Origin of the sequence: Dolosigranulum pigrum ATCC 51524 (assembly GCF_000245815.1) — a bacterium.
In the GTDB taxonomy this organism is placed as follows: Bacteria; Bacillota; Bacilli; order Lactobacillales; family Carnobacteriaceae_A; genus Dolosigranulum; species Dolosigranulum pigrum.
The window spans coordinates 507,254-714,432 of record NZ_JH601103.1 but is presented as its reverse complement, the minus strand read 5'-3'; the positions used below and the strand labels follow the sequence as shown (position 1 = coordinate 714,432).

Annotated in this window: 177 protein-coding genes, 5 tRNA genes, 3 rRNA genes, 1 pseudogene, 1 riboswitch and 1 other annotated feature; of the genes and pseudogenes, 54 read left to right on the top strand and 132 right to left on the bottom strand. The window is 38.9% G+C overall.

Annotation, left to right across the window (positions count from 1 at the left end; genetic code table 11):
• Positions 1-7: 7 nt before the first annotated feature.
• From HMPREF9703_RS03280 to HMPREF9703_RS03245, 8 genes are all read right to left on the bottom strand, one after another.
• A tRNA-Leu gene (locus HMPREF9703_RS03280) sits at positions 8-93 on the bottom strand.
• 28 nt (positions 94-121) lie between these two features.
• Positions 122-193, bottom strand: a tRNA-Gly gene (locus tag HMPREF9703_RS03275).
• A 15-nt stretch (positions 194-208) separates the two neighbouring features.
• A tRNA-Thr gene (locus HMPREF9703_RS03270) sits at positions 209-281 on the bottom strand.
• A 370-nt stretch (positions 282-651) separates the two neighbouring features.
• On the bottom strand, positions 652-2,013 hold the full coding sequence (locus tag HMPREF9703_RS03265) for a M20/M25/M40 family metallo-hydrolase (RefSeq protein ID WP_004635594.1): 1,362 nt from the start codon (positions 2,011-2,013) through the stop codon (positions 652-654).
• 75 nt (positions 2,014-2,088) lie between these two features.
• Entirely contained in the window at positions 2,089-3,462 is a 1,374-nt protein-coding gene (locus tag HMPREF9703_RS03260) for an MATE family efflux transporter (protein ID WP_004635593.1), read from the bottom strand.
• Positions 3,463-3,578: 116 nt separating this feature from the next.
• Entirely contained in the window at positions 3,579-4,472 is an 894-nt protein-coding gene (locus HMPREF9703_RS03255; RefSeq protein ID WP_004635592.1) for a sialate O-acetylesterase family protein, read from the bottom strand.
• A gap of 110 nt (positions 4,473-4,582) precedes the next feature.
• On the bottom strand, positions 4,583-4,798 hold the full coding sequence (locus tag HMPREF9703_RS03250; protein WP_004635591.1) for a heavy-metal-associated domain-containing protein: 216 nt from the start codon (positions 4,796-4,798) through the stop codon (positions 4,583-4,585).
• A gap of 92 nt (positions 4,799-4,890) precedes the next feature.
• Positions 4,891-6,768: a heavy metal translocating P-type ATPase gene (locus HMPREF9703_RS03245; protein ID WP_256998276.1), complete on the bottom strand. Its 1,878-nt coding sequence runs from the start codon at positions 6,766-6,768 to the stop codon at positions 4,891-4,893.
• 346 nt (positions 6,769-7,114) lie between these two features.
• Between HMPREF9703_RS03245 and HMPREF9703_RS08890 the strand changes: the two genes are divergently transcribed.
• Both HMPREF9703_RS08890 and HMPREF9703_RS03240 read left to right on the top strand, forming a co-directional pair.
• The gene (locus HMPREF9703_RS08890; protein ID WP_004635589.1) at positions 7,115-7,255 is read left to right on the top strand and encodes a hypothetical protein; all 141 of its coding nucleotides are present in this window, start codon (positions 7,115-7,117) and stop codon (positions 7,253-7,255) included.
• Positions 7,256-7,378: 123 nt separating this feature from the next.
• Positions 7,379-7,801, top strand: coding sequence for a PPC domain-containing DNA-binding protein (locus HMPREF9703_RS03240; RefSeq protein WP_004635588.1), 423 nt, complete (start codon positions 7,379-7,381; stop codon positions 7,799-7,801).
• A 138-nt stretch (positions 7,802-7,939) separates the two neighbouring features.
• Here HMPREF9703_RS03240 and HMPREF9703_RS03235 read toward each other — a convergent pair whose 3' ends face one another.
• From HMPREF9703_RS03235 to HMPREF9703_RS03175, 13 genes are all read right to left on the bottom strand, one after another.
• On the bottom strand, positions 7,940-8,827 hold the full coding sequence (locus HMPREF9703_RS03235; RefSeq protein WP_004635585.1) for an ROK family protein: 888 nt from the start codon (positions 8,825-8,827) through the stop codon (positions 7,940-7,942).
• Positions 8,828-8,838: 11 nt separating this feature from the next.
• A complete protein-coding gene (locus tag HMPREF9703_RS03230; RefSeq protein WP_004635583.1) occupies positions 8,839-9,516 on the bottom strand; it encodes an N-acetylmannosamine-6-phosphate 2-epimerase in 678 nt (225 codons plus the stop codon).
• A complete protein-coding gene (locus tag HMPREF9703_RS03225) occupies positions 9,503-10,345 on the bottom strand; it encodes a MurR/RpiR family transcriptional regulator (RefSeq protein WP_004635581.1) in 843 nt (280 codons plus the stop codon). Before HMPREF9703_RS03225 ends, HMPREF9703_RS03230 begins: the two co-directional genes overlap by 14 nt.
• Positions 10,346-10,414: 69 nt before the next feature.
• Positions 10,415-10,855: a NanQ anomerase/TabA/YiaL family protein gene (locus HMPREF9703_RS03220; protein ID WP_004635577.1), complete on the bottom strand. Its 441-nt coding sequence runs from the start codon at positions 10,853-10,855 to the stop codon at positions 10,415-10,417.
• Between the two features lie 2 nt (positions 10,856-10,857).
• Positions 10,858-12,405, bottom strand: coding sequence for a sodium:solute symporter family protein (locus HMPREF9703_RS03215; protein ID WP_004635576.1), 1,548 nt, complete (start codon positions 12,403-12,405; stop codon positions 10,858-10,860).
• Positions 12,406-12,489: 84 nt separating this feature from the next.
• Positions 12,490-13,380 (bottom strand): N-acetylneuraminate lyase, encoded by an 891-nt coding sequence (locus HMPREF9703_RS03210; RefSeq protein ID WP_004635575.1) that lies wholly within the window; start codon positions 13,378-13,380, stop codon positions 12,490-12,492.
• A gap of 246 nt (positions 13,381-13,626) precedes the next feature.
• Entirely contained in the window at positions 13,627-14,898 is a 1,272-nt protein-coding gene (locus tag HMPREF9703_RS03205; protein ID WP_004635574.1) for a cyclically-permuted mutarotase family protein, read from the bottom strand.
• Positions 14,899-14,925: 27 nt separating this feature from the next.
• Complete coding sequence (locus HMPREF9703_RS03200) at positions 14,926-15,381, bottom strand: NanQ anomerase/TabA/YiaL family protein (protein ID WP_004635573.1); 456 nt, start codon at positions 15,379-15,381, stop codon at positions 14,926-14,928.
• Positions 15,382-15,454: 73 nt separating this feature from the next.
• Positions 15,455-16,561, bottom strand: coding sequence for a Gfo/Idh/MocA family protein (locus tag HMPREF9703_RS03195; RefSeq protein ID WP_004635572.1), 1,107 nt, complete (start codon positions 16,559-16,561; stop codon positions 15,455-15,457).
• A 9-nt stretch (positions 16,562-16,570) separates the two neighbouring features.
• Positions 16,571-18,811, bottom strand: a complete 2,241-nt coding sequence (locus HMPREF9703_RS03190) for a sialidase family protein (protein ID WP_004635571.1) — start codon at positions 18,809-18,811, stop codon at positions 16,571-16,573.
• Between the two features lie 15 nt (positions 18,812-18,826).
• On the bottom strand, positions 18,827-19,636 hold the full coding sequence (locus HMPREF9703_RS03185; RefSeq protein WP_370882819.1) for a carbohydrate ABC transporter permease: 810 nt from the start codon (positions 19,634-19,636) through the stop codon (positions 18,827-18,829).
• A gap of 26 nt (positions 19,637-19,662) precedes the next feature.
• Positions 19,663-20,496, bottom strand: coding sequence for a carbohydrate ABC transporter permease (locus HMPREF9703_RS03180; protein ID WP_370882818.1), 834 nt, complete (start codon positions 20,494-20,496; stop codon positions 19,663-19,665).
• A gap of 106 nt (positions 20,497-20,602) precedes the next feature.
• Positions 20,603-21,949, bottom strand: a complete 1,347-nt coding sequence (locus tag HMPREF9703_RS03175) for an ABC transporter substrate-binding protein (RefSeq protein ID WP_004635566.1) — start codon at positions 21,947-21,949, stop codon at positions 20,603-20,605.
• Between the two features lie 400 nt (positions 21,950-22,349).
• On the opposite strand from HMPREF9703_RS03175, the gene HMPREF9703_RS09210 reads away from it, so the two are divergent.
• From HMPREF9703_RS09210 to HMPREF9703_RS09275, 3 genes and pseudogenes are all read left to right on the top strand, one after another.
• Positions 22,350-22,475 (top strand): hypothetical protein, encoded by a 126-nt coding sequence (locus tag HMPREF9703_RS09210; RefSeq protein WP_004635565.1) that lies wholly within the window; start codon positions 22,350-22,352, stop codon positions 22,473-22,475.
• A gap of 81 nt (positions 22,476-22,556) precedes the next feature.
• Positions 22,557-23,246 (top strand): annotated as a pseudogene (locus HMPREF9703_RS09280) (NAD(P)/FAD-dependent oxidoreductase); the annotation flags it as partial.
• The gene (locus tag HMPREF9703_RS09275) at positions 23,241-23,708 is read left to right on the top strand and encodes an oxidoreductase dimerization domain-containing protein (RefSeq protein ID WP_341462830.1); all 468 of its coding nucleotides are present in this window, start codon (positions 23,241-23,243) and stop codon (positions 23,706-23,708) included. The pseudogene HMPREF9703_RS09280 and the gene HMPREF9703_RS09275, both read left to right, overlap by 6 nt.
• Before the next feature lie 67 nt (positions 23,709-23,775).
• On the opposite strand, the gene HMPREF9703_RS03160 is transcribed toward HMPREF9703_RS09275, so the two are convergent.
• The 4 genes from HMPREF9703_RS03160 to HMPREF9703_RS08725 all read right to left on the bottom strand — a co-directional run bounded on the left by HMPREF9703_RS03160 (position 23,776) and on the right by HMPREF9703_RS08725 (position 30,558).
• Positions 23,776-25,017, bottom strand: coding sequence for a DUF438 domain-containing protein (locus tag HMPREF9703_RS03160; protein WP_004635560.1), 1,242 nt, complete (start codon positions 25,015-25,017; stop codon positions 23,776-23,778).
• Entirely contained in the window at positions 25,010-25,237 is a 228-nt protein-coding gene (locus HMPREF9703_RS03155) for a DUF1858 domain-containing protein (protein WP_004635558.1), read from the bottom strand. The genes HMPREF9703_RS03160 and HMPREF9703_RS03155 overlap by 8 nt, the downstream gene beginning before the upstream one ends.
• Before the next feature lie 80 nt (positions 25,238-25,317).
• Positions 25,318-26,016, bottom strand: coding sequence for an MgtC/SapB family protein (locus HMPREF9703_RS03150; RefSeq protein ID WP_004635554.1), 699 nt, complete (start codon positions 26,014-26,016; stop codon positions 25,318-25,320).
• A 135-nt stretch (positions 26,017-26,151) separates the two neighbouring features.
• The gene (locus HMPREF9703_RS08725; RefSeq protein ID WP_167535647.1) at positions 26,152-30,558 is read right to left on the bottom strand and encodes a DUF8508 domain-containing protein; all 4,407 of its coding nucleotides are present in this window, start codon (positions 30,556-30,558) and stop codon (positions 26,152-26,154) included.
• 436 nt (positions 30,559-30,994) lie between these two features.
• On the opposite strand from HMPREF9703_RS08725, the gene HMPREF9703_RS03140 reads away from it, so the two are divergent.
• Positions 30,995-31,918, top strand: coding sequence for an ABC transporter ATP-binding protein (locus HMPREF9703_RS03140; RefSeq protein ID WP_004635550.1), 924 nt, complete (start codon positions 30,995-30,997; stop codon positions 31,916-31,918).
• Positions 31,918-32,721 carry an ABC transporter permease gene (locus tag HMPREF9703_RS03135; protein ID WP_004635549.1) on the top strand — a complete coding sequence of 268 codons (804 nt, stop codon included), beginning with the start codon at positions 31,918-31,920 and terminating at the stop codon, positions 32,719-32,721. The genes HMPREF9703_RS03140 and HMPREF9703_RS03135 overlap by 1 nt, the downstream gene beginning before the upstream one ends.
• A gap of 212 nt (positions 32,722-32,933) precedes the next feature.
• Here the strand turns inward: HMPREF9703_RS03135 and tuf are convergent, their stop codons facing one another.
• The 33 genes from tuf to trpS form a co-directional block, all read right to left on the bottom strand.
• Positions 32,934-34,118, bottom strand: a complete 1,185-nt coding sequence (gene tuf / locus HMPREF9703_RS03130; protein WP_004635547.1) for an elongation factor Tu — start codon at positions 34,116-34,118, stop codon at positions 32,934-32,936.
• A 135-nt stretch (positions 34,119-34,253) separates the two neighbouring features.
• Positions 34,254-36,341, bottom strand: a complete 2,088-nt coding sequence (gene fusA / locus HMPREF9703_RS03125) for an elongation factor G (protein WP_004635545.1) — start codon at positions 36,339-36,341, stop codon at positions 34,254-34,256.
• A 96-nt stretch (positions 36,342-36,437) separates the two neighbouring features.
• On the bottom strand, positions 36,438-36,908 hold the full coding sequence (gene rpsG / locus HMPREF9703_RS03120) for a 30S ribosomal protein S7 (RefSeq protein ID WP_004635543.1): 471 nt from the start codon (positions 36,906-36,908) through the stop codon (positions 36,438-36,440).
• A 45-nt stretch (positions 36,909-36,953) separates the two neighbouring features.
• Complete coding sequence (rpsL, locus tag HMPREF9703_RS03115; protein ID WP_004635542.1) at positions 36,954-37,364, bottom strand: 30S ribosomal protein S12; 411 nt, start codon at positions 37,362-37,364, stop codon at positions 36,954-36,956.
• Between the two features lie 338 nt (positions 37,365-37,702).
• Positions 37,703-41,350, bottom strand: coding sequence for a DNA-directed RNA polymerase subunit beta' (rpoC, locus tag HMPREF9703_RS03110; protein ID WP_004635540.1), 3,648 nt, complete (start codon positions 41,348-41,350; stop codon positions 37,703-37,705).
• A gap of 89 nt (positions 41,351-41,439) precedes the next feature.
• Positions 41,440-45,021 carry a DNA-directed RNA polymerase subunit beta gene (gene rpoB / locus HMPREF9703_RS03105; RefSeq protein WP_155800798.1) on the bottom strand — a complete coding sequence of 1,194 codons (3,582 nt, stop codon included), beginning with the start codon at positions 45,019-45,021 and terminating at the stop codon, positions 41,440-41,442.
• 393 nt (positions 45,022-45,414) lie between these two features.
• Entirely contained in the window at positions 45,415-46,710 is a 1,296-nt protein-coding gene (locus HMPREF9703_RS03100) for a uracil-xanthine permease family protein (RefSeq protein WP_004635536.1), read from the bottom strand.
• A 143-nt stretch (positions 46,711-46,853) separates the two neighbouring features.
• The gene (locus tag HMPREF9703_RS03095; RefSeq protein WP_004635534.1) at positions 46,854-47,330 is read right to left on the bottom strand and encodes an LURP-one-related/scramblase family protein; all 477 of its coding nucleotides are present in this window, start codon (positions 47,328-47,330) and stop codon (positions 46,854-46,856) included.
• A gap of 1 nt (position 47,331) precedes the next feature.
• The gene (locus HMPREF9703_RS03090) at positions 47,332-48,504 is read right to left on the bottom strand and encodes an FtsW/RodA/SpoVE family cell cycle protein (protein ID WP_004635532.1); all 1,173 of its coding nucleotides are present in this window, start codon (positions 48,502-48,504) and stop codon (positions 47,332-47,334) included.
• A 24-nt stretch (positions 48,505-48,528) separates the two neighbouring features.
• On the bottom strand, positions 48,529-49,716 hold the full coding sequence (locus HMPREF9703_RS03085) for an FtsW/RodA/SpoVE family cell cycle protein (protein WP_004635530.1): 1,188 nt from the start codon (positions 49,714-49,716) through the stop codon (positions 48,529-48,531).
• Positions 49,717-49,926: 210 nt separating this feature from the next.
• Positions 49,927-50,292 carry a 50S ribosomal protein L7/L12 gene (gene rplL / locus HMPREF9703_RS03080; protein WP_004635528.1) on the bottom strand — a complete coding sequence of 122 codons (366 nt, stop codon included), beginning with the start codon at positions 50,290-50,292 and terminating at the stop codon, positions 49,927-49,929.
• Between the two features lie 67 nt (positions 50,293-50,359).
• Positions 50,360-50,866, bottom strand: coding sequence for a 50S ribosomal protein L10 (gene rplJ, locus HMPREF9703_RS03075; RefSeq protein WP_004635525.1), 507 nt, complete (start codon positions 50,864-50,866; stop codon positions 50,360-50,362).
• Positions 50,867-50,903: 37 nt separating this feature from the next.
• Positions 50,904-51,027: a sequence feature (ribosomal protein L10 leader region), on the bottom strand.
• Positions 51,028-51,072: 45 nt separating this feature from the next.
• Entirely contained in the window at positions 51,073-51,768 is a 696-nt protein-coding gene (rplA, locus tag HMPREF9703_RS03070) for a 50S ribosomal protein L1 (protein ID WP_004635524.1), read from the bottom strand.
• Between the two features lie 102 nt (positions 51,769-51,870).
• On the bottom strand, positions 51,871-52,296 hold the full coding sequence (rplK, locus tag HMPREF9703_RS03065; RefSeq protein ID WP_004635522.1) for a 50S ribosomal protein L11: 426 nt from the start codon (positions 52,294-52,296) through the stop codon (positions 51,871-51,873).
• Positions 52,297-52,530: 234 nt separating this feature from the next.
• Positions 52,531-53,094 (bottom strand): transcription termination/antitermination protein NusG, encoded by a 564-nt coding sequence (nusG, locus tag HMPREF9703_RS03060; protein ID WP_004635519.1) that lies wholly within the window; start codon positions 53,092-53,094, stop codon positions 52,531-52,533.
• A gap of 102 nt (positions 53,095-53,196) precedes the next feature.
• Positions 53,197-53,370: a preprotein translocase subunit SecE gene (gene secE, locus HMPREF9703_RS03055; protein WP_004635517.1), complete on the bottom strand. Its 174-nt coding sequence runs from the start codon at positions 53,368-53,370 to the stop codon at positions 53,197-53,199.
• A 19-nt stretch (positions 53,371-53,389) separates the two neighbouring features.
• The gene (gene rpmG / locus HMPREF9703_RS03050) at positions 53,390-53,545 is read right to left on the bottom strand and encodes a 50S ribosomal protein L33 (RefSeq protein ID WP_004635516.1); all 156 of its coding nucleotides are present in this window, start codon (positions 53,543-53,545) and stop codon (positions 53,390-53,392) included.
• Positions 53,546-53,718: 173 nt separating this feature from the next.
• Positions 53,719-55,218: a carbon starvation CstA family protein gene (locus HMPREF9703_RS03045; RefSeq protein WP_004635514.1), complete on the bottom strand. Its 1,500-nt coding sequence runs from the start codon at positions 55,216-55,218 to the stop codon at positions 53,719-53,721.
• Positions 55,219-55,342: 124 nt separating this feature from the next.
• Positions 55,343-56,101 carry a LytR/AlgR family response regulator transcription factor gene (locus HMPREF9703_RS03040; protein ID WP_004635512.1) on the bottom strand — a complete coding sequence of 253 codons (759 nt, stop codon included), beginning with the start codon at positions 56,099-56,101 and terminating at the stop codon, positions 55,343-55,345.
• A gap of 2 nt (positions 56,102-56,103) precedes the next feature.
• Positions 56,104-57,849, bottom strand: a complete 1,746-nt coding sequence (locus HMPREF9703_RS03035; RefSeq protein WP_004635510.1) for a sensor histidine kinase — start codon at positions 57,847-57,849, stop codon at positions 56,104-56,106.
• Positions 57,850-57,899: 50 nt separating this feature from the next.
• Positions 57,900-59,027, bottom strand: coding sequence for an FAD:protein FMN transferase (locus HMPREF9703_RS03030; protein ID WP_004635507.1), 1,128 nt, complete (start codon positions 59,025-59,027; stop codon positions 57,900-57,902).
• A 159-nt stretch (positions 59,028-59,186) separates the two neighbouring features.
• On the bottom strand, positions 59,187-59,981 hold the full coding sequence (locus tag HMPREF9703_RS03025; protein ID WP_004635505.1) for a hypothetical protein: 795 nt from the start codon (positions 59,979-59,981) through the stop codon (positions 59,187-59,189).
• A gap of 225 nt (positions 59,982-60,206) precedes the next feature.
• Positions 60,207-63,737 (bottom strand): pullulanase, encoded by a 3,531-nt coding sequence (locus tag HMPREF9703_RS03020; RefSeq protein WP_004635504.1) that lies wholly within the window; start codon positions 63,735-63,737, stop codon positions 60,207-60,209.
• Between the two features lie 55 nt (positions 63,738-63,792).
• Positions 63,793-64,644, bottom strand: a complete 852-nt coding sequence (locus tag HMPREF9703_RS03015; RefSeq protein ID WP_004635502.1) for a sugar ABC transporter permease — start codon at positions 64,642-64,644, stop codon at positions 63,793-63,795.
• Positions 64,645-64,646: 2 nt separating this feature from the next.
• Entirely contained in the window at positions 64,647-65,939 is a 1,293-nt protein-coding gene (locus tag HMPREF9703_RS03010) for a carbohydrate ABC transporter permease (RefSeq protein ID WP_004635500.1), read from the bottom strand.
• Positions 65,940-66,012: 73 nt separating this feature from the next.
• Positions 66,013-67,290: a sugar ABC transporter substrate-binding protein gene (locus HMPREF9703_RS03005; protein WP_004635498.1), complete on the bottom strand. Its 1,278-nt coding sequence runs from the start codon at positions 67,288-67,290 to the stop codon at positions 66,013-66,015.
• Between the two features lie 243 nt (positions 67,291-67,533).
• Positions 67,534-68,010 (bottom strand): hypothetical protein, encoded by a 477-nt coding sequence (locus HMPREF9703_RS03000; protein ID WP_004635497.1) that lies wholly within the window; start codon positions 68,008-68,010, stop codon positions 67,534-67,536.
• Positions 68,011-68,039: 29 nt separating this feature from the next.
• Entirely contained in the window at positions 68,040-69,668 is a 1,629-nt protein-coding gene (locus tag HMPREF9703_RS02995; RefSeq protein ID WP_040376802.1) for a glycoside hydrolase family 13 protein, read from the bottom strand.
• Positions 69,669-69,780: 112 nt separating this feature from the next.
• The gene (locus tag HMPREF9703_RS02990; RefSeq protein ID WP_004635493.1) at positions 69,781-70,740 is read right to left on the bottom strand and encodes a LacI family DNA-binding transcriptional regulator; all 960 of its coding nucleotides are present in this window, start codon (positions 70,738-70,740) and stop codon (positions 69,781-69,783) included.
• Between the two features lie 16 nt (positions 70,741-70,756).
• Positions 70,757-72,049: an RNA polymerase factor sigma-54 gene (gene rpoN / locus HMPREF9703_RS02985; protein ID WP_004635491.1), complete on the bottom strand. Its 1,293-nt coding sequence runs from the start codon at positions 72,047-72,049 to the stop codon at positions 70,757-70,759.
• A gap of 231 nt (positions 72,050-72,280) precedes the next feature.
• Complete coding sequence (gene murE, locus HMPREF9703_RS02980; RefSeq protein ID WP_040376909.1) at positions 72,281-73,813, bottom strand: UDP-N-acetylmuramyl-tripeptide synthetase; 1,533 nt, start codon at positions 73,811-73,813, stop codon at positions 72,281-72,283.
• A 269-nt stretch (positions 73,814-74,082) separates the two neighbouring features.
• A complete protein-coding gene (locus tag HMPREF9703_RS02975; protein ID WP_004635487.1) occupies positions 74,083-75,144 on the bottom strand; it encodes a TspO-related membrane protein in 1,062 nt (353 codons plus the stop codon).
• 66 nt (positions 75,145-75,210) lie between these two features.
• Positions 75,211-76,227, bottom strand: coding sequence for a tryptophan--tRNA ligase (trpS, locus tag HMPREF9703_RS02970; RefSeq protein WP_004635485.1), 1,017 nt, complete (start codon positions 76,225-76,227; stop codon positions 75,211-75,213).
• Positions 76,228-76,489: 262 nt separating this feature from the next.
• On the opposite strand from trpS, the gene HMPREF9703_RS02965 reads away from it, so the two are divergent.
• The 3 genes from HMPREF9703_RS02965 to HMPREF9703_RS02955 are packed head-to-tail and all read left to right on the top strand — an operon-like array spanning position 76,490 to position 79,345.
• Positions 76,490-77,713, top strand: coding sequence for a glycosyltransferase family 4 protein (locus tag HMPREF9703_RS02965; protein ID WP_004635484.1), 1,224 nt, complete (start codon positions 76,490-76,492; stop codon positions 77,711-77,713).
• A 6-nt stretch (positions 77,714-77,719) separates the two neighbouring features.
• Positions 77,720-78,319: a TVP38/TMEM64 family protein gene (locus HMPREF9703_RS02960; RefSeq protein WP_004635481.1), complete on the top strand. Its 600-nt coding sequence runs from the start codon at positions 77,720-77,722 to the stop codon at positions 78,317-78,319.
• Between the two features lie 12 nt (positions 78,320-78,331).
• Complete coding sequence (locus HMPREF9703_RS02955; RefSeq protein WP_004635479.1) at positions 78,332-79,345, top strand: LTA glycolipid anchor biosynthesis glycosyltransferase, IagA/BgsA family; 1,014 nt, start codon at positions 78,332-78,334, stop codon at positions 79,343-79,345.
• 54 nt (positions 79,346-79,399) lie between these two features.
• Here HMPREF9703_RS02955 and HMPREF9703_RS02950 read toward each other — a convergent pair whose 3' ends face one another.
• The 3 genes from HMPREF9703_RS02950 to HMPREF9703_RS02940 all read right to left on the bottom strand — a co-directional run bounded on the left by HMPREF9703_RS02950 (position 79,400) and on the right by HMPREF9703_RS02940 (position 82,550).
• Positions 79,400-80,566: an ATP-grasp domain-containing protein gene (locus tag HMPREF9703_RS02950; protein ID WP_004635477.1), complete on the bottom strand. Its 1,167-nt coding sequence runs from the start codon at positions 80,564-80,566 to the stop codon at positions 79,400-79,402.
• A 39-nt stretch (positions 80,567-80,605) separates the two neighbouring features.
• Complete coding sequence (locus tag HMPREF9703_RS02945) at positions 80,606-81,712, bottom strand: mechanosensitive ion channel family protein (RefSeq protein WP_004635475.1); 1,107 nt, start codon at positions 81,710-81,712, stop codon at positions 80,606-80,608.
• 166 nt (positions 81,713-81,878) lie between these two features.
• Complete coding sequence (locus HMPREF9703_RS02940) at positions 81,879-82,550, bottom strand: Crp/Fnr family transcriptional regulator (RefSeq protein ID WP_004635472.1); 672 nt, start codon at positions 82,548-82,550, stop codon at positions 81,879-81,881.
• Between the two features lie 413 nt (positions 82,551-82,963).
• On the opposite strand from HMPREF9703_RS02940, the gene HMPREF9703_RS08570 reads away from it, so the two are divergent.
• Entirely contained in the window at positions 82,964-83,641 is a 678-nt protein-coding gene (locus tag HMPREF9703_RS08570; protein ID WP_004635469.1) for a PepSY domain-containing protein, read from the top strand.
• 87 nt (positions 83,642-83,728) lie between these two features.
• On the opposite strand, the gene mnmG is transcribed toward HMPREF9703_RS08570, so the two are convergent.
• On the bottom strand, positions 83,729-85,615 hold the full coding sequence (gene mnmG / locus HMPREF9703_RS02930) for a tRNA uridine-5-carboxymethylaminomethyl(34) synthesis enzyme MnmG (RefSeq protein WP_004635468.1): 1,887 nt from the start codon (positions 85,613-85,615) through the stop codon (positions 83,729-83,731).
• Positions 85,616-85,768: 153 nt separating this feature from the next.
• Entirely contained in the window at positions 85,769-87,157 is a 1,389-nt protein-coding gene (mnmE, locus tag HMPREF9703_RS02925) for a tRNA uridine-5-carboxymethylaminomethyl(34) synthesis GTPase MnmE (protein WP_004635465.1), read from the bottom strand.
• Positions 87,158-87,534: 377 nt separating this feature from the next.
• Between mnmE and HMPREF9703_RS02920 the strand changes: the two genes are divergently transcribed.
• From HMPREF9703_RS02920 to HMPREF9703_RS02905, 4 genes are read left to right on the top strand one after another with little or no spacing between them, the layout of a single operon-like run.
• Complete coding sequence (locus tag HMPREF9703_RS02920) at positions 87,535-88,557, top strand: metal ABC transporter solute-binding protein, Zn/Mn family (RefSeq protein WP_004635463.1); 1,023 nt, start codon at positions 87,535-87,537, stop codon at positions 88,555-88,557.
• Positions 88,558-88,571: 14 nt separating this feature from the next.
• Positions 88,572-89,357, top strand: a complete 786-nt coding sequence (locus tag HMPREF9703_RS02915) for a metal ABC transporter ATP-binding protein (RefSeq protein WP_004635461.1) — start codon at positions 88,572-88,574, stop codon at positions 89,355-89,357.
• Complete coding sequence (locus HMPREF9703_RS02910) at positions 89,350-90,267, top strand: metal ABC transporter permease (RefSeq protein WP_004635459.1); 918 nt, start codon at positions 89,350-89,352, stop codon at positions 90,265-90,267. Before HMPREF9703_RS02915 ends, HMPREF9703_RS02910 begins: the two co-directional genes overlap by 8 nt.
• On the top strand, positions 90,264-91,118 hold the full coding sequence (locus HMPREF9703_RS02905; protein WP_004635458.1) for a metal ABC transporter permease: 855 nt from the start codon (positions 90,264-90,266) through the stop codon (positions 91,116-91,118). Before HMPREF9703_RS02910 ends, HMPREF9703_RS02905 begins: the two co-directional genes overlap by 4 nt.
• Before the next feature lie 391 nt (positions 91,119-91,509).
• Here the strand turns inward: HMPREF9703_RS02905 and HMPREF9703_RS02900 are convergent, their stop codons facing one another.
• From HMPREF9703_RS02900 to HMPREF9703_RS02885, 4 genes are all read right to left on the bottom strand, one after another.
• On the bottom strand, positions 91,510-92,184 hold the full coding sequence (locus HMPREF9703_RS02900; RefSeq protein ID WP_004635457.1) for an AAA family ATPase: 675 nt from the start codon (positions 92,182-92,184) through the stop codon (positions 91,510-91,512).
• Between the two features lie 11 nt (positions 92,185-92,195).
• A complete protein-coding gene (locus HMPREF9703_RS02895) occupies positions 92,196-92,933 on the bottom strand; it encodes a hypothetical protein (RefSeq protein ID WP_004635454.1) in 738 nt (245 codons plus the stop codon).
• A gap of 489 nt (positions 92,934-93,422) precedes the next feature.
• Positions 93,423-93,755, bottom strand: coding sequence for a hypothetical protein (locus tag HMPREF9703_RS02890; protein WP_004635451.1), 333 nt, complete (start codon positions 93,753-93,755; stop codon positions 93,423-93,425).
• Positions 93,745-95,370 carry an ATP-binding cassette domain-containing protein gene (locus HMPREF9703_RS02885; protein WP_004635450.1) on the bottom strand — a complete coding sequence of 542 codons (1,626 nt, stop codon included), beginning with the start codon at positions 95,368-95,370 and terminating at the stop codon, positions 93,745-93,747. The genes HMPREF9703_RS02890 and HMPREF9703_RS02885 overlap by 11 nt, the downstream gene beginning before the upstream one ends.
• A 195-nt stretch (positions 95,371-95,565) precedes the next feature.
• On the opposite strand from HMPREF9703_RS02885, the gene HMPREF9703_RS02880 reads away from it, so the two are divergent.
• A complete protein-coding gene (locus tag HMPREF9703_RS02880) occupies positions 95,566-96,444 on the top strand; it encodes a helix-turn-helix domain-containing protein (protein WP_081476617.1) in 879 nt (292 codons plus the stop codon).
• Between the two features lie 183 nt (positions 96,445-96,627).
• On the opposite strand, the gene HMPREF9703_RS02875 is transcribed toward HMPREF9703_RS02880, so the two are convergent.
• A complete protein-coding gene (locus tag HMPREF9703_RS02875) occupies positions 96,628-99,657 on the bottom strand; it encodes a pneumococcal-type histidine triad protein (RefSeq protein WP_004635446.1) in 3,030 nt (1,009 codons plus the stop codon).
• A gap of 3 nt (positions 99,658-99,660) precedes the next feature.
• A complete protein-coding gene (locus HMPREF9703_RS02870) occupies positions 99,661-100,593 on the bottom strand; it encodes a metal ABC transporter solute-binding protein, Zn/Mn family (protein ID WP_050815188.1) in 933 nt (310 codons plus the stop codon).
• Positions 100,594-100,929: 336 nt separating this feature from the next.
• On the opposite strand from HMPREF9703_RS02870, the gene HMPREF9703_RS02865 reads away from it, so the two are divergent.
• Positions 100,930-101,733, top strand: coding sequence for a PrsW family glutamic-type intramembrane protease (locus HMPREF9703_RS02865; RefSeq protein ID WP_004635442.1), 804 nt, complete (start codon positions 100,930-100,932; stop codon positions 101,731-101,733).
• Between the two features lie 66 nt (positions 101,734-101,799).
• Here HMPREF9703_RS02865 and HMPREF9703_RS02860 read toward each other — a convergent pair whose 3' ends face one another.
• The 38 genes from HMPREF9703_RS02860 to HMPREF9703_RS02685 form a co-directional block, all read right to left on the bottom strand.
• On the bottom strand, positions 101,800-102,285 hold the full coding sequence (locus HMPREF9703_RS02860) for a hypothetical protein (RefSeq protein ID WP_004635439.1): 486 nt from the start codon (positions 102,283-102,285) through the stop codon (positions 101,800-101,802).
• Between the two features lie 223 nt (positions 102,286-102,508).
• Entirely contained in the window at positions 102,509-102,964 is a 456-nt protein-coding gene (locus tag HMPREF9703_RS02855) for a hypothetical protein (protein WP_004635438.1), read from the bottom strand.
• 18 nt (positions 102,965-102,982) lie between these two features.
• Positions 102,983-103,438 (bottom strand): hypothetical protein, encoded by a 456-nt coding sequence (locus HMPREF9703_RS02850; RefSeq protein WP_155800795.1) that lies wholly within the window; start codon positions 103,436-103,438, stop codon positions 102,983-102,985.
• A 377-nt stretch (positions 103,439-103,815) separates the two neighbouring features.
• A complete protein-coding gene (nrdF, locus tag HMPREF9703_RS02845; protein ID WP_004635433.1) occupies positions 103,816-104,781 on the bottom strand; it encodes a class 1b ribonucleoside-diphosphate reductase subunit beta in 966 nt (321 codons plus the stop codon).
• A gap of 11 nt (positions 104,782-104,792) precedes the next feature.
• Positions 104,793-106,961, bottom strand: coding sequence for a class 1b ribonucleoside-diphosphate reductase subunit alpha (gene nrdE / locus HMPREF9703_RS02840; protein WP_004635432.1), 2,169 nt, complete (start codon positions 106,959-106,961; stop codon positions 104,793-104,795).
• A 111-nt stretch (positions 106,962-107,072) separates the two neighbouring features.
• The gene (gene nrdI, locus HMPREF9703_RS02835) at positions 107,073-107,465 is read right to left on the bottom strand and encodes a class Ib ribonucleoside-diphosphate reductase assembly flavoprotein NrdI (protein ID WP_004635429.1); all 393 of its coding nucleotides are present in this window, start codon (positions 107,463-107,465) and stop codon (positions 107,073-107,075) included.
• A 1-nt stretch (position 107,466) separates the two neighbouring features.
• The gene (nrdH, locus tag HMPREF9703_RS02830; protein ID WP_004635426.1) at positions 107,467-107,688 is read right to left on the bottom strand and encodes a glutaredoxin-like protein NrdH; all 222 of its coding nucleotides are present in this window, start codon (positions 107,686-107,688) and stop codon (positions 107,467-107,469) included.
• 267 nt (positions 107,689-107,955) lie between these two features.
• Positions 107,956-108,028, bottom strand: a tRNA-Asn gene (locus HMPREF9703_RS02825).
• Between the two features lie 30 nt (positions 108,029-108,058).
• Positions 108,059-108,174: ribosomal RNA gene (gene rrf / locus HMPREF9703_RS02820) — 5S ribosomal RNA — on the bottom strand.
• A 78-nt stretch (positions 108,175-108,252) separates the two neighbouring features.
• Positions 108,253-111,156 (bottom strand): 23S ribosomal RNA (locus HMPREF9703_RS02815).
• A 193-nt stretch (positions 111,157-111,349) separates the two neighbouring features.
• Positions 111,350-111,422: transfer RNA gene (locus HMPREF9703_RS02810), tRNA-Ala, on the bottom strand.
• Between the two features lie 82 nt (positions 111,423-111,504).
• Positions 111,505-113,051 (bottom strand): 16S ribosomal RNA (locus tag HMPREF9703_RS02805).
• Together the 16S, 23S and 5S rRNA genes with 2 tRNA genes alongside form the textbook arrangement of a ribosomal RNA operon.
• A 954-nt stretch (positions 113,052-114,005) precedes the next feature.
• On the bottom strand, positions 114,006-115,064 hold the full coding sequence (locus HMPREF9703_RS02800; RefSeq protein WP_004635425.1) for a hypothetical protein: 1,059 nt from the start codon (positions 115,062-115,064) through the stop codon (positions 114,006-114,008).
• Between the two features lie 170 nt (positions 115,065-115,234).
• Positions 115,235-116,467, bottom strand: coding sequence for an AI-2E family transporter (locus tag HMPREF9703_RS02795; RefSeq protein WP_004635422.1), 1,233 nt, complete (start codon positions 116,465-116,467; stop codon positions 115,235-115,237).
• Between the two features lie 110 nt (positions 116,468-116,577).
• Entirely contained in the window at positions 116,578-118,080 is a 1,503-nt protein-coding gene (gene lysS, locus HMPREF9703_RS02790; RefSeq protein ID WP_004635421.1) for a lysine--tRNA ligase, read from the bottom strand.
• A gap of 19 nt (positions 118,081-118,099) precedes the next feature.
• Positions 118,100-119,122 carry a tRNA dihydrouridine synthase DusB gene (gene dusB, locus HMPREF9703_RS02785; protein ID WP_004635418.1) on the bottom strand — a complete coding sequence of 341 codons (1,023 nt, stop codon included), beginning with the start codon at positions 119,120-119,122 and terminating at the stop codon, positions 118,100-118,102.
• Between the two features lie 111 nt (positions 119,123-119,233).
• Positions 119,234-120,103, bottom strand: coding sequence for an Hsp33 family molecular chaperone HslO (gene hslO, locus HMPREF9703_RS02780; protein ID WP_004635417.1), 870 nt, complete (start codon positions 120,101-120,103; stop codon positions 119,234-119,236).
• Positions 120,104-120,168: 65 nt separating this feature from the next.
• Positions 120,169-122,364, bottom strand: coding sequence for an ATP-dependent zinc metalloprotease FtsH (ftsH, locus tag HMPREF9703_RS02775; protein ID WP_004635415.1), 2,196 nt, complete (start codon positions 122,362-122,364; stop codon positions 120,169-120,171).
• A gap of 108 nt (positions 122,365-122,472) precedes the next feature.
• Positions 122,473-123,027 (bottom strand): hypoxanthine phosphoribosyltransferase, encoded by a 555-nt coding sequence (gene hpt, locus HMPREF9703_RS02770; protein WP_004635414.1) that lies wholly within the window; start codon positions 123,025-123,027, stop codon positions 122,473-122,475.
• 14 nt (positions 123,028-123,041) lie between these two features.
• Positions 123,042-124,436, bottom strand: coding sequence for a tRNA lysidine(34) synthetase TilS (tilS, locus tag HMPREF9703_RS02765; protein WP_004635411.1), 1,395 nt, complete (start codon positions 124,434-124,436; stop codon positions 123,042-123,044).
• Between the two features lie 55 nt (positions 124,437-124,491).
• The gene (locus HMPREF9703_RS02760; protein WP_004635410.1) at positions 124,492-124,908 is read right to left on the bottom strand and encodes a S1 domain-containing RNA-binding protein; all 417 of its coding nucleotides are present in this window, start codon (positions 124,906-124,908) and stop codon (positions 124,492-124,494) included.
• 170 nt (positions 124,909-125,078) lie between these two features.
• A complete protein-coding gene (locus HMPREF9703_RS02755) occupies positions 125,079-126,305 on the bottom strand; it encodes an amidohydrolase (protein WP_004635408.1) in 1,227 nt (408 codons plus the stop codon).
• Positions 126,302-127,561 (bottom strand): amidohydrolase, encoded by a 1,260-nt coding sequence (locus HMPREF9703_RS02750; protein WP_004635406.1) that lies wholly within the window; start codon positions 127,559-127,561, stop codon positions 126,302-126,304. The genes HMPREF9703_RS02755 and HMPREF9703_RS02750 overlap by 4 nt, the downstream gene beginning before the upstream one ends.
• An 85-nt stretch (positions 127,562-127,646) precedes the next feature.
• On the bottom strand, positions 127,647-128,126 hold the full coding sequence (locus HMPREF9703_RS02745; protein WP_004635404.1) for a SprT family protein: 480 nt from the start codon (positions 128,124-128,126) through the stop codon (positions 127,647-127,649).
• Positions 128,127-128,150: 24 nt separating this feature from the next.
• A complete protein-coding gene (locus tag HMPREF9703_RS02740) occupies positions 128,151-130,337 on the bottom strand; it encodes a Tex family protein (RefSeq protein WP_155800793.1) in 2,187 nt (728 codons plus the stop codon).
• A 33-nt stretch (positions 130,338-130,370) separates the two neighbouring features.
• Positions 130,371-131,072, bottom strand: coding sequence for a metallophosphoesterase family protein (locus HMPREF9703_RS02735; RefSeq protein ID WP_004635400.1), 702 nt, complete (start codon positions 131,070-131,072; stop codon positions 130,371-130,373).
• A 620-nt stretch (positions 131,073-131,692) separates the two neighbouring features.
• Positions 131,693-132,721, bottom strand: coding sequence for an alpha/beta hydrolase (locus tag HMPREF9703_RS02730; RefSeq protein WP_004635397.1), 1,029 nt, complete (start codon positions 132,719-132,721; stop codon positions 131,693-131,695).
• 94 nt (positions 132,722-132,815) lie between these two features.
• Entirely contained in the window at positions 132,816-133,223 is a 408-nt protein-coding gene (locus HMPREF9703_RS02725; RefSeq protein ID WP_004635395.1) for an OsmC family protein, read from the bottom strand.
• Positions 133,224-133,503: 280 nt separating this feature from the next.
• Positions 133,504-134,115: an ATP-binding cassette domain-containing protein gene (locus HMPREF9703_RS08565; RefSeq protein ID WP_256998287.1), complete on the bottom strand. Its 612-nt coding sequence runs from the start codon at positions 134,113-134,115 to the stop codon at positions 133,504-133,506.
• 26 nt (positions 134,116-134,141) lie between these two features.
• Entirely contained in the window at positions 134,142-135,620 is a 1,479-nt protein-coding gene (locus tag HMPREF9703_RS02720) for a cysteine peptidase family C39 domain-containing protein (RefSeq protein ID WP_004635391.1), read from the bottom strand.
• Between the two features lie 71 nt (positions 135,621-135,691).
• On the bottom strand, positions 135,692-138,148 hold the full coding sequence (locus HMPREF9703_RS02715) for a type 2 lanthipeptide synthetase LanM family protein (RefSeq protein ID WP_244325507.1): 2,457 nt from the start codon (positions 138,146-138,148) through the stop codon (positions 135,692-135,694).
• A 26-nt stretch (positions 138,149-138,174) separates the two neighbouring features.
• Positions 138,175-138,918, bottom strand: coding sequence for a hypothetical protein (locus HMPREF9703_RS08560; RefSeq protein WP_004635388.1), 744 nt, complete (start codon positions 138,916-138,918; stop codon positions 138,175-138,177).
• 86 nt (positions 138,919-139,004) lie between these two features.
• Positions 139,005-139,232 carry a plantaricin C family lantibiotic gene (locus tag HMPREF9703_RS02710; protein ID WP_004635387.1) on the bottom strand — a complete coding sequence of 76 codons (228 nt, stop codon included), beginning with the start codon at positions 139,230-139,232 and terminating at the stop codon, positions 139,005-139,007.
• A 48-nt stretch (positions 139,233-139,280) separates the two neighbouring features.
• The gene (locus HMPREF9703_RS02705; protein ID WP_004635386.1) at positions 139,281-139,997 is read right to left on the bottom strand and encodes an ABC transporter permease; all 717 of its coding nucleotides are present in this window, start codon (positions 139,995-139,997) and stop codon (positions 139,281-139,283) included.
• 19 nt (positions 139,998-140,016) lie between these two features.
• Positions 140,017-140,751 carry an ABC transporter permease gene (locus HMPREF9703_RS02700; protein ID WP_004635385.1) on the bottom strand — a complete coding sequence of 245 codons (735 nt, stop codon included), beginning with the start codon at positions 140,749-140,751 and terminating at the stop codon, positions 140,017-140,019.
• A 4-nt stretch (positions 140,752-140,755) separates the two neighbouring features.
• Complete coding sequence (locus tag HMPREF9703_RS02695; protein ID WP_040376902.1) at positions 140,756-141,664, bottom strand: ABC transporter ATP-binding protein; 909 nt, start codon at positions 141,662-141,664, stop codon at positions 140,756-140,758.
• A gap of 712 nt (positions 141,665-142,376) precedes the next feature.
• The gene (locus tag HMPREF9703_RS02690; RefSeq protein WP_004635383.1) at positions 142,377-143,678 is read right to left on the bottom strand and encodes a coiled-coil domain-containing protein; all 1,302 of its coding nucleotides are present in this window, start codon (positions 143,676-143,678) and stop codon (positions 142,377-142,379) included.
• Between the two features lie 274 nt (positions 143,679-143,952).
• Positions 143,953-144,597 (bottom strand): metal-dependent transcriptional regulator, encoded by a 645-nt coding sequence (locus HMPREF9703_RS02685; RefSeq protein WP_004635382.1) that lies wholly within the window; start codon positions 144,595-144,597, stop codon positions 143,953-143,955.
• A 171-nt stretch (positions 144,598-144,768) separates the two neighbouring features.
• Here HMPREF9703_RS02685 and HMPREF9703_RS02680 point away from each other — a divergent pair, with 171 nt between their 5' ends.
• Positions 144,769-145,329 carry a biotin transporter BioY gene (locus HMPREF9703_RS02680; protein WP_004635381.1) on the top strand — a complete coding sequence of 187 codons (561 nt, stop codon included), beginning with the start codon at positions 144,769-144,771 and terminating at the stop codon, positions 145,327-145,329.
• Between the two features lie 45 nt (positions 145,330-145,374).
• Here HMPREF9703_RS02680 and treC read toward each other — a convergent pair whose 3' ends face one another.
• The 7 genes from treC to rpmH form a co-directional block, all read right to left on the bottom strand.
• Positions 145,375-147,030, bottom strand: a complete 1,656-nt coding sequence (gene treC / locus HMPREF9703_RS02675; protein ID WP_004635380.1) for an alpha,alpha-phosphotrehalase — start codon at positions 147,028-147,030, stop codon at positions 145,375-145,377.
• A gap of 78 nt (positions 147,031-147,108) precedes the next feature.
• Positions 147,109-148,617 carry a PTS system trehalose-specific EIIBC component gene (gene treP / locus HMPREF9703_RS02670; RefSeq protein WP_004635379.1) on the bottom strand — a complete coding sequence of 503 codons (1,509 nt, stop codon included), beginning with the start codon at positions 148,615-148,617 and terminating at the stop codon, positions 147,109-147,111.
• Between the two features lie 186 nt (positions 148,618-148,803).
• On the bottom strand, positions 148,804-150,087 hold the full coding sequence (locus HMPREF9703_RS02665) for a bifunctional folylpolyglutamate synthase/dihydrofolate synthase (RefSeq protein WP_004635378.1): 1,284 nt from the start codon (positions 150,085-150,087) through the stop codon (positions 148,804-148,806).
• A 73-nt stretch (positions 150,088-150,160) separates the two neighbouring features.
• Positions 150,161-151,087, bottom strand: a complete 927-nt coding sequence (gene jag / locus HMPREF9703_RS02660) for an RNA-binding cell elongation regulator Jag/EloR (RefSeq protein ID WP_004635377.1) — start codon at positions 151,085-151,087, stop codon at positions 150,161-150,163.
• Between the two features lie 24 nt (positions 151,088-151,111).
• Complete coding sequence (locus tag HMPREF9703_RS02655; RefSeq protein ID WP_004635376.1) at positions 151,112-151,987, bottom strand: YidC/Oxa1 family membrane protein insertase; 876 nt, start codon at positions 151,985-151,987, stop codon at positions 151,112-151,114.
• Positions 151,988-152,000: 13 nt separating this feature from the next.
• Positions 152,001-152,360, bottom strand: coding sequence for a ribonuclease P protein component (gene rnpA, locus HMPREF9703_RS02650; RefSeq protein WP_004635375.1), 360 nt, complete (start codon positions 152,358-152,360; stop codon positions 152,001-152,003).
• 108 nt (positions 152,361-152,468) lie between these two features.
• On the bottom strand, positions 152,469-152,609 hold the full coding sequence (gene rpmH / locus HMPREF9703_RS08720) for a 50S ribosomal protein L34 (protein ID WP_004635374.1): 141 nt from the start codon (positions 152,607-152,609) through the stop codon (positions 152,469-152,471).
• Between the two features lie 518 nt (positions 152,610-153,127).
• Between rpmH and dnaA the strand changes: the two genes are divergently transcribed.
• From dnaA to HMPREF9703_RS02615, 7 genes are all read left to right on the top strand, one after another.
• Positions 153,128-154,465, top strand: a complete 1,338-nt coding sequence (gene dnaA, locus HMPREF9703_RS02645) for a chromosomal replication initiator protein DnaA (RefSeq protein WP_004635373.1) — start codon at positions 153,128-153,130, stop codon at positions 154,463-154,465.
• Positions 154,466-154,695: 230 nt separating this feature from the next.
• Positions 154,696-155,832 carry a DNA polymerase III subunit beta gene (gene dnaN, locus HMPREF9703_RS02640; protein ID WP_004635372.1) on the top strand — a complete coding sequence of 379 codons (1,137 nt, stop codon included), beginning with the start codon at positions 154,696-154,698 and terminating at the stop codon, positions 155,830-155,832.
• A 214-nt stretch (positions 155,833-156,046) separates the two neighbouring features.
• The gene (yaaA, locus tag HMPREF9703_RS02635) at positions 156,047-156,283 is read left to right on the top strand and encodes a S4 domain-containing protein YaaA (protein ID WP_004635371.1); all 237 of its coding nucleotides are present in this window, start codon (positions 156,047-156,049) and stop codon (positions 156,281-156,283) included.
• Positions 156,284-156,285: 2 nt separating this feature from the next.
• Positions 156,286-157,431, top strand: coding sequence for a DNA replication/repair protein RecF (recF, locus tag HMPREF9703_RS02630; protein WP_004635370.1), 1,146 nt, complete (start codon positions 156,286-156,288; stop codon positions 157,429-157,431).
• Positions 157,432-157,433: 2 nt separating this feature from the next.
• The gene (gene gyrB, locus HMPREF9703_RS02625; protein WP_004635369.1) at positions 157,434-159,380 is read left to right on the top strand and encodes a DNA topoisomerase (ATP-hydrolyzing) subunit B; all 1,947 of its coding nucleotides are present in this window, start codon (positions 157,434-157,436) and stop codon (positions 159,378-159,380) included.
• Between the two features lie 142 nt (positions 159,381-159,522).
• Positions 159,523-162,138, top strand: coding sequence for a DNA gyrase subunit A (gene gyrA / locus HMPREF9703_RS02620; RefSeq protein ID WP_370882817.1), 2,616 nt, complete (start codon positions 159,523-159,525; stop codon positions 162,136-162,138).
• 146 nt (positions 162,139-162,284) lie between these two features.
• Positions 162,285-163,022: a TraX family protein gene (locus HMPREF9703_RS02615; RefSeq protein WP_004635367.1), complete on the top strand. Its 738-nt coding sequence runs from the start codon at positions 162,285-162,287 to the stop codon at positions 163,020-163,022.
• A gap of 95 nt (positions 163,023-163,117) precedes the next feature.
• On the opposite strand, the gene purB is transcribed toward HMPREF9703_RS02615, so the two are convergent.
• Both purB and nox read right to left on the bottom strand, forming a co-directional pair.
• A complete protein-coding gene (gene purB, locus HMPREF9703_RS02610) occupies positions 163,118-164,413 on the bottom strand; it encodes an adenylosuccinate lyase (protein WP_004635366.1) in 1,296 nt (431 codons plus the stop codon).
• 261 nt (positions 164,414-164,674) lie between these two features.
• A complete protein-coding gene (nox, locus tag HMPREF9703_RS02605; protein ID WP_004635365.1) occupies positions 164,675-166,012 on the bottom strand; it encodes a H2O-forming NADH oxidase in 1,338 nt (445 codons plus the stop codon).
• A gap of 317 nt (positions 166,013-166,329) precedes the next feature.
• Between nox and rpsF the strand changes: the two genes are divergently transcribed.
• The 6 genes from rpsF (at position 166,330) to dnaB (ending at position 171,649) form a co-directional block, all read left to right on the top strand.
• Complete coding sequence (rpsF, locus tag HMPREF9703_RS02600) at positions 166,330-166,629, top strand: 30S ribosomal protein S6 (RefSeq protein ID WP_004635364.1); 300 nt, start codon at positions 166,330-166,332, stop codon at positions 166,627-166,629.
• A gap of 54 nt (positions 166,630-166,683) precedes the next feature.
• Positions 166,684-167,199 (top strand): single-stranded DNA-binding protein, encoded by a 516-nt coding sequence (gene ssb, locus HMPREF9703_RS02595; RefSeq protein ID WP_004635363.1) that lies wholly within the window; start codon positions 166,684-166,686, stop codon positions 167,197-167,199.
• Between the two features lie 26 nt (positions 167,200-167,225).
• Positions 167,226-167,465 carry a 30S ribosomal protein S18 gene (gene rpsR, locus HMPREF9703_RS02590; protein WP_111949546.1) on the top strand — a complete coding sequence of 80 codons (240 nt, stop codon included), beginning with the start codon at positions 167,226-167,228 and terminating at the stop codon, positions 167,463-167,465.
• A 149-nt stretch (positions 167,466-167,614) separates the two neighbouring features.
• Positions 167,615-169,606 (top strand): DHH family phosphoesterase, encoded by a 1,992-nt coding sequence (locus HMPREF9703_RS02585; RefSeq protein ID WP_004635361.1) that lies wholly within the window; start codon positions 167,615-167,617, stop codon positions 169,604-169,606.
• Positions 169,607-169,621: 15 nt separating this feature from the next.
• The gene (gene rplI / locus HMPREF9703_RS02580) at positions 169,622-170,074 is read left to right on the top strand and encodes a 50S ribosomal protein L9 (RefSeq protein ID WP_004635360.1); all 453 of its coding nucleotides are present in this window, start codon (positions 169,622-169,624) and stop codon (positions 170,072-170,074) included.
• 159 nt (positions 170,075-170,233) lie between these two features.
• The gene (dnaB, locus tag HMPREF9703_RS02575; RefSeq protein ID WP_040376800.1) at positions 170,234-171,649 is read left to right on the top strand and encodes a replicative DNA helicase; all 1,416 of its coding nucleotides are present in this window, start codon (positions 170,234-170,236) and stop codon (positions 171,647-171,649) included.
• Between the two features lie 943 nt (positions 171,650-172,592).
• Here dnaB and HMPREF9703_RS02570 read toward each other — a convergent pair.
• The 5 genes from HMPREF9703_RS02570 to HMPREF9703_RS02550 form a co-directional block, all read right to left on the bottom strand.
• Complete coding sequence (locus tag HMPREF9703_RS02570) at positions 172,593-173,321, bottom strand: ABC transporter permease (protein WP_004635357.1); 729 nt, start codon at positions 173,319-173,321, stop codon at positions 172,593-172,595.
• Complete coding sequence (locus HMPREF9703_RS02565; RefSeq protein WP_004635354.1) at positions 173,318-174,214, bottom strand: ABC transporter ATP-binding protein; 897 nt, start codon at positions 174,212-174,214, stop codon at positions 173,318-173,320. Before HMPREF9703_RS02565 ends, HMPREF9703_RS02570 begins: the two co-directional genes overlap by 4 nt.
• Positions 174,215-174,226: 12 nt before the next feature.
• Positions 174,227-174,532: a hypothetical protein gene (locus tag HMPREF9703_RS02560; RefSeq protein WP_004635351.1), complete on the bottom strand. Its 306-nt coding sequence runs from the start codon at positions 174,530-174,532 to the stop codon at positions 174,227-174,229.
• Entirely contained in the window at positions 174,516-174,758 is a 243-nt protein-coding gene (locus HMPREF9703_RS02555) for a helix-turn-helix transcriptional regulator (protein WP_004635350.1), read from the bottom strand. The genes HMPREF9703_RS02560 and HMPREF9703_RS02555 overlap by 17 nt, the downstream gene beginning before the upstream one ends.
• Positions 174,759-175,182: 424 nt before the next feature.
• Entirely contained in the window at positions 175,183-176,064 is an 882-nt protein-coding gene (locus HMPREF9703_RS02550; RefSeq protein WP_167535644.1) for a LysR family transcriptional regulator, read from the bottom strand.
• Between the two features lie 141 nt (positions 176,065-176,205).
• Here HMPREF9703_RS02550 and HMPREF9703_RS02545 point away from each other — a divergent pair, with 141 nt between their 5' ends.
• The 5 genes from HMPREF9703_RS02545 (at position 176,206) to HMPREF9703_RS02525 (ending at position 179,748) form a co-directional block, all read left to right on the top strand.
• The gene (locus HMPREF9703_RS02545; protein WP_004635345.1) at positions 176,206-176,589 is read left to right on the top strand and encodes a CidA/LrgA family protein; all 384 of its coding nucleotides are present in this window, start codon (positions 176,206-176,208) and stop codon (positions 176,587-176,589) included.
• Positions 176,582-177,286, top strand: a complete 705-nt coding sequence (locus tag HMPREF9703_RS02540; protein ID WP_004635343.1) for an LrgB family protein — start codon at positions 176,582-176,584, stop codon at positions 177,284-177,286. The genes HMPREF9703_RS02545 and HMPREF9703_RS02540 overlap by 8 nt, the downstream gene beginning before the upstream one ends.
• Positions 177,287-177,422: 136 nt before the next feature.
• Entirely contained in the window at positions 177,423-177,815 is a 393-nt protein-coding gene (locus HMPREF9703_RS02535; RefSeq protein WP_004635341.1) for a CidA/LrgA family protein, read from the top strand.
• Positions 177,812-178,516, top strand: coding sequence for an LrgB family protein (locus tag HMPREF9703_RS02530; protein ID WP_004635339.1), 705 nt, complete (start codon positions 177,812-177,814; stop codon positions 178,514-178,516). The genes HMPREF9703_RS02535 and HMPREF9703_RS02530 overlap by 4 nt, the downstream gene beginning before the upstream one ends.
• Before the next feature lie 125 nt (positions 178,517-178,641).
• Complete coding sequence (locus HMPREF9703_RS02525) at positions 178,642-179,748, top strand: alpha-hydroxy-acid oxidizing protein (RefSeq protein ID WP_004635337.1); 1,107 nt, start codon at positions 178,642-178,644, stop codon at positions 179,746-179,748.
• Positions 179,749-180,080: 332 nt separating this feature from the next.
• On the opposite strand, the gene HMPREF9703_RS08555 is transcribed toward HMPREF9703_RS02525, so the two are convergent.
• Both HMPREF9703_RS08555 and HMPREF9703_RS02515 read right to left on the bottom strand, forming a co-directional pair.
• Positions 180,081-180,458 (bottom strand): YtxH domain-containing protein, encoded by a 378-nt coding sequence (locus HMPREF9703_RS08555; RefSeq protein WP_004635334.1) that lies wholly within the window; start codon positions 180,456-180,458, stop codon positions 180,081-180,083.
• 18 nt (positions 180,459-180,476) lie between these two features.
• Entirely contained in the window at positions 180,477-180,920 is a 444-nt protein-coding gene (locus HMPREF9703_RS02515; RefSeq protein WP_004635333.1) for a hypothetical protein, read from the bottom strand.
• A 150-nt stretch (positions 180,921-181,070) separates the two neighbouring features.
• Between HMPREF9703_RS02515 and HMPREF9703_RS02510 the strand changes: the two genes are divergently transcribed.
• From HMPREF9703_RS02510 to HMPREF9703_RS02465, 10 genes are all read left to right on the top strand, one after another.
• Entirely contained in the window at positions 181,071-181,589 is a 519-nt protein-coding gene (locus HMPREF9703_RS02510; protein ID WP_004635332.1) for a PTS sugar transporter subunit IIA, read from the top strand.
• Between the two features lie 77 nt (positions 181,590-181,666).
• Positions 181,667-182,377 (top strand): response regulator YycF, encoded by a 711-nt coding sequence (gene yycF, locus HMPREF9703_RS02505; protein ID WP_004635329.1) that lies wholly within the window; start codon positions 181,667-181,669, stop codon positions 182,375-182,377.
• Positions 182,378-182,384: 7 nt separating this feature from the next.
• Positions 182,385-184,256 (top strand): cell wall metabolism sensor histidine kinase WalK, encoded by a 1,872-nt coding sequence (gene walK, locus HMPREF9703_RS02500; protein WP_004635328.1) that lies wholly within the window; start codon positions 182,385-182,387, stop codon positions 184,254-184,256.
• Positions 184,253-185,575 carry a YycH family regulatory protein gene (locus tag HMPREF9703_RS02495; protein ID WP_004635325.1) on the top strand — a complete coding sequence of 441 codons (1,323 nt, stop codon included), beginning with the start codon at positions 184,253-184,255 and terminating at the stop codon, positions 185,573-185,575. Before walK ends, HMPREF9703_RS02495 begins: the two co-directional genes overlap by 4 nt.
• The gene (locus HMPREF9703_RS02490; RefSeq protein WP_004635324.1) at positions 185,565-186,428 is read left to right on the top strand and encodes a two-component system regulatory protein YycI; all 864 of its coding nucleotides are present in this window, start codon (positions 185,565-185,567) and stop codon (positions 186,426-186,428) included. Before HMPREF9703_RS02495 ends, HMPREF9703_RS02490 begins: the two co-directional genes overlap by 11 nt.
• Before the next feature lie 130 nt (positions 186,429-186,558).
• A complete protein-coding gene (locus HMPREF9703_RS02485; RefSeq protein ID WP_004635323.1) occupies positions 186,559-187,371 on the top strand; it encodes an MBL fold metallo-hydrolase in 813 nt (270 codons plus the stop codon).
• Positions 187,372-187,474: 103 nt separating this feature from the next.
• Positions 187,475-188,677, top strand: coding sequence for a S1C family serine protease (locus HMPREF9703_RS02480; RefSeq protein ID WP_004635322.1), 1,203 nt, complete (start codon positions 187,475-187,477; stop codon positions 188,675-188,677).
• A 220-nt stretch (positions 188,678-188,897) separates the two neighbouring features.
• A complete protein-coding gene (gene rlmH, locus HMPREF9703_RS02475; protein ID WP_004635321.1) occupies positions 188,898-189,377 on the top strand; it encodes a 23S rRNA (pseudouridine(1915)-N(3))-methyltransferase RlmH in 480 nt (159 codons plus the stop codon).
• 99 nt (positions 189,378-189,476) lie between these two features.
• Positions 189,477-190,823, top strand: a complete 1,347-nt coding sequence (gene trkA / locus HMPREF9703_RS02470; RefSeq protein WP_004635318.1) for a Trk system potassium transporter TrkA — start codon at positions 189,477-189,479, stop codon at positions 190,821-190,823.
• An 8-nt stretch (positions 190,824-190,831) separates the two neighbouring features.
• Complete coding sequence (locus tag HMPREF9703_RS02465) at positions 190,832-192,283, top strand: TrkH family potassium uptake protein (RefSeq protein WP_004635315.1); 1,452 nt, start codon at positions 190,832-190,834, stop codon at positions 192,281-192,283.
• A 73-nt stretch (positions 192,284-192,356) separates the two neighbouring features.
• On the opposite strand, the gene thiT is transcribed toward HMPREF9703_RS02465, so the two are convergent.
• Positions 192,357-192,911: an energy-coupled thiamine transporter ThiT gene (gene thiT / locus HMPREF9703_RS02460; RefSeq protein WP_004635313.1), complete on the bottom strand. Its 555-nt coding sequence runs from the start codon at positions 192,909-192,911 to the stop codon at positions 192,357-192,359.
• Positions 192,912-192,966: 55 nt separating this feature from the next.
• A riboswitch (TPP riboswitch) is annotated at positions 192,967-193,070 on the bottom strand.
• A gap of 220 nt (positions 193,071-193,290) precedes the next feature.
• Between thiT and HMPREF9703_RS02455 the strand changes: the two genes are divergently transcribed.
• Positions 193,291-193,791 carry an HTH domain-containing protein gene (locus HMPREF9703_RS02455; RefSeq protein ID WP_004635310.1) on the top strand — a complete coding sequence of 167 codons (501 nt, stop codon included), beginning with the start codon at positions 193,291-193,293 and terminating at the stop codon, positions 193,789-193,791.
• Here HMPREF9703_RS02455 and HMPREF9703_RS02450 read toward each other — a convergent pair.
• Entirely contained in the window at positions 193,777-194,229 is a 453-nt protein-coding gene (locus HMPREF9703_RS02450; protein ID WP_004635309.1) for a YaiI/YqxD family protein, read from the bottom strand. The two genes, HMPREF9703_RS02455 and HMPREF9703_RS02450, sit on opposite strands and share 15 nt — an antisense overlap.
• Before the next feature lie 50 nt (positions 194,230-194,279).
• Between HMPREF9703_RS02450 and HMPREF9703_RS02445 the strand changes: the two genes are divergently transcribed.
• Positions 194,280-194,921: an HD domain-containing protein gene (locus tag HMPREF9703_RS02445; protein WP_004635307.1), complete on the top strand. Its 642-nt coding sequence runs from the start codon at positions 194,280-194,282 to the stop codon at positions 194,919-194,921.
• On the opposite strand, the gene HMPREF9703_RS02440 is transcribed toward HMPREF9703_RS02445, so the two are convergent.
• Both HMPREF9703_RS02440 and HMPREF9703_RS02435 read right to left on the bottom strand, forming a co-directional pair.
• A complete protein-coding gene (locus HMPREF9703_RS02440) occupies positions 194,908-195,777 on the bottom strand; it encodes a DegV family protein (protein WP_004635306.1) in 870 nt (289 codons plus the stop codon). The two genes, HMPREF9703_RS02445 and HMPREF9703_RS02440, sit on opposite strands and share 14 nt — an antisense overlap.
• Before the next feature lie 70 nt (positions 195,778-195,847).
• Positions 195,848-196,375: an NUDIX hydrolase gene (locus tag HMPREF9703_RS02435; RefSeq protein WP_004635304.1), complete on the bottom strand. Its 528-nt coding sequence runs from the start codon at positions 196,373-196,375 to the stop codon at positions 195,848-195,850.
• A gap of 793 nt (positions 196,376-197,168) precedes the next feature.
• Between HMPREF9703_RS02435 and HMPREF9703_RS02430 the strand changes: the two genes are divergently transcribed.
• From HMPREF9703_RS02430 to HMPREF9703_RS02405, 6 genes are all read left to right on the top strand, one after another.
• Positions 197,169-198,827: a glycoside hydrolase family 13 protein gene (locus tag HMPREF9703_RS02430; RefSeq protein ID WP_004635302.1), complete on the top strand. Its 1,659-nt coding sequence runs from the start codon at positions 197,169-197,171 to the stop codon at positions 198,825-198,827.
• A gap of 2 nt (positions 198,828-198,829) precedes the next feature.
• Complete coding sequence (locus HMPREF9703_RS02425) at positions 198,830-199,675, top strand: endonuclease/exonuclease/phosphatase family protein (protein WP_167535643.1); 846 nt, start codon at positions 198,830-198,832, stop codon at positions 199,673-199,675.
• A gap of 49 nt (positions 199,676-199,724) precedes the next feature.
• Positions 199,725-201,314 carry an alpha-glucoside-specific PTS transporter subunit IIBC gene (locus HMPREF9703_RS02420; protein WP_004635298.1) on the top strand — a complete coding sequence of 530 codons (1,590 nt, stop codon included), beginning with the start codon at positions 199,725-199,727 and terminating at the stop codon, positions 201,312-201,314.
• Between the two features lie 496 nt (positions 201,315-201,810).
• Positions 201,811-202,050 carry a hypothetical protein gene (locus HMPREF9703_RS02415; RefSeq protein WP_040376799.1) on the top strand — a complete coding sequence of 80 codons (240 nt, stop codon included), beginning with the start codon at positions 201,811-201,813 and terminating at the stop codon, positions 202,048-202,050.
• A 33-nt stretch (positions 202,051-202,083) separates the two neighbouring features.
• A complete protein-coding gene (locus HMPREF9703_RS09025) occupies positions 202,084-202,275 on the top strand; it encodes a hypothetical protein (RefSeq protein WP_004635297.1) in 192 nt (63 codons plus the stop codon).
• Positions 202,244-202,660, top strand: coding sequence for a hypothetical protein (locus tag HMPREF9703_RS02405; RefSeq protein ID WP_004635295.1), 417 nt, complete (start codon positions 202,244-202,246; stop codon positions 202,658-202,660). The genes HMPREF9703_RS09025 and HMPREF9703_RS02405 overlap by 32 nt, the downstream gene beginning before the upstream one ends.
• A gap of 183 nt (positions 202,661-202,843) precedes the next feature.
• Here the strand turns inward: HMPREF9703_RS02405 and HMPREF9703_RS02400 are convergent, their stop codons facing one another.
• From HMPREF9703_RS02400 to HMPREF9703_RS02375, 5 genes are all read right to left on the bottom strand, one after another.
• Positions 202,844-203,161 (bottom strand): hypothetical protein, encoded by a 318-nt coding sequence (locus HMPREF9703_RS02400; RefSeq protein ID WP_004635294.1) that lies wholly within the window; start codon positions 203,159-203,161, stop codon positions 202,844-202,846.
• Between the two features lie 111 nt (positions 203,162-203,272).
• Entirely contained in the window at positions 203,273-203,485 is a 213-nt protein-coding gene (locus HMPREF9703_RS02395) for a hypothetical protein (protein ID WP_004635292.1), read from the bottom strand.
• 58 nt (positions 203,486-203,543) lie between these two features.
• Positions 203,544-204,674 (bottom strand): NAD(P)/FAD-dependent oxidoreductase, encoded by a 1,131-nt coding sequence (locus tag HMPREF9703_RS02390; protein ID WP_004635290.1) that lies wholly within the window; start codon positions 204,672-204,674, stop codon positions 203,544-203,546.
• A gap of 538 nt (positions 204,675-205,212) precedes the next feature.
• Positions 205,213-205,968, bottom strand: coding sequence for an SDR family NAD(P)-dependent oxidoreductase (locus HMPREF9703_RS02385; RefSeq protein ID WP_004635289.1), 756 nt, complete (start codon positions 205,966-205,968; stop codon positions 205,213-205,215).
• Between the two features lie 333 nt (positions 205,969-206,301).
• On the bottom strand, positions 206,302-206,760 hold the full coding sequence (locus HMPREF9703_RS02375; RefSeq protein WP_004635286.1) for a hypothetical protein: 459 nt from the start codon (positions 206,758-206,760) through the stop codon (positions 206,302-206,304).
• Positions 206,761-207,179: the final 419 nt, after the last annotated feature.

Genomic DNA, 207,179 nt, shown 5'->3' with positions numbered 1-207,179 from the left:
TGCTAAGTACCTAGGGCCGGAGTCGAACCGGCACGGGTGCAACCACCCGCAGGATTTTAAGTCCTGTGCGTCTACCAATTCCGCCACCCAGGCATAATGCTTAAGAAATGATTATTCCTTAAGCGGAAGACGGGATTCGAACCCGCGACCCCCACCTTGGCAAGGTGATGTTCTACCACTGAACTACTTCCGCAATTTATTCTATTGATGCCGACTAAAGGATTTGAACCCTCGACCCACTGATTACAAATCAGTTGCTCTACCAACTGAGCTAAGTCGGCGTAATGCTTAAGACATTTATTAATTATACTAGATGATCAAATGAAATGCAAGACTTTTTTTGAAATTTTTTTCTTGATGTCATTTTCTCAATGATTAATAGTTGCCCGTCATTACTGACGAACTATCAACTCTTATATTATATTTTATATAGTAATATTTGTCAAGGTATTATTTAATGTTTCTTGGTTACAATCCAAGATTACTATTCTCACGGTGTTGTTGGTTGTTGCTAGTTAGGTAAGCAGAGCTCCCATCCTAGAATAATGAATTGGATAGGAGCATGCATCCTGAACTATTTTCAACACTGGGGATTTCGTATTTTCAAGGGAGGTTACATGACAAGTGATTAATTCCTATAATGTGTATGATTTATTGCCCGAAGTCAGCGAGCAAATGAATCATATGCTCTATACCTTGGTAGTAATCTGTCAGTCGAATGTGTTCATTCGGGGCATGCGGGGCAGAGTTATAGTATTCTGTCCCACTGCCGACAATAGGTACATTCAGATACTGACCAAAGGAGTACATTGGGCCGGTTCCAGCTGAGTTTGGCATTACGACAACGGATTCCTCTCCGTATGTCTTCTGGGCTGCTCGAGTGACAACTTCAATGAACGATGAACTCAAATCTGTTCTGAACGGCATTACACCAGCTAATCGGGTTAGTTCAACATCCTTGAACCCGTGTTTATCTAAGTGTTGGCATAACAACTGTTCGACTGCTTCTGGACTATATCCCGGTACTAAGCGAACATCTAACTTCGCTTTTGCTTGAGCGGGCAAGACGGTTTTTGCCCCACTACCACCATAACCTGAAAGTAAGCCGCTGATAGTCAACGTTGGATAGAAGATGAGGGCTTCTTTTTCGGAATAAGGTAAGTTATCTGTAATAAAAGGCCCCTTCACACCATATGTGTCTCGTAAAGCCTGGCGATCAAATGGCATCTTCGCCAATACATTATATTCTAAGTCGGTTGGTTCAATCATTAAGTCATAAAACCCATCGATAAGAATCTCATTGTCAGCATTCCGCATACTAGCTAATGCTTGGGTTAATCGCCACGCTGCGTTATCGATCACGGCTGCATTCGAAGAGTGAATATCTGTTGCTGCTGTGCGCACCGCTAGATCGAAGTACGCAATTCCCTTCACACCACAAGATAATTCCATCCGCTCGGCAGCATCCTTCCCGCCTGATTCCCATATACATGCATCCGCTGCAAATTTATCTGTATATTGGGCTAAGTAAGCATTAATATGAGGACTTCCAATCTCTTCTTCCCCTTCCAGCAAGAACTTCACATTACACGGTAGGCCACCTGCTTGCTCGGACCAGTACTCAATCGCATTAATCCGTGCGATAAAATTGGCCTTATTATCCGACACACCCCGGCAGTACACCTTCCCATCCCGCTCTGTCGGCACAAAAGGATCTGTCTCCCATTCGTCGATCGGATCTTCTGGTTGCACATCATAGTGATTATAGAACAGCAACGTCTTCTCTGCGTTGCCACCTGGTCCAGCCAAAAACTCACCATATACAATAGGCGGAGCCTCCGTGTCAGCTAGGTGCAGAATTTCTGCCTGACCGCCCTTATCTTCAATAATTCGAGCCACCATCTCTGCCGTCTCTATCATCTGTCGCCCTTGCGCCGAGACCGACTCCAAGCGTAAATACTCCTCTAGTAACGCTCGGTTCTTTTCTGCAAATTGTTTTACATTTTCTAACATGGCTTATTTCCTCCCTAGCTATTAATCTAAAATAGTTTCTACATTATATAGGTCGAATCACTGCACGTTCTACCATTAATCAATGGTAGGTGGTATTGAGTTCGTTTCCTTTTTTTGCTTAACACTGGCCAGATCATCTTTCACTCGGTGATATGTCCAGGCGAGGGGAATAACTGCCCCCAACCACGCTAACGGACTCGAGATAGCTAATCCGTAAAACCCAATCACTTGACTCAGTATAAAGGCTGCTCCGACCCGCATCACCAATTCCATCATACCACCAATCACTGGCACGCGGCTATTCCCAATTCCTTGCAATGTATTCCGGTATATAAATAATAATGATAACAAACTATAGAACGGGGCGACCATTAAGAAATATTGTCGTCCGTACTCCAGCATCTGTGGATCTGGTTGCCCACTAACAAAAATCGTCACAACCGAATCCCCAAAGACTAGCAGAACTATCCCAAAAAAGATCGCAATAGAAACCGATAAGATTGAGATTTGCTTAACGCCTTCGCGGATACGGTCATATTTTTCAGCCCCAAAATTTTGTCCGGCATAGGTTGCCATGGCTACACCGAATGACATCAACACTAAGATTACAATATCATCGGCTCTTTGCGCCGCCACATAACTGGCTACAGCTAATGATCCAATATTATTCAACGCTACTGTAATTGCTGTGGCTCCAATGGCAATAATCGAAACTTGGAATGCCATCGGAAAAGCAATATACGCATGGTACTTCACTTCTTCCCAACGCATCTGACTGAAATTCAGATGCGGTCGAATAATACGAAGCTTCTGGGTAATGGCTATCCAACATAAACTCGCTGCTAAGAATTGTGAGAAGACGGTCGCTACGGCTGCACCACGGATTCCCATCCCCACATAGACAATCAAGGTATAATCGAGAATAATGTTCATTACCGTCGCTACAATTAAAAAATACAGCGGCGTCCGACTATCTCCTAGCGCGCGCATCATATTACTTAATAAGTTGAAAAAAATAGGCACAATAATAAACGATAAAATAATTTGTAAATACTGATAGGTAAATTGATACAAATCATCCGGTGTATTCATCCACCGCAGTAAATGGGGCAACATCGTCAAGCTCAGTCCCGTAAGCATTACCGCTATCCCCACACAAAAACTCCAACTAATCAACACACTACGGCGAACTTTTGAATAATCACGTGCGCCATAAGCTTGTGCCAGTGGAATCGTCAATCCTGCGGTAAACCCTTGTGAGAAGCCTAAAATCAAAAACATGACACTCCCAGCTACTCCAATGCCGCCAAGCGCCTTAACGCCCAATGTACGCCCAACAATTAACGTATCCATCACACTATATAACATCTGAAATAAATTCCCAATAATCAACGGCACCGAAAATAGCACAATCTGCTTCAACGGTGTTCCTTTTGTCAAATCTCCCATCAACTCACCTCTTATCATCAGTATATATTTTTTTGCCCGGTAATACAACAGCCCACACAAAGATACACCTCATCTATCGTGTTATTCTCCCGATCAACAGATGATTCTGTCTTACATCATTCGAATAGCCCATCGAACACCCCAGCTGCTCTCATCTGAGCGTAAACTCGGGGAGCAATAACAGTTTCGTATGCATTATTCCCAAAATGAGCTGTCAAGGTATCCGTAGTTGCACCGGTTCCAGCGAACTGATTCGTATCGGTCGTAGCTGGAATCGCCACATAGGTCTCCGGCTGCAACTGACGATAATGAGCCAAAATTTCTTGATAACTGTCGAGCTCCTGCCAGTAATGAGTCGACTCCACATTGAACCACACATCGCGATAAGAGGTTGCCCCAATGCGTTCCGGGAAATGCTGATCAAAATACTGCACAAAATCATCCACCAATTCCTTGAACCCTTCCCATTGAGCCCGCACTGTATGATTGGCGGCATCACTCTCCCCCTGAATCCAAACATTACCTAGATACACATTATCTGGATGCAAGTTCAACGCATACTCAAGTCGATCCCGGAGCATCTTATAATAACTTGACTGCACGCCCCAACGCAACTTCGGTGAATGTCTCACATCGCGTATCTGCTCTGGGTCATACGTGCCCAATCCATGTTCCTCCGAGCCGAAGTACGTCCCACCGTAAGCTACCGGAATCACCAACAATTGGTAATCGGCCGGTAATTGTTCCAATAACAAATGGCCTAGCGGTAAATGAATCCCTTTCGTCCCAAGCTTATCTGGTGTCGCTGGATGTGAGAATGCTCGCATATCTTGCACATCTTCCGGACTATACGTGAGCGGGATAATCGTTAAGTTATGCTCATCGTATAAGCCCAACTGTTTCAAGCGTGGATGCGGAGCGTAACCTCCCACTTCATACACCGGCGACTCGTCATATCCGACTGCATTCGATTGACCACTCACCGTCAGCACGGCATATTTTTGTGTCATCTGAATCCCTCCTATGATTAAACGCTTCCTTCTTAGTTTACAATAAGAAGACCCTGCCTAGCAATAGAAATCATCACTAGATAGGGCCCTTCTTATTATTTTGTATTACTTTATCTGATAGATTCTACTTCATAGCCTAAGTTATCAACAACTTCGGCAAGCGTATCTTTAGTCGTTACCTCTTCATCGAACGTCACTTTCGCTTTGCTAGCATTGAATAAGACATTTACCTTTTCGACACCCTCTTGTTTGCTTAAGGCATTTTCAATTTTCTTAATGCAAGTTGGGCAAGTGAGTGTTTCTAATTGTAAGACTGCTTGTGACATTATATATCTCCCTTTCATTTCTTTATTGTAGTGACAGTTTATCGCTTAAATGAATAAATTACCTTGATCTATATCAAGTGTGTGGTTGCGAGCTAGGCAATACGGGGCTCAAATCTAATTAAGCGCATCGCATTCAAGATAACCAGCAGCACGGATCCTTCATGCACTAACATACCGATTGATAAGTTTACCACACCAAACAACACACCGGAGAGCAAGATGGCTACAGTGATAAGCGCAATTGCAATATTTTGGCGCATGTTGCTCATCGTTGCATGGGCTAAGGAATAGGCATGAGCGTATTGGTGTAGTTTATCTGCCATTAAGACAACATCCGCAGTCTCCATCGACACATCCGTCCCGCCATCACCCATCGCTAATCCAACATCAGCCGTTGCAATCGCCGGGGCATCGTTCACACCATCGCCAGCCATCGAGATGGTTGCCCCTTCTTTCTTAAACTGCTTCACATATTCGACTTTTTCTTCCGGCAACAGTTCGGCATAAAATTCATCGATACCAAGTTCATTAGCAACTGCCTCAGCAGTATGTCGGTTATCCCCCGTTAACATAATAATCCGTTCGATTCCGTCATTGCGCATCGCTTGCAAAGCTTCTTTCGCTTGTTCACGTACCTTATCTGCAATCGAAATTAGTGCTGCAAGCTGCTCATCCACCGCTACAAAAATCGCGGTATTCCCTAATTTCTCTTTATCCACCGCATAGTCTTCTTGTGCGCTATCAATCGTAATATCAGCTTCTTCCATTAACTTGCGGTTCCCTGCAACGATATCGTGTCCATCCACTGTTGCGGTCAATCCGCGTCCTTTCAACGCTTCACTTGTTTCGATATTTAAATCAGCATATTGGATCTCTTCTTGATCAACGTATTGGACAATTGTTTTTCCTAAGTGGTGCTCGGAGACCGTTTCAGCTTTTCCCACTAGCGACAGTAAGCGTTCCTCAGTCAGCTCATCACTCCAAAGTTTCACATCGGTCACTTCCGGTTTTCCTTTCGTCAGTGTTCCCGTTTTATCAAAGACGAGCGTATCAACTTTGGCTAAGTTCTCCATAATGTCGCCTCCCTTAATTAGAGTGCCATTCTTCGCTCCATTACCAATACCAGCTACATTCGAGACAGGCGCTCCGATGACTAATGCACCCGGGCAGGCAATCACTAAGAACGTAATTGCTAAGTGGACATCACGCATAATCAAGTACACTAGCACTGATAACAGTGCAACACCCGGTGTATACCACTGCGAGAAGCGATCGAGAAATTTCTCTGTTTTTGATTTACTGTCTTGCGCTTCTTCAACTAGTTCGATAATTTTGGAAAAGGCGGTATCGGCTCCGACTTTCTCAGCTACCATTTCCATATATCCAGTATCAGCAACCGTTCCAGCATATACTTTATCACCTTCTGCTTTAGAAACGGGAACGGACTCACCTGTGACAGCTGCTTCATTGATTGAGGCTTCTCCGTCAACTACTTCACCATCGACCGGCACGCGTGCTCCAGGCAAAATCACCAGTCGATCGCCTTCATCTACTTCTTCAACTGGAATCGTCTCGCGGTCACCCTTCTGATCAAGCCGAATTGCTTCTTGTGGTGCTAAGTCGGTTAATTCCTTGATAGAGGATCGCGTTTTTTCTAACGTTCTTTTCTCAAGATACGAACCAAAGAGGAACAAAAATAGAACAACAGATGACTCAACATATTCGCCGATAATAAGGGCTCCGATTACTGCAATTGTAACAAGTAACTCGATCACAAATGTCTTAACCATCAGTGCTTGCCAAGCTTTTATCACAACCGGCCAAATCGCTACCACCGTGGCTGCAATTAAGAACCTATCTTCCCAACCTCCCATTGACGTCAAGAATCGGAAGAAAAATCCAATCGTGATTAAGACTAACGTAATCCACATAAATAGTGTTTCATTTTTCATAATCCAGCGTTTCATCATAATTCCTCCTATTTTTGAATTATTAGCTCCAGTATATCGGCTAAGGTGGTTGTTGCCCTTGAGCTAGGTCAAGCCGCATCTACTAAATCGAATAACTCATCAACTCATCTCTAACTTGACTACAGTATATCGTTTAAATTGGCAACTCACCTTGACACAGATCAAGCCACTTTTTTTAAGCGTTCGCCATCACTGTATAGCCACCTTAATATCAATCCAGCCAATGAATATTTAACTAAACAATCTGATTTAATCATTTTTTGATCTTATTTGTAAAAAAAGTAATCTCCTGTATAATGTGTTATGATTCGTTCATCGTAATTGGATACAGAAAGAGGAGGCCTCAATGAAACTCATCAAGGAGATAATAGCCTTTATAGAGAAGTTATCGTTTGTTCAATTAATTATTTTTCTATTCGTTGCTGTTTTCTTACTTACACTGGTTGTTAATTTTTCGAGTGATTTATATACGACACTTTTTCGGTAATGAGTATTCGAATGGGCCATCTGATCTGACTGGACAGATGGCCTCTTTATTTTTCCCAACAGCCCTATGTTTATGATAAAATGATGTTGACACAGCAATGTATGAGACTTCAAGGAGGCTATTATGAACTATACACGCAATGGAGCAACTATTATGGCACGACTAGATCGAGGCGACAACATTATGGAGAGTTTAACAGCTATTGCTGAGGCTGAAGCGATTAAGGCAGGCAGCGTGTCAGCGATTGGTGCGGTAGATAAAGCAATTATCAGCTACTTCTTAATTGACGAACAGCGCTACGACACCCAGACATTCGAAGAACCATTCGAAGTCTTATCGCTCAACGGTACGCTCACTACTGTCGACGGAAAACCACACCAACATGTCCATATTGTCTTAGGACGCTCAGACTTCTCTACTATCGGCGGTCACTTGCAAGAAGCGACCGTCAATATTACGCTCGAGATGCATATCACGATTTTAGACGAAACCGTCACCCGTTCAGAAGATGACACCTTTGACATCCAAACCCTTCACTTCAACTAAGTAAAATCTCAATATCTCCCTTCACGGTAGACCGGAATGTCTGCTGCTGAAGGGAGTTATTAGTATGTAGAAAAAAGCCACGTCCATTAGACGCGGCTCAACATATATCATCATCCACTTAACAGCAGATCTTTTTATTTATGCGGGATGTTTGGTCTTAAAGACTTCATACGCTCCAATCATGCCGGCGTGATTGCCCAACTGAGCGAAAGCAATCTCAGTCTGACGCAGAACTAATGTATTCTGATATAACTCCTTGAATTTTGTCTCTATTAAAGGACGCAAATAATCAACTTGTTCCATAATTCCGCCACCTAAAATCACTACTTCTGGATTCAGGAGACTGACCGTATTAACGATATGTGTCGTTAAGTGATGAACGAGCCACTCAATTCCTTCTTGACAAATCGCGTGACCGTCCTTCGCCTGTGCAAAAATCCATTTACCATCCACGTCATCGCGCACTGTTTCATCCACGCGTTCTTTAACATAAGCAACTAGCGCGGTAGTGGAGGCGACTCGTTCGATGGGTTGGCCATTAATAATCGAATAACCCACTTCCCCCGCACTAAATGTTGGCCCTCGATAAAGGTCCCCCTTCAAGTAAACCGCACCGCCTACACCTGTTCCGATCGTAAACATGAGGGCACTATCCACTGACTGATAGCGGGGCAAACTCAGCTCCCCCATCAACGCACAATTCACATCGTTATCCACACTACACGGCAAGTGATATGTCGCCTCAATATGAGCAGCTAATTCAGTCCCTTTATAGCCAGGAATATTCTCATTAGCGAACGCTACCTGCCCTTGTTGATGATCGATGATGCCCGCTGAAGAGAGTGCTACGCCAGCTGCTTCCGGATACTGAGCTAAAATATCGTCCAAAATATTATCCAAAGTAGCTAACATTGAAAAATTTTCACGCTTGGGATCAGTCGGATATTGAGCTAGCGTGGTTAACTTCCCGTCTTGCATGAAGCCGGTCTTAATCGCTGTTCCACCAATATCGATTGTAATAATCATCCTTTACCCCCTTATGCGTTAATCGCATCCGTGTAAGTCTTGGTAATCAGTTGTGGACGTGTAATGCTGGAGCCCACTACGACACTGTAACAACCTAGATCCAGCACACGTCGCGCTTTTTCTGGAGAATTAATATTCCCTTCTGCGATTACTTTATTCTCCGCTTCTGCTAAAAGTTGACGGATAATTTCAAAATCATTCGTCTCGATTTTCGTCCCCTTGCTCTGAGATGTATAGCCGACTAAGGTAGTCCCAATATAATCAAAGCCAAGTCGATCCGCATACAGCATCTCTTCCAATGTCGAACAATCAGCCATTAATGGTTGCTCAGGATATTTTGCTTTAATTTGGGCAAAAAATTCATCTAATGTCTCGCCATTTGGTCGCGTTGAGCTTGTCGCATCTACTGCAATTACATCAGGCTTAGCTTCCATCAATTCATCGACCTCTTTAATCGTCGGTGTAATGAATGCTTCTGCATCGTCATATTCTCGCTTAATAATCGCAATGACCGGCAAATCAACTTGTGACTTGATCTCTTTCACATCCGCCACTGAATTGGAACGAATCCCTTTCGCCCCACCTTCTTCTGCCGCCACAGCCATCCGTCCCATAATGAACGAACTGTGGAGAGGTTCTTCCTCCAGTGCTTGACATGATACAATTAATTGATTCTTAACTCTTTCCATTCTGATCTTCCTCTCTAATATTTAAGGCATCTAGTGTATGTTGGAATAAATTCTGGCGCATCTCCGTATCTGAATTTCGGAAGTACGCATAAAAGATATCAACCATAATTAATAGTGGAAATTGCGGCGAAATCTTATTCCCTTGACTGAGTGTTTTCTTCTGCGCAATCAGTAACACTTCATCGAACTCTTGAGAAAAACTTTCACTATGATTGGTCGTCAATAAGACGGTCTTGGCTCCATGATTTTTGGCCTGGTGTAACGCCTCTAACACCGGCTTCGTCTTACCAGAAACCGTCAGACCTATCACCACACAATCTGGATCAATCAAAATGTGATTCATGCGCATCATATCTTCTTCCGTAATCGCCTCACAGATCAAGCCAATCCGCATAAAGCGCAACTTCATCTCACGACTCACGAGACCGGAACTCCCTTTTCCATAAATATACACACGCTTCGCTTCTCTAAGCATGCTGGTAATCCGCGAGAACTGCTCCTCATCCACTAAGGAATACGTCTTATTAATCAGTTCTTCATAATCATACATCACGCGTTGAATTAACGCATCCGTAATCCGCGATGTACTATTCTCAACCGATTCATATTCGAAGATAAATTGCCGATAGCCGCTAAAGCCACATTTCTGCGCAAAGCGAGTCAGCGTCGATACAGAAACATGCAGCTCTTCCGCGACTTTTTCTGCTGAAAAGTCACGGTCTTCATGCACTGACTTAATAAAAAAATCCGCAATCTCCTGTTCGGTCAATGTTAAGCTATCATAGCTTGATTCGATCAGTGGCACTAAGTTTTTTTGGAATGATTTCACCGCTAATCTCCTTTCTGAACAAACAAAAATAGGCTGAGGGTTACCCAGCACTATTTTTGTAGTTTAACGTTAAATTTTTACTTTGAAAATAACTTTGTGTACATCGTCTGGTCCATCAGCTGCCACGCCCGTTTGGTGAGCATCTTCTGGGTAAAAGACGACAATATCACCAGATTGAACCACTAATTCACTCGCGTGTTTGCCGCGACTAGCCACCGAGTCGCCTTCTTCATCATAGTCCACTTGCTCTAAGTTGGATAAGAAGTTGTGGTGGATACGCTCAACCCCAGATAACGGGACATGCACGTCGATATAGCGTTTATGTGATTCCCACTGCGCATTCTCAGGTGATCCTGTTGTGTAACGCGCGACGTTGAAAAATGTGCCTTCTGAGACTTCATTATTGGCGCCATCATACTCCGTTAAGTCATGCTGGTCCATAAATTCTAACACTTCATGAATATCTTCATGTTCACTTCTGTCTAAATGTTTTAAGTTTAATACCTTCATAATTATTCACTCATCCAATTCATGTCGTTCATTTCCTCTTTAATCTTAGGAATGTCGTAAACAGTTGTGTATTTTGGTGCTTCCACTTTCTTAGTCAATAGTGAAACAATGTAACCAACGATCATTGATGTTGAAATTGAAATCAATGAGTTCGCCCAGATAGAAACAGTTCCTGCTGGTAAGAAGTATTGAATCCAAATCATAATTGAAGTAGATGCAACCAATCCAGCGTACGCGCCGTAGATGTTTCCGCGTTTAGTAAAGATTCCAAGACCGAATGTACCACCAAGGATACCTAAGACAAGTCCCATGAATCCGTTGAACCAACGATAAGCGGATACGATATCTGCTTTTGTCATTAGAATAGCAACACCAGTAGCAACAACACCCACAACTAGTGATACAATCTGTCCAATACGTTTATTTTGTTTTTCGCTCAATTCACCTTTCATGAATAGGCTCTGTAAGTCCATTGTCCATGAAGATGCCACAGAGTTGATTCCAGTTGATAAGGTAGATTGTGCTGCCGCATAAAGCGCTGCAATAATAATACCAGTAATACCTTGTGGAATACGGTGAGCAATGTAGTAGATGAAGATCTCATCCTGTGGCACACCTTCTGCAAGTCCCGGATTCTGAACAGTATAGTAAATGAATAATCCAGTACCAATCAAGTAGAAGATGGCTGTTAGTGCCAAACCAACAAATCCGTTTGTTAACATCATTTTGTTCAATTTTTTCAAGTCATTAGTTGTCGTAAATCGTTGCACGATATCTTGTGATGATACGTAACTAGATAAGGTGTTGAATCCTGCTCCGATAATAAGCAAGAAGACAGAATCTTGAACAAGGTTTGCTGAGAAGAGTGGTTGATCGTTACCTAAGAACTTGTTATCTCCTAATGCTTCAAAGACAGGTGCAAATCCACCATCAATATCTGAAACCAAGAAGACGAGTAATAAGATAACCCCACCAATTAAGATAACTGACTGAATAAAGTCAGTCCATAAGACGGCCTTCATACCACCTGTATATGAATAAATTAAAGCAATGATTCCCATTAAGATGGTTAAGGTAACCGCACTAATATCCGTAACTTGTGCGAGTGCAATTGACGGTAGATACATAATGATTGACATACGTCCGAGTTGGTAAACAACGAAGAAAATTGATCCAATGTAACGTAGTGAACGTCCGGAGTACCGTCTTTCTAAATAATCATAGGCTGTATCGATATCTAACTTCGCATAAATTGGTAGGAAAAACTTAATCGCGAACGGTACCGCAATAAAAATTCCTAACTGTGCGAACCACATTAACCATGACCCTGCATAAGAGTTCCCTGCCAACGTCATGAATGAAATCGGACTTAACAATGTCGCCATAATAGACATTGATGTAACGTACCATGGAATTGTTCCATCGCCACGGAAGAATTCCTTACCGGTCATATCTTTATCTGTGAAGTATACACCAGCTGCAAGAACGGCTAATAAATAAACAATCAGAACGATAAAGTCAACTGTTGTAAATGCTCCAGCTACTCCCATATTTTCTCTCCTTTTCTTTTTACTACCTAAGGAGAATAGCTCTAGACTGAGCTATTCTCCCTTCATTCAGGTAGTTATGATATTTTATTTAATGTATTTTTCGTAAATTTCTTGAGCACGTTCCAGTTGAGCATCTGTACTTTGAGCCATTGGTTTACGTGCATAGAAGCGCTCTTCTGATCCTGTTTCTTGTTGTAAGATGTACTTCAATGTCGGGTACAAGCCATTTTCAAGTACCGCTGAGATGAAGTCATTTGTCACATTTTGGATTTCAAGTGCTTCTTCTATTTTACCTTCTTTTGCTAATTCGAAGATTTGTTTAGAACGTGGACCATTCGCATTATAAGTTGAACCGATTGCTCCGTCCACTTTGTTCACAACAGCTGGTAGTAACATTTCGTCGAAACCAGAGAAAATTAAGTGCTCTGGGAATTTCTTACGTAGTCGCTCAAGTAAGAAGAAGTCTGCTGCAGTAAATTTAACTCCAACCACTCTGTCTAATTCGAACAACTCACCGAAGTCATCCAATCCAATCTCAACACCTGTTAGAACCGGAATAGAGTAAACAATTAAATCGTTGTCTACAGCATCTGTAATGTCTTTGTAGTATTGTTTTACTTCTTTGAATGAGAACTTGTAGTAGAATGGTGTTACCGCAGAAATTGCATCGTAACCTAATTCTGTTGCATACTGGCCTAATTCAATTGCTTCATAGACATTTGGGCTTCCCACTTGTGCGATTAACTTCACTGCATCGCCTGTTTCATCTTTTGCGATATCAAAGATTTGTTTCTTTGTTTCTTTGTCTAGTAAGAAGTTCTCCCCTGTTGATCCGCCGACGTACAATCCGTCAAGTTCCATCTTATCGATGACGTGACGAATAATTTTGCGTAAGCCTTCTTCGTTTACGCTACCATCTTCATTGTATGGTACTAATAATGCTGAATATAACCCTTTCAAATCTTCTCTTAACATATTATCTCCTCCTAATATTTTTACAAGTTGTAATCATTTACATATACATTGTAACCCATTCCAAATTTTCTTTCAAGAATTTCGCCTTCTTCTGCAAATACTTTCATAACCTTCATATAATTTTTATTTATAGTTTTAGTAATATCCCTTTGTGATAGCCTTTTGAGATGAATTCTTTATGAATCCACTTTCGCTAATTACGATAATCATTCACAAACTAGATATTTTGTCTGAAAGTTTTCACACTTATTGTAGAATACCTTGATAAATATTCGGTGTGCGGACAGTTGGCTTAATTTCACCCATAATGGAGTACACGTTCTCGCCATCCTTGAGTAACGCTGCACCAGCTGGAGCATCGAATGAAATCTCACCTAATGTGGTCCACTCATCTGTTTCAATATTGTAGACGAGCATTTGTTTATTCCAATTGTAATACTCAACTGGATGTGAGTAATACTCTTTCATATAAGCATCTTTTTCTTCCCCTTCAAGATCAGCGAGGTCTGCGTTCACTCGGTTCCATACTTCTTCATCAAATCCACCGACCACTAACATCTCAGTGTCACTAATTTTGGTGGAATCAGCTCCTAGTACTGAGATTTCCTGGCCATCAATCGCGACATTAGCAAGTTCTTCCCATGCATCTTCTTCAATATTGTAGCGGTAACCATCTTGGTATGTCACTGATGACCCACCACCGAAGACAACTATTTCATTACTGAAGATTTCAGAGACACTCTGTGAACGAGCTTCACCTGGGAACTCAGCTAATGGTGTATTCTCACCTGACTCAACATCGAATGCATAAAAGTCAGATGATGCCTCTCCATCTAATTTACCCACACCATAATAAATTTTTCCATCATGGTATTCAGCGATACCATTCTCGAATGGTACCTCTAACTCACCAATTTTTTCAACCTGCAATTTGTCATTCTCAGTCGTAATCGCTAAAATATCAGCGGAAGTTTCTGGGGTTTCGCCACCACCGACATAGTATAAGGTATCTTCATGAACAACACTAGCCCCATATCCTAACCCATGCTCATAACTGATTTGATCTAAGACATTAATATCGCCATTTTCCACGTCAAAGAGATACAGATCTTTGTGGATCACTTTTTCGCCACCTTCAGTTGGTGGGCCATCTGGGAAGTTAGCACCTCCGCCCGTAACAATCTTGCCGTCAATCACTCCGCCAATAATACCTGCTACACCAATATTTTCATCATAACCATCTGGCGCGGGTAATTCTCCGATTTTTTCCCAATCAATTTGGTGACTCGCCTCTGCCATATCAGCTGTCTCTTTTGTTTCATCGGTTGCTGTTTCGTCAGTTGCTTGTTCATCCGTTTTTTCATCTTTTGGCGTTGTTTCCTCAGCAGCTGTTTCATCCATCACTTCTTCGGTTGGTGCTTCTGCTTCATCGACCGCTCCATTATCTGGCGAACATGCGACCAACAATGCTCCTGCACTCAGTCCAATTAAATATTTGTACACACGTTTAAATTCCATAGTCAATAAATCCTTTCTCTTATATATTTATATTTCTTCTGAATCAACTGGTACCTTAACAACTGCTTTCACCATTTTTTGGGGTACATCCACTTGAATACCTGGTTTATGTGCATCTTCTGGATAAAGAATTAAAATATCACCGGGGTGAATAGTTATTTTAGAGGCATGTGGTCCTTCACTGACAATTAAATCCTTCTCTGCATCATACTCACCTTCAACTAAATTCGACATAAAATTATGGTAAACAATTTCAGAACCTTCAATTGGAATAAATACATCAATAAACTTTTTATGACTTTCCCATTCTTTTTCTGTTGCAGGGACCGTTTCAAATTCTACTATATTTAATTTTTTATCTTCAAATACATCACTATTTAACTGACATAAATTTTCTAGTCCTTTTTCTCTGATTCGTTTAATAATAGGTTGGATCACAGGATAACTTAATTCATCAATATGATTAATATTTAACAGTTCCATTTTTATTCTCCTTCCAGAAGTTAAAGATGGCGATAGATTATTATCTACCGCCATCAAAAAATAGTATTCTAACTTATTTTGTAATTTCTGACAGTTTCACTTTGCGATCTTCTTCTCTTGATAGTGTACAAGCATCAGCAGTAGCAATTGCTTCTTTGGCAGCAACACCTGTCAATAATTTTTCAAATTCTTGATCAACTTCGCCACCTTTAATAATTTTGTGTAGATAATTCATTTCGTGTTTAATCACCGATCCCAACCATAATGGCGTGCGACGACCTGGTTTTCCATAAGCAATAGCACCGTCCATTTCAGTCCCTTGATAAATTCGTGTACGGTCATCATCAATTTCTTGAGTGTCATGAATTAAGAAATATTCTTCTTTTCCATCTTTACGCAAAGTCCCTCTTGTATTTTGCATGTCTAACTTGATAGCACCTTCTGTTCCTTGAATCATCAAGTAGTGTTCCGGCCATCTAAATGCTGATCCCCACTCCAAAAGTGCATAACGATCATCATCATATTCCAATGTTACAAAAATCATGTCATCCTCATCACCAAAGTTCTCACCCTCATGAGCTACATTTCCTGCAACCATTGTAGCTTGTTCAGGTAATCCTCCCATGATAAACTGAACACAGTCTAGTTCATGAATGTGGTGATATAAATGTCCCCCTGATTTTTCTCTAATTTTTTTCCAAGATACACTATCTTGTTCTTCTTCCCAACCATTACGTGCTGAATGACAAAATAGTACCTTTCCAATCACACCATCATTTACCATTTGTTTAGCTTTACGAACACCATTAAAGAAGTTCATAATGTGTCCTGCCATAAAGATTACACCATTTTTTTTACATGCTTCCACCATATCGGCACAATCTTTATAACTTAAAGCAATAGGTTTTTCACAGAAAACATGCTTCCCATTTTCTGCTGCAGCAATTACTGGATCACGGTGTAGGTAGTTCGGACTTGCTACAATAACACAATCTACATCTTCGCGTTGTACCAATTCTTCCATTGAATCTGCTACATCACAATTCAATTCCTCAGCAACTTCACCTGCATTGTCTGGATCAAAAACTACCGACACATTCGCATCATCGTTTTCAGCTACTAAATACCGAGCTAATTCTGCTCCAAAATATCCTGTTCCTACTACTCCATAATTAATCATTTCCTGTTCCTACCCTTCTTTTATTTGTTTAATTGTAAATTTTTCAAATGTTAACACATCTTGTAAATGAAGTTCATTACGTGACCATGAATCATATTTTTCATAATATAATCCAATATCCCCATTAGCTAATTCTGTTAGCCCAGAGTATGAAAAACCAAATTTTTCACCATCAATATTCAAAGAATATTTCCAATCAACACTTAGCGTCTCTTCATCAATTAATCCTAACCATAATTGGCCGTTACGACGACCTTTTGTACTATTTGGAGTTGCCATGACTAATGCGGGCTTACCATCCACTAGTTTAGAGAGTTTTACAACTGTTACTTGGGTCCCATATTTCGTGTTATGAATATGGTCCAAATAATTCACTTTACTCCAAGTATCTCCACCATCTCTACTAGTCATATATCCTATTTTCCCTGTTGATGTTCTCATATAGGTTCTAATTATGCCAGGTTTTAACTCAACCATCTGAGCTTCAGCAGTTGCATTTGAAAATGGTAAAGAGGCTTCTTTTATTCCCCATGTCTTCCCATTATCATCACTATAGATATATGTCATTTTGCCTTGTGTATATGCAGTAAATATTAGTCGGCCATTAGTTGATAACTGAAGTCCTTGACCTGGTCCTAGATATGGCGCATTGTGTTTTAAACCTAGTAATGGTGGTAATAGCTTTGGATCACTCCATGTTTCACCATTGTCATCACTTGAAATAACACCTATATAATTTGTTGGAGTGATTTTAAATGGAGCATCCTTGTAGAAAATATTACTTTGAACTTTATTGCCATTCTTATATTCTTCCAATTTATCTGAATGTACCCTTACAGAATATTGTTCTTGCATAATAGGTTCATTGTTCTTTTTCAAATTATATTGTCCATCTACTGAAAACTCTGTTGGTTTATCTGTACGATCATCATAAATTAAACCATTTTCTCTAATAGTATAATTGTATCCTTCTTCATTATCTGCTTTTAGTTTAATATATTTATTCCCATTTATTTTTTTATAGCCCGAATCATTTTTATCAGCATTCATATTCCCGATACCGGCTGGCATAAAGTCAACTAGCATATGCACACGTCCGCTACTCTTATCTTGTACTAATGCCGAATCAATAAATGATGCACTTCCTTTAATCCTAAATTCTTTCCCTTTAGCATCCCGTGGCCAATTAATTGCTTGATTTTCATAGTCACTAAATTTCAAAGGTAATCTTGGTTGACTCCATGTTTGCCCATTATCATCACTATGAGCCAGTCCAATACTTATATTACTGTAAGAATCATGTGTACCACCATGTCGTGCATCAATACTAGATAGAACACGTCCATTCTTCAATGTATATAATGTAGGAATTCTGAAGTAATTCGCCTTCGTCTCATCATTAGCTTTAAAAATTAGATGTTTATTGTCATTTACTTGAGTATGTTTTTTCAATTCCTCATCAGTCAAAGCTGTTCCTACTGCATTATATTGCTGTATAGTACCAGTGAAACCATACGCTAATGCCTTATTTCTCTTCACACCTCCGAGTGTGAACGAATTCAATTTTTCTAAATCATTTAACCCAACATAATTCTTTACTTGTTGATCAATAATTTTTACCCCATTAGCAAATAATTTATACCGCTTATTCTCCCGATCAGCTACAAATGCTAACTTGTTTGTTGCCATCTCTCCATTTCGTTTACCCGCAACAGCTGCCGGCCGTTCGTATAAGTAATTCACACCATGTTTGGGACTTCGCAATTCGAACCCGGCTGTTCCATCATCCCTTACATAAAGTGAGAAATAATTATTTGTCTGATCATTTTGGTCATTAGAATAACCAACTATTGCTTGTAATTTAGCTTTATGCAAACTTGAATATTCTATAGTTACAGTCTGATTTTCTGCTGTTAAGACATCATCTGGTTTTTCTACATCGTAACCATCATTACTTAAATCTACATTTTCAGAGTGATATTTTGGCTGAATACTGCTCTCATTAGATGAACCGTCTCTTAGTTGGATATCTTGTAGAGCCTCACTATCCAAGTTAGCTTCTGATGCTATTGTTGATAGTGACTCGACCTCTTCCGTTACTAATTGTGAAGCATTATCTTTAGTTTCTACTTCAGATATTTCACTTACTTCTTGTGCGCTAACTAACTCTTTCTCAAGAATAAATGGTGACATAAAGCAAACAGCCACCGACGCTGGATAAAGATACTTTCTTCGAATTCTAATTATCACCTTTAACACTCCTTCTTATTTAACTGACCCTTCTGAAAGACCTCCGGCAATTTTACGTTGGATAAATGTGAAGAAAATAACTGATGGGATAACAACAATTACTGAGGCAGCCATAATGTCTCCCCAGTCAAGAATTTCTGATCCGCTTAATCGACGAAGAGCAACTGATACTGGCATTTTTTCTGTTGAATTAATTAAAATTAATGCGTACAAGAATTCATTCCATGCATTAATAAACGTATAAATCGCAGTTGCAACAATTCCAGGTGCAACAATTGGTAGAACAACTTTTGTAAATGTTACATATTTATTTGCACCATCTATCTTAGCAGCTTCTTCAATTCCAATAGGTACTGTTTGGAAAAAACCAACCAATAACCATACCGCATATGGAATACTGAATGATAGATAGATAATAATTAATCCAATTTGACTATTCGTCAGTCCTACTCTAGCCATTACAACTGAATATGGAATCGCTAATAATATAGGAGGAAAAATGTACGTAGTCACTAGTACTTTTGACATAATAGCTCCTAATTTAGGGAAAAACCGAACAATTCCATATGCAGCCATTGAAGAAATCACAATTGCAATCAGTGTTGTTGATAATGAGATAACTAAACTATTTTTAATATTTTCTAGGAAGTTTAGTTCAAATAATACATGCTCATAGTATTCCCAAGTAAAAAATTGTGGGATAAAACGTGTTGGATTAGCCGATAATTCTCCTCTTCCTTTAAACGAGGATAGAATCATCCATAACAATGGGAATACTGAGATAATCGTAGCAAGCGTTAAAACCAAATAAGCTCCAAAATCCATAAGTCTTTCTTTTAGTTTTCCATCCATTATCCTCTCTCCTTTTCCCATCCTGCGATAACTTTAAAGTATAAGAAACTCACTGCTAATAAGAAAACAAACAATAATACTGTTACTGCTGATGATCGACCAATTAATTGAGTACCCCAGCCCATCTCATATGCATAAATCGGAAGACTCATTGTAGATCCACCAGGTCCCCCACCAGTGATTAGATAAATAATATCAAAGTTATTGAAAATCCATACTGTTCTTAATACAACTAATAATCCAATAACAATTCTGATGTGCGGAAACGTAATGTGTTTAAATTGCTGCCATTTTGAAGCACCATCCATCTCAGCTGCCTCATATTGCTCCGCAGGCACTGTTTGTAATGCTGATAAAATGTTTACCATCATAAGCGGTGTTCCGAACCAAATATTAATAAAAACTAAGCTAATAAACGCCCATGTGCTATCTGTTAAAAACGCAGGAGTATGTTCTAAAATACCTAACTCTACAATTAAATTAGGTAGGAACCCATATACTCCATTCAAAATCCATTGCCATGAGAATGCAATAACAATAGTAGGGAATGCCCAAGGTATAATTAATAAGATGCGATATAACCCTCTAAATTTTTTTATTCTATTCAAACATAATGCTAAGAAAAAACCAGTCAATACTTGTCCAACCAATGAATAAATGGTCCATTTTAATGAATTTAAAAATGCTCTCCAAAATCCAGCATCTGATAAAATAGCTTTATAATTATCAAATCCAACTATATCATATCCAGGAATAGTTAAGTGTTTATTAGTAAAACTATAAAATACACTTGATAATGCTGGATATAAGAATAGCGCAAGTACCATAATCATTGCTGGTAAAACAAAAATCCAACGTGTAAACCCTTTTTCTTCAACCACTATCTGTCACCTCTCTTAATAATTAGAGGGGAGATGCCTCCCCTCTTTTAAACTAAAATTATCTTATAGATGCTTCAAAAATATTATTCATTTCTGTTTCTGCTTTTTCTGCTGCTTCCATTGGATCAGTACCGTTAGAAATAATATCTTGGAACATTTTTTCAATCACGTGCTGTCCTGCTAACATACCCGCTTCAACACTTGCCCCATTTTCATATCCAATCGCTGTACCTGATTCAACAGCTTCTTGAATAACATCCACTGCCTCAGAAAACTTTTGAACTGTTTCGTTTGAACGGAACTCTTCAGAATCAACGATTCCTTCAATTGATGGCAACATACCAACTGGAACGGAGTTTAAAAAGTCAGTGTAAAAGCCTTTATCATACAAGCTCTCTACAAATTTCATTGCTACGTCTGGATGATCAGAATTCTTCCAGACAACCATTGGAATATTGGATGTCTCGATTCCTTGACGTTCATCATCTTTGTTAATCTTTGGAATTGGATGTGCACTAATTGTTTCTAGTAAATCTGGACTATTAGCCTCAACTCCACTAATATGGAAGCCAGAGTTAAAGTCGAATGCTGTTTGTCCTTGGTAGAATAGTGTCGCTTGATCTAACACATTATAGTTAATTGAATCGCTAGGTGATGCCTTTTTATACATATCCACCCAGTATTTAATTCCCTCTTGAGCTAATTCGTTAGTCAAGTCTAATTCATTATTTTCATTTAATAAGCTTCCACCACCACTACGTACATAAAAGTTTAAGAATCGCGTAGCCATTAAATCATTTGTCCCCATTGGAACAGATAGGCCATAGTTGTCTCCATCTTCAGAAATTTTTGTTGCAGCTTCTTGTAATTCATCCCAAGTTTCAGGTACTTCTAGATTATGCTCTTCCAGAATATCATCACGAACCCACATAACTTGAGCATGAGAATATAGCGGAACAGAATAGTAGTTGTCATCTACTAATCCTTCATTTAAAGCATTCTCATGGAACATATCTTTGCCCAATGCATCTACTAATGGATTTAATGGTAAAATTGCATCAGCATTTACCATCTCCATAACGTGATTGGGGAGTGCAGTACTGACATCTGGAACTTCCCCTGATTGAAGACCTGTTGTCCAGACAGTATAGAAGTCATCCCAAGAAAATGTTTCAATTGTAATGTTAACATTTGGGTGTTCTTTCATAAATTCATCAGCAGCTGATTGAATATTTTCTAATCGGGCTCCTTGTGTAAAGGAGTGCCACATAGTAATATCACCTGATAGTTCTTCACCTTCTTCAGGTAATTCAACTACTTCCCCACTTCCACCACCACTTGAACATGCACCTAATACTCCAGCCGCAGTAATTCCTAACAACATCTTACCCATTCGTTTCCACATAATGCTTCCCTCCATATTTTTATGTATTTTTTATTTGTAATCACTTACAACCATATTGTAACCCATTTCATTTTTACTTGCAACTTTTTCTTCATCTTCTGCAACTACTTTCTGATTCTATAGACGTCACAGTTTGAAATCTTCCCAGATTATTTGTTCTTTTATTGCTATAACAACTATTTCATCGTCTTACTTGTATCACTATCATTTTTTATTATTGTACACTTTTTCACGTAACCGGTTTTTATTGTGAAAGTTATTGCCTATATTGGATAATTTTTACCTTAGATGAGCTCTGAGCCCTTCATCTTTTTCTACAGATAAACTGTAGTTTGCCAAAGTCGACATTTTTTGGGGTCAGTGTTATAATGTGACAGTAACATCTTAAAGGAGGAATACTATGAAATATGTTGTTGTTGGAACGTCACACTTCGGTTACGAAGCTGTACAGACGATCCTGAAGAACGAACCAGAAGCAGAAATTCATTTATTCGAGCGTGGCGATAAAGCCTCGTTCATGGGTTGAGGGAGCCAATCTTACTTAGAGGGGACCTCTAAAAGTTTAGATGAATTACACTTTGCAACAGAAGATTCTTACCGCGAACAAGGCATCCACATGCACTGTAACAGTGATGTAGTGGGCTTGAACGCTGATGAGAAGACGGTTGACGTTATCGTAGATGGTGAGAAGTCTACCATGTCATACGACAAATTACTACTTAGCCCAGGTGGTGTTGCTGTGAAGCCACCATTCGAAGGGGTCGAGTTAGATAATGTCAATACATTCCGTGGACCAGAAGACACCCAAAAAGTTTTAGATGATATGAAAGCATCTAAGAAAGCTGTCGTTATCGGTGCCGGCTACATTGGACTTGAAGTTGTTGAAGCTTTCGCTAAAGCAGGTGTCGATGTTCGTGTGATCGATATGGCTGAGCGTTTCTTACCCACTTACTTGGACAAAGAATTCACTGATGTCTTAGAAGCACACGCCAAAGAAAATGGGGTTGAATTCTACGGGGGCGAACGCGTCCAGTCATTCCAAGGTAAAGACGGTAAAGTGGCTGCTGTCGTAACAGACAAACAGACACATGAAGCGGACACTGTTGTTCTATCAATGGGTGTCAAACCTGATGCCGGCTGGTTAGCTGATGAGTTAGAAATGACCGACAAAGGCTTTGTCGTTACTGATGACTACTTGCAAACTAGCGTAAAAGATGTCTACGCTGGTGGAGATGCAACCTTCGTCCCTTACGCGCCAACTGAAGGTAAGACAAGTATTGCTCTTGCTACCATGGCACGTCGTCAAGGAGTTGTTGCAGCGATGAACGCAATGGGCAAAGAGATGAAGATGCCGGAAATGACCGGAACAAGTGCTTTATCACTCTTTGACTACAAATTCGTCAACACAGGCTTGAACGCTACAAGTGCTGAGTCGTATGAGGGTAATGTAGCTAGCAAGTATGTTGAAGAGCCATTATACCCTGAGTTCATGCGTAAACCAGGTAAAGTGATGATGAAAATTTACTATGACGAAGATGATCACCGCATTCTAGGTGCACAGTTGATGTCTAAAGAAGACATCTCAACAGCGATCGATACACTATCTGTTGCTATTGCAGCGAAGTGGACATTAGAAGACTTAGCACTTGCTGACTTCTTCTTCCAACCACGCTTTGACCGTCCATGGCACTACTTGAACGTCCTAGCAATGGCTGCTCTAGATTACAAACTTGGTGGCGCAGACAAATTATTGTTCTAAACCAACAACAGATCACACCTTGAATAAAATTGAATAAGCAAGACAAAAAGACGTGTAATGACGGAGCTTAGGCTTCGTCAAACACGTCTTTTTTCTCTGTATCAATTTGTTTTATCCCGCTAATATCTTGGACATACTCCAAGCACCCCAGATATTCGCCGGTCTTATCACGAATCGCATCGTACGTAATCATTACGAAGGTGTCGCGTGCTTCAAACCAAGCACTCGCCGTATCACGCGTTCCCTCACGTAATTCTTGCAATAATTGCTTGACAGTCTCATGGACGCGCGGTGGATGGCACATGAAGACATCCCGCCCAATCGCATTCGGTGTTCGGGGCAAAATCTTCTCGCCTCGATTGAAATATTTCACTTTATTATGTTTATCCACAAAGGTCAGCTCCAGTGGCAACTGGTCTAAGATCAAATCTGCTTCTTCTAATGTCAGTGCCCCGTGTCCGAGCTTAAGATTGCCGGCTAAGTTCATTGATTCATCAGTAGCATCTTTCGCCTCAAAATCAGTACGTTCTGGCACCCATTTTTCTTCTGGCTTCACAATACAGTAGCCGATCTCATCCATCTCATCAGCAATCTTCATCCAATCATCTTCGGTAAATACCTCTGTCACCATCGGAATTAAGATATCTTCTTCTTTCACAATCATTTCCAGAATTTCATACTTTGTTTCAGCATAATGATCCAATATCTGATCAAGCTTATTCTGCTCCAACAAGGTTATAAATTCCTTAATCAAGTCGCGAATCATATCATCCACGCCCCACATCACTTTTGGCGGTGCAGTAATATCATTCGCCTCCATAATCGGGAACCACGAATTCTCCTTGCGAGCATAGTGCTTGTCAATCTCCCATAAGATCTGTGCTTGCAACTTCAAGCCAGCCAACACATCCTCAGCCGGATCCGTCACGTAGAACTCCAATAACCGTTCGATTCGGTCAACCGCTCCTTCCAGCGCTATATTTTCTTGCTTAAGCACATGAACTGGGTGGCCTGGCTTCTCGAAATCATGTGGCGCTTCATCGGCTAGTTGAATATTCTCTAAAAAAATGGCTGCGTGCACATTACATAGCTTCATAATATCATCCGCATGAATGCCTTCATCAGCAATCAATCGGCGCTCCATCACAGAAATCTCCAAGGCACTGACATCCTTGAAGTACTTCCGAAAATCAGCCTTAACACTCTCTTCGCCTTCTCCTTCATGCAATCGGAGAATTAACTCTTTCAACTTTTGCTGACGCTTCTCTTGTTGGAGTGTTCGATTACTACGCTTACGTTCCTTACTCATGTCCCTTAACCTCATAACCGAGATCTTCTAATTTACGCACTAACGTCTCTACGCTAATCCCAATTTGTTTGGCTCCTTTTTTAGGCGATACCATGCGCCCTACCGTATGAAGCATCTTCTCATTCGCTAACGGCTCGAATCCCATCTCAATCAAGTCACGCTTTAACTTTGGATTATCTTTCACTAACTCATATACATTCTTCGTAATATCAATCAACATCATACATCCCCCTTTTCCTTTTTTATCATCCTATCACACACCCGCTTGGAATGGAAATTATATGCTAAAAATTGCCCGAGCTACAACTCCTCCAAGTGCTTTACGCCATCGAAGGTACTCAAAGTTTCAACCAATATTTGTTTGCGGTAGCGTTCTTGTAAATTAATAGAGAGGATACAGCACGTATCCTCGGAAGAATGCCCCGGATAGTCCAGTAGCTCTTCATCCTCAATGCGACTATTAATATTATAAATACCAATATTTTCTTGCGAACAATAAATAAGCAAACGGTGATAGGCTTCTGGCGATTCTAATACAATAAATAAATCCACTTCAAGAAAGTATTGCCCGAGACGTTCTTTAAACCGTAAAAAATAGCCCATTACAGTAAATAGCAATACAGCCCCCACGATCGCTCCCATATAGAAGCCAGCTCCTACTGCCAATCCAATTGATGCAACCGTCCATAAACCCGCTGCAGTTGTCAGCCCACTCACTTTATTACGGTCAGTCACTAAAATCGTGCCAGCTCCTAAGAATCCAATTCCGCTAATAACTTGCGAAGCCATACGCGTCGGATCGCCCACACCATATTGTTCTGTAATATATTGATTCGTCAACATAATCAAGGCAGATCCTAAACAAACTAAACTGTATGTCCGTAATCCTGCTGGTCGATTTTTTACCCCACGTTCTGTTCCAACAATCGATCCCAACAATAGCGACAATCCTAAGCGCAACATAATTGTCCAGATATTCAATTCATGTAGATTAATCATCACTCTCCCCCTCTCATCATTATCGTATTAGCTGTAGTATATCACTTTGTACTAACAGACGACAACTTATATTTTTACATCCAAATTATATGCAAAGAAAACAGCCTCTTCAGGCTGTTTTCTTCATTATCTTACTTAATCTTTCTTTTTAGCTGCTCCAACTATTGAAGTTATTCCGATTAATCCCATTGCCCATATACTACTTGCTGCATCTAGTTGTTCTATTTGATTATTCTTAGCTACTTCCTTAGCTTCAATTAAGATGCGGTCAAATGCGGTAACTGTCTCCTCCGCTTGTAATTGTTGGCTAAAAATTCGCTGTTGTTCGTTAGTCAAGGTTTCTAATGCCTGAATAGCCAGTTCACGTTGCGCTCGCTCTTGTACCGTAATACGGTAACGTTCCACAGATGTCAGTTGTGTAGTATCCTCCACTTCAACTAACTGATGGATTTCCGGCTTAGTGTTTTCTTGAGAGTTTTCTAACGCTTCTGCAACATTAGATTCTTCTGGTGAGTTTCGTGTGAATACTATATCGGCTAAGAATACACCATCATCAATACGGAAATTCTGTAATGTATAATTCATCTCATTAGCAAACAGTCGAATGCGCCGCTCTGCTCGCTCCAAGTTATTAAACTCACCCAATGAACCACGATGAGTCGTTCCATCTGGCAAGGTAAAGACAAAATTAGCTTCCACTTTTTGGATCTCACCTTGATTATCTTCCGGTACTGTTTCTAATTCTGACTCAGTTGGTGTTTCTTCATGGGACTGATCTAGCTCAGCAGATTCTTCCTCTGTTGATCCTTCTTCAGTTGATTGTTCTGGCTCAGGATGAGATTCTGGTTGTGAATTCGGTTGTTTTTCCGGCACCAATTCTTCTGCTGAATTTTTCACTTCTCCAAAAGATAAAGTAATATGACGGGATTCTGGCAGGCCATTGTCTTGTTCTAATAAGCGGTAACCCGCTGCCCAATACAATCGATCCATTACTCGAACAAAGTCTAATGCTTTATCACGTGAAGCAAATGTCAGTACCTCAGCCAATACTTGTCCATTAATAGTTACTTCAAATGTATACTCTCCAGCATACTGAGTCTCTGTTTGATGATCTTGTTCGCCCGGAGATTCGATCTCTCCTTGATCTGATCCTTCTTCAACACTTGACTGACTAAAGTCAATTTGGACCATAATCGGATCATGATCACTCGCACGGCCTGATTTATCCGTAAAGTCAGCGTTTACTTTTAACATATCGACTTTCGTACGATCAACTAAGTGATTCGATACTAAAATATGATCTAACACTTGCGAGTTCCCTTGATACACATAAGAATAACGTTCTTTTTCTGGGACGTGATGTACCATATTTGTCATATGCTCTCCTTCATGCACTTTCAATGGTTTTGAAAATTCGAAATCATTGAAATCTCCCATTGATACGATATTAGCATTAGGATTTTGGGCTTTCACGTCAGCAATAAACTTAGCTACCAATTTAGCAATTTCAACTCGTTGGGGTTCAGATCCTAATTCAACAGGGAATTTTTGACCAAAGTGTCCATCGTCTCCCCGCTTTGAATTCCAATGGTTAATCATCGTTATTATTTGTTGCCCTTTAAATTCAAATTGTGCTACTAAAGGTTTACGTGAATTTCTTAATGATGGATGACTTGGTTCAATTCGTCCCGGATTTAAGGTTAATTGGCCTTCATGATACGTAACAGCAGTTGTCGCATCCCCATGAGGAATTTGATCAACAAATGTCACTCGATCTGGACGGTATAAAAAGCCAGTTCGAATATTAGCATTCGGTGCGCCACCATCTGCGTTGAAGAGCGGATCAATTTGAACATACTTATACGTTACACCGGATACTTCTTTTATTTTACCAATTAAACGTTCATAACTTCTCTGCGCTTCTGGTCCACCACTTCCCGTTCCATCGAAGTCTTGAACTTCAGTCAATCCAATGATATCTGGTGCTTTCATCACTTTGCCTAGTGCTTCCGCTAGACGGTTTGTTTTCTCTTCACTTGTCTTCTCCGCAGAAAAGTTTTCTAAATTATAACTGGCTATTGTTAATTTATCCTCAGCTGGTTCAATTTTAGTAGTTGCTGGATCATGGTTAGCTGGTTGATGGATAGCTTTCAGATCAGCCAAGTCCGTATACACTTTATAGCGTCCGTAATCATACATGACCACACCTTCCACTAGACCATTGAACTGATCCCCGGTTAAGACATTAAAGTTACGTGCCTTATTATTTGGATGAGCTCTAAGTGGAATTAAATTGGCATTCGGTTTACCGTTTGCTAGACGAACACCACCATTGACTGTTTCTGCTGGGCGAGATTGTGGCACCGTATAAATATCACCGTGTGCTTGTGGTGAGACAGCTCGCAAATCTTCAGCCACTACTCGCATGGCCTCTAATGCTTCCCAGAAATCTACAGCATATTTCGTCGGATCAAATTGCTCAAAGCCATTCGGTGAAATAAATTCATCCGGAACTTGCTCAATACGAACTGGAGCAGGTAGTGGCATATTTTTTTGTAATACTTCAATTTTCCCATTCTGCGTATTAATTTGAGTAACAGGTAAATCCGTTTTTGATTTATCATTATACCCATCGATATGGTATTCATCCACACGACCTGAGACGGATACTAAATCTCCTAACTCAAGTTGCTTATCATTCTTATTACCTAAATAAAGAACAATTGCTTCAGATGTATATGGATTATCATCTTGCCGTTCATCCGGTGTTTGGATATGTGCATAAACAGCACCACGAATCTCATATAGAGCCGTTACTATTCCTTCAATATTTTCCACCATTTTTCCAACAAATGGCGAACGATGACCATCTCCTTGAATATCATGGATTTGAAGTGTTTGTTGGGAAAATGTCGTGTAAGTAAACGTTGCGACACTGCTCACTTGACCATCTTTTATAGTAATGGCTTTAATAACTGTTTCTGTATTATCCGGCAGCAAAATATCTGATTCAAAAAGCATTGATTTCGCTGTTGGATCACTACCATCAGTTGTATAAAAAATCTGTCCATTATCTGTTAATGTTGATAGTTTAATTGGTGTGCTATTTGGTATAACCCCCGACTCATGAGAACTATTCGGTTGCGCAATACTTCCTTCTGCTAATTTCAAATTCGCTTGAGCTGATACGACTACTTGAAATTCCTCATTAAACCGTTGAACAATTCCTGTAACTGATTGATAAGTCGTGTTCTCAGCTACTTGAATATCAAGATTTTCTATCCGCACAACAAATTTATTGCCATCAATCTCTGCTTCATAATTTCGCCAGTTTGTCCCACTCGCTGCAATATCAGCAATAGTTACATTCTCTACGGTGACTAATTTTGATTCATTAGCCACTACTAGATCTTTACCTGAAATCACTGTTGGTGTCACTGAAGAAGTACCTGTTTTCTTCACCTGGGTAGGATTTTGAAGTTGGATTAGCTTATTATATACCCCAATTTCCCCAGTTACTTCGATGGTATCTCCTATTTGCTCAGAAATGACATGCTGTGGATGAATCGAGATAGCAGCTGTCTCATCTTGGAGCTGTAATGTGTTACGAAGTCGGCCAACAATTGTTCCGGCGATTCGAACTGTTTCCCCAGGTTTTTTCATGCGTGCTTCCGCAATTGGAGTAATATTGAGTGCAGATGCTTCAACTGTAGGTTCTTCTGGTTTAATTTCTTTATTCTTACGCTGGCCTAAGACATCGAACGTATCAACTGGATAAACTTCCCACTCCACTGAGGCAAATACATCATGAAGTGCTGTATTGCCTGTTTGAACAGATGACTTACGGACTAATGTCTTGTCCTTCCCGAATTCATTGCGTGTTCCCACTTGACCGATTGAATCAATCACTTTATCATGCTTGCGGAGAACAATATCGTCATCTCCATTAAAATTAGCCACACTCGCTGTATCATTAAGATAAGCTTTCAATTCATCTGAAGCTTGGTTATGACCGATCACATATCCTCGACCTGATTCAAGTTCCCCACTCATTTGATAGGTATTTGTTGGATCATTAGAACCATTTGCATACAATTCAACTTGATAGTCTTCTAATGTCAACGTATTAGGAGTCCCATTGTATAATTCCAATGCTTTATTATTGCTTTTCCCTTCAAGATACGTCTTAATGATTAAATCATCTGTTTTATGTTCTAAATCGTTATCCTCAGCTGCTTTTTCAGTCTGTTCTATAACTTGTGTTTCATCTAATTCAGAAACTGCTTCTTTACTTTCAGAATGCTCTTGAATTTCTTGCGTAACTTCTTCTAATGACTCTCCAGTTGTTTCTTGCGCAATTGTATCCTGGGAATGATCATTAACAACAGGCACATTCTTATGTTCTGTTTCTAGTGATTTATCCGTCTCAGTTGTTGTAGCTACTGCGTCTAATTCATCAGCAAATACAGTTGTTTCCGATAAATTCAATACTAACGGAGCGGATAAACCTAACCCGACTAATATCATTAATTCTTTTTTCACACAACTCACTCCTAATTGTTGATATACTCTCAGTATATCATTCGGATTATCTTTTAGCAATAACGATTTCATTTGGTATATCCATCAAAAAAATAAAGTTTTAAATCAATAATACCTATTCTATATAGTTATTTATTCGGTTTTATCTGTAAAAATGAGTGCTTTAAATTAAACTTCTACATATAGATCGTACTTAATTCTTTAAGTACCGTGATCAATCGCAGATATATTATAAAAAAATTTTTTGTGGAATTATTTGATAATAAGTTGATTTGTGTTAAAATGTAATCGGTTGTTTGCTAATCTTTTGTGAACAACACATAATAGTTTTAGGAAGGTGATGACATGGGTATACGGAACTTAATTTAAGATTATTGGCCCAAGGATGAGTGAGAGCTCATCAAGTCAATAATGTTAAATTATAGAGGTGATTAGGTTGACTAAAATAAGTATAAAAGATTTAAATATTAAATTTGAAGACGTTCATGCCGTGAAAGATTTTTCGGTCGAATTAACTGATGGTGATTTCATCGCTTTAGTCGGACATAATGGGGCTGGGAAATCAACATTAATCAATACGATTGTGGGATTTCAAGCACCAACTAGCGGAGATGTGTTGATTGAGGCTGAAAATATTGAAGAAATAGGATTTTCAGTCATTGGCTTTTCCCCACAGACGACGATGCTTGATTGGTACAATAATGTCTATGATAATGTCTATTTAGGCACATTGCTAGGCAATTGTCCGACGTCAGAGGCAAGTAACCTAACTGAACAGGCGCTTAAATTGATGAATATTTTCGACTTAAAAGATAGAAGTCTAGAGCAATTATCAGGTGGACAACAGCAACGTGTCCAGATTGCACGAGCCTTAGTTCATCGTCCAGATATTTATATTCTTGATGAACCAACAGTAGGCATGGATCAGGAAACCGGTCGAGAATTATTATCTTACTTAAAAGAAGAGGCAGCTGCAGGAAAAATTGTGATTATTTCGTCTCATGATTTATCCCTGTTAGAGGAGCACTGTGATGATTTACTCTTTATGGATCATGGCGAGCTTCTATATCATGGAGAAATGACGGCTTTTGCTCAGAGCAAAGACGACCGGGATTCGTATGAAGTTTTATTTGCTGAGGATTATGATTTATCAGATGAAGAGTCCCAGAGAGCGAATAAATACAATTATAAAGTTGAACAAATAGAAGAGAACAAGGTAAAACTTACCGTTCCTAAAGGGACATTGGCTAGAGAAGTCCTGCGAGTGTTCGGGGAAGACACTCCGATTAAAAGTGTTGAACCAGAGATGATTTCTCTCAAAGAAGCTTATTTATCTATGCGTGAAGGGAGAGAATCATAATGAAGCCAACTCATTTTAGACAGATCAACTTATTGGGATCGAAGGGTTATGTCTCAATTGTCAAGAATGAAATAAAGGCATTTTTTGCCTATAAAGGGGCAGTGTTGCAACATTTACTCACACCAATTCTTTATTTCTTGTTTATTGTTCTAGGAGTCAGCTCAATGCAAAGTGTTGTTCCATACAAAGGATTAACACTCCCGTATAGTCAATATGCACTGACAGGAATCTTAGCAATGATGATGTTGACTGATATGTCACATGCAATCTATCGGGTGACGATTGACAAGCAGTATGGATTATTAGGTATGAAGTTACTCAGTGGTATTCGTCCAGTATATTACGTCATTGGAATGAGTACGTACTCGCTGTTAAGTACATCTTTAAAATCCGCTGTATTATTGGTATTGGCTGCTTTATTAGGTCATGGATTCACGCTCATGCAATCATTAGGCGTGTATGCACTTGTTATGTTGATGTCGCTATTTTGGACATCGATTGGGGTTATGATTACTGTTAAAATTAAAGATTATAAGACGAGAGATAACTTTGTATCATTTGTTGTGATTCCCGTCAGCTTTGCCGCACCAACATTCTTTGCAATTGAGTTAGCACCACGCATGTTACAGCTTGCTGTACAGTTTAACCCACTAACCCATCAATTACAATTCATGCGCGATTTACTCTTTTTAGAGGGAGATTTTATCGGTATATTATGGCTTGTTCTATTATCAGCAGCCTCAATTGCTGTTGCAAGCTACGTCATTAACCGAGCACAACTGACCTTGGCAGAACATGGATAAGAGTAGAGATAGTTTATAAAAAAGGACTGAAAAGAAACTAAATCATATCAAAAAGCAAGAAGATGAGCTAATTTCATAACGAAAAATAGCTGGGAATAATGCATCAACATTGCATTATTTCCAGCTTTTTTATCTATAAATAAAAGCCCTAAGTTGGGCCGAAACCAAACTCAGGACTTTTAAGTGTTTATTTCAATACGTTAGTCGAAAAATTACTCGACAATCTTAGAAACAACACCGGCACCAACTGTACGTCCACCTTCACGAATAGTGAATTTCGTACCAGCTTCAACCGCGATTGGTGAGATTAACTCAACAGTCATTTCAGTGTTGTCTCCAGGCATTACCATTTCAGTTCCTTCTGGTAAGTGTACAACACCTGTTACGTCAGTTGTACGGAAGAAAAACTGTGGACGGTAGTTTGAGAAGAATGGAGTGTGACGTCCACCTTCATCTTTAGACAATACATACACTTCAGCTTCGAACTTTGTGTGAGGTGTAATTGAACCTGGAGCAGCTAATACTTGTCCACGTTCAACGTCATCACGAGAAAGTCCACGTAAAAGTGCACCAATGTTGTCTCCAGCTTCCGCGTAGTCTAATAACTTACGGAACATTTCAACACCAGTAACAGTTGAAGTTGTAGTATCTTTAATACCAACGATTTCTACTTCGTCTCCAACTTTAACTTGACCTTGTTCTACACGACCAGTTGCAACTGTACCACGACCAGTAATTGAGAAAACATCCTCAACTGGCATCAAGAAGTCTTTGTCAGCGTCACGAGCTGGTGATGGAACGTACTCGTCTACTGCGTCCATTAATTCTTTAACTTTGTCCATGTGTGCACGGTCATCTTGAAGTGCTAGAAGTGCTGAACCAGCGATTACTGGTACATCGTCACCTGGGAAGTCGTATTCGCTTAATAGGTCACGAACTTCTAATTCTACTAATTCTAGTAATTCTTCGTCATCAACTTGGTCAACTTTGTTCAAGAAGACTACGAAGTGCTCAATACCAACCTGACGTGCAAGCAAGATGTGCTCACGAGTTTGTGGCATTGGACCATCTGCAGCAGATACTACTAAGATAGCTCCATCCATTTGTGCAGCACCGGTAATCATGTTTTTGATGTAGTCGGCGTGTCCTGGGCAGTCAACGTGTGCGTAGTGACGGTTTTCAGTTGAGTACTCAACGTGAGAAGTTGCGATTGTAATTCCACGTTCACGCTCTTCTGCTGCACCATCGATTTGGTCGTAAGCAGATGCTTCTGCAAGACCTAATTCAGCTAATACGTAAGTGATAGCTGCTGTTAAGGTAGTTTTACCGTGGTCGACGTGTCCTAGTGTACCAATATTCATATGCTCTTTCGAACGATCAAATTTTTCTTTTGCCATGAATGATATCCTCCTTAAGGATTTTGTTGTTTAGTTTATCGTACAGATATTCTCTGCACATTTATCTTCATTATACCTCTTTCAGTTCATAACTTCAATAAATGTGCATTGATATTCTGTAGTTTGTAGGTGGAATTAAGCTTGGCCACCGTTTTTCTTAATAATTTCTTCTGCAATGCTTGTTGGAACTGGTGCATAGTGGGCAAATTGCATAGAGAAGGTTCCGCGTCCTTGTGTTGATGAACGGAGAGTTGTTGCGTATCCGAACATTTCTGATAAAGGAATCGTTCCTTTAACGATTAAGGCATTCCCGCGCGGTTCTTGTCCTTCGATTTGTCCACGACGACTTGAGATGTGTCCCATAACGTCTCCCAAGTATTCTTCTGGTACTGTAATCTCAACAGCCATCATTGGCTCTAAAATAACAGGTCCAGCAGATTTGGCAGCGTTTCTTAGGGCTAAGGAAGCAGCTACTTTGAAGGCCGCTTCACTCGAGTCGACATCGTGGTATGACCCATCGTATAGTTTCGCTTTTACGTCAACTAATGGGTAACCAGCTAAGACACCATTTTCCATTGCGTCTTGAAGTCCAGCGTCAACTGAAGGGATGTATTCTCTTGGAACAGATCCTCCGACAATTGCGTCTTCGAATTCGTATCCTTCACCTTCGTCGTTTGGTGAGAATTCAATCCAAACGTGACCGAATTGACCTTTACCACCAGACTGACGAACGAATTTACCTTCTGCTTCAACTGTTTTGGTGAATGTTTCACGGTAAGATACTTGTGGGTTACCGATATTCGCTTCAACTTTAAATTCACGCTTCAATCGGTCTACAATAATATCTAAGTGTAACTCACCCATACCAGCGATCAATGTTTCACCAGTTTCGTGATCTGTTTCAGCTTTGAAGGTTGGATCCTCTTCAGCTAATTTAGATAACGCTACAGACATTTTATCTTGGTCTGCTTTAGATTTTGGTTCGATCGCTACTTGAATAACAGGCTCAGGGAATTCCATTGATTCTAGGATAACTGGATCATCTAGGTCACATAATGTGTCCCCTGTTCCGGTATCCTTAAGTCCTACTGCTGCAGCGATATCGCCAGAGAAGACTTCTGGAATTTCTTCACGCGAGTTCGCGTGCATCTGAAGAATACGTCCAACACGCTCACGCGAGTCTTTCGTAGCGTTCAAGATGTATGAACCTGATTCCAATGTTCCAGAGTATACACGGAAGAATGTTAGACGTCCAACATATGGGTCAGTCATTACCTTGAAGGCAAGAGCTGAGAATGGTTGGTCGTCGCCAGCTTCACGCTTAACAACTTTGTCTGGATCATCTTGTACGTGACCTTCAATCGCAGGTACGTCAGTTGGTGCAGGTAGGTAATCTACGACTGCATTCAAGACTAATTGTACCCCTTTGTTCTTGAAGGCTGTACCACAAAGTACTGGGAAGAATTCAACGTCAAGTGTTGCTTGACGGATTCCCGCTTTAAGTTGTTCGTTAGTGATTTCTTCTCCTTCAAGATAAGACATCATTAACTCTTCATCAAGTTCAACAACCGCTTCAACTAATTTTTCACGGTATGTTTTCGCTTGGTCTTTGTATTCATCAGGAATTTCAACTTCATTAATTTCAGTTCCCAAGTCATTACCGTATACGTAAGCTTTCATTTCGACAAGATCAATAATCCCTTCGAAATCATCTTCCGCACCAATTGGCAATTGAATTGGGTGGGCATTTGCATCTAAACGATCATGTAATGATTCAGACGCGTTGATGAAGTTTGCTCCAAGTTTGTCCATCTTGTTGACGAATACAATACGTGGAACGTGGTAAGTTGTTGCCTGACGCCAAACTGTTTCAGTTTGTGGTTCTACTCCTGATTGTGCATCTAAAACCGCTACGGCTCCATCTAATACACGGAGTGAACGTTCAACCTCGACGGTAAAGTCCACGTGACCAGGTGTATCAATAATGTTGATACGGTGGTCTAACCATGAAGTTGTTGTCGCAGCTGATGTAATGGTAATCCCACGTTCTTGTTCTTGTTCCATCCAGTCCATCTGTGAAGCTCCTTCGTGAGTTTCACCGATTTTGTGGATTCGACCTGAGTAGTATAAAATACGCTCAGTTGTTGTTGTTTTACCAGCATCAATGTGGGCCATGATACCAATATTACGAGTTCTCTCTAGTGGAAATGCTCTTTTTGCCACTTATCTTTACACCTCTCTATATCTATGTGTCTGCAAGTGTTCATTTACCCATAATTAACTGTATAACAGATAATTAGCGGGGTAAGTTCGGGAAAATTACCAACGATAGTGAGCGAATGCTTTGTTCGCTTCAGCCATTCGGTGCATTTCTTCACGTTTACGAACAGATGCACCTGTGTTGTTCGCTGCATCCATAATTTCTTTCGCTAAACGCTCTTCCATGTTGTATTCTCCACGCAAACGAGCGTAATTCACTAACCAACGTAGCGCCAAAGTTGTTCGACGTTCTGGACGAACTTCAACTGGTACTTGGTAGTTCGAACCACCAACACGACGCGCTTTAACTTCTAGCACAGGCATGATGTTCTCGAGTGCTTGTTCGAATACTTCAACTGGATCATCACCCGTTTGTTCTTTAATGGCATCAAATGCTTTGTATAAAATAGTTGACGCCTTCCCACGCTTACCATCAACCATTAATCGGTTAATTAAACGTGTTACTAATTTTGAATTATAAATCGGATCCGCTAATACTTCGCGTTTCTCCGCTTGACCTTTTCGTGACATGACACCCCTCCTTTCGACAAAAATTTATTCAGTCTAATCTGTTAATTATTTAGGTTTTTTTGTACCGTATTTAGAACGACCATTGCGACGCTCTGATACACCTGCTGTATCTAACGCTCCACGAACAACGTGGTAACGAACACCAGGTAAATCCTTTACACGACCTCCACGAATAAGGACAACTGAGTGTTCTTGTAAGTTGTGACCTTCTCCTGGGATGTAAGCAGTTACCTCGATTTGGTTCGATAAGCGAACACGTGCGTATTTACGTAACGCTGAGTTCGGTTTCTTCGGTGCCATTGTTCCGACACGCGTACACACACCACGTTTTTGCGGTGAGTAGACCGTTGTTTGCTTACGTTTTAGTGTATTGTATCCTTTGTTTAACGCTGGAGATTCTGATTTCCCTTGTTTCGTTTTACGCGGTTTACGTACTAATTGGTTAATTGTAGGCATAAGTTTGAGTCCTCCCTTCATTGAATAATCTAATTGTAAATCTAATCCCACACATCCAGGTGTTTCATTTTTTAGAAAAAAGAAACACTCGCTTAATTGCGAATTATGTGGGGTGGCTTCTGACTACGAGACTGACTTTGTTATCAGAACTCAGTCCTCTAACAAAAGCACCTTACACAATATACCACACAATTTTCTTTTCGTCAAATAAAATAAGAGTTTTTTAATGAAATAGGCAAGAAAAACTTGTTCCAATCATATTCATCTCTGTTATTCCTATAAAAAAGACTGAAGCTACTTCAAGAGTAACCTCAGTCTCCTTATTTAGATCGATTTAATTAGTCTTCTTCCACAGCTTCTATTTCATCAATTGCTTCGCTCTGATCGTTGATGCTGTAGACATTTTCGCTAACAACACCGACTGATTTCGGCTCAATACTGCTATAAATATCCATTCCGGTTCCGGCTGGGATATTCTTACCGATAATGACGTTTTCTTTCAGTCCAATGAGGTTATCTGTTTTACCACGGATTGCTGCATCGGTAAGGACACGTGTTGTTTCTTGGAATGAAGCAGCTGATAGGAAACTATCTGTCTCCAACGATGCTTTCGTAATTCCTAGAAGAACTAAGCGTGCAGTCGCAGGTTGGCCACCTGACATCAGTGCTTTTTTGTTACGTTCCTTGAATTCATGCAAGTCAATCATTGTTCCTGGCAAGATGTCTGTGTCACCTGGATCTTGTACACGAACTTTACGCAACATCTGACGGACCATTACTTCAACGTGCTTATCACCGATTTCCACCCCTTGTGAACGGTAAGCGTACTGTACTTCTTGTAAGAGATAGTTCTTCAATGTTTCAGCATCACTAACGGCAAGGAGTTCTTTCGGATCGATTGACCCTTCATTCAATGGATCACCACGTTCGATGACATCTCCAACTTCAACTTTCATGCGGGCATTGATTGGAATTTCGTACGAACGAGTGTCAACTTCTCCTTTAATGGTGACAACTTTTGTCCGTTCTTCGGCATTCTCGGTAATATCAGCAACTTCTCCTGATACTTCTGTAATGGTTGCTTGCCCTTTTGGATGACGGGCTTCGAAGATCTCTTGAACACGAGGAAGACCTTGTGTGATATCATCTCCAGCAACTCCTCCGGTGTGGAAGGTACGCATCGTTAACTGAGTACCTGGTTCCCCGATTGATTGAGCAGCAATCGTTCCAACCGCTTCTCCGACTTCAACTTCACGGCCAGTTGCTAAGTTACGTCCATAACAGTGCTTGCAGACACCGTGTTGCGTATTACAGCTAAAGACAGAACGAATCGTTACTTCTTCAATACCAGCATCAACAATTTGGCGCCCTTTATCTTCGGTAATAATTTCGTTCTCACGAACGATTACTTCATCTGTTTCTGGATGACGAACGGTGACGCGAGCATAACGTCCAATAATTCGGTCAATCAGTGGTTCGATCACTTCATTACCTACTTTAATGGCACGGGCAGTTAAGCCTTGTTTCGTTCCACAGTCTTCTTCTCGAATAATGACATCTTGTGCCACATCAACTAATCGACGCGTCAAGTAACCTGAGTCGGCTGTTTTCAGCGCGGTATCGGTCATTCCTTTACGTGCCCCGTGAGTCGAGATGAACATCTCTAAGACAGATAGTCCTTCACGGAAGTTCGATGTAATTGGAAGTTCCATAATTTCTCCACTCGGTGCGGCCATTAACCCACGCATACCTGCAAGTTGGGTAAAGTTGGAGATGTTACCACGAGCACCAGAATCACTCATCATGAAGATATTATTCTTACGATCAAGTGACGTTTTCAAGGCTTCTTGAATATCATCTTTCGCTTGGTTCCAAACTTCAATAACTTTTGTATAACGCTCATCTTCAGTAATCAATCCACGACGGTGTGTGGCATTGATCTTGTCCACTTTGGCATGAGCTTTCTCTAAAATAACTGGTTTTTCTTCTAAGGCTGAAATATCCGCAATCCCAACTGTAATACCTGAAATAGTTGAATATTTGTAGCCTAGGTTCTTCATTCTGTCCAGCATCTTAGATGTTTCAGTCACTTGGAAATCCTTGAAGACTTGGGCAATAATATTTCCTAAGTCTTTCTTACCAAATGGCTTCACTAACGGCATTTCACTAATCGTCTTCGGAATGTCCGTTCCGTAATCTAAGAAGTACTTGTCTGGTGTTTTTTCTTCTAAGTTAACTCGAGACGGTTCGTTCAAGTACGGGAATTCGTCCGGCATAATTTCGTTGAAGATCAATTTCCCAACTGTTGTGACGAGGTATTGCTTGCGCTGCTCATCGGTAAATGGTTTGTGCGCTAAGTCAGCTGTTTGGATAGCTACTCGCGTATGCAAATGAACATAGCCGGTTTGGTAAGCTTGAATGGCTTCAGATACACTTGAAAAACGTGATCCTTCACCTTGTTTACCATTATCTTCCATTGTTAGGTAATAGTTCCCTAATACCATATCCTGTGATGGTGTTACGACTGGTTTTCCATCTTTTGGATTCAAGATGTTCTGTGCCCCAAGCATGAGGATACGGGCTTCAGCTTGGGCTTCATCACTTAATGGTACGTGAACCGCCATCTGGTCTCCATCGAAGTCGGCATTGTAGGCCTCACAAGCAAGTGGGTGCAGTTGAATGGCTTTTCCTTCAACTAATACCGGCTCGAATGCTTGGATACCCAGACGGTGCAAGGTCGGTGCTCGGTTTAGAAGGACTGGGTGTTCTCGAATGACATCTTCTAGCACGTTCCAGACTGATTCATCCATACGTTCCACTTTACGCTTCGCATTTTTGATGTTATTAGCAATTTCGCGCTCCACTAATTCGCGCATAACGAATGGCTTGAAGAGCTCCAATGCCATTTCTTTCGGTAGACCACATTGATACATCTTCAACTTCGGTCCAACAACGATAACCGAACGACCTGAGTAGTCGACACGTTTTCCGAGCAAGTTTTGACGGAATCGTCCTTGTTTCCCTTTCAACATGTGAGAGAGCGACTTCAATGGACGGTTTCCTGGGCCAGTTACTGCACGACCGCGACGACCGTTATCAACTAAAGCATCCACCGCTTCTTGGAGCATACGCTTCTCGTTCTGAACGATAATGTGCGGTGCATTCAAGTCCAAGAGACGCTTCAGACGGTTATTTCGGTTAATGACACGACGGTATAAGTCGTTCAAGTCACTAGTTGCAAAACGTCCCCCTTCGAGTTGGACCATTGGACGCAATTCTGGTGGGATAATTGGAATAACATCCAAGATCATCCACTCTGGTTTGTTATTCGAATCATTGAATGCATCTAGGATATCTAGACGACGAATAGCTCGCGAACGTTTTTGGCCGGTTGCTGTTTGGAGTAGTTCTTTTAGTTCATCAATCTCTGCTTGAATATCAAGGTTCTTCAATAATGTACGGACACCTTCCGCACCGATATCAGCTTGGAAATCCGTGCCGTATTTATGACGGTACTGACGGTATTCGCGTTCTGTCAGTAGTTGTTTCTCTTCTAATGGGGTATCGCCCGCATCTGTAACCACATAAGATGCGAAATAGATAATCTCTTCCAATGAGCGCGGACTCATATCTAGAATCAGCCCCATACGTGACGGAATACCCTTGAAGTACCAGATGTGTGTCACTGGTGCAGCAAGTTCTAAGTGGCCCATACGTTCACGACGGACGCTAGACTTCGTAACTTCTACCCCACAACGATCACAGACAATTCCTTTATAATGCACACGTTTATATTTTCCACATGAACATTCATAGTCTTTAGTTGGACCGAAGATTCTCTCACAAAATAGTCCATCTTTTTCTGGTTTTAGTGTACGGTAATTGATTGTTTCCGGTTTTTTAACTTCCCCACGTGACCAACTACGGATCTTATCAGGTGAAGCTAAGCCAATTTGAATACTTTCGAAATTATTTACATCTACCAAGGGGGCAAACCTCCCTTATAAGTTTTTTTGAGCTGCCCTATGCTCTGCCGGGGAACTCCCCGGCGACTCTGCGACATTTATGTCATTACTTATTTATTTTTCTTGTTTTCTGCTTCTTCTTTTTCAGCTTTTTCTTTGGCACGTTTCGCTTCTTGCTCTTTTTTCATTTTCTCTAAAGAGTCAACATAGCCTTCGCCATCGTCTTGATCCGTCTCGATTAAGTTAATTTCATTCTTGTCTTTATCGAGTACTTTCAAGTCAAGACCAAGTGATTGTAATTCATGAACAAGGACACGGAAAGATTCCGGTACACCTGGACGCGGGATTTGTTCTCCTTTAACAATCGCTTCGTACGTATTCACTCGTCCGACGATATCATCTGATTTGTACGTTAGGATTTCTTGTAAGGTATATGCCGCTCCATAAGCTTCCAGCGCCCATACCTCCATCTCACCGAATCGCTGTCCACCAAACTGTGCTTTACCGCCCAGTGGTTGCTGTGTAACAAGTGAGTATGGTCCGGTTGAACGAGCATGTAGCTTATCATCAACCATGTGAGCTAGTTTCAAGAAGTACATAACGCCAACTGATACTTTTTGGTCAAATTTCTGACCAGTTCGTCCATCATACAAGACACTTTTCGCATCGTCATCCATACCTGCTTCACGAATCGTCTCCCAAACATCTTCTTCCGATGCACCATCGAAGACAGGTGTCGCTAAGTGAATACCGAGTTTTCGAGCAGCCATTCCCATATGAAGCTCGATAACCTGACCGATATTCATACGTGATGGCACCCCAAGTGGGTTCAACATGACATCAACGGGTGTTCCATCTTCTAAGAATGGCATATCTTCTTCTGGTAAAATGAGGGAAACAACCCCTTTGTTACCGTGACGTCCTGCTAGTTTATCCCCAACGCTAATTTTACGTTTTTGGGCAATAAAGACACGGACAAGGTAATTCACACCTGGTGATAGCTCATCGCCGGCTTCACGGGTAAAGACTTTTACGTCATGAACAATTCCGCCACCGCCATGAGGTACACGCAATGAGGTATCGCGAACTTCACGGGCTTTTTCCCCAAAGATAGCGTGCAGTAATTTTTCTTCCGCTGATAGTTCAGAAACTCCTTTTGGTGTTACTTTACCTACCAAAATATCGCCATCCTGAACTTCTGCTCCAACACGGATAATACCACGTTCATCCAGATCTTTCAGCGCACTATCACCGACGTTTGGAATTTCGCGAGTAATTTCTTCTGGTCCAAGTTTTGTATCACGTGCTTCAGATTCCAGTTCATCAATATGAATCGATGTATAGACGTCATCTTTCACTAAGCGTTCACTCATAATGATGGCATCCTCGAAGTTGTATCCATCGAAGGAAGTGAAGGCAATTAATGGGTTCTTCCCAAGAGCCATTTCTCCTTTATCCATGGATGGTCCATCTGCTAGGATTTCACCTTTTTCAACTTGGTCACCGCTCTTGACAATCGGTACTTGATTGTAAGATGTTCCTGAGTTTGAGCGTTGGAATTTCATCAATACATATTCACGTTTCGTACCATCTTCTTCGCGGACGTGAATTTTCTTCGCATCAACATATTCTACCGTTCCACTCTGCTTCGCAATTACAGCAGATCCTGAGTCACGAGCAGATCGGTGTTCCATTCCAGTTCCGACAAGTGGAGCAGCTGGTTTCATCAGTGGCACAGCTTGTCGTTGCATGTTAGCTCCCATTAAAGCTCGGTTCGAGTCATCATTCTCTAAGAACGGAATGCTGGCTGTAGCGACTGAGACAACTTGCTTCGGTGATACATCCATATAATCCACTCGATCAACACTTAATTCTTCGTTGACATCTAGATATCGTGCTAAGACCATATCGTTCTTGAAGGTATTATCTTCGTTTAATTCAGCGTTTGCCTGCGCGACAACGTATAAATCTTCTTCATCCGCTGATAGATATTCGATTTCATCAGTAACTTTTCCATCGACCACTTTACGGTAAGGCGTCTCGATAAAGCCGTACTCGTTAATCTTCGCGTAAGTGGATAAACTGTTAATTAATCCAATGTTCGGCCCCTCAGGTGTTTCGATTGGACACATACGACCGTAGTGAGAATAGTGAACATCTCGCACTTCATATCCCGCACGGTCACGGGTTAATCCACCTGGTCCCAGAGCTGATAGACGACGCTTATGCGTCAACTCGCCTAGTGGGTTGGTCTGGTCCATGAACTGAGATAATTGAGACGATCCGAAGAATTCCTTCAGCGATGCTACCACAGGACGGATATTAATTAATTGTTGCGGTGTCATACTTGACGTATCTTGAATCGACATACGTTCGCGGACAACACGCTCCATTCGGCTAAGCCCAATACGGAACTGGTTTTGTAAGAGTTCCCCTACTGAACGAATACGGCGGTTACCTAAGTGGTCAATATCATCCACTTCCCCAATACCTTCTTGTAAGTTAAAGAAGTAACTGATAGCCGCAATCATATCAGCCGGCACAATCCACTTCGCATCTTTATCAGGTTGACCGTTCCCAATTAAATGAGTCACCTGGTCAGGATTTTCTTTCGAGTAAACTTTAATCAGTTGTAAATCAATTGGGTCTGTCACAACGGCATCTTCAGACGGTTCAACCGTGATCATCCCTAAGCCATTATCTAAGTGAGGAGCTAGCATATCCATCACTTCTCTTGTGACTTCTGTTCCTTCTGAAGCAAGCAATTCGCCTGTCTCTGGATCAGCAAGTGATTCCGCTAAAATGGTCCCCATCATTCGGTTCTTCAAGTCCAACTTCTTGTTCATCTTGAAACGACCAACATAAGCTAAATCATAACGCTTCGGATCGAAGAATCGCGTGTTCAAGAGGCTACGAGCTGATTCAGCTGTTTTAGGCTCACCTGGGCGTAGACGCTCATAAATATCTTTCAACGCTTCTTCTACGCGTGAGTCTGAAGTTGATTTGTGCACATCTTTTTCCAAGGTTGCTTCCAGACTTTCATTCGGCCCCAGAATATCTAAAATCTCATCATCTGAGCCAATACCAAGCGCACGCATAAGGACTGTAATTGGAATCTTACGTGTCCGGTCAATTCGTACATTCGATAAGCCTTTTGTATCTGTTTCGTATTCTAACCAAGCACCACGGTTCGGAATAACAACCGTACTGAACCCTTCGCGTCCATTATTTTCAACTTTTGGACTGTAATATACACCTGGTGATCGCACAAGTTGTGAGACAATAACACGCTCTGCCCCGTTAATAATAAATGTTCCTTGTTCTGTCATCAGTGGGAAGTCTCCGAAGAACACTTCTTGCTCTTTCACTTCACCTGTCTCTTTATTAATTAAACGTAATTTTACATATAATGGGGCTGAATAGTTCGCATCGTGCTCGCGCGCCTCATCTACTGTATATTTCTCTTCTTGAAACTGGAAATCAACAAACTCCAATGACAAATTCCCAGAGAAATCATCAATCGGCGAAATATCGCCAAACATTTCATTCAACCCTTCTGACAAGAACCAATCGTATGACTGGGTTTGAATTTCGATCAAATTGGGAAGATCTAATACTTCATTAATTCTTGAGTAACTACGACGTACGCGATGTCTACCAAACTTCACATCTTTTCCAACCAAGCTGTTCACCTCTCATAATTATTATGTACAGAGTTGCGCTTCGGGATATTACATTTGTGTAACAAATATTACAATTTAATTACATTGCCAAATTGAATCCCTTTTTAGACACAAAAAAAGACAAAAGATTCCCGGTTTTTTTGATAATACTCCCTCATCTTTTGCTCTATTCCACGGCTAGCTTACGGACAATATTTCGCAAGACTACCTATTTCCATACATGTTGCGTTTATTAAGTATACCTCATCTAAAGTGAGAATGCAAATAAAAAATAATATATTCCTTTTCTTCTGAATTGCAACAAGAGATGCAATAACTTTTGAATGCTATTAAAAAAGAACATTTCTCAGCTTAGCCGACAAAATGTTCTTTATTTTAACTATGATACTAAATTTTTCTCACTTATGTTAAGTCTCCACTATACTCACTCTCTTGCGGTAAGATCTGGTTCATCACAATCCCTACAATGGCACTTAAAGCAGTCCCGGAAAACGTGACAAATCCTAGATCTAAGACAGCGCCACCGATTCCGACAACTAGCATAGAACTGGCAATAATAAGATTACGCGACTGCGTGAAGTCAACGCGATCTTCAATCATCACTTTCAGTCCGTTGCTGGCAATGACACCGTATAGAAGAATAGACATCCCACCAAGAACAGGTTCAGGAATAGTTGAAATTAAAGCAGTAAACTTTCCTAAGAAGGCAATGAAAACAGACAAAATCGCTGCATTCCGTACAACTGATACCGAAGCAATCCGTGTCATCCCGATTACACCCGTATTTTCTCCGTAAGTTGTATTCGCTGGCCCACCGAATAAGGCCGAAAGCGTCGTCGCAACCCCATCTCCCATCAACGTTCGCATCAGGCCGGGATTTTTTAAGAAATTACGTTGACAGATTTGTCCTAAGACAGCGTGATCCCCAATATGTTCAGCAGCAGTTACCAATAAGAGCGGGGTTATTGCCCACGTCTCAGGCCCGAAGTATAATTCAAACTCCGAAAAAACGCCCCCTGTGCTAAATGGGAAGTAAAATTCTGGAATAGTAAACCAACTTGCTTCCATCACTGGAGTAAAATCAACCAGTCCAAACATAACAGCTGTTACATATCCAGCAACCACTCCAACTAAGAAAGGAATAATTTTTAGAAACCCTTTGGCCTTTGTATTCACGAAGGCTGTCACCAAAAATGTTACCAAGGCAACAACCATATTGCGCCAGTTGCCATCATCAATTAAGCCCGCACTCTTAATTGCTGTGCTGGACAAACCCAGTCCAATCACCATAATCATCGGTCCAATCACGATTGATGGTAATAACTTATCCAACCAGTCACTCCCAAAGAATTTAATCACCGTCGCTAACAAAACATATCCCAGTCCTGTCAGTACAATTCCTGTCTGGGCAGCACTTATATCGCCTCCCATTTGTTCAATCGCAATTTGCATCGCACCAATATAGGCAAATGAAGATCCTAGATAAACCGGCACCTTCGATTGTGTAATAAAGTGATAAATTAATGTCCCAATTCCGCTAGCAAAAAGAGCAACAGATACTGGCATCCCTAACAAAAGTGGCACCAATATCGTTGCTCCAAACATGGCAAATATATGTTGAATACTTAATAATAACCCTTCACCCGTTGACGGCTTCTCGTGTGTATCTAATATTAATCCCTTCGTTCCCATTGCCATTTTCCTCATCCTTTTCTACTCATATTCTGCGCACAAAAAGAGGGAAACTCTACCATCTATACTGTAAGTTCCCCATTTGCGCCTTGATTATCTTATCAATTTTTCTGTGGAAATGCAAGCCTTAGCCCGCACCCCAAAATTAATTATTCCTTCTGTTCTGAAGCAAGCACCGCATCAATGACAATAACGATACCCAAGAGAACATCAGCATAATCCTCATCAACAATATCAATCTGATACGTATCGCTCCAAGATAAGTAGGCCTTCGATACATTAGCAATCGTCCGCCCATCCTCGGTAATGCGGTAATCATGTGCCAAGAAGTCTCCTTGAATTTCCCAATCCAAGCCTTGAATCGTATACTTCGGTCGAAAGAAGGATACATCCTTCTTCACCGTAGCTGCCAATTGACCGCCAATATACACCTCATATGTCGCCAACAATGACAACACCTTCTCTTCAATCGACAAGACCTCTCTACCTTCGCGATCACGCATGAAGAACTTCTTCCCAAAACTCAACAACTTCTCCTCAACGTAAAACAGCTCTTGCCCTTGAGCATTATAAATCGTAAACTCGTCTTTAAACGAGAGCATTTTTTGTTTAATATGGTATATCATCTTAAGCAGCTCCTTCCTGACTATGTTGAGACAACCGGTAACGAATGCGAATATTCAAGACCATTCCAATCGATAATGAAGACATCAATAAACTAGACCCCCCATAACTTAAGAAAGGAAATGGCACACCAGTGATGGGAAGTACCCCACTCACAGCGCCTAAGTTCAGGCATACTTGAATAAAGAACAGCATACCAATACCCATACACATAAAATAATAAAACGATTCATGACTACGAATACCAATAATATAAATCCGACTAATAATTACCATCATGCATAAGATAATCCCAATAATCGTCACCAATCCTAATTCTTCCCCGATAATCGAGAGAATAAAATCAGTATGTGCTTCAGGTAAGTAGCCTGTCTTTTGAATACTTGCACTAATGCCTACACCCGTTAACCCACCATTGGCTAACGCTTGATAAGAGTTAACTAACTGTAACCCTTCTGACTGCATCAACTTGAATGGATAACGAACCGCTAAAAAACGACCGTGCCCGTAACTACCACTGAACCCCGGAATATAGTGTCCGAAGAAGTATAAAATATTATATGCCGATAAAATTAAGCCGGTACCAATCGCTCCCATAATGAAGCCCTTTTTCAGCGGAATACCACTCATCACGACCATTGTATAAGAGACAATCGCAATAGTAATAGGCGTTCCTGTATCTGGCTGTAACCAAATAATAAATGCCATCACCACTAACAGAGCAGTTGGTGCAATCATTGACTGTGCAAATTCCTTAAATTCAGATGTCTTATGCTCTTTTTGGGATAATATATAAGAAAAATACCATACTGTGAACAACTTTGCTAATTCAGCTGGCTGCAAGTTCATAAACCCTAAAGGAATCCATCGTCGCGCGCCATTGATCGGTGCCATAAAGAATACAACCACTAGTAGAATAAATATTACACCAGCTGCTATCTTAATCAGACGCATATCTTGCCAGTACTTCGTATTCATCATCGCACTAATAAACATTAAGATAATGCCCAAAATAACAAATAACACTTGTTTTCTTAAAAAATCGTATGGATTTCCCTCGTTAGCTACGGCCATATAACTACTCGCACTATAAACCATAATAATACTTAATGTTAATAATATAATATACGGTACTAATAGCCACTTATCTAAGTAAGCTAATTTTTGTCGGATCATAGGATGCTCCTTTCTGAATAACCATTAGCGTCGACCGCGCAAGGATCCCGAATAGAAATATGACTGATGATTAAATCGCATCGACATCAACAAGCCAACTCCCATCATGTTTCCGATCAAGGCAGATCCACCTTGAGAAATAAACGGCAAAGGAATCCCCGTTAATGGCAAGAGACCGATATTCATCCCGATGTTCTCGAACACATGGAACACAATCATCGTAATGACACCTGTTGCGATGTACGCATAAAACTCATTACGCGTATCGTAGACCACTTTAATCATATTGTATACTAATAAGAAATACGTAAAAATGACAGCTGATGCGCCTACAAAGCCGAAGTTCTCTGCAATTGTTGACATAATCATATCAGACTCACGGACTGGTACATACACTTCAGATACTCCGAACCCTTTTCCGAATAAACCACCCGAGCCAATTGCCTTGAACGTTTGGGTAATTTGGTAACTACTTGAGCTCGTATCCAAGGTAGGATTCAACCACGTATCGATACGACGGAACTGGTATTCATGAAAGCCAAGTACATTTTGGAGAAAATCACGATTATACATCACCATAATGACGAATAAAACAGCCACTAATAGAGTTACCCCAAATAACGGCACTAAAATACGCCAACGAATTCCTGACATTAAGGTAATACTTACCGCCACCGCTACAAAAACCAGTGCTGTTCCTAAATCTGGTTGATTCAGGATTAATAAGAGTGGAATAACTGTGTATAGCGCAATCTTACCCAACAGTCTAAAATCACTTAAATTATTACGCTTCGAAAAGTCATTATTATGTTTCGTCACGATACGGGATAATTGCAAAATAAACGGAATCTTAACAAACTCAGTGACTTGAAACGTCATATTAATCCCAGGAATCGTCACCCAGCGCCGCGCTCCTGCCACCGCTGCCAAATCACGATCATAAATAAAAATGGCTCCTATCAATAACGCAATTGAGCCCCAATAGACATACGGCGTCATCCGCCACAGTAGCTTGGAGTCGAATAACAACATCAAGGCAGCCAAACTAATCCCAACCCCGTACCAAATCAACTGTCGCAAGGTCATAGCCATCGATTCACCTTGAATCACCACCGTCGTCGAATACAAAAATACAATACCAATAATACATAACGTCAACACTGGGAAAATAATGCCATAATCAATACGTTGCGGGGATTGTTGTTCCATCATTCATAACTCCTCACCTAATCACTCTCACTCCTACACACTCTATCTAAGTATAAGTCAATTGACTCTAATCAGAAAGGATAAAATGAAAATTTCAAAGTTTTTTCATGAATTACTAGTAACCATCCCGTAAATCCGACTGAATTAACATAAACGCTCGAAAAAACGCCTACCGCTCTCGCGACAGGCGCCCATCTGTCAGAAAGATTGAAATTATTTAATTTCAACTTCTCCTCCAGCTTCTTCGATTTTTTCTTTAATTTCTTCAGCTTCAGCTTTTTCAACGCCTTCTTTAATTGGTGAAGGTGCGTTATCAACAAGACCTTTAGCTTCTTTCAAGCCTAAGCCAGTTAATTCACGAACAGCTTTAATAACTTTAATCTTAGCAGAACCAGCAGTTACCAATTCAACAGTAAATTCTGTTTGTTCTGCAGCGCCACCGTCTGCTGCCGCTGCTGCTGCAACTGGTGCTGCTGCTTCAACGCCAAACTCCTCTTCGATTGCTGTAACTAATTCGTTTAGTTCAACAACAGTAGATTCTTTTAAATCTTCAATAATTTTTTGGATATCTAGTGCCATAATTATTTTTCCTCCATTTTTTTATAATTATATAGTTAATGTGTTACTGAAGCTTGCCAATAAAATATTAGGCAGCTTCTTCTTCTTTCTTCTCTGCCACTGCTTTGACTGCAAGTGCAGTGTTTCGAATAGGTGCTTGAAGCACTGAAAGAAGCATAGATAATAGACCTTCGCGACTTGGTAATTTCGCAATCTTGCTAATTAATTCAAGGCTTGCTACTTTTCCTTCAATGACACCACCTTTAATTTCAACAACTTCCGCTTCTTTAGCGAATTCTGAAATAATCTTAGCTGGTGCAACCACTTCTTCATTACTGAACGCGATTGCCGTAGGTCCCTTGAAAATGTCTTCCATTCCTTCATAACCTGCTTCTTCAGCAGCAAAACGAAGCAATGTGTTCTTCACAACTTTCATTTCAACGTTTGATTCACGCAATTGCGCACGCAAGTCAGTAACTTCCTGAACAGTTAATCCACGGTAGTTAAAGATAATAGTTGATTTAGACGCTTGGAATTTTTCAGCTAGTTCAGTGACTAACTGTTTTTTCTCATTGAGTACTTGTTCTTTTGGCATACATGTCCACCTCCCTTTACTTGGATTGTTGGAAGTTTTTTGTTCAAAAAAACCTCCATGTCCACCTAAAGACATAGAGGAAGTGTAGTGTTTACACGTCACCTCGGTATGAGATTAAGGCTTGCGCCACATACTGTCTTCGGTTGAATCATATTTTATTAACCTAATGCATTATAGCAAGACTGCTACATTAAATCAATACTTTTTTATAATACTGACTCTTTATCAATTTTTACACCAGGGCCGAATGTGCTCGCAATTGCCATGTTTTTAATGTAGGCAAGACGAGAAATTGACGCTGGACGGTTTTTGACAATAATGTCGTGAATTGCTACTAAGTTCTCAGCTAATTGTTCTGTTGAGAATGAAACTTTACCAATTGGCACGTGAACGTTCGCTTGACGGTCGAGACGGTAAGTTACTTGACCAGCCTTGATGTCTTCAACAGCTTTTTTCACGTCAGGTGTTACAGTACCAGTTTTAGGGTTTGGCATTAAGCCTTTTGGTCCTAAAACTCGACCCAATTTACCAACTTCAGCCATCATATCAGGTGCAGCAACAACGATATCGAAGTCTAACCAGCCACCTTGTACTTTTTCGACTAAGTCTGAGTCTCCAACGAAATCAGCACCTGCTTCTTCCGCATCTTTTGCTGCTTGTCCTTTTGCAAAGACAACAACAGATTGTGTTTTACCTGTTCCGTGAGGCAAGACAGTTGCACCACGAAGTTGTTGGTCCGCTTGTTTTGGATCAACACCTAGCTTGTAAGCTACTTCAATACTTGCATCGAAATTAGCAAAGTCAATCTCTTTTACTAATTCGATTGCTTCTTTTAAGTCATATTCTTTATCGCGGTTAACTTGCTCAAGTGCCGCTAAATATTTTTTACTTCCTTTAGCCATTAAATTTGTCCTCCTTTTGTGGTAATAACGGGTTAACCTCCCACTAAATTTAACTCTTCGTTAAATCAGCACGAGAAACCGACTTGTATGTGTCAACAATAATTATTTGTCGACTGTGATTCCCATGCTACGTGCTGTACCTTCTACGATACGCATTGCTGCTTCAATGTCTGCTGCGTTCAAGTCAGGCATTTTTGTTTCTGCAATTTCTCTCACTTGATCACTTGTAACATTAGCAACTTTTTTCTTGTTAGGTTCACCAGAACCAGACTCAATACCGGCTGCTTTCTTCAATAAGTTTGCTGCTGGTGGAGTCTTAGTAATGAATGTGAACGAGCGATCTTCATAAACCGTAATAACAACCGGAATAATCATTCCTGCTTGGTCTGCTGTTCGCGCGTTAAATTCTTTAGTGAATCCCATAATGTTAACACCGGCTTGACCTAGAGCTGGTCCAACGGGTGGCGCAGGGCTTGCTTTACCTGCAGGGATTTGTAATTTTACGACATCAATAACTTTTTTCGCCACGTGACATACCTCCTTGTTGTGTCCGTGAGTGGTTCAGTGAAGATTTAGATTTCTTCTCCCACTTCTTATTCCAGCACACTTGCCTGGCTGAACCAAAACAAGCGCACTTTGACATTTTACCCTATATCCTAATCTTTGTCAAATATAACCTTAGAAACTTATTTCTCTCTGGACATGTTATTTACACAGATGTGCCCACTCGATTGCTCTATTGCAGAACTATTTTCTAAATGCTTAATAGTTATTTAATTCAGCAATTTGGTCATAGTCAATCTCAGTTGTGGTTTCACGACCGAACATTTCGACAGCTACTTTTACCTTGCCTTTATCGGATTCGATCTCCTCGACGATTCCTTCCATACCCGAGAATGTTCCCGAAATAATGCGGACGGTCTGGCCAAGCTCCAAGTCGATCTGAACTTTGCGTGGGTTCAGCCCCATACTGCGCAAGACAGAATCTACTTCTTCTGGGAATAATGGTGATGGCTTACTTCCTGCTCCATGTGAGCCAACAAAACCTGTTACGTTCGGCGTATTACGAACAACATACCACGCTTCATCAGACATAATCATCTTGACAAGCACATAACCTGGGAACGTTTTTTCCTTCACACGTTCTAACTCACCTTCAGCATCTTTCTGATAAGATTCCATCTCAGGAACTAAGATCTCTAAAATATTATCTTCCATTCCCATACTTTCCGTTCGAGATTCCAAGTTCTCTTTTACCTTGTTCTCATAACCTGAGTATGTATGGAGCACGTACCACTCTTCTGCTGTTTCAATTTCTCTTGACATTACTTGATTCCCCCTAAAGAATTGCAATCAAAAAACCTTGCCACTGTGAGCAAAGTTCCTTAACTAATTATTATTCCGCTTTTCTTATATTCTACACTGATTTTAGATCAAATTCAACAAAAAGTTCAAAACAATATCTGATACGTAGAAAAATATCGAGAAGAAGATAATGACGCCAAAAATAGTGGCTGAATCTTTTCGCAATTCTTTTCCACTCGGCCAAGTTGTTTTTTGCATTTCTTCTTTTACTTCACCGAAAAAATTAAATAGTTTCACTTTAATGGGCTCCTCTCTTCTACCGTGTTTCTTTATGAATAGTATGTTCGTCGCAACGACTACAATACTTTTTAATTTCTAAACGTTTTGTTTGCAATTTGGCACTTTTATTTTTTGAATAATTGCGTGAGCCACAATCTGTACACGCTAATCCAACTTTTGTTTTCTTTTTCATGCGATTCATCCCCTCCGAATACACAGCAACTAGCGATTAAACTATAGCATACAATTTGTTATTCGTCAAATCTGCTCCGACAATTTGACTATCCTTTCGTAAAAAAAAACTTGCCCCACCGCTAGAACAGTAGAGCAAGCTATGATGATTCAGTTCTATTGACTTAGAGTTGATTATGATTGTGATTGTAGACGTCTAACTTCTTCAATCGGCAAGTGATCATTGAGTAATGGACTTTGTGGTGATAAACTGTCCTTCTGTTTTGAACCTGAGTACCAGAATAGTGCAATAAGTCCCACTGTCAAGATAGCTGCAAGAATGTATGCTGTCACATCAAGTGCCATATTAAATCCAATTGGTTGCGTTAAGATGTAGACGAATACAGCATACAACATCAATGAGCCTGGTACGAAGGTCACTAACCAGTTGCGGCCTTTCAAGTACAAGTAGCGTGTTGCCACGAATAATGCAATCACGGCTGTCACTTGGTTAGCCCAGTTGAAGTAGCGCCAAATTAATTGGAAGTCAACCATTGTTAAGAAGAATGATACAACAAACAACGGAATCGTTACTGCTAAGACTTTTTTCAATGAATCTTGTGGAATACTCAAGTAGTCTGCCAAGATTGTACGTAAACTACGGAAGCCAGATAACCCTGATGAAACCGGCAAAACAATTACTCCAAGAATAGCAATCATACCGAGTACATTCCCCAGTAGTAAGGTTGATACATTATTAACGACAACAGATGGTGTTCCTTCTGCAATCATTTGGGAAACCGTCTGGCCATCGAATAAAGTCATGGTTGCTCCAGCCCAGATCATCGCGATGACACCTTCTGCGATCATCATACCATAGAATGTGTAGCGTCCTTCTGATTCGTTCGTCATTGTTCGTGAAACCATTGGCGCTTGTGTCGCATGGAATCCACTCATCGCTCCACAGCTAATGGTGAAGAAGATAATAGGAAAAATTGGTGTTCCTTCTGGGTGGAAGTTACCTAATGTACTAGCTGTCAAGTTCGGTAAAACATGCGCTCCTGTCACGCCACCGTAAATTAACATTGCACCAATTGCAAAGGTTGAAATGATCAAAATTCCACCAAAGATTGGATATACCTTACCCATTGCCTTATCGATTGGTAAAACCGTTGAAATTAAGTAGTAGACAAAAATTAAGCCAATCGCTAACGTCGGTGTCATCCAAGCCGGTGTCACATCGGCAATTAAAGTGGCTGGCGTCAAGACGAATACAGTTGCGACCAAAATCAACAATAACATCGCAAAGACATTCACCACATGCTTCACAGATTTTCCTAAATATTTCTCAGCTAATTCAGGCAATTGCGCCCCATTATTACGTAGAGAAATCATTCCTGTCATGTAATCATGTACCGCACCGGCGAAGATACATCCAAAGACAATCCATAAGTACGCGACCGGTCCATATAGAGCTCCCATAATCGGCCCAAAAATAGGTCCCGTTCCCGCAATATTCAATAATTCAATAATCGCATTTGTCTGCTTCTTCATCGGTACAAAGTCAAACCCATCTCGCAATACCTCTGCAGGTGTCTTACGGTCTGGCTCAACTTGGAAATTCTTCTCAATAAATTTCCCGTAAGTAAAGTACCCAATAATAAGTAAGGCAATACCTCCTAAAAACGTTGTCATATTAATCGTCCCCCTCTAAGTTGTTAAACCTATTATAGCTCACAATCACTTATTTATGGGGAATTCTCGCTAAGTTGCACGTTTTCGTTGCTAAGTCACATCATAGCCTCTGTGAGTTACATCACTAAAGCCCAATAACTTGTTTAAACGTTTTCAGATACGTTCGGCTAACGGGAATTTTGAGCTCATCACTCATAATAACTTGGTACGTATTATTGAACCACGGCTGGATTTCTTTAATGTGATCGATATGAATCATATACGACCGGTGCACCCGAAGAAAGGGATCATTCGATAATTTTTCTTCCCATTCTTTCAGTGTGCCTTGTGTCGTTAAGACTTTATTCGTTAAGTACAATATAATTGATCCTTGTTGAACTTCGATTGCCATAATATCGCGTGGCTTTACCAACTGGAAGCGATCATCCGAATAAATCGGAATGGCTGCCGATTCGAGTGGGAGCTCTGTTGGCTTCTGTTGCAGAGTGGCTGGTTCCGATGCTGAATCCGACACTGTTTGCTGTTCTAATGCCTTATGTAACTTCATGACAGCTTGCTTCACTCGCGCTTGATCGAAGGGTTTCATAATATAATCTCGGGCATTCCGCTCGAACGCTTTTAGCGCATATTCATCGTACGCCGTTGCGAAGATAATCATCGGCGGCTGATCTAACTGGTTGATTTTCTTCGCTACATCCAGGCCCGATTCAGCGGTCAGATGAATATCCAAGAACACACCATCTATCGCTTCATCTTGTACAATAGCCAGTGTACTCGCCCCGTCATCTGCTTCCAATACCTGCTCCACCTGCTCGAACCCTTCTAACAAATAACGTAACTCATGACGTGCAAGTGGCTCATCATCCACAATTAATAATCTCACCGTTAATCTCCTCTCTTCTTCATCGGAATACGACAATAAATTGTTGTCCCTTGCTCGACCGAAAACCGCAATCGCGCCTCCTTACCGAACAAGTGAACTAATCGTTTGTTCAAATTCATCAGAGCTGATCCCGTGCCACTATCGGAATAGACCGCTTCTTTTCCCACCTGGTCCAGCTTCTCACTATTAATTCCGATTCCATTATCTCGCACTCTAATAGTAGCTTGATCATCTGCTGCCTGAACACTAATATCAATAATATTTTCTGTTTTGCGCTCAGCGAAAGCATGCTTGAAGGCATTCTCCACCAACACTTGGATAATAAACGGTGGCACCAACAAATCATCCAAACCCGATCCCACCGTAATATTAATCGTATACCGATCAGGAAATCGCGTTGTCTCCAGAGTCGTATAAGCGTTCACATGACTCAATTCTTGATCCAAGCTAATCAAATTTGAACGCGCTCCAGCAATATTTGCCCGGAAGTATCCACTTAGCTTCAACAATAATTCGCGGGCTTTTTCACTATCAATTCGAATCATAGCTGAGATAGTATTCATCGCATTGAATAAAAAATGGGGATTAATTTGGGCTTGGAGCGACTTAATTTCGGCATCTTGTAGCAAGCGTGCTTCTGTCTCACTATTACCTAACTCAATCTGCGTCGAGAAAATATTCCCCAACCCTTCTGCTAAGTTCTTCTCAATATAGGTCAGATCTTGTGCATCCGTAAAGTACAGCTTCAACGTCCCCACAATCCCTTTACGTGTCATCAGGGGTACGACGATGGCTGCTTCTAAGGGACAATGATGATGGGGACAGCCAATCTCTTCCTGATCTCGAGCAATTTTTACTTGTCTGGTCTCCAGCACACCCGTTGACATTTCGGTCAAAATTTGACGTCCCGGCTTATGATGATCACTCCCCGCACCCACATGAGCAATAACTTCCTTCGTATCAGTAATACTGACCGCTGATACTTGAATATAGTTCAGAATTTCTTGCGCTGCTTGCATACAAGGCGTAGTTTTCAACCCTTGACGGAAATAAGGCAAGGTCGCATTAGCTAGCCGCAACACATCATGCGTCTGAACTGCTCGATCTTGCACTTCCTTCATCCGCGTCGACTGAATGAACGACAAAAATATCGCCATCCCTAAACTATTAATCAACATCATCGGCCAAAAAATAAACTGCACCAACTCCCAAGCATCCCAAAAATTATGACTGAACGCCAAAATAATGACCATCTGAATACTTTCGAAAAGTGCTCCTAGCAGTGACCCCATCGCTACACTCGGCAACTTTCCTTCCTTAGCCAACACATAGCCAATACCGCCCGACACACCCCCAATCAAGACGGATGAGATCACATAAACGATCGGATCCAACCCTCCCTGAATGAAGCGGAACAAACTCGAAATAAGCCCGACACTGACCCCAACAACCGGCCCACCAATTAAACCAGAAATCCCAATGGTCAGTGCGCGGGTATTTGCTAGTGAGGAGCCTGGCGACAAACTAGTCAGAAGGTTGCCCACAACAATCTCCCCACTGCTTACTTCAACCCCATTCAAGTTTGACAACAACGCAAACACACTGAAGATAAGAATTAGCTGTACCTTCACAGACCATTGATCGCGCTTAGCTAAAATATGCTTAAATAACCGCGTCTGTACTAACAAGTACGCAATCAAAATAATCATCCCTAAGCGCTCAATCATGTGTAGAAATAATTGTAACATTACTGCCTCCCATCTAGCCTGCCTCTCTGAATACGAGCTACCTCTTTTGCTTACTCTCGTTCAATTAACTCAAAGTCGGAATCGGTCACTTTAAACTCTGGATGTTTTCCATCTGAAATATAAATCTTTTTATCTTTCGTAATAGCGATCGCCACCACATCATCCAATGTATCAACATAATTGAGGCCTTCTTCTAGCCCCATTGAGAAGATTACAGTCGCTAAAGCATCAGCTTCCATCGCTGTATTCGCAATTACACTGAGTCCTGCTAGTTCATTATCAATCGGATAACCATCTTCCGGGCTCAAGATATGATGATATTGTTTCCCATCTTCTTCAATAAACCGTTCATAAATCCCAGACGTCACAACTGCTTTATTTTGTGTATTGTAAGCTCCGATAATCTCTCCACGGTTAGCAAATGGATTCTGAATGCCAATTTTCCATGGATCATCCACTCCACGCGCACTTGACCCCACTAGGAAAATATCGCCTCCTAAATCAGCAATTGCCGTCGTTACGCCCTGTTCTTTTAATGAAGCCGCAGCTTGATCGGTAATATACCCTTTTGCGATCGCGCCAAGATCCAACTTCATCCCTTTTTCTTCCAGATAGACCGTCTTTTCTCCCGAATCTAAGGTGATTTTGTGGTAATCAACCAAGTCTACTTTTTCCTTAATCTTTTCAGGAGTTGGGACACTCGCACCTTCCAATTCAGGATCATCACTTGCGATCGTCTCGCCAATTCCCCACAAGCCAGTCAAAGCCCCAATTGTTGGATCGAAGCGCCCATTCGAATCTTCTGCGAACTGGACCGCTCGCTCGATTACATGAAACACTTCATCCGATACTTGAACTGGTTCAATACCGGCTTTCTCATTAATCTCATAGACTTCTGATCCCTCATAACGCATGGAAAACGTATTGTCTAATGATTCTACACGTTCGAAGGCCTTGTCTAACGCTTCTTCGCCCCCTTCATCATAGACAGTAAGAGTCACCAACGTGCCCAACAAGAATTCTTCTCGAACAAAGGGCTCATCAACTAACTGCCTTTTCTCTTCTACTTGGGCTGAATCAGCTCCCTCATTAGCATCCTCCACAGATTCTCCAGCACAAGCAGCTAGCATCAAGGTACACATTATCATGATTATCAAACTAGTCGATCGTCTCTTCACAGCTTATCTATCCTTTCCCACGGTTAATCTCTCCTTAGTATAGCGAAAAGTTGCCCGTCTGTCCACAACTGACTAGGAGCTCCATTCCTTCATAACAAAGCAATGAGCCAGTTGACAACTCTGCATCAGAATTATCGCTGGCTCACTTTCATCTTAATCTTATTCGCTTTTGCCACCATTATTTTGATTGATGAACGCATCAAGTGGACTTTCATGAAGTTTTTCGATGGCCTTTTCTTTCAACAGATCGGCCACACCCATATTCCGCGCTTCAGCTTCTTCTTGCAGGAAAGACCGCTCTTCTGCCGTTAACTCTACTTCTATAATTTGATCGATTTTTTCTTTCTTCAGACGACCCTTAGGATACTGAAAATCTAGCCCGTCATAACGCTCGCCCCAGATAGCATTGTAGATAGCCTCTTCTTTAGTTGGATTGTACGTGACGTTATATGTATCAGTCAAAAGCGATTGCCGTGTCACATAATTGACCATCATTGTCTCCGGTCGCTCAAGCTCGTATTGCTCAATAAACTCCTCACTCACATGACGTCTAATATAATCAGACAGAGCATCCTCATGCTTATCCACCTTTACTGTCACAATACGTTGCTTAGTATCCTTCTTCAGCCCCAGTTCCTCTAAGCGCTCTGATAAACGCTCTTGTTCCTTCTCCAGTAGATCCAGTAACTCCTCACTTAGACGCGTATGATCCGTGTAATATATCGCAATAATCTCTTCTGTCGGTGTATCTGATCCCACTTTTCCTTCATCAACCAAGTATTTTTGCTCTTCCATGATCTCATCAATCAATTGTTGACCATCTTGCCCCTGATTATACGCCTCTAAGCGTTCCTTCACATCCGTACGTAAACTCGCTGGCGCACAAGCCGCTAACATCATAATACTCAGAATCAGCAACAGACTCCAACGCACACTCTTCATTATCTTATCCACCACACCACTCCTTCTCTAACGAAACCTCGACAAACATTCCACAAAACCTACCCTAACCGGTTCCATTCTTTACCTCAAGTATACGATATCTTGAGCTTAAACTCAACTAAACAGACAACTCTACTCGAACCACCCATTTGCATAAAAATAACCAGTAATTAACTCATATAAATTGTTATAAAAAAACGCAGAGCTTTCTATCAGCTCTTACGTTTTTCTATATTATTATTTCTCTTTTCCCGAACTTATTCCTATACCTGAAGCTAAGGAAATGACACCAACCAATCCTAATACCCATGCACTAGTAGCTGTGTCAGGTAAACGCTGGCCCATTACGGTTGGATTTTCCAGTCTACTTTCTTCTGATTGAGGTGCAGTTTGTACAACTCCATCCTTCTCTTTTGGTGTATTTGATGCAAGTAATGTTTCAGAAGGTTGTTGATAGTTATCCTCCTCAACCGCTTGGCTGCTATTTAAGATTGCCTTCAAAACAATTGTTGTTAAGGCATCAATAGTTATTTTATTATTTAACCGATCAAATGTGACACCTGTCGGATTATCAATAGCGACCGTTCCACTTCGAGTGGCATCGACAAGCACGTGACTATTCATTAAATGAGCAAACTTTGATAAATCAATTGTCCGTGGCTTGCTATCTGCATTCACAAAGACTCCATAAGTGGTTCCATCTGTCGCTTTACTTTGATATCCAATCACTAAATCATTATCACGAATATCGCTTTGTCCAGGTTCTGTAATAAGAGCTACATTCTTATCTACCGATGACTGCGTTCCAAGGCTAAAAGCATCAGTCGATCGTCTTAAGTGAATCAATCCACGTGTATATAATCTAGTTGCTAGCCCAAGTGGATCTTCCGTAGCTTTTTGCCAGTTAAAGTGGTTGATAATGTCTGATGAATCATATGAATCATGAATAAAGTATGGATAATTAAACGGCTTACCCTGTTCATCAGTCATAAACGTTGATTTATAAGGTGCTTCATCTACTTTCCCGCGGTAGTCAGGGTGTTTGAATTGTTTCGTACGACCATATTCTTGACCAGAATGAAGAAAAGCAGTTCCTTGTGCTGTCAGAACCAATGCATTCCCTAATCGAACACGACGATGAATTTCTTCTGCATGTTTACTTGGATCTTTTTTAGTTGACTGCGCAATCACATCAAATAATGTTAAGTTGTCATGTGCCGCAATATATTGAATAACATCTCCTGGATCGTTCGCCTTGAAGTTATGTGGCTGAGCTTTTATATTATCAAAAAGCTGTTTAATATTACGTGCTCCCCCAGTTAAAAATCGCGGTTGTCCTTCGCTTCCAAATCCTGATTTAAGTTCATTACGTATTTCATCAGAAAACACACCTACACTATTCGTATTTACCATCCAATCTTGGTCAGCAGCTTGTTTGTTGATCCCTTCATCACCTACATATGTTCGCCACCCTTCACCAAGTATTAATATATTGGGATTTATTTTTGCTGCTTCATCATAAGCTTTTTGGACACTAGTCGCGTCATGATCTCCCATCATATCAAAGCGGAACCCATCAATTTTATACTCATCAGTCAAAAATTTAATGGAATCAACCAATATTCGTCGAGCCATATAATGAGTTGTCCCTAATCGTCCACCACCGAAACTTGTTCGGCTAGTGCCATCTTTATCCATAAAGTGATAATAATTAGGCTCTAAATCTTCAAATAGATGCTCTGCTGCGGTGTGGTTATAAACCACATCTAAGATAACTCCCATCCCTCTTTCGTGAATAGCGTGTATAAGATGTTTGAATTCTTCGATCCGCTTCTCGGGATTAGTTGGATCTTCTGAATACATACCTGTCAAGGCAAAATAACTCTGAGGATCGTAGCCCCAATTATAATTGGTATTTTTTGACTGATAATCCAGCATACGCTTCTCACGTGCAAACTCATTAGCAAAGTAATAGCTCATAACCGGAAGAAGTTGAATATGTGTGACACCTAAATCTTTTAAATAATCAAGTTTTTCAATAAAGGCGCTAAATGTTCCAAATTTAGTGCTCAACCTTCCTTCCAGATTAGGATCTGATGTAAAGTCACGAACATGTGTTTCATAAATAATGGCATCTTCTCGTTTACTATAACCAGGAATATTAGCATAATCTAACACCGGCCCCATATTAGTTGGATTGACAAATGCTGCCTTAGCAATTTTATCTGCACCATTATTATCCCAAGCTGATAAACTCTTGGCATACGGATCTAACGCTAATATATCCTTACCCTCTCGTGTAATTCTGTACTGATAATAATATCCACGTAAATTAGTTATTCCGACATTATTTTCATTAAGTCGCCCAGACCAAACTCCCTTATCTCCTTGTCTAAGTGATATATCAGCAATCACTTTATCTGGACTATTCTTATCATAAACAACAACACTCACTGCCTCAGCACTCGGGGACCATACCGCCACGTCAGCCGATCCATCATCATATAACTGAGACCCTAAGAATTCATCAGTTGCGTATAATTCATCTTTTAGTTGCCAAGTTGTGCTCGCTTCATAAGTCTCACCGTCTATAGTGACTTGATAACTCCCTTTTTCAGGAGCGAATTGTCCAGTGAGTTGAACAGTATTCCCTTTAATATTCACCGATTGTATGGCTACTGATTGTCCAGATTTGTCTGTGACATTCATTGTATCCCTTAAATTCTCAGGTAATTTATCCGTGTTAAATGTGATTTCGATCGTTGAACGACTAATATGGTGCACTGCTTCAGCTCGAACATCAGAAATATAATAAGGATTAGTATACACTGTATGATCACCAGCCTTCAAAAAAACTTGTGAATGCGTAGTTAACTCACTAAATTTATAATCAACTGTCTTTTCTTCATTCATCTTATTAACGACTAAAAAATTTACTATTTGGGCTGCTTCTGCCAATGGAATATCCACGTAACGACCATATTTTCCTTCTTGCGCTAACTCCATTCCGTTGGGCCAATCAGTACTTGGTTGTCTTACATCACCCCATGTCCAAACACCTAAATTATCATAATTTCCATCAGGGTCATAATAGTTAACTCGAAGATAACCTTCTTGCTCTAATGGTTTGTACGTATAGACCTGTTTATTAGCTCCTAGCCATACTTCATTCATCGCTTTATGGATGATCTCTATTTTAATATCACCCGTTAAATTATCACCTGTTGTATTATTAATAAGGACACCCACTTTTTTAGCGCTATCCCCTGACAACTTCACATCTAAATATCGTCCATAATCATCTTTAGCAGCCTGATTTAATCGGAGCGCCCCATTAGGCCAGTTTTCGCTAGGTGACTCTACGTCTTCCCATACCCAAAGACCTAAATGATTATTTTCATCATGAGTGAGCTCTTTATTGACATGAACACGTAAATGTCCTGATTCGATTTGATCACTCTGATTAGGCTCTATTTGATTGCTAATTAGAGTATCCTTCTCAACATCATCAACTACTTCTACGTTCTCATTTTTAGATGTTTCTTCCTGTTTTTGCTGTTCAGATAAATTATTGGTATTTATGTTTGGTTCAAAATCATTTACCTCAGATGTTACAACTGACTGAGTGGACTCCTCTAAACTTGATAATTCAGCCTGTTCAATTTCCTCACTTGCATAAACTACCTCTTGAGTCATATGCATTAAAACAAATGCTGATAATGAAGCACCTACTGCCATTCGATATCGTAAGTTTTTTCGTGATTTCATCGTCATTTCCTTTCTAAAAAACCTCCGCCTATTTCTAAGCGGAGATTTTACTAAATTATCCTTTTGTTGCACCCGCTGAGAGTCCAGTAATAAGGTATTTTTGCAAGTACAAGTACACCGCTGCAATCGGCAAGGCAATTAAGATAGCTCCAGCAGCAAAGCGGGTAAAGTTGTTCGAGAATTGTGAGTTAACAAAGTTGTACAATCCTAACGCTAATGTAAAGTTTTGTGGACTACGTAAAATAATTCGTGGCAAGATAAAGTCCATAAATGGTGCCATGAAATTAAAGAGCGCCACTACCGCTAAGATTGGCTTCGCTAACGGTAAGAGAATTTGGAAGAATATACGGAAGTGACCAGCACCGTCCATCTTCGCTGATTCATCCAATGATTTCGGAATCGTATCGAAGTATCCTTTTACTAAAAAGGCATTCATCGGAATACTTCCACCAACATAAACAATAATCAGTCCCCATAATGTATCAATCAATCCAATTGTATTCAATAAGATATAGATAGCCACCATTGCCATCAATACCGGGAACATTTGGAGAAGCAAGAACGCGTACAGCCCGTATTTACGTCCTTTAAAACGATAACGAGAAAAAGCATATGCCGTAATCGCCACAAAAAAGGTACTTAAAATAGAACAAATTGTAGCAATAAATAATGTATTTTTATACCATGTCAAGTACTGACTGCGCGGACTCGTAAATAACCACACATAATTATCCAATGACCAATTCTCTGGCGAGAGTGATGCCCCGTACAGACTGGTCGTCGTATTCATCGAAATCGCCAATGCCCAAACAAGTGGGTACAAAATAACAACAAACATAACGAGTAATACTAGATAAATCAATCCCACTTCTATACGGCTTTTGTTCTTTCTTGATAGATTTAACATCTCTAAAATCTCCCTTCGTCAGTAAATGAGCTTGAACGGCGGAATTGGAAGAAGGCAAAGACCGCAATCACAAGTCCTAGAATCAATGAAATAGCAGCAGCCATACTGAATTGCTGGTTGTTAAACGTTAAGTTATATACCCATGAAATCAAGATATCTGTTCCACCTGCATTCTGTCCACGAACAGCTGGTCCCCCTTCATTGAATAGATAAATAATATTGAAGTTATTAAAGTTAAAGGTGTATTGTGTCAATAAAAGTGGTCCCGTTGCATACATTAAGTGTGGGAACGTAATATTTTTGAAACTCTGCCAACGACTAGCTCCATCCATCTCTGCTGCTTCATACCAATCGCGAGAAATACTCTGAAGAACTCCGGTAAATAAGGCATAAACATATGGAAACCCTAACCACACTTGAATAGAAATAATCGCAATTCGTGTCCACATGACACTGGACATCCACGGAATGGACGTATTAAAGAGTGGCTGAATAATCGTCGTATTAATCGCCCCAAAGTTATCATTAAATAACGCAGAAAAAACAATAATTGATACGAATCCTGGGACCGCCCATGGTAAGATCAAAATCGTTCGAATAAACTTCTTAAACTTCACGCGTGGATCATTAACAATAATCGCCAAGAACATTGCTAGGGCAATTTGTAGCGTTGTAGCCACGAACGTCCACGTCAAGGTCCAAGTGAAAACGCTGAAGAAGGTATCGCGCCACTGCGTTAATGTAAATAAGTTCGTAAAGTTACTGAATCCAATCCAGTCCAGCACATTTCGCGGTGGAGCATTATATAAGTTGTAGTTCGAGAAAGCCAAAGCTGCCATAAATAAAAGTGGCAACAAGACGACGAAGATTAACATTAAAAATCCTGGTCCAATTAAAACATATGGGAAAGCTGTATCCCATGATTGGCGAAATCGCTTCATAACACTCGATGGTTGCTCTCCTCGTTGAATACGCTTGGCTTCATTCCTCGCATCATTCAACTGTGCAATATAAAAAACAATATAAAATACCGTAAAAATAAGTGCAATAAGTCCTTCGATCAATAGCACACGCGAATCATGCTCTCTAGGAATAGTTCCTAACGTAATTAATCCTTGGAATCCTGTCGCTATATAATCAAACATCAATAACGTAAAAGATAAAAATAAAATAAAAATAGCACTACCCTTAATGCGTCGCTGGTTATACCATTGACCCAAGCCAGGAATAATAGAAAGCAACATCGCTTTCTTTGAACTATGATTTTGATTTGATTGTACATCCGGTTGGCTCATTCATGTCATTCCTTTCTTTTCTTAAGATAAAATAGGAAGGATAAACCTTCCTATTTATCTTAATCTTTAGCTTTTATTGCCCCATCATTTGGATGTCAGCTTTAATTTGTTCAACTGTTTCATCTAAGATTTCTTGTGGACTTTCTCCTTTTTGGATAAAGGTGAAGGCGTCTGCCATTGGATCCCAAACTTGTCCCATCTCTGGAATGTTTGGCATTGGATTTGCATTTTTCGTTTGTTCGAAGATTGGTTGCATGAATTCATCTTCAATTGTTACATTTTTATGAGCTGGTAATTCACCGGCTTTTTCGTAGTAAATTTGTGAGCTTTCTGCACTTGTTAAGTGAAGTGCTAATTCAGTTGCCCAGTATTTGTTCTCAGAGTATTCGTTCACTAACCAACCTTTGTTCCCTGCAAAAGTCTTCATTGCTTCACCATTGTATTTAGGCATTTCGATAACTTGTAGTTTATCTCCTAATGCTTCACGGTGTTGTGGGATTGCCCAAGGTCCGTCAATAATGGCACCAACTTTTCCATCTTGGAATAGACTAGCTGCAACTTCTAAGTCAGTCCCTTCTGGAATCAATTTTTCATTAAAGAATGTTTGGTAGTATTCTAACGCTGAGACTGCTTCTGGTGTATTCAAACCAATATCTGATGCATCGTAGTGACCTGTATCATCTTGGCCGAATAAGTAAGCACCTTCTGATGTAATGAATGGGTACATGAAGTACAAGTTTTGCATATCAGCTAAGAAGCCGTATTGGTCGCCTTCTGTCTTCTCACGTGCTAACTCCAATAAGTCTTCAGCTGTCTCTGGCACTTTGTCAACAATATCTGTGTTAATAAACATTGCGTACGTTTCAACAACAGCTGGAATTCCCATCTGTGCACCTTCGTAGTTGAATGAGCCAACTGCATCTTCATTGTATTCTTCTAACTTCGCTAATTGCTCATCCGTGAATTCCAATTCTGCTGCCAGACCTTGGTGATAAACATCTCCTACACGGTCATGCGGTTGGAAGAATAAGTCGGCTCCTTGCCCAGAAGGACCGTCTAAGCTCATTCCCTCTGTTTGTTCTAACATATCGTAAGGTGTCATCTCAACTTCGATACCTGTTTCTTCCGTGAATTTCTGCGTGATTTCTTCGTAAGCTTCGATTTGAACATCTTCATTGTTAACCCACATCTGAAGTTTTTCTGGCTTCTCAGGAATATCGCCTTCACTCAAAGTTGCTTTTGGCTCCCCACCTTGTGTCTCTTCTGTCACATCAGCACCGCCACCACTGCTACATGCAGCTAGCAAGCCTGCTGTTGTTAATAATAAACCTGCTTTATAAAACTTATTCATTTCTTTTCCCTCTTTCTTTTTATTCTCAAGCGTTTACAATATAATTTTATTAGATGAGCGATTTAATTGCAATAGTTTTTCAACTGTTACCGGTATCAGGATTTTATTTTGAAGATCTCTTTAATAATTGATTACTTATTGTCTGTTGATTGATGTTCAATGAAGAGATTTTACACATAAAAAACCTGACATCTATAGCCATTGAGTTCTATAGATATCAGGTTTATCTTAGTTAAATTGGGTTTAGCGTGGTACAGCGATCGTGACTGTCTCGCCTCCATAACCGTTCGCTTGGTCGTGTCCTTCCACAACCACTTCTTGAATATCGCTTGGAATGGTAAATGGACCACGTGAGCGCGTAAAGGGCTGCTCGTTGGCATGATCGTGAGCTAAGTCATGTTCAGCTAGCACATCACCGTCCGTGGTCATCACACGCCAACCATCAGCGTAACGCTCCGGTGTATCGTATGGTGAGGAGACCGTCACGGCGATTGTATATTCGTCCCCTGATTCATGCGTCAATTCTGCTTCCAAAATATCAGGAAATTCTTGCTCTGCATCATCAGACTTATCAGCGGTAGATTTTTCCTCTTGATCTACCTGCTCTGTTATTTCAGCTTGATCATCTGAGGTGTCTTTTTCAGCAACATTCGCACGATTACCACAAGCGGTTAACAAACTTGCTGTTACAAGCATTAGTGTCCACTGGCGTATCTTCATGATGTATCCTCCTTTAGTAACGTCTCTCTTTAATCAATCGTTATCGCAATGGCTTGATACGGTTCAAGTGTTAACTGACCATCACGCACCGTTACTTCATCATAATTATTAATAATAACATCATTCAATGATAATTCCGCAACATCCACGGTTTGCCCCTCTTCAGATACATTCGCGAAAACAACAAATGCGTCATCTTGCCACTGTCGTTTGTAAGCAAAAACGGCTGGATGATCCGGGTAAAGTAGCTGGAAGTCCCCTTTTACCACAATATCATGATCTCTTCGGTACTGAATAAGTTGCTGATACGTAGCAAAGACAGAATCCTTCTCTGCTAAATTCTGAGCGACATTAATCTCAGTAAAATTATCATTCACTGGAATCCAAGGTTGTCCCGCCGTGAAGCCCGCATGTGCCTGATCACCGCGCCACTGCATAGGTGTTCGAGCATGATCGCGTCCTTTGGCATTAATTGACGTCAAAATATCCGCTTCACTGTGACCTGCTGCGAGACGTTCATGATACATATTGATCGATTCAATATCATATATATCATCCAAACTCGCCATCTCATAATTAGTCATCCCAATCTCTTCGCCTTGATAAATATACGGCGTTCCCTTCATCAAGTGAAGTAATATCGCAAATAACTTCGCACTTTCTTGACGATACTCCTCATCATTACCCCATCTGGAGACAATACGTGGTGTATCATGATTATTCCAGAACAAACTATTCCAGCCTTCATCACCTAACTCTGTTTGCCATTTTGCCAATGTACGCTTCAAGTCAACTAAGTTTAGCGGTTTAAGATCCCACTTCTCTCCATCATCTTGTTGGTCCAGTAAAATATGCTCAAATTGGAAGACCATCGATAGTTCTGAGCCATCTGGGTTAGAATACTGCTTAGCGTTCTGGACAGTTGCACTCCACGTCTCACCAACTGTCAAGACATCTCGATGGCCGAATGTTGCCTCATTCATCTCCTGCAAGTAATCATGTAGCTTCGGTCCATCCGCTGTCACAAGTTGATCCGGTTGCTTCCCAATCAAGTCAATCACATCAAGACGGAAGCCTCCAATGCCTTTATCCAGCCAAAAATTCATCATCTGATAGACATCTTGGCGCATGGCTGGATTTTCCCAGTTCAAATCAGGCTGTTTCTTGCTAAATAAATGCAAGTAATATTGGCCAGTTTCTTCAGAATATTCCCATGCTGAACCACCGAATGTCGATTGAAGATCGTTCGGCACCCCACCATCAACAGGATCCCGCCAAATATAGTAATTGCGGTATGGATTATCCCGACTTGATTTTGCTTCCTCAAACCATTCATGTTCATCACTCGTGTGATTAACGACCAGATCCATCACAATGTAGATACCACGTTTTTTCGCTTCTGCAATTAACTGTTCCATATCTTCCATCGTTCCAAACGCCGGATCAATCTGTTCATAATTACTAATATCATAGCCATTATCATCACCAGGTGACTCATAGACGGGACTAAGCCAAATGACTGTAATACCCAGCTCCTTCAGATAATCTAATTTTTCCGTAATACCGGCAAGATCACCCACTCCACTTCCCGTCGTATCATTAAAACTCTTTGGATATACTTGATAGACAACCGCTTTTTTCCACCAACTCATAAACATCCTCCTTCACTTATTACTTTTATTGTAAGTGATTACGCATCGAGACTCAAAGTAAATTAATTTGTTACCGTTAACGAATTTTTATGAGCACCGAAGAAACAAGTAGCCTGGATTACTTCGTCGTTCCTCCAACAATTAAATTTGGCGAGAAATATAGCATCTCCGGCATGTCTTTCGCTGGATCTTCTTTGCGCTTAATCTTTTGTACTAACATTCGGGCACAAGCTTCTCCCATCTCAATAATAGGCTGCTTAATCGTCGTTAGCTTCGGATGTGCAATCTGATCTAAGAAAATACCATCATGTCCTGTAATACCGTAATCATCAGGAATACATTTATCTTGATCAGTTAGGGCCCGAAGCACCCCAATTGCCAGTCGATCTGTTGCACAGATAAAAGCCGTCTTCGGCACAAATTCATCTATATGTTCGTTAATATATTGCCGTGAGATATCAGAATCATTCACTAGAGGAATAATATGTGGTGTAAGATCATTCGCCGCCATCACTGTCTTATAGCCAACTTCTCGCTGACGCGCAAAGGGTTCATCCACTGCCATCTGAATAAAGACAAGCTGCTCATAACCCCGTTCTAGACAGTAATGACAAACCGTCTCGATACTCTTCGTATTATCTAAATCGACACAATCATATCCATGATCATTCGCCCCGAACAATACCACTGGATCCTCTAGCGCATCGATCTCCGTGAAATCATCCTCACGCATCCCACAGATAATATATCCATCGCTCTGCCCGAAGTTCCGACTATCCCGCGTGAGCAACTGCAGTCCGTACGAGTGTTTATCGAGTTCTTTCGCGATTCCTGTTAGCAACTTCATATAATACGGCTCAACCACATCCATCTCTTCTAGAATATAGAGCTTAATCATTTGGGTTTGCTGATTCGCTAGAGCTTTAGCTAGTCGATTCGGTTTATAATTCAACTCAGCCATGGCGTTATGCACTAAGTTCTGCAACTCTTCTGTCACTTGCTCAGGATGATTAATCACCCGCGAGACTGTCATCTTACTCACATTGGCCCGTTTTGCCACATCTGATAATGTTACCATACAATCACCTTTCTTCTTAACCCTTCTTTCCATCCTCATACTGCTGGCGACGCGCATGACTTGATCCAATCCCTAGCTGCTCACGATATTTCATCACACCCTGCCGTGATAGTTTTTGGGCTTGTTCAGCCAACTGTTGCGCAATTTGTTGATCCGATAAGGGGGCTTGTTTATCTTCTGCCGCAATTAAGGCCTCGATAGCTTCCTTTAGCGCTGCTTGCGTTTGATTATCCACCACTGAACGTTTTGACAATAAGCTCTTCAAGGCTACCGTACCATGAGTCGTTTGTAAATAAGTTCCGCGAATCGCACGTGAAATTGTCCCCACACTTAGTTGTAATTGTTGGGCTAAGTCACTCAAGTGAATGGTCTGAAGCGGTGTATCTTCCTGCAAGAAATAATCGGACTGGGCCATCACTATCGCCGTACCGACACGCTTAATAATCTCTCGTCGTTCTTGGAGTGCTTGATTTAACTGATCAAATTCTTGTTTTTTTGCTTGAATATAGCGCTGAACACTCGGCTTATCGATTGCCTTCAACTCCTCATAATACGCCTGGTCAAACTCAATTAATGGGGTCTTATAAGGGGTCTCTCTAACACTGATCTGTCCGTCTTGCACCATTACTTCCAACTCAGGATATACCATCTCTGTTCGCGGTGGTATGTATAAACTAGCTGGCACTGGACTTAACTTCTGAACAAACTGAAAAACTTGCTGAACATCTTCCAATTCAATGCCGAACTCACCAGTCACCTTACTGAAGCGTCGATTAACGAGCGCATCGAACTGCTGTTTTAAGATTTTATACGTTAATGGTGGTGCCTCATCCAATCGTTCTACTTGTAGCATCAAGGCTTCGCGTAAGTCACGTGCTCCAATCCCTGGTGGGTCCAGTTGTTGCAGAAGGGTCAGCCCATCGATCACCATCACTTCACTCTGGCCTGTTTCATTCATTCCTTCTTCAACGGATTTCATCACATACCCATCCGTATCTAACTGACGCACCCACCACATCACCACTTCATGAAGGGGTGTTTTTCGGTAAAATAATTCCACTTGCTCGACAATAAATTCAAATAATGTCAGCTGTGAATGATGCAATTCCACATCATAGCCATCCGCTCGATCGGTATGATCTAATTCATCATCCGACTCCAATTTAACTAATGGATTTTCCATCATATAATCATGAATATAGTGCGATACATCGACACGCTCAAGTTGCAACAACCCCATTGATTGGTGCCAATGTGTGGTCGATCGGTTTAATTGATTTGATTGGTTCATTCTATCATCTTGATTCATCTCACTCACACCTCATTTTTCTCTATTATATCATATTATAAGCGCTTTCCAACAGTTGGAATCTACTTCGCCGTATGATTTAGCTTCCAACACCTTCAACCAACTCCAACAAAAAATCGTTCAACTTATATCTACTCATTAATTGACTTGAATAGATAAAGCCGAACGATTGACTGATTCATCATTATGCTTTCTACAACAATCATGCCATAAGTTCACGTGCTTAATACCTTATTTATCGGCTCCTTGAATTAATGTCTTCACTAAGATGTGGTCACCAATATACGGATTCTTCTTGCCCTGCTTAATCATATATTGATCGCTTCCCTTCCCAGCAATGACAATCACTTCTTGCTGACTATATTTCGCTCGCTCGACAGCTGTTTCGATTGCATTCACCCGGTCTGGTATGAAAGCTGGTTTCATTGATTCTCCCACAATATGAGAAGCGATTTGTTCAGAAATTGCTTCTACACTATCAAAGTTCGGATCATCTTCCGTTAAGATGACTTCACCTGTGTAATCAGAGAGCACCTTGCCCATATCCGCTCGGCGCGATTCTCCTTTTCCACCAGGAGCTCCAAGAATAACCGTTAAACGGTGATCCGGGTAATGATCCACAATAAAGTCAAGTAAACGCTTGAGACTAATATAATTATGGGCAAAATCAACATAAATATGATTGTCCTTACCAAATGCGGTATGTTCCATCCGCCCCGGAACCGATGCATGGGCTAATCCCGCTTGAATAGCAGCTACTTCAGTTGAGAGCAATCGGCCAATAATCGCCCCACACAGTGCATTTTCTTTATTAAAATCACCGGGTAAGGCTAACTGATACTTACCCATTAGCTCGAGTGGATCTTTTGCAGACTCAATTGCGAAGTCTTCTGCTTTACCAACTGTCAAATCTAACGTGTAGTCTCCTTGCTCAACGCCATAGCTAATCACTTGTTGACTATAATGTTGAGCTACTTGCTGAATAAAATCATAGTCATTTAACTGACGATTAATAACAGCAATATCCGCATGTTTCATCAATTCTGTCTTGCAATAAAGATAATCTTCCAACGATGGGTGTTCATTCACCCCGATATGATCCGGTGAAAAATTCAAGAATGCGGCAACATCGAATCGCAACCCAAACACGCGCTTCATCTTGAATGCTTGCGAAGACACCTCCATAAGCACGGTACTCATCTGATTAGAGCGGGCTTCAGCGAGCATCGCCCATAAATCAAGTGCCTCCGGTGTTGTTAAGTTAGCCGGACGTTGACTCTTCCCATCCAAACTGATTGCTAAAGTTGAAATAAATGCCGTCTGTCCCGGTTGTGCTTCTTCCAAGATTGAGCGGGTCAGGAAAGTGGTTGTTGTCTTTCCCTTTGTTCCGGTAATTCCGACTAACTTCAACTGCTCATCCGGTCGTTGATAAAATTCACGCGCCACAACTGCCATCGCTTTTCGAATATCGGTCACGATAAACCCGATCGCACCAACTACATCATAGGACTTCTCTGCAATATAGCACGACACACCCGCCTCGACTGCTTGTTGGATATAAGCTTCCTTGAAAGACGCCCCCTTGCAAAAGAATAATGTCTCTTCCGATACATCTTGCGAATTGTATGATAAGTGTGTCATCACCCGGTCAATCTGATCATTATCCCATCTATCATAATAATATTGACCATTATCGTTTACCGCTCTAAGTAACTCATAATGGAGCAATAAATCTCTTAATTCTGTCATTGTTATTGCGTACATACCGTTCATTCATCTCCTTGTGCCACTATCTTACAGATTCATCATATCCTGTGAGATACTGAGTTATTAATTCATTGAAGCTCTATTTTCTATTATTTAATTGCTATATGCTACACGCATCAAAACAGTCAAGCTATTTTATCATTTTACCAAATAATTATTAGCGTGAGAATATATAACACGTATTTTTACTTTTTTATCACAAAAATATCCGTCATTTCACTGAAAAAACGCAGCACACCGCTGCGTTTTTAGAAAAATTTTATCACTTATTTCTTTTGTCTTCTGGCCAATTCGATTCCAGTGACTACAATAATACCAAGTACAAACAGCACAATACTTGCTACAAATACAAATGTATTCGCAAACGGGTAGCTACTTGTTGGTGCTTGTTGGGCAATCACACCAATTAAGGTCCAAAATGCTGGTAACATCACCAACATTGTTCCTTGGCTACGATAGAAGAACAAGCCTAACAGCATCACTAATGTCAAAGCTGCAACCGCCCAGAATGCCCCCATCATGCCAATTCCATCGAAACCAAAGTCTACCATCATTGTCGTTAAGTTGGCAAAATTAGCCACAATAATCCAACCAAAGTGAATGCTCATTGGTAACGTTAAAAACCAGAATTTGCGCTTCGATTGTTCAATTTTAGATAATTTATCAGTCATAAGCGCTAGCGTGAATCCGTAAGCAAATATCAAGACCATTGATAGCAATATTTGATTATATGTCCACGCAAAAACCCACGCAATATTCAAAACCATCCACAACCACGCAAAGGGACGAATTTTTCGCTTATACACGTCACGTGTTTCTCTATCCACCAACGGAATAAATTCAACAACAATAGGCAAAATCGTCAATCCATAGATAACTGACCAAATACTGAATGTAAAACTAGCTGGCTCAACTAAATTAGGATAAGTCGCCGCAACTTCAGCTAATGTCCGAGGTAAGCCAGTCGCAGTGGCACTTAAGTAATTCACTAGTAGAACCAGTGCAAATAAAACAGGTGATACCCACGGACGCCAATTAAATGACTTTTTGCTCTGTGGTTCCGTTGTTTCGGTTTCTGACTGTAACGGAGGTTCTACTTCAACATCAACTTCTTCTGGTCCAGTAGCTGACTCCGGTACGAACGGTTCTTCCCCCTTTGACGCTGATGTAGACATATCATCAATATGTTCATTTGATTCAGACTCCCATTGAGAATCGACAGATGCGTTTGTTTCCTCATATGTCTCTGTTTCTACATCTGGACCGAACAATGGATCATATGACGAATCTGTTTCTTTTTGGTTATCTTCTCGAGTCGGTGACGTCATCTTTAACAACTCCTTTTCTCTTTTTGTATCTAGTATACCATATATCTTCTTAGTTCACGGAAAAATCTACTGTCCGAAATAATTGATTCCCATTGCATCTTTAACTTCTTTTAACGTTTGCGCAGCTACTTTCTCTGCTTTTTCACTACCTTCTTTTAACATGTTCATCACATAATCAGGATTGGCAGCAAATTCTTCTCGACGTTCGCGAATAGGTTTCAGCTTAGCTTGCAAAATGTCATTCAAGTAACGCTTAATTTTCACATCTCCTAATCCCCCACGCTCATAATGATCTTTTAATTCCTGAACTTTTTCTTGATCATCGGCGAAGACATCTAAGTATGTGAAGACAACATTTCCTTCGACTTGACCCGGATCTTCAATGCGAATATGATTTGGATCAGTGAACATACTCATTACTTTTTTCTGAATCTCATCAGCTGAATCAGATAAGTAAATACCGTTGTTCAGCGATTTACTCATCTTTCCTTTCCCATCAATTCCGACTAAACGCCCTTGTCCTTTTGGCGGCAAGATAATTTCCGGCTCGACTAACACATCACGATCATAAATACGATTAAAGTCACGGGCCACTTCTCGAGCTTGCTCGATCATCGGTTGCTGGTCATCGCCTACCGGTACGTGTGTCGCTTTAAAGGCAGTGATATCAGCCACTTGACTAATTGGATACACATAAAAACCAACTGGCAAACTTTGATTAAAGTTTTTCTGTTGAATTTCGGACTTAACAGTCGGGTTTCTCTCCAAACGTGAAGTGGTCACTAAGTTCATATAGTACGCTGATAATTCAGCTAATTGTGGGATTTGTGATTGGATAAACATAGTCGTCTTCTCTGGATCAAGTCCCACTGCTAAATAATCCAATCCAACTTGTAAAACACTTTCTTGAACTTTTCGAGGCTCTCTAGCATTGTCAGTCAAAGCTTGCTGATCAGCAATCATGACATACAACGCTTTACCGCCTTCATTTTGCAATTTAACTCGATTAGATAACGATCCAACATAGTGCCCTAAATGTAATTTCCCTGTTGGCCGGTCTCCCGTTAAAATAATTTGACTCATATCACTTGTTTCCTCCCTATTCTGTATCATCGTCCCCTTTATTATACACAAAAATAGGCTAAATATTAAGAATTTCTCTTATTTTCCTGAATTTTAGCCACGATTACTCTCTCTGTGATATTTTTTAACCTATTTTATAATCTTTTTCATCATTTAATTGAATTTTAGGACTTGAGACTGATATACTTATAATTAGTTATGTGTATAATGACATTGACTAGGAAACAACAGCTTGCTGATCCATGACAGGAAGGGGATCCCTATGAAAATTTTAATGACCACTGATTTATATAAACCGACGATTAATGGCGTGGTAACTTCTATTGAAACATTGAAAGAAGCTTTAGAAGCACAAGGACACGATGTTCGTGTGCTCACCTTAGACCACGATTCTGAGATTAATATGGAATCCCACGTCTTGTCTACCTCATCCTTTAATATAAACAAAATATATCCAGGCGCTCGCTTCACCTTATCAACGAACAATGATATTTATACTGATATTTTGCGTTGGCAACCTGATATTATCCATTCGCACTGTGAATTCAGTACTTTCCGTATGGCCAAAACATTCGCTCGTAAGTTGAATATTCCAATTATTCACACTTATCATACCGTTTATGAAGACTACACGCACTATTTCTCCCCGAATCGAAAATGGGGCAAGAAACTTGTCAGTGTTTTTTCTAAATATATCTTAAAACATGCTGAAATGGTCGTTGCCCCAACTGAAAAAGTCAAGCAATTACTGGAAAGTTATGAGGTTGATCAACCGATTCAAGTCGTGCCTACCGGTATTTCTACTGAGAAATTTAATTACACCTTAAGTAATTCAGAATACGCCGCTTTAAAAGAACAGTACAATATTGCGCCAGATGATCGAATCATTCTTTTCTTAGGGCGCGTTGCTAAAGAAAAAAATCTCGATGAAGTGATCCGTTACTTAGCTGATATCAAGCCAGACCAGACTACTTTTCTTATTTGTGGTGATGGACCGCATACGCAAGAATTGAAGACTTTGGTCGAATCACTCGGTGTCCAAGATTTAGTCAAATTTGCCGGTATGATTGATCCAACTGATGTCCCTAAATATTATCAATTGGCAGATATATTTACCAGTGCATCTACGAGCGAAACGCAAGGCTTGACATACATTGAAGCTTTACTAAGTGGCACGCCTTTGCTTTGTCGCTATGATACCTGCTTAGAAGGCGTACTTTACCCAGGAGTAAATGGATATGCTTATACAGAATTTGATGAATTTAGACAATATTTGACAACTCTGTTAAATAATCGTCAAAATTTGTCCAATATGGGGGTTAAAGCCCGTCAATTAGCAATTGAAGATTTTTCAGCAGAAAAATTTGCTAAAAAAATAAGTCTAATCTACCGACAAGCAATCAAATTAAATATCATGACACAACAACTCAATCCTCATACAAGCCAGTTATCAAAAGTTGTTGATACTATCAAAGTTTGGGTGTAAACAGACATGAAAATAAATACAAAACAATCACGCTTAATTATTAATATCTTAAATATTTTAGGAATTGTCGGTACGGTCATTTTTATTATTTGGGCTTGGCGCCGAAACCTATTCACCGATGAGACCGTAATGAAGTACTATCTTGGAAAATTCGGTCCGGGAGCACCTCTCTTTTTTATTATCATCCAAATTATCCAAACCGTTGTCCCTATCATACCAGGCGCCTTAACCATTCCGCTCGGGATTGTTGTTTTTGGCCATGTGCCTGGCTTTTTTTATAACTTTATCGGTATTATGATCGGATCGGTCATGAACTACTTCTTGGCCAAAAAATATGGACGCCCCTTAGTCCGATCACTCGTCAGCGAGAAACAATACCAAAAATATATCGGTAAGCTGGAATCAAGCGAAGGCTTCAAAAAATTATTTATTGGCAGTATGTTCTTCCCGGTTACCCCAGCTGATTTCTTATGCTACTTAGCGGGACTATCCAACATGAAATTCAAAACATTCATGTTCGCCCTCTCTGCCGGCAAACCCTTCACTTTATTGTCCTATTCGTACGGTTTATTATTTGTTATTCGGATATTCAATACATTTGTTTAGAAAGGCGATATAATGAAAGTTTTTCTCCACAGTGATATGCAAGATGCCATCGAAAAAAGTGGTGTAGGTCGAGCAATGATGCACCAACAACTTGCTCTGGATGCCGCCGGGATTGATTATACCTTGGAAGATACCGGTGATTACGATATCATCCACATTAACACCATCTTCCCCCAATCTTACTTAAAAGCAAAACAGGCTAAACGACAAGGTAAAGCCGTTATTTATCATGCACACTCAACAGAAGAAGATTTTAGAGATTCTTTCACCGGTGCCAATTTAGTTGCCCCTCTTTTTAAACGGTGGATTCGTCGTTGTTATAATAGCGGTGACCTAATTATTACACCGTCTACCTATGCTAAAAATTTATTGGATCAGTATAACTTAACGCCTGATATCAAAGTTGTCTCAAACGGCATTGATCTCGATTACTGGCAAGCCTCTGCTGACGAAATCGCAACATTTAACAACACTTACCGTCGCGACATCAATAAGCCACTAGTAATTTCAGTCGGCCTTCCGATTAAGCGTAAAGGAATTATTGAGTTCGTTGAATTAGCTCGGAAATGTCCAGACAAGGAATTTATTTGGTTTGGACATACCAATCCAGCGTATTTACCCAAAGATGTGCGTGCTGCTTACGAAACTAAATTACCTAACTTAACCTTTGCCGGCTATGTAGAACGCGATATCTTACGCATTGCATATCAGGCCTGTGATCTCTACCTCTTCATGACATATGAAGAAACGGAAGGAATCGTATTACTTGAAGCACTCGCCAGTCAAACCAACGTCATTGTCCGTGACATCCCTGTTTTTAACGCACCATTTAGCCATGGTAAAAACATCTACAAAGCAAACTCACTTGCAGACTTCAAAGTACAAATGGACGATCTATTAGCTGGTAAAATACCTTCACTTACCCAACCTGGCTATAAAATCGCCCAATCACGCAGCATCCAACAAGTTGGCCAACAATTAAAATCTTACTACCAACTTGCTCTAAACTGCATCCAGAACATATAAAAATCGAGCAGGAGACCATCCATAAATTGACAAGTCTTCTGCTCGATTTTTCTATTATTTTGTCGCTTGAGTGAATTCAACAATCTCGTCAATTTCGGATTTGTCTTCGCAGGTGATCAACATCCACTGATCCCCTTGCATATCAGCAATAATGCCACGAATCGCATCCCTACCGCGCACGCGGTCACCATAATGTTGATAAATCTCATCAAGAGAATGCTGATAATTTGTTTCGTTTCGGCGTGTCACAACGACTCCTAATCGCTTCTTGAAGTGCGGATTATCGAAGGCTTCATCTTTGACCACTAAGGCATAATGTTTGAATAGATCATGTGAGAATAGATGATTGTACGCATCAATTACAAACCCACCCGTCATCCGATTATTGTACTCTAAGGTAATATAGTTCCCGTCTGGCAAGCGGAAAAACTCAAGGTGGAAGAACCGCTCTGTCATATTGAATTCGGATAAAATACGGCGCCCAATCTCACGTAACTTAGGATCTACCTCACGATCAATCACAATATACATATCCGTTGATTCATTCATAATATCCAATGTTGGTATATTGTGCGTAAAGCTCGCTTCGAACACAATATTCCCCTCTTGATCTAACAAGCCATCATACGTACATAATTCACCACTTACGAATGGCTCTAAGAAATAAGGCACTTCCTCGGCCCAGCTTTGCTTAAAGTCTGCCACATCTGCTTTAGATTCTAACTTATAAGTTGCACTGGCGCCAACACCACTATCAGGCTTGGCAATAACAGGCAGTCCTCCTAAGGCTTCAATCGCTTCGTCAATTTCACTCACCGCCGCTATCAATTCTCCATCCACAACTGGCGCATCACACGCCTTGAATGAACGCTTCATCTCAGACTTATAACGCGTTGGGATTAAATCATTAGGCCGTAAGCCAGCAATATTAAATTGTTCGCGAATAGTCGCATCTAGTTCTAACCAGTGTTCATTATTAGATTCCACCCGGTCAATCGGTCCATGCTTATAAATCAAGAAAGCAACCGCTCGAATAACTTCTTCACGATTTTCTAAATCATCTACTCGAAAATATTCTGTTAAATGCTCCTTTAAGACATCACTTAAATGATCATACGGTTCTTGACCAATCCCCAAAACGGTCATCTCAGTATTATCAAGTGCTTCAATAAATGTTTGAAAGTTAGGTGGATAATGTGGTGATACCCATAAAAAATTCATTTTTCCCCTCCGTAATCCAGACGTTTACTAAATTTCATATTATCTTGGTTCTTCTGTTACATTTGGTATTTTTTTATCATCACCGAAGTTACTGTTAACCAAATACAGATCGCGACGTGGGAAAGCAAAGTTCAAACCAACATCGTAGAAACGTTTGTAAATATTGCGTCGAACTAAATCTGGTAAAATAAACTCTGTCTGTGATGATTGATCATCTATCCAGAAAAACAATCTCAACTGAACATCATTATCACCGAATGCCTCACAATAAACTTCAGGTTGTGGATCACGCACTTTATACGCATATTCGGTATCCTGCAGATCATATACCGCCTCACGTAATTGCTGATCCGCTAATTCAATACTATCACCATACTCAATTCCCACTTCAACCGTTACTCTTAATCGTTTATTAGAATACGACCGGTTAATAAATTTATTCTCCAAGAAGTAGGAATTCGGAATAATAATACGTTCGTTCAATCGTGTTCTTACAATGGTGTGTCGAATTTTTATCTCTTCAATATCAGTAAATGTGTCATCAATAATTACTCGGTCTCCTACACGAATTGGTCGGTCGAATAAAATAATAAGACCCGAAATAAAGTTATTCATGATATTTTGTAATCCAAAACCAAGTCCAACCCCGATAACAGAACCGAAGATCGCTAGACTAGTAAAGCTAAATCCTAATGAATTAAGGGCAACAATTACCATAATAATCATTAATGAATAATGAACGAGCGTATTAATCGTTGCACTTACACTTGTTTCAATATTGTACCGTTCATATATATTCGGCAAAATGTGATCAGTCAATATACCTGATAGACGATATGCAATAATGACGGAGAATGCTAGCACAATAATAAGTTGTGGCGTTACATCTGTCTCCCCAAGTGCAAATAATGGTCTGGTCATCCAACTTGTTCGACCCAAGTATTGAAAAATATAGATTGCCACTACAAGCACACCTACCCAATTCAATACAACATTCAACATTGATTTTAGGCGATTAGACTTCACGCGGCGTGAAATCATCACACGTAATATTCCCCAAGCAGCTAAAATCAATAAAAAGCCACCTATCGCTCCGATCCAAAATAATAACCCTGTGTCTCTTAAATTCTCAATCATCTGTACCATCTTACACTCACCTTTCTATTTTCATTATACCAAAACCATCTCCTTATATCATCTTTTTAACGAAAAAATAAAAATAAATGTACGGGCTTATAATGCCTCATGACAACTTAGAGAGAAACGTTAGCTCATTCTAGTCAATATTTATTATTTACTATTTTACTCATTATTATATATATAAACGCAATTCATCCACAACAGGAACAACAATCACATCTGAGCTCAATTGGTCTATTAAGCCACGCTCTTCCAATTGCTTAAAGGCACGCGTAATAGACTCCGGTGTTGTGCCAAGGTACGTTGCTAAATCCTTTCTTGACAATGGTAAGTGTACTTTTGCTGTTGATCTATCTGGACCTATCTCACTCGTCAAGTACCAGGCTAAACGTTTCGCGATGGGTCTATTAGCAATATGAATGGTCTGTTCTTGTGATTGACTCAAGCGACGAGACATCTCTTCCAGTAATTTCAAAGCCACTTGCGGATAATCCAACAACATCTCTTGAAACTTATCAACAGGAATCACACAAATCTCACTATCCATTGTTACTTGCGCGAACGTTTCATCATTTTGCACCGTATTGAATAATGACCACTCTCCAGTAAAATCACCTGGATATAGCACACGCAAAAGTTGTTCATCTCCTTCATGCGTCAAGTGGAATAAGCGCACTTCACCTGAATGAACAATATAAAGTGCCTCGCCAGATTCATCTGCTCGAAATAAATAATCATCTTTTTTATACGTTCTATGTTGTGCGACCTTTGAAATTAGTGCCATTGATTCTTTTGGTAAATGATTAAAAATAGGGACCAACTCTACACAATACTCATGACTCATTACCAATCACTCCTTCTTCTTTATTTTACCTAACATCTCTCTGCGTAACAATATATCAGACCGATTATACAGTCATCATAAAGCTTGTCTAATCTATTACACTTGATCTCTATCAAGTGACTATCATCAGTTATCATTAAATCTAGTCATTAATACTCTATAAGATTTCATAACAGATAGATTAGATAGATGCGCACTTTGCTAAAAAAAATTAATTATCTCACAATATCAGCTATCACTCTAAGACCAAAGTTGTAGAAGTTATCGAAAACAACTAAGACTAAAGTCCTAAATTGACTAAAAATGGGGTAGTTCACGTATTTTACACGTCAAATTCACACTTAATTCATAATATAAGACTAAAATAACTCAGTACCTTAAAAAAAGATTAAATTTATTGGAGGAATTTTATTATGAATAAATTAGCAAAATTTGCACTCGTTTCTGGATCAGCACTTGTATTAGCAGCATGTGGTAACAACAACCAACAACCACAGCAACAGCAACAACCTCAACAACAACAAACTGCTCAACAAAACCAAGGAAACCAACAGCAGCAACAACCTCAACAGCAACAACAAAACCAACAGAATGACCAAAATAACCAACAAAATAACAACCAAGGTTCAGGTATGAACCAAACACAACAAACAACTGGCCAACAAGGTCAAGGACTTGAAACAATGACATTCAGCCTTTCATTGGAACAAGCCGTGGAAACATTTATGAACAACGCTGGCCAAGGTACTTTAATTAACGAAATTAAATTAGAAATGGAAAACGGCATTTACGTTTACCAAATTAACGGATACAACGGTAACCAAGAGTTCGAAACTGATATCGATGCTAACACAGGTAACATTGTAAAAAATGAAGTTGATACAGATGATGATATCGATCAACAAGTTATTGAATTAGCGAACATCATTACCCCACAAGAAGCAATGGAAAAAGCTCTTCAAAATGCAGGAACTGGCTTCGTTAAAGAATGGGAACTTGACTTAGAAAACGGCCGTACGGTTTACAAAGTCGACCTTGAAGGTGGCGCAATGGATCAACGTATTGATGCTGTATCTGGAGATATTTTATAAGCCTAAGCAACCCACTACCAAAATAATTATTTCATAAAAAAACAGCCCGTAATGATTGCTAATCAGCAATCATTACGGGCTTTCTTATTAGTCTACTTTGTCGATTTTCCCTTGTTCAATATACACACTTAAGATTGAGATATCTGATGGATTAACTCCACTGATCCGGCTTGCTTGGGCAATCGTTTGCGGTCGAATTTTATCTAATTTTTCAATCGCTTCGGTAGCAATTCCGTTGATTTGGGTATAATCAATCGCTTCTGGAATTTTCTTAGCTTCCATTTTTTTGATTTTTTCCGCTTTGCGATAAGCTTTTTCGATATAGCCTTCATACTTAATATAAATAGCTACTTGTTCTTTCTCATAACGGGTCAGTGGCTCTTGTGGAGGTATTTTTTCTAGCAATTCATCATAATCTACTTCTGGTCGCTTTAAGAGCTCGTAAGCAGTTCGTCCATCCTTCAATGACGACGTACCAAGTGCCTCCAAAAACTCATTATCTGCCGGTGTTAATGTCACATCTTTTAGACGCTCTAACTCCGCTTGTACGCGAGCTTGTTTTTGGCGAAAAGCTTCCAAGCGGTCATCAGAAACTAATCCAATCTCATGCCCCAGCTCCGTCAAGCGAAAATCTGCATTATCATGTCTCAGTAATAAGCGATATTCTGCCCGTGATGTCAATAGACGATAAGGTTCATTCGTTCCTTTCGTTACCAAATCATCGATCATGACCGCAATATAACTCTCATCACGTTTCATCACAATCGGTTCCAAGTTGTCTAGTTGACGAGCTGCATTGATCCCGGCAACTAGTCCTTGGCCTGCTGCTTCTTCATATCCACTTGTTCCGTTCATCTGCCCGGCCGTATATAAGCCTCGAATTAATTTTGTCTCCAGTGAAGGTTTTAACTGATGCGGCGTAACCACATCGTATTCAATCGCGTAACCTGTCCGCATCATCTCTGCCTGCTCTAACCCTTCAATCGTACGCAACACTCCTAATTGCACATCTTCCGGCAATGACGATGACAAGCCTTGGACGTAGATCTCATCTGTCTGCAAGCCTTCTGGTTCTAGAAAAATTTGATGCCGTGGCTTGTCCGAGAAACGAACTACTTTATCTTCAATCGATGGACAATAGCGCGCACCAACCCCTTCAACAATCCCAGTAAACATCGGTGCTCGTTCTAAGTTTTCTCGAATCAAGTCGTGAGAAGCTTGATTGGTATATGTTAAGTAACATGGTGTTTGCTCCTCTAAGTAATCGTCATCAGCTGTTTCGAAGCTGAAATGGTTAGGTTGCGTATCACCGGGCTGAATTTCAGTTACCTCATAATTAATTGTCCGCTTATTAATTCGCGGTGGTGTTCCTGTTTTAAAACGTTCCAGCTCAAATCCTAAGTCCAATAAATTCTCGGATAGCTTAACAGATGCCTGCGTATTGTTAGGCCCAGAAGAATATTTTAGTTCCCCAATAATAATCTGACCGCGCGAACTCGTCCCCGCAGTTAAAATAACAGCTGGTGCATAATATACTGCCCCAGTATTAGTAATAATCCCTTTCACTTCGTCTTGTTCAACAATCAACTCTTCAGCAATTCCTTGCTTTAAGTCTAAATTTTCTTGACGCTCGATGGTTAATTTCATTTCATTGGAATATTGATGTTTATCCGCTTGTGCACGCAAAGCACGGACAGCTGGACCTTTTGCCGTATTAAGCATGCGCATTTGAATATAAGTCTTGTCAATATTACGAGCCATTTCACCGCCTAGTGCATCAATCTCACGCACAACAATTCCTTTTGCCGGTCCGCCTAACGATGGATTACAGGGCATATGTGCGACCATATCGAGATTAATGGTTATCAGTAATGTTTTTTTCCCTAGTCGAGCTGATGCTAAGGCAGCCTCACTACCCGCATGTCCCGCTCCGACCACAATAACATCATAATTTCCTCCATTGTATGTCTGCATAAGATTCTCCTCTTTAATTGATTTTTGACTTTTCTTTGACAGATTTTGACTGTTCATTCCTATCATGACAACTTCTAACCTAGTTCATTGTCTAAATTAGACCATAATTTTAGATTAATTTATATGAATTTGACTAGTTATAAAATGTTTAGACTATTTCCCTAAGCAGAATTGGCTGAATAATTTTGTAATTAGTTCATCTTGAACGCTATCGCCCGTAATTTCACCTAACAAATCCCAAGCTCGTCTCATATCAATCTGAACGAGATCAACTGGCATATCAAGCGCAATGCCGTTCAACACTTCGCTCAGAGCATCTTCTGCTTCTTCTAGGAGAGCAATATGACGCGTATTAGATACATAAGTGGCATCACGCTCACCTGTCTGTCCCGAGAAGAATAACTCCGCAATTTTATCTTGTAATTCATCCATTCCCGCCTGTGTCATCATTGACGTACTTACTATCGGATCATTAGCTATCAACTGACTCAGTTTGTCTACATTCAATTGTTGGTCTAGATCCGTCTTATTCAGCAAAATGATTCGATTCTGACCCTCTGTGGCCTCAATCAATGCTTCATCCTCAGCCGTTAATTTTTCACTTTGATTGAAGACGAGTAGAATTAAGTCAGCTTGCTGAATCGCTTGACGTGAACGATCAACACCGATTTTCTCCACTTCATCATCCGTTTCACGAATCCCCGCCGTATCAATCAACTTAAGTGGCACACCTTTTACATTAACATATTCCTCAATGACATCCCGCGTTGTCCCTGCCACATCAGTTACAATCGCTTTATCTTGTCGCAGTAATGTATTTAATAGACTGGACTTCCCAACATTGGGTCGTCCAATAATAGCTGTTGCTAAGCCTTCACGTAATATTTTTCCTTGTTGGGCAGTCTCTAACAACTTCTGAATGTCAGCCTTCACTTCCCGAGCTTTATCTTCCAGTAGTTGACTCGTCATTTCTTCGACATCATCGTATTCTGGATAGTCAATGTTGACTTCTACTTGCGCCAACGTGTCCAAAATCTTCTGCCGCAAATCACGAATTAATCGCGCCATCTGTCCATCCAACTGGTCTACTGCAACGTGCATAGCCCGATCTGTCTTGGCCCGAATCATATCCATGACTGCTTCTGCCTGCGACAAATCAATTCGTCCATTTAAGAAAGCTCGCTTCGTAAACTCTCCTGGTTCCGCTAATCGTGCTCCATTATTTAAGACAACTTGCAAGACTTTATTCACGACTAGAATCCCACCGTGACTATTAATCTCAACAACATCTTCACGTGTGTAAGTCTTGGGTGCTCGCATCACACTGACCATCACTTCATCCACAATATCTCCGGTTTTAGGATTAACAACTTTTCCATAATGAATGGTGTGAGTATCTTGATCTGCTAATGATTTTTTACCCATACTATATAATTTATCGGCAATCTCAATCGCTTCATCACCACTGATGCGCACAATACCAATCCCGCCTTCACCAGGTGGCGTCGAAATCGCGGCAATCGTATCAAAATCCATCCCCATTGCTTATTCCTCTCTTTCTTGACTATTTACTTTATTTTCTCCGTATTATTCATCTATCCACTAAAAAAAGCACTCCCTATCAATGAATTCACCAACTGAGATAACTGTTGGCACACGATTGACAGGACGTACTTTCACTACGTCTACTTATTTAAGTATGATTAGCTATATTTTACAAAACATCTCCCGAAAGTGCAAGTGTTTAATCTAAGATAACTTACTAGAACCAAAAAAATATCCCTACCATTTAATCACATCATTTACGGCGATTCTTTTCATTCTAAAAAAATTAAATTAATTTGTGCTTTAGCCTTGACTTTTTATATTTTTAAGGTATACTAAAGATAGACTTTTACAAATATAGAAAGGCGTTTAATATGAAAAAATTATTAACTTTAGCAAGTACAACGCTATTATTAGCAGCATGTTCACAAGGTGGTGGCGCTAATGAAGCTGACCAAGGTGCTGACTCAAGCGACACAAGTGAGCCAACAACAACCGAGACAACTGAAACCAAGGAGGAAACTAGCCAAGCTGACGACACAGAATCTACTGGCAAAAAAGAAGTCGTGGCAACAACCACGCAAGTAGCTGACCTTGTAACACAAATCGGGGGCGACCATGTAACAGTTACTCAATTAATGGGACCAGGTGTTGACCCACATGAATATCAACCATCAAGTTCTGATACACAAGCCTTAAGCAATGCTGAGATTGTTGCTTACAATGGGTTCCACCTAGAACAACAATTCACTTCATTATTTGAAAGTTTGGACGAAACAAACACACACGTCCTAAACATGGAAGGCGCTTTAGACACATCAGATGTGCTTGCTTCAGAAGAAGAAGAAGATGACTTAGAACACGATCCACACATCTGGTTCAGTATCGAAAACTGGAAAAAAGCAGCTGATTACGTTGCTGAACAATTAAGTGAAGCTGACCCTGATCACGCGGATGAATACACAGCAAATGCTGAAAACTACATCCAAGAATTAGATGAATTGAAAGCATACGCAGAAGGACGCATTGAAGAAATTCCAGAACAGTCACGTTACTTAGTGACCGCTCACGATGCATTCCAATACTTCGGCGAAGAATTTGGTTTCGAAGTGGTTGGTGTTCAAGGTCTTAATACAAACACAGAAGCTGGAACTGGTGATATTAGTGACGTAGCAGACTTAATCGTTGAAAATAACATAAAAGCTGTTTTCGTCGAAAGTTCAGTCTCTTCACGAAATATCGAAGCCCTAATTGAAGCCGTTGAATCTCGTGGGCACGAAATTTCTAAAGGTGGCGAACTTTACTCAGATGCATTGGGTGAAGCTGCTGAAGATGCGGATACGTACATTGGTATGTACAAAGCAAACGTTGACACTATTGTGGATGCATTAAAATAAAAGGATGATAATCTATGAATCAGTCGAAGGTAGCCATTGACGTCACGAATTTAACCGTTGCGTATGGCACAGAACCCGTTTTGTGGAATGTTAATGTGCAGTTTGAACGTAGTAAGGTTACGTCCATTATTGGTCCGAACGGGGCCGGAAAATCAACACTTCTCAAATCAATGTTAAATTTTCTGGAACCGCTCAGCGGAACCGTTACCTTTCATGTTAACTCTCCTAATAAAAACTCATACAAACACATAAAGAAACAAATTGCCTACGTGCCACAAAATCGAACAGTTGACTGGGATTTCCCAGCAACTGTTTTCGACATTGTAATGATGGGACGCTACGGCAAAGCAGGACTCCTGCACCGAACAACCAAAAAAGATCGACAAATTGCCCAAACCATGCTGGAAAAAGTTGGTATGACTGACTTTAGCGACCGTCAAATTAGCGAACTCTCAGGGGGGCAGAAGCAACGTGTTTTCTTGGCACGGGCGTTGGCAGAAGAACCCGAAATTTACATCTTAGATGAACCATTAGCTGGAGTCGATGTCACGACTGAAAAAATTATTATGAAGATTTTGAAAGAGCTCGCTGCCCAGAACAAAACCTTGCTCGTCGTTCACCACGACTTGCAAACTGTTGCTGAATACTTCGATCATGTTGTCTTCTTGAACAAAGAAGTTATTGCTTACGGACCAGTTGCTACTACATTTACCGATGAAAACATTGCTAATACGTATCAAAAAATGCCTGATTTACCTAACCAAGGAACCTCACGAAAGGAAGTGTCCTCAAATGATTGAAAACATCCATCATTTACTAGGTGATCATACCTTTCAAATTGTTGCATTAGGGACAGGTTTATTAGGGTTAGTTAGTGGTGTTGTCGGCACATATATTACTCTACGCAAAGAAAGCTTGCTCGGAGATGCGCTAAGCCATGCTGCCTTACCGGGGATTGGCTTAGCTTTTATGATAATGGGGTACAAAAACTCACTCGGTCTACTATTAGGAGCGAGTATTGTTGGTGTGCTGGCAACTAGTTTGATCAAATTTATCCAGCATAAATCAGTGGTCAAATTCGACAGTGCCTTATCGCTTATACTCACCTCATTTTTTGGGTTGGGATTGGTCTTACTGACTTATATCCAACGTCATGGGAATGCCAGCCAAGCGGGTCTCTCTAATTTTATTTTTGGGCAAGCCAGTGCGATGTTACGCAGTGATGTACGATTAATTACGATTATTAGTCTGCTTATCTTCGCAATTATTCTATTATTTTGGCAACCATTTAAGTTACAAACCTTCGATCCGGTATTTGCTCGCACGATCTATACCCACCCTAAGCGAATTGAATTTATGTTGTCTGCTATTACGGTCCTCACCATTATGATTGGACTGGAATCAGTTGGGGTGGTTTTAATTAGTGCCCTTCTAATTGGCCCGTCTATCGCGGCGCGTCAATGGTCGAATCAACTTCATATAGTTATGATTTTAGCGGGACTCTTTGGTACAGTATCTGCTGTTCTAGGCACGTTTGTAAGTTCGATGAATCGTAATATTCCAACGGGGCCCACTATCGTCATATGGATTAGTCTCATCGTGCTCATTAGCTTACTATTCGCACCGAACCGAGGTATCTTTGCTCGCAAACGACGACTGAAGAAAAAACGACAACAACTACTTCAACAAGCACGGGAGGAACAAGCATGAACTTACTATTAAATATTCTGATTGTAGCGATGATAACCTCTATCGCTTGTAGTTTACCCGGTGTCTTTTTAGTCCTTCGAGGCACAACAATGGTCAGTGATGCCGTAACCCATACCGTATTACTAGGGATTGTTATTGCCTTTTTCATTGTTCAAGACTTAAGTTCCCCCTTCTTATTAATCGGTGCTACTGTTGTCGGTTTAATCACAGTCTGGTTAATAGAAGCATTGAACCGCACAAAGTTATTGTCCTTAGATGCTTCTATTGGGGTTGTCTTTCCTTTCTTATTCAGTATTGCGATTATCTTAATTAACTTATATGCAAGTCATGTCCATCTTGATGTCGATATTGTCCTAACGGGTGAGATTGGTTTTACACCCTTCCACCGTCTCGTATTATTGGGACAAGATCTTGGTCCACAAGCTTTTTGGAAGATGCTTATCATTGCAGGTATCGACTTAGGCATTATTACACTCTTCTATAAAGAATTAAAGGTCACCAGTTTTGATCCAGAATATGCTCAGACAATTGGGATCAACCCTACTGTATTTCACTATTTATTGATGAGTATGGTGAGTTTAACGGCTGTTGCTGCTTTTGAAGTAGCTGGAAGTGTCTTAGTAGTTGGCTTCATGGTGGGGCCAGCCTTAGCTGGTTATTTATTATTTAATGACTTGAAGCGTATCTTATTAAGCAGTGCTGTTATCTCTGTTATTAATAGTATCATAGGCGTCTACTTGGCTTACCAATTGGACACGACTTTTAACGGGATGATTGCCGTAGTAACAGGCCTAACAACTTTGCTCATTATCTTATTTTCCCCGAAGAAAGGGATACTAACATCGAATTAACAGCAAATACAAATAGAACACCACAGTTAAGCTGTTTTAACAGCAAGTTGTGGTGTTCTATTTGTATGCTAGTAATTTATAATACCGTCAACTTCGCAGAGCTAACATATAGACAATTGATGTAGCAACTTTCAGCACACACAAATAGTCAACTAAAATAAACGCTAATGCTTTTAACCAAGATCTAGTCAGAGCGTACGTAAGCGCCATCCTTAAAAAAATGTATTTAACTAACTGATCAGCGAGTAGTTAATATTTTTTTAGAATCAAACCGTAGTAAGTGTTTCATGAGAATATATCCTTTCTGCGCTAACTCCCCCTGTTGCAAAAGGAACTCTCCACAACCTATAGCTGTCTTTTTTCATCTCAATCTAGTTTAAATAATCCAAAATTAAGACTCAGAAATTTTCTCAAATATGTCTGCATAACTACTATTAGTACTCAGCGATATAAAGTCATTATATGTACCCGAGAACACAATACGTTGATGCGCTAAAAAATGAATCCAGCAGTCAATATCTCGCAGTGAATCGATATCATGAGTTGACATAATGACCGTATGATCCTGAGCCAGCACTTCGAACCGATGAAGCATCTCTCTTGTATAATGCGGATCAACGCCACTCGTTGGCTCGTCAAATACATAAAGTAGGCGATTAATTTCGCACAGACAAAATGTAATAAGTAGCTTTCGCTCTCCTCCTGACATAGCTCCAATTTTTCTACCAGATATTTTTTGAATCACTGGCCACTTTAAGACGAATTCTTTCTTCTTTGCAGCTTCCTTCTTAGATAGCGCAATATTCAGGAGGAAATCAATAACATCTTCTCCTGTCAGAGAACTTAGCAATGGGACGCCTTGCGTTTGATACATAATATCTGAAAATTCTGGTCGATCAACTAAATAAGACCGATTATCAGTCGCTGTGATAATATCTAACAATGTCGATTTCCCAGCGCCATTCGGTCCAACAATCACATTCAATCGATTCTTTTCTACCGTCATATTCAGTCGATCAAATATGAGTTGCTCATCATACGAAAAAGTCAAATTCTCTATTCTCATTATTTCATCTCCTAAACTATCCTATTTTCGTACGGATCAATGCTAAATTTATATATGCTATAATAGCCGACCGCAAGATAAACAAATGATATTAATGAAATGATAAATATATCTCCGCCTTGCCCGCCAAATAACTCACCCACGATCAGCACATACTTCAATGGATTCAGGCCGAGTAGTAGCAATTGCCACCAATTATCCCCATCAAATTGCAGTAAAAAGAACATACACGCTAAAATAACGGCTCCCATCACACTTAATGTTTCTTGTTTTACCTTTAGTATTGTTATGCACCCAAACACGCTCATTAAGGGGATAAACACTAATGTTGAAATAGATAGGACTATCAACAAGTGATACAAACTATAATTGCCTAAAAAAATAGCCACAATTCCCCAAAATAAAACCACTTGGATAATTGTTAAAGCGTATTGAACAATAGCTATTGATAAATAAAAGATATATTGATTGCTCGCTACATAGGATATTATTTTATAAAACCCACTCTCTCGATAGATTAACGTCTTCATGGATATGTTATTGATAATATTAGTCACAACAATAAACGCAATATATGGCACATACACAGTGATGTACTCTTCTGTGGTATTTACTTGATAATTCACAGGATCATTCCACATTTCAAAAAACATGTAAAGAATAGGGGCTGCAAATGTATATACAAATACAATTTTGTAAGCTAACGAGTGTTTAAATATCATTTTCATCAATGTTGTTATTTTGTTCATTGCCTTACTCCTTTGTCCTTAAGATTCTTAATTGTCTTAAGGAGCTCATTTCTTTTTTAGTTCTTGTCTATACTTTATGGAAAAGGTAAATATTTACCTTATATCCAACAACTCCCCATAGCTTCTCCCATGCTTTTATAAAAGGCATCATATAAATTTCTAGATGTTCCTAATCCAACACTGCAAATACCATTTTCTCTAATTCCAACAATTATAATGATGTAAATATCAGTAACTACAGAGATATCACTTAATAGAACTTCATCAAAAGTTTCTACTAAAACTCTATAACCCAAGTTCGAACTATTCGAGTTTATTTTGATATATCTGTAAAATCACACCAAGAATTGTAGGAAACATGGCAATAAAAAGCAATTCTCTTTTTTCTATGACCCAAAAATATATAACCAAACCTATTCCAAGAATAGAAAAAAGTACACTAATAATTCTTATACTCTTTTTTTATTCATTTAACTCACCCTCCAAAATTTATTTAAAATTAAATGATTTAATAGAAACTACAATAGACAATATAAATACTCCTAAAACAATTGTTAAAAAAACCAAAGCATGAATAGTTGGATTTATTCTCATTATTATATTAACATATTTAATATCAATCTCTCTAATCAAATAAACTAACAACATTATAAAAGCTAAAAATACAATAGACATAGCATTAGATCCACCTACCTCAAATTTATAATATGACGGTATAGATAATATTAGATTGAAATATGAAAACACATAGCCAATAAATGGAACTATCATATAAACCAGTAATGTATGTTCTTCATAAAGTAAGTATACACTAATATTCATTATATTTACTATCACCTACTCGATTCATCCTATTACCTTCTAATTGATACACCGCATCATACTGACTCAACTGTTCCGCCGTTGTATGATGATTCACTTCAATCACCGTCTGCGGTAGGTTAAATAACGTTCGGTGAATACTGTGTGCGGTTCGGTTATCTAAAGCTGCAGTGATCTCATCGGCAATAAGAACCTGACGCTGACGAATAATAGCTCGAGCAATTTCAATCCGTTGATTCTGCCCACCGGATAAGTGTTTCCCTTGCTCCCCGACAACATAATCCAGTCCCTTATCTTGAATTAAATCAGTCAGCCCCGCCAACTCAATCGCTTTTTGAAGCGACTGATCTGAGAAATCTTCTCCCAACATAATATTGAACGCAATACTGTCGTCAAAGATAATTGGCTTCTGTCTAATGTAGCTAATATGTTGTTTTAATGCCTGATTATCCAAGACCTGTCCATCATAAGTTACCTCACCTGAATCGACTTGAAGCAATCCTTGGATAATCTTCAGAAAAGTTGTCTTTCCTGAGCCCGATTGTCCCATAAGTAAAATCTTTTCGCTGGATGTGATAGCTAAATCAAGGTTGTCAAAAATCTGAGTATCTCCGTGGCTGAAGGATACGTGATTAAGTTGAATTGGTAAAATAGACTGATCGTATGTGTATTGCTGAAAGTGAGGATCAGTCTCGGCTGCCATTGTGGTCAATTTCTGTCTGATGTCTTTGGTGGTGGCTAGCTTGTTGTAGCACTGAACGGCTACAGTGAGCGGATTGGCAATGCGGTCACTCGCCATAAAAATCGAAATAAGCGCCCCGACTGCGATATGTCCATTCAAGACAAATAACCCCCCGATAAATAACGGAATAATACTTGCAATCATTGACAGAACGTATGCAGCGGTGTTAGATCCGCCTTGTGCTTTGGTCATCTGAACTAAGCTATCCTCTGAGTGTATGAATTGATGCTTTAGTCGGCGGAAAAATGTTTCCTCACGACCGTAACTTTTAATCGACGGTGCGCCTTGTATATCTTCTGTTAACTCTTTGGTCGTCTGTTCATTTTGCTTCGTCCACTCTCTAGAGGCTCGTTGAATAATCGGTTGAGTAAACCTCGGCAAAATCATTGGCATGAACGCAAAGGCAATAAAGATAGCGGATAACGTAACATTCGTGACCGCTACGTAAATTATTGCCACACTTGCTAATAAAACAGTTTGGATCATGCGCATATAAGAAGTCACATAATTGTCTTCTAACAACTTTAAATCATTTTGAATAAATGATAACCTATCAGATCCTCGCTCCTTCCCATCTTCACTGTAATACTGTAAAAAATGTTTATATGCTAATGTCTTTACATTTACATTATATGATTTAATCAGTTTAGCCATACTTATCTGGTAAAAATATCCACCAAAACCAAATAGTATAAAGCCACCGATGCCCAGTAAAGTTCCCATTAATAAACTATTAAAATCCCCAGCTGTTAAACCATCTGTAATAATCCGGATAGTCAACGGCAACAAGAAACCTTCCACACTGGCCATAATCAATCCTATAATTGAATTAATAAATTGTTTTTTGGAACTAAATCTAATAATGGATTTCAAGTGTCTAACTCCTCCATACTAAATAACCTCCTATATTTATTTCCAGAAATACGCGTATATTCCAATTAATTATTCTGAATAAATATATTATATCCTATATATTCTAACAAATCGAATATTTTATTTATTTTATTGAAATTTATTTGAATAAATAGTATCATTATATTTGAATAAGGATGACGGGAGGTTTACACAATTAGTACGCTTATCAAACGACGACGCAAGGAATTAAATCTAACCCAACAAGATCTAGCAAAAGGGATCTGTGCACAACCATTAATTAGTAAGCTTGAAAACGGAGATAATCAACTTAGCATGCAAAAGCTTGAGAAAATTGCTGAGCGATTACAACTGCCGTTAAATGAATTAATTAATCAGTCCGTGCAAGAATCTGACACTTTAGTCTCTCCTAAAGTGAAGACTAACTTTCAACTAATCTCAGAGATCCGAAAGTTATTGGAACACAGAAATTATCATGCGTTAGAATTACTGATCGAAAAACATCAAGAAGAAATCAATCGAGCTTCTAGTAATTATGAAGTAACATTTTTTCAGTGGATCAACGCTACACTTTATTATCATCAATATCAAGATATCCAAAAAGCTCTAGATATGCTGGAAGCAATTGATATTTCTCCAAAAGAACAACCGGAGTTATCTCTGGAAATTGTCAACGCTCGCGTCAGGTTGTTTTATTTAGATGAGCAATTCGGAGAAGCACTAAATATAATCTACCAGACAATAGAACTTACCAATAATGAAACCATTGATTTTAAAATACGTGCAAAATTTTTATTTAACTATTCATTGATATCTAACAAACTGCAGCATAGAGAAGAGACATTGAATAGCTTGAATGAAGGAATTGATCTTTTAATTGAACATAATTCTCTGTTCTTATTGGGAGATTTTTATTATCAAAAAGGGTTATTCTTTCAACGTATTAAGGAATTCAAATCAGCACATCAGTACTATCTACACGCTAAAAGTCTATTTACCATAAAGCAGAATGAGCAATTCAAAAACTTAACAGAATTACGACTGAACGAATTGAACAATTATAAAAAGGAATAAATTTATATAAATAAATTATTGAAGTTAATATCTATAACTTTCATTTTAACGACTCTAATTGTCATATCCCCTCTAGGAAATGGTAAAGACCTACCTCCAACTGAACACTACTCCCGTTAATTTATTTGTATCTAAAAAGCCCCTACATTTTATGTGTAGGGGCTTAAGACTATTCAATGATACTTATTCAGCTTCTTCTTGCTTTGGTTCTTGGGCTTGTGGTGCTTGTTCTGGTTGTTTTTCTTCTGGTGCAGGTTGTGGTGCCTCCACTGGTTTTTCTGGTGTTTGTGGAGCACTTGGTTGTGCCGCTTCTTTTGGTTGAGGAGCAGGTGTATTTTGGTTATTTACAGCTGGTTTCTCTGGCTGTTTTTGTTGTTCCTGTTTTGGTTCCTGCTTCTCTTTTTCATCTTTTTTGTCTTCTGCTTTCTTCTGACCAAATTCTGGCAATTTAACAAGTGGTGTTACTTTGTTGCCTTCAACTTTTAAGTCACCCAAGTCAATTTCAATACTTTCATCGTCTTTTGTAATCGTAACTTTTTCACCGAGACGGAAGAATTCTGACATATTGTGACGATCTACCTTGTATTTGTCCGCCAAGTATTGCATTTTCTTCTCATCAGTTAGTTCTTTCTGCTCTTCTGACGTAGCGCCTTCTGAGTGCCACCAATCATCTTCACCTGGTGTTGGTTGCTCAGATGGGTTTTCCACCAACCATTTCGCTGTCTTAATGATATCTTCCGGTTTATGACCTTTCAAGTAAACTTTATCACTCTCAAGAATATCTTTCACTGTAATGTTGTGGAAGTGGTCATCGTGCGGAATAATGAACGTCCCATCTGCATACTCCGTTACGAAGCGCAAGTAGAATGGTAATTTCGTCAATTCAATGACTTTTTCAGCTTTCAATCGGTTGTAAATTGCTTCTGGACTGTCTGCTGATAAGTTTTCTGGCTTCTCTTGTTTCTTGTCACCACCACGAGCTTTTAATACTTCTTCAGCTGCTTTTTGTTCAGCAGGTGATAAGTCTTTAATTGGAATGTAGTGAGTGTGGTCCATATGAGGCACAATGTACCCATTCCCCGCTTTACGGTCAATATCATTGGCATCAAAGATGTATCCATCAGATGTTGTATACTTGCCGGCTGCTTTTGCTTTAGCAATTTCTTCCGGTGAGTAAACAATTTGTGAGTTTGGCTTACCTTTGCGTTCAGATTGAGGAGTCGATTCGTGGTTTTCATCATGATCATCCGTTGACTCTTCTTTACCTGGTTTTTCTTTTGATTCTTCATCTGCAGGTTTTTCTTGTTCTTTGTTGTCTGTTGAATCAGCTGGTTTTTCTCCTTGTTTCTGACCAAATTCTGGTAATTCAACAAGTGGCGTTACTTTATCGCCTTCAACTTTTAAGTCTGACAAGTTAATATCAATACTTTCGCCATCTTTTGTAATAGTTACTGTGTTGATAATACGTTGGAATTGGCTAAGATCATTACGGTCGACGCCATATTTCTCTGCCAAGTAATCCATTTTCTTCTCATCTGCTAATTCATCTACTTCAGCTGGTTCTTCACCGGCTGAGTCACCCCAACCATCTTTACCTTTTGGTCGTGCATCTGGATTTTCAGCCAAGTATTTAGCTGTCTTCAAGACATCTTCAGCACTATGACCTTTCAAGAAGTATTCACGGTCACTATCATTACCTATGATTTGTTGAACACTAATATTGTGGTAGTGATCGTGGTGTGGAATAATGAATAATCCTTCAACATATTCAGTCAAGTACTGCAAGTTGTACGGTAAGTCCGCTGGTTTAATAACTAATTCAGCTTTTAAGCTTTCATAGTATGCCAATGGATCTTTCTTCGGATCAACTGCATTTGAATCTTTACCTGGTTTTTCTTGATCTTTGTTGTCTTCAGCTGGTTTTTCTGGCTGTTTTGGTGATTCTTCTTTGTTTGGCTTTTGTGGTTTTTGTGGCTGTGATTGACCTTTGCTTGGTTTATCCGCCATTTTCGGTAACTTCTGTCCTGCTTTACGCGCATTGACAACCGCATGGGCAGCTTCTTTTTCCGCATCAGATAGTTTACCTTCTGGAATCACGTGGTGGTGATCGCCATGCGGTTGAACAAATCCAAAGCCATCCACATAATCTGTTATCTCTAATGGGTTAAAGACCAATCCATCGCCTTCTTTATGACGTTTACTTGGATCCATATCGAATACTTTTTGGACAAGTGCTTTCAAGTCAGAGCTTGATGGTGCTTTGTCTGGACGTTTAGAATGGCCTGTTTGTCCGTTGTTATGTTGGTGTCCTTGACTTTGGTTACCCGCTTGTGGTTTTTGACCTGGTTGTGGGTTAACACTTGGACGGTTAGATCCTTGTTGTGTGTAATTTGGTGATTGTTTGCGATTGCCACCTGTTGTGTTGTTTTGACGGCCTGACTGTGCGTGAGATGATCCTCCGCCACCACCAAGGAATGCACGTGCTGCTGCTAATTCACTCGCTGATAAGTGAGCTTTTGGTACATAGTGGAAGTGATCATCATGGGCAACAATGTAGGCATCACCGGTATCACGAACGATACTACCGGCTGTAAAGACGTACCCATCATCTGTTGTATAACGACCGCTTGCTTTAGCTTGACTGACTTGTTTCTTCACTTCTGGTGATAATGGTGCATGGTCATGATCGTTCCCACCACCAGATTGTTTGCCTTCCCCATCATGTAAGCCTGTAATTTTTTGCTGTTCGGCAATTTCTTCTTTCGTACGAACATTTTTAGCTTTATCTGGTTCTTTTAAGTATAGGTAGTATTCACCTTTTACTTTAACAATGTAACCATCTTGGTGCTCGCTAATAATATCATCTTCATTGAGCTCATAATCTTTAATCACTAGTTCTTCACTAATAATCGCGTCAAAAGGTACTTTCCCGGAGAAGAAGTGGTAGTGGTCACCGTGCGATGTCACATAACCATCATCCATAATCTTAACAACAATCTGTTCAGCATCGATCGCTTCATCATGACTCACTTGTTCAGGCGTTTTTTCACTTGTAGCTCCTGCACTTTTACTACTTTCAATATACTGAATACCACTGTCAGAGCTATTATCGGTTTCACCTGTTATTAAGTGATTAGTATAGTAGCCCCCACCGAAGATAACGGCACTGGCCAGTGATCCTAAGATAATCTTCTTAATATTTGTTTTTTCCATAACTTATGATTCCTCCGCTTTTAATGATTGATATAATGTCTCGAGTTGGGCTTCCAAGTTGTCTAAATAAGAATCCGTATTTTGTGGATCATACTCCAAGGGGCTCAACATTTCTACTTTCGCACCTGTTTCAGCAGCTAAGGTCTGTGCTGTCTTATCGCTCACATTCGGCTCGACGAAGATGGTCTTCACGCCACGTTCTTCCATAAAGGCCTTAATTTCAGCCATTTGTTTCGGACTTGGCTCGACATCCCCATCAATACCTGCAATACCAAGCTGTTTCAGCCCAAATCGCTCCGCTAAGTAAGAAAAGGCTGTATGTTGTGTCACGAATGTCTTATGCTCTAATTCTTTGAACTTTGGCTCGTACTCATCAACCAAGGCTTGGGCTGTTTCCGCAAAGTCAGCTGCATTTTGTTTATAGTAATCTGCCTGTTCTGGATCTACTTCTGACAATTCATCTGCAATATATCGAGCAGATTCAGCTGCCATCAATGGATCTAACCAAGAATGTGGATCCTTCGCACTGGCATCATCAAATTCTTCCAACCCTTCGACAGCAATTAATTCTTGGGTACTACTTGCCTCCACTTTCCGAACATCTGTTTCAACTGCATCTTCTAAGCGACCTGCCCAACTTTCAAGTATTCCTGAATAGTAAACGAAGATATCACTATCAGCAATTGCTGCGACATCTTCAGCAGATGGTTCGAACCCATGAATTCCAGCTCCTGAGTTAATCATTCGCACATCATTCAAGTCGCCTGATACTTCCTTAGTAATAGCATACGTTGGATAAAAACTCGTTACCACGTCCAACCCTGCTCCTTGACTATCAGCTGCTGGCTGACTAGTTGCCTCGTTACTACATGCACCTAAGCATAATCCCACAGTTGCTAAACCTGCTAACCAAGCTCGCTTTCTTACTCCGCTCACAACATCATTCCTTCCCACTGTCTTATAATCGTAATTATTACGATTATATATGTAAAAAATAAAATATAACACTTAATTTGGTTTCCTATCCGTAATTGTTACGTTTTATATTGTAACAGACCTTACTGGACACTTCAAGAGGAAATTGAAAGAAATCCAAATTTTTTAGCCTACTTTAAAAGTAGTGCTGTTCTCTATTCATGTACTATGGCATCTCATGAGTTGAAAGTTGCGCTATTTCAACATAAAACTCACATTTTCCCCTAAAAATGATCAAACTTTAATGCCGAAATCTTGATACAATAGATATACACTAAACAGAAATGAGCTTATATAATGAAACAATTATCATTATTTATATTCCTTCTTCTATTATCTTGGGGAATGGAAATCCAACTTCTCTCTTATTATTTTGAAGATTTAACCGCTGAACGACATTTACATCTATTTTTAGGGATGAGCGGGACGCTTTTGTATCTAATCCCTATTTTGATTATTTTATTTTATCTCAGTCGAAAGCTGAGTGTTTCTTTTCCATTCATTCTATTGGCATTATTTGTTGGGTGGTCCATCGCTGCCCCATTAAGTATGGAAGTCAATACATGGGTAGATGGCCAACTACAGCAGATACTATCAGCTGATATCTATCAAGCCTGGATTGATACATTCAGTGCTCCATTTGCCGAAGAATTTTTAAAAGCTAGTACGGGCATTTGGGTTCTTTTTCTATTGAAAGAAAAACGGTTGTCGGCAGCCATGTTAGTCGGCGCAGCTAGTGGACTAGGCTTTCAGTTAGCTGAGGATATGTACTATATTGCCGGTGAGAGTTACTTGGATGTCAATAACACGTATCCAGAATTAATCAATCGCTTATCAGGTGCTCTAGCATCACATTGGCTCTACACATCTATCGTTGTCGTCGGTATCATGTGGCTAATCCAAACGCACTTTAAGCCCAAAAGTATTTTACCTTATATCTATGTGCTAGCTCCCATCGCACTTCACTTTTTCTGGAACTCACCATTTAACGTCAGCCAATCTATCTTCTCACCTATTAGTGCCACACTCTCGGCCATCACGCTGTATTTAGGCTGTCATGTTTATCAACATGTTATCCTAGCCAACCCATTCGATAAATGAATCAGCTACTCCTAACGCATTCAAATCAACATATTAAAACCCCACCCGACAACTTCTAGGAAGCTATCAGGTGGGGGAATCTATTATTCGTTTTTCTCCAAATGATCGAAAATCAAATCGGATTAATCCTGCAGCTAAGATTATCATTAAAATAAGGATTGTAAGATCTACAATTGGTGCGCTTAATAAATCTCCCGGTGTTGATAATGGAGAAATCATGTAAAGCAAGTATAAAATAGCCAACCACTTGCCAACCACTTGCGATTGAGCGGAAATTTTTGATGAACAACATATAGATCGATCTGATTTGAAATCAAATGTTACCCATGGATCTGGTGGTGCTAGCGCTAACGTTACCATAATATAAATCAATCCATACAAGGTTGGAAAATATTCTATCCAAATACTTTCATGTGCCGTGTAAGACGCTAATAGCATGTCAACAATAACGAATCCATGTAAACTAATCCCTATCCAAGCTGAATGATGTAATTGTTTGAGATCTCTTATCAGTTGTGATGTATTTTTTTTAATATCAACATTAATAAACAATTGTATCACTCTTTCATAAATTAAACTCTTTCTTTCTAAGCATCTATATTATCTAACTTATTTTAAGTATAACTCATATTAATAGCGCTTTCAAATTTAAATTATTATTTTTTTTAATTGTTTTGTAAGCTTATGATTTCCCCATTACTCAAACACCCCACCCGACAACTTCTAGGAAGCTATCAGGTGGGGCATGCATCTTTATTTATTTTTATCCAAATGATCAAATATCAATCTCTGATGTATCAGATCGAAAATCAAATCGGATAAGACGTAGTGTCAGGATAAACCCAATTGTCAAAACAGCGATATCTACCCAAGGATATACCCAAATAATTTCAGCTCCCAACATAACAAAAAGGAAGTACAATCCAATTAAACACAGCCCAAACAACTCCGAATGAATGGCTTTATCTTTTCGTTCATAAGCATTCTTTGACCAGATATTAAACTTAATGGATTTCCCAAATGTTGCCATAACAAATAAGTAAACAGACTTCACATACAAATTATTGCTAAGCATACTTGATATCGGATCATTACCAGTAACAAGAAAGATTATGCCGTCAATCGCTAAGACTCCCCATAGTAACAAACTAATATAGAAAGAATCATAAGCATGTTTCCAACGAAGAATTAATTTTTTTACATTTTTCTTTATATCGAAAGATACTTGCATTGCTTGCCTCCTCCGAGCTTAAACTCTTTCAACTGTTCTATAAATTTGAGGGTATCCTGGTCCGGGATTAGGGGGAATTGTTATCTTTACAGCTGTTATCTCTTCTAAGAGAATCATACGCGCTGATTCTTGCCACCATCTTTCTTGGCGAAGTCTTAATGCTGATGCTCCTATTTGAAGAAAACTAGCTACATAACCTATTAAAGAACCTTTAGCCAAAATATCAACTACTTGTATAGCAATGTCTGTCGTTATGCCGCCAGCAACAAGAGCTTTATCTTTACCCCAATAGTATACACTACTATCACTACTTCTTGCTTGTAAACTTTGATTCACTTTAGCCAGTTCTTGCTCTACGACCGCTGGATCTTGTAAGTCTCTGAGATACTGGTCTTTCATTTCAGCAGGTACTTCGGCCGTAATTGTTTTGTTCTCATCTTCATATATCACAACTTGTTCAACATCTGTTTCCACGGCGGTTTCTTCTGTATCAATGTCTGTTTCGATTGCGACAACTACTGTATTCACTGAGGCAGACAGGATTAATAGACTACTTAGAGATGCAATAATAAGATTTTCACAAAGAATCCTTCCAGATCCAAATTTGACTATCGACGTTTATCTACCCTACTTTCCTTTATCTCTTACCTTCTTATCATTTTTCTCACATTAATTTTAACAGAAAAAAGTAGCGCTTTCAAGAAATTAATGAAATCGTTCCTAGACATATCCAGTTAATAGCTCTTAGGCTACTCCCAACAACTATTAAAATCCCCCACTATCCGCTTGCTGAAAGCTTATAGTAGGGGAAATAGCTTTATTCATTTTTGTCCAAGGAAATTGTCAGTCCTCTACAACCACTTATTATAATCATCATCTTCCATCGCTTCCACCACTCCCAGCAGGTACCCGTTGCCGACTTGTGAGAAGAAGTCGTGGTTGCTGGTACCGGTTGAGATGCCGTTCATCACGAGTGGATCGACATCTTCTGCCGTATCCGGAAAGAGCGGGTCAAAGCCTAAGTTCTGCAAGGCTTTATTCGCATTATAACGAATGAAGGTGCCGACCTTCTCCGTCCAGCCCAGTGAATCATAAATATAAGCAGTATACTCCATTTCGTTCTCATACAATTCATAGAGTAAGTTAAATGCCCAATTCTTCAATTCATCTTGTTCTGCTTCACTTAACTGATTATAGCCAATTTGAAATTTATAGCCGATATATGTGCCGTGAACCGACTCATCACGTAAGATTAACTTAATAATTTCCGCTACGTTAGCCATCTTCGCATTCCCTAGATAATATAAGGGCGCGAAGAACCCTGAATAGAATAAGAACGACTCTAAGAAGACGCTCGCTATCTTAATCTTGAGTGGATGGCCTTCTTGATAAATATCATTAATAATCTTAGCTTTTTTCTGAAGCATTGCATTAGAGTGCGTCCAATCAAAGATTTCTTCAATCTCATCTTTCGAGTTTAAGGTCGAGAAGATGGAACTATAACTCTTCGCGTGCATGGATTCCATAAATTCAATATTATTATAAACCGCTTCTTCATGCATGGTCCGCACGCTATCTTTCAAGCTATTCATACCATCTTGAGATTGGAGTGTATCCAAGAGAGTTAACCCGCCGAAGACTTTTCCAATCATATCTTGTTCTTCCTCGGACAGCTTGCGCCAGTCATCTAAATCATTAGACACAGGAATTCGTGTATCTGTCCAAAATTGTTCGACTAACTTCTCCCAAGTCATCTTATCAATAGCATCTTCCAAGCGATTCCAATTAATCGCCGAATAGTAATTCTCTCTACTCATCCTACATCCTCCTAAATTGTACAGCTTTCGCAAGCATTAGCGCCGACAACCTCTTCATCTTCCGTAAATGTTCGCACATAATAAATTGACTTAATGCCCTTATCGTGTGCATAATGACGCAAGATGTTCAAGTCTCTCGTTGTCTGCTTATTAGTGCGCCCTTCTTTCCACTCATATAAGCCCTCTGGAATTTTTGACTGCATAAATAATGTCAAACTCATTCCTTGATCAATATGCTGCTGTGCTGCGGCATAGACATCAATAACTTTACGCATATCTGTATCATAAGCTGATGTGTAATAGGGCATCGTTTTATTAGACAAGTAAGGAGCTGGATAATATGTTTTTCCTGTCAGCTTCTCCTGACGCTCCTCCACTAATTGAATAATCGGATGAAGACTAGCACTTGTTTCATTCACATAGCTAATTGAGCCTGTTGGAGCCACTGCTAGTCGATTCTGATGATATAATCCATGTGCTTGAATCGATGCCTTCAGTGCTTGCCAATCAGCTACTGTCGGCAACTGAATATTTCGTTCTTGGAAAATAGTAGCTACTTTATCATAATCGAAGGCAAACTCTTCTTCTGTATATTTGTCGAAATATTCACCCGATGCATATGCAGAATTTTCGAAGTTATCAAAAACTTGACCTCGTTCTTGTGCAATTTTATTACTAGCTTTCAAGGTATAGTAATTAAGCAATGTGAAGTAAGCATCAGTAAATTCAACCGACTCCGGTGAGCCGTAATGCATTTCATTTAGCGCAAAAAAAGTGTGCAGACCCATCGCTCCGAGACCAATTGTATGGTACTTATCATTGCCCTGCTTAATCGATGGCACAACTTCAATATTCGACTCATCTGTCACGAAGGTGAGCGCCCGTACCATCGTATCAATTGACTGCTCAAAATTATCCGACTGCATTAAGTTCACAATATTAGTTGAACCTAAGTTACAACTGATATCTGTACCTAGTTCTTCATATTCCTGCTTGTCGTTAATAATGGATGGCTCTTGAATTTGTAAAATTTCACTACATAAGTTACTCATCACAATGGTTCCATCAATTGGATTCTCACGATTAACCGTATCAATATTCACAATATATGGATAACCCGATTCTTGCTGCAATTTAGAAATTTCCGTCTCTAACTCCCGCGCACTAATCGGTGTCTTCTTAATTTCATCATTAGCCACCAACTTGTCATACTCTTTTGTAATATCCACATACGAGAACGGCTTGCCGTATACTCGCTCAACGTCATAAGGACTAAATAAGTACATCTCTTTATTCTTACGCGCCAATTCATAGAACTTATCCGGCACAACTAATCCCAATGATAACGTCTTAACCCGAACCTTTTCATCAGCATTTTCTTTCTTCGTCGATAAGAATGAAATAATATCTGGGTGGAAGACACTCAAATATACAGCCCCTGCTCCATTCCGTTGTCCCAACTGATTAGAATAGGAAAAACTATCCTCAAATAGTTTCATAACAGGAAGTACACCACTCGCCGCATTTTCAATTTTTTTAATCGGATCACCCGCAGCTCGTAAGTTAGATAAATTCACTCCAACGCCTCCACCAATACGAGACAGCTGCAAGGCAGAATTAATCCCACGCCCAATACTATTCATATCATCCGTTAACTGAATTAAAAAACACGAGACAAACTCACCGCGGCGTTTTTTTCCAGCATTAGCAAAGGTTGGTGTTGCCGGTTGATAACGTTGATTGATCATCTCTTTAGCAATTCGCTCAGCAAGTTGTTCGTTCCCATCGGCCATATATAATGCATTAAAAGCCACACGATCTTCATAGGACTCTAAATATTCACTGCGATCATCACTCTTCATCGCATATTGCTGGTAGAATTTGAACGCTCCCATAAAAGAACGAAAACGGAAATCGGCTGCCTCCAATTGTTCAAATAATTGTTCAATAAAAGAAAAATCATACTGACGAATAAATGCTTCCTCAAGATAATCTTCCTCAATTAAGTATTCAATCTTCTCACGAAGCGAGCCAAATACTCGCGTTTTTGGATTAATTTCCTCTTTAAAATATGCTTGTAGCGCTTCTTGATCTTTATGAAGCGGAATTTGATTATTAATTGGACGGTTAATTGCATTATTTAACTGAAAATAAGTCGTCTCGACTGGTTTACTGACCATTTCTCCACCACTTTCTGTTTACTGAATTCACATTGTAACATGTCTATGCTCATTCTTCCAATTTTAACACATGAAAGAATACAACCAACCCATTCATGATAGGTTGGCGTATTAATGTTTATTTTCTTCTCTTAATGTATTTTCGATCATATTTATTTTATCTTTCAGCGCCTTGACATCTTTCGGACTCCCCTGAAATTCAAAGGCATGCAACAATGGCACATCGTAATCGCGGGCTAAATCTTTTGCCGTAAAAACAAATAACTCATTAAAATTACGATTTCCACCACCAGCCACACCTTGAAAATACCGTTTATTTTCCCCTGTATCAAGAAATTCCCACAATATTTCAGTCGCTTCCTTCTCATATGTCGGCGCCACAATAATAAACGGTTCATTTATCTCAATGAATGGGTCAATCGGTGAAAGTTCGATTGTCTCCATATCAAGCTTATTGACGAATTTTCGAGTCTGACCTGTCAGTGTAATATAAACAATCTTCATTTTATGCTAACCGACTTAACATATCTGGCCGAAAACCATGAAAAGCCTCGATTCCATCTGCAATCACAACTGGAAGTGATGTAAATCCTAACTGACGTACTTCTTCTAAAGCTTCCTCATTAGCTTCTACATCTTTAGCAGTAAACGGTACACCTTTATCCTCTAAGAATTTTTTTGTGAAATTACATTGCATACAATTTGATTTTGAATAAACAACTACCATTTTTATATCCTCCTTAGATCAAATATCTATATACTATTTTAGCGGAAATAAAACAGTAATTCAAGAAAAACCACAATATATAGTGTCTATTTTTTATGACAGACACTATATATTGTGGTTTGCTGATTATAACACAATCCTATGAGCACGCTATTGTATCCCGTACCAAAACGATTTTGTTCCCACATTTTCCTATCTAATACTACTAAAAAGAAAAAGCAAGATTTCTCAACTAAAAGAAACCTTGCTTTTTAAATTTACTATAAACTCCTCAAGCTGGACTCGAACCAGCGACAACGCGATTAACAGTCGCGCGCTCTACCAACTGAGCTATTGAGGAATGAGATAACATACTATTTATAAAAATAGTGCGTGGCAACGTCCGGCTTTCACAACGGGAAACCCGTCACTATCCTCGGCGCTAAGAAGCTTAACTTCTGTGTTCGGTATGGGAACAGGTGGGTCCTTCTTGCCATCATCACCACACACTTTTATTGCTCTCTCAAAACTAAATAGTTGAATCGCTCTTTGAATCCTTCACCGATCCTATGCTTAACCAACCATTTGGTTAAGTCCTCGACCGATTAGTACTCGTCCGCTCCGTATGTCACCACACTTCCACTTCGAGCCTATCGACCTGATCTTCTTTCAGGGGTCTTACTTCCTTATAGGAATGGGAAATCTCATCTTAAAGGGGGCTTCACGCTTAGATGCTTTCAGCGCTTATCCTTCCCGCACATAGCTACCCAGCTATGCCATTGGCATGACAACTGGTACACCAGCGGTGCGTCCATCCCGGTCCTCTCGTACTAAGGATGGCTCTCTTCAAATTTCCAACGCCCGCGACGGATAGAGACCGAACTGTCTCACGACGTTCTGAACCCAGCTCGCGTACCGCTTTAATGGGCGAACAGCCCAACCCTTGGGACCAACTCCAGCCCCAGGATGCGATGAGCCGACATCGAGGTGCCAAACCTCCCCGTCGATGTGAACTCTTGGGGGAGATAAGCCTGTTATCCCCAGGGTAGCTTTTATCCGTTGAGCGATGGCCCTTCCATGCGGAACCACCGGATCACTAAGCCCGACTTTCGTCCCTGCTCGACTTGTAAGTCTCGCAGTCAAGCTCCCTTCTGCCTTTACACTCTACGAATGATTTCCAACCATTCTGAGGGAACCTTTGGGCGCCTCCGTTACTGTTTAGGAGGCGACCGCCCCAGTCAAACTGCCCACCTGACACTGTCTTCCACCCCGTTAAGGGGCGCGAGTTAGAGTGGCCGTACGGTGAGGGTAGTATCCCACCAATGCCTCCCTCTAGACTGGCGTCCAGAGTTCAATGGCTCCTACCTATCCTGTACAAACCGTACAGACACTCAATATCAAGCTACAGTAAAGCTCCATGGGGTCTTTTCGTCCTGTCGCGGGTAACCTGCATCTTCACAGGTACTATAATTTCACCGAGTCTCTCGTTGAGACAGTGCCCAGATCGTTACACCTTTCGTGCGGGTCGGAACTTACCCGACAAGGAATTTCGCTACCTTAGGACCGTTATAGTTACGGCCGCCGTTTACTGGGGCTTCAATTCAAAGCTTCGCATACGCTAACTTGTCCTCTTAACCTTCCAGCACCGGGCAGGTGTCAGCCCCTATACATCTTCTTTCGAATTAGCAGAGACCTGTGTTTTTGGTAAACAGTCGCCTGGGCCTATTCACTGCGGCTAACTTGCGTTAGCACCCCTTCTCCCTAAGTTACGGGGTCATTTTGCCGAGTTCCTTAACGAGAGTTCGCTCGCTCACCTTAGAATTCTCATCTCGACTACCTGTGTCGGTTTGCGGTACGGGCAGTTGCTTTCTCCCTAGAAGCTTTTCTTGGCAGTGTGACGTCAGATACTTCGGTACTGTACTTCCCTCCGCGTCATAACTTGTCCTTAGCGATAAGCATTTGACTCATCGCCAGACTTATTATTTGCACCCACATCCATCAGTGGGCATATCTTAGCCTGCTGCGTCCCTCCATCGGTCAAACAAAAGAAACTGGTACAGGAATATCAACCTGTTGACCATCGCCTACGCCGTTCGGCCTCAGCTTAGGTCCCGACTAACCCTGGGAGGACGAGCCTTCCCCAGGAAACCTTAGTCATTCGGTGGACAGGATTCTCACCTGTCTTTCGCTACTCATACCGGCATTCTCACTTCTAATCGCTCCACCTGTCTTCACAGTCAGGCTTCTATGCTGATTAGAACGCTCTCCTACCATAGAACCAAAGGTTCTATCCGTGGCTTCGGTACCTTGTTTAGCCCCGGTAAATTTTCGGCGCAGGGCCACTCGACTAGTGAGCTATTACGCACTCTTTAAATGATGGCTGCTTCTAAGCCAACATCCTAGTTGTCTAAGCAGCCCCACATCCTTTTCCACTTAACAAGGATTTGGGGACCTTAGCCGACGGTCTGGGTTGTTTCCCTTTCCACTACGGATCTTATCACTCGCAGTGTGACTCCCGGATTAACATTTGTGGCATTCGGAGTTTATCAGGATTCGGTACCCCGCAAGGGGCCCTCGTCCAAACAGTCGCTCTACCTCCACGATGCATCATCCGAGGCTAGCCCTAAAGCTATTTCGGAGAGAACCAGCTATCTCCAGGTTCGATTGGAATTTCACCGCTACCCACACGTCATCCCCGCATTTTTCAACATACGTGGGTTCGGGCCTCCAGTGCGTTTCACCGCACCTTCACCCTGCACATGGGTAGGTCACCTGGTTTCGGGTCGACGACCTCATACTGCACGCCCTATTCAGACTCGCTTTCGCTGCGGCTCCTCTTCTTCAGATTAACCTTGCATGAAATCGTCACTCGCCGGTCCATTCTACAAAAGGTACGCCATCACCCATTAACGGGCTCTGACTACTTGTAAGCATACGGTTTCAAGTGCTTTTCACTCCCCTTCCGGGGTTCTTTTCACCTTTCCCTCACGGTACTGGTTCACTATCGGTCACTAGGTAGTATTTAGGCTTGCCGGATGGTCCCGGCTGATTCCGACGGAATTTCTCGTGTTCCGCCGTACTCAGGATCCTCATTGGTTCATGTTGTTTTCGCCTACAGGGCTGTCACCTTCTTTGGCCACGCTCTCCAACGTGTTCAACTAACAACAATCGTCCATTCTTGAGTCCTACAACCCGATCATGCAAGCATGATCGTTTGGCCTCTTCCCATTTCGCTCGCCGCTACTATGGGAATCACATTTGTTTTCTCTTCCTGCAGCTACTGAGATGTTTCAGTTCACCGCGTGTCCCTTACACTAAGCTATGTATTCACTTAGTATATACCATACTTCTCAATATGGTGGGTTGCCCCATTCGGAAATCTCCGGATCAAAACTTACTTACAGTTCCCCGGAGCATATCGGTGTTCGTCCCGTCCTTCATCGGCTCCTAGTACCAAGGCATTCACCGTACGCCCTTATTCACTTAACCGTCTGGTTAAGTTAAGCATATGTGTAGCGTTAAAAAATTGTTACTCTCATTTATTAAACTTAATAAATAGACTCTTTTCAACGTTTTAAATCAAATTAATGATTATGTCTCGGTGTTGTCTTCAAATAATTTATAAATTAAATGTCGATTCAACTATTCAGTTTTCAAAGAACAATATTAACCTTTCGGTCAATGGAGATAAGCGGGATCGAACCGCTGACCTCCTGCGTGCAAAGCAGGCGCTCTCCCAGCTGAGCTATACCCCCATATAATGAGAACTAATCTCTCAAAACCGAATAAGATAAACAATGTGTAAGGTTCCGTCTGCCCTAATGGCAGTATCCTTAGAAAGGAGGTGATCCAGCCGCACCTTCCGATACGGCTACCTTGTTACGACTTCACCCCAATCATTCAACCCACCTTCGACGGCTGCCTCCCATAGGGTTGGCCGGCCGACTTCGGGTGTTTCAAACTCTCGTGGTGTGACGGGCGGTGTGTACAAGACCCGGGAACGGATTCACCGCGACATTCTGATTCGCGATTACTAGCGATTCCGACTTCATGCACTCGAGTTGCAGAGTGCAATCCGAACTGAGAATGGCTTTGAAAGATTAGCTAGCCCTTGCGGGATCGCTGCTCGTTGTACCATCCATTGTAGCACGTGTGTAGCCCAGCTCATAAGGGGCATGATGATTTGACGTCATCCCCGCCTTCCTCCGGTTTATCACCGGCAGTCTCGTTAAAGTGCCCAACTTAATGCTGGCAACTAACAACAAGGGTTGCGCTCGTTACGGGACTTAACCCAACATCTCACGACACGAGCTGACGACAACCATGCACCACCTGTCATTCTGTCCCCGAAGGGAACGCTCTATCTCTAGAGTTGTCAGAAGATGTCAAGAGCTGGTAAGGTTCTTCGCGTTGCTTCGAATTAAACCACATGCTCCACCGCTTGTGCGGGTCCCCGTCAATTCTTTTGAGTTTCAACCTTGCGGTCGTAATCCCCAGGCGGAGTGCTTAATACGTTAGCTCCAGCACCGAGGGCCGGAAAGCCCCCAACACTTAGCACTCATCGTTTACGGCGTGGACTACCAGGGTATCTAATCCTGTTCGCTCCCCACGCTTTCGAGCCTCAGCGTCAATGTTAGACCAGAAAATCGCCTTCGCCACTGGTGTTCCTCCAAATATCTACGCATTCCACCGCTACACTTGGAATTCCATTTTCCTCTTCTACATTCAAGTCTGTCAGTTTCCAATGCCGTTCCACGGTTAAGCCGTGGGCTTTCACATTAGACTAAACAGACCGCCTGCGCTCCCTTTACGCCCAATAAATCCGGACAACGCTTGTCACCTACGTATTACCGCGGCTGCTGGCACGTAGTTAGCCGTGACTTTCTGGTTAGATACCGTCAAGGCGCTAGTAGTTACCTAGCACGTGTTCTTCTCTAACAACAGAGCTTTACGATCCGAAGACCTTCTTCACTCACGCGGCATTGCTCCATCAGGTTTGCACCCATTGTGGAAGATTCCCTACTGCTGCCTCCCGTAGGAGTCTGGGCCGTGTCTCAGTCCCAGTGTGGCCGATCACCCTCTCAAGTCGGCTACGTATCACTGCCTTGGTAAGCCATTACCTTACCAACTAGCTAATACGCCGCGAGGCTATCCATGAGTGGTAGCAGAGCCACCTTTAATGAATTCGTCATGCGACCAATCCACCTATGGGGTATTAGCATCCGTTTCCGAATGTTGTCCCCCGCTCATGGGCAAGTTCCTCACGTGTTACTCACCCGTTCGCCACTAATCAATCACTGCAAGCAGTGATATCATCGTTCGACTTGCATGTATTAGGCATGCCGCCAGCGTTCGTCCTGAGCCAAGATCAAACTCTCATGTTTAAATGAGGTGGCGTTTAGCCACACTTGTTTGAATAGCTCAATTTAAAGTATAAGTTTTTCTAAAACTTACAAAAATATGAATTGTCCTGATTCGATTGAACCATAGACCCTTACACATCTTGGTTGTTTATCTTATTCAGTTTTCAAAGATCAGTTCGCCGTTTTTTAACGACATTTATTATTATATCGCATCAGCATATCTTTGTCAAGAGTTTTTTAAAATTAATTTTGTTTCTGAAACTAATTAATTTAAATCACCTGATGCATTTACTATTATATAACAATTGAAATCGCTTGTCAACACTTTTTTGAAATTTTATTAATATCTTTTTTTGTTGAGTGATTGAAGGTATTCCTCAATCAGCGACATTTATAATAATACCATCTACCTGATTAGTTGTCAACACTTTTTTGAAATTAATTACTTTATTCCTTTTAGAAATAGACAAATAGTACGTTGCTATCGTTTCAGTAAGCTGTTATGGAACCACAGAAACACCTTTAATCTTAAATGTGTTTATATCATCAATCATGAGAAAGAGGTTTTTCTTCAAGGGCAAGAAACTCCCATAGAAAATCTTACCTATTCTAATTACTAAGAGTATCCATCTGTCATCTACTAAACTATTCCTTCAATTAAATTTAATACTAACAGTTATTCTTTCAATTGGCTAAATGATATTTATTCCATTTTTTTAAAGCGAATCCTATCGTTATATTAATATGGTCACTTGTACCCTATGAAATAAGCATTAATATTTTTTGAAGGACTCCTTGGATATGCCGTATTTAGTCGTTCATTAACTATGAATGCTCCTTAAATACCGTGGATTATAAATTAGACACCTATCAGTTACAATGCTCTATAAAAACCCAAATATACAGTAAAAGCACAAAAAGCGTCAACAGTTAACTGCTGACGCTTTTTGTAAGCTTGCATACATGTTATTCGTTTTATTTTTTACCGTTTAATAAAGCAGTTCCTGCTAAACCACTGAAGACAGCGACAACGGCACTCAATACTAGACCAATAAATGTCCAGATTGAAGTTTTAGCAACCGCGTTAGAAGCATCGTCAGCTGTTTGTTGTGCTGTTTGGATGGCTTCGTCTACACGCTGTTGAATATCTGCTTGCGCATTTTCAATTTGAGTTTGTGCGTTGTTCAATGTTTGCTCTGCTTGTTGAGCAATTTCTTGAGCTTGTGCAATTGCTTGTTGTGTTGCTTGTTGAGCTTCTTGATGAGTCATTTGTGTGTTGTTTTCAAGCGCGTTAACAATTGCTTCTTCATCTTCTAAGACAGATGAGAAGTTTTCTGCACGTGCTTGTAAACTATCAACTAATCCACTCAAGATTGCTTCTGCTTCTGTTGGGTTAGATAGAATTTGTTCTCCTGCTGCAACAACTTCTTGTCTTGCTCCTTCGAATTGTCCTTCAATATATTCAGGTTGTAATTCTTCAATCTCAGTGTCACGCAATAATTGTTGTGTTTCTTGGCTAATAGCTTGTGTATCAACACCATCTAAAGCTTGACCGATTTGATCGAAGTTAATACCTAAATCGATATTTTGAACAACTGCACTTGCAGCGTTACCGCCAGCTTGTGCTACGTTCCCTGCTTGTTTAGCTGTAAATCCAATAGCACTTCCTGCAAAAGAGAAAACTCCACTCGCAATATATGATGCACCTAACATAACAACGATCAATGATGTTGCCCAAGTTAAGAATCCGTGTAAAACACCAATGCGTCTTGCAGCAAGTCCAGAAATAAATCCTGCCCCAGCAAAAGCAAGTAAAAATGTAATAATTGTCCAAATTGTTACACCAATACCAACACCTGAGAATGGATTGCTAGATGTGAAATCAAGTGTTCCAAATCCAATAGCTGTTCCAATCGTTGATAAAGTGAATAACAATGCGATAAAGGTAACAACACCTGCGAAGATTGACCCCCATGAAATGTTGTATCCTGCTTCCTGTGTTCCTGCGTTTAAGTACTGTCTAAATTTTGACATTCGTCTAATCATCCTTTCTTGTGATAATTCTATTATATACTTTTCATAAAATATTACAATAGTATTTTGTTATAAGTTTATTTATAGATGTTATCGTGAATTTCTCTTTTCTCATTATTCCTAAAACAAGTAATAAAAGCACCTTCGTCTTCACATTTTTTCATTAATCATTAATCATTGTCATCTGTTATTTCTTGTTCAAACTCATCAATTGCTTCTGACAAATGATCATCATCAAATGCTGGTGAGTCATAAGTTCTCACATCGTACTGCCCATGCTCACCGGCAAAATACGTATTATATCTTATCTTGAAGTTGTTGAAAATATAACGAACGATTACTTTTATAATCGCATAAATAGGAATACCAAAAATTAAACCAAATAAGCCCAAGAGATCCCCCATGACCACTAATGTAATAATAATGGTGAGCGGATGAATTTCTAATTGTTTCCCCATTACGTTCGGTTCGACTAGATTCCCTTCAATGAATTGAATAATTAACCAGACCACGAGTAATAATAACACTTGAGTAAACGAATCGAAGAAAGCAATTAGAATTGCGGGAATAAAGGTTAGAATGGGTCCCAGATAAGGAATCAAAGAGAATACTCCGCCCATTACTCCGAGAACACCACTATAGTCCATCCCGATAACTGTAAACCCGATAAACATCATAATACCATTCAGAACAGCAATAACTAACTGCCCTTTAATATATGAACTTACTTGCCCGTTAATTTCACTCGCCATATAAGTAACACCCGGTCTCATATTGGGAGGTATAATTTTCAAGAAGCCTTCAAAAAATTGTCGGCCGCTTTTGAGCAGGAAGAATAAAATAATTGGAGCAGTTGCTAAGGTGAATACGACACTTGTCATACCTGATACAAAACTTGATACTCCCGTAAATCCTTGCTGCACGTATGCCAAGATTGTTCCAGAAATATTATGCCATATATTTTGAGCTTCAGCCAATAGACGTTGCGTAACATCATCTGCCGGCAAATCAGCCATTAATGCTTGTGCTCGTTGAAACACGGTATTAGCTACTCGTGGAAAATTATGAATCAAACTATTAAACTGATTTTCCAATAACGGCACCAGTAGCAGAAGTGCCCCGACAAAACCTAGGATAATTATTAAATAAAGAATAATTATGCCCCACGTTCGATTCAGCCCATGCTTCTCGGCAAAACTAATAAGTGGATCGAACAAGTAATATAACAATAACGCCACAATTAACGGCATTAAAATATTCGAAATTAAAATAGCAATCGGTGTAAATAAGAAATCAAGCTGAATCATGAGTAATATTAAAATAGCCAACAAAATAAGTACAATTAATGTATACAGTAAGTTGCTACCTCCGAGGAAATTAATCCATTTGGTTGATTTTTTCATCTGTTCCCTTCTTTCTATAACGGATAAAATATACTTCCGATCTTGATGTAGAAAAGCAGTTCCAGATAACAGTGATCATCTGGAACTGCAACTTTTATACCATACTGACTTTACTGATCAACAGGTTTCATTGTTGGGAATAATAAGACGTCACGGATAGATTTAGAATTGGTTAGAAGCATAACGAGGCGGTCAATTCCAATACCTAGTCCTCCAGTTGGTGGCATACCGTAAGCCATTGCTTCTAAGTAATCTTCATCAATATCGTTCGCTTCATCATTTCCTTGTTGACGTTCTTTTAACTGCTCTTCAAAACGTTCACGTTGATCATCTGGATCATTTAATTCACTAAAGGCATTCGCGAATTCTTTGCCGGCAATAAATAATTCAAATCGGTCAGTAAATCGCGGATCTTCTGCATTCTTCTTCGCAAATGGTGAAATTTCAATTGGATGGCCGTAAACATAGGTAGGTTGAATGAGGCTATCTTCACAGTAATGCTCGAAGAACGCTTCAACAACGTGTCCGAACTTAGCAAATTCTTCAATTTCAATATGATACTCATCTGCTAGAGCACGTGCCTGATCATCTGACATATCTTGCCAGAAATCAACCCCAGATGCTTCTTTTATCAAATCAACCATATGCTTGCGGTCCCATGCGTCTTCTAAGTTAATCTCATGCTCACCATAAGGAACGATAGCTGTTCCATTTACTTTTTTAGCCACTTCACGAATTAAGTTCTCGGTTAAATCCATCACATCGATGTAGTCGTGATAAGCTGTATAGAGCTCAATCATTGTAAACTCTGGGTTGTGTGTTGTGTCAATTCCTTCATTACGGAAAACACGACCAATTTCATATACTTTTTCCATACCACCAACAATTAGGCGCTTCAACGGTAATTCAAGCGCAATACGTAAGTAAAGATCTAAATCCAATGTATTGTGGTGAGTGATAAATGGACGAGCGGCTGCTCCTCCTGCCACTTGGTGCAAGAATGGTGTCTCAACTTCCAAGTAACCTAAATTATCTAAGTAACGACGAATCTCAGAAATAATTTGGCTCCGTTTCGTGAAGCGTTCCATACTCTCATCGTTAGCAATCAAGTCTAAGTAACGTTGACGATATTTTTGTTCGACATTGTGCAAGCCGTAATACTGGCTCGGTAATGGGCGCAATGATTTTGACAAGTGGGTTAATTTTTTCGCGCGAACCGTTACTTCTCCGGTATTGGTCTTCATCAGAACCCCTTCAACACCTAAGAAGTCTCCTAAGTCAGCTTGCTGGAACAATTCATGTTCTGCTTCGCCTACTTCGTCCAAACGCACATAAATTTGTACTTCCCCGGACTTATCCTTCAAGTTAGCAAATCCTGCTTTTCCGCTACCACGTTTGGCCATCATTCGACCCGCAATAGTCGCTGGAATTTGCGCTTCTTTTAATTCTTCTTTTGTCTGCTCAGCATATGTTTCATTCAGTTCTTGCGCTGTATGTGTTCGCTCAAATTTATCGCCAAATGGATCAATGCCTTTTTCGCGCATATCTGCCATTTTCTCACGACGAACAATCACTTGATCATTCATTGTTTCTTTATTTTTTTCTTCACTCACTGTATACCGCTCCTTTTACTTATGATTTTTGTTGACGTGCTTGACGTCTTTCTTTTCGCTTATCCAATTTTTGTTGCGCTTTTTGGGCAAATTCATCTAATAGACGAACCACTTCATCTGGGTCTTCCGTCTCGTTAATCGCCACCTTAAAGCGAGCTGAACCCGGTAAACCCTTTAGATAATAGGACGCATGCTTACGAAACTCTTTAGTCGCAACATGCTCTCCCTTCAGATCAATTAATCGACCAAAGTGATCCTTGGCTACATCAATCTGTTCTAGCGGGGTTGGCTCTTCCAAGATTTCACCCGTCTCTAAGTAGTGGGTTAACTGTTTGACGACCCAGGGATTGCCTAGCGCAGCTCGACCGACCATCACCGCATCCGCTCCGGTCACACGCAATACTTCATCGACATCCGCTGGGGTAGCAATATCCCCATTCGCTACGAAGGGAATATTAATTGCTTCTTGTACTTGGCGTAAAATTTCCCAATCTGCCTGTCCCTCATACATCTGCACGCGTGTTCGGCCGTGCATCGCCAGCATCTGGGCTCCCGCTCGTTCAGCTGCTAATGCATTTTCAACCGGCCACATATGATCCTCATCCCACGCTGTACGCATTTTCACCGTCACCGGCATTGAGACAGCATCAACGACTCGAGAAACTAATTCATAAATATAATCCGGTTCTAACAATAACTTAGATCCCGCATCATTTTTAGTAATTTTAGGCACAGGGCAACCCATATTAATATCCAAAATAGCCGCATCCGTCTCTTTTTCAATAAACTGAGCGGCTTCTACCATCGACGTTGTATCCCCGCCCATAATCTGGATACTGAGTGGGTATTCATTCGGTTCAATATGTAACATCTGCAAACTTTTTTTATTACGATGAACCAACGCTTTATCACTAACCATCTCACAAACGACCAGTCCCGCTCCGAACTCTTTTACAATCGTTCGAAAGGCTGCGTTCGTCACCCCCGCCATGGGAGCGACACAAATTTTATTTTTTATCTCAATATCGCCAATCTTCCACACAACTATTCCTCTTCCTTCTACCTTCTCGCCTGTTATCATATCACAAATATCTGCTTCAATAAAGATTAATCACTAACTCTGCAAATATTCGTTGTTCTACATTTGGAATTTCTATGGCTTCAGAGCTCGAAGTTCTTCTTCACTAAATGCATACTTGCTCTGACAGAAATGGCATACGGCTTCTGCACCATGATCTTCAGCAATCATCGCCTCAATCTCTTCTGCTCCTAATCCTTGAATCGAACGACCAAAGCGTTCCTTCGAACAATCACACGAGAAGCTAACTGGCATCTCATCAATAATGCGGTAATTTTCAGCCCCCACTAGTTGCGCTAAAATATCTTCTGGTGTTTTGCCAGCATCCATCAAAGTTGATATCAAGGGGAAGTTATTAACTGTCTCTTCCAAAGCGGCAATGGTTTCTTCACTTGCACCAGGTAGCAATTGAATCATAAATCCACCCGCTGTCTTAACCGTCTCGTCTGGATTCACTAAAACTGATAACCCGACTGAAGAAGCAGTCTGTTCTGAATTAGCCAAATAATAAGTAAAATCTTCTGCTAGTTCTCCACTAATAAGTGGCACTTGTCCGACAAAAGGTTCTTTCATCCCTAAATCCTTCACGACACTCAGTTGCCCTTCAGTTCCGATTGCTCCGCGCACATCGAGTTTTCCCTGATCATTCAAGTCCAAGCTGACGTGCGGGTTTCTAATATAACTTTTTACTTCTCCTTGCGCATTCCCATCAGCCAAAATATAACCAATCGGACCATTTCCTTGGACACGAACAGTGATAGTAGAATTTCCTTTTTCAGCTGTTGATAATAGTAATGTTCCTAGCATTACGCGTCCTAATGCAGCTGTTGCAGTGGACCATGTATCATGGACGCGTTGCCCTTCTGCCACGGTTTCTGTTCCATCTACCACATACACGCGTACTTCATCATTATAAGCTAATGCTTTAATTAATTTGTCTGTCATTTTATACTCCTTTTTCCGTTTAAAAAGAAGAGAAGGGGCTCCCTCCTCTTCTTTGATTATTTCTGTTAGTTCAGCGGATTCTGAACCCCATCATCATCGGAATCATTTTTGTCATCTGTATCTGATGCTTTCGCCTCTGATTGATCAGTCGTATCCGTATCTTCCGATTTATCTTTTTCGTCAATCTGTTTTAAATCCTCAACTGAGTCATTATCGGTGAAGCGGTCACTCTTATTTTTCTTTTGCTCCACTTTTTCTTGATTGGCGACAATTTCATCATATGAAGTACCGATACCGTCTTCGGCTTCATCGGAATCATCAGTCTTCTCACTCGGGTATTTTGCCTTAGCATTGTCGCTATCTTGTGGCATTTCACCTGTTTCGAACAAGCTCTTAATTTCGTTCGCATCAAGTGTTTCGACTTCAAGTAACTTCTCAGCAATTAGCTCGTGCGTATCTTTATGCTCTTCGATAATCTCACGTGCTTTGGCATGTGCTTCATTCAAGATACGAAGAACTTCTTGGTCAATTTTTTCGGCATAATCTTGTGAATATGACGGATTCTGACCTAAATCACGGCCCATAAAGACTTTGCTTTCGCCCTCGTACTGAACTGGACCAAGTACATCACTCATACCGTACTGAGTCACCATCGCCCGAGCAATCTGAGTTGCTTGCTGGAAGTCGTTGCTCGCTCCACTTGATTGTGAATCGAAGACAATTTCTTCCGCTACACGACCACCAAGTAGACCCACGATTTGATCGAACAATTCTTTCTTCGTCATTAAGAAGCGGTCTTCTTTCGGTAACATGATAGCATAACCACCGGCACGTCCGCGTGGAACAATCGTAACTTTGTGAACCGTGCGAGCATCGCTTAAGACAAGACCACAAATAGTGTGTCCCGCTTCGTGATAAGCAACCATTTTACGTTCGCGATCTGAGATTACGCGGTCTTTCTTCGCCGGACCAGCAATTACCCGGTCATGCGCTTCATCTAAGTCTTGTGCTTCGACTAACTTACTGCGTCGTCGAGCCGCTACTAAAGCTGCTTCGTTCAATAAGTTCTCCAGATCTGCTCCAGAGAAGCCTGGCGTTTGTTTTGCAATTAACTTCAAGTCAATCTTATCCGAAATTGGTTTATTCTTGGCATGGACGCGCAAGATCGCTTCTCGACCTTTAACGTCCGGACGACCTACTAAAATACGACGGTCAAATCGACCTGGACGTAGTAAGGCAGGATCTAAAATATCTTGACGGTTCGTTGCCGCCATGACAATAATGCCTTCGTTCCCTTCGAATCCATCCATCTCGACTAAAAGTTGGTTTAAGGTTTGTTCACGTTCATCGTGACCGCCACCCATACCAGCACCACGCTGGCGACCAACTGCATCGATCTCATCGATAAAGATAATTGCAGGTGAATTTTTCTTCGCATTCTCAAATAAGTCACGAACACGACTGGCACCAACTCCGACAAACATCTCAACGAATTCAGAACCAGAGATAGAATAAAACGGCACGCCCGCTTCTCCAGCGACTGCTTTTGCAAGCAAGGTTTTACCCGTTCCGGGAGGCCCCTCTAACAAGACACCAGCTGGAATACGTGCACCTAATTCACTGAATCGACGTGGATCTTTTAGGAACTCAACAATTTCGACCAATTCTGCTTTCTCTTCATCGGCACCGGCCACATGAGAGAAGCGCACTTTACTTTTTTCAGGGTCATTTTTCTTCGCCTTGGACTTACCGAAGTTCATCACACCACGGCCGCCACCGCCTCCTTGACCTCGACCCATCATCATAAAGTAGAAAAAGCCGACCAGTATAATAATTGGCAAGAAAGTCAAGATAATGCTCGACCATAAGCCTGAGGTTGGTTCTTCATGCGTTTCGTTCTTGACACCATTCTGTCGTGCTAATTGATACACTTCATCAACGACAGCATCATTGCGAATGATCGCTGAGGTAAACTCGGATACCTTTTGATCCGATCCACCAATAATTGAAAAAGTTGAATCATCTTTTGCTTCAATCTCAGCGCCTTGTCTCAGCTTCCCTTCAATCTCATAAATATTATTATTGGGGCGAATTGAGAATTTTTCGACGCGATTATCTTCTAAATACTCAACAAATTCTGTTGATGAAATACTGGTTGATTCTGCTGTACCTGTTCCGCCATTTATCCAGAACATAATACCGATAAAAGCTACAAATGCAAACAACCAGAAGAATCCACTTTTTACAAGTCCTTTTTTCATGTCTTCCTCCATCTTCTAATAGTCTATACTCATAAAGTATGTATAAAATTTTCTATTGATTATTTTAACATAATAAACATTATACAACTATAAATTTTTTCTTAAGATTTAATGACTATTCTCATATACTTCCGGTTTTAATACACCGATATAAGGTAAATTACGATATTGATCAATATAATCTAATCCATAACCAACAACAAATTTGCCTGGAATTTCAAAACCAATCCAATCTGCTTCAATTTCGGCTTTCCGACCACTTGGCTTATCCAGTAATGTTACAATTTTTACAGAATTAGCATTTCGACTGTAGAATAGCTCCTTCAAGTACGCCAATGTCTGACCCGTATCAATAATATCTTCAACGAACAATACATCGCGTCCTTTAATCGGTGTGTCCAAGTCCTTGACAATCTTCACTTCACCACTTGATTCAAATTCATTGCCATAACTGGATACATCCATCACATCAAACTCCATAAAAATATCCATCGCCTGCATTAAATCACCCATGAATGGTAAAGCACCTTTTAAGATCCCGACAATTAACGGATTTTTATCGCGATATTCTTCGGCTAAGATAGCCCCAAGTTCTTTTATTTTACTTTGTATCTGTTCTTCTGACACGAGAACTTCTGCCATATTTTCATGCATCGTTGTCATGTGTTCCCTCCTACTCATTCTTGCGCATCATCTTTCTGATAGACAAGTATGTAATTCATTGTATCAGTAATAGCGTCATTAGACAACCGACATTGTTTATAGCCAATCGCCCATAAAATACACCCTGTCTGTTCAACTACAAGCCATGCCTGATCCCGTTCAACTTTCGGGACCTTCTGATTGATAAAAATATCTTTCAATTTCTTTGTTCCTCGGCCACCTTTATAAGTCATACGGTCACCCGGTTGCCGGTGTCGCAAGCGAAGTGGTAATTTAATGGCTGCTTGCGGTATCGACAACACGAGCGCATGTTCTGGCAGTTCTGACTGATCAATTCCACTGTTAAAGACGCCAAACATCTCAGTCGGACTAAGCTCGTACCATTGATTGATCACTGAAATAACTACTTCATCTGTTGACTTAAAGACAGCAGGCTGATCTTGACGTTGAATCCGTAACACATTATAGGTACGAATACATTGCCAACCTCCCTGCCAATCTAAGCGACTATTCCCCGTCGATGTCTGCAGCCAGTCCAACGTTTCTTCAATATACTGCTTATTAAACTGACCTTCTTGTTGGAAAACTTTCTTAAGGCCTTCTTTCAAGAGTAGCTTCTGCACCGCTCGCGAATGACTTAACAGCAACGGAATATCTACCGTCAAGCTCTCTTCATCTAGCTCGATGACCTTCACCAGTAATTCCTGCAAGTGTAGCTGATAAGCCTCCACTAACTCCGCCAATTCTTGGGCAAATTCACTCAGATGAGCAACCACCTGAGGATTCTCTGCCTGCAATTGCGGAAGAACATCATGTCGCAGTCGGTTTCGCAAAAATTGATCACTTGCATTAGACGCATCTTCTTTATAAGCTAACTTGTGCTCGGCAGCATACTGGCGCAATTCCACCTTAGTATAATCAAGTAATGGACGAATAATTTTTCCCGGACCAAATGTACGCTGCTGCGGGATACCCGTCTTCTCTTCTAACAAACCGCCCCGTATCAACTTCATCAAAACAGTCTCTGCCTGATCATCCTGATGATGCGCCGTCAACAAAACATTAAACTGCTGATCCATCATTACCTGCTCGAAAAACTGATAGCGTATCTCCCGCGCCTCATATTCAATTCCCGCCTGAAGATCCGCTCCTTCTGCCCATCGGTAACAATAACAGGGTACATCATATGCTGTAGCTAGCTCTTGAACAAATTGCTCTTCCACATCTGACACATCCCGCAACTGATGATTCACGTGAGCAACGCCGATTATCGGGCGTAAGTCACTAGGAAGTTGACACATCATATCCAACAACACAATAGAGTCTACCCCACCGGATACAGCGATCAAGACCCGATCAGTCGGCGTAAACCATTTATTTTTTTTTACAATATACTGAAATGGAGTCACGGCCCTCTCCTCTTATCAATAAAAGGGCTGAGGTCAGCCTCAACCCTTTATGGTCTTAATTACGGTGCCCGCCTCGGCCACCACGTCTATTTTCTGTTTGTTGTTTCAATGATGATAATCTATCTTCACTATCTTTTAAGAACGAGTTCATCATCGAATCAAAATCTTGGCTTTTTTGTTTTGGTGCTTCTTTTTTAGGCTTCTCTACTTTTGGTTTATCATCGCTCGCTTGTTGCGCTTGTTTGGTTTTACGAATGGATAAACCAATCTTGCCATCATCTGCGATCGATAAGACCTTCACATCCACTTCTTGGCCTTCTTCTAGTTCATCACTAATATCTTTAATATATTTATCAGATACTTCACTAATATGAACAAGTCCTGTCTTGTTATCTTCCAAATCAATGAACGCTCCGAAGTTAGCTAAGCCAGATACTTTTCCTCTTACCGTTTGTCCCACTTCAATTGCCATGTGTCTAAAAAATCCTCTCAAAATATTTGTGTCTTATTATATCAAATAAACTCCGTAAATTAAAGCACTATTTCAGCGAATCTTAGGTGATTCGAGGAGACATCTCTGTGACTCTTGCTTCTAATAATATTTAGGATATTTTTCTAGAGTTTTAGAGAGTCAACGTAATATTACTTAGCTGGCTTTTGCCATAATTTCCCACGATGCATTAACTGACGTTTCTGTGGTAGACGTGCCACCGCTTCTGCGCTACAGCTGCTCGTCACAAAGACAAAACTAGCTGGATCACCAACGCTCGGCCATTGTTGTTGTCCTACTTGATTAAGTGGCGTCACCCCATCTGTTACAAGACCTAAACTTTTACGTAAGCTTTTTTCATCAATTTTTCCCGAAAATTCATTGTATCGATTTAATTTTTCTAAAATATCACCGGAGACATATGGACTCCATGAATCAAAGTAACCATCACAACCTAAGTGAACAGCAATTCCTTCCTGCATGAGATAATCAATTGGAGGCATAATCACATTATTAACCGAGTGAGGTGCTGTGGACATCACTGTGATATTGTGCTGCTTCATTCGCTTCACTATACGCGCCAAATCTGCTTGGCCAACACCCGCTAACCCAAAAGCATGGCTAAAAAATGTTTTTTGAGCGAAGTTGTATTGTTCAATTAGATCAATCCACTTATCCATCGTATAATAGCCCAAATAATCACGGTCATGGAAGTGAAAATCAACATCCACTTGATAGCGTTGCGCAATCTCCATTGTCTTACGCAAAGATGGTTCAATCTGTCGATCAATACCCGCTGGATCTAATCCCCCGAGCATCGTCGCTCCACTATCAAGCGCTTCTTCCAGTAATTCCGGCATCCCGTCTCGCAACAACCCATGCTGGGGGAAGGCGATAATGTCAGCGGTCACTACATGAGAATAGCGATCCAGAGCTTTGATGACCCCTTTTAAGTTATCTAATTTAATATACGGATCAATGTTAACATGCGTACGAATATGATTAACACCATAATCTAGATGACGTTCAATCATCGCAGCTGCTCGTTGCTCTGTGGTTGGTTCTAACTCCCTTAATTCCTCAGCTTCTTTCGCTAAACGCTCAGACAAGCTATCAACTGGCTGACAGGCACGCCATCCAAGCGTCAGATATGTCTTATCCAGGTGATTATGCATTTCTTTAAATGGAGGCAAGGCTAGCTGACCCGCTGCATTGTACAGAATGGTTACGTGGTCGCCCGGGAATTCTGATGTGATTCGGCTAATCATTCCCTCATTTGTCACTTCAATGTGGAAAGTGTCAGTGACAGTTTTTACACTGCCATCTGTCCGTAATTGTTCACTTGTTTCTAATGTAACGTTGGTAATCCATTGACTCATCCACGGTACGCTCCTTTTTGTTGAATTGACTGTTCTGAGATGACTTGTCCCCTTGAAATAACGGTTGAAATTGGGCAACGACGGGCAATTAAGTGAGCTGAGCTAACCGCATCGACCAATAATGCATTAGCTGGCATTCCAACTTTTGGCCAAACTTGTCGGCCAGCACTGTCAAGTGGTGTTACTCCACCTGTTCCAAATTTTAAAGCATAACTAAGACGTTTTTCATCAATAAGATTAAACTGTTCACTTAATAGATTTAATTTTTGAATCGTATCTCCCGTTCCGAATGGCGACCAATGATCCGTTAAGCTATCATGGCCGACTGAAACTTTCACACCATATTGATCAAGCTCAAATATCGGCAAGGTCAAGCCAGGACTAATCACGACGGTGGTGCTAATGTCAACATTCCGTTCAGCCAACCGTCTAAAGAGCGTTTCTTTCTTCTGGGCTGGCACTTGTGCTAAAGCAAAGGCATGGCTAAGAGTGACCTCCCCTTGATAATCATACATTGCCATCATATCCAATAAACGCTCAATCTCATAGACACCTAATGCCCCACGATCGTGTAAATGAACATCAATTCCTAAATCATATTGCTTCGCCCACTTAACGAGCAATTGGAGACTAGCTTCTACATCTCGTTCTAATGTAGCAAAATCTAAGCCACCAATATGCGTTACCCCCATACTCAGTGCTTGTTCGAATAATTGGATGAATTCTTCCCCGTTTCTGAGTAAACCATGCTGCGGGAAAGCAACAATCTCATACGTTATTTGATCTTCATATTGTTTGAGTACATCAAGAGTTAGTTCGACATGTTTTAGACCGATTTGGGGATCGATATTACAATGCGTTCGAATATGAGTATGACCATTTTGAATATAGTGTTGAACCACTTTATGTGCTCGTTCGGCAGCGACATCTAACTGAGCTGGTAGCAGCTCTTTTTCTTCATTCAACCGCGTATAAATACTGAAATCTTCTGGTCGGGTAGGTGCTTGCCATGGCCCGCTAAAGTACGTTTTATCGATATGAATATGCGACTCCCGTAATGATGGCACAAGCAATTGCCCGTTCCCATCAATAACTTTTTGCACACCTGGCGTATTTTCAGCAATTTCATCCGCAATTTCAGCAAAACAGCCTTCCTTTATTAATAGATCTTTTGTTTCCGTCTCTGTCACAACTAAGCCATTATTTTGTTCCTTATAACAACGCTCTAACTTAATATTTTTTAATAATAATCCCATTTACAGTAACCCTTTTCTATAATTGAACTGCTTTCATTATAATGATAAAGATAGTATGCATCACTTACATCATGTCACTAATTATCTATTGTTCACATATCACTTGTTCGAATAACTTTAATTTCCCATGGCAACGACCACAACAGTATGATGCTGTATTCACACGACGCTTACGATAATAAGACTGCCCGCATTGACTACACTGATAATGCCAGCGTTTCGCCACACCGCTCTTTTGTTCGATGGATGGGGTATGCCGCAAGCCTCCAACTTCTTTCAACAATTTCCGAAAATCAGCATCGCGATGTTGATAGCCCCGACCCGCTATATGCAGATGATAGTGACAAAGTTCATGCTTCACAATACCTAAAAAGACTGCTTCTCCAAACACGTCCAAAATCTTGGGATTGAAGTCCAAATGATGTGTCTGGAGATGGTAACGTCCACCCGTTGTTCGCAAGCGGGAATTAAAGGTTGCTCGATGTCTGAAAGGATGATGAAACCATTCTTCAGATACTGCTTCAACATAAGCTTGCAAGGAATCGTCTGTCCGTATGAGTTTCATTACTCTGTCTTCCTTCTCTCGTCACTAATCTTTCTGTACCATTGTTAAACCAATCCGGCTACGGTTCAAATCAATCGATTTAATCCAAACTGTAACAATATCGCCTACTTGAACGACATCTTTCGGATGTTCGACAAATTGATCACTTAGCTCAGAAATATGGACTAAGCCATCTTCCTTCACTCCAATATCCACAAATGCACCAAAATCAACCACATTACGAACCGTCCCTTGCAGTTGCATCCCTTCGCGTAAGTCATCCATCTTCAGTACATCTGTCGATAGAATTGGGGCCGGCATATCATCACGTGCATCTCGTCCCGGCGCAATCAAAGCTGCCACAATATCACGATATGTCTCTAAACCAATCTCTAATTGCTCAGCTGTCTGTATGTCTGGCAATTGTTCCAACAAGTGCTTCAACTCATCGGACCCGATAGCTGACTTATCTTGCTTCACATGGGCTAATATTTTTTCAGCTTCAGTATAAGATTCAGGGTGGATACCCGTTTGGTCGAACGGCTCAGGTGCATCCGGAATACGTAAAAAACCGACTGCTTGCTGATAAGATTTTGGTCCCAAGCGTTTCACTTGTTTAATTTGATCACGCGTAGTGAACTGCCCCTCTGACTCACGGTAGGCGACAATATTATTAGCCGCTGTCTTCGTCAAACCAGAGACATGTTCGAGTAGCGCACCACTTGCTGTATTTAAGTTAACACCAACTTGGTTAACCGCCGTCTCGACAACAAAATCTAACTGACCTTCTAATTCTTTTTGTGACACATCATGTTGATATTGCCCGACACCGATTGATTTGGGATCAATCTTGACCAATTCTGCTAATGGATCTTGCAGACGACGAGCAATACTAATCGCTGAACGTTCCTCAACTGCTAGATCAGGAAACTCACGGCGCGCTTCATCACTGGCTGAGTACACTGAAGCACCCGCCTCATTCACAATAATAAAGGCTGTCTTCTCCGGCATCTCACTCACCACTTCAGCCACGAACTGCTCTGATTCACGACTCGCCGTACCATTCCCAATAGCAATCACATCTACTGCATGTTCCGTGATCAATTGCTTCAGCGCTTCTTTCGACTGATTGCGTTTTGTCTCACCAGATGTATGCGGATAAATGACTTTAATAGCTAACACTTTTCCTGTCGAATCAATCACCGCTAGCTTACACCCTGACCGATAAGCTGGATCAAGCCCTAAGATCGTCTTCTGCTTCAGTGGCGCTTGCATCAGTAAGTTCTTCAAGTTCTCACCGAAAATTTGAATCGCATGAGTCTCTGCTTTCTCCGTCAATGTACTACGCAATTCACGTTCGATGGATGGTGCGATAAACCGCTTATACGCATCTTTGATTGCTTCCTTCACGATAGAGATTACTGGCGATGAACTATCCAGACTAGGTAATATTTGTTTGTATAAATACCGATGCGCTCGCTCGTCACCGACCTCTAACTTAACGGTTAAAACCTCCTCACTCTCTCCCCGGTTCAATGCGAGTGTTCGGTGAGGGGCAATTTTTCGATAATCCTCTGCATACTCATAGTATTGTTGGAAGACATTCTTCTCATCAATCTCCTCATTCTTCACCGTACTAGTTATCTGAGCGTTATAGATTGTATAGTCGCGCAGACGCTTGCGATATTCTGGATTATCAGCAACCTGCTCAGCAATAATTTCATGAGCTCCCGCCAACGCATCCGCTACCGTCTCAACATCATATTCCGAATTAAGATAATCACTTGCTATCGCTTCAATCTCTGCCTCACTTGCATCAGGGAAACCAAGCAACCAGTCTGCTAATGGCTCTAATCCTGCTTCTTTCGCCTTAGTAGCCAAGGTCTGACGCTTCTTCTTATACGGTCGATACAAGTCTTCTACTTCTTGTAGTTGCGTTGCCTCTCGGATTTCCGCTGCTAGTTCATCCGTCAGTTCCCCCTGCTCCTCAATAGCACTTAAGACGGTCTCTTTACGGTCTTGTAAGTTTTGGATATATTCACTGCGCTGTTGGATCTCTCTAATTTGGACTTCATCGAGTGCCCCCGTCTGATCCTTCCGGTAACGTGCAATGAATGGCACCGTATTCCCATCATCCAAGAGCGACAATACTGTCCGCACTTGTTTAGTCGAATAATCACTTAATTCCCGTACAATTAGTTGAAACGTCTGCTTATCTTCCACACTTATCACTCCATCTTTCTCTATTCTCTACTTCTGTTTATCTTATGCTTGGTAAGTCGCTTCAATCCCAGCTTGGCTCAACTTCACACCATTTAGCTGACCCCCATACACAGCTCCGCCATCGATCCCAATCTTATGATCTTCACTCACCCAAAGATCAGGCTGTCCATCCGTGCGCAACTTCATTGTCGGCGTATGACCGAACACAAATGTCTTCTCTGTCTCATTCAGCACATCCAAGAATCCTTTACGAATCCATATTTTATCTCGAACCGTTGACTCACGCCAGTCATCTAACGTCAAGTCCATCCCCGCATGAACAAAGAAATACTTCCCCCATTCATAAGTTAACTCAAGATTATCCAGATAGTCAATCAACCATGGATACTGATCTTTCAATGCTTCGGCCAATTCCTGAGGGGTACTTGACGATACCGCATCACCTAAGAACGACTCAAGTGTTATCTCGCCTCCATTCCGATAATAGTGCGCCACATTATCAGCCGGATCATCCAAGAACTTCATCAACATATCTTCATGATTTCCACGCAGACAAATCGCTCCATATTCTTCCTTCAACTGCTTTGCTCGGCGAAAAACAGCCTGAGCATCCGGCCCGCGATCACACAAATCTCCCAAAATAACAAGCTGCTCTTCTTCTGGATTCCAATATTCAAGTAATGCCTCAAGTTGCTCATCACTACCATGTACATCACTAACTGCGAATATGTAAGATTTATCCATCTACAACACCCTTTTCTCCCTGTCTAATGACTCAAATTTCCCTACTCTCATCTCTTTCATTGTAACATATATCTTACGGTTATTATACTAGCAAGGAATTCACTTCTCCACCGACAGTTTATTCACGAAAACAACCAAGCAAATGCTCCATGTTAAAAACAAAATTGATTGAGTGACTTATCTCCGTTCAATTAATTGCGGGTACATTAAATACTTCCATTTATAAGATATTTGACAATCAAGATAATTATTGTTATTGTGATAATGAATCCGCTATAAATTAATTGTCATACATTAAAAGGGGGCATTAATATATGAGTAATCAAGTTGTAAACATACTACTAACGCTTGTACTAGTATATATTTTTTCTGCCTATATCATTTTTTTAGTAAAATCTGTACTTTACGGAAAAGAGAAAGTGTATGGGTGTAAGAATCCAACATTACTACAAAAGATAAAAGTGATTTTTCTAATGTAAATGATGTCACTTCAGTTATTTAAAATCAAAATTTCTTAATAAGCTCCCTCCAAAGTAGACAATACAGACATCTACTTTCGGAAGGAGCTTATCTTTCAATATAATTTAGTTTATAATCAATCTTCAGTGTGAGTCGCTAAACTATTCAATAATCGTCGCCAAAAAATCCAACTGCTTATCGACATTTTCGCGAGCTTCTCTTAACCACAACTGGCCTTCGTAGCCGTGAAACATGAAGCCGGGATAGTCATCAGTATAAATATTGGACTGGACATAAATATCACGCGCTCGCAGTTGAGCGACCAGATCAGTGGCTTGTTGCGTAAACGAAACGCGATTCCCATCCGAAATATAGACGGGTGGAAGGGCTTCGTTGATATGATTAAGAAGATTTGCTTCAGCAAGCATCTGTTCTTTCATATTGCGCGGATTCATGTCCATATATGAGAATCCCATCACACTGAATAGCCAGTTAATTAACCAATGGCCCACCTGATTGGAACGATTGGGATCAATTAAAGCACTGTTGAGCATGATGCCGCGAATAGTTAAGTCCGGATGTTGACTGAGCCCTAAACGATCAGCATAAGCACTGGATGATTCAGCTAACGCTAGCTGCCCGGCTAAATGACCACCTGCTGACAATCCTGCTAATACAATATTATCAGGGTCTAAGCCATATTGTTCCCCTTCGTTCACTAAGAAATCCATCACTTCGCTTGCTTGTATAATCGGTACGGGATATTTATACATCGGTGTGAGCGCATAATTAGCCGCTACAACCGCATAACCAGCCTTCACAAACTCTAACAAATATCGCCGCTCATCGATCTTATCCCCCCAAGCAAACCCACCACCATGAAAATAAACAATCACTGGATACAAAGCTGGTCGTATTTCCATATCATTCTCATTATCACAAGTGTTCTGTTGCTCTTTTATCCGATTTTCTTCGGGAGATCGCGTGGGATGACTCGAATGACTTGGAATAAAGATATCTAACTTGTTATTTGGATAATCACTCTTATATTCGACATTTTTATACACATTGGCTTGTTTAGCCGGTTTTACACGGCGACGTTTCAGACGCTGCCGCATCTTGCTAAACACACGCGTTATGCCAATAACTAAGTCCGCCCAATAATAGCCAATAATCCAGATAATACCCATGATTGCTAATAAACTACTGAGTAACTTCCCTAATTTTTTTACTGTCTTTTTGATGCGTAACGCTCCTCATATCTCAGTTACTGTCTTGGACAATTTACGCCTCGAACGGGACAGTCTCCACTGTTAAATGCTTATAGTCCCCAACAATTTTGGCAACCGGGCACCGCTTGTGTGTTGCTTGAATAATGGTTTCCGCTTCGTCTAGTGGGATATCCGCTACAGCTGCTGTTAGATCTAAGGTGAAGTAATACTCTTCGCTGACCTCATCTTGATGCAATTGCACCGTCACTTGTACACGGCTCTTCGGCTCTATCTCCCGCTCTTTCAATACGGCATGCAACGTCGCATTAAAGCACGTCGCTAAGGATAATCCCATCAATTGTTCCGGATTAGTCCCTGGCTCATCACTCGTGGGACTGGACGTCTGATACGACTCACCGTCCACTAAGTAAGACTGCCCATCAATACCTGTCTCATTCACTGCAACAACTTCATATAACATAAATATGTCCTCCCTTTATAAATATATGAACAATATACCGTTATAAAATAGTTCTCATATGTCCATTATAGCACGCACAACAGTGTATTTCATGTATAAAATTGTTCCTTATTTAAATAAGATAGCACATATCCAGAATTTAAGCTTTTCACTGATTACAGTGACTAATTCAGAAACTTATCCTACATTTTTTCTCCCGCAACAGAATAGAGGCCCATATAAAAAATGGACAGAAATTATGACAGCTATGACGGACCAATAATATCCATTAAATCTATAATTATCTAAAAAAATCACTATAATATCTATTATTCTGCATTAGTTTTTCATGCTTCCCGTGTGCTATAATTTTTCCTTTTTTTAATACATAAACACAGTCAGATATAGTAGTGGTAGAAAGTTTATGAGTTACCGCTATAATAGTAATATTTTTTTTCTTTAAATTATTGAAAATTTCTCTCTCTGTAGATACATCTAATTGACTGGTCCCCTCATCTAAAATTATGACCTTTGGGTTAGTTAATAATGCTCTAGCAATAGCCACCCGTTGGCGTTGACCTCCAGAAAGATTTCTCCCATTATCTCCAATTTCTGTATTATATTTAGATGGCATTCTGTTCATCACATCCTCATCTAAACAAGCAAGCTTTGCCGCTTCTCTTATTTTTGAGATTGTATGACTATGTGTCGGATCAATATTTTTTTGAATTGTATCGTTAAGTAACGTCTCATCTTGTAAAACTGTTCCGAATAACTGCCGGTATGATTTCAAATCATATACTTCTTTATCTATATTATTTAATAATATATTCCCTTCAAAATTATTATATAAGGATAAAATCAATTTTATAATAGTTGTTTTCCCACAACCTGTTCTTCCTACAAAAGAAATAAATTCTCCTTCATTTATGGTGAAATTTAACTCTTTAACATTTTTTTTCCATTGATCCCACTGTATGAGAAGTTAACATCTTGGAATTTAATATTTTTAAAACTATTTATTTCTCTTCCATCAAAATTTTTTTCACTTTTAGCTGTGATAATCTCTGAAAGTCTATCTATGTTATTTTTACTATACTGAAAATCAAAGATATTTTGTATTAAAATAGCTAATGGACTCAATAATGTATTTCCTAAAGCTAAAAAAGACATAACTTGACCGAGAGTTAACATCCCCTGATTAACAAAGTTACTCCCTATAAATAATACAGTAACGCTTGGTAACAATCTATAGGAGATAATTAAACTCCTGTACATCCCTAATAATCGCTGCCTTTTAAATTCTAAATGCATTTGTTCATTATAATTCTTAACCCATTTATTATATAGAGCTTCGCCATAATTTGATGTTTTCATCATATTAATATTGGACGATAGTTCAATTAAATAACTTTGTGTCTTTTCCCTTTTCATTAATGATAGTTTATTTTTTACATCTGTCTTTTTAAAAAATATATTTAACAACACACACAACAGTATCCCGTATACTATCATAATAATCGATAATATTCTTGAAATATATAACATCATTGATATAGATATTACTATAGTTAACACATCTACAAACACACCCGTAATTATATTTGATAACAATTGTTGAATTGAATCAATATTATTAATTCTAGAAACAATATCTCCTGAAGACCTAACATCAAAAAAAGAAAGTGGTAGATAAAATAATTTACGCACTACATTTTTTTTTAGAGTACTAATATATTTTATTTCTAATAATGTTGTTAATAATTCTCTTACAAAAGAGAATACGCCGTAAGATAGAATAGCAAATAATATCCCAATTATTAATTTCACATGGGAAACTAATGCAATTCCATTTATCACATTATCTATCATATATTCAGTAAATAAGGGCATTAGCAATACAAATAGTTGTATTATAAACGAAAAAAATATAACACCAACTATAAATTTTTTTTTAATTTCTCCAAGTGTTAATATTTCAATTATTTTATTTTGGGATTTTTGTTTTTTTATATTCTCTGGAAAAAACAGGAGTAAAATACCCGTGAATTTTTTCGAAAATTCAGAACCATCCATTATTATTCTGCCACATTCAGGATCTAAATAATAAATTGTTCCTCTTTTAGCTTTTTCAATAACAACATAATGACTCATTGATAATACAGCAATACATGGAAATACAATCTTTTCAGAAAAAATATTTTCTTTCTTATTTAATTCAACAGCCTTAGATTTTAATCCATATTCATTCGCTACATTCATTAAATCTCTTAAGTGGACACCATCACGAGAAATAGAACATTTTTCAACTAAATCAGATATATGTAGTTTACACCCATAGTAATTTAATACCATTGTCAGTGCAGCAATTCCACAGTCAGATTCTGAAAGTTGTTGTACAAATTTTATTTTTTTCAATATAATCCCTACTTTCTAACCCTACCTTTTATAGTTACCTAAAGTAGAATAGAGCTATATATATTAAAATTTTATTCAAGTAATAATATAAACGGTAGGTCTTCATTCATTAAACTTAATAATCCAAACCCTATTCCTGAGAGCCCCAACATCATACCTGGAGAATTCTTATAAGGAATTCCGCACTCCCACTTATCTTTTAATTGGCTAATCAGATGTGACATATAAATATCGTATCTTTTGTCTATATCATTTTTCGTATTCAATTCTGATGATGCATACTTTAGAATTAACATATTTCCCAAATCTCCATGACACAAACAGTGACTATGTCCAAATCCATTTTTTAAAGTGGTTCTAACAGCAATTTCAATGTCTTCATCAATTTTATTTTTTCTTTTTTCTGATAAAGGTAGATTATGTTTTTTTAATGACGCTCTACTTAATAGAATTCCACTTGCTCCATGACACCATGCAACGGGCATGTTGGAACTCAAGTTATTATATTCAATACCTTCTTCTGTTTCACGTCTATCAACCCAGTTTTTATCATCTTCACTATATAAATAATCTTCATATCTTAGTGCTTTTTCAATAACTTCTATATATCGTTCATCTGGTAAGTAAGAATACAGTTTCGATAATGCCCAAACAATTCCAGAAACGCCATGCGCAAAACCTCCCAATGCATTTCTCGAAGCAATACCTATCCAAGCAATGCTGTTGTTATCCATCTCTATATAGTTATCAATGATTTGTTCTGCATACTGTTGACACACTTCTAAAATAGCATCATTAGATGTCAAATCGTAATATCTCAATAAAATAGCTATTACCCCTGATGAACCAATTATAATATCATGCTCATTTCCAACTGATATATTTTTCTTACATTCTTTGAAAATCCATGATCTTATTTTTTCTAATTCATCTAAGTCAAATATTCCTCCTAATTCTTCTTCTAGTATCGTAAGTGCGTATATAATAGGTGTTTCACCAGAAAAACCACCAAACATAACCTCTGAATTAATATTTGTTCTTTTTCTAACATTTTTTATATAATTTATAATACTTTTATAACATCTTTTTACCATGATTAAATATTTGTTTTGTTTAGTTTCTTTATACAGAAATATAAAATAAATCATTATTCCTGATAATCCACTGTATAAATCCATACTAGTAGGCACCATGTTCCAATCATTAGCTTTTTCTCCAATTACATTCATATCAATCCAACTAACATCCCCGTTCATTCCAATAAATGACTGATTAATCAAATAATCACCTATATTAGTAGATATTTCTAAAAGTTGCTGGTCTAAATGATTTTTATTTAATTTGTCATCATTTATCTCTATAATTTTTCTATCATTTTCTCGCTGGGACTCCGCTTTATTATATTCAGAATCATAATTCAAAGCTGTTTCAATCAATTCCACCTGTAACGTCAAATCTTTGTCCCCTAAAATATTTATCTTTTCTTTAACGAGAGCAATACTAGAGTGCTTGAATATCGATTCAATTTCTGAACCATCCTTAGTCGTTATATTGTTTTTGCTGACATTTGATATTAACCACGGAATATCATTCTTTAACAAAGAAGTAAACTCTATTTCCGAAACTTTTCTAAATGAATTATTTTCATCAAAGTATATCCATAGCTTGGAAAACAACATTTCCCTATCAATAGCACTTCTCAAAAAATCAGGATGCAATGATATCTGGATTAATGTTGTATAATATTGTGTAGGTCTTAAAATTTGTCTTGCATAAATCTCTTTGTAATTTTCAACTTGATTTATTATTTCTTTTTTATTTATGTTTTTAATTTTAGTGTATGATTCAATAAACCCTTTTTTCAAATACTTATGATAACTTGTAAGACTAATTTCTTCTCCTATTATATATGGGTTATTTTTTTGAGATGCTAACGTAGATGTCTTATATTCTACTTTCATATTATCTTTGTTTACATTAGTAATACTGGCTTGTTCTATAGGAATTTCCTTATTCTCACTAGTTGATATGGCACTAATATCTACACCGTTTTTACCATTTTGTGCCCAAACTAAATTAGGTAAAATTCCTACTGTCCTGACAGAATTCTCTAATAGTTCATTTACTCTATCAGCAGCTGTATCTATACCACTCGTATTTGAAGTATTGTTATGAAATAATGTCTCCAAGTCTATCAATACAGGATGTTTTCCTTTTGCAATAATATTTTCATAATGTATATCATTCCCACGAAGTAGATAAAACAAAAATAATAATTGTCCCAATTCAGTATAATAGTTTTTGAAATCACTATAATCCTTACACTCTTCGTGTGGAATATACTCTACCCAACCGTATTCAGTATGATTTATGATTTTTAAACTATATAAATGACTTTTGGTCACTTCATTGAACCATTTAATTGTACTTTGAAAAGTTACATCCATTTTTAAATCTCTTGGTTTATAGACAACAGAAGTACCTTCCTCAAAATGAAGTATAATTACAGTTTGTCCTCCATTGTGCACATCAGAAGTATTCAATTCAATACTGTTTAATTCTCCCTCAATTTTAAAAGTTTTTCTAAATCATCTTTATCTGACAAAATTCTATCTATAAATCGTGTTGTATTATTTATCCATTTTTGAGTTGCCTCACACATCAACCTGAACATTACAGGGTATTCCTCTAAAATCAACCAATAATTATCACTTAAGTATTGAGTCGAAAAATAATTATATCTTTCCTCAGATGTTTCTCCTGCTAGTTTGTTTTCTTCTCTAGCTATATTTAATTCTAAAATAAGAGTTCTATATGAAATTTCGGCTAATTGGTCATATAAATAGATTAATAATTTATTAAATACATTATCTGATATACCGGGAATATTTTTCCAATAGTTTTCAAATCTTAATATCGCTAATTTTAAAAATGGTTCATGAAAACCATAAAACATTGGTAGTTCTTTTTGCCCAATATCTCCTATTATATAAAATTCAGGTAAAATAATAGATTCAATGGAAAGGACTTGTAAGTCGTGAATCAATTGGTTCCACAATACATTCGTTTCAGTAACTTTGCATGAGAAATTATCATTTTCCGATAATAATTCGTTTAAATTAGCTGTATTTATCCCTAATCCATTGGATAAAATATTCTCAATTTCTCTTTCGTTAACACCTAGAAATTTTTTCCAATACTGTAACCTGTTTTCTGATTTATAATTATTAGTCTCATCATGCTGAATATCTCTTTCAAAAGAATATAAACCATTTTTAAACTTATCTATCAATTTCATTCATTTTACCTCCCGAAAACAGTATTTTCTTCTCTATATGTACGCGAGGAGGAAATACCTGTAGTACACCTCCTCACACAATCTTATTAACAGCACGCTACAGTAAATACTGGACATTCAGCAGTAATCGTACAAGCACGACCACATGAATGTCTTCCTGAATAACAACGACAGTAAGTATTAGCTGTGCCTGATGCCATTACTTTATCAATATCGTCACTCTTCAATTCTCTGAAAATATCTCCTGCTGGATTATCGTAGTCCTCTTCTTTCTCATATACAGGTGTCTTCCAGTTGTTCACTTTGTTCTTCATAATATTTCCTCCTCTCATTTAATTTATAAATAAGCATTTATGCTATATTTACCATGATTCTTGTTGTGCTATTTTTTTATAAATGAACACTGCACAAATTGCTATCACGCACAAAATAACAACCGATGAACTATACTCATATAGATTTGACTCCTTAAATCCTGAAATATTAAATAATGCATTTACAGGGTATAAATAGGATATTGCCGTTTGTTCTATAAAAACACTGACAAAAGAACTTACAAACCCTACCATAACAGCTAGTTGCATATTATAATCCATGTAAATTATGACCGACAAAATTAACATTGCAATCACATACAGACCATTAGAGTGCACGACATATTCAAATAAATACTTTAATACAATTTCCTGAGTTAATATATTACTGTGTATTTTTTCTAATACTAATGTAAACACAAATATACTTGATGTAAATATCATACTTACAACCCAAATAAATTTAGATTTATTCAAAATTAAATGACTTTTTCGAACAGGAATTGTTAAAATATTTATGTAAACACTATTCTCTCGCTCAATTATAAAAGACGCTGATCCAATTAATGTGAATACTGGCAGTAGAAGATAATACGTCCCCACAATCAATGTATTCTGTAAAGTCCATCCGGGTTCAGCAGCATAAGGGATGCCCACATATTTTACATTACCCATTAGATAGTGAATTCCTATATTGAGCACTACAATCAAAATTAAAACAATAATCAACTTACTCCGCTTCATTTTTTTAAATTCTAATACCATCTACAATACCTCCGAAAGATCATAACTCTTGCTTCTTCAAAATTTTATTCATGGCAAAAAGAACGATGATTGTATAGAAAATTATACTAATAACCATTAGTGCAATATTGCTATTAACTTCGACACCTTCCATACTACCATACCAAATTATATGCGGAGCTGTAGCCAAAGGGATAATCCCGTTCATGAAATTTGTTAAAAAGAATGATGCAATAATATACATGCTTCCAATTAAATTAGTTATAACAACATTTCCCTTTGTGGCTACGGATATCAGTGTAACAGGTAGCATTGATAAAAAAATCACAAGTGAAGTTAAAATACATAACCACAGATACCGGAAAATCAATAGCCATGTCATACTAAATCGAAACCTTGTTACATACCCAATTACACAAACACTTATCCAAATCATTACCATAGCAACACTCAAAACAATATAAATGGCAATTAATTTAGCGGCAATTATTTTTTGTTTGGAAATTGGAATAACCGTTAAATTTTTCATAACTTCATTACGATAATCATCTGAAATTGTGCTACTACTCAAAGACAATAAAATAAATGGTAATAATAGAAATCCTGTATAACTTAATGAAAATTTGTATAAATGAATAAATTGATCAAATAATCCAACTGCTTGGGCAGTGTACACCGACATCATCGTAATATAAATCCCTAATACGCTTGCATATACCCACATTTGTTTCATTCGAGTTATTTTTGTTATCTCCGTCGATACTAAATCTAACATTAAATTACCTCGTTTCTGTTACACGTTGAAATTGTTCTTCTAATGTCAATTTCTCCCTCATAATTCCCTCGATATCGACATCATTTTGGGTTAGTAATTTATTTACTTCAGATATATCCATATCTTTAGAAAGCAATCGTACTCCTTTTGCTGTATTTATCATATTATGTTGGCTAACTCCTGCTTCTAATAATACTGATTTTACTTTATCAAAATTAGATGTAAAAATATGAATAGTAACTTGGCTATTTTCATTCATTTTTTTTAGATTTATATATTTAACAAGCTCTCCCTCATCAATAATACTCACTTCATCTGCTACTTGTTCCACTTCAGAAAGAATATGACTAGAAATAAGTAATGTTTTTCCTTGTCTTTTCATCTCTTTACATAATTCTCTAATTTCAATAACGCCTGATGGGTCCAAACCATTTGTTGGTTCGTCCAAAATTAAGATATCCGGATCATGCATAATCGCATTTGCAATAGCTAATCGTTGTTTCATTCCTAAAGAATATTCTTTGAATTTTTTTGAATCTGCGTATGGAAGATTTACTATAGTTAATGCTTCTTGTACTGCTTGTTTATCTAACTCTCTAAGTTTTGCAAAAATTGACAGATTTTCTGTTCCAGTTAAGTTAGGGTAAAAACCCGGTGTTTCTATCATACAACCAACTTGTTTCAGAACATTTCTTCCTTTTTCCGTCAATTGATTTTCTCCTAGAATAAATATACTTCCACTAGTTGGTTTAATTAAGCCTAATATACTTTTCAGTATTGTTGTTTTTCCAGCGCCATTCTTCCCAAGTAAAGCATGAATAGTCCCTTCAACTATATTTATATTAATTGATTTAATAACAGCTACATTGTCGTACGATTTCGTCAAATTATTAATTTCTATTACGTTTTTCATATAGTACATAACACAAAAGTGTTACTCACTCCTCTCAAATTTAAATTAAGTTAAAAATTTATATCTTATTCATGGATTATTAGCACAAATTGTTATACATATATACCTGTCATTAAAAATATTTCCTTTTGACCTTATCATTAATCTCAACACTTCACCAAATTGATATATTACCTTATGCTCTATCCTCACTTATCTTAACTACTGTATATAAATCAAAAAATAATATTTTTCACTTGTGAGTTTCTCAGTTCTAAAATACATATGAAAGCGAATACTTATTAATGATTAAATTGTACCATATTATTTAATTGTATACAATTTTAAAACTAAAATTTCACAAAAAAAATCACAAAGTGCAAAAAATACCCCAAGTGACGTGCTGTTGTACGTCATTCAAGGAGTTGTTAGACATTATCAATAGTCAATTGCCTCAGAATATGCCTCTATAATCGTATTTAAAAGTCCAATTGCTTATTGATGTTATCGAGTTCTTCTTCAAGACGAACGAAGCATCTAGTACATGGGAAATGAGTAGCTTGGAATATTCTCATTTTTTCATTTAAATTGGTCTTACCACATTATTTGAGAAATCACATAATTTTATTTATTAGAAAAACACCACAACAGATGTGTCGATAGGAGAAGCTGCCTGTCATAGCAACTCTCACGACAACAATCGATGTGGTATCTATACATGTATTATATTATTTTATCGCGTGTAGACGTCGAACCAACCAGCGTGACAGCTTGCGCACGTATCGTATACTTTTCCTTGACTGCCGAATGGTGTATCAATAATCGTTCCGTGACCGACACTACTGCTGGCAGCTAAGACGATATAGCCTTCACCATCGCGAACGAATCCATCTGCTGTGTGACGACCAGGAATGTTCAATCCGCCACCGGGTAGGACACGTTCTGAATAGAACGTCCATTTCTTCCCAAGTGCATTAATGACCCCTTGAAATTCTAAATCATCAATTGAATATTGAGCAGTTGTTGGGACAGCTGCTTGTGGTTGTATTGGTTCTTCTTGTACTTCTGGTTCTGTCTGTGTTTGTGATTCTTCTTGCACTTGTTGGTCAGGCTGTTTTTGTGTCTCTGGCTCTGGTTGTGATTGTTCAGCCTCTGCCGGTTCAGTTTCTGTCACTTGAGGTTCTTCCACTGACTGTTCAGCTGCCGAATCATCAGTTGGTTCAGCCGGTTCTTCGTTCTCTTCTATTGCAACAGTCTCTTCAGCTTGTGGCTGTTGCGTCTCTTCTGCTGATTGACTTGCAACTTGCTTAGCTTCTTCATTACTAGATGCGTCTTCCTGAACTTCTTGCTCAGCTTGACGTTCTTCAACTAGTTCTTCAGCCCGACGACAAATCTCAACTATCTCTGACTCTTCTTTCAACGTCTCGAAATCTTCGCGATTCTCTTCAATTAATCTTTCCAAGTCAGCTATTTCAGTATGAACTGATTGTTTTTTTGCGTCAATTGTCTCTTTTTTGTTAGAAAGATCTGTTTGTTTCGTTTCAAGTGACTGCACTAGTTGGTCGAGCTCATCTTTTTGTGCTTGCAGTGATTGTATTTGATCTGAATTAGCTTGGGTTAATTGAACGACCGCATTAACGCGAGCAATGATGTCTTGGAATGATTCAGCTTCAAGAAGTGATAAGACAGCATTCTCATTCACATTAGATAATTGCATATTTTGTAAGCGTGATTTAGCTTGATCGAAGTAGTCCTGAATGATTGCTTCTTGCTGGGAAATATCCTCTTCTGTTTGTGCGATTTCTGCTTCGATGCCATCAATCGTCTCATCAATCTGGACAAGTTCATTATTCAAATCTTCAATCGTCTGAACAGATGACCGAACTTGTTGTCTTAAATCTTCTAAGTTAGTTTCAGAATCTGCTACTTTGTCTTGAGCTTCTTCTGCATAAACATGATCTACTGTCATAGTAGCACTCGGTCCTGTCAATAAAGCCAAAATGGAGGCTGTTTTTAAAATGTTTTTCAATTTCATAGTTAAGATGCTCCTCATCTATATAATTCTATATAATGATTACATGATTGAACATAATGTCTTCCAATCGACACCTACCATTATAACAGGAGAACCGATCTATTCTATGACAGCTCGATAACAATTTATTACATCCCAACTACAATATCGGCCACCCTTTGTCATCGGATTGTAAATTTTAGGCAGGAAACAATCGATAACCCACTCCCTACCAACATAAAAAACCACAATCGCATCAGAATAAGTGCTCTCTGAATCAATTGTGATGATTTATTTATTGACCAAAAATACGAAATGCCGCTTTATAACTGACTAAAATATTTTCTTCATCGTTATTCGTTAACGTGATGGGGCCTTCGTACGGTTCAATTTCCGTAATTTGATACGTTTCGTTCAACTGGATTCCTTTATCCGTCAAATAAGTTAAAAATTCAGTATCATCATCGACTTGTTTCACCTTGAAAGATTCACCTTGTTTGCATTCTACTAAAGCATGATATTGATTAACGATGACTTCTCCATCTGAGGTTGGAATGGTGTCCCCGTGCGGATCAACTGTCGGGTGTCCTAAGAAAGCATCTAAGCGCTCAATTAACTTATCCGAAGAAATATGTTCCAATAAATCAGCATCTGTATGCACTTCATCCCACTCATAACCTAATTTTTCTGCCAAGAACACTTCCCATAGACGGTGGCGCCGTATTAATTGATTAACGATACGAACCCCTTTATCCGTCAGTTTTACCCCTTTATAAGGTTCATATGTAATAATTGATTGCTTCACCAAGCGCGTATTCATATCCGTAATCGCTGCAGCCGATACATTCAAGTATTCCGCCAAACTTTTATTATTAATCAGTTTAGACATGCCACCTAGTTCGTAAATAGCCTTTAAAAAATTCTCTTTATTTGGTGTCATTTCTGTCCCCTTCCCCCATTACTTTTTTTCATTATACATGAAATAGCTCTTAATGCGTAGTAGAGACATGAGATCTTTTTAATTAAATTTTTCAGTAACTAGTTTGAATATCAAATTAAAATATAGTATACTATTTCTAGAAATAATCTAATAAAGCAAAAGGAGATAATAATGAGAACTCTAACAACAAAGGATTTAGTCTATATTTCCGTACTAACAGCTATGCTTTGCGTAGCATCATTGGTCGCTATTCCCGTTGGTATCGGTATTCCCATTACATTACAAGTCTTTTTCTGGCTACTTATTCCTGCATTACTTAAAGCTTATCGTGGATTTTTAAGCCTAGCTCTTTATGTGTTAATTGGATTGATTGGTATTCCTGTATTTGCGGGAGGAACTGGTGGCTTTCAAGCTGTTCTTTCTCCTTCATTTGGTTTCCTTCTTGGTTCACTTATCATCGCTTTATACATTGGGAAGGTCGCACAGAAACGTCCCTCTCTATTAACAATGATTTTACACATGATTGTGGCTATTCTTATTTTATATACGATTGGAATTCTTTATCAATATTTCATTTTTAATGTCATTGCTGAATCAGGCGGTTCTACGACACTTATCAGTCTGATTATTGCCAACGTTTCATCTTTCTTACCACTCGATATTCTAAAAGCTATCCTTGCCGGTATTGTTTATGACCGACTTATCCGTCATACTCGCTTCAAAAACATATAAATTAGTGAAAGAACGCTACTAAGTACATAGCGTTCTTTTTTTGCTCTATTCTAACAAAAAAGCAATTGATTCATAAGGTTGGAGTATAAGTTGTTGCTCTAGCGCATGTTGGTCATAATTACCGATCAGTACTCGTGCATCTTTTTTCAAAAAATCTTCCGGTACATCAATAGCTGTCTGCTTTCCATAAAAATTATTAACTACTAGTAGTTGCTGATTGTTATATTCACGTATATAACTGTAAACATTGGAATGATCCAAGTGAATACTACGATATGTTCCCTCTGATATCACCGCATAATCTTTCCGTAATCGAATCAACTGCTTATAATAATCCCTGATATGCTGACTCGGATCAGTCACATTTGTATTGATATATTTATAATTAGAAGCAACTTCTAGCCAAGGTTGACCTGTCGTGAAGCCAGCTTGGTCCTCACTAGTCCACTGCATTGGTGTACGACTATTATCACGCGATTTTACTTGAATAATGGCCAACGCTTCTGAATTATTCATCCCTTGTGCCAAAAGCGTTCTATATGCATTATGTGTTTCTACATCATCATATTGATCAATCGACTCATAATTTGGATTGGTCATACCAATCTCTTCTCCTTGATAAATATAAGGTGTTCCACGTAATAAATGAATCGTTGTTGCTAGCATCGTTGCTGATTCGTACGGATAATTAACTGGATCAGCGAAGCGACTATTAGATCGTGGTTGATCATGATTGTTCCAAAATAAAGCATTCCATCCATTGCCTGCCTGCATTCCTGTTTGCCAATGATCTAATAAACGCTTCAATTCATCAAAATCAAAGTCCATCAAGGTCCATTTACTTCCCTCTTTATAGTCAACTTTTAGATGATGAAAGCTGAAAACCATGTCCAATTCATTTGACTCAGAATGGGAATATTGGACACTATTGGATACATTCGTCGAACTCATCTCACCAACTGTTATGATATCATCATATGGGCCAAAGGTACGTTTATTCAGCTCTCGCACCCACTCATGAACAATCGGCGTATCTGTATATTCTTTTTTCCCCACACCATCAGCAGCATCTTTTAGATCTTGACTTTTACCAATAACATTGAGTACATCGAAGCGAAAACCTTTAACTCCTTTGTCAATCCAAAAATTAACCACATCATATAATGCTTCTCTTACCTCTGGATTATGCCAGTTCAAATCAGCTTGAGTCTTGTCATACAAACAAAGATAATAATAGTCGCTATCTCCCAATTGATTCCAAGCGGGTCCACCAAATTTTGACTCCCAATTTGTCGGTAAGCTTCCATCTGGTTGTGCTTGACGCAAAATGAAGTAATCTTGATACTGTTCTTCGCCGTTAAGTGCTCGTTGGAACCACTCATGCTCTGTTGAAACATGATTCAACACCATATCGAGCATTAAGCCAATATTATATTTAGACGCTTCTTGGACAAGTTTGTCAAAGGTGTCAAAATCCCCATACATTGGATCAATTGATTTATAATCTGCAATATCATAGCCATTATCATTCTGAGGTGATTTATAAAAGGGATTTAACCACAACAAATCAATACCTAAATCAGCTAAATACGGTAACTTTTCAATAACCCCTTGTAGATCACCCATTCCTGTTCCAGTTGTATCCTTCCAAGACTTAGGATAGACTTGATAAACAACTTTATCATGAAAATTTTTTCCCATGGTATCATCCTTTCTCCTAAAAAGTTCCATGATAACCTTTTGATGCTTATCATGGAACTTTTTATTATCTATTTCTGCTTAACTTCCTAATTTTGGAATCGGTAGTCCTTCTAGTTTCTGATCGGTTAAGACATTATACTTCTCGAAGATAAAGACTAGCACGAATGGTACAAAGAAGGCAATTGCCATTGCAATACCGAAATTCAAGTAAGAACTATTGGTTGCAGATAGAATCCCAGGCAATCCGCCGACACCAATCGTATACGCTGCGGTGCTTGTCGCTACCGAGTACATTCCTGCAAACGCTGATCCAATCATTCCTGCTACGAGTGGATAAACGTACTTAATATTTATCCCGAAAAGAGCAGGTTCTGTTACACCTAGATACGCTGAAATAGCTGCCGGCAGAGACACAGCACTTTCTTTTTCATCATGACGGTTCTTCCACCAAATAGCTAATACCGCTGATCCTTGTGCAATATTGGAGAAAGCAATCATCGGCCATAAAATTGTCTGATTGTACTCAGCAACCAATTGTAAGTCAATAGCATTCGTCATATGATGTAACCCCGTGACAACGAATGGCGCATATAATCCACCAAAGATGAAGCCGAATAACCAGTTAAATGACCCACTGAGTCCCCACTGTACACCGTTTGCTAACCATTTACCCAATTGCCAACCAATGGGACCAATCACAGCATGGGCAATAAAAATTGTGGGCACTAAAGCAAAGAATGGCACAACAATCATCGAAATCGCTTCTGGTGTAATTTTACGGAAAAATCGCTCTAGATATGCAAGCGTAAATCCGGCTAACATCGCAGGAATAACTTGAGCTTGATACCCAATCATATCAAGTTGGAAAAAACCAAAGTCCCACTGCTGTACATCTCCAGCTAAGATTTCTTGTACACCATATGCATTCAGAAGCTGTGGGGATACTAATGTAATTCCTAAAACAATTCCTAAAATTTGAGTAGTCCCCATTTTACGCGTAACAGCCCATGTAATTCCAACCGGCAAGAAGTGAAAAATCGCTTCTCCCGGTAACCATAAGAAATGATTCACTCCATTCCAGAACGGGGACACTTCAACAATGGTGTTATAAATCGGCTCGCCTGATTCTGTAAAAGCTGGTGCTCCATCTGCTATTGCTTGCCCTAATGCTTGAATTTGAATACCTTCCAGTACGTTTCTAAAGCCAAGGATTAACCCTCCAATAATAATGGCTGGTATAAGTGGTGAAAAAATTTCAGCTAAATTGGCCATTAATTGTTGCAGCCAATTCATATTGCCTTTCCCCGCACTTTTCACGCTATCTTTAGACGTTCCTTCAATACCGGAAACCGCTTGAAATTCATTAAAAAAGTCTGACACACGGTTGCCAATAATGACCTGGAACTGTCCCGCTTGTGTGAATGATCCCTTGACGGATTCCAATTCTTCTATTTGATTCTTATCCGCTCTACTAGGATCAACTAACACGAAGCGCATTCGTGTGGCGCAGTGTGTCACTGCTTGGATATTGTCCTTACCACCGACCAACTTTAAAAGAGATTGCGCATCTCGCTTAAAGTTCGACATATTCTTTCCTCCTTATAATTTTTATATGAGAGAACCGTTATTATTGCTAGTGTATTGGAATATTCATTGCTTAAACTATTCATAAGTATGATTAGCAAATTATAAACTTGTTCTCCTGATTATTACATCGCTTACATTAAGCATAAATAAAACTCAAACGAAAAGCAATACATTATTATTTTGTTGTTATAATGTTTTTTTATACAGTGTTAATATATCCCCTACCAGATAAAGTGACCCAAAGATAACAATATGTTCATCATCCGTTGCTTCTGTGTCGATATATTGCTTAATAGCTTGAACATTAGAGATAACAGTTGTTGGTGTACTGCTCTCAGTTAAGTGATCCGCCACCTGTTCCGGATTAAAGCCCCGTTCACTATCTGGTGATAGCACATAACATTTACCGGCAATGTGTCCCATTTGATCAGAAATCATCATATAATTACGGTCTGCCATCATTCCAACGAATAATGTCCATTTTTTATTGGGGGCAATCTGTTCCAATGATTTGCTCAACATCATAACCCCTTCTTCATTATGGGCCCCATCCACTAAGACAAATGGTTGCTCGCTTAACTGCTCCATTCGTCCTGACCATTTTGTTCTAGATAACCCTTCATAAATTTGAGCCGTTGAAATAGCGTATCCTTGCCGGTTTAAAACATGGACCGCTTCAACAGCAACCATCGCATTATACACTTGATGAATGCCAGAGAGTTGAATCGTTAAATCTGACCAATCTTTATAATCAAATACTTGTTGGCCGTATGTTGATGCTTTAATAGTGACTTGATTTTTGTCCAATTGAGTCAAAGGAGCGTCTAATTCATTTGACACATCTGCAAATATATACCGTATTTCTTCTTGGACAGGATAAATAACAGCTGGACAATTGGATTTTATAATGCCAGCTTTATGTTGCGCAATAGCTGTCAAATCTGTACCTAACACATGCATATGATCATGTCCAATTGATCCAATAACTGACACTAATGGCTTAGCAGTCACATTAGTTGCATCAATTCGCCCTCCAACTCCTGTCTCTAAAATCACAATATCTGGTTGCTGTTGCTGGAAGTATAGTAAAGCAATTGCCGTCAAAATCTCAAATGAATAAAATTTTTCACCTCGGTCAACTTCTAATCGAGCTACAATTGGTTGAATTGTTTCTGTCAAATGAATCAAATCATCCGTCAAAATCTGTTGTCCATTGATTTGAATCCGTTCATTAATTCGTTCTAAATGTGGACTTGTAAATACCCCTACACGATAACCAGCTTCTTGCAAGATTTGTGATATATATGCACAAATAGAACCTTTTCCATTCGTTCCTGCAACATGAATACAAGGCAAGTTTTGTTCTGGATGATCAAGTTCAATCAACAATTGTTTCATCCGATCCAAATTTTTCTTTTTTCCATTTCCTCGGTTTGTATTGATTAATCCAATAACATCAGCAAAGTCCATGTCAGTTTCCTCCCAGTTGATTTAAAAAAGAGCGCCACAGATAAAAGATAAACAGTGGCACTCCTATGAATAATTATTTTGTCGGTTCTACAACTAAATAGCGGTTCGGTTCTTTTCCTTCTGAATGAGTTTTCACACCTGAATAATGATGGAGATAACGATGGATTTGTTTGCGTTCATGCGCTGGCATAGGCTCTAAAATAACCGGCTGATTAGTTCGTTTCACTTTATTAGCTGTTTTTTCGGCTAAGTGCTGAACGGTTCCACGACGACGACTACGGTAATTTTCTGCATCTACTCGCACATATAATTTATTATCCGCGTGTTGATGCAATTGAATTTGAGCAAGACGTTGTAGACCATTCAATACCTTCCCGTGACGGCCAATCACTAACCCAGCATCTTCCGTCGTAATATCAAACAAAACTTGTTCACTATCTTGACTTAATTCAACGGTCGCATCATCAATTCCCATTGCTTGAATAACGCGCTTCAGATAATCATGTACATGTTGGATAGCTTCTTGATCCTCCTGATTTTCTTCTGGATCATCTTCATCATATGCTGTGTCTTCACTAGCTACTTCCGCAACTTCAGCAGACTCAGGAGCTGCCTTCTCATGCTCCTCATTTGTCGCTTCTTTTTCCATTGATTCTGTTACAGTCGCTTCTGTCTTTTCAGAGAAGCTCTCATCTTCCGACTGAACAGGCTCATCCATGGCCTCTGTCAATACTGTCGCTGATAATGATTCGTTTGTAGGGACCTCTTTTACTGACTTATCTATCGACAAATCGGTTGCTTCTGCTAGTACTTGATCAAATTTATTGGACTCTTTTCGCCGAACAGTTACAATAGCATCTTTTTGACCAATACCTAAGAAACCTTTTCGCCCTTCTGACTGTATATCAATAATAGCTTCTTCGCGAGAAATACCTAATTTCTGCAAACCTTCTTCAATGGCCGCTTGAGTGGTTGCTCCTTGTGCAACATATTTATCCATGATTTTATCCTCCTTTAGCTATAGCTATTTTTTAATATTTCGTCCATATTTTTTTGCTTTTTTGATTGCTCGTTTGCGACGTTGTTCTTCTGCCGCTTTTCTCTCTGCTTCTTCTTTTGCTTCACGGCGTTTTTTAAATGGATTGTTAAAGATTAATGTTTGAATTACCGCAAAAATATTAGATGCTACGAAGTATAATGCTAACCCGCTCGACAAGTTCACAGTAATAAGAATAATAAAGGCTGGCATAACAATGCTCATTACTTTACCACCCATTCCAGAATTATCACGGCCCATCTGCATTAAGTAGGTATTCGCAAACATAAATAATCCAGCTAACAGCGGCAAAATGTAGTATGGATCAGGTTGTCCTAAGTTTACCCATAAGAAAGAGCCCGTTGCTAATTCTGGTGTTCGACTAACTGCAGAGTACACCGCAATAAAAATCGGCATCTGAATCAGCATAGGTAAACAACCCATTAATGGGTTAACACCGTGTTCATCGTATAATTTTTGTGTTTCTTCTTGTAATTTTTCTTTTGTTTTTGAATCTGTTGCAGAATATTTTTCTTTTAATGCTTCAATTTCAGGTTGTAATTCTGTCATTTGAGACATATTTTTTTGTTGCATATTTGTCAGTGGAATTAATAAAATTCGAGAAATCAAGGTAATGATAATAATTCCAATACCATAATTACCGCCGAATAAGTCAGATGACCAAATAATAAATCGGGAGAAATACCAAATTAATCCTTCCCACAAGCCATCATAATCTGGTCCTATTGGTTGATGGTTCGCTCCTCCGCGAGCACAAGCAGACAAAATAATAGCTACTCCTACAACACTAACCATCAATAGCCATCGTTTATGTTGTTTTAATTGTTTTAGTCGCTGTATCATAGTTTTCCTCTCTTCAATTTCTCTTTGGTTGAACTGTTAATTGAGCTAAGTTTAACACATGTAAGAGACTTTGTTTGCACTCAGCAACACTCATCGCTACAGCGGGTTGTCTGGCAATCACGATAAAATCAACTTCATGAATAAGACGTTGTGTCTGATCACATTCTAAAATCGCCTGTCTTATTTTGCGTTTTACCTGATTGCGCATCACTGCATTACCTAGTCGCTTACTAACGGAGATGCCCACGCGAAAATGTGGCTGCTGAGGTTTCTTTAACCAATATATAACAAATTGTCGGTTAGCTACTGATCGGCCTTGATCAAATACGTACTGAAAATCAGATTCAGATTTTACCCGATAAGCCTTTTTCACATTACAAGCATCCTCTCTTTATATCTACTAAAAAATAGACGACAATCCCCATAATTGGGCAATCGTCGCCTACTGCTCGTTTCATTCGATGATGAAACTTATATCGAATTAGTAACTTAAACGTTTTCTACCTTTACGACGTCGATTTTTTAAAATTTTACGACCGCTCTTAGTTTTCATACGTTTACGGAAACCGTGATTCTTTTTCCCTCTACGTTTACTTGGGTTATATGTTGGTCCTTGAGACATAGTTGACACCTCCTGAATCGTCACTTTAAAAGTTTGTGTAGTTTATTTCTATCACATTTTTATAGATAAACAGACTCTATTATTTTAGAAAACTATTGCACAATTGTCAAGCCTATTTTTTAATCCAATTAAAAATATTTTCTTTTAGCATGTTTAACTCCTACACAATATTATCCACAACCTTGTTTATTATTATACCGTAAATTTTAAAATTAACAACCTATTCATAGATTAATCCACAAGTAAACAGGATGTGATTCTATCCTTATGGAAAAATAAATTAAGTTGTGGATAACAAATCTTAGTACTGATAAATCAGTATTTTATATTTTTGACTTATCCACAAAACCTGTTAATTGTCTCTTTCTCAACTAAGTTATACACACCTTATTTTTATCTTGTGGATAACATTTCCTCATCACTGAATACTTTTATTAACAATTACTTTTTCTGTGGAAAACTTTTTTATTTCATGTTACAATAAATATACGAAAATTTTTACTCTAGGAGGCGTGTACGTGGAAGATAAACAAAAATTATGGGCTTTTTTACGAGAATCATTCGAAAAACCACTGACAAAAGTTAGCTTTGATACTTGGATCGAAACAGCCACACTAATTGATATCAGCCAGGATAGTATTACTATTGAAGTTCCTGGCGAGTTGCATAAAAATTACTGGCAAAATAACTTAGCAACAAAAGTGGTTGAAATATTATATGAATTCTACGGGCGTGAAATGACACCACTATTCATTACTACAGATGAACAAGCGAAAAAAGATGATCGTATCACCAAAAAAAATACGCCGTCGCAAGAGATTATCAAAAACCCTTTTAAATCTAGTCGCTTAAATGACAAGTATTTATTCGACACATTTGTAATTGGGAAGGGCAATCAGATGGCTCATGCAGCAGCTTTAGTTGTTTCAGAAGAACCGGGTACTATTTATAATCCACTCTTTTTCTATGGAGGAGTCGGGCTAGGAAAGACCCACTTAATGCATGCGATTGGTCACCAACATTTATCAATTCATCCTAATGCAAATGTCAAATATGTCACGAGCGAAAATTTTGCCAATGACTACATCAATTCTATTCAAGACCGAACGCAAGAGAGTTTCCGGCAAGAATACCGTAATGTTGATCTCTTATTAGTTGATGATATTCAATTTTTTGCAGACAAAGAAGGAACGCAGGAAGAATTTTTTCATACCTTTAATGAACTCTACGATAAACGCAAGCAAATCGTCTTAACAAGTGATCGCTTACCGAATGAAATTCCAAAATTACAAGAACGGCTTGTTTCTCGCTTTGCTTGGGGCCTATCTGTTGATATTACACCACCTGATTTAGAGACGCGAATTGCTATTTTACGCAAAAAAGCTAAAGCTGAAGGACTGGAAATTCCTGACGATACGCTTAGTTATATTGCCGGTCAAATTGATTCCAATATTCGTGAATTAGAAGGCGCCTTAGTGCGTGTTCAGGCCTATTCTGCTATCCAACAGAGTGATATAACAACTAGTCTAGCTGCTGACGCCCTCGGTAGTATGACTAAAGTTGACAAAAAAGATAACTTGACTATTGCTGATATTCAAAAAACCGTTTGTAAGTATTACGGGATTACTTTAGCCGAAATGAAAGGTAAAAAACGCAATAAGCACATTGTCTTACCGCGTCAAATCGCTATGTATATTTCACGTGAATTAACGGATAATTCCCTCCCTAAGATCGGAAAAGAATTTGGAGGAAAAGATCATACAACCGTTATTCATGCCCACGAAAAAATCGAAAATCTAGTCGATGAAGATCCTGAAATAACAGATAACATTCAAAAAATAAAACAACAGCTCTAGCGTGTTGTGGATAAGTTAATCAATTGCGCACACATTAGCACACAAGTTTTCCACAAGTGGATAACCCATTAGGACCGGCGACACTTTAGTTTTCCACAGTATTAACAGGCCCTACTACTATTACTATCTATTTAATTAAATATAATAAATAAGCCTGCCCATGCTCTCTCATATCAACGTGACTTATGATATACTATAAACAGCACTACTTAATTAAAGGAGAATCGATCGTGAAATTTACCGTAAAACGTACTGCTTTTTTAAATAAATTAAAAGATGTTCAACTAGCCATTTCGACTAAAGCCACAATTCCTATTTTGACAGGAATTAAATTAGTGGTTGCTCAAGATGGGATTCATCTAACTGGAAGCAATTCAGATATTTCGATTGAAACATTTATTGATCGTGATGATCAATCTGTCGATCTAACGATTGAAGAAACTGGATCCATTGTCTTGCAACCAGCACATCTTTTCAGCAATATTGTCGGAAAATTACCAGATACGCATTTTACTGTTGAATTAGATGAACGGAATCAAGCCCAAATAACATCAGCATCCTCTTCTTTTTCAATTAATGGTATCGAAGCTTCTAAATATCCTAAATTACCGGATATTAACTTAGATCATGCGTTCTTATTGCCAACTGTTTTATTAAAAAATATTATTCGCCAAACAGTTATTGCCGTATCTAATCATGAAAGTCGCCCAATTCTAACCGGGGTTAACTTATCCTTTAAAGATGAGACGTTAAAAGCTGTCGCAACTGATAGCCACCGCTTAAGTCAACGAGTTATTCCTCTTGAAGGTGATCATGAAGAAACATTTAATATTGTTATTCCGGGTAAAAGTTTGACGGAATTATCGAAGTTACTAGACGAGAACACAAGTCATGTCAAGCTAGCCATTGTGGATAATCAAATTTTATTTAATGTGAAGGATACGTATTTCTATTCACGTTTGTTAGAAGGGAATTACCCAGCAACCGATCGCTTAATTCCAGAGAAGTCCAATACTGATATTGTCTTAGATGTACAAACTTTATTAGGAGCGGTTGAGCGGGCATCACTTTTAAGTCATCAAGGAAAGAATAATGTAGTTAAATTATCTGCTACAGCTGATCAATTGATGATTACGGGTCAATCACCTGAAATTGGTCATGTCGAAGAGATCGTAGAATTTGATTCCTTTATGGGTGATCCGATTGATATTTCTTTTAACCCGGATTATCTCAAACAAGCACTTAATGCGTTTGGGGTAGGAGAAGTTACGATGAAACTTTTATCAACCTTACAACCATTTGTTTTAATGCCTAATGATGAGAATAAAGATTTTATCCAACTGATTACACCTATTCGCACCTCTTAATTAAAAACTGAGTAAAAATAAGTGAGCTACATTTTCAGTAGCTCGCTTATTTTTTGTTTTAAGCCATTTTTTATAAAAGTAATAGGAAAGGTTCAAAAACACCTAAAAACTGCTCTAACGTTTATTGGATTAGATTTTATAGGCTATTTCTGCTATAATAGTAGGTAGATGGTAAATTGATGAAATACATAATGAGTAAAATAGGAGTGACTATATGACACCTGAAACAGTCCAAATTGATGATCAGTATATTACATTAGCTCAGTTTTTAAAATATATTAATATTATCGGTAGCGGGGGCGAAGCAAAATTGTTCCTAGCTGATATTGAAGTGCTATATAATGGCGAAATTGAACAACGTCGCGGAAAAAAACTATATCATGGTGATGTTATTGATATCCCTGCCCTAGACTTATCATTTGTAATTGATGCAGATGGCGTAGCTGAGTAATTATGTGGCTGGAGACAATTGAACTTAGCGGCTTTAGAAACTATCAAGAAACAGCGCTAACGTTCTCAGATGGGGTAAATGTCTTCTTAGGCCAAAATGCACAAGGAAAAACCAATATGATGGAAAGTATTTATTTCCTTGCTTTAGCTAGAAGTCATCGAACAACTAGTGATAAGGAACTTATTAATTGGGAGGCAGATTTTACGCGCGTTAGTGGGAAAATAAATTCAAAAGGGTCTACTTTTCCATTAGCCATTAGTTTGTCCAACAAAGGAAAACAAGCCAAAGTCAATCATTTAGAACAAAAAAAATTGAGTCAGTATGTTGGTCATTTAAATATTATTTTATTTGCGCCGGAAGATTTAGAATTAGTAAAGGGATCTCCTGCTGTGCGTCGGCAATTTATTGATCGTGAATTAGGTCAGATGAGTGCCGTTTATTTACATCATTTAGTCAGTTACCAAGAGATTTTAAAACAACGCAATCAATATTTAAAGGAATATAAAGCGAGTCAATCATTTGATATGGTATATTTGGATATTTTAACAGAACAATTAGCCACAGAAGGGGCCGAAGTGCTTGAACGTCGGCTTAATTTTACAGAAAAACTAAACGAGTGGGCGGCCCCTATTCAACAAGATATTTCACAAGGGAAAGAGAAGTTAGATATTCAGTATAAAACAACTTTATCACTGCCAAATGACAGTCAAAAGTCGTCTATTTATCGTCAATTATTGGACAAATATGAAGAAAGTAAACAGCGCGAGTTGGATAGAGGCACAACGATTATTGGCCCTCATCGCGATGATTTAGTCTTTTATGTAAATGATAAAAATATACAAACATATGGTTCACAAGGACAGCAACGTACGACTGCTTTAAGTGTCAAATTAGCAGAAATTGAATTAATGAAAGAGATGACAGGTGAATATCCTGTTTTGTTATTGGACGATGTGTTAAGTGAATTAGACAATCACCGTCAAACACATTTACTAAAAACAATTGAAAAGAAAGTCCAAACCTTTTTGACAACGACCAGTTTAGACGGCGTTGATATTAATTTATTGAATGAGCCTAAAATTTTTCATGTTTCAGCCGGTCAAATTGTAAAAAAAGAAGTGGATAGTGAAGAAATGGAGAGTGCATAAGCGTGGTAGATGATTCATTAACCCCGAAAGAGCTGCAAGAGTTAAAGAAAACATATGATGCCAGTCAGATTCAAGTGTTGGAAGGATTGGAAGCTGTCCGCGTTCGGCCCGGAATGTATATCGGGTCAACGGGAGAAGATGGGTTGCATCATTTAGTCTGGGAAATCGTTGATAATTCGATTGATGAAGCAATGGCTGGTTATGCGGATACCATTAATGTTTATATTGAAGAAGATAACATTATTCGCATTACAGATAACGGTCGAGGTATCCCAGTTGATTTACAAGAGAAGACAGGTCGTCCCGCAGTAGAGACAGTCTTTACAGTGCTGCATGCGGGTGGGAAATTTGGTGGTGGAGGCTATAAGGTTTCTGGTGGTTTGCACGGTGTAGGTTCATCTGTTGTCAATGCATTATCTGAATTCTTAGAAGTTCGTGTTTACCGAGAGGATAAAATCCATTACCAGCGCTATGAACGTGGCTTAGTTATGGATGACCTGCAAGTGATTGGTGAGACCACTGAAACAGGAACTGAAGTCCTCTTTAAAGCTGATAGTCAAATCTTTAGAGAAACAACAGTCTATGATTTTGATCGCTTAGCTACTCGAGTTAGAGAGTTAGCATTTTTGAACAAAGGATTAAATATTGCCATTGAAGATCGTCGTGGTGAAGAGACGAAACGGATGGATTATCATTATGAAGGCGGGATTAAGCGCTACGTTGAATACTTGAATGAGAATCGTGATGTGCTTTATGACGAGCCAATTTTCTTAGAAGGCGAAGCAGAAGACGTGATCGTCGAAGTATCTCTTCAACATACGGATAGTTTCCATACTAATATTATGAGTTTTGCTAATAATATTCATACATATGAGGGTGGGATGCATGAATCAGGCTTTAAGACAGCAATCACGCGGTCAATCAATAATTATGCACGTGAAAATAACTTTTTAAAAGAGTCCGATGCAAACTTTACGGGCGATGATGTACGAGAAGGGTTAACGGTAGTTCTTAGTGTCAAGCATCCGAATCCGCAATTCGAAGGGCAAACGAAGACGAAGCTAGGGAATTCTGAAGTGCGCGGTATTACTGATCGTCTATTTTCAGAGCATTTTGAGCGCTTCTTAATGGAAAATCCAAAAGTTGGTAAGCGAATTATTGATAAAGCGCTCCTTGCCTCGAAAGCTCGGTTAGCTGCAAAGCGGGCACGGGAAGTGACGCGGAAGAAGAGTGGTCTGGAAATTAGTAACTTGCCAGGTAAATTAGCGGACTGTTCTTCACGCGATCCCCAAGAGTCTGAATTATTTATTGTTGAGGGGGACTCAGCGGGTGGTTCAGCAAAACAGGGCCGTTCACGAATGTTTCAAGCGATATTGCCTATTCGTGGAAAGATATTGAATGTTGAGAAAGCATCAATTGATCGAATTTTAGCTAATAATGAAATTCGTTCATTATTTACAGCAATGGGAACAGGCTTCGGTGAAGAATTCAATGTGGAAGAAGTTCGTTATCAGAAATTAATTATTATGACGGATGCTGATGTCGATGGTGCGCATATTCGGACGTTACTGTTAACGTTATTGTATCGTTACATGCGACCATTGATTGAAGCGGGGTATGTCTATGTAGCTCAACCTCCGCTCTATCAAGTAAAGCAAGGTCGCAAAGAAGTGTATTTGCATACAGAACAAAAATTGCGGGAATATTTAGCAGAGCTCCCAGAGTCGCCTAAGCCATCTATCCAACGTTACAAAGGATTAGGTGAGATGGATGCGGAGCAGTTGTGGGAGACAACGATGAATCCTGAAAATCGCCGCTTACTTCGTGTGGATGTGGATGATGCGATTGAAGCGGATAAAGTATTCGATATGTTGATGGGAGAGAATGTAACGCCAAGACGTGAATTTATTGAAGCGAATGCGCGCTACGTTCAAAATATTGATACCTAGACATCACTTAATGTAACTAGAATGAGAATAGAGTATTTTACAGCTCAATGTTCTCTAAGACAAGGGATAGAAATTGAAGGAGGAGTAGTCCTTGGTGGATCAACCAGATAGTAGATTACAGCCGGTAAAATTGTCAAAAGAAATGAAAAATTCGTTCTTGGATTATGCGATGAGTGTGATTGTGTCTCGAGCTCTACCGGATGTTCGAGATGGCTTAAAGCCGGTACACCGGCGTATTCTCTATGGAATGAATGAGTTAGGGGTCACTCCAGATAAAGCGCATAAAAAGTCTGCTCGTATTATTGGTGATGTAATGGGGAAATATCACCCTCACGGCGATAGTGCTATTTATGACTCAATGGTGCGTATGGCACAAGACTTTAGTTATCGTACCCCTCTTGTTGATGGGCATGGTAACTTTGGTTCAATTGATGGAGATGGTGCAGCAGCCATGCGATATACTGAAGCCCGTATGAGCAAAATTGCTACGGAATTACTGCGTGATATTAATAAAGATACGATTGACTATCATGATAACTATGATGGGAATGAACAAGAACCCGATGTATTGCCTGCCCGATTCCCGAACCTACTTGTTAATGGAGCATCGGGAATTGCGGTCGGTATGGCGACGAATATTCCACCACATAACTTGAATGAAGTTATTGATGCGTGTGCACTCTTGATGGATAACCCTGATGCAACTGTAGCTGAATTGATGGAAGTCATGCCAGGACCAGATTTTCCAACTGGGGCTAGTGTCATTGGTATGTCAGGGATTCGTCGAGCTTATGAGACCGGTCGTGGCTCCATTAAAATTCGTGCTAAAGCTCGCATTGACGTTCAGAAAAACGGTAAAGAACGTATTATCGTTGATGAAATTCCTTATATGGTGAATAAAGCTAAATTAATCGAAAAAATTGCTGAATTGGCGCGCGATAAGCGGATTGAAGGAATTACTGATTTGAATGATGAATCTGATCGTGATGGGTTACGAATTGTTATCGATATTCGTCGTGACACATCAGCCGCTGTCGTCTTGAATAACTTGTATAAGTTAACACAGATGCAGACTTCATTCGGATTCAATATGCTAGCGATTGCAGGCGGAATTCCAAGAACATTTGGCTTACGTGACATTTTAGAACATTATCTGCAACACCAGCAAGAAGTTATTCGTCGTCGGACTGAATTTGATAAAAATAAAGCAGAAGCACGGGCTCATATTTTAGAAGGTTTACGCATTGCTTTAGACCATATTGATGCCATTATTACCTTAATTCGTCAGTCAGAGACAGCTGATGTCGCCAAAAAAGGCCTGATCGAACAATTCAACTTAAGTGATCGACAAGCTCAGGCGATTTTAGATATGCGGATGGTCCGTTTAACCGGTTTAGAACGGGATAAGATTGAAGAAGAATACAACGGCCTATTAGAAAAAATTGCCGAATTAAAAGCGATTCTTGCTAGTCCTGCGCGTATCAACCAAATTATTAAAGAAGAAATGGCTGAAATTGCGAAAAAACATGGAGATGAGCGTCGGACTGAACTGCTCGTTGGGGAAGAGTTAAGTATTGAAGACGAGGACTTAATTGAAGAAGAAAACATTGCGGTAACGTTATCTCACGGTGGCTATATGAAACGTATGCCGATTTCAGAATTCAAGTCACAAAATCGCGGTGGCCGTGGAGTTAAAGGCATGAGTACAAATGATGATGATTTTGTCGAGCAATTACGAATTTGTTCAACTCATGATTTCTTGCTATTCTTTACCAATAAAGGAAAAGTTTACCAAGCAAAAGGTTATGAAGTACCGGAATATGGGCGTAATGCAAAAGGAATACCAGCGCTGAACTTCTTGAATATCGATAAAGATGAAAAAATTCAAACGATGATTTCAATGACTGATCATGAATCAGCTGATCGACAACTCTTCTTCGCTACGCGTCAAGGAACGGTGAAGCGAACAGCACTCAGTGAATTTGAGAATATTCGGACGTCGGGATTAATTGCGATTAATCTAAAAGAAGGTGATGAATTAGTCAATGTTGTCGTTACAAATGGGAATCAATCGATTGTGATGGGAACGCATGACGGGTATGCCGTTCACTTTGCTGAAACAGATGTTCGTAGTATGGGACGGACTGCTACTGGTGTTCGAGGTGTTCGCTTAGAAGAAGGGGATTATGTGATTGGGATGGAGATTCTTAATTCTGATCAGGATGTCTTCGTTGTATCTGAGAATGGATATGGGAAGCGAACTGTAGCTGCTGAGTATGCGATTCGTAATCGGGGCGGAAAAGGTGTGATTACCTTGAATATTACCGATAAAAATGGTCCATTAGTCGCATTGAAGACAGTGGATGGTACGGAAGATATTATGATGGTCACTGATCAAGGGATTATGATTCGATTTGATGCACAAGACATTTCACAAACGTCTCGCTCAACGCAAGGTGTACGTTTAATGCGTCTAGAAGATGAAAGTCGGGTAGCTACTGTAGCTAAAATTGATTTTGATGATACTGATGATGAATCAGAGAATGATAGAGACAATCATGCAGCATCAAACCTATCAAATGACGTCAAAAATAGTAGCGGAAATTTGACAGAAAATAGACAAGTGAATAATGATGAATCTTATGATATAAGTAATGGTGTGTCAAATGAGTCAAAAAAATCAATTGATAACAAGTCAAAATTGGACGAATTAATTGATCGAGCAACGACAGATCTTGATGATGACATAAATGAATAATTGATTTAACCTAAATAATGATAACGTCAAGTAATTAGTTAGTCTTGACGTTATCATTATTTTTTATAAAAAAATATGGCATTTCATACTTAATTTTGATATGATAATAAAAATTATTATATAATTACAAAAGAAAGAGGAGAAAAATGGATACAGCTAAACGGTTTGAAGATAAACGACTAGAGAAGATTAGAATATTTAACGGGGCACAATTAAAATATATTGCTTTTGTATCGATGCTAATTGATCATACCAATAAAGCGATTGTTGGTCCGTATTTAGATGGAGATGGTTGGTTAGCAACGCTCAGTACCATTTTTGATGTATTAGGACGAGTCGCCTTCCCTATTTTTGCCTTTTTAATTGTCGAAGGATTTTTTAAAACTCGTTCGAGAGCACGTTATTTAGGTTCATTGATGGTATTTGCGCTTATTTCAGAAGTGCCATTTGATATGTTTGCCAATCGTCGCTTCTTCTTTACAAATGATTTTAATGTTCTATTTACTTTATCACTAGCTCTAGCAACACTGTGGGCAATTGATAGTTTGAAGAAAAAATTATCGAATATTCACCCAGCTGTTTGGTATCTTGCTTCCATCATTTTGCTTATCATATCATCATTAATTGCGATGCTCGGTGGATTTGATTATGAATATCACGGTATTTTAATTCCATATGCCTTCTATCTATTCTACAATCGTCCAATATTAGCTGGCTTCTTTGGTTATTTAGCTATTATCAAAGAAATTTGGTCCTTATTAGGTTTTGGTTTAACATTGACCTACAATGGTAAACGAGGTAAACAATATAAATGGGTTAATTATTGGTTCTACCCCGTTCATTTATTTATACTAGGCTTGCTCCGCTTTTATTTAAATATTTAATACGATCAAATGATATCAATTTAATTTTGACAATACTCAACAAAGAAAATGCTCAGAACAGCTATAAAAGCTGATTCTGAGCAGTTTTTGATTGTCTATGATAGTCCAACTCTGTCAAAAATTGTGTCAACATGTTTGATATGGTAATTATAGTCAAATGCATCATTTAAATCATTTTGCGTGAGAATTGAAGTTATTTTGCTGTCAGTTTCAAGCAAAGATCTGAAGTCTTTTTTCTCATCCCACGCCTGAGCTGTTTTGGGTTGGACGAGATCATAGGCTTCTTCGCGCGATAACCCTTTATCAATGAGCTGTAACATAACACGTTGCGAGTAAATTAAACCAAAAGTTGTTTCCATATTATCTTTCATATTTTCAGGAAATACTGTTAATTGTTCAACAACGTTAGCGAATCGGTTGAGTTGGTAATTCAGTAATGTAGTTGCATCAGGTAAAATAATCCGTTCAGCACTCGAATGAGAAATATCACGTTCATGCCAAAGTGGAATATTATCATAAGCAGTACTTGCATAACCACGTATAACACGAGCAATTCCAGTCACATTTTCTGAACTAATTGGATTTCGTTTATGGGGCATAGCACTAGATCCTTTTTGACCTTTTGCAAAATATTCTTCTACTTCACGTTGCTCAGTTTTTTGAAGTCCTCTAATTTCAACGGCAAAGCGTTCAATACTTGTTGCAATCAAGGCAATCGTTGTAACGTAATCAGCATGAAGATCACGAGGAAGCACTTGAGTTGAAATATCTTGAGCGCGCAATCCTAAATGTTTACAGACATAAGCTTCAACTTCTGGCGGTGTATTGGCAAATGTTCCAACTGCACCAGAAATTTTACCTGCTTCAACCCCGGCAGCAACTCGTTCAAATCGCTCTAAATTACGCTTCATCTCAGCGTACCAGGTTGCTAATTTTAGACCAAATGTAGTTGGTTCAGCGTGAACCCCGTGTGTTCGGCCCATTTGTACAGTATACTTATGCTCTTTAGCTTTTTTTCCAATAACATTAATAAGATGTTTTAAGTCTTTTTTCAGCACTTGATTGACTTGCTTTAGTTGATAACCATAAGCTGTATCAACAACATCTGTACTTGTTAAACCATAATGGACCCATTTTTTTTCATCTCCAAGTGTTTCCGAGACAGCACGAGTAAATGCAACAATATCATGTTTTGTTTCTGCTTCGATTTCTTTAATACGGTCAATATTATAAGAAGCACGCTCGCGTAATTTTTTAGTATCTTCAGCAGGTATTTCACCGAGTTCGGCCCAAGCTTCTGCTGCCAAAATTTCTACTTCCAATAAAGCATCAAATTTTGTTTTTTCTGACCAAAGTTGTTTCATTTCTTTACGTGTATAGCGATCAATCATTTTATATACTCCTTTTTACTTGTTATAAGACTATTATAAAGTAAATTTGTTTAAAGGTCATAAATGAGCAATGAATAGCATCAAACTTATAATCTACTAAGTTGTCAAAGTCGTCAAAAAATAATAAAAAATGTCCAAGAAATAGTCAAGAGAACCAATAGAATTATAGCCGAATTCTTACAATAAATCCTATGAAATCAATAAAAAACAGGCTACCGTTACAGTAGCCTGTCGTCAAATTCTATCTAAAACTGTCTAAAATTACTTGTCAGCTGTTAATGCAGCTAAAGTAATGTAGTTATATGGTTGGTTGAAGTGTGGTAGGAAGAATAAGTCAAGCAATGCTAACTCATCAATTGTTTCCTGACGGTCAATAGCTAATGAGAACATGTGAATTCCCATTGACATGTCATGCATAGAAGCCATTTGTGCTCCAATGATACGACGTGATTCTTTTTCGTAGACAATACGGATTTGAACTTCATCATTTTCTTCCATAAAGGCTGGACGCTGCAAGTCTGAGTAGTCAGTATATTCGACTTCTAAACCACGACGTTCTGCCGCTTTTACTGACAAACCAGTTGAAACCATGTTGTAGCCAAAGATAGAAATACCGTTTGATCCTTGTACACCACGTGATTTAATAGCTGTTCCACCTAAGTTATGTCCTGCGACAAGTCCGCTACGAACAGCATTACTTGCAAGAGCAATGTATTCTGTTTGTTGAGAAGCATTTGAGTAAAGTGTCGCACAGTCTCCAATTGCATATACATCAGGATCACTTGTTTGTTGGTGTAAGTCTACTAAGTAAGCACCGTTACCAAACAACTCTAAGTGGTCTTTACCTAAGTCATTATTTGGTATAAAACCAATTGCATTAACCACTAAGTCAGCTTCATATTCACCTTTAGTTGTTGTAACTTTACGTACGCGACCATTTTCATCACCTTCGTAGCCAGTTGCTAGCTCTTCGAAGTGTGTCTCGATGCCGTTTTCTTGTAAAACACTGTCCATTTTTGTCGCAAAGTTTTTGTCGTAGTAGTTAGATAATGAAGTGTCCGCTGCATCGAATAAACGAACATTTTTACCGCGACGTTTAGCTGCTTCAGCGATCTCAACACCAATGTATCCTGCACCAATAACTGCAACATTTTGTACATCATCGCGATCTAAGTCAACATCGACCGCTTTACCTTCTTGGTATAATTTTAAGTAGTGAATACCGTCTAAGTCATTACCTGGCAAGTTTGGTGCAATAGGTTTTGAACCAGTTGCTAAGACTAATTTGTCATAGCTTTCTTCTAATTCGTTACCATTGATATCTTTTGCGTAGACAATTTTTTGTTCGAAGTCAACATGGGTCACTGTTGTTTCTAGTGAAATGCGAGCTCCTTTTTCTTCTAGTGTTTCTTTTCGCTCATAGAATAAGCCATCGAAACCTTGAACTTGTCTTCCAACAACAAGTGCTGTTCCACAACCTAAGTAGCTTAAGTTCGTATTACGGTCCAATAGCACAACTTCGTGTTCGTTGTATTGTTTGAGCAATGTGTTTGCACAAGCAATACCAGCGTGGTTTGTTCCAACAATAACAATTTTCATTCTATCCACTCCTATGAATTTATTTTATAATATGTCCGTTAGAACAGTATAGCACATTTCTTCATAAAAAGTACTTAAATAGCAATAAATTAATTTATTATTAATTTATCATTAATGAAATGCAATATTTTTAGGTGATATATTGACAGATTTTTTTATTAATAAGGGGGAAAACAGCATATATAGAAATATTTCGTTTGAATTTACTACATATGTGTGCTATAATGCTAGGAGTGAGTAATAATTTAATCAATTACTCTCCTTGCTCTTGACTTTAAAGTTTTAAGGGCCAGAAGACCATAAGGAGGTGACAGTCAATGAGTCAGTCAGCAAAATATGAAGTACTATACATTATCCGTCCAGATTTAGGCGAAGACAGCAAGAAAGAATTAGTTGAACAATTCGATAAAGTCTTGTCTATCGGTGGCGCAGAAGTAACTGAATCAAAAGACTGGGCGAAACGTCGCTTTGCATACGAAATTAAGGGGTATAAAGAAGGGATTTACCACTTAGTAAATCTAACTACTGATAACTCTGAAGCAATCGATGAGTTTGAACGCCTAGCTCGTATTAATGACAATATTTTACGTCATATGATCGTTCGTTTGGAAGATTAGTCAATAAAATGTTTCACGTGAAACAATTAAGTTTTTGAGAGAGGGGCTAAGAGATTGATTAATAATGTTACGCTAGTAGGTAGATTAACGCGAGATCCTGAGTTGAGATATACTGGGAACGGAACAGCCGTCGTATCTTTTACAATTGCAGCTGATCGTCCGTTTACGAATAGTCAAGGTGAACGCGAAGCTGATTTTATTAATTGTGTGGCGTGGAGAAGAACAGCGGAAGTTGTTTCGAATTACACAAACAAAGGTTCATTAGTTGGTGTAACTGGTCGTATTCAAACACGCAGTTATGAAAATAATGAAGGTCGAACAGTTTATGTGACAGAAGTTGTGGTTGAGAACTTTAGAATGTTAGAATCAAAAGCAACTGCTGAAAACCGCCGATCAAATGATGATTACAGTAATGGCGGTTTTAATAACAATCAATCATTCAATCAGTCCCGAAATAATCAATCTCAGAATCAGAATAGTTTCAGTTCGAATAATAAGTTTGACAATGATCCATTCGATACAAGTAATAACGATGATATTGATATATCAGATGATGATTTACCATTTTGATTCATAGATAAATAAAGGAGGACTGCATTATGGCTGGACGTCGTGGAGGAAGAAGACGTAGAAAAGTTGACTTTTTCGCAGCAAACCACATTGACTACATTGATTACAAAGATGTTGATTTGTTAAAACGATTCATCTCAGACCGTGGTAAGATTTTACCTCGTCGTGTGACTGGAACGTATGCGAAAAACCAACGTAAATTAACTAAAGCAATTAAACGTGCACGAGTTATGGGATTACTCCCATTCGTAGCTGAAAATGACTAATATTAAAGATAGAACGCAGCAGATTTGCTGCGTTTTAAATTTATTCAATCTTTTATCATAAATAATCGTCATGATTAGATTGTTAGACTAAAACATGTTAAAATAAAGGTAACTATGTTTTGAGATGATTAAGGATTGAAGGAGTTTCTATGAAAATAAGACATGAAAATGAGCGAGTGCCAAAGCTATTAGGGCAACAGTCACTTAAGATGACCGTTCTATTAGCTATTATTGCACAAGCTATTCTTATTACTTTAAGTTTTTTTACTAAATTCTGGTTAGGGTTAGCGATGTTCATTGCCTTTGTATTGACTTGGCTATTAGTCTATCACTTTGTTCTGAAATATGAATTGAAGTTGGAAGATTATGTAATGAACCTCTCGTATCGAATAAAGCGGAGTGAGCAAGAGGCCCTCATTAAGATGCCAATGGGAATTATTCTCTATAATAGCGAATCAGAAGTTGAATGGGTCAATCCTTACTTGCAAAGTCATATAGCAGAAGAGGATAACATTCTAGGTCAACCATTAAAACAGGTGCATAATAAGTTGATTGATCATATTGAGAAAGATGAGCTAGCGGGATTAATTGATTGGAAGGATAAAACCTATCAATACCGCATTCACAAAAACTTAAGAGCTATTTATTTACTAGATGTTACAGAATATGTAGCCATTAAAGAACAGTATGAAGAATATAAGCCAGTTATTGGTTGGTTGTTCTTGGATAACTACGATGAAGTGACGAAAGACTTGGATGATCGAGGCGTATCAGCGTTGGACAGTTTGTTAACCACTTATTTATCGAACTGGGCTAAACAGCACAATGTTTTCTACAAGAAGATATCTGATGATCGGTACTTCATTATTCTCAGTTATAATGAGCTAGAACGTTTAGAATCTGAGAAGTTCAATATTATCGACCATATTAGAGAACGGACATCGAAGCGAAATTTACCACTAACAATTAGTATCGGGTTAGCTTATGGCGAAGAGACGTTCAGTAATCTAAGTGACTTGGCTCAGAAAAACCTTGATCTAGCTCTTGGTCGTGGTGGGGATCAAGTGATCGTTAAGGGAATTGAAGATGAGCCGCGTTATTATGGTGGGAAGACGAACCCAATGGAAAAACGTACGCGTGTTCGCTCACGCATGATTTCTCAAGCATTGCAGGAACAAATTGTCGAAGCAGAGCATGTGTACATTATGGGGCATAGTAATCCGGATATGGATGCCATTGGTTCAGCCTTTGGAGTGGCTCGTATTGCCATGATGTTGGATCAGAATGCATCAGTAGTTATTAATAACGATGATATTCCAAATGATATCGGTAAATTATTGGAAGAGACGGAGAAATATCCAGAAACTTATAATAATGTGATAACACCGAAAAAAGCAGAAAGCCAAATTACGGAACGCGACTTGGTAATCTTAGTTGACCACCATAAACCGACACTATCAATTGCTCCTAATTTATTGAAGAAGACGAAAAAGAATGTGGTTATCGATCACCATCGTCGTGGCGAAGAGTTTACTGAAAATCCATTGCTTGTCTATATTGAACCATATGCTTCATCAACGGCTGAATTAATTACGGAATTCTTCGAGTATGTACCAACTGATGGGAATCCAATTAATCGAATAGAAGCAACAGCTATGCTTGGAGGAATTATTGTTGATACCAATAACTTCAGCTTAAGAACGGGCTCGCGAACATTTGATGCAGCTAGTTTCTTGCAATCAGTCGGAGCGAATATTACCTTGGTCCAACGTTTATTGAAAGAAGATGCGGAGAATTATATTGAACGTGGTCGTCTGATTGAAACCATTGATTATGTATATGAAAATGTGGGAGTTGCTATCGGGGACGAAAATAAAATTTATCCACCAGTATTAGCAGCTCAGACAGCTGATACGATGCTTAATATGACGGATATTGAGGCGTCCTTCGTTATTACTAGACGATCCAAGAATACAGTTGGTATTAGTGCCCGCAGCTTAGGAAAGATTAATGTTCAATTAATTATGGAAAAAATGGGTGGTGGCGGTCACTTATCGAACGCGGCAACTCAAATTGATGGTAAGAGCATTCAAGAAGTAAAAGCAGATTTAACCGAACATATTATCAATCAATTAAGTTAATAGGAGGAGTTTATGATGGAAGTTATTTTACTTGAAAATGTCAAAGGTACAGGAAAAAAAGGCGAAATTCATGCAGTGTCGGATGGTTATGCGCGTAATTTTCTGATTAAGCAAGGAAAAGCAAAAGAAGCTACTCCAGGTGAAAAGAAAAAATTAGCAGCAAAAAAACAAGCAAAACGTCGTGAAGAGAGAGAAGAACTAGAAGAAGCTAAAAAATTCAAGTCGATCTTAGAAGACAACCCAATTGATATTAAAGAAAAAGCATCAGAAGATGGTCGGTTATTTGGTTCAATTACAACTAAACAAATTGCAGAAGAAGTTAAAAAGCAATTGGATATTAAAATTGACAAGCGTAAAATAAATCAACGTGTGCAAATGCGTTCAGTCGGGAGCCAAGAAGTAGAAGTGAAATTACACACCGATGTAACAGCAAAATTATTGGTTCGCGTCGAAGGTATTGAACCATAAAAAGACATCAATACAACATTCTTGGCTTACAGCAGACTAAGTTAATCGAGGATTAAGCGACTTAGTCTGTTTGCCGAGGGTGTTTTTTTATTGTTTCACGTGAAACAATGAGGGAGAATCGTTAATTAGAGAGTAGCTATCAAAGGCGATAGTATAGAGATGAAGAGAGGGCGAGAAGAAGTGGCGATAGATGTTTATGGAGACCGATTACCTCCACAAAATATAGAAGCGGAACAATCGGTATTAGGGGCAATTCTAGTCAATCCAGAGACACTGGTGTCTGCAATGGAATTGTTGGAAGCAAGTGATTTTTATAAGCGAGCCCATCAATTAATTTTTCAGGCAATGATTGATCTGAATGATGCGAATGAAGCGATCGATACGATTACCATTAATAATATGTTATCGTCTAAGCAGCAACTAGAAGATATTGGTGGAACCAGCTATCTGGCTGAATTATCATCTGTTGTACCTACTGCAGCTCATATTATGCATTATGCTAAAATTGTTGAAGATGCATCAACGTTAAGAAACTTGATCCAAACAGCTACTGATATCGTTCAGATGAGTTATCAGCAACAAGATAATGTGCAAAATGCGTTAAATGATGCTGAAGAAATGATCTTAAAAGTATCTGAAAAAAGAACACGTACCGGTTTTGTTAGTATTTCTGATGTATTGCGAGATACGATTCAAAACATTGATGAATTATACCGTAATGACGAGGAAATTACAGGCCTTTCGACTGGATATCGCGCACTTGATCGGATTACATCCGGGTTGCATGAAGATGAATTAATTATTTTGGCTGCGCGACCTGGTGTTGGGAAAACCGCTTTCGCTTTAAATATTTCACAAAATATAGGAACAAAGACAGATGAGACGATAGCAATATTTAGTTTAGAGATGGGAGCACAACAATTAGTGAGCCGGATGCTTTGTGCAGAAGGATCTATCGATGCCTCTCATATGCGAAATGGTCAACTCACCGAAGAAGAATTCAAAAACTTATATGTTGCGATGGGTAGTCTCTCGCAAGCGAATATTTATATCGATGATACACCGGGAATACGGACAACTGAAATTCGTTCCCAGTGCCATAAATTAAAACAAGAACGAGGTAATATTGGGTTAATTGTTATTGATTATCTGCAACTTATCGAAGGAAGTGGGCGACAATCTCGTCAACAAGAAGTTTCAGAAATTTCGCGCCAACTAAAAAAATTGGCCAAGGAACTTTCAGTACCAGTCATTGCTCTGTCTCAGCTTTCGCGTAGTGTGGAACAACGGCAAGATAAACGTCCTATTTTAAGTGATTTACGAGAGTCTGGATCGATTGAGCAAGATGCTGATATTGTGGCTTTCTTGTATCGGGAAGATTATTACCGGAGTGAAGATGAGGAAGACGGACAGCCAGCACAAGATAATATGGTGGAAGTTATTATTGAAAAAAACCGAAGTGGAGCTCGTGGAATGGTTCCGTTGTTATTTATTAAGGAATATAATAAATTTTCTTCGCTTTCATATTATCCAGAGAGTGAAATTCCTGATGCACCTCCAGCAGGCTTCTCGTAGATATAATTCATGATTTAAATATTCTTGATTGTTAAATTAAAATAGAAATTTTGATCACTTTGTGGTCTAGATCCTCCATTGGCTAGATTAAACCTATATTTTTAAAACTGGGCAATCGGCCAGCACAGTTCACATGGACAATTTTAGCTAAAATCAACTTTTGAGATAAAGAGGGATAAATTTTTATTGTATTTATCAGTGATGAACTGCTTAAATCACAGTGATGAGCACTTTATTTTTAGGGTTATTTCTCAATATGGGCATATCGAAAAAAGCTCTCGGCATAAGCATCTATGCAAACCAGTTCATTTATGGTAAAATTTGTGTGGGTTATTGTGGTGCATCTCCTATTCTTCTTAGAGGGTTGATATAGGATGATTGTACCACAGATGACCCTTTTAAATTTCTATTTTAATTTTACAATGAAGGTGAATAAAAAATCATTTAATAGCATTAACAACACAATAATCCCTTTATTTGGAATGTTATTTTAATCATTTTCTACTGTCTATTCAGGAAAAATTTAATTTGTTGTCATTGATATGTATACTTCTTATGTTTATTTAGTGAAGAAATATTCTGTATCGTTCAATACAACACATCAGAAACAGAAACCATTGAATCACTTAAAACACATGCCGTTAACATCCTTTGTTTAAAACTTATTGGACGAAGCAGAACTTGTAGACAAACGGTTTCCTATTTGAATGGTCAATAGAGTGTTTAAATAATCTAATATCAAAGTGTTGATCCGAGATATCTCTGATTTTCGTAACTTCTATAATTCAAATTACGAATTTTCGTCCAACAAAGAGCCATACAAACCAAATAAAAAAATCCAGAGGAGAAAATCCTCTGGATTCAACGTAGACGTGATTCTACAATTTTTTATCAACAAGTATCCAACTTTTCTACAAAGGGTAGTCAGAATTTTGTATCCTCTTTACAGGCCTGTTAACTCCATCCTTTTTAGAATGCTACTTACGATCAGATACAATATCTCCCACAATATACAACTAATAGTTAAATATATTGAAAAATTATCAACCCTTAAATTCTGAAAAACAAATACTGGAGTCTGTTGTAGCAAAAAAATTAAAGTACTATTGCCTGTAGCTACAACCAATATCAGACTTAATTTAACTATTTGATCTATTACATAAGCTAAAATCAATCCAATTAAAACCTTTTTTGTAGCAAACAAGCAGCTTTCAATCAAAAACGTATATACAAAAAAAGTAGGAAATATCATAACTACTATTTTGATAAAACTAAGAGTAGCTCCTTTATTTGCGCCTAATTCTATTCCACCTAAAATAATAAATATTGTGAAAATGAACAAAAATATGCACTCAATAAATATTGAGACTATATATTTTGAGATCAATATTTTCATTATAGAAAATCCTTGGAAAATATTGTTTTTCATTGTTTTGTTTTCATATTCATCATGAAAAACAAGGAGCGCTAAAAATGTTATTAACACCATCGAAACTATATAGAAATGGGAGTATATAAAAGTAAAGTATTGATCTAATGATAACGGATTTTCAATTAATTTAGTGACATACAAAATTCCAAATAATCCTAATATTATAGTGCCCAATAAGAACAATATCACACTTTTTCTCTTAAAAAAACTATACAATTCAGCACAAACTAAATTCTTCATTTGTCCGATTTCTCCTTTAAAAAGATATAATAGTCATTCAAAGTTATATTTTCACTAACACAATACTCTGGCACAGGCCACATATTCTTGTCTATATTTTTTTCAAAAAATCTAATAATATAATTTTTATAGTCAATTAAAACTTCATTACAATCGATATTTCTCTCTTTTAACAAGATATCATACATTTTTTTTAAATTTTCTAAATTTATAAATGTATACTTTCTCATTACTTTGCTTTTTATTTCCCATTCTTTTTTACTAATTTTTCCTACTAATTTTCCCTTGTCGATGAATATAAAGCGATTACATAATGTTTGAATTTCATTTAACTGATGACTAGAAATAAGTATAGTCATATTATCTTCTTGATTTAATTTTGATAGTGTTCTAGAAACATTCTCTACTGATTCTGCATCTAAACCACTAAAAGGTTCATCTAAAACAAGCATTTTAGGTTTGTTTAATAAAGAAAAAATTATAGCTAACTTTTTTTTCATGCCTAAAGAATATGCTTTATATTTTTGTTTTCTATATTCAAATAAGTCAAATATAGAAAACAAATGCGTAATATATTCCATATCTAAGTTATTTTTCTGAATTGCATAATACTTAATATTATCAAACCCGCTTAGTTCCGGATAAAAAGCAGGTTCCTCTATTAAAAAACCACATTCTTCAACTCGAAAAAAACTTTTAAAATTCCCTTCACTAGGAAACAATAATCCTCCTATTAATTTCATTAATGTAGATTTTCCAGAACCATTCCCTCCAATAATTCCCAATACCTCCCCTTCATACATTTCAAAAGATATATCTTGAATACCATATATTTTACTATTTTTATATTTTTTAGTTACTTCTTGAAAACTAATTACTTCGTTAGATTCCATAGTTGTTTGCTCCTAATACTTAATGTATTGATAGATTGAGTATATAGCACCCACGCTTATAGCTACGTAGAATGAATTTAAAATAAATTTTCTATATATTTGGACTTCATTTGGATTGAGTATATAAAGAATAAATACCATAACAAAGAATGTCCATAAGACTACATTTGTACCTTTTATATTTAGAAAAACAATTCTTTCATCTCTTAATCCCATTTTATTACTTAAATACAGAATAATTGCACTAGAAATCAAAGCTAATCCTCCCAATACTCCTTGGAATACCGTACCTGTAAAAAATTCAATCATTTTTAACAATTTCGTCATCTCCTTTTATTTTAAATATTTCTTCTACTCTAACATCAAAATACTTAGCTAGACTTAACGCTACTGGTAAAGAAGGAATGTATTTATTTTTTTCAATAGAGTTAATTGTTTGCCTAGACACGCCTACCACTTCTCCTAATTTTGCTTGTGACATTCTTGCAAGTACTCGATATTCATACAATTTATTTTCAACTTCAATCGTACGTCCTCTTGCCATGACTTACCTCCTATAAATATTGTAAAGCTAACTTTACAAATTGTCAAGTTAATTTAATGCTTTGTGATTGATTTATGTAATTATTACTTTACTTAAACCTCAGACTTTCATAATATAAATACCTTCAAGAATAAAAGGCAGCACGAAATCATTTTAGCTGCTTTTCTATATTAACTCAAACAAGATATATAGTAAATTTTATTTATTCATTTCTAACTCATAATAAAATATTCCTACCAATCCCGTCATAAAAGAAAGTCAATAAGGCAATTACAACAGAAAGACTCCACAAATGGGGACTAAAATCATTAGCCGCCATAGCGGAGTCTGCTTATGCAAGATATTGAACCGCCGTATACGGAACCGTACGTACGGTGGTGTGAGAGGTCGACTAGTCAATTAATGGCTAGTCTCCTACTCGATTTTATTGTTGAGTCACTTGGTTATAAAGAACCGTATTGAATTCGCTCTGAGATTCAGATAAATTATCTTGTTTGTTCATTAGTAGGCTAATATAGAGTGTCGGTGCTTTTTCGATAGGAATCATGACAATATTGGGGTCATCTTGAAAGACAATATCAGTCATTAAGCCAATTGTTGCTCCAGATGAAATAAAGGTTCGAATAGTTTGGATATCTTTTGTGAAGGTTACTTTTGAGATATCTAATGAAATATTTTTTGCCCACTGTTTAAAAATATTATTTTGTACATAATTATGATCAAATGCTACAAAGGAATATTCTAACATCATCTCAACGGATACTTGTTCTTGCTTAGCTAGTGGGTGATCTTTCGCGACGCAGAGCTTGAATTGTTTTTCATCAATTAAGTAATGATGGATCGATTTATCCAAAAATTGAGACGTATCACTTCCTACAATAGCGATTGATATTGTATGATGACGTAGAAGGTCAATCATCTTATCGAGATGACTTTCTTCTACCAAATTTAATTGTGACATAAAATCAGATAAATTTGGGACGAGTTTTGGTAAATAAAAACTACCAATCAATGGATCAAAACCTAATTCAATCGTTTTTGAGTTCAGGCTATCAATATCACTACGAGTTGTTTCCAATAAGTTGATAATTTCTCCAGCTCGATTGTATAAAATTTTACCGGTTGCTGTTAGATCGAAACTACGAGAAGAACGGTCACGGGTAATCAATTGTGTCCCGAATTCTTCTTCTAAGCGTTTCAGTGCGATGGAGATAGATGGTTGCGAAACATAAAACTTCTCAGCTGTTTTTGTGAAGCTAGAGCAATCTGCTAAGTATCGATAATAAATTAAATCTTGAATTTTCATAAATAAAACCCCAATTATAATATGTTTGATTTCAATATTCATGTTATAAATTAAATTAATAATAACTTTCATATCTATGATAACACAGATATAGCCTTTATGGAAAGTTAAAACAATATATTTTAAATTAGGAGGAAAGTTATGAAGTATATCATTCAATTATTTTGGTTATTCTTCTTTTCATTTGTCGGTGAAGCCTTAACCTATGTTATTCCAATCAGTATTCCGGGCAGTGTCATTGGAATGATATTGTTATTTATTGCACTTCATTATGGTTGGCTCTCATTTGCGAGTGTGGAAGATGTCGGTAACTTTTTAACTGGAAAAATGGGTATTTTTTTCGTGCCTGCTGGTGTGGGCTTAATTCAGAATTTTGATATATTAGGTGAAATTTGGTGGCAATTATTAATAATTGCGACGGTTTCACTTCTAGTTATGATGGGATTTGTTGGCAAAGTAGTCCAAATAATTATTAAACACACGGGAGATGTATCAACTAAGAAGGAGGCTAATGAAAATGATTGAAGAATTATCTGCTCATCCATTTACCGGAATATTTATTACATTTTTTCTCTACCTATTAGGTCGAAAACTTTATGATATAACAGGGTTTCCACTATTTTCACCACTTATTTTTTCAATTAGTTCGATTATTGGTTTGTTATTATTACTTGATTTACCCTATGAAAATTATAATCAAGGGGGACAATTTATTGATATATGGATTGGTCCAGCCACAGTTGCGTTGGCAATTAAACTAGAAGAGAATATTGATTACGTAAAAGACCATTTCGTAGCAATTATTTCTGGCATCTTTTTGGGAACTATTGTGCATACTGCTGTTGTGTTAGGGATGTCAATCTTGTTGCAATTAGATCAGGAACTTTTTATTACAATTTATCCGAAGTCGATCACGACTCCAATGGCAATAGGAATTGTCGAGTCAATGGGTGGAATAGTTTCACTAACCGTTGCGCTCGTTGTCTATACTGCTGTTGTGGGAGCTTTATTAGCACCGCCATTGGTTCGTAGTTTACAAATCGATCATCCGGTCGCAAAAGGGATTGCAATGGGAGCTGGCGCAATTGTAGTTGGGACGACACGCGCAATTAAATGTGGCCCCGTTGAAGGAGCAATGGCTAGTGTGTCAGTTATTTTAACTGGGGTAATGTTTGTATTATTAGCACCGCTTATTCCTTGGCTAGTTAGTATTTTTTACTAATGCATGTTGCTGAAAACGTTATAAATTCCATTATAAAAAATCTAACTGTTATTCTAATTATACAAATGGTATACTAAAAATATGGGTTAGGTTAAGCGGTTAATCTAAGTTAAATATTTTTGATAAGGAGATTACAATGCGAATTATTGTGCAATTATTTTGGTTGTTTATGTTCTCGTTCTTAGGAGAAGTAACGTCAAAATTCATTACATTTATTAGTATCCCTGGAAGTGTATTAGGAATGATTTTCTTTTTCTTAGCGCTTCAATTTGAACTGATTAAATTGGAGCAGGTGGAAGAAGCCGGTGAATGGTTAACGGATAATATGGCGATTTTATTCGTGCCAGCTGGGGTAGGTTTGATGACACATTTTAATATTTTAGGGGATATTTGGTGGCAATTATTGATCATTATTTTTGTCTCGACCATATTAATGTTGGGATTTGTCGGGATAATCGTTCAGTTTATGATGCGCCGTACACCCGGTAGTGCTGAAGATGTTGAAGTAAAAGGGGATGAGCTATTGTGATTAGTGAATTATTTGTTAGTCCGTTTACAGGTATCTTTTTAACTATTTTCTTTTTCTTAATCGGTCGAGCTTTATATAGTCGGTGGCAAATACCACTTTTTAATCCATTAATATTTGCTATTATTTGTATTATTCTCTTGTTGATGGTAACAAACACTTCGTATGAAGATTATTATCAGGGCGGGCAATATATTGGACTGTGGATTACGCCAGCGACAGTTGCTTTGGCTATTAAGTTAAAGAAAAATTACCATCATCTAAAACAAAACTATATTTCTATTTTAACCGGTGTTGTTGCGGGGGTTCTCTTTCATACAGTCATTGTGCTAGTAAGTGTGCTACTCTTGCGATTAAATGGTGAGTTGTTTGCAACGCTTTATCCGAAGTCTATTACAACAGCAATTGCATTAGGGGTGTCAGAATCACTAGGAGGTATCGTTTCTCTTACGGTAGCTATTGTCGTCTTTACCGGAATTGTTGGAGCAGTAGTGGCCGAGCCTATTTTGAAATTATGTGGTGTGACCGACCCAGTTGCGCAGGGGATTGCCATTGGATCTAGTTCACATGCGATGGGAACGACCAAAGCGATTCAGATGGGACAAGTCCAAGGCGCAATGTCTGGATTAGCTATTATTGTAACGGGAATTATAGTTGTTATTTTAGTACCAGTTGCTGAAGTTATATTAGCAAGTTTATTTTAAAATAATTCTTTTTTATAAGATGATAAGGAACTAGAATAAATTAATTGCAATTTTAATTTTGGTAATGTTTTCATTTTATGCTATAATGTTTAATGTAAGCGATAAAATAATAAAGGAGAGTTGTTATGACAGAGATAAAGTATGATGCACCTACAAAAGTGCAGGATTTAAATATTTTAAATACGTATGAATTAGAAGCCTTGGCTGGTGAAGTTGTACCAAAAGCAGGTTATGACTATATTGCGGGTGGTTCAGGAGATGAGTTTACGTTAAGCCGTAATATCACTTCTTGGAATAAAAAAGGAATTGTACCGCGTATGTTAGCTGACGTGGAACACCCAGATACAAAAACAACTATTTTAGATCATGAATTGAAGGTTCCTTTCATCATGGCACCAATTGCGGCACATGGGTTAGCACACGAATCAAAAGAGGCAGGAACAGCTCGGGGAATTTCTGAGTTTGGTGGCAGTATTATGTCAATTAGTGCTTACTCAGGGGCTAAATTTGAAGAAATTGATGAAGGATTAAAAGGAAATGCACGTTGGTTCCAGATTTACATGTCAAAAGATGATGAATTAAATAAAAATATTATTGATGAAGCTAAAGCTGATGGAGCTACAGCTATTATCCTAACAGCTGATGCAACAATTTCTGGAAATCGTCACCGTGATGATCGTAATCAGTTCGTATATCCATTCGGCATGCCAATCGTTTCTCGTTACTTAAAAGGTGACGCGACTAACATGTCATTAAATAATATTTACGCACAATCTAAACAAAAAATTAGTATTCGCGATGTCCGTTTCTTGGCTGAATATTCTGATTTGCCAGTCTTCGTAAAAGGTGTTCAAGCGCCAGAAGATGCTTTAGCAGCAATTGGAGCAGGAGCTGCTGGTATTTGGGTATCTAACCATGGAGGACGTCAATTAGACGGTGCACCAGGATCATTTGAGACACTTCAGGAGATTGCAAATGCAGTACAAGGTCGTGTGCCGATTGTCTTTGATTCAGGTGTTCGTCGTGGTGAGCATATTTTCAAAGCTTTAGCAAGTGGTGCGGATATTGTTGCTATTGGACGTCCAGTGCTGTTTGGACTTGCATTAGGTGGATGGAAAGGTGTTCGTTCAGTCTTCGAATACTTCGAAACAGACTTAAAACGTGTTATGCAACTAGCTGGAACACAAACAATTGAACAGGTGAAAGATACAAAGTTAGTTGATATTGATTAAAACTAGTCAAATATCTGTCCAATATTAGACGAATAATAGTCAAAGGAATCATTGTAAATAGCCACCAATCCCTTCTAAAAAAGGATTGGTGGCTTTAAAAATAGTCAAAATGGGTCAATTTATTTTGACTATTATTGTCAAAACGTAATAGATAAAAAGTTTCTACTCAACATAGATGTTTATTCAAAGTATTCAGTGAGTTTATTATAATGAGAATAACAATTTTGAAGATGTTATCTCACGTTAAATAATCTTCTTAAAACAGTCTATTTGGCGTAACTAATTAAAAAAGCGATAACCTGATGATTCAGGCTATCGCTTTTTGAGTAATATTATAGATTAGGTTGGAATTCGCTGTTATCAGCGACATTAGCATCTTTTAATGCTGCTTGTAATTTTTCTTCGTCGTTTGGGATAACTTCATCTCCGCCTAATTCACGTTCAATTTCACGAACCGTATGGCCCAATTCTTCTTTCTTTTGTTCAAGGGCAAGTTTATCTTCAGTAACTTCTGATTTAGCTTGGTGATACGCATCGTTTAGATCTTCTTTGAAATCATCTGCAACTTGACGTGCTTGTTCACTTAGTCGATCAGCTTCTTTTTTTAAATCTTTTCGCAATTCTTCTCCTGATTTTGGTGCAAATAATAGTGCTCCAATAGCAGCTCCTGCCGCTAAGAATAGAGATGATGTTAAGTTTAGTTTCGGCATGATTAACTCTCCTTTGTCTTATTCACTAAAGCGTTGTTTTTGCTTTTTAAAAGTTTTCATAGCAGTTAGCTTCGCAATTTTAGCTAGTTTCGGTGCTTCTTCTTTCAATTTATTCATAGTATCTTTAGCTTGCGTAGAAGCATATTCTTTACTATGTTTCTGCAAGTAGTCGAGTGAACGTGTTAGTGAATTGAAGCGTCGATTCAATTCATCGATACTACCAATTTTCTCTTTCGCATCAGCTTGAAGCGCGGTAATACGATGTTGAATCGTTGTGATTTCTGCTTGAATATCGTCTGCTTCTTCAGTGTAGAAGTTAGCCACTTTCTCAATTCTTTTTTGACATTTTTGACCATTTTTAATGACGGGTGAAATTTTTTTCTTCGTCATTACTCCGATAACAATAAGACCAATAATGGCAATTAGTAGAATGAGTAAGGCGATGATGTAACCTGATGACATAATTCTCCTCCTTTTTGAACCATAATGATTATTTAGTACTAGAATACCACGAAAACCGTCTAACAACAAATAAAGTTTCTTTAAATATTGATACTTTTCGTCGGTATTGATATGATTAGGATATATCTATTTTATAGAGGAGGGATTCAGTTGAATACGCAAGATAACATAAATGAACAGAACCAACAATCTGTCATCTTAAAAGCTGTAGTCGATGGGGATATTATTCCGATTGATGATGTAGAGGATGCTATTTTTTCTGAGCGAATGATTGGAGATGGGTACGGAATTATTCCGAAGAGCTCGATTATTTATTCACCAGTGGAAGGTATGATTTCAGAAGTTGCGGTAACTAAGCATGCATACTATATCGAGCTGGATAGTGGCTATAAGATTTTAATTCATATTGGCGAAAATACGGTCTTGCTCAATGGAGAAGGATTTAGCACACAAGTTGAAAAGGGAGATCATATTACTGTTGGAGAGCAGTTAGGTAAGGTTGATTTGGATTTCTTAAAAGAAAAAGGGTACGATGTGACTATTTCGGTTATCTTTTTGTTTGATAAATCATTATCGCTAGAGGTGGACGTCCATCCACAAACTGATGCAACTGCGATGGATACCATTGCGTGTCAGGTGACATATCAGAAGGCTGAACCATTGAATTAAGTGAACTTAAATTGAATCCGTCGCAAATCTAAGGTATAATTAAATCGATTACATGTTCTTTTTTAGGAGGAAATCGTATGAAGAAAATATTAGTCGTAGATGATGAGAAGCCGATCTCTGATATTGTGAAGTTTAATTTGGAAAAAGAGGGCTATGAAGTTGTTGTTGCCTATGATGGTGAAGAAGCACTAGAACAAGTTGAAGCGCATAATCCAGATCTGTTAATTTTAGATTTGATGCTACCGAAAAAAGATGGGCTTGAAGTGTGTCGAGAAGTGCGAAAAACGCATGATATGCCAATCATTATGGTAACAGCTAAGGATCAAGAGATTGATAAGGTCTTAGGGTTGGAGATGGGGGCCGATGATTACGTGACAAAACCGTTCTCTAATCGAGAGTTAACGGCACGTGTGAAGGCTAATTTACGTCGACATTCAACAGTTCAAGCACAATCAGAGGAAGAAGAATCGGCTGATATTGAAGTGGGTGAGTTGGTAGTACACCCAGATGCGTATATTATTTCTAAGCGTGGTGAGACAGTGGAATTAACTCATCGTGAGTTTGAATTGATGCATTACTTAGCTCAACATGTGGGACAAGTAATGACACGTGAGAACTTGCTTGAGACAGTTTGGGGATATGATTATTTTGGCGATGTACGAACGGTTGATGTAACAATTCGTCGTCTGAGAGAAAAAATAGAAGATAATCCAAGTCATCCGGTGTATATTGTGACACGTAGAGGAGTGGGATACTACTTAAGAAATCCTGAACAACAAGAAAGTTGATGGTGCCATGAAAGATAGTATTCGATTTTATAAATCGATCAATACAAAGCTTATTTTTGTTATTGTGATGTTAATTGTTTTTGTATTGCAATTTATTGGGGCAAATTTTATTACTCAGATTGAGCAGGAGTTAGTAACGTCTTTTCAACAAGCACGGCAACAAGAGATTGCATATTTAAAGAATACATCTAGACAATACTTGGAACAGATCAATAACCCCGATAATGAGGGAGAAAATAATGCAGCTGAGGAAATTAATAATTTAGTGACGGACTTTTCGAGTAATAGTATTACAGACATCAAAATTTATAGTCCGCAATTTATCATTTTAGGCATCAGTGATAATACGTTACAACGCATGGTGGGGCAGATTACGAATGATAATGATGTGCGTCATGCGTATTTACAAGGACAACAAGTGACACGACAAATTATTGATTCTCAAACTGAAGATCGTCAGTATAAAATTGTCGAACCCGTCTATGCGGGAGATAATGATTCTACAATTGTGGGGCTCATTTCGTTAGAGAGCAATATTGAGTCAGTTTATAATCAAGTGGATGATATTTCGCTTGTCTTTATTCGATCTTCTATTGTGGCAATAATTGCTTCATTGATTTTAGCTCATTTAATTTCTCGGGCGATTACGAAGCCGATTAAAGAAATGCAAACTCAAACAAAACAAATTGCTGATGGGGATTATTCTGGCTCACTAGTGGTTCACGGGGAAGATGAATTAGGACAGTTAGCGAAACTGATTAATGATTTATCTGATGATGTGTCTGAAGCACAAGAATGGATCGAGTCTGAACGACGTCGGTTACATAGTGTGTTGACGCATATGACAGATGGCGTAGTAGCAACGGATCGTCGGGGATTAATTACGACAATTAATGATATGGCTCAGTCCATGTTGAACTGTACACAAGAAGATGTGTTAGGTAAAAAATTAACAATGGTATTGGATTTAGAAGATAACTTTCGTATGAGAGAGATTATTACTCAGGAAAGAGATATTGCTGTTGAAGAATCTGCATTAGGCGAATCTCTTATTTTACGGGCGTCATTCTCGGTTATTCAACGAGAATCAGGTTTTATTAGCGGATATGTGTGTGTACTTCATGACATTACAGAACAAAAGCGGATTGATGAAGAGCGGAAGCAATTTGTTTCTAATGTGTCACATGAATTGCGAACACCATTGACAAGCCTAAGGAGTTATATTGAGGCCTTGTCAGACGGGGCGTGGAAAGATCCTGAGTTAGCACCGAGATTTTTAGAAGTTACACAAGGTGAGACGGATCGGATGATTCGTATGGTACAAGATTTACTTCATTTATCACGCATTGATTCGGGCAAAAGTGACTTAGAGTTAGAAATTATTGATGTGAAGGAATTATTTGAACATGTATTGCGCCGATTTGATATGTTGGTCAATTCAAATGAATATGATCAGAAAATTTACTCGATTAAGAGCCAAATTATGATTGACTCGCAATTTATTGAGGCTGATTCCGATCGCTTTATTCAAGTGCTTGATAATTTATTAAATAATGCGATCAAGTATTCACCTGATGGCGGAATTATTACTGGAAAGTTGCGTTTAAATGGTCAAGGAGATCATGTGATTTTATCTATTGCAGATGAGGGGATGGGTATTCCTAAGAGTGATTTACAAAAGGTGTTCTCCCGGTTTTACCGAGTGGATCGAGCACGAAGCCGAGCAATGGGCGGAAGTGGTCTAGGATTAGCCATTTCTAAAGAAGTTATAGAACAACATGGTGGGAAGATTTGGGCGCGAAGTGTGGAACAGGTCGGTACGACTTTTTATATCTCCATGCCAATTGTAACGTTTGATGGGGAGGATGAGTGGGCATGACATTGGACCGAGTAAGGCATGTATTTTTATTATTGTTGATTGCTTTAAGTTTTTATATTAGCTACAATATTTGGGTGCCACGTGAAGAAGGAGAACTTACTAGTACATTACAAGCTACAAATCAAATGCCAGCTGCTCTGATTGAACGAAAACGACTCCATGTTTATGCGCCTGCTCAATATATTTTGCATACCGATCATCCAGAAAAGCTCCCGAGAAAACAAATGTCTGAGATATTTGAAACGTTGATGACTTCCGTAACGATTACTGAGTTAAGTCATAGTGAACAATTTTCACGGGAAGAGTTTCTAATGTTAAATGAAGCGGATGAGGAACATTATTTAGAGATGATTTTCTATACAGAGTTGCCAATTGGATTATTTGATGGACGTTTTGACAATTTACCGAGTGATTTTGCGAATAAATTTTTTACACGGTTGTCAATTAATTTGGACAACCCTACGACACTGTATTTTTATAATTCCTATAATGAAGAGGTTTATAGAGGTGAACTCGATACAAGTAAGTTGACAGAAATTAGTCAACTGATTGACACTGAAAATATAGGAGGTACTCCAGTCTTTCCGCAATTAATTAAACAAGATATGGTGTATTTGCCGGAGGAAGCGCAAAAAATTGCTCAGTTTGATTATGTAATAGAACGGTTACCCAATAGTTTATTTGTCTCATCTTTTTTCCCAGATACGTCGACTGTTGATGTGCGCGTGAACAACTATGAAACAAGATATATCGACTTAACAACTGAAATTCGAATTAATCAAGTAACTGATATTCTAACCTACTTAAATCAGCTACCTGATTTGGATGAATTAACTAATGTAGAACGGTTTAATAATAGTTTTTATCAATTAAGTAACTTGGAAAATTGGGTGGAGCCCATTTTACTGGACAAATACAATCCAGATAACAATATATTAACCTACCGTCGCTATATTGATGAATATCCAATTTTTGATCAACAAGGTCGAAAATCCTATGTAGAAATCGGTGTACTTGAGGAAGGTTTGTCACATTTGCAAATTCCGCTTCAAATCACACAGACACCAATCTCATTAGATGGCAGTAAAGACGAGACGTTAATATCAGGGCGTGAGGTTTTGGATGAAATCGAGAGCCGATCAACGTACCAACTATCAGATATTGAAGGGATTCAAGTTGGACTTGATTGGACAGAAAGTAAAGAATCTAATCGCGTTATTCATTTTACACCAAAATGGTATGTCAAAATTGATGGACAATGGTTGACACTAACTGACTTGACTACAGAAAGCCCAGGTGATGAAAACTATGAATTTTAAACGGATTGAAACAATTTTTATTGTAGCGTTCATCATCTTAAACATCTTTTTATTTAATAGTCTAGTTGATCGGCGAAATTTACACTATGTATCAACTACGGCTGATCAAATTGATTTACTGGAAGATATGAGACAAGCTAATATTCAATTACCCACTTTTGATGATCAAAATCAGCAAGCCTATGCGATTCAAGCAAATAACTATGATATTTTAGAAGAAGAGGCCAGTCAGTTGGAAGGTCAAGTGGGTATAGTAGAAGAGGGCTTGTATTATACGAGTTTTTTATCTAATCCAATTGAACTAGAAGGTAGTGTGGAAGAAGGGTTTACCCAAGCGGACTACGATAAGTTAGCCAACTTTTTACGTTCACCACAAGTATTATTTGGGGAAGAATATGCTTTAGGTAAGTTAGATAAAGAAAATGGCGTCTTTATCTACTATCATGTCGTTAACGGTATTCCGATTATGGATGGGACGTCACAAATTATTTTCTATATTGATACGGATAATAATGTATTTTCTTACCACCAACTCTACATCGGAGAGACCATGCAACAAGGAAATCCGATCCAGACCATATCTGATTTAGACGCCGTAAAGTCAGCGTATCAAAATAATGAAATTTCAGCAAATACACTAGTAAAAAAACCGGTACTTTCGTATCAACGTACGTTATATTTAGATGATTTAAGTATGTATGTACCGGTATGGACAATCGAAGTTGAACATTCAACTCGAGGAAAAGTCCTATTGCAAGTTGATGCAACAGACGGCAGTGTGATTCAACAATCTGTTCAAGCTAACCCATCGATTAGGCCATTACCGGAACGACCAGATACAGGAGAAAACTAATGCACTTTTGACAAAAACTGTCAATCGTGTTGACAAAAGAAAGATGGTTAGTAACATCCGTCTTTCTTTTTTGATTTGATGGATTATTTTAATTACAATAGTAAAGACACTAAATTTAGAGGAAGATCATATGTTTAATCAACAACCAGCAGATATTAAGTTTTGTATTTTAGCAAGTGGCAGTACGGGCAATATGACGTATGTTGAAACAAAAAAAAGTAAATTACTTATTGATTGTGGCTTTAGTGGAAAGACAGCTGAGCGACTCTTAAGTCAAATCAACCGCTCTCCGGCTGAATTGGATGGTATTTTAGTCACCCATGAACATAATGACCATATTAAAGGAGTAGGCGTCTTATCACGTCGATATAACTTAGATGTGTATGCTAATGAAGGAACTTGGCAAGCAATGAGTAAAAAAATTGGCAAGATTGACCAGGAACATCAACATCATTTCTTTAATAATCGTACAAAAATATTTAATGATTTGGATGTCTCCAGTTTCGGAGTCTCTCATGATGCAGCAGACCCACAGTTTTATACGTTTCAAAAAGGCGGTAAACGATTCGTGATGTTGACAGATACGGGATATGTGAGCGACCGGATGCGCGGTTATTTAAAGAATGCAGATGCATATTTATTTGAAAGTAATCACGATTTAGCGATGCTTCGAATGGGAAGTTATCCGTGGCACTTAAAGCAACGAATTATTAGCGATAAAGGGCACTTATCGAATGAAGATGGTGCGCGAGCGCTAGCTGAAATAGTGGGAGATAAGACCAAACATGTCTTTTTAGGTCACTTAAGTCAGGAAAATAATATGAAATCAATTGCATACAATACAGCAGAGGATATTTTAAGACGAAAAGACACTGGAGTAAATGATCAATTTCAGTTGCATGATACGGATCCTGATCAGCCGAGTCAATTTATTTCATTGTAATGCAATAGTCTATTCTTTTATGATTCATTGATTATTCAAAGATAAATGCTAAGATAGTGATAGATGAATATTTTGGATTAAATTATTTATAGGAGATGGCAATATGACAAAAAGATTGAAACACATATTAATGATAAGTACTGCGACCATTGCCTTGGTAGCTTGCCAACCTCAGTCCAATCAAGCAACTATTGAAGAAACTGAACCAACCGAGCAATCTGCTAAAGATTTAGAGAGCGCTACTGATGAAACTAAAACTTCCACTGTAAAAACAAACGTCGAGAGCGATATTACTGAAGCGGTCAAAAAAGTTCAGCATACTGTTGTCACGATTATTAACAAGCAACAAGTAACTGATATATTTGGACAAACACCGACACACTCACCGGATGGAGAGCTGACTGATGAAGACCTAAATGAAGCTGGAACAGGTAGTGGTGCTATCTATAAAGTGAAAGACGGAAAAGCTTATATCTTCACCAATAATCACGTAGTAGAAGGATCAGACGCTATTGATGTGATGTTAAAAGATGGCTCACGTGTACCAGCAGATGTTATTGGAGCTGATAAGTATACAGACTTAGCTGTTTTATCTATTGATGCTGAGAATGTAACGGATGTAGCTGAATTTGGGGACTCAGATAACTTAACATTAGGAGAACCTGCTATTGCAATTGGTTCGCCTCTAGGAACAGAATTTCCACTTTCAGTCACAGCAGGGATTGTATCTGGAGTTAATCGTATGGTGCCGGTTGATACGGATGGCGACCGACAAATGGATTGGCAAATGAATGCTATTCAAACCGATGCAGCGATTAACCCTGGGAATTCAGGAGGACCACTTGTCAACGTAGCGGGCCAAATTATTGGTATTAACTCAATGAAAATATCTACCAATGTTGTTGAAGGAATGGGTTTTGCTATTCCAAGTAATGATGCTGTAGATATTATTAACGAATTAGAACGAGAAGGCGAAATCATTCGACCAACACTAGGCATCACAATGGTAGATTTAGGCTTAGTTTCTGATGAACAAAAATCGAATGTCTTAAAAATTGATGAAAGTGTCCAAGAAGGGGTTGTTGTGGTTGATGTTACAAGTAATACATCAGCTTCTGAAGCAGGTTTACAATCAGGCGATGTAATTACGTCCTTTAACGGTCAACCTGTCACAACAGGCTTAGAATTACGCCAAGCTCTGTATAAAACACGAGTTGGTGATGAAGTAGACGTTGAGTTTTACCGTGAGGGACAATTGCAGACCCAAACAATGACAATGAGAGAACAAGAACGATTAGCTTTTTAAATAAATAATAATATTGTGGATAAAAGCACTCAAAGGATTTATTGTGAGTGCTTTTTTTGTTATATCAAAGACAACAGCGGAATGAATCTATTTTTCTGTAGTTGTAATTTAGCAGAATCATTGCTATGATAGAGTTGCGCACAGTGGAAAGAATTTGAACAGAGTTATTCACACCTGTGGATAACTCTGTTGATAACTTATGGAAAAAAGGTGGATAACCATGAAGATTACTATTATTTCAGTGGGAAAATTAAAAGAAAAATATTTAATTAAAGGAATCAATGAGTATGCCAAACGTCTGGGGGCTTATTGCACCTTCAATATAATAGAAGTAGATGACGAACCCGCACCAGAGCATTTAAGTGCGGCTAATGAGCAAAAGGTTAAAGAAATTGAAGGAGAGCGAATTTTAGAACGAATAGCCTCTCGTGATTATGTATTTGCACTGGACTTGCAAGGGCAACAATTGACATCTGAAGCATTTGCTGCTGATATAGAAGATAAAATGATTTACGGACAAAGTCATATCACGTTTATTATTGGAGGATCTCTAGGGTTAAGTCCAGCTGTTATTCAACGTAGTCAGATGCAAATAGCATTTGGTAAGATGACATATCCACATCAACTGATGCGTCTGATTCTAACAGAACAAATTTATCGAGCATTTCGTATTATTCGAGGAGAACCGTATCATAAATAACGATATTTTGATTAAAAAATTTTCATAATTGTTTAAGAAATGATTATTTAAGGGTAAAATATTGAGAGTAAATAGGAGACAGAAAGAGGGATTTTATTCATGAATATAATTATTGTAGGTGGGGGGAAAGTTGGCCGCGCCCTATGTAAAGATTTATCGTTGACTGATAATAATGTAACAATGATTGAATTAAGAGAAACTGTACTTGAGCGAACAATCTCACGAGCAGATATTGATGGTTTTGTGGGAAATGGGGCGGATATTGATATTCAAAAAGAAGCAGGGGTGGAGCATTGTGATATTTTTATCGCTGTAACACCGGAAGATGAAACAAATATCATTGCAGCTTCAATCGCCAAAAATTTAGGAGCAACACATACGATTGCTCGCGTTCGAAAACCAGCATATGCCACGCATAACGAATTTATGCACGAAAGTATGGGAATTACGCTGATGATTAATCCAGAGTATGAGGCAGCATCGCAAATTGTCGATATTCTTCGATACCCAGGAGCATTGAGTGTGGAGAATTTCTCTGATGGCGTGCATCTAATAGAAGTAATGATTGAAGATGATGAATTGTCAGGTTTAATGATTAGTCGATTCCGCCAAAAGTTTCCAAATTTAATTATCTGTGCGATAAAACGTGGCGATGAGGTAGTTATTCCAACTGGGGATACAATGATTAAGCGTGGAGATCATTTATTTGTTACCGGTGAACAAGAGTTGCTAGCTAATTTTTATCATGTAACTGGTAAGAAGAAAAAACGATTAAAAAACACCTTGATTATTGGTGGAAGTCGTATTTCACATTATCTAATCGACATGTTAAAAGATGTATCTATGGGTATTAAAGTCATTGAGATTAATCCAGATAAAGCCAGTGAATTAAGTGAACATTTCCCTGAAGTTGTTGTGATTAGTGGAGATGGATCAGATCAAGAATTCTTACAAGAAGAACGTATTGAATTATTTGATGCTATTGTTAGTTTAACGGGAGTGGATGAGGAGAATTTATTAATTTCACTCTTTGCACGCCGAAATAATTTATCAAAAGTTATTACAAAAGTGAATCGGACTGATTTAATTAATTTAATTGAGGAAGATCCTTCACATGCCTTTGTAACACCGCATCAATTAATTTCTAATCATATTTCAAAATTTGTCCGTTCAGTAGGATCACGTGCACATTCGGATATTGAAGGATTGTATCGAGTGGATAATAATCAGTTTGAGATTATTGAGTTCCATATTACCAAAGAATCAGAATTGACAAATCAACCGATCCATTCACTTCCAACTAAATCAGATGTTTTGATTGCGAATATTATTCGAGATGGTCATGTGATTTTTCCAACGGGAGCAGATGATATGCAAGTGGATGATCATGTTATTATCGCAACGACTCGTAAGTATTTAACAAGTCTGGAAGATATTTTAGAATAAGGTGACTTATGAATAAACGAATAATTAGTTATACATTAGCAAAATTAATTCAAATTACCGGTGTATTGATGGGCTTTCCTGTGGTAGTGAGCTTAATTTATCGCGAACCTTTTATTTATACCTTCAGTTTCTTGAGTGTTGGTGCGGTGATGTTTATTGGTGGGACATTGCTATCGCGAATTAAGCCTAACAATAATCGCCTGTATGCGAAGGAAGGCTTCATTATTGTCTCGTTATCATGGATTATCATTTCCTTTTTTGGCGGATTACCTTTTGTCATTAATGGTGATATACCTTCTGTGGTGGATGCTTTTTTTGAGACAGCTAGTGGATTTACAACGACAGGAGCTAGTATTTTAGACGATGTAGAAGCCTTAGCATACTCTTCTATTTTTTGGCGTAGTTTTTCGCACTTAGTTGGAGGGATGGGGGTATTAGTATTTGCCTTAGCTATCTCTCCACGTGCCGAATCAGAAGATGTGCATATGATGCGAGCAGAAATGCCTGGTCCAAAATTTGACAAACTAGTGTCAAAAATTGTCAAATCAGCTCAAATTTTATACTTAATTTATTTTGCCATGACGATTGTAACGATCGTGTTATTGATGCTAACAGGTTTGCCTTTATTTGACAGTATGATCCATGCTTTTGGTGCAGCAGGTACAGGTGGATTCGGAATGAAAAATAGTAGTTTTGGTTTCTATGATAATGTTGCTGCAGAGATGGTCCTATCCGTAGCCATGATTCTGTTTGGGGTGAATTTCAGTTTGTATTACTTCATTTTAGCTAAAAAAGTGAAGGAAGTATTCTATTCTGAGGAACTTCGTTGGTACGTAGGATTTGTTTTGGGTTCTACCCTCTTAATAGCCACTCAATTGGTAGTTCATGAAACCAGAGTCGGCACAGCTTTACGTGATAGCTTTTTCACCGTTTCATCAATTGTTACAACAAGTGGTTTCTCAACAGCAAACTTTGGTCAGTGGCCGCTGTTTTCTCAGATTATCCTTTTAACCTTAATGTTTGTCGGAGGTATGGCCGGTTCTACAGGTGGGGGATTGAAGGTTTCTCGAATAGCTATAATGATTAAATCAGGTATTAGAGAGTATAAGAAAACGTTCCATCCTAACCGGCAAACAAGTTTAATCTTTGAGGGCGAGTCTATTAAGGATCCTATGCTAGCCAATATCTCCAATTATTTGGCATTGTATACCATTGTATTTGTCCTGATTATGCTAAGTGTCAGTTTTGAGATGCCAGATTTTACATCGAGTTTTTCAGCAGTAGCAGCTACTTTGAATAATATTGGACCAGGACTGAATGCGGTAGGTCCGAGTGGCTCATTTAGTCAATTTAGTAATTTCAATAAGTTACTCTTAACATTTGCGATGTTAATGGGTCGTCTAGAGATTTTCCCAATTTTAATTTTATTCTCGCCTAAAACATGGCGTGGTGTTCCATAATAGTAAAAAAATAATCATTAAAAAAAGGCATTGCTGGCAAAAGCAATGCCTTTTGGAATGGGTAACAAATTAATTAAACATTTAATCGGAAAAGGCGTTTGGAGTTAGCATAAAGTAAACTCAGTACAATAATAGTTGCAATTGTTGTGACAACCATACTACCGCCATTTACGATTAAAGAGTATACATATGGGCTCTGTCCTTCAGGAGCATAGTGTCCCCAGTAGACAACTCCCGCAATGTAATGCCAAATATATCGGGCAAAACAACCAATAACTGTCCCCGTTGCAATATAACCGTAAGCTTTATCTCCACGCTTAGCTGCTTGACGAATTTTGTCACCAACTAAACCCGCCAAGCCTAAGCTTAGATAAGGTACAGAATATTCAATTGCAATCTGAAGTGGTACAACTCCTTGAATATCACCGAGAACAATTTTGAGTAGACCATAAGTAAAGCCGATTAAAAATCCTTTAACTGTTCCGTGACGAAAAGCAAATAAAATAATAGGAATAACCCCGATAGAAATATTATACGGCCCGAATCCTGTCGGTAACATGGACAGCACTTCAGCAACGGCAATCATAATAGCCCCTTCAATTAACATCGATAATTTTTTATCACGCATAAAAAAACCTCCTTTTGTATTGGACAAGAGGAGATACCTAAATAACCGTCTATGACGATAGACGACAACACATCCCTACGCACGCACTAACGTAACAGGTTCAGTGGGTCAGAACATAGTAATGTTCACTCTCAGCTAAAAGCTCCCCTTGTTTTATGTATTCAACTACAACTAGCTTAGCATTTAATACATTATCTTGCAACTGTTTTTCTATATTTTGAAAAGAAAGCAGTAAAATGGCTGAATAAGTAATAGAAATCATGGAATAAAAAACAATATTATGTTTTATTAGCTAGTGAAATACTTTGACACAAAATGGACAATAATGTAAAATCAAAATAAGGGTATACATATAAATAATAGCAAAGGAATGAATACAATGTCAGATAAACGACCAACAGTAAAAGAATTTGCAGATAAATTGGACGTGAGTAAACAAACCATTCATAATCACTTGAAAAAATTAGACAAGGAAGAACGCACAACTAATTCGCGTGGTATTATTGTATTGACAGATAGAGAACAGCATCAATTAATTGAGTCTATTACAGGAAAACCACCCGCGACAGATCAAACTGAAAAAGACGAAAAGTCAATTAATCAAGAGCTGTCCAATACAATTGAAGAGCTTAGACAGGAAATTATTCAATTACAAGAAGATATTAAAGAGAAGAAGAGTCAAATTGAAGAGTCTAATACAAGGAATGGACGTCAAGCCGATCAGATTGATGAGTTGAATCGCCTATTAGATCAGCAACAACAACTACAAGCAGTTACCCAAAAACAACTGGATAACGCACTAGAAGATAAGACTAAATTATTAGAATACAAAGAAGAACAAGAATCAAAAGGATTTTGGGCGCGATTATTTAACCGTTAAATCATCGATACAGGATTGGAGGAGTTGTCTAAAGCGTTCCTTTTCATTATTAGTTAAAGAGGAGGGCCCTTTTGTGCGACCTCCTTTTTGTCGTATCTTGGCATTGAGATAGCGGCTGCTAAGCAAGGATTGGATATTATGGTGCGTATATTCAAATCCACGGTGATGTAGAATGCGACTTTGTTTTGCTAACAAAAGTGAGGCCAGTCCATAATCTTGAGTAACAACAATATCAGATGATGTAGCAAGCTCTAAAATTTTAAAATCTGTAGCTTCAGCAGATGACTCTACATAAATATGCTGAACTTGATCAGGAAATTCACGATAAGTATAATGGGAGTAAGAAGAGATCATGAGAACGGGAATAGGTACAGCCATAGCTTCCTCAATAATGATCTCTTTCACAGGACAAGCATCGCCATCTATAATAATACGCATAGAAACACCCTTTCTAATATTAGTCAAAAAAGTGATAAGGAGTAATAGTTATGAGACAACAATTGATAGAGCGTACAGTCCAGTTTGTTAAAGAACAGCTAGACGGTGATAGCAGTGGACATGACTGGTTTCATATTGAACGTGTATGGGCAACTGCGAAAAGTATATATGATAAGGAAAATACAGGCGATTTATTAGTTATTGAATTAGCTGCCTTACTTCATGATTTAGCTGATAGTAAACTGTTTGATGAAGCAGAAGGTCGGCAAAATATTTATTATTTTTTGGAAGGAGAAGGCGTATCTGAATCGATTATTCAACATGTATTGCAAATTGTTGAAACCATATCTTTTAGTAAAGGAGAAAAACCCGCAACCATTGAAGGGCAGATTGTCCAAGATGCCGACCGACTAGACGCAATGGGTGCAGTAGGGATAGCTCGTGCATTTGCTTATGGTGGCGCAAAGGGACAAGTGCTATATGATCCGACCAAACCCTTTTATAAGCCAACTGATCAAAAGTCGGTATCAACTATTCATCATTTTTTTGATAAATTATTATTACTAAGAGAATCAATGAATACAGAAAAAGGACAAACAATGGCAAAAGAGCGACATAAATTTATGATATACTTTTTAGACCAGTTTTTTAATGAGCTAGATGAGGCAAGGGATTATTTTAAGCGGGAATAGTTGGAACAACGGCCATACCAATTGTCCCCTTACCGCCATGAACACCAATGATCGGCGTTAGTGTATCGAGGGTATATGATTGCTCAGGATATTTTTTCTTTAATAACTCGATAACGGTCATAATATCATCGTGTGCATCACCATGGGCAAAATACAATTGTGCATTATTGTCAAAGTGATCCATTTCTTCTTCAATTAATTCAATAAAACGTTTATATACACGGCGTTTTGTACGGATTTTTTCAAACATTTCGACGGATCCATCAGCACCAATTTTTAGTAATGGTTTAATTTGCATTAAATTACCAATGAAAGCCGATGCATGACCAAGCCGCCCACCTTTGACTAGGTTGTCTAAATCTTCAACCATTAAATAAATAGTTGATTGTTCTGCTAGCCAATTCAAGTCATCAATAATGCTTTCAATATCCTCTCTCTCATCCAATAATCGAAGAGTTTGTTCAATCATATTCCGCATAACAAGGGATACGCCTTTAGAATTGATAAAATAACTTTTTAATCGATCATTATAATCATGAGCAATCATTCGGGCTGTATCTAATGTGCCGCTGAACTTTTGTGAAAGATGAATAAAAATGACATGATCATACCCTTGGGCGACAATGGTATCTAATATATCGATAAATTGAGCAGGACTCGGTTGTGCAGTCGTTGGCAGAGTGTCAACTTCAGTCAATTTACGGTAAAATTCTTTTGGTGATATGCTGTCTGGTTGGTCGGTGAATGTTTCTCCATCTTCAAACTCAAGGCTTGGAAATACTTGAAAGACAGCAGGATGCTCTTTTAATTTCTCAGATAATGTAGCGGTACTGTCCGTAATAATGGCTGTTTTCATAATAGTCTCCTTTAATCATTTAGTGATATTATCATTCAGTCAATCTCTAATATGAAGGGATATTGAGTAGTTACGTAGGATTAATTTCAGTAAAATCTTCGGCACACGCTAAAATAGCTTGAAGGAAAGTAGGTTTATACGGAACAAATTTATCTTGTTCAATAAGAGCTAAAATTTCAGGCATAGTAACCCAATTGATAGCTTGTATTTCTTGCGTGTTATACTGAATATCTGCAATGGATAACGATTTATCCAGCTGATAAACATAGTAATCAGAGAATCCATGGTCAAAATTCGCTGTCAAAATCGGTCTAATATGGTCAAAATCAATGGACCATCCTAATTCTTCTTTTATCTCTCGTGCGATTCCTTCAGCGCTTGTCTCACCGGCAATAGGAGCACCACTACAGGAAATATCCCATAAGTTTGCCCATAATGATTTGTCATTGGCTCGCTGTTGGATCAAGATCTCTCCATTCGTATTAAGAATGAGAGCATGAACGATGACGATATATTCTCCTGGTGCGAGTGGCGTATGACGATCAGTTGTTTGTATGAGACGTTGACGTTCAACATTATACGTATTAACAAGTTCCATTGCTCTCTCCTCATTTTATCAGTATATACATAGTGTGTGATGAGTTAAATAGTTATAAATTGTTTCATTGTATCTCTATTATACAATATTATATAACAAATGAAAACAATAGGTTAGCTGACATTTATGATAGAACATCCTATTTTAGAATAGAAAAATATAAACAATAAAATTGGCGATAAGATAGTTGTTGATCAGATTGATTTTTAAGTTAATCAAGGATAAATGATTGGATATATTGGTCCTAATGGTGTAAGGATGAGTACAACAGTAAAGATTATATTGGGTTTGTTATCTACTATATTCAAATATGATTCAAGGATTTATTTGGTCAGTTGGAATAATAATGAGTCGAGCTATTTTAGTAAAGACGGATTTCAATCAATTATTGGTCAATCTTACTTAGTTTATACAGGGTACTTGATTGCGTTTTTCCTTAGTGTTCATGATGTTATTGCTAGAGTACTATCCTATTCAGTATAAGCCTGTTTGTTGTGATCTAGCTATTTATGCCAGTGGGAAATTTTATGGGTTTTGTTATTTTAAGTGGAGCTCGTCTGTGGATTTACTACCGTGTATTTGTACGTAAAGGGGAGCAGTTTAGTTGATTTACAGTATCAAGTAATTAATATTTAAATGAGATTAAGATGTATCTTTTTATGTAAATCCTAATACGATGGGTCAATGTCGTGTTGGGATTTATTTTGATACCGATAACAGAACAGATTTGATTGCAATTAGTGGTTGAGGACTATACAATTAAGAAGACAGATAAAGTAGGAAGGTGATTGATGTGAGTAAGCAATGGTGGAAAGAGATTGTGGCGTACCAAGTATACCCACGAAGTTTTTATGATTCAAATGGCGATGGAATAGGGGACTTACCTGGTCTGATTGAAAAGTTAGATTATTTAAAAGAGCTAGGCATTGATTTGATTTGGGTATGTCCAATTTTTGACTCGCCGAATGATGATAATGGTTATGATATTCGTGATTATAAGGCGATTTTGGACGAGTTTGGGACAATGGAAGATTGTGATCGTCTAATTGAAGAAGTGCATAAATGCGACATGAAGATTATTTTTGATTTAGTCGTGAATCATACAAGTGATGAGCATGAGTGGTTTATTGAGTCGCGCTCAAGTAAGGATAATCCGTATCGTGATTACTATATTTGGCATGAAGGCGATGAAGAGGGGAAACGTCCAAATAATTGGGAGTCAATCTTTAGTGGATCGGTTTGGGAATATGATGAAAAGACTGAAGAATATTATATGCACGTGTTCTCCAAGAAGCAACCGGATTTGAATTGGGAAAATCCGGTTGTCCGTCAAGATGTGTATAGCTTAATTAATTGGTGGTTGGATAAGGGAATTGATGGTTTCCGTGTTGATGCGATCAGTCATATTAAGAAAAGAGAAGGATTCCCTGACATGCCGAATCCTCTAAATAAAGATGTTGTTCCTAGTTATGATGGTCATATGAATCAACCAGGAATCGACAAGTTCTTAACCGAATTAGCTGCTGAAACATTTAACAATTATGATATTATGACTGTTGGTGAAGCCAATGGGGTAAGCATTAAAGATGCAGAGCAGTGGGTTGGTGAAGAGTCAGGCTACTTTGACATGATTTTCCAGTTCGAAGCACTCGGCTTGTGGGGTGAGCGTGATGGTGAAGTTTTTGATTTGCGTGACTATAAACAAGTTCTGACCAAATGGCAAGAAGGTTTAGATGGAATTGGCTGGAATGCGCTCTATATTGAAAACCATGACTTAATTCGCGCTGTTTCTGCAATGGGAGACGATGGTACTCTGCGTAAAACAAGTGCCAAAGCATTAGGTATGATGTATTTCTTCATGCAAGGGACACCATTTATCTATCAAGGACAAGAAATTGGAATGACAAATGTTCAGTTTGATGAATTGACTGATTATGATGATATTCAATCAGTTAACCGGGCCCGTCAAATGATGAAAGAAGGTACTCCGCGGGAAGAAGCGATGAATTATATTTATGCGAGTTCGCGTGATAATGTGAGAACACCGATGCAGTGGAATGCGCAACCAGAAGCTGGGTTTACAACAGGAACACCTTGGTTAGGAGTTAATCCGAACTATGCAGATATAAATGTGGCTGAGTCGCTCAAGGATCCAAATTCTATCTATCATTTTTATAAAGAGATGATTGCACTACGTCGAGATAATGAAGCGCTAATTTACGGATCTTATGAATTAGTCTTACCATTACACAAGCAAGTTTATGCGTATAAACGTCAGGGAGAATCAGAAACATACTTGATTGTTGTCAATGTATTTAATGATTCAGCAGAAGTTGATTTGACACCATTTGACTTAAAAGAATTGGTCTTGACAAACTATGAGGTGCCAAATTCACTGGAAAAAGACATACAATTACGTCCTTATGAAGCACGTCTGTATCGGTTGGCTTAATGATGAATATTTTAACCTTAAATGTACACGGTTGGTTAGAAGAGGCGTCGTATGAGAAGTTAAGTCATCTAGCTGAGCGCATTCATCAAGCACAATATGACGTTGTGATGTTACAGGAAGTGAATCAATTAATGAGTGGCCCAGAAGTAAGCCATGACTTATTTTGTTCCCTGCAGCGAGATGAACAAGCAGTCCCACTGAAGGAGAATAATTATGCCTTAGTACTCGTGAAGATGTTAGAGAAGCTAGGAAGTTCTTATTATTTCTCGTGGGGAGCGAATCATATTGGCTATGATAAATATGATGAAGGCTTAGCTATCTTAGCGAAACAGCCGCTCCAAGCAAAAAGTTATATTGTATCAGAGAGTCAAGCATATGATGATATTGCAACGCGAACGAACTTAAAAGCCACTGTCCAATTAGATGGACAGAATTGGACAGTTGTGACAGGACACTTTTCATGGTGGCAAAGTGATGCAGATGAGTTGTTATTTAAGCATGAGTGGAAAAATGCTTTAGCTCATATGGAGGAGGTAGACCGCTCAAGGTTGATTGTCGCTGGAGACTTTAATAATAACTCACTTGTTCGCGGTGAGGGCTATGACTTTATCCGTGAGACCGCTCCATTCTTAGTTGATACGTATCAAGTGGCTGACGTACGACGCGGCTTTGCCACAGCTCAGGGATCGATTGATGGGTGGGCTCACCAGACAAGCGATAAGCGAATTGATTATATTTTTGTGTCCAAAGAGATCAATGTAGTAAGTTCTCGTGTCATTTTTGATGGAGAGCACGCTCCAGTTGTCAGTGATCACTTTGGGATAGAAGTAGTTTTGGACAATAAATAGACAGAATAAATATAACAGACGAATACTAACTTAAAAAGGAGAGATTTTGATGATGCAAAAAATTCAGCGCTTCGGAGGCGCAATGATTACCCCTGTTTTGCTCTTTGCATTTAACGGGATTATGTTGGCGTTATCGATGGCGTTTCAAAATGAAGATATATTAGGCGCAATCGCAGCAGAGGGAACCTTTTGGCGTAATTTCTGGGGTGTAATTGAACAAGGTGGTTGGGTTGTTTTCACTCAACTGGAGATTCTATTTGTTATTGGTTTGCCAATTGGATTAGCGAAAAAAGCGGCAGCTCGGGCATCTTTAGCAGCATTTACGGTATATATGATATGGAATACGTTTATTAATGCGATTATGTCGACATGGGATTTTGGGATTGATATTTCGGATGTTGAAGCGATTGGTGTAAAAACAATTGGTGGTGTGGCAACCCTTGATACAAACTTAATCGGTGCAATTTTAATTTCTGCCTTTGTTGTGTGGCTCCACAACCGCTTCTATGATACAGAGTTGCCTGATTGGTTAGGTATTTTCTCTGGGACAAGTTTTGTTGTTATTTTAGGCTTTTTCTCAGCGCTACCCCTTGCCTATTTGACCGCTGTTATCTGGCCACCGATTCAAGGTGTGATCGCAAGTCTGCAAGATGTGATGGCAAGTAGTGGAACAATCGGTGTTGGGATTTACGTCTTCTTAGAGAAAATTTTAATTCCAACGGGCTTGCACCACTTTATTTACCAACCGTTCGAATTTGGACCAGCAATTGTCGAAGGTGGTCTGCAGCGTTACTGGTTCGAAAACTTACCAGAAATTGCTGCTCACACCGGTACATTGCGCAGTATTATTCCAGCGGGTGGTTTCTTGTTCCAAAATGCAGCCAAGTTATTCTATCCAGTTGGTATCGGTGCAGCTTTCTTAGCAACTTCGAAGCCTGAGAAACGCCGAACTGTAATGGCATTGATTGTTCCAACTGCCTTAACAGCGATGTTGACGGGAATTACAGAGCCATTTGAGTTTACGTTCTTATTCCTCGCACCACAATTGTTCTTTGTCCACGCATTGTTATCTGCAAGCTTAGCGATGACGATTTACAGTCTAGGAGTTGCCGGTCATATTGGTGGTGGGTTAATTGCTCACATTAGTGGATTTGTGATTCCGCTCATCAATAACCACCTGAATTCTATCCTAATTTACTGGGGTGTCGGTCTTGTTTTCGTTGCGATTTACTTCTTTATCTTCCGATGGGCGATCTTGAAATTTGATATCAAAACGCCAGGACGTGAAGATGATGATCAAGATGTGAAAATGTTCAGCAAGCAAGATTATAAAGATAAGAAAGCATCCTCTAGTGCTGCAGCCTCTTCAGGTTCTTCTAGTGGCGGTAATGCAGCTGAACAGAAAGCAACAGGTTTCTTAGAAGCAATGGGTGGACCAGACAATATTGCAGATATTAATAACTGTACGACGCGTCTGCGTATTTCGGTGAAAGATCCGGATAAATTAGCAGATGATGCAACCTTTAAATCTCACGGTGCGCATGGAGTCGTCAGAAATGGTCAGGCCATTCAAGTCATTGTAGGTCTCGATGTGCCAAAAGTTCGTGATGCGTTTGAGAGTAGAGTGAATAATGACTAACTAACGATATCCCCATTGAACTGTCTTACCTGCAGTTTGGTGGGGTTTTTTTGATAGAGCTATTTCCAATGTCAAGCGAGTTAGACTGATTAATGTAAATTATGCAGGGCAAAATATCTATATAGTTTGACAACGCTTTTATTTCTGTTATTATGGAGTTGAAAGGTGGAGGAATAAGTGAGTGGTCGCTGATTATTGTTGAATATCCGTTTTCTATAAAGAATATGAAAAAATTTGGTAAGGTTTTATGTATAACAGTCGCACTAAGTAGTATAGGAATAGGAAGCACTCCCTTGACGGTTTCAGCTAATCAGAAGAAGTTCAGGAAATACAACAAGATTTTTCACAATATCTTGAAGTAGTAGAAACTGAACAAGGGACAGAGTATCATTTTACTGATGAAGCGTATACAGAAGTTTCACGGCAATTAGGAAATGATATACCATCATATAATCACTCTAATGTCCTTCGAAGTGGGGATGTCAAAGTTAATGGAGTGAATAAAATTGTTAGAGAAGATGGATTATTCAAAATATATCTAAGCGCTAATACGTTAAATAATATTCAGTCTGGTGGAACTGCGGCTTTATTTAGTTTACTTGGATCTGCTATCGGTGGTTCAGTAGGATCAGCAATAGGTGCCGGTTTATCAGAGATTATTGATGCTCCTCACTATTCTCATGGGAGAGTATATGTTTATGATGGCGTGTTTTATCAATACTATTATCTACAGTAATATGAACTTCATATATTTAAAGGAGAGATGAGGATGAAAATAGACTATAAAGTCATGGTAAGCTATATATTAGCAATGTTGGGACTTATTGTCATCTCAGAATTATTAGAGCTATTTACATCAATTAATTTTTTCACGTCTTGGTCTTTGCGAATTGGAGGACTTATCGGAGCATCGGTAGGAGGCTTTTTACATGGAAAGGGTAAATATTATGCGAACAAATAAAGTTAGGCAAACAATTAAAATAATACTAGTAGGTGCATTAGCTCTTATAGTAATGAACATGTCTGTTACTGTATCTGCCAATGATTTTTATACAGATGAGACAGCTACTGAGAAAATAGAAAACATTAATGTTATGGAAAGTGAGACAGAAATTCAACCTATCAATTTTAGAAATGGTAAACCTGCAATTCATGTAGGTAAATTTCTAAATGTTGCAAGTAGTATCACTAGTCCAGGCCGTCCAAGGAGCGAGCGAATATGGCATGTCCATTATGAAGATGGAGTGAAGTATGAAGGGTACCTAGAATTTACTGGTATTACAAAAGTAGATGATCCTGAGAACGTGTATTATAGATTTGCTGGATTATTACAAAAAGCTGATTAATAATCACAATCATCAATAAATAATCAAAACACCAAGTCCTGTCATCAAGGGCTTGGTGTTTAAATTTAACAATCATTCATAATAGGTGCGGTGTACTTTATCTGGGCCGATAATTGAAGTTGGGCCTTCATCGATTTGTTCCATCTTAAATACGTGCTCAGGGTGATTTTTATCTGCTTGCAATCAGTGAAAAGAATTATCTGGCAATAATGTAACTAAATGCGTATTACCATGATCTTCTTCAGTCAGTACATACACATTGTCGGCTTGCTGGCGGTAGCTACCTTCTTCCATCAACTCAGAATTGACATATAACTCGTATCTGCCATCTTTGTCAAAAAAGGATAGTAACAATACATACGGTGAACTGGCTTGATTAGTCGCTTGGTATGTGCCAACTAATTCAGGTGAAGATTGATTGACAATATAAATGATGATTAGCGTGCTTAAGACAGATGCAATAACGACAAGTACATATTTGAATCGGTGGAAAAGATTCACGAGAAACACCACTTTCTAAATTTTAATTAAATTATACCATGTTTTTTCAGAGAAGTAGTTACAAACATAATCTAATATATAAAAGTGGGTTTTTAACAAGCCATTTTCAGGTTAGTGCGAGTTAGACAGGATACCGACAATAACGGCTAGAGCTCCAATACCGAGTGCGATCCAATGCAAGCTTTCATCTTCAGTGAGTAATAAGCCAATTAAGCTGAGTCCCATACCGATACTGCCGAGTATGATTCCCCAACGTAAGAAGCCGATAAGCGATAAGGCGATGGAAAGCCAAGAGATATAGTGGAGTGTTTTATTTGATAACATAAGATCCTACTTTCTATAAAAGTGTGTCGTTCAATGATTCAACTGGCGGTTCAAATTTTTATTTTTTCTGAATATAGCGAGCAATCGGGTAATCGTCCAAAGGTAAACTTGGGGACTGTCCTAATATTAATTCAGACAAAATTTTGCCAACAAGTGGACCAGCTGTCAGACCTGTAGAACCAAGACCACTTGCAGCCACAACGGAATCTCCTTGCCCCGGTACAAATCCGAAGAAAGGCGCATAATCAGATGTATAAGCACGTGTGCCGATACGATAATTGGTAATAAGAGATGCAGTAAGTTTCTCAGAAAACATCTGATTGACGGAATTGAGAATGGGTTGCAACACCTCAGGCTCTAAAGTGAGGTCAAATCCTTGTTCATCTTCATGCGTTGCTCCGATAATGACTTTATCTTCAAAGGGAATAAAATCGCCTTCTCCTTCCGGCATGACGACCGGCCAGTTGCTGGTAGGCTGGTCGAGTTGTAGTTCGGCTAACTGGCCCTTTTGCGCGCGGATATCGACGTTATAGCCCAAAGGTTCTAGCGTATATTTAAGCCACGCAGCATTGGCCAAGACGACCTTATCGAAGGTTTTAGTGGTTGTTTTTGTCTGAATTTGATAGTTGGGTGCGGATTGGAAAATATTCAGGTTTGCTTTTTCGGGAATAAGTGTCATATGGTTAGCTTGACAGCGGGAGAGGATTAGATCAGCCAAAGCTCGACCATCCACACGGGCGCCTCCTTCAGCCCAGAGTGCTCCTGATTGCTTATCATAAATCGGGATTAACTCGCGAACCTCTTCAGCAGATAAGATCTTCAGGTCACCGATTTCTGGGGCATTTTCGCGTCTTTTTTGCCCAATCGCTAACATTTCATCTAGGTATTCGGGTTTTGACTTGAATAGTAAGGTACCGACTTGTTTATAGACCGAGTCCGGTATGGGATCGCCATCCATGACATCTGATAAAAATGTGGGATAAAAAGCAGCACCGTCTCGAACCATACGATACCACGCTTTATTGCGCCGACGCGATAGCCAGGGACTGATAATACCGGCTGATGCTTGTGTGCCGCTACCGATTCCTTCATCATAGAGTGTCAGCTCGATATCGGGTACTTGACTTAAATAATAAGCCGCACTTGCCCCTACAATCCCACCACCGATAATTGCTACATGTATTGTCATTGAATCCAACCTTCTCCTTCATTTTTCTACTAAGTAAGTGTCTGTATTGTACCGGAAAAATGAGTTGATATAAAGAAAAATAAATAATGAGGGGTTTTCTTGAACTTCCCCAGTGAATATTCGTGCATGCGAGTTTCTTCACCGTTATCAACCCCAACAAGAATCATCTTGGGTAGATCAGGTGGCATGGATGGTCTTCCACGAATGTCCAGAGAAGGATTTACTGAATACTTGAAGCGTTCTGTGGAAGCCCTCAATTTATATCTATACGAAACTTGAAATTTGATAAAATCACTGAGTTGGGTGACTATTCACTTGCCCAAGAGCAAGATAAATTACTATTTAAATTCCAGGACTGCTATACAGAGAATAAATTGACTTTTGACCTGGAAGACAAAGAAAAAATTGAACGCATTTTATCAATTCACAATATGATCGATTTATAATAAGTAACGCCCAAAAACTTCTAATGAGAAGTCTTGGGCGTTACTTATTATAAAAGTCTCTCAGCAACTAGAGAGGCTTATGATTGAGTGACTTAATCACTGACAACATCTGGGGTTTCTGGTAGTACTTGACCACCATCGACGACTAAGGCTTGGCCCGTGATATATTTGCTTTCTTTAGCAGCGAAGAAAGCTGCAGCTACACCAATATCTTGCGGTTCACCGAGTGTTTTCGCTGGAATATAATCAGCTGCGTCATTCAACGTTGGCAATTCACGCACAAGTGATTCGGTTGCGATAATACCCGGTTGAATGGCGTTGATCGTGATGTTGTAGCGCCCATATTCAACAGCAGCATTACGCATAAAGCCAAGTTGTGCTGCTTTGCTTGCTCCATAAGCTGTTCCACCTGGGTATCCGGTGACGTCGCCGGTGATGGAAGACGTTAAGATTACACGACCGTATGCTTGTTCTTTCATTACTTCAAGCGTTGGTTTCACTACATTGAACATCCCTTTTACATTGACGTCGAATACCTTATCCCAGCTCGCTTCATCCATATCGGCTAGCAATACTTCCGGATAAATTCCTGTATTCGCTGCTAGAATATCGATGCGACCGTACTCCGCTTTAACCGATTCAACCACATCTTTAGCTGCCTCGCCATCTGTCACATCCAGTTTTAAGAAGGCGCCATCTATTTTTTGAGCGAGCTCTTGTCCACCATCTTCATCAATATCGGCAATCACGACAGTAGCTCCTTGTTCGGCTAGCGCTTCAACAATCCCCGAACCAATTCCATTTGCGCCCCCTGTCACTAAAGCCACTTGTCCATCAAGATTAAACATATCCATACCTCCAAGAATTCTGATTAACGTCTAGGACTACAAGTGAATTATATCACAAATAAAGACGCTAATCAATTGTAACGAATCCAGCTTACTTTCTGCTGACTTGACCGGCAAGAACAAGGAGACTAAACGCTTGCGTTTAGTCCTTATATTTTCGAAAGAACCAAAACCCAGCATAAAGTGATAGGCAAAACAGGATAAACCCCGATAAAATTATGATGCTGACTTTTTCTGAGAACCATTTATCTAATGGGGCAACTCGCAGAAAAGCACCAGAGAGAATTAATCCCACGACTGCCCAATAGATTGGTGGACGTTTCTTTTTCTGACTCAAGACATATCTCCTTTTCCTAATCCATAGAAATCTCTACTTTTTATAACTTGATAATGATCTGGCGAATACGAGTCACTCCCGCGATCAAATACACCATAGCCGTCAAGATACAAATAGTACGATTCTCCTGCATAACTGAAGCGAATATGCACACTCATTAAAGCGCGCTTTACTTTAAAATCCTGTACATCGCTATGAACTATCCGAATAACTTCATCTCCAATCGTGTCACTGCCACTCTCCAATGGCAGAACAATCAATTCATCATCTGTAAAGATTAAATAACACCACTCACGAGCAAAATTAAAGATAATCCACGACGAAAACGGCCAGTAAAAGAAAAACGGGTGCACATAACGATCTGTTCGAAAATAATTTTCATCAGGCTCTAACCCCAACCGCTTCATGACTTTCTCAACTGCTTGCTTTTCATCGTCTAAGGAATAATAACTCATCGCTTATCACGTACTTGGTCTGTTACATTTTGTGCACCATAAGCAAAAGTAGGTATAATTAACATTACTGACATAACAATAGTAGATAGTTTTTTCATAAAAATTTCCTCCTTGTAGACTGTAACCTATCATAACACAATATCCCGATCCCTTTTTTATTCATGTTATCTTCACATATATTCTATTATGCTTATAAATCACTTTCAAGTGTTTTTTGACATTTTTTCACTTCTTATGTTACTTAACCGTTAAGTGTAGTTTATTGGATTTTTAAAAGTACCTAGCTTTTTACTAGGTACTTTTAATTGTGCGCCCGGCATGGGCGACAACTTGGTGGTGAAAGTCCACTATAAGCCTTTACAGTAGGAATTATTAGCCAAAGGCAAGGGTGTCCATCGTGAGGTGGAATCTGAAGGAAG

Excerpts from the sequence above, each read along its gene's own strand:
- HMPREF9703_RS03265 (WP_004635594.1), bottom strand. The coding sequence starts at position 2,013 with ATGTTAGAAAATGTAAAACAATTTGCAGAAAAGAACCGAGCGTTACTA.
- HMPREF9703_RS03260 (WP_004635593.1), bottom strand. The coding sequence starts at position 3,462 with ATGGGAGATTTGACAAAAGGAACACCGTTGAAGCAGATTGTGCTATTT.
- HMPREF9703_RS03255 (WP_004635592.1), bottom strand. The coding sequence starts at position 4,472 with ATGACACAAAAATATGCCGTGCTGACGGTGAGTGGTCAATCGAATGCA.
- HMPREF9703_RS03250 (WP_004635591.1), bottom strand. The coding sequence starts at position 4,798 with ATGTCACAAGCAGTCTTACAATTAGAAACACTCACTTGCCCAACTTGC.
- HMPREF9703_RS03245 (WP_256998276.1), bottom strand. The coding sequence starts at position 6,768 with ATGATGAAACGCTGGATTATGAAAAATGAAACACTATTTATGTGGATT.
- HMPREF9703_RS08890 (WP_004635589.1), top strand. The coding sequence starts at position 7,115 with ATGAAACTCATCAAGGAGATAATAGCCTTTATAGAGAAGTTATCGTTT.
- HMPREF9703_RS03240 (WP_004635588.1), top strand. The coding sequence starts at position 7,379 with ATGAACTATACACGCAATGGAGCAACTATTATGGCACGACTAGATCGA.
- HMPREF9703_RS03235 (WP_004635585.1), bottom strand. The coding sequence starts at position 8,827 with ATGATTATTACAATCGATATTGGTGGAACAGCGATTAAGACCGGCTTC.
- HMPREF9703_RS03230 (WP_004635583.1), bottom strand. The coding sequence starts at position 9,516 with ATGGAAAGAGTTAAGAATCAATTAATTGTATCATGTCAAGCACTGGAG.
- HMPREF9703_RS03220 (WP_004635577.1), bottom strand. The coding sequence starts at position 10,855 with ATGAAGGTATTAAACTTAAAACATTTAGACAGAAGTGAACATGAAGAT.
- HMPREF9703_RS03215 (WP_004635576.1), bottom strand. The coding sequence starts at position 12,405 with ATGGGAGTAGCTGGAGCATTTACAACAGTTGACTTTATCGTTCTGATT.
- HMPREF9703_RS03210 (WP_004635575.1), bottom strand. The coding sequence starts at position 13,380 with ATGTTAAGAGAAGATTTGAAAGGGTTATATTCAGCATTATTAGTACCA.
- HMPREF9703_RS03205 (WP_004635574.1), bottom strand. The coding sequence starts at position 14,898 with ATGGAATTTAAACGTGTGTACAAATATTTAATTGGACTGAGTGCAGGA.
- HMPREF9703_RS03200 (WP_004635573.1), bottom strand. The coding sequence starts at position 15,381 with ATGGAACTGTTAAATATTAATCATATTGATGAATTAAGTTATCCTGTG.
- HMPREF9703_RS03195 (WP_004635572.1), bottom strand. The coding sequence starts at position 16,561 with ATGATTAATTATGGAGTAGTAGGAACAGGATATTTTGGAGCAGAATTA.
- HMPREF9703_RS03185 (WP_370882819.1), bottom strand. The coding sequence starts at position 19,636 with ATGGATTTTGGAGCTTATTTGGTTTTAACGCTTGCTACGATTATCTCA.
- HMPREF9703_RS03180 (WP_370882818.1), bottom strand. The coding sequence starts at position 20,496 with ATGATTATGGTACTTGCGCTATTCTTATATCCAGCATTATCAAGTGTA.
- HMPREF9703_RS03175 (WP_004635566.1), bottom strand. The coding sequence starts at position 21,949 with ATGTGGAAACGAATGGGTAAGATGTTGTTAGGAATTACTGCGGCTGGA.
- HMPREF9703_RS09210 (WP_004635565.1), top strand. The coding sequence starts at position 22,350 with ATGAAATATGTTGTTGTTGGAACGTCACACTTCGGTTACGAAGCTGTA.
- HMPREF9703_RS09275 (WP_341462830.1), top strand. The coding sequence starts at position 23,241 with ATGGCACGTCGTCAAGGAGTTGTTGCAGCGATGAACGCAATGGGCAAA.
- HMPREF9703_RS03160 (WP_004635560.1), bottom strand. The coding sequence starts at position 25,017 with ATGAGTAAGGAACGTAAGCGTAGTAATCGAACACTCCAACAAGAGAAG.
- HMPREF9703_RS03155 (WP_004635558.1), bottom strand. The coding sequence starts at position 25,237 with ATGTTGATTGATATTACGAAGAATGTATATGAGTTAGTGAAAGATAAT.
- HMPREF9703_RS03150 (WP_004635554.1), bottom strand. The coding sequence starts at position 26,016 with ATGATTAATCTACATGAATTGAATATCTGGACAATTATGTTGCGCTTA.
- HMPREF9703_RS03135 (WP_004635549.1), top strand. The coding sequence starts at position 31,918 with ATGAAGCCAACTCATTTTAGACAGATCAACTTATTGGGATCGAAGGGT.
- tuf (WP_004635547.1), bottom strand. The coding sequence starts at position 34,118 with ATGGCAAAAGAAAAATTTGATCGTTCGAAAGAGCATATGAATATTGGT.
- rpsG (WP_004635543.1), bottom strand. The coding sequence starts at position 36,908 with ATGTCACGAAAAGGTCAAGCGGAGAAACGCGAAGTATTAGCGGATCCG.
- rpsL (WP_004635542.1), bottom strand. The coding sequence starts at position 37,364 with ATGCCTACAATTAACCAATTAGTACGTAAACCGCGTAAAACGAAACAA.
- HMPREF9703_RS03100 (WP_004635536.1), bottom strand. The coding sequence starts at position 46,710 with ATGGCAATGGGAACGAAGGGATTAATATTAGATACACACGAGAAGCCG.
- HMPREF9703_RS03095 (WP_004635534.1), bottom strand. The coding sequence starts at position 47,330 with ATGATATACCATATTAAACAAAAAATGCTCTCGTTTAAAGACGAGTTT.
- HMPREF9703_RS03090 (WP_004635532.1), bottom strand. The coding sequence starts at position 48,504 with ATGATCCGACAAAAATTAGCTTACTTAGATAAGTGGCTATTAGTACCG.
- HMPREF9703_RS03085 (WP_004635530.1), bottom strand. The coding sequence starts at position 49,716 with ATGATGGAACAACAATCCCCGCAACGTATTGATTATGGCATTATTTTC.
- rplL (WP_004635528.1), bottom strand. The coding sequence starts at position 50,292 with ATGGCACTAGATATCCAAAAAATTATTGAAGATTTAAAAGAATCTACT.
- rplJ (WP_004635525.1), bottom strand. The coding sequence starts at position 50,866 with ATGCCAAAAGAACAAGTACTCAATGAGAAAAAACAGTTAGTCACTGAA.
- rplA (WP_004635524.1), bottom strand. The coding sequence starts at position 51,768 with ATGGCTAAAGGAAGTAAAAAATATTTAGCGGCACTTGAGCAAGTTAAC.
- nusG (WP_004635519.1), bottom strand. The coding sequence starts at position 53,094 with ATGTCAAGAGAAATTGAAACAGCAGAAGAGTGGTACGTGCTCCATACA.
- rpmG (WP_004635516.1), bottom strand. The coding sequence starts at position 53,545 with ATGAAAAAGAAAACAAAAGTTGGATTAGCGTGTACAGATTGTGGCTCA.
- HMPREF9703_RS03045 (WP_004635514.1), bottom strand. The coding sequence starts at position 55,218 with ATGACAACGTTTTTAGGAGGTATTGCCTTACTTATTATTGGGTACTTT.
- HMPREF9703_RS03035 (WP_004635510.1), bottom strand. The coding sequence starts at position 57,849 with ATGTTACAATTATTTCTACACATGATTGAGCGCTTAGGGATGATTATT.
- HMPREF9703_RS03020 (WP_004635504.1), bottom strand. The coding sequence starts at position 63,737 with ATGAAATCACGAAAAAACTTACGATATCGAATGGCAGTAGGTGCTTCA.
- HMPREF9703_RS03015 (WP_004635502.1), bottom strand. The coding sequence starts at position 64,644 with ATGTTAAATCTATCAAGAAAGAACAAAAGCCGTATAGAAGTGGGATTG.
- HMPREF9703_RS03010 (WP_004635500.1), bottom strand. The coding sequence starts at position 65,939 with ATGAGCCAACCGGATGTACAATCAAATCAAAATCATAGTTCAAAGAAA.
- HMPREF9703_RS03005 (WP_004635498.1), bottom strand. The coding sequence starts at position 67,290 with ATGAATAAGTTTTATAAAGCAGGTTTATTATTAACAACAGCAGGCTTG.
- HMPREF9703_RS03000 (WP_004635497.1), bottom strand. The coding sequence starts at position 68,010 with ATGAAGATACGCCAGTGGACACTAATGCTTGTAACAGCAAGTTTGTTA.
- HMPREF9703_RS02995 (WP_040376802.1), bottom strand. The coding sequence starts at position 69,668 with ATGTTTATGAGTTGGTGGAAAAAAGCGGTTGTCTATCAAGTATATCCA.
- HMPREF9703_RS02990 (WP_004635493.1), bottom strand. The coding sequence starts at position 70,740 with ATGGTAACATTATCAGATGTGGCAAAACGGGCCAATGTGAGTAAGATG.
- rpoN (WP_004635491.1), bottom strand. The coding sequence starts at position 72,049 with ATGAATCAAGATGATAGAATGAACCAATCAAATCAATTAAACCGATCG.
- murE (WP_040376909.1), bottom strand. The coding sequence starts at position 73,813 with ATGTACGCAATAACAATGACAGAATTAAGAGATTTATTGCTCCATTAT.
- HMPREF9703_RS02975 (WP_004635487.1), bottom strand. The coding sequence starts at position 75,144 with ATGACGTCACCGACTCGAGAAGATAACCAAAAAGAAACAGATTCGTCA.
- trpS (WP_004635485.1), bottom strand. The coding sequence starts at position 76,227 with ATGAGTCAAATTATTTTAACGGGAGACCGGCCAACAGGGAAATTACAT.
- HMPREF9703_RS02965 (WP_004635484.1), top strand. The coding sequence starts at position 76,490 with ATGAAAATTTTAATGACCACTGATTTATATAAACCGACGATTAATGGC.
- HMPREF9703_RS02960 (WP_004635481.1), top strand. The coding sequence starts at position 77,720 with ATGAAAATAAATACAAAACAATCACGCTTAATTATTAATATCTTAAAT.
- HMPREF9703_RS02955 (WP_004635479.1), top strand. The coding sequence starts at position 78,332 with ATGAAAGTTTTTCTCCACAGTGATATGCAAGATGCCATCGAAAAAAGT.
- HMPREF9703_RS02950 (WP_004635477.1), bottom strand. The coding sequence starts at position 80,566 with ATGAATTTTTTATGGGTATCACCACATTATCCACCTAACTTTCAAACA.
- HMPREF9703_RS02945 (WP_004635475.1), bottom strand. The coding sequence starts at position 81,712 with ATGGTACAGATGATTGAGAATTTAAGAGACACAGGGTTATTATTTTGG.
- HMPREF9703_RS02940 (WP_004635472.1), bottom strand. The coding sequence starts at position 82,550 with ATGAGTCATGAGTATTGTGTAGAGTTGGTCCCTATTTTTAATCATTTA.
- HMPREF9703_RS08570 (WP_004635469.1), top strand. The coding sequence starts at position 82,964 with ATGAATAAATTAGCAAAATTTGCACTCGTTTCTGGATCAGCACTTGTA.
- mnmG (WP_004635468.1), bottom strand. The coding sequence starts at position 85,615 with ATGCAGACATACAATGGAGGAAATTATGATGTTATTGTGGTCGGAGCG.
- mnmE (WP_004635465.1), bottom strand. The coding sequence starts at position 87,157 with ATGGGGATGGATTTTGATACGATTGCCGCGATTTCGACGCCACCTGGT.
- HMPREF9703_RS02920 (WP_004635463.1), top strand. The coding sequence starts at position 87,535 with ATGAAAAAATTATTAACTTTAGCAAGTACAACGCTATTATTAGCAGCA.
- HMPREF9703_RS02915 (WP_004635461.1), top strand. The coding sequence starts at position 88,572 with ATGAATCAGTCGAAGGTAGCCATTGACGTCACGAATTTAACCGTTGCG.
- HMPREF9703_RS02910 (WP_004635459.1), top strand. The coding sequence starts at position 89,350 with ATGATTGAAAACATCCATCATTTACTAGGTGATCATACCTTTCAAATT.
- HMPREF9703_RS02905 (WP_004635458.1), top strand. The coding sequence starts at position 90,264 with ATGAACTTACTATTAAATATTCTGATTGTAGCGATGATAACCTCTATC.
- HMPREF9703_RS02900 (WP_004635457.1), bottom strand. The coding sequence starts at position 92,184 with ATGAGAATAGAGAATTTGACTTTTTCGTATGATGAGCAACTCATATTT.
- HMPREF9703_RS02895 (WP_004635454.1), bottom strand. The coding sequence starts at position 92,933 with ATGAACAAAATAACAACATTGATGAAAATGATATTTAAACACTCGTTA.
- HMPREF9703_RS02890 (WP_004635451.1), bottom strand. The coding sequence starts at position 93,755 with ATGAATATTAGTGTATACTTACTTTATGAAGAACATACATTACTGGTT.
- HMPREF9703_RS02875 (WP_004635446.1), bottom strand. The coding sequence starts at position 99,657 with ATGGAAAAAACAAATATTAAGAAGATTATCTTAGGATCACTGGCCAGT.
- HMPREF9703_RS02865 (WP_004635442.1), top strand. The coding sequence starts at position 100,930 with ATGAAACAATTATCATTATTTATATTCCTTCTTCTATTATCTTGGGGA.
- HMPREF9703_RS02855 (WP_004635438.1), bottom strand. The coding sequence starts at position 102,964 with ATGCAAGTATCTTTCGATATAAAGAAAAATGTAAAAAAATTAATTCTT.
- nrdF (WP_004635433.1), bottom strand. The coding sequence starts at position 104,781 with ATGAGTAGAGAGAATTACTATTCGGCGATTAATTGGAATCGCTTGGAA.
- nrdE (WP_004635432.1), bottom strand. The coding sequence starts at position 106,961 with ATGGTCAGTAAACCAGTCGAGACGACTTATTTTCAGTTAAATAATGCA.
- nrdI (WP_004635429.1), bottom strand. The coding sequence starts at position 107,465 with ATGAAGATTGTTTATATTACACTGACAGGTCAGACTCGAAAATTCGTC.
- nrdH (WP_004635426.1), bottom strand. The coding sequence starts at position 107,688 with ATGGTAGTTGTTTATTCAAAATCAAATTGTATGCAATGTAATTTCACA.
- HMPREF9703_RS02800 (WP_004635425.1), bottom strand. The coding sequence starts at position 115,064 with ATGTCAAAATTTAGACAGTACTTAAACGCAGGAACACAGGAAGCAGGA.
- HMPREF9703_RS02795 (WP_004635422.1), bottom strand. The coding sequence starts at position 116,467 with ATGAAAAAATCAACCAAATGGATTAATTTCCTCGGAGGTAGCAACTTA.
- hslO (WP_004635417.1), bottom strand. The coding sequence starts at position 120,103 with ATGACAGACAAATTAATTAAAGCATTAGCTTATAATGATGAAGTACGC.
- ftsH (WP_004635415.1), bottom strand. The coding sequence starts at position 122,364 with ATGAAAAAAGGACTTGTAAAAAGTGGATTCTTCTGGTTGTTTGCATTT.
- hpt (WP_004635414.1), bottom strand. The coding sequence starts at position 123,027 with ATGACAACGATGCATGAAAATATGGCAGAAGTTCTCGTGTCAGAAGAA.
- HMPREF9703_RS02760 (WP_004635410.1), bottom strand. The coding sequence starts at position 124,908 with ATGGCAATTGAAGTGGGACAAACGGTAAGAGGAAAAGTATCTGGCTTA.
- HMPREF9703_RS02755 (WP_004635408.1), bottom strand. The coding sequence starts at position 126,305 with ATGAGTCAATGGATTACCAACGTTACATTAGAAACAAGTGAACAATTA.
- HMPREF9703_RS02750 (WP_004635406.1), bottom strand. The coding sequence starts at position 127,561 with ATGGGATTATTATTAAAAAATATTAAGTTAGAGCGTTGTTATAAGGAA.
- HMPREF9703_RS02745 (WP_004635404.1), bottom strand. The coding sequence starts at position 128,126 with ATGAAACTCATACGGACAGACGATTCCTTGCAAGCTTATGTTGAAGCA.
- HMPREF9703_RS02735 (WP_004635400.1), bottom strand. The coding sequence starts at position 131,072 with ATGGATAAATCTTACATATTCGCAGTTAGTGATGTACATGGTAGTGAT.
- HMPREF9703_RS02730 (WP_004635397.1), bottom strand. The coding sequence starts at position 132,721 with ATGGGTATTATCTGGATTATTGGCTATTATTGGGCGGACTTAGTTATT.
- HMPREF9703_RS02725 (WP_004635395.1), bottom strand. The coding sequence starts at position 133,223 with ATGTTATATGAAGTTGTTGCAGTGAATGAGACAGGTATTGATGGGCAG.
- HMPREF9703_RS08560 (WP_004635388.1), bottom strand. The coding sequence starts at position 138,918 with ATGAAATTGATAGATAAGTTTAAAAATGGTTTATATTCTTTTGAAAGA.
- HMPREF9703_RS02710 (WP_004635387.1), bottom strand. The coding sequence starts at position 139,232 with ATGAAGAACAAAGTGAACAACTGGAAGACACCTGTATATGAGAAAGAA.
- HMPREF9703_RS02705 (WP_004635386.1), bottom strand. The coding sequence starts at position 139,997 with ATGGTATTAGAATTTAAAAAAATGAAGCGGAGTAAGTTGATTATTGTT.
- HMPREF9703_RS02700 (WP_004635385.1), bottom strand. The coding sequence starts at position 140,751 with ATGTTAGATTTAGTATCGACGGAGATAACAAAAATAACTCGAATGAAA.
- HMPREF9703_RS02695 (WP_040376902.1), bottom strand. The coding sequence starts at position 141,664 with ATGAAAAACGTAATAGAAATTAATAATTTGACGAAATCGTACGACAAT.
- HMPREF9703_RS02690 (WP_004635383.1), bottom strand. The coding sequence starts at position 143,678 with ATGAAATTGAAAAACATTTTAAAAACAGCCTCCATTTTGGCTTTATTG.
- HMPREF9703_RS02685 (WP_004635382.1), bottom strand. The coding sequence starts at position 144,597 with ATGACACCAAATAAAGAGAATTTTTTAAAGGCTATTTACGAACTAGGT.
- HMPREF9703_RS02680 (WP_004635381.1), top strand. The coding sequence starts at position 144,769 with ATGAGAACTCTAACAACAAAGGATTTAGTCTATATTTCCGTACTAACA.
- treC (WP_004635380.1), bottom strand. The coding sequence starts at position 147,030 with ATGGGAAAAAATTTTCATGATAAAGTTGTTTATCAAGTCTATCCTAAG.
- treP (WP_004635379.1), bottom strand. The coding sequence starts at position 148,617 with ATGTCGAACTTTAAGCGAGATGCGCAATCTCTTTTAAAGTTGGTCGGT.
- HMPREF9703_RS02665 (WP_004635378.1), bottom strand. The coding sequence starts at position 150,087 with ATGGACTTTGCTGATGTTATTGGATTAATCAATACAAACCGAGGAAAT.
- jag (WP_004635377.1), bottom strand. The coding sequence starts at position 151,087 with ATGGATAAATATGTTGCACAAGGAGCAACCACTCAAGCGGCCATTGAA.
- HMPREF9703_RS02655 (WP_004635376.1), bottom strand. The coding sequence starts at position 151,987 with ATGATACAGCGACTAAAACAATTAAAACAACATAAACGATGGCTATTG.
- rpmH (WP_004635374.1), bottom strand. The coding sequence starts at position 152,609 with ATGTCTCAAGGACCAACATATAACCCAAGTAAACGTAGAGGGAAAAAG.
- yaaA (WP_004635371.1), top strand. The coding sequence starts at position 156,047 with ATGACACCTGAAACAGTCCAAATTGATGATCAGTATATTACATTAGCT.
- recF (WP_004635370.1), top strand. The coding sequence starts at position 156,286 with ATGTGGCTGGAGACAATTGAACTTAGCGGCTTTAGAAACTATCAAGAA.
- gyrA (WP_370882817.1), top strand. The coding sequence starts at position 159,523 with ATGAAAAATTCGTTCTTGGATTATGCGATGAGTGTGATTGTGTCTCGA.
- HMPREF9703_RS02615 (WP_004635367.1), top strand. The coding sequence starts at position 162,285 with ATGGATACAGCTAAACGGTTTGAAGATAAACGACTAGAGAAGATTAGA.
- purB (WP_004635366.1), bottom strand. The coding sequence starts at position 164,413 with ATGATTGATCGCTATACACGTAAAGAAATGAAACAACTTTGGTCAGAA.
- nox (WP_004635365.1), bottom strand. The coding sequence starts at position 166,012 with ATGAAAATTGTTATTGTTGGAACAAACCACGCTGGTATTGCTTGTGCA.
- rpsF (WP_004635364.1), top strand. The coding sequence starts at position 166,330 with ATGAGTCAGTCAGCAAAATATGAAGTACTATACATTATCCGTCCAGAT.
- HMPREF9703_RS02585 (WP_004635361.1), top strand. The coding sequence starts at position 167,615 with ATGAAAATAAGACATGAAAATGAGCGAGTGCCAAAGCTATTAGGGCAA.
- rplI (WP_004635360.1), top strand. The coding sequence starts at position 169,622 with ATGGAAGTTATTTTACTTGAAAATGTCAAAGGTACAGGAAAAAAAGGC.
- dnaB (WP_040376800.1), top strand. The coding sequence starts at position 170,234 with ATGAAGAGAGGGCGAGAAGAAGTGGCGATAGATGTTTATGGAGACCGA.
- HMPREF9703_RS02570 (WP_004635357.1), bottom strand. The coding sequence starts at position 173,321 with ATGAAGAATTTAGTTTGTGCTGAATTGTATAGTTTTTTTAAGAGAAAA.
- HMPREF9703_RS02565 (WP_004635354.1), bottom strand. The coding sequence starts at position 174,214 with ATGGAATCTAACGAAGTAATTAGTTTTCAAGAAGTAACTAAAAAATAT.
- HMPREF9703_RS02555 (WP_004635350.1), bottom strand. The coding sequence starts at position 174,758 with ATGGCAAGAGGACGTACGATTGAAGTTGAAAATAAATTGTATGAATAT.
- HMPREF9703_RS02550 (WP_167535644.1), bottom strand. The coding sequence starts at position 176,064 with ATGAAAATTCAAGATTTAATTTATTATCGATACTTAGCAGATTGCTCT.
- HMPREF9703_RS02545 (WP_004635345.1), top strand. The coding sequence starts at position 176,206 with ATGAAGTATATCATTCAATTATTTTGGTTATTCTTCTTTTCATTTGTC.
- HMPREF9703_RS02540 (WP_004635343.1), top strand. The coding sequence starts at position 176,582 with ATGATTGAAGAATTATCTGCTCATCCATTTACCGGAATATTTATTACA.
- HMPREF9703_RS02535 (WP_004635341.1), top strand. The coding sequence starts at position 177,423 with ATGCGAATTATTGTGCAATTATTTTGGTTGTTTATGTTCTCGTTCTTA.
- HMPREF9703_RS02525 (WP_004635337.1), top strand. The coding sequence starts at position 178,642 with ATGACAGAGATAAAGTATGATGCACCTACAAAAGTGCAGGATTTAAAT.
- HMPREF9703_RS08555 (WP_004635334.1), bottom strand. The coding sequence starts at position 180,458 with ATGCCGAAACTAAACTTAACATCATCTCTATTCTTAGCGGCAGGAGCT.
- HMPREF9703_RS02515 (WP_004635333.1), bottom strand. The coding sequence starts at position 180,920 with ATGTCATCAGGTTACATCATCGCCTTACTCATTCTACTAATTGCCATT.
- yycF (WP_004635329.1), top strand. The coding sequence starts at position 181,667 with ATGAAGAAAATATTAGTCGTAGATGATGAGAAGCCGATCTCTGATATT.
- walK (WP_004635328.1), top strand. The coding sequence starts at position 182,385 with ATGAAAGATAGTATTCGATTTTATAAATCGATCAATACAAAGCTTATT.
- HMPREF9703_RS02495 (WP_004635325.1), top strand. The coding sequence starts at position 184,253 with ATGACATTGGACCGAGTAAGGCATGTATTTTTATTATTGTTGATTGCT.
- HMPREF9703_RS02490 (WP_004635324.1), top strand. The coding sequence starts at position 185,565 with ATGAATTTTAAACGGATTGAAACAATTTTTATTGTAGCGTTCATCATC.
- HMPREF9703_RS02485 (WP_004635323.1), top strand. The coding sequence starts at position 186,559 with ATGTTTAATCAACAACCAGCAGATATTAAGTTTTGTATTTTAGCAAGT.
- HMPREF9703_RS02480 (WP_004635322.1), top strand. The coding sequence starts at position 187,475 with ATGACAAAAAGATTGAAACACATATTAATGATAAGTACTGCGACCATT.
- rlmH (WP_004635321.1), top strand. The coding sequence starts at position 188,898 with ATGAAGATTACTATTATTTCAGTGGGAAAATTAAAAGAAAAATATTTA.
- trkA (WP_004635318.1), top strand. The coding sequence starts at position 189,477 with ATGAATATAATTATTGTAGGTGGGGGGAAAGTTGGCCGCGCCCTATGT.
- HMPREF9703_RS02465 (WP_004635315.1), top strand. The coding sequence starts at position 190,832 with ATGAATAAACGAATAATTAGTTATACATTAGCAAAATTAATTCAAATT.
- thiT (WP_004635313.1), bottom strand. The coding sequence starts at position 192,911 with ATGCGTGATAAAAAATTATCGATGTTAATTGAAGGGGCTATTATGATT.
- HMPREF9703_RS02455 (WP_004635310.1), top strand. The coding sequence starts at position 193,291 with ATGTCAGATAAACGACCAACAGTAAAAGAATTTGCAGATAAATTGGAC.
- HMPREF9703_RS02450 (WP_004635309.1), bottom strand. The coding sequence starts at position 194,229 with ATGCGTATTATTATAGATGGCGATGCTTGTCCTGTGAAAGAGATCATT.
- HMPREF9703_RS02445 (WP_004635307.1), top strand. The coding sequence starts at position 194,280 with ATGAGACAACAATTGATAGAGCGTACAGTCCAGTTTGTTAAAGAACAG.
- HMPREF9703_RS02440 (WP_004635306.1), bottom strand. The coding sequence starts at position 195,777 with ATGAAAACAGCCATTATTACGGACAGTACCGCTACATTATCTGAGAAA.
- HMPREF9703_RS02435 (WP_004635304.1), bottom strand. The coding sequence starts at position 196,375 with ATGGAACTTGTTAATACGTATAATGTTGAACGTCAACGTCTCATACAA.
- HMPREF9703_RS02425 (WP_167535643.1), top strand. The coding sequence starts at position 198,830 with ATGAATATTTTAACCTTAAATGTACACGGTTGGTTAGAAGAGGCGTCG.
- HMPREF9703_RS02420 (WP_004635298.1), top strand. The coding sequence starts at position 199,725 with ATGATGCAAAAAATTCAGCGCTTCGGAGGCGCAATGATTACCCCTGTT.
- HMPREF9703_RS09025 (WP_004635297.1), top strand. The coding sequence starts at position 202,084 with ATGAAAATAGACTATAAAGTCATGGTAAGCTATATATTAGCAATGTTG.
- HMPREF9703_RS02405 (WP_004635295.1), top strand. The coding sequence starts at position 202,244 with ATGGAAAGGGTAAATATTATGCGAACAAATAAAGTTAGGCAAACAATT.
- HMPREF9703_RS02395 (WP_004635292.1), bottom strand. The coding sequence starts at position 203,485 with ATGTTATCAAATAAAACACTCCACTATATCTCTTGGCTTTCCATCGCC.
- HMPREF9703_RS02390 (WP_004635290.1), bottom strand. The coding sequence starts at position 204,674 with ATGACAATACATGTAGCAATTATCGGTGGTGGGATTGTAGGGGCAAGT.
- HMPREF9703_RS02385 (WP_004635289.1), bottom strand. The coding sequence starts at position 205,968 with ATGTTTAATCTTGATGGACAAGTGGCTTTAGTGACAGGGGGCGCAAAT.
- HMPREF9703_RS02375 (WP_004635286.1), bottom strand. The coding sequence starts at position 206,760 with ATGAGTTATTATTCCTTAGACGATGAAAAGCAAGCAGTTGAGAAAGTC.